This window comes from Streptomyces sp. NPDC104202 (genome assembly GCF_055584185.1).
This window is the reverse complement of the sequence record NZ_JBVJMN010000007.1, coordinates 1-182,320: the sequence shown is the minus strand read 5'-3', so window position 1 is coordinate 182,320 and position 182,320 is coordinate 1. Positions and strand designations below refer to the sequence as shown.

General features: G+C 73.1%; 169 protein-coding genes and 2 pseudogenes. 87 read left to right on the top strand and 84 right to left on the bottom strand.

The features are described 5' to 3' along the window. The first annotated feature begins 170 nt into the window (after nt 1-170). The 3 genes from xseA (at nt 171) to ACZ60W_RS07620 (ending at nt 2,532) form a co-directional block, all read left to right on the top strand. Nucleotides 171-1,391 carry an exodeoxyribonuclease VII large subunit gene (xseA, locus tag ACZ60W_RS07630; protein ID WP_469754443.1) on the top strand — a complete coding sequence of 407 codons (1,221 nt, stop codon included), beginning with the start codon at nt 171-173 and terminating at the stop codon, nt 1,389-1,391. 100 nt (nt 1,392-1,491) lie between these two features. Further along, nucleotides 1,492-1,746, top strand: coding sequence for an exodeoxyribonuclease VII small subunit (locus ACZ60W_RS07625; RefSeq protein ID WP_469754449.1), 255 nt, complete (start codon nt 1,492-1,494; stop codon nt 1,744-1,746). Between the two features lie 195 nt (nt 1,747-1,941). Further along, complete coding sequence (locus tag ACZ60W_RS07620) at nt 1,942-2,532, top strand: malonic semialdehyde reductase (protein ID WP_469754442.1); 591 nt, start codon at nt 1,942-1,944, stop codon at nt 2,530-2,532. A 106-nt stretch (nt 2,533-2,638) separates the two neighbouring features. Here ACZ60W_RS07620 and ACZ60W_RS07615 read toward each other — a convergent pair whose 3' ends face one another. After that, nucleotides 2,639-3,163: a DUF4245 domain-containing protein gene (locus ACZ60W_RS07615; RefSeq protein ID WP_469754441.1), complete on the bottom strand. Its 525-nt coding sequence runs from the start codon at nt 3,161-3,163 to the stop codon at nt 2,639-2,641. A 125-nt stretch (nt 3,164-3,288) separates the two neighbouring features. Between ACZ60W_RS07615 and glpX the strand changes: the two genes are divergently transcribed. Further along, complete coding sequence (gene glpX / locus ACZ60W_RS07610) at nt 3,289-4,323, top strand: class II fructose-bisphosphatase (protein ID WP_367822607.1); 1,035 nt, start codon at nt 3,289-3,291, stop codon at nt 4,321-4,323. A gap of 182 nt (nt 4,324-4,505) precedes the next feature. Here the strand turns inward: glpX and ACZ60W_RS07605 are convergent, their stop codons facing one another. Together ACZ60W_RS07605 and ACZ60W_RS07600 are read right to left on the bottom strand one after the other, a co-directional pair. Then, nucleotides 4,506-4,880: a WhiB family transcriptional regulator gene (locus ACZ60W_RS07605; RefSeq protein WP_469754440.1), complete on the bottom strand. Its 375-nt coding sequence runs from the start codon at nt 4,878-4,880 to the stop codon at nt 4,506-4,508. A 208-nt stretch (nt 4,881-5,088) separates the two neighbouring features. Next, the gene (locus ACZ60W_RS07600; protein ID WP_469754439.1) at nt 5,089-5,808 is read right to left on the bottom strand and encodes a DUF1707 SHOCT-like domain-containing protein; all 720 of its coding nucleotides are present in this window, start codon (nt 5,806-5,808) and stop codon (nt 5,089-5,091) included. Between the two features lie 186 nt (nt 5,809-5,994). Here ACZ60W_RS07600 and ACZ60W_RS07595 point away from each other — a divergent pair, with 186 nt between their 5' ends. Next, on the top strand, nt 5,995-7,665 hold the full coding sequence (locus ACZ60W_RS07595; RefSeq protein ID WP_469754438.1) for a fumarate hydratase: 1,671 nt from the start codon (nt 5,995-5,997) through the stop codon (nt 7,663-7,665). A 206-nt stretch (nt 7,666-7,871) separates the two neighbouring features. After that, on the top strand, nt 7,872-8,501 hold the full coding sequence (locus tag ACZ60W_RS07590; protein WP_469754437.1) for an HAD family acid phosphatase: 630 nt from the start codon (nt 7,872-7,874) through the stop codon (nt 8,499-8,501). A gap of 7 nt (nt 8,502-8,508) precedes the next feature. On the opposite strand, the gene ACZ60W_RS07585 is transcribed toward ACZ60W_RS07590, so the two are convergent. After that, nucleotides 8,509-8,745, bottom strand: a complete 237-nt coding sequence (locus ACZ60W_RS07585) for a hypothetical protein (RefSeq protein WP_469754436.1) — start codon at nt 8,743-8,745, stop codon at nt 8,509-8,511. Nucleotides 8,746-8,856: 111 nt separating this feature from the next. On the opposite strand from ACZ60W_RS07585, the gene ACZ60W_RS07580 reads away from it, so the two are divergent. Next, complete coding sequence (locus ACZ60W_RS07580; protein WP_469754435.1) at nt 8,857-9,525, top strand: lipoprotein; 669 nt, start codon at nt 8,857-8,859, stop codon at nt 9,523-9,525. 65 nt (nt 9,526-9,590) lie between these two features. Here the strand turns inward: ACZ60W_RS07580 and ACZ60W_RS07575 are convergent, their stop codons facing one another. Next, the gene (locus ACZ60W_RS07575; protein WP_469754434.1) at nt 9,591-11,120 is read right to left on the bottom strand and encodes a ricin-type beta-trefoil lectin domain protein; all 1,530 of its coding nucleotides are present in this window, start codon (nt 11,118-11,120) and stop codon (nt 9,591-9,593) included. Nucleotides 11,121-11,225: 105 nt separating this feature from the next. On the opposite strand from ACZ60W_RS07575, the gene ACZ60W_RS07570 reads away from it, so the two are divergent. The 3 genes from ACZ60W_RS07570 to ACZ60W_RS07560 all read left to right on the top strand — a co-directional run bounded on the left by ACZ60W_RS07570 (nt 11,226) and on the right by ACZ60W_RS07560 (nt 15,696). After that, on the top strand, nt 11,226-12,626 hold the full coding sequence (locus ACZ60W_RS07570) for a class II fumarate hydratase (protein ID WP_469754433.1): 1,401 nt from the start codon (nt 11,226-11,228) through the stop codon (nt 12,624-12,626). A 71-nt stretch (nt 12,627-12,697) separates the two neighbouring features. After that, on the top strand, nt 12,698-13,363 hold the full coding sequence (gene fomD, locus ACZ60W_RS07565; RefSeq protein WP_469754432.1) for a cytidylyl-2-hydroxypropylphosphonate hydrolase: 666 nt from the start codon (nt 12,698-12,700) through the stop codon (nt 13,361-13,363). A 311-nt stretch (nt 13,364-13,674) separates the two neighbouring features. After that, nucleotides 13,675-15,696 carry a SpoIIE family protein phosphatase gene (locus ACZ60W_RS07560; RefSeq protein WP_469754431.1) on the top strand — a complete coding sequence of 674 codons (2,022 nt, stop codon included), beginning with the start codon at nt 13,675-13,677 and terminating at the stop codon, nt 15,694-15,696. Nucleotides 15,697-15,787: 91 nt separating this feature from the next. Here ACZ60W_RS07560 and ACZ60W_RS07555 read toward each other — a convergent pair whose 3' ends face one another. Continuing rightward, nucleotides 15,788-17,992, bottom strand: a complete 2,205-nt coding sequence (locus ACZ60W_RS07555; protein ID WP_469754430.1) for a transglycosylase domain-containing protein — start codon at nt 17,990-17,992, stop codon at nt 15,788-15,790. A 277-nt stretch (nt 17,993-18,269) separates the two neighbouring features. On the opposite strand from ACZ60W_RS07555, the gene ACZ60W_RS07550 reads away from it, so the two are divergent. Genes ACZ60W_RS07550 through ACZ60W_RS07540 form a run of 3 tightly spaced genes read left to right on the top strand, consistent with a single transcriptional unit; the run spans nt 18,270 to nt 21,843 of the window. Further along, a complete protein-coding gene (locus ACZ60W_RS07550) occupies nt 18,270-18,794 on the top strand; it encodes a PadR family transcriptional regulator (protein ID WP_189834038.1) in 525 nt (174 codons plus the stop codon). Continuing rightward, the gene (locus ACZ60W_RS07545) at nt 18,791-19,474 is read left to right on the top strand and encodes an ABC transporter ATP-binding protein (protein ID WP_469754429.1); all 684 of its coding nucleotides are present in this window, start codon (nt 18,791-18,793) and stop codon (nt 19,472-19,474) included. The genes ACZ60W_RS07550 and ACZ60W_RS07545 overlap by 4 nt, the downstream gene beginning before the upstream one ends. After that, nucleotides 19,471-21,843, top strand: a complete 2,373-nt coding sequence (locus ACZ60W_RS07540) for an FtsX-like permease family protein (protein WP_469754428.1) — start codon at nt 19,471-19,473, stop codon at nt 21,841-21,843. Before ACZ60W_RS07545 ends, ACZ60W_RS07540 begins: the two co-directional genes overlap by 4 nt. Before the next feature lie 105 nt (nt 21,844-21,948). On the opposite strand, the gene ACZ60W_RS07535 is transcribed toward ACZ60W_RS07540, so the two are convergent. Further along, complete coding sequence (locus ACZ60W_RS07535; RefSeq protein ID WP_469754427.1) at nt 21,949-22,923, bottom strand: LysR substrate-binding domain-containing protein; 975 nt, start codon at nt 22,921-22,923, stop codon at nt 21,949-21,951. Between the two features lie 134 nt (nt 22,924-23,057). Here ACZ60W_RS07535 and ACZ60W_RS07530 point away from each other — a divergent pair, with 134 nt between their 5' ends. Then, complete coding sequence (locus tag ACZ60W_RS07530; RefSeq protein WP_469754426.1) at nt 23,058-23,612, top strand: peroxiredoxin; 555 nt, start codon at nt 23,058-23,060, stop codon at nt 23,610-23,612. Nucleotides 23,613-23,624: 12 nt separating this feature from the next. Then, complete coding sequence (locus ACZ60W_RS07525; protein ID WP_361396014.1) at nt 23,625-24,158, top strand: alkyl hydroperoxide reductase; 534 nt, start codon at nt 23,625-23,627, stop codon at nt 24,156-24,158. Between the two features lie 58 nt (nt 24,159-24,216). Here ACZ60W_RS07525 and ACZ60W_RS07520 read toward each other — a convergent pair whose 3' ends face one another. The 5 genes from ACZ60W_RS07520 to ACZ60W_RS07500 form a co-directional block, all read right to left on the bottom strand. Continuing rightward, a complete protein-coding gene (locus tag ACZ60W_RS07520) occupies nt 24,217-24,891 on the bottom strand; it encodes a hypothetical protein (RefSeq protein ID WP_469754425.1) in 675 nt (224 codons plus the stop codon). Then, a complete protein-coding gene (locus ACZ60W_RS07515) occupies nt 24,888-26,330 on the bottom strand; it encodes an AI-2E family transporter (RefSeq protein WP_469754424.1) in 1,443 nt (480 codons plus the stop codon). The genes ACZ60W_RS07520 and ACZ60W_RS07515 overlap by 4 nt, the downstream gene beginning before the upstream one ends. Nucleotides 26,331-26,488: 158 nt before the next feature. Further along, complete coding sequence (locus ACZ60W_RS07510; protein ID WP_469754423.1) at nt 26,489-27,190, bottom strand: aggregation-promoting factor C-terminal-like domain-containing protein; 702 nt, start codon at nt 27,188-27,190, stop codon at nt 26,489-26,491. A 378-nt stretch (nt 27,191-27,568) separates the two neighbouring features. Continuing rightward, on the bottom strand, nt 27,569-28,894 hold the full coding sequence (locus tag ACZ60W_RS07505) for a PhoH family protein (RefSeq protein WP_366308562.1): 1,326 nt from the start codon (nt 28,892-28,894) through the stop codon (nt 27,569-27,571). Between the two features lie 285 nt (nt 28,895-29,179). Next, on the bottom strand, nt 29,180-29,941 hold the full coding sequence (locus tag ACZ60W_RS07500; RefSeq protein WP_366308561.1) for an isoprenyl transferase: 762 nt from the start codon (nt 29,939-29,941) through the stop codon (nt 29,180-29,182). A 127-nt stretch (nt 29,942-30,068) separates the two neighbouring features. Between ACZ60W_RS07500 and mgrA the strand changes: the two genes are divergently transcribed. Continuing rightward, nucleotides 30,069-31,106 (top strand): L-glyceraldehyde 3-phosphate reductase, encoded by a 1,038-nt coding sequence (mgrA, locus tag ACZ60W_RS07495; protein WP_469754422.1) that lies wholly within the window; start codon nt 30,069-30,071, stop codon nt 31,104-31,106. A gap of 306 nt (nt 31,107-31,412) precedes the next feature. On the opposite strand, the gene ACZ60W_RS07490 is transcribed toward mgrA, so the two are convergent. Further along, complete coding sequence (locus tag ACZ60W_RS07490) at nt 31,413-32,150, bottom strand: prepilin peptidase (protein WP_469754421.1); 738 nt, start codon at nt 32,148-32,150, stop codon at nt 31,413-31,415. A 41-nt stretch (nt 32,151-32,191) separates the two neighbouring features. Here ACZ60W_RS07490 and ACZ60W_RS07485 point away from each other — a divergent pair. Next, nucleotides 32,192-32,545: pseudogene (locus ACZ60W_RS07485) on the top strand (DUF192 domain-containing protein); the annotation flags it as partial. Between the two features lie 85 nt (nt 32,546-32,630). On the opposite strand, the gene ACZ60W_RS07480 reads toward ACZ60W_RS07485, so the two are convergent. Next, nucleotides 32,631-33,737 carry a hypothetical protein gene (locus tag ACZ60W_RS07480; protein WP_469754420.1) on the bottom strand — a complete coding sequence of 369 codons (1,107 nt, stop codon included), beginning with the start codon at nt 33,735-33,737 and terminating at the stop codon, nt 32,631-32,633. A gap of 29 nt (nt 33,738-33,766) precedes the next feature. Then, nucleotides 33,767-34,111 carry a hypothetical protein gene (locus ACZ60W_RS07475; RefSeq protein WP_469754419.1) on the bottom strand — a complete coding sequence of 115 codons (345 nt, stop codon included), beginning with the start codon at nt 34,109-34,111 and terminating at the stop codon, nt 33,767-33,769. Between the two features lie 176 nt (nt 34,112-34,287). On the opposite strand from ACZ60W_RS07475, the gene ACZ60W_RS07470 reads away from it, so the two are divergent. Continuing rightward, the gene (locus ACZ60W_RS07470; RefSeq protein WP_469754418.1) at nt 34,288-35,232 is read left to right on the top strand and encodes a hypothetical protein; all 945 of its coding nucleotides are present in this window, start codon (nt 34,288-34,290) and stop codon (nt 35,230-35,232) included. 242 nt (nt 35,233-35,474) lie between these two features. Here ACZ60W_RS07470 and ACZ60W_RS07465 read toward each other — a convergent pair whose 3' ends face one another. The 12 genes from ACZ60W_RS07465 to ACZ60W_RS07410 all read right to left on the bottom strand — a co-directional run bounded on the left by ACZ60W_RS07465 (nt 35,475) and on the right by ACZ60W_RS07410 (nt 45,338). After that, nucleotides 35,475-36,104: an OmpA family protein gene (locus ACZ60W_RS07465; RefSeq protein WP_469754417.1), complete on the bottom strand. Its 630-nt coding sequence runs from the start codon at nt 36,102-36,104 to the stop codon at nt 35,475-35,477. A 9-nt stretch (nt 36,105-36,113) separates the two neighbouring features. After that, nucleotides 36,114-36,686, bottom strand: coding sequence for a hypothetical protein (locus ACZ60W_RS07460; RefSeq protein ID WP_469754416.1), 573 nt, complete (start codon nt 36,684-36,686; stop codon nt 36,114-36,116). A gap of 14 nt (nt 36,687-36,700) precedes the next feature. Next, nucleotides 36,701-37,366 carry a pilus assembly protein TadG-related protein gene (locus tag ACZ60W_RS07455; RefSeq protein ID WP_469754415.1) on the bottom strand — a complete coding sequence of 222 codons (666 nt, stop codon included), beginning with the start codon at nt 37,364-37,366 and terminating at the stop codon, nt 36,701-36,703. A gap of 17 nt (nt 37,367-37,383) precedes the next feature. Then, nucleotides 37,384-37,578: a Flp family type IVb pilin gene (locus ACZ60W_RS07450; protein ID WP_469754448.1), complete on the bottom strand. Its 195-nt coding sequence runs from the start codon at nt 37,576-37,578 to the stop codon at nt 37,384-37,386. A gap of 250 nt (nt 37,579-37,828) precedes the next feature. Further along, the gene (locus ACZ60W_RS07445; protein ID WP_469754414.1) at nt 37,829-38,716 is read right to left on the bottom strand and encodes a DUF5936 domain-containing protein; all 888 of its coding nucleotides are present in this window, start codon (nt 38,714-38,716) and stop codon (nt 37,829-37,831) included. Nucleotides 38,717-38,727: 11 nt separating this feature from the next. Further along, nucleotides 38,728-39,669, bottom strand: a complete 942-nt coding sequence (locus ACZ60W_RS07440; RefSeq protein WP_469754413.1) for a type II secretion system F family protein — start codon at nt 39,667-39,669, stop codon at nt 38,728-38,730. Then, nucleotides 39,669-41,012: a CpaF family protein gene (locus ACZ60W_RS07435; protein ID WP_469754412.1), complete on the bottom strand. Its 1,344-nt coding sequence runs from the start codon at nt 41,010-41,012 to the stop codon at nt 39,669-39,671. Before ACZ60W_RS07435 ends, ACZ60W_RS07440 begins: the two co-directional genes overlap by 1 nt. Next, nucleotides 41,009-41,716, bottom strand: a complete 708-nt coding sequence (locus ACZ60W_RS07430; protein ID WP_469754411.1) for a TadE/TadG family type IV pilus assembly protein — start codon at nt 41,714-41,716, stop codon at nt 41,009-41,011. The genes ACZ60W_RS07435 and ACZ60W_RS07430 overlap by 4 nt, the downstream gene beginning before the upstream one ends. Continuing rightward, entirely contained in the window at nt 41,713-42,081 is a 369-nt protein-coding gene (locus ACZ60W_RS07425; RefSeq protein ID WP_469754410.1) for a TadE/TadG family type IV pilus assembly protein, read from the bottom strand. The genes ACZ60W_RS07430 and ACZ60W_RS07425 overlap by 4 nt, the downstream gene beginning before the upstream one ends. Nucleotides 42,082-42,084: 3 nt before the next feature. After that, complete coding sequence (locus ACZ60W_RS07420; protein WP_469754409.1) at nt 42,085-43,341, bottom strand: AAA family ATPase; 1,257 nt, start codon at nt 43,339-43,341, stop codon at nt 42,085-42,087. Nucleotides 43,342-43,348: 7 nt separating this feature from the next. Further along, nucleotides 43,349-44,062 carry a Flp pilus assembly protein CpaB gene (cpaB, locus tag ACZ60W_RS07415; protein WP_469754408.1) on the bottom strand — a complete coding sequence of 238 codons (714 nt, stop codon included), beginning with the start codon at nt 44,060-44,062 and terminating at the stop codon, nt 43,349-43,351. A gap of 187 nt (nt 44,063-44,249) precedes the next feature. Next, the gene (locus ACZ60W_RS07410; protein WP_469754407.1) at nt 44,250-45,338 is read right to left on the bottom strand and encodes a hypothetical protein; all 1,089 of its coding nucleotides are present in this window, start codon (nt 45,336-45,338) and stop codon (nt 44,250-44,252) included. Between the two features lie 394 nt (nt 45,339-45,732). On the opposite strand from ACZ60W_RS07410, the gene ACZ60W_RS07405 reads away from it, so the two are divergent. Continuing rightward, entirely contained in the window at nt 45,733-47,448 is a 1,716-nt protein-coding gene (locus tag ACZ60W_RS07405) for a chitinase (RefSeq protein WP_469754406.1), read from the top strand. A 139-nt stretch (nt 47,449-47,587) separates the two neighbouring features. On the opposite strand, the gene ACZ60W_RS07400 is transcribed toward ACZ60W_RS07405, so the two are convergent. Then, on the bottom strand, nt 47,588-48,958 hold the full coding sequence (locus ACZ60W_RS07400) for a serine/threonine-protein kinase (RefSeq protein WP_469754447.1): 1,371 nt from the start codon (nt 48,956-48,958) through the stop codon (nt 47,588-47,590). A gap of 170 nt (nt 48,959-49,128) precedes the next feature. Between ACZ60W_RS07400 and ACZ60W_RS07395 the strand changes: the two genes are divergently transcribed. Then, complete coding sequence (locus tag ACZ60W_RS07395; RefSeq protein ID WP_469754405.1) at nt 49,129-50,484, top strand: M14 family metallopeptidase; 1,356 nt, start codon at nt 49,129-49,131, stop codon at nt 50,482-50,484. A gap of 86 nt (nt 50,485-50,570) precedes the next feature. Here the strand turns inward: ACZ60W_RS07395 and ACZ60W_RS07390 are convergent, their stop codons facing one another. After that, nucleotides 50,571-50,714 (bottom strand): hypothetical protein, encoded by a 144-nt coding sequence (locus tag ACZ60W_RS07390; protein WP_469754404.1) that lies wholly within the window; start codon nt 50,712-50,714, stop codon nt 50,571-50,573. Between the two features lie 46 nt (nt 50,715-50,760). Then, the gene (locus ACZ60W_RS07385; RefSeq protein WP_469754403.1) at nt 50,761-57,300 is read right to left on the bottom strand and encodes an RHS repeat domain-containing protein; all 6,540 of its coding nucleotides are present in this window, start codon (nt 57,298-57,300) and stop codon (nt 50,761-50,763) included. A gap of 385 nt (nt 57,301-57,685) precedes the next feature. On the opposite strand from ACZ60W_RS07385, the gene ACZ60W_RS07380 reads away from it, so the two are divergent. Further along, nucleotides 57,686-61,033, top strand: coding sequence for a hypothetical protein (locus tag ACZ60W_RS07380; protein ID WP_469754402.1), 3,348 nt, complete (start codon nt 57,686-57,688; stop codon nt 61,031-61,033). Nucleotides 61,034-61,113: 80 nt separating this feature from the next. Here the strand turns inward: ACZ60W_RS07380 and ACZ60W_RS07375 are convergent, their stop codons facing one another. The 3 genes from ACZ60W_RS07375 to ACZ60W_RS07365 are packed head-to-tail and all read right to left on the bottom strand — an operon-like array spanning nt 61,114 to nt 63,361. Continuing rightward, nucleotides 61,114-61,524, bottom strand: coding sequence for a RidA family protein (locus ACZ60W_RS07375; protein ID WP_469754401.1), 411 nt, complete (start codon nt 61,522-61,524; stop codon nt 61,114-61,116). Continuing rightward, entirely contained in the window at nt 61,521-62,294 is a 774-nt protein-coding gene (locus ACZ60W_RS07370) for an IclR family transcriptional regulator (RefSeq protein WP_469754400.1), read from the bottom strand. The genes ACZ60W_RS07375 and ACZ60W_RS07370 overlap by 4 nt, the downstream gene beginning before the upstream one ends. Next, nucleotides 62,291-63,361: a sugar kinase gene (locus tag ACZ60W_RS07365; protein ID WP_469754399.1), complete on the bottom strand. Its 1,071-nt coding sequence runs from the start codon at nt 63,359-63,361 to the stop codon at nt 62,291-62,293. Before ACZ60W_RS07365 ends, ACZ60W_RS07370 begins: the two co-directional genes overlap by 4 nt. 123 nt (nt 63,362-63,484) lie before the next feature. On the opposite strand from ACZ60W_RS07365, the gene ACZ60W_RS07360 reads away from it, so the two are divergent. Both ACZ60W_RS07360 and ACZ60W_RS07355 read left to right on the top strand, forming a co-directional pair. Continuing rightward, a complete protein-coding gene (locus ACZ60W_RS07360; RefSeq protein WP_469754398.1) occupies nt 63,485-64,750 on the top strand; it encodes an alanine racemase in 1,266 nt (421 codons plus the stop codon). 17 nt (nt 64,751-64,767) lie between these two features. Further along, nucleotides 64,768-66,366, top strand: coding sequence for an N-acyl-D-amino-acid deacylase family protein (locus tag ACZ60W_RS07355; protein ID WP_469754397.1), 1,599 nt, complete (start codon nt 64,768-64,770; stop codon nt 66,364-66,366). A 188-nt stretch (nt 66,367-66,554) separates the two neighbouring features. Here ACZ60W_RS07355 and ACZ60W_RS07350 read toward each other — a convergent pair whose 3' ends face one another. Genes ACZ60W_RS07350 through ACZ60W_RS07340 form a run of 3 tightly spaced genes read right to left on the bottom strand, consistent with a single transcriptional unit; the run spans nt 66,555 to nt 68,934 of the window. Further along, complete coding sequence (locus tag ACZ60W_RS07350; protein ID WP_469754396.1) at nt 66,555-66,980, bottom strand: glutaredoxin domain-containing protein; 426 nt, start codon at nt 66,978-66,980, stop codon at nt 66,555-66,557. A gap of 11 nt (nt 66,981-66,991) precedes the next feature. Continuing rightward, nucleotides 66,992-68,428: a polyprenol phosphomannose-dependent alpha 1,6 mannosyltransferase MptB gene (gene mptB, locus ACZ60W_RS07345; protein WP_469754395.1), complete on the bottom strand. Its 1,437-nt coding sequence runs from the start codon at nt 68,426-68,428 to the stop codon at nt 66,992-66,994. Nucleotides 68,429-68,475: 47 nt separating this feature from the next. Then, complete coding sequence (locus ACZ60W_RS07340; protein WP_469754394.1) at nt 68,476-68,934, bottom strand: hypothetical protein; 459 nt, start codon at nt 68,932-68,934, stop codon at nt 68,476-68,478. Between the two features lie 127 nt (nt 68,935-69,061). Between ACZ60W_RS07340 and ACZ60W_RS07335 the strand changes: the two genes are divergently transcribed. From ACZ60W_RS07335 to ACZ60W_RS07305, 7 genes are all read left to right on the top strand, one after another. Then, on the top strand, nt 69,062-70,273 hold the full coding sequence (locus ACZ60W_RS07335; RefSeq protein WP_469754393.1) for a pyridoxal phosphate-dependent aminotransferase: 1,212 nt from the start codon (nt 69,062-69,064) through the stop codon (nt 70,271-70,273). A 78-nt stretch (nt 70,274-70,351) separates the two neighbouring features. Continuing rightward, nucleotides 70,352-70,741 carry an SCO4983 family protein gene (locus ACZ60W_RS07330; protein WP_469754392.1) on the top strand — a complete coding sequence of 130 codons (390 nt, stop codon included), beginning with the start codon at nt 70,352-70,354 and terminating at the stop codon, nt 70,739-70,741. 151 nt (nt 70,742-70,892) lie between these two features. Then, the gene (locus tag ACZ60W_RS07325) at nt 70,893-72,017 is read left to right on the top strand and encodes a hypothetical protein (RefSeq protein ID WP_469754391.1); all 1,125 of its coding nucleotides are present in this window, start codon (nt 70,893-70,895) and stop codon (nt 72,015-72,017) included. Next, nucleotides 72,014-73,228 (top strand): toxic anion resistance protein, encoded by a 1,215-nt coding sequence (locus ACZ60W_RS07320; RefSeq protein WP_469754390.1) that lies wholly within the window; start codon nt 72,014-72,016, stop codon nt 73,226-73,228. Before ACZ60W_RS07325 ends, ACZ60W_RS07320 begins: the two co-directional genes overlap by 4 nt. Then, nucleotides 73,225-74,829 (top strand): substrate-binding and vWA domain-containing protein, encoded by a 1,605-nt coding sequence (locus tag ACZ60W_RS07315; protein WP_469754389.1) that lies wholly within the window; start codon nt 73,225-73,227, stop codon nt 74,827-74,829. The genes ACZ60W_RS07320 and ACZ60W_RS07315 overlap by 4 nt, the downstream gene beginning before the upstream one ends. Continuing rightward, on the top strand, nt 74,816-75,406 hold the full coding sequence (locus ACZ60W_RS07310; RefSeq protein WP_469754388.1) for a hypothetical protein: 591 nt from the start codon (nt 74,816-74,818) through the stop codon (nt 75,404-75,406). The genes ACZ60W_RS07315 and ACZ60W_RS07310 overlap by 14 nt, the downstream gene beginning before the upstream one ends. Before the next feature lie 34 nt (nt 75,407-75,440). Continuing rightward, nucleotides 75,441-76,373, top strand: a complete 933-nt coding sequence (locus ACZ60W_RS07305) for a poly-gamma-glutamate hydrolase family protein (protein ID WP_469754387.1) — start codon at nt 75,441-75,443, stop codon at nt 76,371-76,373. 123 nt (nt 76,374-76,496) lie between these two features. On the opposite strand, the gene ACZ60W_RS07300 is transcribed toward ACZ60W_RS07305, so the two are convergent. Continuing rightward, entirely contained in the window at nt 76,497-78,320 is a 1,824-nt protein-coding gene (locus ACZ60W_RS07300; RefSeq protein WP_469754386.1) for a phosphoenolpyruvate carboxykinase (GTP), read from the bottom strand. Between the two features lie 197 nt (nt 78,321-78,517). Here ACZ60W_RS07300 and trhA point away from each other — a divergent pair, with 197 nt between their 5' ends. Together trhA and ACZ60W_RS07290 are read left to right on the top strand one after the other, a co-directional pair. Beyond that, entirely contained in the window at nt 78,518-79,204 is a 687-nt protein-coding gene (gene trhA / locus ACZ60W_RS07295; RefSeq protein ID WP_469754385.1) for a PAQR family membrane homeostasis protein TrhA, read from the top strand. 18 nt (nt 79,205-79,222) lie between these two features. Next, nucleotides 79,223-79,840, top strand: coding sequence for an acyl-CoA-like ligand-binding transcription factor (locus ACZ60W_RS07290; RefSeq protein ID WP_469754384.1), 618 nt, complete (start codon nt 79,223-79,225; stop codon nt 79,838-79,840). On the opposite strand, the gene ACZ60W_RS07285 is transcribed toward ACZ60W_RS07290, so the two are convergent. The 3 genes from ACZ60W_RS07285 to ACZ60W_RS07275 are packed head-to-tail and all read right to left on the bottom strand — an operon-like array spanning nt 79,803 to nt 81,998. Then, nucleotides 79,803-80,822 (bottom strand): glycoside hydrolase family 26 protein, encoded by a 1,020-nt coding sequence (locus tag ACZ60W_RS07285; RefSeq protein WP_469754383.1) that lies wholly within the window; start codon nt 80,820-80,822, stop codon nt 79,803-79,805. The genes ACZ60W_RS07290 and ACZ60W_RS07285 overlap by 38 nt on opposite strands. Nucleotide 80,823: 1 nt before the next feature. Beyond that, on the bottom strand, nt 80,824-81,474 hold the full coding sequence (locus ACZ60W_RS07280) for a vitamin K epoxide reductase family protein (RefSeq protein ID WP_469754382.1): 651 nt from the start codon (nt 81,472-81,474) through the stop codon (nt 80,824-80,826). A gap of 20 nt (nt 81,475-81,494) precedes the next feature. Next, nucleotides 81,495-81,998 carry a DUF5949 family protein gene (locus tag ACZ60W_RS07275; protein WP_469754381.1) on the bottom strand — a complete coding sequence of 168 codons (504 nt, stop codon included), beginning with the start codon at nt 81,996-81,998 and terminating at the stop codon, nt 81,495-81,497. Nucleotides 81,999-82,148: 150 nt separating this feature from the next. On the opposite strand from ACZ60W_RS07275, the gene ACZ60W_RS07270 reads away from it, so the two are divergent. Together ACZ60W_RS07270 and ACZ60W_RS07265 are read left to right on the top strand one after the other, a co-directional pair. Continuing rightward, nucleotides 82,149-82,550, top strand: coding sequence for a tyrosinase family oxidase copper chaperone (locus tag ACZ60W_RS07270; protein WP_469754380.1), 402 nt, complete (start codon nt 82,149-82,151; stop codon nt 82,548-82,550). Then, nucleotides 82,534-83,400 (top strand): tyrosinase family protein, encoded by an 867-nt coding sequence (locus ACZ60W_RS07265; protein ID WP_469754379.1) that lies wholly within the window; start codon nt 82,534-82,536, stop codon nt 83,398-83,400. Before ACZ60W_RS07270 ends, ACZ60W_RS07265 begins: the two co-directional genes overlap by 17 nt. A 67-nt stretch (nt 83,401-83,467) precedes the next feature. Here the strand turns inward: ACZ60W_RS07265 and ACZ60W_RS07260 are convergent, their stop codons facing one another. The 6 genes from ACZ60W_RS07260 to ACZ60W_RS07235 all read right to left on the bottom strand — a co-directional run bounded on the left by ACZ60W_RS07260 (nt 83,468) and on the right by ACZ60W_RS07235 (nt 87,494). Continuing rightward, complete coding sequence (locus ACZ60W_RS07260; RefSeq protein ID WP_469754378.1) at nt 83,468-83,737, bottom strand: chaplin; 270 nt, start codon at nt 83,735-83,737, stop codon at nt 83,468-83,470. A 279-nt stretch (nt 83,738-84,016) separates the two neighbouring features. Then, on the bottom strand, nt 84,017-84,529 hold the full coding sequence (locus tag ACZ60W_RS07255; protein ID WP_469754377.1) for a hypothetical protein: 513 nt from the start codon (nt 84,527-84,529) through the stop codon (nt 84,017-84,019). A gap of 116 nt (nt 84,530-84,645) precedes the next feature. Beyond that, nucleotides 84,646-85,407, bottom strand: coding sequence for a hypothetical protein (locus ACZ60W_RS07250; protein WP_469754376.1), 762 nt, complete (start codon nt 85,405-85,407; stop codon nt 84,646-84,648). 233 nt (nt 85,408-85,640) lie between these two features. Further along, nucleotides 85,641-85,922: a hypothetical protein gene (locus ACZ60W_RS07245; RefSeq protein ID WP_366308516.1), complete on the bottom strand. Its 282-nt coding sequence runs from the start codon at nt 85,920-85,922 to the stop codon at nt 85,641-85,643. Between the two features lie 224 nt (nt 85,923-86,146). After that, the gene (locus ACZ60W_RS07240; RefSeq protein WP_469754375.1) at nt 86,147-86,977 is read right to left on the bottom strand and encodes a hypothetical protein; all 831 of its coding nucleotides are present in this window, start codon (nt 86,975-86,977) and stop codon (nt 86,147-86,149) included. 277 nt (nt 86,978-87,254) lie between these two features. After that, nucleotides 87,255-87,494 (bottom strand): chaplin, encoded by a 240-nt coding sequence (locus ACZ60W_RS07235; RefSeq protein WP_366308514.1) that lies wholly within the window; start codon nt 87,492-87,494, stop codon nt 87,255-87,257. 379 nt (nt 87,495-87,873) lie between these two features. On the opposite strand from ACZ60W_RS07235, the gene ACZ60W_RS07230 reads away from it, so the two are divergent. The 9 genes from ACZ60W_RS07230 to ACZ60W_RS07190 all read left to right on the top strand — a co-directional run bounded on the left by ACZ60W_RS07230 (nt 87,874) and on the right by ACZ60W_RS07190 (nt 98,598). Beyond that, complete coding sequence (locus ACZ60W_RS07230; protein ID WP_469754374.1) at nt 87,874-88,929, top strand: DUF3344 domain-containing protein; 1,056 nt, start codon at nt 87,874-87,876, stop codon at nt 88,927-88,929. A 1-nt stretch (nt 88,930) separates the two neighbouring features. Beyond that, nucleotides 88,931-90,067: a glycosyltransferase family 4 protein gene (locus ACZ60W_RS07225; RefSeq protein WP_469754373.1), complete on the top strand. Its 1,137-nt coding sequence runs from the start codon at nt 88,931-88,933 to the stop codon at nt 90,065-90,067. Then, the gene (locus ACZ60W_RS07220; RefSeq protein WP_469754372.1) at nt 90,064-91,518 is read left to right on the top strand and encodes a sugar transferase; all 1,455 of its coding nucleotides are present in this window, start codon (nt 90,064-90,066) and stop codon (nt 91,516-91,518) included. The genes ACZ60W_RS07225 and ACZ60W_RS07220 overlap by 4 nt, the downstream gene beginning before the upstream one ends. Before the next feature lie 2 nt (nt 91,519-91,520). Continuing rightward, nucleotides 91,521-92,861: an O-antigen ligase family protein gene (locus ACZ60W_RS07215; protein ID WP_469754371.1), complete on the top strand. Its 1,341-nt coding sequence runs from the start codon at nt 91,521-91,523 to the stop codon at nt 92,859-92,861. Nucleotides 92,862-93,174: 313 nt separating this feature from the next. Then, nucleotides 93,175-94,938: a lipid II flippase MurJ gene (locus ACZ60W_RS07210; protein ID WP_469754446.1), complete on the top strand. Its 1,764-nt coding sequence runs from the start codon at nt 93,175-93,177 to the stop codon at nt 94,936-94,938. Then, nucleotides 94,835-95,638 carry a polysaccharide deacetylase family protein gene (locus tag ACZ60W_RS07205; RefSeq protein ID WP_469754370.1) on the top strand — a complete coding sequence of 268 codons (804 nt, stop codon included), beginning with the start codon at nt 94,835-94,837 and terminating at the stop codon, nt 95,636-95,638. The genes ACZ60W_RS07210 and ACZ60W_RS07205 overlap by 104 nt, the downstream gene beginning before the upstream one ends. Beyond that, on the top strand, nt 95,635-96,753 hold the full coding sequence (locus ACZ60W_RS07200) for a glycosyltransferase (protein ID WP_469754369.1): 1,119 nt from the start codon (nt 95,635-95,637) through the stop codon (nt 96,751-96,753). The genes ACZ60W_RS07205 and ACZ60W_RS07200 overlap by 4 nt, the downstream gene beginning before the upstream one ends. Nucleotides 96,754-96,766: 13 nt before the next feature. Further along, complete coding sequence (locus ACZ60W_RS07195; protein ID WP_469754368.1) at nt 96,767-97,444, top strand: YveK family protein; 678 nt, start codon at nt 96,767-96,769, stop codon at nt 97,442-97,444. Continuing rightward, a complete protein-coding gene (locus ACZ60W_RS07190; RefSeq protein ID WP_469754367.1) occupies nt 97,441-98,598 on the top strand; it encodes a GNAT family N-acetyltransferase in 1,158 nt (385 codons plus the stop codon). Before ACZ60W_RS07195 ends, ACZ60W_RS07190 begins: the two co-directional genes overlap by 4 nt. A gap of 19 nt (nt 98,599-98,617) precedes the next feature. Here the strand turns inward: ACZ60W_RS07190 and ACZ60W_RS07185 are convergent, their stop codons facing one another. Next, complete coding sequence (locus ACZ60W_RS07185; RefSeq protein ID WP_469754366.1) at nt 98,618-100,189, bottom strand: glycoside hydrolase family 26 protein; 1,572 nt, start codon at nt 100,187-100,189, stop codon at nt 98,618-98,620. Nucleotides 100,190-100,341: 152 nt separating this feature from the next. On the opposite strand from ACZ60W_RS07185, the gene ACZ60W_RS07180 reads away from it, so the two are divergent. Continuing rightward, nucleotides 100,342-101,652, top strand: a complete 1,311-nt coding sequence (locus ACZ60W_RS07180; protein ID WP_469754365.1) for a carboxylate--amine ligase — start codon at nt 100,342-100,344, stop codon at nt 101,650-101,652. 2 nt (nt 101,653-101,654) lie between these two features. On the opposite strand, the pseudogene ACZ60W_RS07175 reads toward ACZ60W_RS07180, so the two are convergent. Beyond that, nucleotides 101,655-101,735 (bottom strand): annotated as a pseudogene (locus ACZ60W_RS07175) (hypothetical protein); the annotation flags it as partial. On the opposite strand from ACZ60W_RS07175, the gene ACZ60W_RS07170 reads away from it, so the two are divergent. After that, entirely contained in the window at nt 101,697-102,932 is a 1,236-nt protein-coding gene (locus tag ACZ60W_RS07170) for an NAD(P)-binding domain-containing protein (RefSeq protein WP_469754445.1), read from the top strand. The pseudogene ACZ60W_RS07175 and the gene ACZ60W_RS07170 overlap by 39 nt on opposite strands. 64 nt (nt 102,933-102,996) lie before the next feature. Here ACZ60W_RS07170 and ACZ60W_RS07165 read toward each other — a convergent pair whose 3' ends face one another. Further along, complete coding sequence (locus tag ACZ60W_RS07165; protein ID WP_469754364.1) at nt 102,997-103,230, bottom strand: chaplin; 234 nt, start codon at nt 103,228-103,230, stop codon at nt 102,997-102,999. 176 nt (nt 103,231-103,406) lie between these two features. Continuing rightward, nucleotides 103,407-103,820 (bottom strand): rodlin, encoded by a 414-nt coding sequence (locus tag ACZ60W_RS07160; protein WP_366308501.1) that lies wholly within the window; start codon nt 103,818-103,820, stop codon nt 103,407-103,409. A gap of 218 nt (nt 103,821-104,038) precedes the next feature. Here ACZ60W_RS07160 and ACZ60W_RS07155 point away from each other — a divergent pair, with 218 nt between their 5' ends. After that, nucleotides 104,039-104,449: a rodlin gene (locus tag ACZ60W_RS07155; RefSeq protein ID WP_366308500.1), complete on the top strand. Its 411-nt coding sequence runs from the start codon at nt 104,039-104,041 to the stop codon at nt 104,447-104,449. A gap of 68 nt (nt 104,450-104,517) precedes the next feature. Here ACZ60W_RS07155 and ACZ60W_RS07150 read toward each other — a convergent pair whose 3' ends face one another. Next, entirely contained in the window at nt 104,518-104,667 is a 150-nt protein-coding gene (locus ACZ60W_RS07150; RefSeq protein WP_469754363.1) for a hypothetical protein, read from the bottom strand. A 175-nt stretch (nt 104,668-104,842) separates the two neighbouring features. On the opposite strand from ACZ60W_RS07150, the gene ACZ60W_RS07145 reads away from it, so the two are divergent. Together ACZ60W_RS07145 and ACZ60W_RS07140 are read left to right on the top strand one after the other, a co-directional pair. Beyond that, entirely contained in the window at nt 104,843-105,883 is a 1,041-nt protein-coding gene (locus ACZ60W_RS07145) for an LCP family protein (protein ID WP_469754362.1), read from the top strand. 94 nt (nt 105,884-105,977) lie between these two features. Next, entirely contained in the window at nt 105,978-106,385 is a 408-nt protein-coding gene (locus ACZ60W_RS07140) for a rodlin (protein WP_469754361.1), read from the top strand. A gap of 86 nt (nt 106,386-106,471) precedes the next feature. Here ACZ60W_RS07140 and ACZ60W_RS07135 read toward each other — a convergent pair whose 3' ends face one another. Continuing rightward, complete coding sequence (locus ACZ60W_RS07135) at nt 106,472-108,493, bottom strand: thioredoxin domain-containing protein (RefSeq protein ID WP_469754360.1); 2,022 nt, start codon at nt 108,491-108,493, stop codon at nt 106,472-106,474. A gap of 125 nt (nt 108,494-108,618) precedes the next feature. Between ACZ60W_RS07135 and ACZ60W_RS07130 the strand changes: the two genes are divergently transcribed. Next, a complete protein-coding gene (locus ACZ60W_RS07130) occupies nt 108,619-111,834 on the top strand; it encodes a tetratricopeptide repeat protein (protein ID WP_469754359.1) in 3,216 nt (1,071 codons plus the stop codon). 64 nt (nt 111,835-111,898) lie between these two features. On the opposite strand, the gene ACZ60W_RS07125 is transcribed toward ACZ60W_RS07130, so the two are convergent. Next, complete coding sequence (locus tag ACZ60W_RS07125) at nt 111,899-112,144, bottom strand: hypothetical protein (RefSeq protein WP_469754358.1); 246 nt, start codon at nt 112,142-112,144, stop codon at nt 111,899-111,901. After that, nucleotides 112,137-113,018, bottom strand: coding sequence for a mycothiol conjugate amidase Mca (gene mca, locus ACZ60W_RS07120; RefSeq protein ID WP_469754357.1), 882 nt, complete (start codon nt 113,016-113,018; stop codon nt 112,137-112,139). Before mca ends, ACZ60W_RS07125 begins: the two co-directional genes overlap by 8 nt. Nucleotides 113,019-113,116: 98 nt before the next feature. On the opposite strand from mca, the gene ACZ60W_RS07115 reads away from it, so the two are divergent. The 4 genes from ACZ60W_RS07115 (at nt 113,117) to ACZ60W_RS07100 (ending at nt 119,068) form a co-directional block, all read left to right on the top strand. Next, the gene (locus tag ACZ60W_RS07115) at nt 113,117-113,518 is read left to right on the top strand and encodes a DUF4307 domain-containing protein (protein WP_469754356.1); all 402 of its coding nucleotides are present in this window, start codon (nt 113,117-113,119) and stop codon (nt 113,516-113,518) included. A 188-nt stretch (nt 113,519-113,706) separates the two neighbouring features. Next, nucleotides 113,707-114,204 (top strand): transcription elongation factor GreA, encoded by a 498-nt coding sequence (greA, locus tag ACZ60W_RS07110; RefSeq protein WP_366309765.1) that lies wholly within the window; start codon nt 113,707-113,709, stop codon nt 114,202-114,204. Nucleotides 114,205-114,339: 135 nt separating this feature from the next. Then, complete coding sequence (locus ACZ60W_RS07105; protein ID WP_469754355.1) at nt 114,340-116,781, top strand: protein kinase domain-containing protein; 2,442 nt, start codon at nt 114,340-114,342, stop codon at nt 116,779-116,781. Nucleotides 116,782-116,785: 4 nt separating this feature from the next. Then, nucleotides 116,786-119,068 (top strand): protein kinase domain-containing protein, encoded by a 2,283-nt coding sequence (locus tag ACZ60W_RS07100; RefSeq protein ID WP_469754354.1) that lies wholly within the window; start codon nt 116,786-116,788, stop codon nt 119,066-119,068. A gap of 25 nt (nt 119,069-119,093) precedes the next feature. Here the strand turns inward: ACZ60W_RS07100 and ACZ60W_RS07095 are convergent, their stop codons facing one another. From ACZ60W_RS07095 to ilvA, 3 genes are all read right to left on the bottom strand, one after another. After that, nucleotides 119,094-119,942 carry an ABC transporter permease gene (locus ACZ60W_RS07095; protein WP_469754353.1) on the bottom strand — a complete coding sequence of 283 codons (849 nt, stop codon included), beginning with the start codon at nt 119,940-119,942 and terminating at the stop codon, nt 119,094-119,096. Continuing rightward, entirely contained in the window at nt 119,939-120,979 is a 1,041-nt protein-coding gene (locus ACZ60W_RS07090) for an ATP-binding cassette domain-containing protein (protein ID WP_469754352.1), read from the bottom strand. Before ACZ60W_RS07090 ends, ACZ60W_RS07095 begins: the two co-directional genes overlap by 4 nt. 100 nt (nt 120,980-121,079) lie before the next feature. Beyond that, nucleotides 121,080-122,309 carry a threonine ammonia-lyase gene (gene ilvA, locus ACZ60W_RS07085; protein WP_469754351.1) on the bottom strand — a complete coding sequence of 410 codons (1,230 nt, stop codon included), beginning with the start codon at nt 122,307-122,309 and terminating at the stop codon, nt 121,080-121,082. A 149-nt stretch (nt 122,310-122,458) separates the two neighbouring features. Between ilvA and ACZ60W_RS07080 the strand changes: the two genes are divergently transcribed. The 3 genes from ACZ60W_RS07080 (at nt 122,459) to ACZ60W_RS07070 (ending at nt 123,832) form a co-directional block, all read left to right on the top strand. Next, nucleotides 122,459-123,010: a MarR family winged helix-turn-helix transcriptional regulator gene (locus ACZ60W_RS07080; protein WP_469754350.1), complete on the top strand. Its 552-nt coding sequence runs from the start codon at nt 122,459-122,461 to the stop codon at nt 123,008-123,010. Between the two features lie 103 nt (nt 123,011-123,113). Next, on the top strand, nt 123,114-123,584 hold the full coding sequence (locus tag ACZ60W_RS07075; protein WP_469754349.1) for a sigma factor-like helix-turn-helix DNA-binding protein: 471 nt from the start codon (nt 123,114-123,116) through the stop codon (nt 123,582-123,584). Next, nucleotides 123,581-123,832: a hypothetical protein gene (locus ACZ60W_RS07070; RefSeq protein WP_469754348.1), complete on the top strand. Its 252-nt coding sequence runs from the start codon at nt 123,581-123,583 to the stop codon at nt 123,830-123,832. Before ACZ60W_RS07075 ends, ACZ60W_RS07070 begins: the two co-directional genes overlap by 4 nt. Nucleotides 123,833-123,914: 82 nt before the next feature. Here the strand turns inward: ACZ60W_RS07070 and ACZ60W_RS07065 are convergent, their stop codons facing one another. Next, complete coding sequence (locus ACZ60W_RS07065) at nt 123,915-125,069, bottom strand: cystathionine gamma-synthase (RefSeq protein WP_469754347.1); 1,155 nt, start codon at nt 125,067-125,069, stop codon at nt 123,915-123,917. A gap of 72 nt (nt 125,070-125,141) precedes the next feature. Between ACZ60W_RS07065 and ACZ60W_RS07060 the strand changes: the two genes are divergently transcribed. The 4 genes from ACZ60W_RS07060 (at nt 125,142) to msrA (ending at nt 129,980) form a co-directional block, all read left to right on the top strand. Beyond that, nucleotides 125,142-126,248, top strand: coding sequence for a hypothetical protein (locus tag ACZ60W_RS07060; RefSeq protein ID WP_469754346.1), 1,107 nt, complete (start codon nt 125,142-125,144; stop codon nt 126,246-126,248). A 112-nt stretch (nt 126,249-126,360) separates the two neighbouring features. After that, a complete protein-coding gene (locus ACZ60W_RS07055; protein WP_469754345.1) occupies nt 126,361-127,965 on the top strand; it encodes a M48 family metallopeptidase in 1,605 nt (534 codons plus the stop codon). Nucleotides 127,966-128,055: 90 nt separating this feature from the next. Further along, the gene (locus ACZ60W_RS07050) at nt 128,056-129,192 is read left to right on the top strand and encodes a hypothetical protein (protein WP_469754344.1); all 1,137 of its coding nucleotides are present in this window, start codon (nt 128,056-128,058) and stop codon (nt 129,190-129,192) included. A 122-nt stretch (nt 129,193-129,314) separates the two neighbouring features. Continuing rightward, nucleotides 129,315-129,980, top strand: a complete 666-nt coding sequence (msrA, locus tag ACZ60W_RS07045) for a peptide-methionine (S)-S-oxide reductase MsrA (RefSeq protein WP_469754343.1) — start codon at nt 129,315-129,317, stop codon at nt 129,978-129,980. 58 nt (nt 129,981-130,038) lie between these two features. Here msrA and ACZ60W_RS07040 read toward each other — a convergent pair whose 3' ends face one another. Both ACZ60W_RS07040 and ACZ60W_RS07035 read right to left on the bottom strand, forming a co-directional pair. Then, a complete protein-coding gene (locus ACZ60W_RS07040) occupies nt 130,039-130,392 on the bottom strand; it encodes a DUF1330 domain-containing protein (RefSeq protein WP_469754342.1) in 354 nt (117 codons plus the stop codon). Nucleotides 130,393-130,466: 74 nt separating this feature from the next. Further along, a complete protein-coding gene (locus ACZ60W_RS07035) occupies nt 130,467-131,519 on the bottom strand; it encodes an NAD(P)-dependent alcohol dehydrogenase (RefSeq protein ID WP_469754341.1) in 1,053 nt (350 codons plus the stop codon). A 129-nt stretch (nt 131,520-131,648) separates the two neighbouring features. Between ACZ60W_RS07035 and ACZ60W_RS07030 the strand changes: the two genes are divergently transcribed. Continuing rightward, nucleotides 131,649-132,515, top strand: a complete 867-nt coding sequence (locus ACZ60W_RS07030; protein ID WP_469754340.1) for a helix-turn-helix transcriptional regulator — start codon at nt 131,649-131,651, stop codon at nt 132,513-132,515. A gap of 69 nt (nt 132,516-132,584) precedes the next feature. Here ACZ60W_RS07030 and ACZ60W_RS07025 read toward each other — a convergent pair whose 3' ends face one another. Together ACZ60W_RS07025 and ACZ60W_RS07020 are read right to left on the bottom strand one after the other, a co-directional pair. Further along, on the bottom strand, nt 132,585-133,853 hold the full coding sequence (locus ACZ60W_RS07025; protein WP_469754339.1) for a L,D-transpeptidase: 1,269 nt from the start codon (nt 133,851-133,853) through the stop codon (nt 132,585-132,587). 231 nt (nt 133,854-134,084) lie between these two features. Next, nucleotides 134,085-134,426: a hypothetical protein gene (locus ACZ60W_RS07020; protein WP_469754338.1), complete on the bottom strand. Its 342-nt coding sequence runs from the start codon at nt 134,424-134,426 to the stop codon at nt 134,085-134,087. A 111-nt stretch (nt 134,427-134,537) separates the two neighbouring features. Between ACZ60W_RS07020 and ACZ60W_RS07015 the strand changes: the two genes are divergently transcribed. Next, nucleotides 134,538-134,804 carry a hypothetical protein gene (locus ACZ60W_RS07015; protein WP_469754337.1) on the top strand — a complete coding sequence of 89 codons (267 nt, stop codon included), beginning with the start codon at nt 134,538-134,540 and terminating at the stop codon, nt 134,802-134,804. An 83-nt stretch (nt 134,805-134,887) separates the two neighbouring features. Here ACZ60W_RS07015 and hutH read toward each other — a convergent pair whose 3' ends face one another. From hutH to ACZ60W_RS06990, 5 genes are all read right to left on the bottom strand, one after another. Continuing rightward, the gene (gene hutH, locus ACZ60W_RS07010; RefSeq protein WP_469754444.1) at nt 134,888-136,432 is read right to left on the bottom strand and encodes a histidine ammonia-lyase; all 1,545 of its coding nucleotides are present in this window, start codon (nt 136,430-136,432) and stop codon (nt 134,888-134,890) included. 87 nt (nt 136,433-136,519) lie between these two features. Then, nucleotides 136,520-137,668 (bottom strand): GGDEF domain-containing protein, encoded by a 1,149-nt coding sequence (locus tag ACZ60W_RS07005; protein ID WP_469754336.1) that lies wholly within the window; start codon nt 137,666-137,668, stop codon nt 136,520-136,522. 336 nt (nt 137,669-138,004) lie between these two features. Continuing rightward, nucleotides 138,005-138,799 carry an enoyl-CoA hydratase/isomerase family protein gene (locus ACZ60W_RS07000; RefSeq protein ID WP_469754335.1) on the bottom strand — a complete coding sequence of 265 codons (795 nt, stop codon included), beginning with the start codon at nt 138,797-138,799 and terminating at the stop codon, nt 138,005-138,007. A gap of 65 nt (nt 138,800-138,864) precedes the next feature. Further along, complete coding sequence (locus ACZ60W_RS06995) at nt 138,865-140,004, bottom strand: adenylate/guanylate cyclase domain-containing protein (RefSeq protein WP_469754334.1); 1,140 nt, start codon at nt 140,002-140,004, stop codon at nt 138,865-138,867. A 169-nt stretch (nt 140,005-140,173) separates the two neighbouring features. Then, nucleotides 140,174-141,025: a biotin--[acetyl-CoA-carboxylase] ligase gene (locus tag ACZ60W_RS06990; protein ID WP_469754333.1), complete on the bottom strand. Its 852-nt coding sequence runs from the start codon at nt 141,023-141,025 to the stop codon at nt 140,174-140,176. A gap of 134 nt (nt 141,026-141,159) precedes the next feature. Here ACZ60W_RS06990 and ACZ60W_RS06985 point away from each other — a divergent pair, with 134 nt between their 5' ends. After that, complete coding sequence (locus ACZ60W_RS06985) at nt 141,160-142,752, top strand: acyl-CoA carboxylase subunit beta (RefSeq protein ID WP_469754332.1); 1,593 nt, start codon at nt 141,160-141,162, stop codon at nt 142,750-142,752. 29 nt (nt 142,753-142,781) lie between these two features. Further along, nucleotides 142,782-142,994: an acyl-CoA carboxylase subunit epsilon gene (locus tag ACZ60W_RS06980; RefSeq protein ID WP_469754331.1), complete on the top strand. Its 213-nt coding sequence runs from the start codon at nt 142,782-142,784 to the stop codon at nt 142,992-142,994. A 79-nt stretch (nt 142,995-143,073) separates the two neighbouring features. Here the strand turns inward: ACZ60W_RS06980 and ACZ60W_RS06975 are convergent, their stop codons facing one another. Next, nucleotides 143,074-144,483 carry an MFS transporter gene (locus tag ACZ60W_RS06975; protein WP_469754330.1) on the bottom strand — a complete coding sequence of 470 codons (1,410 nt, stop codon included), beginning with the start codon at nt 144,481-144,483 and terminating at the stop codon, nt 143,074-143,076. 37 nt (nt 144,484-144,520) lie between these two features. On the opposite strand from ACZ60W_RS06975, the gene ACZ60W_RS06970 reads away from it, so the two are divergent. The 3 genes from ACZ60W_RS06970 (at nt 144,521) to ACZ60W_RS06960 (ending at nt 146,079) form a co-directional block, all read left to right on the top strand. Beyond that, entirely contained in the window at nt 144,521-145,186 is a 666-nt protein-coding gene (locus tag ACZ60W_RS06970) for a TetR/AcrR family transcriptional regulator (protein WP_469754329.1), read from the top strand. A 92-nt stretch (nt 145,187-145,278) separates the two neighbouring features. Beyond that, nucleotides 145,279-145,407 carry a morphogenic membrane protein MmpB gene (gene mmpB / locus ACZ60W_RS06965; RefSeq protein WP_469754328.1) on the top strand — a complete coding sequence of 43 codons (129 nt, stop codon included), beginning with the start codon at nt 145,279-145,281 and terminating at the stop codon, nt 145,405-145,407. Between the two features lie 66 nt (nt 145,408-145,473). Continuing rightward, nucleotides 145,474-146,079, top strand: coding sequence for a nucleoside triphosphate pyrophosphatase (locus ACZ60W_RS06960; RefSeq protein ID WP_469754327.1), 606 nt, complete (start codon nt 145,474-145,476; stop codon nt 146,077-146,079). Nucleotides 146,080-146,287: 208 nt separating this feature from the next. Here the strand turns inward: ACZ60W_RS06960 and ACZ60W_RS06955 are convergent, their stop codons facing one another. After that, nucleotides 146,288-146,719, bottom strand: a complete 432-nt coding sequence (locus ACZ60W_RS06955) for a hypothetical protein (RefSeq protein ID WP_469754326.1) — start codon at nt 146,717-146,719, stop codon at nt 146,288-146,290. Between the two features lie 373 nt (nt 146,720-147,092). Between ACZ60W_RS06955 and ACZ60W_RS06950 the strand changes: the two genes are divergently transcribed. Next, nucleotides 147,093-148,847, top strand: coding sequence for an acetyl/propionyl/methylcrotonyl-CoA carboxylase subunit alpha (locus ACZ60W_RS06950; RefSeq protein WP_469754325.1), 1,755 nt, complete (start codon nt 147,093-147,095; stop codon nt 148,845-148,847). A 102-nt stretch (nt 148,848-148,949) separates the two neighbouring features. Next, nucleotides 148,950-149,495, top strand: a complete 546-nt coding sequence (locus tag ACZ60W_RS06945) for a TetR/AcrR family transcriptional regulator (RefSeq protein ID WP_469754324.1) — start codon at nt 148,950-148,952, stop codon at nt 149,493-149,495. Nucleotides 149,496-149,574: 79 nt separating this feature from the next. Here ACZ60W_RS06945 and ACZ60W_RS06940 read toward each other — a convergent pair whose 3' ends face one another. Continuing rightward, nucleotides 149,575-150,495: a DeoR/GlpR family DNA-binding transcription regulator gene (locus ACZ60W_RS06940; protein ID WP_469754323.1), complete on the bottom strand. Its 921-nt coding sequence runs from the start codon at nt 150,493-150,495 to the stop codon at nt 149,575-149,577. 225 nt (nt 150,496-150,720) lie between these two features. Next, complete coding sequence (locus ACZ60W_RS06935; protein WP_469754322.1) at nt 150,721-152,160, bottom strand: NAD(P)H-quinone dehydrogenase; 1,440 nt, start codon at nt 152,158-152,160, stop codon at nt 150,721-150,723. A gap of 228 nt (nt 152,161-152,388) precedes the next feature. Between ACZ60W_RS06935 and ACZ60W_RS06930 the strand changes: the two genes are divergently transcribed. The 3 genes from ACZ60W_RS06930 to ACZ60W_RS06920 all read left to right on the top strand — a co-directional run bounded on the left by ACZ60W_RS06930 (nt 152,389) and on the right by ACZ60W_RS06920 (nt 155,626). Further along, nucleotides 152,389-152,826 carry a gamma-glutamylcyclotransferase family protein gene (locus ACZ60W_RS06930; RefSeq protein WP_469754321.1) on the top strand — a complete coding sequence of 146 codons (438 nt, stop codon included), beginning with the start codon at nt 152,389-152,391 and terminating at the stop codon, nt 152,824-152,826. Between the two features lie 167 nt (nt 152,827-152,993). Beyond that, nucleotides 152,994-153,797, top strand: coding sequence for a purine-nucleoside phosphorylase (locus tag ACZ60W_RS06925; RefSeq protein WP_366309694.1), 804 nt, complete (start codon nt 152,994-152,996; stop codon nt 153,795-153,797). A gap of 176 nt (nt 153,798-153,973) precedes the next feature. Further along, nucleotides 153,974-155,626 carry a phospho-sugar mutase gene (locus ACZ60W_RS06920; protein WP_469754320.1) on the top strand — a complete coding sequence of 551 codons (1,653 nt, stop codon included), beginning with the start codon at nt 153,974-153,976 and terminating at the stop codon, nt 155,624-155,626. Between the two features lie 84 nt (nt 155,627-155,710). Here ACZ60W_RS06920 and ACZ60W_RS06915 read toward each other — a convergent pair whose 3' ends face one another. Beyond that, complete coding sequence (locus tag ACZ60W_RS06915; protein WP_469754319.1) at nt 155,711-156,412, bottom strand: PH domain-containing protein; 702 nt, start codon at nt 156,410-156,412, stop codon at nt 155,711-155,713. Between the two features lie 34 nt (nt 156,413-156,446). Further along, the gene (locus ACZ60W_RS06910) at nt 156,447-157,091 is read right to left on the bottom strand and encodes a class F sortase (protein ID WP_469754318.1); all 645 of its coding nucleotides are present in this window, start codon (nt 157,089-157,091) and stop codon (nt 156,447-156,449) included. A gap of 376 nt (nt 157,092-157,467) precedes the next feature. On the opposite strand from ACZ60W_RS06910, the gene deoC reads away from it, so the two are divergent. From deoC to ACZ60W_RS06890, 4 genes are all read left to right on the top strand, one after another. Then, a complete protein-coding gene (gene deoC / locus ACZ60W_RS06905; RefSeq protein WP_026058305.1) occupies nt 157,468-158,427 on the top strand; it encodes a deoxyribose-phosphate aldolase in 960 nt (319 codons plus the stop codon). A 5-nt stretch (nt 158,428-158,432) separates the two neighbouring features. Beyond that, nucleotides 158,433-159,869 (top strand): aldehyde dehydrogenase family protein, encoded by a 1,437-nt coding sequence (locus ACZ60W_RS06900; RefSeq protein ID WP_469754317.1) that lies wholly within the window; start codon nt 158,433-158,435, stop codon nt 159,867-159,869. Beyond that, nucleotides 159,862-160,758 (top strand): aldehyde dehydrogenase family protein, encoded by an 897-nt coding sequence (locus ACZ60W_RS06895; RefSeq protein WP_469754316.1) that lies wholly within the window; start codon nt 159,862-159,864, stop codon nt 160,756-160,758. Before ACZ60W_RS06900 ends, ACZ60W_RS06895 begins: the two co-directional genes overlap by 8 nt. Before the next feature lie 169 nt (nt 160,759-160,927). Continuing rightward, on the top strand, nt 160,928-162,322 hold the full coding sequence (locus tag ACZ60W_RS06890; RefSeq protein ID WP_469754315.1) for a TerD family protein: 1,395 nt from the start codon (nt 160,928-160,930) through the stop codon (nt 162,320-162,322). A 21-nt stretch (nt 162,323-162,343) separates the two neighbouring features. Here ACZ60W_RS06890 and ACZ60W_RS06885 read toward each other — a convergent pair whose 3' ends face one another. Then, nucleotides 162,344-162,742 carry a hypothetical protein gene (locus ACZ60W_RS06885; RefSeq protein WP_469754314.1) on the bottom strand — a complete coding sequence of 133 codons (399 nt, stop codon included), beginning with the start codon at nt 162,740-162,742 and terminating at the stop codon, nt 162,344-162,346. A 52-nt stretch (nt 162,743-162,794) separates the two neighbouring features. Here ACZ60W_RS06885 and ACZ60W_RS06880 point away from each other — a divergent pair, with 52 nt between their 5' ends. Next, nucleotides 162,795-163,490, top strand: a complete 696-nt coding sequence (locus ACZ60W_RS06880; RefSeq protein WP_469754313.1) for a uridine kinase family protein — start codon at nt 162,795-162,797, stop codon at nt 163,488-163,490. A gap of 175 nt (nt 163,491-163,665) precedes the next feature. On the opposite strand, the gene ACZ60W_RS06875 is transcribed toward ACZ60W_RS06880, so the two are convergent. Next, entirely contained in the window at nt 163,666-164,388 is a 723-nt protein-coding gene (locus ACZ60W_RS06875) for a SigE family RNA polymerase sigma factor (protein WP_366309555.1), read from the bottom strand. Nucleotides 164,389-164,557: 169 nt separating this feature from the next. Between ACZ60W_RS06875 and afsQ1 the strand changes: the two genes are divergently transcribed. The 5 genes from afsQ1 to ACZ60W_RS06850 all read left to right on the top strand — a co-directional run bounded on the left by afsQ1 (nt 164,558) and on the right by ACZ60W_RS06850 (nt 168,334). After that, complete coding sequence (afsQ1, locus tag ACZ60W_RS06870; protein WP_017239746.1) at nt 164,558-165,235, top strand: two-component system response regulator AfsQ1; 678 nt, start codon at nt 164,558-164,560, stop codon at nt 165,233-165,235. Further along, nucleotides 165,232-166,764, top strand: a complete 1,533-nt coding sequence (locus ACZ60W_RS06865; protein WP_469754312.1) for an ATP-binding protein — start codon at nt 165,232-165,234, stop codon at nt 166,762-166,764. The genes afsQ1 and ACZ60W_RS06865 overlap by 4 nt, the downstream gene beginning before the upstream one ends. Beyond that, on the top strand, nt 166,761-167,399 hold the full coding sequence (locus tag ACZ60W_RS06860) for a hypothetical protein (RefSeq protein WP_469754311.1): 639 nt from the start codon (nt 166,761-166,763) through the stop codon (nt 167,397-167,399). The genes ACZ60W_RS06865 and ACZ60W_RS06860 overlap by 4 nt, the downstream gene beginning before the upstream one ends. Nucleotides 167,400-167,506: 107 nt before the next feature. Next, complete coding sequence (locus ACZ60W_RS06855; protein WP_469754310.1) at nt 167,507-168,043, top strand: VanZ family protein; 537 nt, start codon at nt 167,507-167,509, stop codon at nt 168,041-168,043. Between the two features lie 90 nt (nt 168,044-168,133). Beyond that, nucleotides 168,134-168,334: a PspC domain-containing protein gene (locus ACZ60W_RS06850; protein WP_469754309.1), complete on the top strand. Its 201-nt coding sequence runs from the start codon at nt 168,134-168,136 to the stop codon at nt 168,332-168,334. A 77-nt stretch (nt 168,335-168,411) separates the two neighbouring features. Here the strand turns inward: ACZ60W_RS06850 and ACZ60W_RS06845 are convergent, their stop codons facing one another. Further along, nucleotides 168,412-168,777 (bottom strand): hypothetical protein, encoded by a 366-nt coding sequence (locus ACZ60W_RS06845; RefSeq protein WP_469754308.1) that lies wholly within the window; start codon nt 168,775-168,777, stop codon nt 168,412-168,414. A gap of 172 nt (nt 168,778-168,949) precedes the next feature. After that, a complete protein-coding gene (locus ACZ60W_RS06840) occupies nt 168,950-170,104 on the bottom strand; it encodes an adenosine deaminase (protein WP_469754307.1) in 1,155 nt (384 codons plus the stop codon). 210 nt (nt 170,105-170,314) lie between these two features. Here ACZ60W_RS06840 and ACZ60W_RS06835 point away from each other — a divergent pair, with 210 nt between their 5' ends. Beyond that, nucleotides 170,315-171,091, top strand: a complete 777-nt coding sequence (locus ACZ60W_RS06835; RefSeq protein WP_469754306.1) for a dienelactone hydrolase family protein — start codon at nt 170,315-170,317, stop codon at nt 171,089-171,091. Here ACZ60W_RS06835 and ACZ60W_RS06830 read toward each other — a convergent pair. Further along, nucleotides 171,077-172,048 carry a LysR family transcriptional regulator gene (locus tag ACZ60W_RS06830; protein ID WP_469754305.1) on the bottom strand — a complete coding sequence of 324 codons (972 nt, stop codon included), beginning with the start codon at nt 172,046-172,048 and terminating at the stop codon, nt 171,077-171,079. The two genes, ACZ60W_RS06835 and ACZ60W_RS06830, sit on opposite strands and share 15 nt — an antisense overlap. A 62-nt stretch (nt 172,049-172,110) precedes the next feature. Here ACZ60W_RS06830 and ACZ60W_RS06825 point away from each other — a divergent pair, with 62 nt between their 5' ends. From ACZ60W_RS06825 to ACZ60W_RS06815, 3 genes are all read left to right on the top strand, one after another. Continuing rightward, nucleotides 172,111-173,370, top strand: a complete 1,260-nt coding sequence (locus ACZ60W_RS06825; RefSeq protein ID WP_469754304.1) for an MFS transporter — start codon at nt 172,111-172,113, stop codon at nt 173,368-173,370. Nucleotides 173,371-173,449: 79 nt separating this feature from the next. Continuing rightward, complete coding sequence (locus ACZ60W_RS06820) at nt 173,450-174,157, top strand: L,D-transpeptidase family protein (protein WP_469754303.1); 708 nt, start codon at nt 173,450-173,452, stop codon at nt 174,155-174,157. An 83-nt stretch (nt 174,158-174,240) separates the two neighbouring features. Next, nucleotides 174,241-175,212, top strand: coding sequence for a sigma-70 family RNA polymerase sigma factor (locus ACZ60W_RS06815; protein ID WP_469754302.1), 972 nt, complete (start codon nt 174,241-174,243; stop codon nt 175,210-175,212). A 22-nt stretch (nt 175,213-175,234) separates the two neighbouring features. Here ACZ60W_RS06815 and ACZ60W_RS06810 read toward each other — a convergent pair whose 3' ends face one another. Further along, nucleotides 175,235-175,510: an STAS domain-containing protein gene (locus ACZ60W_RS06810; RefSeq protein ID WP_469754301.1), complete on the bottom strand. Its 276-nt coding sequence runs from the start codon at nt 175,508-175,510 to the stop codon at nt 175,235-175,237. Nucleotides 175,511-175,575: 65 nt separating this feature from the next. On the opposite strand from ACZ60W_RS06810, the gene ACZ60W_RS06805 reads away from it, so the two are divergent. Continuing rightward, the gene (locus ACZ60W_RS06805) at nt 175,576-176,235 is read left to right on the top strand and encodes an HAD family hydrolase (protein ID WP_469754300.1); all 660 of its coding nucleotides are present in this window, start codon (nt 175,576-175,578) and stop codon (nt 176,233-176,235) included. 98 nt (nt 176,236-176,333) lie between these two features. Here ACZ60W_RS06805 and ACZ60W_RS06800 read toward each other — a convergent pair whose 3' ends face one another. The 5 genes from ACZ60W_RS06800 to ACZ60W_RS06780 form a co-directional block, all read right to left on the bottom strand. Further along, nucleotides 176,334-177,611 (bottom strand): thymidine phosphorylase, encoded by a 1,278-nt coding sequence (locus ACZ60W_RS06800; protein ID WP_469754299.1) that lies wholly within the window; start codon nt 177,609-177,611, stop codon nt 176,334-176,336. Nucleotides 177,612-177,692: 81 nt separating this feature from the next. After that, nucleotides 177,693-178,097, bottom strand: coding sequence for a cytidine deaminase (locus ACZ60W_RS06795; RefSeq protein WP_469754298.1), 405 nt, complete (start codon nt 178,095-178,097; stop codon nt 177,693-177,695). Continuing rightward, on the bottom strand, nt 178,094-179,356 hold the full coding sequence (locus tag ACZ60W_RS06790) for an ABC transporter permease (protein ID WP_469754297.1): 1,263 nt from the start codon (nt 179,354-179,356) through the stop codon (nt 178,094-178,096). Before ACZ60W_RS06790 ends, ACZ60W_RS06795 begins: the two co-directional genes overlap by 4 nt. After that, nucleotides 179,353-180,471: an ABC transporter permease gene (locus tag ACZ60W_RS06785; protein WP_469754296.1), complete on the bottom strand. Its 1,119-nt coding sequence runs from the start codon at nt 180,469-180,471 to the stop codon at nt 179,353-179,355. Before ACZ60W_RS06785 ends, ACZ60W_RS06790 begins: the two co-directional genes overlap by 4 nt. Beyond that, entirely contained in the window at nt 180,468-182,180 is a 1,713-nt protein-coding gene (locus tag ACZ60W_RS06780; protein ID WP_469754295.1) for an ABC transporter ATP-binding protein, read from the bottom strand. Before ACZ60W_RS06780 ends, ACZ60W_RS06785 begins: the two co-directional genes overlap by 4 nt. Nucleotides 182,181-182,320 lie beyond the last annotated feature (140 nt).

Here is a 182,320-nt window from a genome sequence, read left to right as displayed (position 1 = left end):
GGCGCGGCTACGGGTATTGTGTTTGGGGGGTTCGGTTTGTTTTCCTTCCCCCCCTCCCCCCCCCCCCCCCCCCCCCCCCCCCGCGGCCGCGCGCGCGGGGGCCCCGCCCGTGTGCCCCCGTTCGTCGGCGCGGTCCTGACGTTGTCGTACCGCGCGGTTACGCTCGGTCCATGGGTCTGACTACGTCCGCCGAAGCACCGCTTCCCGTCGGTGAGGTCTCGCGGCTGATCGGGGGGTGGATCGACCGGCTCGGGGCGATCTGGGTCGAGGGGCAGATCACGCAGCTGTCGCGGCGGCCCGGCGCCGGGGTGGTCTTCCTGACGCTGCGCGATCCGTCGCACGACATCTCGATCGGCGTCACCTGCTACCGCAAGGTCTTCGACGCGGTGGCGGACGTCGTGTCGGAGGGCGCCCGGGTCGTCCTGCACGCCAAGCCGGAGTGGTACGCGCCACGGGGGCAGCTGTCGCTGCGGGCCGTGGAGATCAAGCCGGTCGGGATCGGCGAGCTGCTCGCGCGGCTGGAGCAGCTGAAGCGGAGCCTGGCGTCCGAGGGGCTGTTCGCACTCGACCGGAAGAAGCCGCTGCCGTTCCTGCCGCACCGGGTGGGTCTGGTCTGCGGGCGGGCCTCGGCGGCGGAGCGGGACGTCCTGGAGAACGCGCGCCGGCGCTGGCCCGCGGTCAGCTTCGAGGTGCGGAACGTGGCGGTGCAGGGCGTGAAGGCGGTCCCGCAGGTCATCCAGGCCGTGAAGGAGCTGGACGGGCACGCGGACGTGGACGTGATCATCGTGGCGCGGGGCGGCGGCAGCGTCGAGGACCTGCTGCCGTTCTCGGACGAGCGGCTGGTCCGCGCGGTGGCCGACTGCCGTACTCCGGTGGTCTCCGCGATCGGCCACGAGCCGGACTCGCCGCTGCTGGACCTGGTGGCCGACCTGCGCGCCTCGACGCCGACGGACGCGGCCAAGAAGGTCGTACCGGACGTCGGCGAGGAGCTGGACCGGGTGCGCGGGCTGCGGGACCGCGCCCTGCGGACGGTGCGGGGGCTCCTGGACCGGGAGGAGCGCGGTCTGGCGCAGGCGCTCGCGCGGCCCGTCATGGAGCATCCGCAGCGCATGGTCGAGGTCCGCGAGGACGAGGTCGCGGCGCTGCTGGCGCGCAGCCGGCGGGTGCTCGGGCACCTCCTGGACCGGGCGGACTCCGAGCTGTCGCACACCCGGGCCCGGGTGAGGGCGCTGTCGCCGGCGGCGACGATGGAGCGCGGGTACGCGGTGCTGCAGCGGGCCGACGGAGGGGTGGTCCGCTCCCCCGAGGAGGTCGCGGACGGCGAGGAGCTGCGGGCCCGGGTCGCGGAGGGCGAGTTCGCGGTGCGCCGCGTGGCCGGCGACCCGGCCTGAGCGGGGCGGCGCGGGGCACGCGCCGGGACGGGCCCACCGGGCCGAGGACCGTGCGGCGGCACGGACGGACAAGAGACGGGAACGACGGAGGGTGGAGCAGATGGCGGCCGGTACGGATGAGGCGGCGCTCGGGTACGAGCAGGCGCGGGACGAGCTGATCGAGGTCGTCCGTCGCCTGGAGGCGGGCGGAACGACCCTGGAGGAGTCCCTCGCGCTCTGGGAGCGCGGGGAGGAGCTGGCGAAGGTGTGCCGGCGCCGTCTGGAGGGGGCGCGGGCCCGGCTGGACGCGTCGCTGGCGGCGGAGCGCGCGGCCGAGGCGGCGGAGGACGGGGACGGGGACGAGGCGGACGCGTAGCCGGGGAGGCGGTCTTCACGGGCGAATTCCGCGGGTGCCCCCGCCGGGCGGCGGTCCTGGCGTAGACTCGGCGCAGTGAACCGGATCACTATCCGGATGGATTAGTTGAACTTTCACCAATCATGGGCGTACTGTCGAGACATCGCTTGAACGTTGAACGAGCGAACCCCCTTTGCAGTCCGGAAGGTACGCAGCATGTCTCTCGCCCTTGACCCCGCCGCCCAGGACCTCCTCTTCCGCGAGGCCCGCACCGCCAACACGTTCACCGACGAGCCGGTGACCGACGAGCAGGTCCAGGCGATCTACGACCTGGTGAAGTTCGGCCCGACCGCCTTCAACCAGTCCCCGCTGCGCATCACGCTGGTCCGCTCCCCCGAGGCCCGCGAGCGCCTGGTGAAGCACATGGCCGAGGGCAACCAGGCCAAGACCGCCACCGCCCCGCTGGTCGCGATCCTCTCCGCCGACAACGAGTTCCACGAGGAGCTCCCGGCGCTGCTCCCGCACTTCCCGCAGGCCAAGGACATGTTCTTCGCCGAGCGTCCGGTCCGCGAGGGCTCGGCCACCCTGAACGCCGCCCTCCAGGCCGCGTACTTCATCGTCGGCGTCCGCGCCGCCGGCCTGGCCGCCGGCCCGATGACCGGCCTGGACTTCGCCGGCGTCCAGAAGGAGTTCCTGGACGACGACCACACCCCGCTGATGGTCGTGAACATCGGCAAGCCGGGCGAGGACGCCTGGTTCCCGCGCTCCCCGCGCCTGTCCTACGACGAGGTCATCACCACCGTCTGAGCCCCGCTCCGACAGGCCGAAGGCCCCGCACTCGACGAGTGCGGGGCCTTCCGCGCGGATCGGACCGCGCCGGACCGGTCCCTTCCCGGTCGGGCGCCGTGCGGGATCAGACCTTGTTCGAGCGGAGCGCGCCCGCCATCTCGGCCAGCCGCTCGAAGGAGGCGGTGCCGGTGACCACCGTGGTCGCGCCGCCCTCGGTGCGGACGAGCGCGTCGTACTTGGGGCCCTCCCAGCGCTGCCAGACCTGGCCCGCCACCGTCTCGGTCCGCCCGGTGTCCTTCGCCCGCTGGGTGACGTCGGGCACGTACGTGTTCGCCGCCGCCGTCGACTGGTGGACCGCCACGTACTGGGTGTCCGGGGAGAGGAAACCGAGCTGCCAGGCGTTGGCGTTCTCGCGCTTGTACGAGACCACCGTCGCCTTCCACCCGTCGCCGAGGCCCTCGGGGGCCAGCACCGGATACGGTGCCGCCCGCTGGGCCGTGAGGAGTTCCACCCGGTAGTCCTTCGCCTGGACCGGTGCGACTTCCTCGTCGTGCGGAATGAAGAGATACATCACACCCGCGGCGACCAAGATCACCCCGAGGGACTGGAACATCCCGCGTACCGTCTGCCTGCCTCGCATACCTGCCACGCCCCCATGGTCGCATCACGGTCTCGTGCTCATACGTGGGCCCCTCTGCTCATTTTGTCGACGTACCGATAGAGTCGCAGCACCCTCTTATTTCCGGCCGTCGCCGTACAGAAAGGTGCGTCCCGATGACCGAGCAGCATCACCTGCCGCCCGAGCTTGTGGTCTCCCCCGAGGCCCCCGACCGCAACCTGGCCCTTGAGCTGGTCCGGGTCACCGAGGCCGCCGCCATGGCCGCCGGCCGCTGGGTCGGCCGCGGCGACAAGATCGGCGCGGACGGCGCCGCGGTCAACGCCATGCGGACCCTGATCTCCACCGTCTCGATGGACGGCGTCGTCGTCATCGGCGAGGGGGAGAAGGACGAGGCCCCCATGCTCTTCAACGGCGAGCGGGTCGGCGACGGCACCGGCGCCGAGGTCGACATCGCCGTCGACCCGATCGACGGCACCACGCTCAACGCCAAGGGCATGCCGAACGCGATCGCCGTCCTGGCCGCCGCCGACCGTGGCGCCATGTTCGACCCGTCCGCGGTCTTCTACATGGACAAGCTGGTCACCGGCCCCGAGGCCGCCGACTTCGTCGACATCAACGCCCCCGTCTCGGTCAACATCCGCCGGGTAGCCAAGGCGAAGAACTCCTCGCCCGAGGACATCACCGTCGTCATCCTGGACCGGCCCCGCCACGAGGGCATCGTCAAGGAGATCCGCGAGACCGGCGCCCGGATCAAGTTCATCTCGGACGGCGACGTCGCCGGTTCGATCATGGCGGTCCGCGAGGGCACCGGCGTCGACATGCTCATGGGCATCGGCGGCACCCCCGAGGGCATCATCTCCGCCTGCGCGATCAAGTGCCTCGGCGGTGTGATCCAGGGCAAGCTGTGGCCGAAGGACGACGCGGAGCGCCAGAAGGCGCTGGACGCGGGCCACGACCTGGACCGGGTGCTCTCCACCGACGACCTGGTCCGCGGCGACAACGTCTTCTTCGTCGCGACCGGCATCACCGACGGCGAGCTGCTGCGCGGGGTCCGCTACCGCGCCGAGACGGCGACCACGCAGTCGCTGGTCATGCGCTCGAAGTCCGGCACGATCCGCCAGATCGACTCCACGCACCGGCTGTCGAAGCTGCGCGCGTACAGCAAGATCGACTTCGACCGCGCGAAGTGACGCACGGCGTCCGCGCGAGGTGACGCCGGGCCCGACGCGCGGCGCGGTGCCCGCGGTGCCGTGAGGCGCGACGGGTGGCACGCCGGCCGCGCGGCGGCGACGGCGACGAAGAGGGGCGCCCCCATGTGCGGTGGGGGCGCCCCTTCCCGTACGGGCCCGCGGCGGCGCGTCCGCGGTTCCCGTCAGCCCGCCTGGGCGATCCGCTCGGTCGCGGCGGCCTTCCGCAGCTCCACCTCGCGCCGCCGGCGCCGGGCCAGCACGACGCGGCGCTCGGCGGCCGTGAGCCCGCCCCACACCCCGTACGGCTCGGGCTGGACCAGCGCGTGCTCGCGGCACTCGACCATCACCGGACAGCGCGCGCAGACCCGCTTGGCCGCCTCCTCGCGGGCCAGCCGCGCGGCGGTCGGCTCCTTGGACGGGGCGAAGAACAGTCCCGCTTCGTCCCGTCGGCACACCGCCTCCGCGTGCCAAGGGCCTGCCTCGTCCTCCCGCGTCGGCGTGGTGCGCTGAGGGGGGACGGCGGCGACCTGGAGGGGCTGATGCGGCAAGTGCAGCACGGTCTACTCCTGACGACGGCTTCGCGAGCGAGCGGCGATGCAGCAGCCCTACCCGCTGTGCGCGCGCCTATGCACTGCGTGCCGCGCCGTTCCGCACTGCGGAGACCCGTGGGCGGATTCCGGTCACCGCCCGCCGGGGAGCGCGCTCAGCGCCCGGCCGGGGACCCGCCGTCCGCCCGCGCGGGCGGCCCGCCCCGGCCGGCCGGGGTCAGTGACCCAGGTGTTTGCGCAGCTTGTCCTGGAGGTCGGTGATCCACTTGCCGCGCTTGGGGCGGGCCTCGACGTTGCCGAAGACCGAGTAGCCGTTGATGACGACGACCGGGGCCTGCGGGTCGACGCCCTCCAGGGTGACGACCTCGAAATTGCCGAAGATCCCGCTGCCGCTGCCGCGCAGGCTGATGTTCTCCGGGACCCGCACCTCGACGTTGCCGAAGATCGAGGTGGCGTTGATCGTGGTGAGGCGCTGGGCGAAGATCGCCTCGGTCAGGTCGACCTCGATGTTCCCGAAGAGCGCGAAGGCGTTGGTCCGCCGGCTGACCCGCCAGCGGCCCTTGCGGGTGGTGCTGGAGAAGATCGCGACGAGGTTGTCGGCCGGGCCGTCGGAGTCGTCGGCCGCCCAGGTGTACGCGGGCTCCGCCTCCTGGCGGGTGCGGGCCGACGGCAGGTCGCGCACGATCGGCTCCAGCTCGCCGACCGTCTTGGCCCGGTAGACCGCGTCGATCCGGTCCGAGTGCTCCTCGGGGTCGAGCCGCCCCTCGGCCAGGGCGTCCCTGAGGATGTCCGCGATCCGGTCCCGGTCCGCGTCCGAGGCCCGCAACGCCCCCTGCGGGTCGGCGAACGCGGTCTCCTGGGGAGCGGTCTCGGCGGGGGCGGCCGACCGCTGCGGCTGCGGCTGCTTCTCGGGTTCGGGCTGCTTTTCGAGGTCCACGGAGCCAGCCTAGCGAAACGCGATAGATCGCGACCAGGGGGCGGGGCCGGGGCGGTGGACGAAAGGGCGCGGACGGCAAGTGAGCCTTACCTCACAGGATCCGCGCCGTGCCCGCGCTCTACGCTGGAGTGCGCGCCGCCAACGGAGGGGGCGCTGCTGTCTGCCGAGTGAGGAATGGCCGCCGTCATGCCAGAGTTTGCGTACTCCGATCTGCTCCCGCTGGGAGAGGACACCACGCCCTATCGCCTGGTGACCTCCGAAGGTGTCTCCACCTTCGAGGCCGACGGCCGTACGTTCCTCAAGGTGGAGCCCGAGGCGCTGCGGCAGCTGGCCGCCGAGGCGATCCACGACATCCAGCACTTCCTGCGGCCGGCCCACCTGGCGCAGCTGCGGCGGATCATCGACGACCCCGAGGCGTCGTCGAACGACAAGTTCGTCGCGCTCGACCTGCTCAAGAACGCGAACATCGCCGCCGCGGGCGTCCTGCCGATGTGCCAGGACACGGGCACCGCGATCGTGATGGGCAAGCGCGGGCAGAACGTGCTGACGTCCGGCCGCGACGAGGAGGCCCTGTCGAAGGGCATCTACGACGCGTACACGAAGCTGAACCTGCGGTACTCGCAGATGGCTCCGGTCACCATGTGGGAGGAGAAGAACACCGGCTCGAACCTGCCCGCGCAGATCGAGCTGTACGCGACCGACGGCGGCGCGTACAAGTTCCTCTTCATGGCCAAGGGCGGCGGCTCGGCCAACAAGTCCTTCCTCTACCAGGAGACGAAGGCCGTCCTCAACGAGGCGAGCATGATGAAGTTCCTGGAGGAGAAGATCCGTTCGCTCGGCACGGCCGCCTGCCCGCCGTACCACCTGGCGATCGTCGTCGGCGGCACCTCCGCCGAGTTCGCGCTGAAGACCGCGAAGTACGCCTCCGCGCACTACCTGGACGAGCTGCCGTCCGAGGGCTCCGCCGAGACCGGCCACGGCTTCCGCGACAAGGAGCTGGAGGAGAAGGTCTTCGAGCTGACGCAGAGGATCGGCATCGGCGCGCAGTTCGGCGGCAAGTACTTCTGCCACGACGTCCGGGTCGTCCGGCTCCCCCGCCACGGCGCCTCGCTGCCCGTGGCGATCGCCGTGTCCTGCTCGGCCGACCGCCAGGCCGTCGCGAAGATCACCGCCGAGGGCGTCTTCCTGGAGCAGCTGGAGACCGACCCGGCGCGCTTCCTGCCGGAGACCACCGACGAGCACCTGTCGGAGGAGGCCGACGTCGTCACCATCGACCTGAACCAGCCGATGGACGACATCCTCGCCGAGCTGACCAGGTACCCGGTCAAGACCCGGCTCTCGCTCAACGGCCCGCTCGTCGTGGCGCGCGACATCGCGCACGCCAAGATCAAGGAGCGGCTGGACGCGGGCGAGGAGATGCCGCAGTACCTGAAGGACCACCCGGTCTACTACGCGGGCCCCGCGAAGACCCCCGAGGGCTACGCGTCCGGCTCCTTCGGCCCGACGACGGCCGGCCGCATGGACTCCTACGTGGAGCAGTTCCAGGCCGCGGGCGGCTCGAAGGTCATGCTGGCCAAGGGCAACCGCTCCGGTCAGGTCACGGCCGCGTGCGGCGCGCACGGCGGCTTCTACCTCGGCTCGATCGGCGGCCCGGCGGCGCGTCTGGCGCAGGACTGCATCAAGAAGGTCGAGGTCGTCGAGTACGAGGAGCTCGGCATGGAGGCGGTCTGGAAGATCGAGGTCGAGGACTTCCCGGCGTTCATCGTCGTGGACGACAAGGGCAACGACTTCTTCCAGAACCCGGCTCCGGAGCCGACGTTCACGCACATCCCGGTGCGCGGTCCGGGTCTGGGCTGACCCCTTCCGGCCCCGCGGCGCCCCTCGGTCCTTCCGGGCCGGGGGGCGCCGCCGTTCCCGGCCGTCCGGCTCCCCCGTCGCCGGGTCCCGGTGTCGGTCTCCGCTCAGAAAGTCGCTACCGAGCGGTAGCCCTCTCGTCGCCTACTGGTCAGTATGGGGCGCGAGCATGTCAACCACTGAGTCGGTCGACCCCTCGGGAGCCCCCCATGCCCTCCGCCAAGACCACCGCCGGCGCCACCGCCGCACTCGCCCTCGCCGGACTGCTCGTCGTCGGTCCCGCGCCGGCGGCCTCCGCGGCCGACCCGGACACCCACGTCACCTCGACCGCCGCCCTCAAGGACGTCGACTACGGGACCTGGCGCCGTGACGTGGCGGCCGTGGTCGCCGAGGCGCGCCCGTACATCGAGGCGCGCTCGGCGGACGCGGGACGGGAGAGGCAGGCGATCGTCCTCGACATCGACAACAGCTCGCTGGAGACGGACTTCCACCCGTTCTGGGAGCTGCCGACCCCGGCCATCGCGGACGTGCGCGACCTGGTGCGGGACGCCCACGCGCGCGGGGTGGCGGTCTTCTTCGTGACGGCGCGGCCCGGGATCATCCAGTCGCTCACGGACTGGAACCTGAAGAAGTCCGGGTACCCGGTGGACGGCCTGTACGTGCGGAACCTGCCCGACCTGTTCGCCGAGGTCGGCGCGTACAAGACCGCCAAGCGCGCGGAGATCGAGGCCAAGGGCTACACGATCATCGCGAACATCGGCAACAACACCACCGACCTCGTCGGCGGCCACGCCGAGCGCGCGTTCAAGCTCCCGGACTACGGCGGCAAGCTCTCGTGACGGGCGCTCAGCGCACGGTCACGTGGAAGTCCATCCGTTCGTAGTCCCCGTCGGGGGTGGTACGGACATAGCCGCGGGCCTGGGTGAAGTCGCCCGTGCCGCCGGTGAGGGCGACGTCGTACGCGGCGGGCGACTCGGCCGAGGTGTCGAAGGTGACGAGGGCCTGGGCGGTGAGCTGTCCGCCCGGTCCCCCGTTCAGGACGAAGGTGCCGAGGGTGCCGATCCTCCTGAGGGTGCGGTTCATGTCCTGCCTCCCGTGGGATGGGGTTCCCCCCGGCCTGCTTCACATGGTGCGGCAGGTGTCCCGCGTTCGCCCGTCCGGGCGAACGCGGGCGGGATCGGCGATCATGACGCCATGCGAGAGAGAGCACGTCCGATACGTACGGCCCTGCCCGTCACCCTGGCGGCGGGGCTGCTGCTGGCCGGCTGCGGCGGCGCCCAGGGAGGCGGGGCTCCGGCGTCCGCCCCGCCGACGGCCACCGGGACCCCCGTGGCCACGGGAGCGGACGCTGGGGCCGGGGCCCCCGGGGCGGCGAAGGCGGCGGGCACGCTCGGCCGGCCGGGATCGGCCTGCGCGCTGCCCGTCTCCTTCGCCCTGGCGGAGGAGTGGAAGCCGGAAGCGATCGACGATCCGGAGAACCCCGACTTCGCGGCGCTCATGCGCCAGGGGCCGGCGACGGTCCGCTGTGAGGTGGACGCCAAGCCGGCCGGGCACATCGGCTACCTGCGGGTGTGGACGGCCCCGAAGGGTCCGGCGCGGGCCGCGCTGGAGGGCTTCGTGAAGGCCGAGAAGGGCGCCTCGAAGGCCGTCTACCGCACGACCGCGGCGGGCGCGCTGCCGGCCGTCGAGGTGACGTACACGGTCCACGACCAGGTGATGGAGGAGTCGAAGGAGGAGCGGGCCTTCGCCGTCGCGACCCCGAAGGGGACGGTGATCCTCCACCTCGGCGGCCTCGACACGGACGAGCACCGGGCGATGGTCCCGGCGTACGAGCTGGCGCGCTCGACGCTGAAGCTCTCCTGAGCGGGCCGCGGCCCCCCGGTCCCGCACCGGACCGGGGGGCCACGACGTCCTCGCCGGGGTGCCGGCTACACGAACCGCTGGTTCGCTGAGCCGTCGCAGTTCCGGAGCCGGACGGGCTCCCGCGCCGCGCCCTGGGTGAGGCAGAGGCCGGTCGCGGCGGCGGGGCGGAGCGTGGCGCCGTCGCGGACGAACTTCTGGTTGGCGCCGCCGTGGCAGTTCCAGACCAGGAGCGCCTTGCCGTCCTGGTAGGCGGCGCCGGGCACGTCCAGGCAGCGGTCCTGGGTGAGCTGGGTGTGGACGGTCCGCCGGGCGGAGTCGTACCACCAGCCCTGGTTGCGGCCGCCGTGGCAGTCCCAGCCGAGGACGGCCGTGCCGTTGGCCGACTCGCCGCCGTTCACGTCCAGGCAGTTGCCGGTCGCCTGGTTGACCAGCGGCTTGTACGCGTCGTCCCAGGCGAGCGGGAAGAGCGTCGGGGTGCCGGAGGAGTCGACGTCGGCGCAGCTCGCCTCGCGGAGACCGGAGTCGTAGATCTGCTGGAGACAGGAGGCGAACGCCGCGTGGCCGCTCTTGTTGGGGTGGAAGGACTGGCGGACGGAGTTCTCGTCGATGCCGCCGGGCTTGGAGAGGTCGATGTAGAGACCGCGGGCCCAGGTGTCCTCCATGCAGACCTCGTGGCCGTGGAAGAGCCGCGAGTTGTCGAGGTAGACGGCCCCGGTGGCGGCGGCGGCCCCCCGCATGCCGCGCTCGAAGGCCGGGACGGCGGTGTTGCGGCCCCACTTGGTGTCGGAGTCGTAGCCCATGCCGCCGCAGATCAGCTTGCCGGGGAAGTTCGGGTTGTCGTCGAAGTCCGGGCCGATGGGGCTGGGGTAGCCCATGAGGACGAGCTTGTAGTCGCCGTCGGCGTAGCCGGCGTCGCGCATGACGGTCCTGAGGTCCCGCACGGTCTGCTCGACCTTGGGGACGAGGCCGTCGACGCGGGCCTGCCAGCCGGGGGCGTACTTCGGTTCGCAGGTGCCCTGGCTGAGCACGAAGCGCTGGACGCAGTCGGTCATGACGGGGCCGAACTGCAGGTCGTCGTTGGCTCCGGCGACGAGCAGGACCATCTTGATCCGGGTGTTGCGGGCCTTGATCGCGAGGTTGTCGCTCTGGACCAGCTCGTCGGCGTACTGCCGGGAGCCGCCGATCCGGATGTTGCCGGTGTAGGCGCCGGAGCAGGCCACGTTGAAGGTGAGGTCCGCGGGGATCCCGGTGCGGTGGATGGCGGCGTCGGGCGAGCGGTGGCACCAGTTGGTGGGGCCGTTGGTCGGCGACTCGTAGGTGCCGACGCCCTCCCCGGAGATCTCGCTGTCACCGAGCGAGATGAGGCCGGTCTTGCGCTGGGCGAGCGGGCGCTCGGCGGGGTCGCCGTAGATCCTGGTGGCCTCGGCGGCCCGGATCGTCTCCAGTGCGGGCGGGAGCGGGACGGCGGCCGCCACCGCCGCGGTGCCGGTCCCGGCCGCGCCGGCGGGGGCCGCCGCGGTCATCGTGCCGAGTGCGGCGGCGGCCGCGGCGACGGCGGCGATGGGCCAGCGGAGTCTGTGCCTGGTGCGCGTCATTGCGCCTCCTGGAAGTGGGGTTACCCACGGTTTTTACTGGCCGGTACGCGTGTTGGGAATACATCGAACAAGACAAGTGCTCATCTTTTGTAGGAGGTTGAGGACATGAACGACGCAGACGGCTACCGGATCGAACACGACTCGATGGGTGAGGTGAGGGTCCCCGCCCACGCCAAGTGGCGGGCCCAGACCCAGCGGGCGGTGGAGAACTTCCCCGTCTCCGGCCAGCGGCTGGAACGCGCCCACATCGAGGCACTGGCCCGGATCAAGGCCGCCGCCGCCACGGTCAACGCCGAGCTCGGCGTGATCGACGAGGACCGCGCCCGGGCCATCGCCGAGGCCGCCGCCGAGGTCGCCGAAGGGCGCTGGGACGACCACTTCCCCGTGGACGTCTTCCAGACGGGCTCCGGCACCTCGTCCAACATGAACACCAACGAGGTCATCGCCACCCTCGCCACCGAGCGGCTCCCCGAGGGGCGCGAAGTCCACCCCAACGACCACGTGAACGCCTCGCAGTCGTCCAACGACGTCTTCCCCTCCTCCATCCACATCGCGGCCACCGGCGCCGTCACCCACGACCTGATCCCCGCGCTCGACCACCTGGCCGCCGCGCTGGAGCGAAAATCGGCCGAATTCGCGACGGTGGTGAAATCCGGCCGCACCCACCTGATGGACGCCACGCCGGTCACCCTCGGCCAGGAGTTCGGCGGCTACGCGGCCCAGGTCAGGTACGGCGTCGAGCGGCTGCGCGGCGCGCTCCCCCGGCTCGCCGAACTCCCCCTCGGCGGCACGGCGGTGGGCACCGGCATCAACACCCCGGCCGGCTTCTCGGCCGCCGTCATCGCCGAGGTCGCCCGCGCGACCGGCCTGCCGCTGACCGAGGCCCGCGACCACTTCGAGGCCCAGGGCGCCCGGGACGGCCTGGTCGAGACGTCCGGGCAGCTCCGCACCCTCGCCGTCTCCCTCACCAAGATCGCCAACGACCTGCGGTGGATGGCCAGCGGCCCCCGCACCGGCCTCGCCGAGATCAACCTCCCCGACCTCCAGCCCGGCTCCTCGATCATGCCGGGCAAGGTCAACCCGGTGATCCCCGAGGCCGTCCTGATGGTGGCCGCCCAGGTGACCGGAAACGACACCACGGTCGCCGTGGCCGGCGCCGCCGGGAACTTCGAGCTCAACGTGATGCTGCCGGTGATGGCCAAGAACCTCCTGGAGTCCGTACGCCTCCTCGCCAACGCCTCCCGGCTGCTGGCGGACCGGACGGTCGACGGCATCACCGCCAACGTCGAACGCGCCCGGGAGTACGCGGAGTCCTCGCCCTCCGTGGTCACCCCGCTCAACAAGTACATCGGGTACGAGGAGGCCGCCAAGGTCGCGAAGACGTCCCTCGCCGAACGGAAGACCATCCGCGAGGTGGTCATCGAGTCCGGCTACGTCGAGCGGGGCGACCTCACCGTCGAGCAGCTCGACGAGGCCCTCGACGTGCTGCGCATGACCCACCCGTGACCGGTGTCACGGCTGACTCAACCGTGACCCGTACCGCAGCGGCCGTGGGAGCGCGCCCCTAAGATCTGCGCATGACAGGATCGGGCGGCTCCCAGCACTGGGCGCCGGGGGAGCACATCCTCTGGCGCTACCGCGGCAACGGCACCGGAGAGGTGCACATCTGCCGGCCGGTGACGGTCGTCCAGGACACGCCCGAGCTCCTCGCGGTCTGGATGGCGCCCGGCACCGAGTGCGTCCGCCCCGTCCTCGCCGACGGCACGCCGGTCCACGACGAACCGCTCGCCACCCGCTACACGGCCCCGCGCACCACGGAACGCGCCCGCTGGGCCGGCACCGGGGTGCTGAAGCTGGCGAGACCCGGCGAGCCGTGGTCGGTGTGGCTGTTCTGGGAGCGCGGATGGCGCTTCCGCAGTTGGTACGTGAACCTGGAGGAGCCGCGGGTCCGCTGGTCCGGCGGCGTCGACTCCGAGGACCACTTCCTCGACATCTCCGTCTACCCCGACCGCAGCTGGCTGTGGCGGGACGAGGACGAGTTCGCGCAGGCCCAGCGGTCCGGCCTGATGGGAACCGCGCAGGCCGCGCGGGTGCGGACCGCCGGGCGGCGGGCGGTGGAGCGGATCCGGGAGTGGGGCGCGCCGTTCGCGGACGGCTGGGAGGACTGGCGGCCCGATCCGGCGTGGAAGGTCCCGGAGCTGCCGGCCGACTGGGACCGCACCCCGGCGCACACGGCGTCGTGAGACCCTTGATGCGCCCCCGGGGTTCAAACGTAGGATCGTCCTCCGCACGGCAGAAGCGGATCGGACAGTCCGTCGGACCGACCTCACGGCACGTCAACGACTCAGTACGGCGCAGGACCTGACCGCAAGTCATCCACGAGGGGGAGAGCAGTGCCGGACGTCTGCCCGGGTGTTCCGACCCCTGCCGTTGCCGCAGCTCGCGGAACGTCCACATCCGCTGCATACGAGGGGTTTATCCCCGGCGAAGGCGCGGCATCGGCGAGAAGAGCGAGTGCATCGCACCACCGGCCCGGACGGACGGAACCCCACGCGTGACGGAGCATCCCACCTCCCACGAAGGCCGGCAGCCCCTGGCTGCCCGGCCGCAGGAACGCGCGCGCCCTCGCCAGGAGGCGGCCGGCCTGCCCTCCGACGTGCCCGCCCAGCCGGGCGGACCGGCGGGGCGGGCGGCCCCCGCCCCCGGTGCGGAGACGCCGGCCGTGTCCGGCCCCGCGGCGCCCGCCGGCGGCGGCGCCCCGGGCACCGGCACACCCCCCTCCCCCGGCACGCCCCGGCCCCCCGGCTCCCCTGGCGGCACGGGAGCGGTGGCCGTCGCGGTCGCCGCGCAGCCGCCCGGCGGCGTCCGGAGCGGGGACACCGCCGCCCGGCGCGAGGGCGACCGGCTGCGGTTCGTCGGCGCCGCGACCCGGCGGATCGCCCGCGGCATCGACCTGGACGAGATCGTGCTCGGCCTGTGCCGGGCCAGCGTGCCGACCTTCTCCGACGAGATCCTGGTCTACCTGCGCGACCCGCTGCCGGTGGGCGACGAGCGCCCGGTGGCGCCGTTCGTGCTGCGGCTGCGGCGCACGGACCGGCTGCGGTTAAGCGATCTGGAGGGCGAGGAGCTGGTCCTCGTGCCCGATCCGGATCCGACCCCCGCGGCCGAACTCTGCGAGGTGCGGTCCGGCGGTGCGCTGGCCGAGGTGCTGCGCGGGGTGCGGCCGGTCTTCGGCGACTCCGCCGCCGCCAAGACGGCGCTGGGCGAGCTGCTCGGCCCCGACCATCCGCTGCCCGGCGGGCTGCGCGCGGTCCTCGCGCCGCTGCGCGGGCGGCGCCGGGTGATCGGCGCGGCCGTCTTCCTGCGCCGCCCCGAGCGGGCCGGCTTCGAGCCGAACGACCTGCTGGTCGCGGCGCAGCTGGCGACGCACACGGCGCTCGGCATCGACAAGGCGGTGCTGTACGGCCGTGAGGCGTACATCGCGGACGAACTCCAGCGCACGATGCTGCCGGACTCGCTGCCGCAGCCGACCGGTGTGAAGCTGGCCTCGCGCTATCTCCCGGCGGCGGAGACGGCCCGGGTGGGCGGCGACTGGTACGACGCGATCCCGCTGCCCGGCAGCCGGGTCGCGCTGGTCGTCGGCGACGTCATGGGCCACTCCATGACCTCGGCGGCGATCATGGGCCAGCTGCGCACCACCGCGCAGACGCTGGCCGGGCTCGACCTGCCGCCGCAGGAGGTGCTGCACCACCTGGACGAGCAGGCGCAGCGCCTCGGCCAGGACCGGATGGCGACCTGCATGTACGCGGTGTACGACCCGGTCTCGCACCGGATCACGGTCGCCAACGCGGGCCATCCGCCGCCGATACTGCTCCACCTGGGCGGGCGCGCCGAGGTGCTGCGCGTGCCGCCCGGCGCCCCGATCGGGGTGGGCGGGGTCGACTTCGAGGCGGTGGAGCTGGACGCCCCCGCGGGTGCCACCCTGCTGCTCTACACGGACGGTCTGGTCGAGTCCCGGCTGCGGGACGTGTGGACCGGGATCGAGCAGCTGCGGGAGCGCCTGGCGGCGACCGCGCAGCTGACCGGCCCGGACCACTCGCCGCCCCTGGAGGCGCTCTGCGACGACGTGCTGGACATGCTGGGTCCGGGTGACCGGGACGACGACATCGCGCTCCTCGCGGCCCGCTTCGACGGGATCGCGCCGAGCGACGTGGCGTACTGGTTCCTGGAACCGGAGGACGCGGCCCCGGGGCGGGCCCGTCGGCTGGCCCGGCGGGCGCTGGCCCGGTGGGACCTGGAGGAGCTGACGGACTCGGTCGAGCTGCTGATCAGCGAGGTCGTGACGAATGCCGTGCGGTACGCGGAGCGGCCGGTGACCCTGCGGCTGCTGCGGACGGACGTGCTGCGCTGCGAGGTCGGCGACGACTCTCCGCAGCTGCCCCGGCAGCGGCGGGCGCGGGACACCGACGAGGGCGGGCGCGGCCTGTTCCTGGTGAACCGGCTGGCCCGGCGGTGGGGTGCGACCCGGCTCTCGGGCGGCAAGGTCGTCTGGTTCGAACTGTCCACCCGCACCTGAGCGTTCCGTCCCCGGCAGGGGGCAAAGGCCCCGTACGACGGCGAAGGCCGGACCCCCGGGCGGGGGTCCGGCCTTCGCCGTCGGTGGTGTCCTACCTGCTGCCGTCGACGCCCCGGACGGGGTCGGCGCCGGCGTCCGGCGGCTCGATGGACGGCGGCGGGGAGGGCTCGCCGGTCGTCGGGTCCTGCGTGGGCTCCGGCGGCGTGGTGACCGGGTCGCGCGTCGGCTCCGGCGGCGTGGTGGCCGTGGGGGTCGACGGGGTCGTCGGGCCGGGAGAGGCCGTGGTCGGCGTCTCGGTGGGCTCGTCGTCGGGGGCCTCGGTGGTGGGCGTGGGGTCCGGCAGGGTGCCGTCCGGGGCGGCGCCGTCGGTCTCCAGGTCGAAGGAGGCGTCCGAGCCGCCGTTCAGGGCCCGCTCGGTGTAGTCGCCCCAGATCTCGGCGGGCGTGCGGCCGCCGTTGGCCCGGCCCGGGTTGATGGTGTCGGTGAGGGTGACCTGGTTGCCCTTGGCGTCCTCGCCGAAGAGGCCGACGGCGGTGACGAGTTCGGGGGTGTAGCCCACGAACCAGGCGGAGCGGTTGTTCTCGGAGGTGCCGGTCTTGCCGGCGGCCTCGTAGTCGCCGGCGGCGCGGAAGCCGGAGCCGTTGCGGACGACGCCCGTCATGGCCTGGGTGGCGGTGTCGGCGGCCTCGCGGGAGATGACCTGGTCGCCGATGGCCTTCACCGGCTCGACGGTGCGGTCCCGGTGCGCGGCCTTCTTCACCAGGGTCGGGGTGACCTTCCGGCCGTGGTTGTCGAGGGTGGCGTAGACGCCGGCCATGTCCATGGTCGAGGCGCCCATGGTGCCGAGGGAGATGGCGGGGCTCTCGGGGAAGTCCCTGCCGTCCTTCATGCCGAGGGCGAGGGCGGTCTTCTTCGCCTTGGCCGGGGTGACGTCGACGATCATCTGGGCGTAGACCGAGTTGATCGAGCTGTTGGTGGCCTTCTGGACGGTGACGGGGCCGTAGTCGTCGTCGTCCTCATTCTCCGGGGCGAAGGGGATGTCGCTGCCGACGACGGGGCGGCGGCTGTTGCCGTCGTAGACCGTGCCGAGGCCGATCCGCCGGCCGTCCTGGGTGACCGCGCTGTTGTCGACGGCGGAGGCGAGGACGATCGGCTTGAAGGTGGAGGCGGGCTGGTAGTCGCGGCGGGTGGCGTTGGACATCCAGTGCTCGGTGGCGCCGACGCCGCCGTACATCGCGACGACCGCGCCGGTCTTCGGGTCGACGGAGGTCGCGCCGGCCTGGACGGTGGCCTGCTTCTTGTCGCCCTTGCGGTCGAGCTTGGCCTCCAGCTGCTTGCCGACTGCCTTGACGAGGTCCTTCTGCTTCTTCTCGTCGATGTTGAGGGTGATCGTCCAGCCGCCGGCCTTGATGTCCTCCTCGCTGACGCCCTGGCGCACCAGCTCCTGGTTGGCGGCCTCGACGATGTAGCCGGTCTGTCCCTCCATGCCGGGGGCGGGCTTGGGCTTCTGCGGCACGGGGAACTTCATCCCGGCGCGCTCGGAGGGGGAGAGCCAGCCCTCGCCGACCATGTTGTCGAGGACGTAGTTCCAGCGCTCCTCGACGAGCTTGCGGCCGGTGGTGCTCGCGGAGGTCCAGTCGTACTGGTTGGGCGCCTGGAGCAGCGAGGCGAGGTAGGCGCCCTGGGCGGTGGTGAGCTGGGTCGCGTCGACGCCGTAGTACGAGCGGGCGGCGGCCTGGATGCCGTAGGCGCTGCGGCCGTAGTAGCTGGTGTTCATGTAGCCGGCGAGGATGTCGCTCTTGGAGGTCTGGCGGTCGACCTTGAGGGCGATCACCATCTCCTTGAGCTTGCGGGTCGCCGTCTGGTCCTGGCTCAGGTAGAAGTTCTTGACGTACTGCTGGGTGATCGTCGAGCCGCCCTGCTTGCCCTTGCCCGTGAGGGTGGACCAGGCGGCGCGGGTGGTGCCCTTGATGTCGACGCCGTTGTCCCGGTAGAAGGACTTGTTCTCGGCGGCGACGAAGGCCTTCTGGACCTTCTCGGGGATCTTCTCCAGGCCGACGATCTCGCGGTTGATCTCGCCGGTGCGGGCGAGGATCTTGCCGTTGGAGTACTTGTAGATGTTGCTCTGCATCGTCGCCTCGGCGTTGGCCGAGGGCACCGGGACCATGAGGTAGACGACGTACAGGGCGCCCATGGCGAGCAGGCAGCACACGAAGAAGGTGCCCAGGAGCTTCTTCCAGGAGAAGAAGCGGCGTATGCCGCGCTTCTTCGCCTTGCTCTGGTCGGGTCGGCCCATGGGTCCTGTCGCTCCGCTCGTCGTGTTCGTGTGGCGCCTCGGCGCTCTGTCGTCCACGCCGGATCAGCTCAGCAAGCTAACACCGACGAGGCGGACAAAGGACAACCGATCACGTCTTTTCATGACGTGAGAATCAGCACCTGTCCCCAGGGGAACCGACGCTCCGGCGGACCGGATGGTTGCGCCGTCCGCACACACCAAAAAGCGGAGGAACCACCTCCGGGGTGGCCGTCGCGAGCTATACACGCGACGTATACACACTGTGTAGAGTGGAGGCATGTCCATCGGTCACACCCTGCTGGGGCTCCTGGAGTCCGGCCCGCGCCACGGCTACGACCTCAAGCGCGCCTTCGACGAGAAGTTCGGCCACGACCGGCCGCTCCACTACGGCCAGGTCTACTCGACCATGTCCCGGCTCCTGAAGAACGGGCTGGTCGTCGTCGACGGCATCGAGGCCGGAGGCGGCCCCGAGCGCAAGCGCTACGCCATCACCGACGCCGGCATCACCGACGTCGCCCAGTGGCTCGCCACCCCCGAGAAGCCCGAGCCGTACCTCCAGTCGACGCTCTACACCAAGGTCGTCCTGGCCCTGCTCACCGGCCGCGGAGCCGCCGACCTCCTCGACACCCAGCGCGCCGAGCACCTGCGCCTGATGCGCGAGCTCACCCGCCGCAAGAAGGACGGCGACCTCGCCGACCAGCTGATCTGCGACCACGCGCTCTTCCACCTGGAAGCCGACCTGCGCTGGCTGGAACTGACCGCCGCCCGCCTCGACCGGCTCGCCGAGGAGATCCGCCGATGACCGCCACCCCCCTGCTCCGGGCCACCGGCCTCGGCAAGACCTACGGACCCACCCCCGCGCTCGCGGGCGCCGACTTCTCCCTCCGGGCCGGCGAGGTCGTCGCCGTCATGGGCCCCTCCGGCTCCGGCAAGTCCACCCTCCTGCACTGCCTGGCCGGCATCGTCCGCCCCGACGCGGGGACCATCACCTACGACGGGCGCGAACTGACCGCCCTCTCCGACACCGCCCGCAGCGCCCTGCGCCGCACCGACTTCGGCTTCGTCTTCCAGTTCGGCCAGCTCGTCCCCGAGCTGACCTGCGCCGAGAACGTCGCCCTGCCGCTCCGCCTCAACGGCGAGAAGCGCAAGGCCGCCGAAGCCCGGGCCGTCGAGTGGCTGGCCCGCCTGGAGGTCGACGACACCGCCGGCAAGCGCCCCGGCGAGATATCCGGCGGCCAGGGCCAGCGCGTCGCCGTCGCCCGCGCGCTCGTCACCGCCCCGCGGGTGATCTTCGCCGACGAACCGACCGGCGCCCTCGACTCCCTCAACGGCGAGCGCGTCATGCGGATGCTCACCGACGCCTCCCGGGACACCGGCGCCGCCGTCGTCCTCGTCACCCACGAGGCCCGGGTCGCCGCCTACTCCGACCGCGAGGTCGTCGTACGGGACGGCTCGGTACGGGACGCGGAGTGGGCCGCATGACGCTCCGCACCTGGGCCCGCGACCTGGCCCTCGGAGCCCGGTTCGCGGTCACCGGCGGCCGCTCCGGCCTGCTCCGCACCCTGCTGACCGCCACCGGCGTCGGCTTCGGCGTGGCCCTGCTGCTCCTCGCCGCCTCCTTCCCGAACATGCTCTTCCAGCGCGAGGTGCGGGAGTCCGTCCGCGCCGTCGACGGCAGCGAGTCCGTCGAAGGACCCCGGCCGGACAGCTTCCTCCACCTCACCCAGACCACCGGCTACCGGGACGACGTCGTCAGCGGACTGCTGCTGCGCCCCGAGGGCGACGCCCCGCCCCTCCCGCCCGGCGCGGCCTTGTTCCCCGCGACCGGCGAGATGCTGGTCTCCCCCGCCCTGCGCGAGCTGCTCGACTCCCCCGAGGGGGCACTGCTCAGGGAACGGCTCCCCTACAAGGTGTCCGGGACCATCGGCCCGGCCGGCCTCATCGGCCCCGCCGAGCTGCGGTACGTCGCCCACGTCGACTTCCTGGACACGGAGAACTTCGACGGGCGCGGCGCCCGCTACGGCTGGTCCGTGCCCGAGGAGCCGCTGAACGCCTTCCTGCTCCTGCTCGTCGCCGTCGCCTGCGTCGTCCTGCTCCTCCCGGTGCTCGTCTTCATCGCCACCGCCGTACGGTTCGGCGGCGAGCAGCGCGACCGGCGGCTCGCCGCGCTCCGGCTGGTCGGCGCGGACACCGCCATGACCCGCCGCATCGCGGCCGGCGAGTCCCTCGCGGGCGCGCTCCTCGGCCTGCTGGCCGGCCTCGGGCTCTTCGCCGTGGCGAGGCAGTTCGCCGGGGCGTTCACCATCTGGGACGTCAACGCCTATCCGTCCGACGTCGTCCCGATGCCCGCGCTCGCGGCACTCGTCCTCCTCACCGTCCCCGTCGCCTCCGTCGTGGTCAGCCTCTTCGCGCTGCGCGGCGTGGCGATCGAGCCGCTCGGCGTCGTCAGGACCGCGCCGCCGCGCCGCCGCCGGCTCTGGTGGCGGCTGCTGCTCCTCGCGTCCGGCGCGGCCCTCCTCGTCCCCCTCATGGGGGACGTCCACGTCACCGACACCGACATCGACACCGTCGGGGTCGCCACCGGCACCACGCTCGCCCTGATCGGCCTCACCACGCTGCTGCCGTGGCTCGTCGAGGCCGGGGTGAAGCGGCTGCACGCCGGCCCGGTGGCCTGGCAGCTCGCCGTCCGCCGGCTCCAGTTGAGCAGCGGGACCGCGGCCCGCGCCGTCAGCGGCATCGTCGTCGCGGCGACCGGGGCGATCGCCCTCCAGATGCTCTTCCAGGCGATGGAGCAGGACTTCACCCAGCTCACCGGCGAGGACACCTCCCGCGCGCAGATCGCGGTCGGCGCCGCGGCCCGGGACGCCGACGACGCCCGCCGGATGATCGCCCGCTTCGAGCGGACCGAGGGCGTCACGGGCGTGATCGGCATCGTCGAGTCGCACGTGTGGCGGCCCGGCCCCCTGAAGGGCGGCGAGGAGTACGCCCCCATGGCCTCGCTGCGGGTCGGCGACTGCGCCTCCCTCGGGGAGTTCGCCTCCCTGCCCTCCTGCCGGGACGGCGACGTCTTCGTCCTCCTCGCGCACGGGGCGCAGGGCGCTCCCCCCGACACCTTCGTCACCCGCGCCGCCCGGCCTGGCTCCCTGGTCGCCCTGCGGGACCCGCATCCGCACCCGAGCGAGCCGCGGCGCGCCGGGGACACCCCGGTGCCGCAGTGGCGCATCCCCGCCGGCGCGCGGATCGTGGACTCCCGCCCCGACCCGACGGGCATGTACCAGTACGGCGTCCTCGCCACCCCGTCGGCGATCGACGCCATGCGGCTCGACGAGCCTGACGCGCAGGCCATGGTCCGCCTCGACCCGGCGGTGCCCGACGCCGCCGACCGCGTGCGGAACACGGCTGCGGCCATCGACCCGACGGCCTGGGTGCGCACCCTGGCCGACACCCAGCGGGACGCGGCGTTCGGCAGCGTCCGCACCGGCATCCTGGTCGGCTCCACCCTGACGATGCTCCTGGTGGCGGCCTCGCTCCTGGTGGCGACCCTGGAGCAGCTCCGCGACCGCAAGCGGCTGCTGTCCTCGCTGGTCGCCTTCGGCACCCGGCGCTCCACCCTGAGCTGGTCGGTGCTCTGGCAGACGGCGGTGCCGATCGCCCTCGGCCTGGTCCTGTCCGTGGCCGGCGGGCTCGGTCTCGGGGTCGTCCTGCTGCGGACGAGCGGCCAGGAGGTCCAGGACTGGTGGGCGTTCCTGCCCGTCGTCGGGATCGGCCTCGGCCTGATCGCGGCCGTGACCCTGCTCAGCCTGCCCGTCCTGTGGCGGCTGATGCGGGCGGACGGGCTGCGCACGGAGTAACCCTCCGGGCGGATGTACGAGGGTGGGCGGCGGTTCCTGACACCGGGGGGTCTCAGGAGCCGCCGCCCGCCCCCGTCTCCCGCCGGTCCGGGCCCCGGCCGCCGCTCAGGAGCCGGCGCCCAGCACCCGTACGGGGAGCCCGCGCATGTCCTCCCGCAGCGCCTCGGCCAGCTGCTCGAACTCGGCGTGCCGGGCCGCGCCCGTCCGCATGGCGAGCGCGATCCGCCGCGAGGGCGCCGGCTCGGCGAACAGTCCGGTCCACAGGGCGGTGTTGCGGGCGGTCTCCACGGTGACGGCGGTGCGCGGCAGCAGGGTCACGCCGAGTCCGCCGGCCACCAGCTGCACCAGGGTGGCGAGTCCGGCGGCGGTCGTGGTGACCTCGGCGCCGTCCGTGCGGCCGGCCTCGCGGCAGATGTCGAGAGCCTGGTCGCGCAGGCAGTGGCCCTCGTCGAGGAGGAGCAGCCGCAGTTCGCGGAGCGCCTCGCGCGGGATGTCGTCGCGGCCGGCCAGCGGATGACCCTGCGGGGTGACGAGCACGAAGTCCTCGTCGAAGAGCGGCAGTTCGGTGACGCCGGGCACACCGAGGGGGACGGCGAGCAGGAGCAGGTCGAGCCGCCCGGCCGCGAGCCCCTCCAGGAGCGAGGACGTCTGCTCCTCGTGGACCTGGAGGTCCAGCTCGGGGTAGCGCCGGTGGACGAGCCGCAGCACGGTCGGCAGCAGGTACGGCGCGACGGTGGGGATGACCCCGAGCCGCAGCACGCCGGTGAACGGCGCCTGGGCGGCCTCCGCCTCCTCCAGCAGCTCGGCCACCGCGTCGAGGACGACCTTCGTGCGCACCGCGAGCCGCTCCCCGGCGGGCGAGAGCAGCACCTTGCGCGTCGTACGCTCGAGGAGCTGGACACCGAGTGCCTCTTCGAGAGCCGAAACCGCGCCCGAGAGCGCGGGCTGGCTCATGCCGATGGCCGCCGCGGCATCGCGGAAGTGCAGATGCTCGGCCACCGCCGCGAAGGCCCTGAGCTGGGAAAGGCTCGGCTGCTTGCCGCGGTGCGGGGAGTGCGGGGGACTGTACGGGGACGCCACTGATAACCACCTTCGATCAACACGAACCACTCTAGCTATTTCACTGATCAATGCACTCCGTGCCATGCTGGCTCTCGTCCAACCCCCCATGGAAGCCCCCAAAAGGGACCCTTCCTGCTGTGCAAGGAGAGCGCGTGCTCACTGTCGGTGACAAGTTCCCCACCTACGACCTGACCGCCTGCGTGTCGCTGGAGAGCGGCAAGGAGTTCGAGCAGATCGACCACAAGGCCTACGAGGGCAAGTGGCGCGTGGTGTTCTTCTGGCCGAAGGACTTCACCTTCGTCTGCCCCACCGAGATCGCCGCCTTCGGCAAGCTGAACGACGAGTTCGCCGACCGCGACGCCCAGATCCTCGGTGTCTCCGGCGACTCCGAGTTCGTGCACCACGCCTGGCGCAAGGACCACGCCGACCTGCGTGACCTGCCCTTCCCGATGCTGGCCGACTCCAAGCACGAGCTCATGAGCGACTGCGGCGTCCAGGGCGCGGACGGCTTCGCCCAGCGCGCGGTCTTCATCGTGGACCCGAACAACGAGATCCAGTTCGTCATGGTGACCGCCGGTTCCGTCGGCCGTAACCCCAAGGAGGTCCTGCGGGTCCTCGACGCCCTGCAGACCGACGAGCTGTGCCCGTGCAACTGGAACAAGGGCGAGGGCACCCTCGACGCCGCCGCCCTCCTCGCGGGCGAGTAAGGGCGATCCGACATGGCTCTCGACGAACTGAAGTCCGCCATACCCGACTTCGCCAAGGACCTGAAGCTGAACCTCGGTTCGGTCATCGGCAACAGCGACCTCCCGCAGCAGCAGCTGTGGGGCACCGTCCTCGCCTGCGCGATCGCCTCGCGCTCGCCGAAGGTGCTCAGGGAGCTCGAGCCCGAGGCGCAGGCCAACCTGAAGCCCGAGGCGTACCAGGCCGCCAAGTCCGCCGCCGCGATCATGGCGATGAACAACGTCTTCTACAGGACCCGGCACCTGCTGTCGGACCCCGAGTACGGGACGCTGCGCGCCGGCCTGCGGATGAACGTCATCGGCAACCCGGGCGTCGAGAAGGTCGACTTCGAGCTGTGGTCGCTGGCCGTCTCCGCGATCAACGGCTGCGGCCAGTGCCTGGACTCGCACGAGCAGGTCCTGCGCCAGGCCGGTGTCGACCGCGCCACCATCCAGGAGGCCGTCAAGATCGCCGCGGTGATCCAGGCGGTCGGCGTCACGCTGGACGCGGAAGCGGTCCTCGCCGAGTAGTCGGGGCGGCGCCGTACGAGAAGGGCCCCCGGGGTGACACACCCCGGGGGCCCTTCCGTCACGTCCGGAGCGCCTTCATGAGCGCGAGCGCGTCCTGGGTCATCGGCACGTCGATCCCGGTGAGGTCGACGGGCGGTCCGGTGTCGACCGGCTTGCCGTTCACCTGGACGTCTCGCTGGGTGTAGATCTGGAGCTGGATCTCGGCCTGGCCGTCGAGGATCCGCAGCGTGCCGCCCTCTCCGCCCCCGTCGTCGAAGAACGCCTCCTCGCCGACGCCCTCGATCCTCTGCAGGACACCGAACTGCTCCGCCCTCATGGCGAACTCCGGCCCGGGGTCGGTCACCTTGTGGAGGGTGTACGTGACCGAGACGGACGGGCCGGTGTCCACCCGCCCGAAGGTGATGTGGCACGTGGACTCGCTGAGCGCCGGTCCGTCGACGAAGGGACTGACGCCGGTGTCGACCCGCTTGCCGAGTGCGGCGCCGAGCGCCTTCAGTCCGGCGACCTTGCAGAGGTCCTCCACGGGGCGGTATCCCCGCAGGTCGGGACCGGTGTCCCGCTGCTGCTGATACACGTAGAGCCCGCCGGCCCACACCGCCGAGGCCACCGCCGCCCCGCCGACGGCCCACAGCCAGGGCCGGCCGGGGCGCGGAGGACGGGGCGGCGGGGTCTCGGTGAGCACCTCCGGGGCGTCGAACCCCGTCCCGCCCACGAGCTCCGGCTCGGAGATCACCTGCCGTCCGCCTTGGCGGCGAGCGAGCCGGGAGCGGGCGTCGGGGCCACCTCGAAGGCGGTCGCCCCGCGCGGCTCCGGGGAGCTGCGCAGGGCCTGTTCGGTGCTGTACGCCCGCAGATAGCCGACCACCGTGTTGGCGACGGCGACCAGCGGGACCGCGACGACGGCGCCGCCGATGCCGGCGGTCAGACCGCCGGCCGCGACCGCGAGGACGACGGCGAGCGGGTGGACGCGGACGGCCCGGCCCAGGATGAAGGGCTGGAGGACGTGGCCCTCGATCTGCTGGACGGCGAGGACGACGACGAGCACCATCAGGGCGGTGAAGAGCCCGTTGGTGACGAGGGCGACGACGACCGCGAGGGCGCCGGAGACAACGGCACCGACCAGCGGGATGAAGGCGAAGAGGAAGATGAAGACGGCGAGCGGCACGGCCATCGGCACGTCGAGGAACCAGAGTCCGAGGCCGATGAAGACGGCGTCGATGAGGGCGACCAGGACCGTGCCCCGCACGTAGGCGGTGAGGGTGCGCCAGGCGCGCGGGCCGGCGCCGGCGACGCCCGGCCGGGCCTGGGCGGGGACGAGCTTGAGCGTCCACTCCCACACCTTCTTCCCGTCGTAGAGCAGGAAGAGCGTGGAGAACATCGCGAGCAGGATGCCGGTGATCGCCTCGACGACGACGGTGACGCCCTGGAGTCCGGCCGAGGTGATCTGCTCGGCGTTGGCCCCGATGGTGTCGCTGAGGTTCTTGGCGATGTCGTTGATCTGCTGTTCGGTCACGTGGAAGGGGCTGTTGAGGAGCCCTCGCTTGAGCTCCTCGATGCCGTCCCTGACGCGGTCGGACAGGTTGTCGATGTTGTCCATGACCTGCCAGACCACGAACCAGCCGACCAGGCCCATCACGACGAAGCCGGAGACGGCGGTGACGGCGGTGGCGAGCCCGCGGGGCAGGCCCTTGCGGCGCAGCATGGCGACGGTGGGCTGGAGCAGGGCGGTGACGAGGAGGGCGGCGACGAACGCGAGGACGACCAGCTGGACGGAGCTGATCACCTTCATCAGCACCCAGACCGTGCCGGCGAAGACGAGCAGGCGCCAGCTGGCCTCGGCCGCGACGCGCATCCCCCACGGGATGGCGGCGACCGGGTCGGGCCGGGCGGCGACGGCCGGCGCGTACGAGGGGGGTGCGGGCACGGACCGGCCCGGCTCCGCGGCGGTGTCCGCGGTCTCCGGCAGGGGCGGCGCGGTGTCGGGGTCGCTCTCGGGCGCCGGAGGGACGGGTGCGGCGCCCTTCGGGGCGTCGTCGGGCGTCTTCTCCGGGGCCTCGTAGGACGGGCCGAGCGGATCGTCGCGCTCCGCCTCGGCCCTGCGCTCGTCGAGGCGTTCACCCATGCGGCTCAGGCTCTCGCCCAGCCGGTTCAGCCACCCTGGCACTCTCGACATCTCTTCTTCCTCTTCCCCCGCCGGTTCTTCCTGTGGTGCTTCCCCGTGACGCCTGCCCGCTCGCGCCCCCGCGATGCCCATGGGACCTTCGAACCTACACGGAAGGAGCCCCTCACCGTAGGACGGCGAGGGGCTCCCCGAGGTTGAGCGCGCGGGTACTAGTACCAGCGGTTGGCCTGCCAGAACGACCAGGCGCCACAGGGGCTGCCGTAGCGGCCGTCCATGTAGCTGAGGCCCCACTTGATCTGGGTGGCCGGGTTGGTCTGCCAGTCGGCGCCGGCCGATGACATCTTCGAGCCCGGCAGGGCCTGCACGAGGCCGTAGGCGCCCGAAGAGGCGTTGGTGGCGCGGTAGTTCCAGCTGGACTCGTGGTCCACGATGTTGCTGAAGCACTGGAACTGCGAGGCCGGGATCATCTGGCGGGCGATCGCCTTGACCTCGGCCACGGTGTACGAGCCCTGGGCGGAGAAGGTGGAGGCGTCGCGGACGGAGTCGCGGCTGGCGCGCTCGGCGGCCTCCTTGCGCTCCTTCTCGGCCTTGGCGGCCTTGTCGGCCGCCTCCTTCTTGGCCTCGGCGTCCTTGGCGGCGCGCAGACGCGCCGCTTCCTCCGCGGACTTCTTCGCGACCGAGTCGGCGGCGGCGGCCTGGACGTCGGCCTGCTCCGAGAGGGACGCGACCTGTACCTGGGCCTGTTCGCCCGCGGGAATGTCCGCGAGCAGCGTGGTGTCGGCCGCGGTGGCCTCGAAGTTGTCGTCCGAGGGCTGAACGGCGTTACCCGACGCAACGCCCACGACGGCGCCGACGGTGGTGACCGCAGTGGCCGAAGCCACCGCGAATCCCCGGACCGAGATCCGGCTCACACGGTTTCCTTCCAGCACGCCCGCACAGGTGACCACGCGGGCGAAATCGTGCCCCTGGCGCTGGTCTCCGACGTACGGGGTCACTGAAGACACGGGCCCGTGGTGCTGTGGGCGGCATACGGCGGACGGCTGTTGAGTTGTGCGGTGCTGTGCGCACCCCTGAGGGTGCACGTGTGCCGTATGCGGGGCCTGACGGAAGCAAGACTTTGCCGGACGGCGACACCGCAAGGCAATTCCGTGTTGCGTGTGAAAGCTCACACCCCTGCAGGGGCACGTGTTTTCGGAGTTACCGGCGACAGCACGACGCCGCCCGGCTAAGCTCCTGCGCTTTGCCGGGCGGCGCCAACTGCCGTACCCGAGCGAACGGGTACGAATCGGTCAGATCTGGCCGTCCTCCAGCATCTCCGTCACGAGCGCGGCGATCTGGGAGCGCTCGGAACGGGTCAGGGTGACGTGGGCGAACAGCGGATGCCCCTTCAGTTTCTCGACCACGGCGACGACTCCGTCGTAGCGGCCGACCCGGAGGTTGTCCCGCTGGGCGACGTCATGGGTCAGGACGACCCGCGAATTCGCCCCGATACGGGACAGAACAGTCAACAGGACGTTCCGCTCCAGGGACTGGGCCTCGTCCACGATGACGAAGGCGTCGTGGAGGGAGCGGCCCCGGATGTGGGTGAGCGGCAGGACCTCCAGCATCCCGCGCCCGAGCACCTCCTCGATGACCTCGCGGCTCGCGACCGAGGACAGCGTGTCGAACACCGCCTGCGCCCACGGGCTCATCTTCTCGGACTCGCTGCCCGGCAGGTACCCGAGCTCCTGGCCGCCCACCGCGTACAGCGGCCGGAAGACCATCACCTTCTGGTGCTGACGGCGCTCCAGGACCGCCTCCAGGCCCGCGCAGAGGGCCAGGGCGGACTTGCCGGTGCCGGCCCGGCCGCCCATGGAGATGATGCCGACGTCGGGGTCGAGGAGCAGATCGAGCGCGATCCGCTGCTCGGCGCTGCGGCCGTGCAGCCCGAAGGCCTCGCGGTCGCCCCTGACCAGGCGTACGTTCCCGTCGGCGGTGACCCGTCCGAGGGCCTTGCCGCGCTCCGACTGGAGCACGAGGCCGGTGTGGACCGGGAGCTCCGCGGCCTCCGGCACGTACAGCGTGTTCTGCTCGAAGAGCAGGTCCACCTGCTCGCCGGAGAGCGCCAGCTCGGACATCCCGGTCCAGCCGTTGGCGTCCGTGATGGCGAGTTCGGCGCGGTACTCCTCGGCGAGCAGGCCCACCGAGGACGCCTTGATGCGGAGCGGGAGGTCCTTGGAGACGACCGTGACGTCGTACCCCTCGGCCTGGAGGTTGCGCGCGACGGCGAGGATCCGTGAGTCGTTGTCCCCCAACCTGTAGCCGGCGGGGAGGACGCCGGGGTCGGAATGGTTGAGTTCGACACGCAGGGTGCCGCCCAGCTCCCCGACGGGGAGGGGGGCGTCGAGGCGTCCGTACCGGACCCGGAAGTCGTCGAGCAGGCGCAGGGCCTGCCGGGCGAAGTAGCCGAGCTCGGGATGGTGCCGCTTGGCCTCCAGCTCCGTCACCACGACGATCGGGAGCACGACCTCGTGCTCCTCGAACCGCGAGACGGCGTTGGGGTCGGCCAGCAGGACGCTGGTGTCGAGAACATAGGTGCGCCGGTCGGAAAGGCGGCGCTTCGTGCTGGTCACCACGGAAGGACAGACCCCCTCGGAAGACCCCTGTGAGGTCGGGGTGCGACGGAACCGGTGTCGCTGCGGAATGGGACCGGGCTCAGGCCGCCATGCGCGGGCCGAACCACGGCCCTCCGCTTCTCCCGTACGTGTCCCGCACGGTCGTCCTGGTGCAAGGGGCCTCCCGGGTGGCGGTCTCCGTGCCGCTCACTTCACCAGGGATATGCCCTCGATCCGGTGCTGCCATGCCATGGCATATGACGACGTGTTCGTGAACACGAGATGATCGGTTCCGACCGGTTTCCGTCAGGTCCCGTAGCGTCGGTGCCGGGCGGCGTAGTCGCGCAGCGCCCGCAGGAAGTCGACCTTCCGGAAGGCCGGCCAGTGGACCTCGCAGAAGTAGTACTCGGAGTGCGCGCTCTGCCACAGCATGAATCCGGACAAGCGCTGCTCGCCGCTCGTCCGGATCACCAGGTCCGGGTCGGGCTGGCCGCGCGTGTAGAGGTGCTCCGAGATGTGCTCGACGTCGACGATCTCCGCGAGCTCCTCGAAGCTCGTCCCCCGGTCGGCGTGCTCCAGGAGCAGCGAGCGGACCGCGTCCGCGATCTCCTGCCGGCCGCCGTAGCCCACCGCCACGTTCACGAGTATCCCGGTGTTGGCGTGGGTGGCCTGCTCGGCCTCCTTCAGCACCGACTGGGTGCGCGCGGGCAGCAGGTCCATCGTCCCGACGTGGTGCACCCGCCAGCGGCCGTCGGCGGCCAGCGCGCGCACGGCGTTCTCGATGATCCCCAGCAGCGGGACGAGCTGCTCCTCGGGACGGTTCAGGTTGTCCGTGGAGAGCATCCAGAGCGTGACGACCTCGACGTCCGTCTCGGCGCACCAGCCGAGCAGCTCCTGGATCTTGTCCGCGCCGGCCTTGTGCCCCTGCTCGGGGGTCCCGCCGGACGCCTTGGCCCAGCGGCGGTTCCCGTCGAGGATGACCCCGATGTGCTTGGGCACCTGGGCGTGGTCGAGGCGGCCTTCCACCCGGCGTGCGTAGAGCCCGTACACCAGGTCGCGCAGGTTCACTGTTCTTTACCCCTCCATGCACCGGCGGTCCGCCAGGCAGCGGCGGTCCGCAAGCCGCCACACTACTGCGCACGGGCGACGGGCTCCCAGCCCGGGACGGTCACAAGTCCGTGATAAGCAGAGATACGTGACTGATTCCCCCCTGTACCGCGCCTCCGCGGACCGCTACGACGCCATGGAGTACCGCCGCTCGGGCCGCAGCGGCCTCAAGCTCCCCGCCGTCTCCCTCGGCCTCTGGCACAACTTCGGCGACGACCGCGCCCTCGACACCCAGCGCGCGATCCTCCGCCGCGCCTTCGACCTCGGCGTCACCCACTTCGACCTGGCGAACAACTACGGGCCGCCGCCCGGCTCCGCCGAGCTGAACTTCGGCAAGCTCTTCGCCCAGGACTTCGCGCCCTACCGCGACGAGCTGATCGTCTCGACCAAGGCCGGCTACGAGATGCACCCCGGCCCGTACGGCGAGTGGGGCTCCCGCAAGTACCTGATGTCCTCGCTCGACGCCTCCCTGAAGCGGATGGGCCTCGACCACGTCGACATCTTCTACTCGCACCGCTTCGACCCGCACACCCCGCTGGAGGAGACGATGGGGGCCCTGGCCTCCGCCGTCCAGCAGGGCAAGGCGCTCTACGTCGGCGTCTCCTCCTACAACAGCGAGCAGACCGCCGAGGCCGCGCGGATCCTGCGCGAGATGGGCGTCCGTCCGCTCATCCACCAGCCGTCGTACTCGATGATCAACCGCTGGACCGAGGCCGACGGCCTCCTCGACACGCTGGAGGCGGCCGGCATGGGCTGCATCTCCTTCGTGCCGCTCGCCCAGGGGCTGCTCACCAACAAGTACCTGAAGGGCATCCCGGAGGGCTCGCGGGCCACCCAGGGCAAGTCCCTCGACCCGAACCTGCTCTCCGACGAGGTGCTGCGGCGCCTGCGCGGCCTCGCGGACATCGCCGGACGGCGCGGGCAGTCCCTGGCGCAGCTGGCGCTGTCGTGGGTGCTCCGCGACGAGCGGATGACCTCGGCGCTGATCGGCGCGTCCAGCGTCGCCCAGCTGGAGGAGAACGTCGCCGCGCTCGCCGCCCCGCCGCTCACCGCCGACGAGCTCCGGGAGATCGACTCGTTCGCGGTCGACACCGAGGGCACGAACATCTGGGCCGGCCGGGGCTGACGCCGCACGGGGGGGGCGGGTCCTCCCCGAGGGGACCCGGACAAGAAAACGGGCCGGTCCGTGGGGGGGATACGGACCGGCCCGAGGGGGGGTTTCCACCATAACCCTTCGATAGTCGTCCTGCGCGCCACGCGCGGCGGACGAACACCGCCGGATCGGTCGGATCCCAAGCGGGACAAGGGCTGTGAGCCCTGGTGGCGGGTTTGCGCCCCGGCGTGGCGGCGGACTTCCGTCCCTCCCACGAGGGACCGTCCGGGAGAGGCCCGGCGTTGACGCCCCGCGGGCTTCCCGGGGCGGTCGCGGCGCTCAGGGCAGCGCGGTGAACGCCCCGAGGAGCAGGCCCAGCAGGGCGCCCGCCAGCATGAACGGCCCGAACGGGATCGTCGTGGACCGCCCGGCCCGCCGCACCGCCATCAGCCCGAGGCCGTAGACCGCGCCGAACAGGAACCCCGCGAAGGCCCCGCTGAACAGCACTCCCCAGCCGTACCAGCCGAGCGCGGCGCCCAGCGGGAGCGCCAGCTTCACGTCCCCGCGCCCCAGACCGCCCGGGCTGATCAGGTGCAGCACCAGATAGGCCCCGCCCAGCGCAGGGCCGCCCAGCAGCGCCAGCCGCCAGGACCCGGCGTCGTACGGCAGCAGCTCGGCCGCACCCAGCAGCAGCGGGACCGCCACGGCGAGCGACAGCGTCAGCTCGTCCGGCAGCCGGCGCACCCGCGCGTCCACCGACGCGAGCAGAACGGCGAAGGGCACGGCGAGGAGCCAGACCGCCAGCTCGGGCCGCGGCCCGCCGGTCGCGGCGGCGAGCGCCGCGCAGGCCAGGGCGGTCACCACGGACGCCGTGCGCGGGGCGGGGGTCGTCGCGCACTCCCGCCGGCCCGGTCCGCCGAGCCAGCCCCTGCCCGGCCCGGCCAGCACATGTCCGGCGGGACAGCGGTCCCGCCACGCCTCCTCCGGCTCCACCGAGAACCGGTACGCCGCCCGCGGCACGAGCAGCCCGACGGCGGCCCCCCACAGGGCGGCGAAGGCGATCAGGGCGAGGTACACGCACCTGACCTTAGGGTCCCCGGACCGCTACGGTCTGTCGCATGGGGAAATGGGTGGACGGAACGGGGACGCTGACCGTGGCCGACGGAGCGGCCCGGCCACTGGAGATCGCGGCCGGCCTCCGCGCCCGGCGCCGCGGACTCCTCGGACGCGACGGGCTCACCGGCGCCCTGCTCATCGTGCGGACGAACAGCGTGCACACCTTCGGGATGCGCTTCCCCATCGACGTCGCCTATCTCGACCGCTCCTTCACGGTCCTCTCCGTCGTCACCATGCGGCCCGGCCGGCTCGGCATGATCCGCCCCCGCGGCCGGCACGTCCTGGAAGCCGAGGCGGGCGCGATGGCCGCCTGGGGACTGCGCCCGGGAGCACGCGTACGCGTGGACACGGACGGGAGCGGGGACACAGACGGGCGCGGGGACACGGGCGGGGACGGGGACACAGACGGGCGCGGGGACACGGGCGGGGGCGGGGGCGGCGTCACGGCGGGCCCGAGCCGAGCAGGGTGAAGGCGCCGTACGCGGCGGAGGCCAGCGCCAGCCCCGCGACGACCGGCACGACCGCACGGGTCCGCACGCGCGCGAGGGCCACCGCCGGCGGCAGGAGCAGCCCGAAGGCGGGCATCATCAGGCGCGGCCGGGAACCGAAGTACGCGGCGCCGACCAGGGAGACGAACACGACCCCGATCGTGTACACGAGCAGCGGCAGCGGCTGCCCCTGCCGCACGCACAGGGCCACCAGCCAGCCGAGCAGTCCCAGCGCCGCGCACAGCCCCAGCGCCGCCGGCCACGGCAGCCCCACGATGAACCGGGCGAGCGCCACCCCTCCGTCGATCGAGTTCCCCCAGGCCGCCTGCACGTCGAAGTAGGCGGTCGCGCTCCCCTGCCGCACCCCGACGTAGACCACGTACCCCAGCCAGCCCAGCGGGGCGAGCAGCACCCCCACCGCCGTCCGCGCGGGCAGCCTCCGCTCCCGAACGACGGTCACCACCGCCGTGATCCCCACCGCGGCGATCAGCGCGGCGGCCGTCGGCCGGGTCAGTCCCGCGGCCGCGCACAACGCGCCCGCCAGGATCCACCGCCCGCGCAGCACCGCGTACAGCGACCACGCCGCGAGAGCGGTGAACAGCGTCTCCGTGTACGCCATCGACTGCACGAACGCCGTCGGGTACACGCCCCACAGCACCGCCAGCAGCACCCCGGCCCGCTCCCCCGCCACCACGGCGCCGCAGCGGTAGATCCCCCAGGCGGCGGCGACCCCCGCGCCCCAGGCGACCAGCAGCCCGGCCGTCGCCGCGTCCACCGGCAGCACCGCCGACAGCCCCCGCTCCAGCGCCGGGAAGAGCGGGAAGAACGCCAGGTCCGCGTGGACATCGCCGTTCGGCAGGGTGACCTCGTACCCGTAGCCGTGCTCCGCGATCCGGACGTACCAGACGGCGTCCCACCGCCCCTTGAGCCGGTGCAGCCCGTCCTCGCCGGCCGCCGCGGCGGCCACCGCCAGGACCACCAGGCCGATCAGCCGGGCCGCGACATAGCCGCCGAGGGCTGCGGACAGGGGGGTGCGGGGAAGGAAGACGGGCCGGGGCATGGAGCGATTATCCCGGCACCGCCGCGCGCTCAGCCCTGCGGCCTTATGCGGCCGAACCTCGCCGCCATCACCGGCCCCAGCTGCTGCACGATCCCGTGCCCCGGCTCGTGCGGCGACGGCAGGTCCCCCAGGAAGGACGTGACGATGACCTCGTCGATCCCGACCACACCACGGCAGATCTGCTCCTCCAGGAACGCCAGCGTGCGCCGCCAGTCCGCCGCCGCCGGCGCCTCGCCGAGGAACGAACGGACCGTGTCCTGCACGACGTCCCAGAAGAACACGTGCGGCTGGACACCGCCCTGATGGAAGACATGGACCTCGTACGCGTCCCGGAACTCGGGGATCGTGGTGACGAGATCACTGACCAGCTGCACGCTCGGAGTCTGTCTCGGCGTCTCGCTCGGCGTCTCGCTCGGAGTCGTCGTCATCCGTCCAGAATGCTCCTGCCCGGCGGATACGTCCCGCCACTTTTGCGCATTCCTGACGACGTCTTTCGCCGGGTTTTCCACAGGGGGTGCGAAGTGTCCCTCTTCCGTGGATCGTTGCGCGTATGTACGAGTTGGCGACCCTCGCCAGGGGCGGGGTCCTCCTGACGGCCCGCGCCCTCGCGGCCGGCTGGCCGCCCGGCCGGCTGACCTCCCGCCTCCACCGCGACGGCTGGCGGCGGATCTGCCGCGGCGCCTGGGCGGCCCCCGGCAAGGAGGTCGACTGGCGCGTCAGGGCCACCGCCCACCAGCTCCTCCGCCCCGACCTGGTCTGCAGCCACGGCACCGCCGCGCGCCTCCACCGCATCGAACAACTCGACGGCGGCCCACCGGACCTGCTGCACTTCACGGCCCCGCCGCCGGCCCGCCCCGCCCGCCACCACCGCACCCGCGTCCACACCACCGCCCTCCTCGCCCCCGGCGACCGCACCACCCGGCGCGGACTGCGGACCACCACCCCCGCCCGGACCGTCGCCGACCTCATACGGCACTCCCCCGACCGCGACCACGCCGTCGTCGTCGCCGACTCCGCGCTCGCCCCCCGCGCCGTCGCCGGCGTCCGCCGCGACGCCCTCGTCCGCTACGAGGACCTCGCCGCCCAACTCGCCGCACCCCTCCGCGGCGCCGCCCGCGCCCGCGCCTGGCTCCCCTGGGCCGAACCCGCCTCCGGCTCCCCCGCCGAGACCGTCGCCCGCCTGCGGATACGGGACGCCGCCCTGCTCCCCGAATCCCAGCCCACGCTCCACACCCCCGACGGCCGCCCCCTCCGCCCCGACTTCCTCTTCCGCGCCGTCGGCCTCGCCGTCGAGATCGAGGGCTACGCCTTCCACGGCACCCGCCGCGCCCACGAACGCGACATCGCCCGCTTCAACGCCCTCCAGTCCTGCCCCGCCGTCCGCCGCGTCCTGCGCTTCACCGCCACCGAGGTCTTCCACCACCCCGACCGCATGACCGCCACGATCCTCACCGCCCTCACGGAACTGTCCCGCCAGGGGCCCGCCCGCGCCTAGGGCCTGTCGTCAAAATCCCCTCGTTGCCCGAAGGGCGGCCCCGCGGCGTCTGGTGCGTGCTCTCGGCGTGCCGGGGGGAAGTGCTCGTACTGGACGTACTCGCGCTTTCGCCCGGCGCGGCGAGAGCGCGTGCCAGGCGTCGCGGGGCAGAGGGGATTTTGACGACAGGCCCTAGGGGTCCGTACCCGCACCGGTCCACTCCCCGCCCAGGCGACCGTCCCCGCCCAGGCGATCGTTTCCGCCTAGGGGTTCGTTCCCACGCCCGAGCCGGAGGTCCTCGGGAAGGAGATCTCCACCCGGCGGTTCTTCTTCCGCCCCTCCTCCGTCCCGTTGTCGGCGATCGGGTAGTCCTCGCTGTACCCGCGGATGTCGAACGTCGTCCCCGGATCCAGGCTCCGCGCCAGCACCTGCTGCACCGCGACCGCCCGCTCCTTCGACAGCTTCAGCCCGTGCTCGTACGTCCCCAGGTTGTCGGTGAACCCGAACACCCGGACCCGTCCCGAGCCCATCCTGTTGATCTCCGCCGCGATCGCCGCGATCCGCGCCGTCGACGCCGCGCCCAGCTTCGCGCTGTTCTTCGGGAACAGCACCTCAGCCTGCAGCGCGAACGTCACGTCCACGTTCGTGTCCTGGCGCCGCTGCTCCCCGCCCTCCTCCTCCACGATCTGCTTGATGTCCAGCACCTTCGCCGGCGCCAGCGTCGCCCCGTCCGGCAGCATCAGCCCCGCCGCGTCCGCGTCGATCACCGGCGCCGGCGACGCGCTCCCCGCCGCCCCCGGCCCGTCATCCGCCCACGCCACCGGCCCCCCCACCGGCCACGCCACCGCCGCCACCAGCACCCACACCACGAACCCGCGCTTCGTCTTCGTCATCACGCCACCTCAGGACAGTTTGAGCGTGGCCGGCTCGAACGTCGGCAACTGAAAGGACACCTCGGTGGTGGAGGCGGGGGGCGCGGGGAACTGCATGAACACGTCCACCGCATCACCCGCGGAGACGATCCCCAGCCCTGTCGTGGTCAGCGGCCGTCCATCCGTGTCCCTCAGAACGTAATACCGCTTCTTCCCCAAGCCGTCGACGAGGGTCGCACCGCCGAGGGAGGTGCCGTGCTTGAGGACCTCTGTCTCGTCACCCCGCACGGTGTCCGGGACGGCACGTCCCTTCTCGGAGGTGTTCTTCAGTGACCCCTTGAGCGTCAGGAATCCGCCGGCGTCGCGCTCCGCGGAATGAATCGTCAGCTCGAACCCGTCCTGCCCCTTGGCGACCGCCAGTGTCTCCGTCGGCTCTTCGGCCGGCTGCGTCTGCGACGGGCCACCGTTCGCGGGGGGCGCGGATGTCTTCGATGCCGGCTTGTCCTCCTTGGGACTTCCCTCGGTCGTGCAACCGACCGCCAGGAACGCCACCGCCGCGACCACGAGGGTGGCGAACCCCTTTCGTGCGTACCGAACATCCATGCAGGGTGATTCCTTTACTCGTCGTCGCCGGCAAGTCGAACGGTGAACAGATCTGAGGCACTCGGAAGTGTCGGGTTCTCGGGGTCGACGGTCCAGTCTTCGCCATCGCAGGTCAGACCGAGGATGGGCTGCTCCTCCGGATCCGGCTCCTCGTCGGGTTCCGTCGGTACGGGATCCGGGGATTCGGGATCAGGAGTCGGAGTCTGCTGAGCCGGAGGCGGCAGGAAGGAGCACTTCGGCACGATCACGGCCTTCGCGGATGCCGTGGCGTGCCGTGACTCCGTTCCGGGGACGATCGAGCGGCCCACGCTGCCCCTCGTCCGCACCGTGACGCTGAACCCCTCGTACGCCGAGGACAGGGCATCACATCGGCCGTCCAGGAGATCGGCGTCGTTCCGAGCGGCGAAGTCCGCCGCCGACTGGCACGCGGAGGGGACGTCGTACTCCTCACCCCGGAGGAACCCGTCCCATTGCAGGGGGTCGGTGATGACCTCGAGCCACCCGGTTCGCAACTGCTCTCTGGCGTCCTGGGCCGCAGCCAACGCGGCAGCATCCGCCGCGGTCTGCGCGCCGCCGCGGGTGGACGCCGCCTGCCCCACCGCGAAGTAGACGAATGCGAGGAACAACAGGCCCGCGATCACCGCGATGTAGACGGGGAACGCCTGGCCCGAGTCCCCCACTCGTCGACCAGGCACGGCTATCCGGTCAGTTCGGCAATCTTGTTCTTGATCGCCGTCATGATCGTCGTCCCGATGTCCGTGCCGGTGATCGCAATCACGATCGCCACCACCACCACGATGATGCCCAGGTATTCCACGGCGGTCTGGCCGCGGTCGCGGGTGGTGCGGGGGGCGGTGAGGTGGAGGTGGGCTTTGGTCAGGGCTTTGAGCATCGCGTCGTTCATCGTGGTCCCCTCCGCGTTGAGACGCCTGCGTGTGGGCACGGTACGCCGACGGGAGGGTCGGCGGACAGGGCCCGGGGGCCCGGGGGTGGGCCCGGGTGGTCGGGTCGGCGGGTGGGAGGGACGGGTCGGGGGCGGACGGGCCCATCGTGTGCACCTCCCTCACACTCAGTTGGCACTGTGGCACATCGTGTTGCACGGACGAAGGGGTTTCGGCGGAATATGTCAGTGGGCGGACGGATCACTCGCCCGTGACGGTGCCGAAGTCGGTTCCGGTGCCGAGGAAGAGGCCGGCGCCGAGGAGGATCATGGTGGCGGGGACCATGAGCGTGGTGATCACCATGGTGGCCTTGGGGACGGCTTTGGCGGCCTTGCGGCGGGCGTTCTGGGCGTCGGTGCGCCGCATGTCGTTGGCGATCTGGATGAGCGTGTCGACGATGGGCGCGCCGAGCTCCTCGCCCTGCTGGAGGGCGGTGACGAACTGGGCGACCTGTTCGGAGTCGTTGCGGCGGCGGAGTTCGTCGAAGGCCTGCCGGCGGCTGACGCCCATGTCCATCTGGCGCAGGGTGATGCGGAGTTCGTCGGCCCAGGGGCCCTCGTACTTCTCGGCGACGCGTTCGAGGGCCTGGCGGAAGCCGAGGCCGGCGGAGACGACGACGGCGAGGACGTCGAGGAAGTCGGGGAGGGTGCGTTCGATCTGGTCCTTGCGGATGCGGACGGCGGACCAGATGCCGACCTCGGTCCAGAAGGCGCCGAAGGCGAGGAGGAGGAGCGCGGTGAGGTACGAGCCCTTGCTGATCATGAGCAGGCCGCCGAGGGCGCCGAGGAAGCCGTAGACGGCGCGGCGCGCCCCGTAGCGGTCGATGGTGAGCCCGCCGGGGTTGCCGGCGAGGTCGATGCGGCGGCGGACGGCGTTGACGCGTTTAGGGCCCATGAGGCGGAGGACCGCCGGGGACCAGCGCATGCCGAGGCGGTCGACGGCGGAGTCGACGGCGCCGGTGCGGGTGGCGCCGACCTCCAGGGCGAGCCGGAGGTCGTCGGGGAGGCGGGCGTCGGCGCGGTAGAGGTGGACGCCGTAGCAGGCGCCGGCGACGGAGAGGCCGGCGAGGAGGGCGAGGAGGAGTTCCACGGCGGCCGTCCCTATACGTCGATCTTGGAGAAGCGGCGGATGACGGCGAAGCCGACCACGTACAGGGCGAACGCGGCGACGACGGCGGCCTGTCCGATGCCGGAGCCGGTCATGCGGTCGAGGGCGCCGGGCTGCATGTTGTCGATGAGGAGGAGGGAGCCGACGCCGATGACGGGTACGGCGTACGCGGTCATGCTGACCTGGGAGAGCTGGGTGCGGACCTCGCGCCGGGTCTCCTTGCGCTCCTCCAGGGTCTCGGTGAGGTTGCGCAGGGAGGAGACGACGGTGCCGCCGGCACGGTTGGCGAGGACGAGGGTGGTGACGAGGACGACGAGTTCGCGGGAGGGCAGCCGTTCGGCGAGTTCGCCGAGGGCGTCGTCGAGGGAGGTGCCGACGGACAACTGCTGCGCGACCTTCTCCAGTTCGTCGCCGGCCGGGGCCTCCATCTCGTCGGCGGCGAGGCTGAGGGCCATGCGCAGGGCGAGGCCGGCCTGGGTGGCGTTGGCCAGGATGCGGGAGAGTTCGGGGAGTTGGTTGATGAACTTCTCGATGCGCTTCTGGCGCTGCCAGTTGAGGTAGCCGAGGGCGACCCAGATGCCGAGGAGTCCGCAGAGGGGGCCGAAGAACGGGGAGAGCGCGGCCTGTCCGACGACCCAGAGGACGGCCACGGTGGCGGCGAGGGCGACGGTGAACTCGCCGGGTGTGACGTCGAGGCCGGTGGCCGCGATCCGCAGCTCCAGCCTGCGTCCGAGCGAGGTGCGGCGGACGCGCCGGTCGACGCCCTTGAAGCGGCGCCTGCGGCGGCCGGTGGCCTCGGGCGCGTCGGTCTCGTCGAGCCGGGCGACGAGGGCCGCGTGCCGCCGGGCCCCGCTCGCGTACAGCTGGACGCCGGCGATGCCGAGGACGCAGGCGATCAGGGTGACGGCCGTGGTCAGCCAGAAGGGGTCGGTCATCACTCCGCCTCTCGGGTGGCCAGGTGGGCGTCGGTGACGGCGACGCCGAAGGCCTGCGGGATGGGCTGGCCGGCCATGTAGAGGCGTTCGGCGACGCGGCGGGGCAGCGGGTGGTGGGTGAACCGTCCGTGGACCCGGCCGTCGGCGGCGAGCGGCTGGGCCTGGAAGCGGGCGACGGTGGCGAGGAGGAACCGTTCGCGTCCGTGCGAGGCGAGGACGGAGATCTCGGTGATCCGGCGGGTGCCGTCGGGGTGCCGGGTGAGCTGGACGAGGACGTCGACGGCGCTGTTGATCTGGTCGCGGAGCGCCTCGAACGGCACCTTGACCTCGGACATCGAGGCGAGGGTCTGGAGGCGCATGAGGGCGTCCTCGGCGGAGTTGGCGTGGACGGTGGCGAGGGAGCCGTCGTGGCCGGTGGACATCGCCTGGAGCATGTCGAGGGTCTCGCCGCCACGGACCTCTCCGACGATGATCCGGTCGGGGCGCATGCGCAGGGAGTTGCGGACGAGGTCGCGGATGGAGATGGCGCCGCGGCCCTCGATGTTGGGCGGGCGGGCCTCCAGCCGGATGACGTGCGACTGCTGGAGCTGGAGTTCGGCCGAGTCCTCGATGGTGATGATCCGCTCGCCGTCCGGGACGAGTCCGGAGAGGGCGTTGAGCAGGGTGGTCTTCCCGGTGCCGGTGGCGCCGGAGACGATCAGGTTGAACTTGGCCTGGACGAGTCCGGACAGGAGCAGCAGCATCTGCTCGTCGAGCGAGCCGAGTCCGAGCATCTCGTGGAGGGTGTACGCCCGGGGGAAGCGCCGGATGGTGAGGGTCGCGCCGGTCAGGGAGAGCGGCGGGATGATGACGTTGACGCGTTCGCCGGAGGGCAGCCGGGCGTCGACCATCGGGTTGGACTCGTCGACCCGCCGGTTCACGGTGGAGACGATCCGCTCGATGGTCTGCATGAGCTGCTCGTGGGAGGCGAAGCGGAGCGGGAGGAGTTCGACGCGTCCGCCGCGCTCGATGAAGATCTGGTCGGGCCCGTTGACCATGATCTCGGTGATGGAGGCGTCTTCGAGGAGGGGTTCGAGGACACCGAGGCCGAGGGCCTCGTCGACGACCCGCCGGATGAGCTGGGCGCGTTCCGCCGTGGAGAGCACGGGGCCCTCGCGGCTGATGATGTGGCCGAGGACGCGCTCCAGCCTGGCCCGCCGCTCGGCGGCCGCGAGCGCGGACATCTCGGTGAGGTCGATCTCCTCCAGGAGCTTGGCGCGGAAGGAGGCGACGAGGTGGCCGTCCTCCCGGGAGGCGTGACCGCTCTTCTCCTCGGGGGCGTTGATCCGGGCGCGCAGGCTCATGGCCGGTCCTCCTGAGGCGTCTCGGTCAGGGGCATGGTGGCGGACTTGGTCACGTCGCCGAAGTCCCAGAAGGGCACGACGGAGGGGATGCGGACGGTCACGGTGGCGACGGCCTCGCCGCCGCCCTCGCTGACCGCGACGGAGGTGGCCCAGCCGGCGGCGGCACGGCCGGCGGTCTCCGGGTCGGGCCCGTCCTCGACGTCGCTGCTCGCGGCCCTCGCCGCCGCGCGGGCGGCCGTGCCCGCCTGCTGGGCGGCGTACGCGGCGACGCCCAGCTGGAGCCCGGCGAGGCCGACGAGCAGCAGGATGGGCAGGAAGCCGAGGTACTCGACGGCCGCCTGGCCGCGGTCGCCCCGCTTACGGGGCCGGTCCGGGCGCGTCCGGGGCTGCTCCTGGCACGTCCGGGGCTGGTCCTGGCACGTCCGGCACCGGTCGTGGCGCTCACCGAGCCGGTGACGCCGGCTTCCGAGGCACGCGCCCAACCGCTCACGGAGCCGGTCACGCCGGCTTCCGCAGCACGTGCCCGACCGCTCGCCGAGCCGGTCACGCCGACTTCCGAAGCGCGCGCCCAACCGCTCACCGAGCCGGTCACGCCGCTTCCCGCGCCGGTCGTTCCACGTCTCCCGGCCGTCGTTCCTCGTGATCCGCCGGTCGTTCCTCGTCCCGCGCCGGTCGTTCCTCGTACCGCGCCTGTCGCCGCTCATGGCCGCATGCCCTCCTCGTCGACCGCCGCCGCCGTCGCCTTGACGGGGAAGAGTCCGCCCACCCCGGGGAAGAGCACGGGAACGTCGATCGTGACGACCGCGGTGACCATGCCCCCGCCGCTGGAGCAGGCGGGTCTGGCGCCGCTCCGCCAGGCCCCGTCGAGGTGGCGCAGGGCGGCCTCGGAGCAGTCGTCGCCGACGGCCGCGGCGCGGGCGGCCTCGTCCGCCGCGTTCCCGGCGAGGGTGTACGTGTAGCCGACCAGGACGACCTGCCAGAGCAGGGCCAGGGTGAGCAGGATGAGCGGCACCATGCCGACGAACTCGACCGCCACCTGCCCCCTGTCGTCGTCCCGGGTCGCGGCCATGGGTCAGCGGCCCCCGGTGCGGCGGCGCAGGCCGAGGGAGCCGCGGTCGCCGGCGCGGGCGAGCTGCTTGCCGGGGGTGTCGGCGGCGGGGGCGCCGACGAGGCCGAGCTCGCCGGCGAGGGCCCACAGGGCCTGCTTGACGGTCGACTTGGCGTCGAGTTCGTGGAGGCGGCCCGCGTCGACGACGGCCTGGAGCTCCTTGAAGTGGGCGGGGACGGCGACGCCGGCGACGCGGGTGCCGGTGATCTTCTGGACGAGGGGCGGCTGGATCTCGGTGGAGCGGTGGTGGCGGTTGACGACGGTGACGGTCTCCTCGGCCTTGCGGACCTGGAGCCGTTCCCACATGCGGACGGTCCGTTTGGCGGCGCGGACGGCGACGACGTCGGGGGTGGCGACGAGGAGGGCGGTGTCGGCCATCTCGATGGCGGCGGCGTTGGCGCTGTCGAGCCGGGAGCCGCAGTCGACGACGACGACCTCGTGGCGGCCGCGCAGGGCGCCGACGATCTGCCGCACGGCGCGGTCGGTGACCTCCTCGCCGCGTTCGCCCTCGGCGGGGGCGAGGAGGAGGGCGAGTCCGGTCTCGTGGACGTAGACGGCGTCCTGGAGGACGCGGGGCGAGATGTCGGTGATGGTGGCGAGGTCGGCGACGGAGCGCCGGAACTGGACGTCGAGGTAGGAGGCGACGTCGCCGCTCTGGAGGTCCATGTCGACGAGGGCGACGCTGCGTCCGGCGGCGCGGGCGGCGAGGGCGAGGTGGACGGCGGTGACGGTGGTGCCGACGCCGCCCTTGGCGCCGCTGACGGTGACGACGGTGCCGCCGGGGCCGGTGGGCCGGTCGGCTCCGGCGCCGAGGTGGCGGCGGACCCCGGCGGACCACTGGGCGGCGGCCTGGACGCGGCTGGCGAGTTCCTCGTACCCCAGCGGGAGGGTGACGAGGCCGCGGGCGCCGGAGTCCATGGCGGCGGAGAAGAGGACGGGGCTGGCGTCGGCGGTGATGAGGACGGTGCCGACGGCGGGGAAGCGGAGGGCGACCTCGCGGACGAGTTCGAGCGCGGGGACGGGGCCGATGCGTTCGTGGACGAGGACGACCTCGGGGAGTTCGTCGAGGGAGACGGCCGCGAGGCGGGCGAGGGCGTCGACGAGCTGGGTGGAGTCGGCGACCGGCGGGGCGGGTTCGGCGTCGGGCAGCTGGCTGAGCAGCGTCATGACGGACCGGGCCGCGTCGGGGTCTCCGACGGCCGGCAGGATCCTGGTGCTCATACCGGCCTCACTTGTCCTTGTCGAGCGTGTAGGTGCGGTCGCGCTGGTCGGCGGGGGCGCCGCCGGTGGAGGGGGCGACGAGGGCGAGGCGTACGTGTTCGGCGAAGGACTCGGCGTACGCGACGCGCTGCGTGTCGAGGGTGGAGAGGGCGAAGCTGATGGGGACGGCCTCGGCGCCGCCGGTGCGGGTGGTGTTGCCGGAGCGCTCGGCGATGGGGGTGAGCTTGCCGACGTCGAGGACGCGGGCACCGGCGACGATCATCCGGGACTGCGAGGGGTCGCCCTTCTTCTCGCCCGCGAAGGTGGCGTAGATGTTGACCGTGGCCCCGGCGGTGATCTTGCCGGCGACGCCGGTGGCGGCGTCGATCATGATCGCGATCTCCTGCTGGCCGGGCTGGAGCACGGGCCGGTCGACGATCATGTCCTCCTGGAGGAGGGACCCGGCGCGCAGTTCGGTGACGGCGATCTTGCCCTGGATCCGGCGCAGGTCGGTGATCGCGGTCGGGGAGAGCCACCGCTTCGGCATGGTGATCTTCTCGAACTGGCCGGCGTTCAGGGTCGTGTAGGGCTTCACGTTCGCGCTGATGCGGTACGCGGTGACCTCCGGGCCGACCTTCGAGTTCACGTCGCTGATGACGGCGAGCACGCCGGCGAAGGCGCCGAGCGCGCACAGGACGGACAGCAGCAGCAGGATGACGCCGCGGCGCTGGCGGGAGTTCATGGCCGTACTACCTCGATCGGAGACGTGGGTCCGGACGGACGGGGCTGGCGGGCGGACGGTCGTACGGGGCGGGGCGGCGTACGGGACGACGTGCGGGGCGGGTGGCCGGCCGGCCGTGCGGGGCGGGCGCCCGGGCCGTACGGGTCCGGCCTGCGGACCGCTGCGGGGGGTGTCGCGCCGGGACGGTTCACGGCAGGGCGCGGGTCGGGTGCGGGACGGGTCCGAGCCCCGGGGTGGCTGGGGCGCCGGGTCCCAGGGCTCCCTGCTGCGTCTGCTGGGGTCCGCCGGGTCCCAGGACCCCTTGCTGCGCCTGCTGGGGTCCGCCGGGTCCCAGGGCTCCCTGCTGCGTCTGCCGGGGTCCGGCCGTTCCCAGGGCCCGGGCCGCCTGTCTGCCGGTGAGGGCGCCGGGGCCGGCCGGGGCGGTGGTGCGGGGCGCCGGTTCGGGCGGGGCGGGTGGGGCGAGGGGGGCGGCGCAGAAGCCGCAGCGGTCGCCGATGAGGTCCATCCCGCACCAGTGGCAGGTCTCGCGCCGCACGGAGGAGACGAGCTGGTAGAGGACGGGGAGGTCGGGCAGGTAGGCGGCGAACTCGACGAGTTTGGAGGTGCCCCACCAGCGGGCCGAGGAGTCGGGCAGGGGGGCTTCCCGGACGGAGCCGCCGACCCGCCACCGGGGGGCGAGGGTGGTGGTGGGCCAGTCGGTCTGGAGCTGGCCGCGGGCGAGGAGGAGTTCGGTGGTGAACTCGGGTCCGGCGAGCGGGGTCTCCCCGCCGCCGAGCCGGACGATCTGCGGGGTGGGCCCGGCGAGGACGGCGAAGTGGGCGCCGGGCAGCCATCCCTTGAGGTGGGAGCCGAGGCTGACGGGCACGCGGTCGAGGCGGGCGACGGAGCCGAGGACGGCGCCGGCGTAGATGTAGTGGGCGAGGAGCCGGGCGGCCGAGGCGAGGACGCCGGGGCTGAAGTCGCACCCCGCGAGCTGGCGCAGCTGGCGGACGAGGACGGCCGCGCCGAGGGGCGGCAGGTCGGTCCTGACCAGGGCGATCCGGTCGCTTTCGAGGAGGCCGCGGACGGCGCGGAGGCGCTGTTCGACGGCGGCGGGCGCGGCGGTGGGGCAGACGACGACCACGTGGCCGTGGCGGGCGAGGAGCTGCTGCATGTCGGCGACGGAGGCGTCGAGCGGGCGGCCTTCGGGCGGGGGCAGGACGGCGGCGTCGGGGGTTCCGGGGTCGGTCGGGGGCAGCACCAGGTCGGCGCCGGTGACCGCGATGGCTGTCGGCACGTCAGGCTCCCCCGTCCCCTCCGGCCTCCGGAGTGCCGGGGGCCGCGGATCACTTACCGCGTTCGCGGCATCACCGCAGGGTGCGACCGCCTCTGCACCTTATCCACGACCCCCGGGGTGGTGAACACACAATCCGCCAAGCCGACTCCATTAATTCGGGCCGGTCCGGGGCCCGTCGGCACCCCCCGCACCGGCGTTTCCCGCTCGGGCGGCGGCCCTTTCCCGAACACCGGTCGCTGCCAGAGGTCTTGACAACACGATTGGTCTGGACCAGCTTGTTGCGACAGCGGTGGCCACCGTCGAACCCTCTCCAGCCCTCGTACCCCCGTACGAGCCCCTCCGTACGACGACGTACGGCACCTCCACATCCCCAACTCCCCCACGGAGGATGCACGTGGACCGCACCACCACCCGCCCGCACGGCCGCAGATGGCTCGGCGGAGCCCTCGCGCTCGCCGTCGGCTCCGGGCTCGTCCTCGTCGGCGGAGCCGGCACCGCGCAGGCGGCGGACGTCAACGTCGCCAAGAACGCCGGATTCGAGAACGGCCTGGCCAACTGGGCCTGTTCCGCCGGGAGCGGCGCCGCCGTCTCCTCCCCGGTCCGCACCGGCGCCGGCGCCCTCAAGGCCACCCCGGCCGGGCTCGACAACGCCAAATGCGTGCAGACCGTGACCGTGAAGCCCAACTCGACCTACACGCTCAGCGCCTGGGTCCAGGGCGGCTACGCCTACCTCGGCGCGAACAACACCGGGACCGGCACCGGCACCGTCTCCACCTGGACGCCCGACAGCCCGTCCTGGAAGCAGCTGACCACGACGTTCACCACGGGCCCGAGCACCACCTCGGTCGAGATCTACACCCACGGCTGGTACGGCACCTCGCCCTACCTCGTGGACGACGTGAGCGTCTACGGCCCCGACGGCGGCGGCGGCCAGGACCCCGACCCGGTCGTCCCGGCCACCCCGGCCGGCCTCGCCGCCGGCACGGTCACGTCCTCCAGCGTCGCCCTGAACTGGAGCGCGGTCTCCGGGGCCACCGGGTACAAGATCTACCGGGACGGCGCCAACCCCGTCGCGGTGACCGGCACCTCCACCACCGTCACCGGACTGTCCGCGGACACCGCGTACCAGTTCCAGGTCGCGGCCACGAACTCCGCCGGCGAGTCCGCCAAGTCCACCGCCGTGAGCGCCCGCACCTCCAAGGTCACGGACCCGGGCCCCGGCCCGGCCGTGCCCAAGCACGCCGTCACCGGCTACTGGCAGAACTTCGACAACGGCGCCGCCAAGCAGAAGCTGCGGGACGTCCAGTCGGCGTACGACATCATCGCCGTCTCCTTCGCGGACTCCACCACCACCGCCGGCCAGATCACCTTCAACCTCGACCCGGCCGTCGGCTACACCTCGGTCGCCGACTTCAAGGCCGACATCGCGGCCAAGAAGGCCGCCGGCAAGTCCGTGATCATCTCCGTCGGCGGCGAGAAGGGCAACGTCACGATCAACAGTGACGCCAGCGCCACCGCCTTCGCCGACAGCACGTACGCCCTCATGCAGGAGTACGGCTTCAACGGCGTCGACATCGACCTCGAGCACGGCATCAACGCGACGTACCTCTCGAAGGCGCTGCGCCAGCTCTCCGCCAAGGCGGGTTCGAGCCTGGTGATCACGATGGCCCCGCAGACCATCGACATGCAGTCCACCGGCTCGGAGTACTTCAAGACCGCGCTGGCCGTGAAGGACATCCTCACGGTCGTCAACACCCAGTACTACAACAGCGGTTCGATGCTCGGCTGCGACGGCAAGGTCTACAGCCAGGGCTCGGTGGACTTCCTCACCGCGCTCGCCTGCATCCAGATCCAGGGCGGTCTCGCCCCGTCGCAGGTCGGTCTCGGCGTCCCCGCCTCCACCCGGGGCGCGGGCAGCGGCTACGTCGACCCGCAGGTCGTCAAGAACGCGCTCGACTGCCTCACCAAGCTCACCGGCTGCGGCACCTTCAAGCCCGCCCAGGCCTGGCCGACGCTGCGCGGCGCGATGACCTGGTCGACCAACTGGGACGCGACGGCCGGCAACGCCTGGTCGAACGCGGTCGGTCCGCACGTCCACAACCTGCCGTAACCCCCGGGGGCCGTCTCCCCCGCACCACCGCACGCGCCGCGCCGCCGCTCCCCCGGCGGCGCGGGGCCGTCGTCCCGCCCGGGCCACGGGCCGGTGCGGGACACGCCGCCCCACGGCCCCGGCCGGACCCGGCGCGCGGTCAGCGCGGCGGCAGGTAGTGGGCCAGGACCGACCCGAGCCGGGCCGCCCATTCGTCGATCCGGGCGGCCCTGCGCCCGTCGAGGTCACAGGTGTACGTCCCGCCGCCGGCCCGCAGCGTCACCGCGACGCGCAGCCCCCGGCCCCGCCGGGTCGGCCAGTACTCCACCCCCACGATCTCCGCCCAGCCGAACTCCGCCTCCTCGCCGAAGAGCTGGAGGTGGACGCCGCCGCCGTCGACCACGATCCCCGACGCCCGGTCGGCGGCCACGAACTCCGGCGCGGGCTGCGGCGGCAGGGACGGCGGGGGCGGCGCCCAGCCCGCCGGCGCACCGGCGGACGGCCGGGTCGCCGCGACCGACGGCGGCACGGGGAACAGCCGCGGGTCGACGACGGGAGCGGGGTGCGGCGCCCCGAACCCCGCCTGCGGGGGCACGGGGACCGCGGGCGGGTCGGCGGCCGGGTACGCCGTCCCGGAGTGCGGGGTCGCGGAGACCGGGGGCGCCTCGGCGGCCGGGGACGGGTAGGGCGCTCCGGGCCCCGGGGTGGGCAGGGAGGCGGGCGGGTCGGCGCCGGTGGCCGGGTGCGGGGCGACGAAGCCGGTCCCGGGCGGGCCGAACCCCGTCCCGGGGGCCGCCGGGGCGCGGGTCCCCTCGTCCCCGAGGGCGTCCAGGATCTCGTCGGGGGTGGGCCGTTCGGCCGGGTTCTTGGCGAGGCAGCGGCCGACGAGGTCGCGGAGCGCCTCGGGGACGGTGGCAAGGTCGGGGGCCTCGTGCACGGAGCGGTACATGAGCCCCATCGGCGTCCCGTCGCCGAAGGGACGGCCGCCGGCCGCGGCGACGAGGACGGCGCCGAGGGCGAAGACGTCGGCCGCGCCCGTCACCTCCGTGCCGAGCGCCTGCTCGGGGGCGAGGTAGCCGGGGGTGCCGAAGGCGGAACCGGTGGCGGTGAGCCGGGTCGACTCCAGGGCGCGGGCGATGCCGAAGTCGAGGACGCGGGGTCCGTCGGGGGCCATCACGATGTTGCCGGGCTTGAGGTCGCGGTGGACGAGGCCGCAGGCGTGGATGGCCTCCAGGGCCTCGGCGAGCGCGGCGCCGAGCGAGCGCAGCCGGTCCTCCGGCATCGGCCCCTCGGCGGTGAGGAGCCCGGAGAGGGTGGGTCCCGGTATGTAGGCGGTGGCGAGCCAGGGCGCCTCGGCGTCGGGGTCGGCGTCGACGACCTGCGCGGTGTGGAAACCACCGACCCGCCGGGCGGCCGCGACCTCGGCGCGGAAGCGGGCGCGGAAGGAGGGGTCGGAGGCGAGTTCCGGCCGTGCGACCTTGACGGCGACGGCGCGCCCGCCGCGCGATCGCGCCAGATAGACGGTGCCCATGCCGCCTTCGCCTAGCTTGTGCTCGATGACGTATCTACCGATGAGGGTCCCCACGCGGGACAGTATGGCCGAACTCGGTACCTTGACCGGTCCATGACATAGCTCCACCATGTGCCGGACACCCGCACGCGTTTGTCGCACCCCCCCACACTCCCCACCCAGGAGACACCATGCGACGTCCCACCCGCGGCAGAAGGTCCGCCACCCTCGCGGCCCTCGTGGCGCTCGCCCTCGCGGCGCCCCTCTCCGCCCTCTCCACGCCCGCCGGGGCCGACCCGGCGCCGACCGCCGCCCGCATCGCCTCGGGGGCCGAAGAGGTGATCCGGCAGTACGAGGTCGCCGGACCCAGCACCCCGGCCGCCCGCACCGCGCTCGCCGCCACCGGCGTCTCGATCGACGAGGTCGACGCACGCTCGGTCGTCGTCAGCGCCAACACCCCCCAGCTGGCGCACCTCAAGGCGCTCGGGTACCAGCCGATCGCCCTGCCCGGCCCGCCGGACCGCGGCGGCGAGGGCGACAAGTCGGCCGGCGCGCTCGACTTCCCCTCGGCCGACGCGAAGTACCACAACTACGCGGAGGCCAACGCCGAGATCGACCAGCGGCTGGCCGCCTACCCCTCGATCATGCGCAAGCAGGTCATCGGGAAGTCTTACCAGGGCCGGGACATCATCGCCATCAAGATCAGCGACAACGTCGCCACCGACGAGAACGAGCCCGAGGTCCTCTTCACCCACCACCAGCACGCCCGCGAGCACCTCACCGTCGAGATGGCGCTCTACCTGCTGCGTGAACTCGGCGCGGGGTACGGCACGGACTCCCGGATCACCAACGCGGTGAACGGCCGCGAGATCTGGATCGTCCCGGACCTCAACCCCGACGGCGGCGAGTACGACATCGCCTCCGGCTCCTACCGCAGCTGGCGCAAGAACCGGCAGCCCAACTCCGGCTCGTCCTACATCGGCACCGACACCAACCGGAACTGGAACTACAAGTGGGGCTGCTGCGGCGGCTCCTCCGGCTCCAAGAGCTCCGAGACCTACCGCGGCGCCGCCCCCGAGTCCGCCCCCGAGGTCAAGGTCGTCGCCGACTTCGTCCGCTCGCGCGTCGTCGGCGGCAAGCAGCAGATCACCGCGGCCATCGACTTCCACACCTACAGCGAACTCGTCCTCTGGCCCTTCGGCTGGACCACCGCCAACACCACCACCGGCATGACCCAGGACGAGCGCGACGCCTTCGCCACCGTCGGCGGCCGGATGGCCGCCAGCAACCGCTACACCCCCGAACAGTCCAGCGACCTCTACATCACCGACGGCTCCATCGACGACTACCTCTGGGGCTCCCAGCGGATCTTCGCCTACACCTTCGAGATGTACCCGACCTCCTCCTCCGGCGGCGGCTTCTACCCGCCCGACGAGGTCATCGAGCGCGAGACCTCCCGCAACCGCGACGCCGTCCTCCAACTCCTCGAGAACGCCGACTGCATGTACCGCTCCATCGGCAAACAGGCCCAGTACTGCACGGCCTGACCGCTCGGAAACGCGGCCGGGGCCGGCAGGAGAGACATCTCCTGCCGGCCCCGGCCGCACGTTCAATGCGCGATTCGAGAACTGGACTATTCTCCCAGTTCGGCGCGACTCTCTTCCATTTTCCGACGGCTCCAGCGGTTGAGTGCCACGCCCACTGCAATAACGGCGATCACGGAACCGGCGACAGAGACATAGACGACGGCCGTCATCAATTGACCCAACGATTCCACTTGAGACTCCCTGTCAGCGAACGATTCGCACTCCGCAGATGACGACCTAGTAGGACGGACTGCTGGACCACTGGTCCAAGGATATCACCTTCGTCCAGTAATACTCCTGACGGACGCTTGCACCCGTCCCACGAGTCGTATTACTGCCTGCACCACCACACAAATGATCGTGACAGAAGGAGACCCAGTCCGTATTGTTCGACGCCTTGAAGTTGACCGTCATGGTGCGGGCCTTCGAGTTGACCTTGGCAACCTGATAGCTCTCGCTCCACGACCCGACCACCGTCTCGAAGTCTTCGTTTCCGAATCGCGAGACAAGCCCGACCGCGTCCTTCCAACTTCCCGGACGGTTCCCCTTCTTCCACTCCGATTTCGGCCCAATGTCTCCATGGTCGCCCTGTCGGACGGATTCGGCAATTTTCTTTTCCAGACTCTTGTTGTGATCCGTTCCGGCAATGAGGCGCGTCATCTTCGACTTCGGCCCGAACACGAGAACCGGGAAGTACTCACCGAGGCCGTTCATCCACATGTCGGCGATGTCATAGGGCCCGAGAGAATCGACCATGGAAAGGAAAGCGGAATCCGTCCGGTACCCCTTCGGATAGTTGATGTCGCCGTAGTAGAGAGGGAGCGACGAACACTTTCCAGAGATCATCGGATAGGTCGCACATGAGGTCTTCGAGTCGTCGACGTCGTCCAGCGCCCCACTACCTCCCTCATTTGTGCCGTTTCCGCCGCTTCCGCCGGACGTGGTCTTGGGCTTCTCCTCGTCGTTTGTGCTGCGGTCCCCGTCCGTGTTGTCAGTACCGTCGTTGTTGTAGTCGTCGGGGTAGCAGGAATTTCCGGAGGCGCCGCAGACCTCTCGCATTCCGGTGGGGTCGGAGAGGGTGACAGGGCTGTTGCTGGCGTAGCTGTAACCGTTGATCGACTGCGGCAGGTCGAGGCTGAAGAGCGGGTCCACGCTGATGAACTGGCCGAGGTCGGGATCGTATTCACGGGCACCCACGTGAGTGAGGCCCGTGGTGGTGTCGATGTCGCCTCCGACGAACCCCTTGGTGCCGGGCCAGAAGGCGGGGGCCGCCCCTCGCTGCCCTCCGTAAGGGAGAGACTTGCGGCGGTTGAAGGTAAGGGTGGTCGAGCTGAAGGAGAGGTTGTTGGTGTTGTTGTGGTCGGCCACCAGGAGCCGGACCCGACCGTCGTCGCTGGTGCGGATCGCGGATCCACCAGGAACCGAGTAGTAGCGGGTTCCCTTGGCGAGGACAGCCGCGGTGGTACCGACCTTCCGGGTCAGGGCGAGCTCTTGGCCACCGGGGAGATAGAGCGTGGTGGTCGTCGGATCCCGCTTGACGATCCGGTTGCCCTCGCTGTCGTACACGAAGGAGGTGATGGCTCCGGAGACGGTGGAGGAGACGAGCTTGCCCTCCGTGTTCCAGACGAGGTCCTGGACCGGGCCGGAGTTGGCGGGCGTCTTCTTGGTGAGGTTGCCGGTGTCGTCGTAGGTGTAGGTGTCGGTGCCGGTCACTCCGCCGGTGGCGGTGACCGATCCCACGGCGTGCGGCCGGGCCGCGCCGGCGGTGGTCGGGTAGGTGTAGGTGCGGGTGGTGTCCGCGGTGATCGCGCCGGCCTTGTGGAGCTTCTCCGTCTTGCGCTGTCCGGTGTCGGTGAAGGTCCAGGAGGTCCAGTACGGGTCGACCGTGCCCAGGTTCGGGGTGCCGGTCCCGTTGACGGGCTTGGTGGCGCAGGCGTCACCGGACGTCCATGCCTCCGCCAGGCGCCGGGCCCAGTCGTAGCCGAAGCACTGCTGGTCGACGACGGTGCCGTCGGTCTGCGCGTCCCGGATGGTGGTGATGTTGCCGGCCGGGTCGTAGCCGTAGGTGATGTTCGACGGCGTCGCCGGACCGGTCGCCTCGCGGTCGACCTTGGAGCCGATCAGACGCCGGGTCGATGCCTCGTAACTGAGAGTCTGGGTGACGAGCTTGCCGATGTTGCCGAGCTGGGCCTGAGCGAGTTCGCCGAACGGCGTGTAGCTCGCGCCCCGCAGATAGGCATGGCTGAGGTTGCCGTCGACGACCCCGAGCCTGTCCGCGGCACCGTAGTGGTTCGTGACGGTCTCGGCCGGCAGCGCGGTGGACGCATTGGTATTGGAGGTGGAGTAAGCAGTCGTGGCCGGAAGACCACTCACCGGCGTGGCTGTCGTCGCGACGGTATAAGTGCCGGCCAGCAGCTCCTCCCCGGTCACCGACGGAACCGTCACCTTCGTACCGGTCGCCCGCCCAGTGCTGTCGTAGCCGGTGACCTCGCTCTTGTACTCGGCGTTCGCGATCACCGAGGAGTCGTAACGTATGGACGTCGCGGGCAAGCCTTTGCCGCCACTGGCGGTGTCGTACGTCCAGGCCGCCAGCTTCGTGCCCGCGGTGGACCCCGTACGAACGCTGGTCTTACGCCCCAGTTCGTCGTAGGTGGTGGCCAGGGTGCCGCGGGGGTCGGTGACCGTCTCGACACGACCGTCGACGTCGTAGCGGGTGATGCTCTCGCCCTTGTCCGGGTCCTTCGCAGTCACCTGGCGACCGCGCAGGTCGTAGGTGTACTCCCACTTGTTGCGACCTGTCGGATCCGTGATGGACGCCAGCCTGCCGGCTCCGTCGTACGCGCGAACGGTCTTCTCGAACTGGGTCGCAGCGGCGCCGGGCAACGGGTTGCGGTCCTTGTACTGGCGTTCCTCCGTGATCCGCCCCCGGACGTCCTTCACCGTCAGGGTGGCCGTGCCTCCGGCAGGCGGGACGACAGCGGTCCAGTAGTCACCGTAGGTCGTGCTCGTACGCCACTTCTCCGCGTTCAGCGAAAGCTGGATGCGTGCCGTGGCCCGGCCCCTGCTGTCGTATTCGTTCTGCACGGCCTGCGGGACCTGATTGGGCGTCACCACGAGCATGCTCGTCGTCGACACGGCGGTGGCGTTGTAGAACGGCGCATTCGTCAGGTAGGCGCGTCCGTGACTGTCGTAGAACGTGTCGGTGACGACACGACCGGTGGTGCCGATGGCATCCGTTTGTGTCTGACGTGCGCGCAGCAACGAGTCGTAGAACGTCGTCGACGTTCCCCAGGTCCCGTCCTCGTACAGCTTCTTGCTGACGACGGTCGAGGGAACGGTGCCGGAGAGGTTGTACGTGAACGTCGCGTTCGGCTGCAGGGTCGTTGCCCGACCCGTGCTCCAGCCCTTTGTGAGGCGCCCCATTGCGTCGTACTCGCTGGTGGACGTGCGGTTGTTGGCATCCGTCGTGGTCAAGGGCAGACCACGCGTACCGTCGAACGAGGTGGAGGTGATGTGTCCCTTGACGTTCGTGACCTTGACCGTCGTCGGCTGAGCTCCGCCGGCGGGCTCGTACGTCGTCGTGGACGCCTGGCCATCCTGGCCCTTCAGCGTCACCACGCGACCGTACTGATCGTACGTGGTCTGCGCGACCGTATCCCAGGTCGTGCTGTTCGACGTGCTGGTGGATGCTTGGTCCGTCTTCGTGATGAACGCCTTGCCCGCTGAGGGCGCCAATCCGTTGGCCTTGCCGTCGTAGTACGTCCGGACCCTGCTGGTGACGTTGTCACCGAAAGTCGCGCAACCTCCCTGGCTCGTCGTGACGACTTCGCTGGGGTAGGAGATCATCCAGTTCGCCGTGTCCGGGGCGGCATACAGCGTGCAGACGTTCTTCTGCTCGGTCGTGCCGGCGCCGTCCTCGCTCTCGCTCAGCAGCAGGCCGTAAACGATGTCGTAGTCACGGGTCGTCGTCATCGTGCGCCAGGTCGCACCGTCGTCGAGGAGGGTGCTCACCTTGGTGTACTTCGTCCCGGACAAGTAGGACGTCTTTTCCGGAAGATCGGGCGCCGGGTCGTTCGGCTTGTCCGCGTCCGTGATGCCCTTCACGGCCTGGGTCGCGGTCGTCGCTGACTCCCAGGGGGTGTAGGTAGTCTTCGCAACGATCTTTCCGCTGGAACCGTCCTTGTCATACGTCGCACTCTGGGCGACACGACCTGCGAAGTCGTTGCGGTCGACGACGCCGTTGATCGTCAAGCCCGGACGCGGGTTGCCGTCCGAGAGCGTGTCTCCGGCCATGCCGAGGTAGTAAGTGGTCTCAGTCTTGACTCGGTTCGTCGACCCTGTGTACGCCCGGACGGTGCCATAGCCGCGGTAATCGTTCCAGGTGCGGTGCTTGTCCAGGGTGAACTCGCCGGTGTCGCGGCGATAGTGGGGACCGTTGGCGTACTCGTAGGTCGTGACCTTCGACGGCGATCCACTTCCCGCGGTGGTGTCATTCTCGTCGATACGGGTGACGACGTACTTGTGGAACCAGTCCTTGACCGGATCGACGTAGCCGTCAGGGGTCCACCAGGAGGGGTAGCAGCGTTTGTCGTTCGTGTCTGCCGCAGCGGGGAGCGACGTCGACGTGCACTCCTTGGCACTGTACGTGACCACCGTCTGGCCGCCGGTCTCGTTCGTCACGGCGGTGATCCGCTTGCGGTTCAACGCCGGACGGCCTTCGGCGGCGTCCACACGGTTCGCCATCAACTGGCCGGAGAACATCGTCTTCGGCTGCGTGATGTCCGCGAGGGAGCCAGCCTTCGCGGTGCGCTGCACCGAGTCAAGCCACATGGAGGGACTGGAGGTGTCACCCGTCGTCGGGAAGGACTGCGCCAGTGCCCAGGTGTCCACTGGCTGCATGGTGGAGCCCACCAGGGAGAAGGTGTTGATACTCGTCAAGCGCTGCTTGGACCAGAACGACGGAGCCACCTTCAGGCACTCGGTGCCGCTGGTGCAGTTCAGGTCGACGGGAGTATCGGGCCAGTTCACCGCGTTGGCCTCGGTGAATGCGCAGTCCGTCGCCGTGCATCGCGGGGCGGTGGTGAAGCTGACTCGGCCGGCGGGATTCGCCGTCGCGTACACCTCGCCGGCGCGCAGGCCGTAGTCGATGCGGTTCAGGTATCCGCCCCGCGTGTACGGCTTCGGTCCATCGGTCTTGCTGTTCTGCGCGTAGTAGCCCTGTTCCTTCGTGTAGTAGAGGGCCATCGCGTTGCCGTGCGGGTCGACGACGTAGTCGAGGTTCCAGCGCCAGCCCTGCTCCTCCACCGAGGAGGCGAAGTCCGAGCCGTTGCCCTGCTCGCCGCTGTGGTTGCCGTAGACCGGAACGGAGAAGACCGAGTTCGTCTCGGTCTTTCCGTCCGCCCAACCAGGCAGACGGTTCTTGCCGAACCAGTACTGGGTGCCGTCGAGCGTCGTCACCCGCCAGTACTCCGAATCCGCGTCACCGGAGTTGTTCGGGTCGGTGTCGTAGATCCGCTCGATCCGCGAGCCGTCGTCCCCCTGAAGCTTCCACGTCTGCTTCGTGGCGTCCCAGACGAGCGCGTTGGATGAGCCGTTCAGCGACAACGTCGCGTTCTCCGACTTCCAGCACAGGTCCCCGACCTTGGCCGTGTTGTTGCCACCCTGCTTGTCGCTCTCGCACGAGGCGTAGGAGCGTTCGATGAAGCCGGGGGTGTACTCCCAGCCCTCGCCGATCCACGACGACTGGTTGTTCGTGGAGGCAGTACGCCCGTCCACCGAAGAGGAGTTGTAGGAAAGAGCGACCTTCGGTACAAGGCCACCTGGCGCGGCAGGAAGGTCGATCGGCACGCTCCACCCGAACCCGCCCGAGTTCCCCCCCGCCGACCACGAGCCGGACGGCGACAGCGACGTCGCCTTGAAGGAGCCGTCGGCGCCGTCCGTGCCGGCGGTGGCGGCGAGGAGGGTGGCGCCGGAGGCGGCCGAGGCGGCGGCGGAGGAGGTGCGGGCCGAGGGGGCCTTGGCCGGGGAGACGGAGCCGGGAGTGGCGAGCGTGGCGGTCAGGGTGCCGTCGGCGGTGTTGTTCTCGGTCGCCAGAGGGGTCTGCTTGCGGCACTCGGCCTTGGCCGGCGTGGTGAGGGCGCAGGCCGGGAGGGTGACGAGGCGCAGGCGGGAGGCCCAGCCGGCTCCGTAGGCGCCGCGGATGGAGGCGTAGTCGACCTCGACGTCGTAGCGGCCAGCCGCGGCTGCGTCGGGGCGGAGCGACAGGAGGAGGCCGTCGACGCCGGCCTTGCGGGCGGCGGCGCGGTCCGCGAGGGAGACCTGCACGTGGCGGGATCCGCCGGTGGAGGCGGACTTCCCGGTGCGGGAGGCGGGGGCGGACAGCCTCAGGGGGAGGCCGGGGGCCGTGGCGGCCTGCCCGCTCTCGGCCGGGAGGGTGAGGTCGCGGGTGGCGGCGGTCGGCCACGCGACGGGAGGGGCCTGCCAAGAGGGCGAGGGCGCGGGTCTCCTGCGCAGCCCCGTGGGGACGTAGTCGGTGCCGTCGACCGACGCCGTCCTGGGTACGCCCGGGGGGCCTGGAGGTTCTATGCGCGCGGCCCAGGAGGGCGCCGACAGCAGTGAAACGCTCAGGCCGGCGGCGAGAATGCCGACGATTCCTGTGCGCGTGCGCCTGTTCACGGACGTTTCAGAACGTCCGGAAAAAGGCATGGCAAAGCCACGACCCGACCACACCGAAATCCCCACCCCGATATGTAAGTGAATCCACTTGAGCAGGCTCACTCAACACGCGGTCATATTCATTTGGCAAGGAAAGGGCGAAAAAACGTGGCTGGATCTGTCAGGTCCGAGCGTCAAGCCGTGACGAGTGACCACAAGGATGATCAAGGACTCAACCAGGAGCTTTGACATCGATGACGGGACAAATCGGCGCCGCTTCCGGCACCCTCCACCACCCCTCGACACCTCTCACCGACTGTCGACACAGGCGGAGTAAGCCCCTCCGATTCGACGTCGGAATGTTTCACGATTCGAGAAGGGCAGGTTTGCGCCACGAAAGGGCTGGACCGGCGACCCGGATGTCGGGATAGAGTCCGGCGCCAGGAGGGACCAGAATTCCGTTATCACTGAAAAGCCAGCTGCGTCCTCCGGAAAGGCATTCCAGAGCATGAGCACGAAGAGACCCGGACGCGGCGGCAGAGCAGTCGCTCTGGCGATGGCCGCGTCGATGGCCCTGCCCCTCTCGGCGGCACTGCCCGGCGGGGCGACGGCGGTCGCCGTCTCCGGGGCGACGGCACAGGCCCAGGAGCCGGACGCGTCGGCGGCGCCGGGCGCCCGGTTCGAGAAGGCGGCCTTCGCGGAGGCCAGGCGGACCGGGAAGAAGGTGGAGATCCTCGACCGCAGGGAGGAGACGGCCGAGTACTTCGCCAACCCGGACGGCTCGACGACGCGGCGGACGTACGGCGAGCCCAAGTGGACCCGTGCGGAGGGGCGCTGGCGGCTCGTCGACGCACGGCTCGTGCGGCGGGCCGACGGTTCGGTGGCGCCGGCCGCGCCGTCGTTCCCCATCGCGTTCTCGGGTGGTGGCGGCCAGCCGCTGGCGATGATGGTGAAGGAGGGCAAGAAGCTCGCCCTGACCTGGCCGACCGCGCTGCCCGCGCCGGTCGTCGAGGGGAACACGGCCACCTACGCCTCGGTGCTGCCGGGCGTGGACCTGAAGCTCATCGCCGAGGTCGACGGCTTCGCCCAGCACCTGGTCGTGAACAGCGCCGAGGCCGCGGCCAACCCGGCCCTGCGCAGCATCACGATGGGTGTCCAGGCCGACGGCGTCACGCTCACCGAGGGCGCCGGCGACCGGCTCGTGGCCAAGGACAAGAGCGGCAGAACCGTCTTCAGCGCCCCCGGGCCGAAGATGTGGGAGCAGCCGAAGTCCGGACCGGAGGAGAAGCGGAAGGCCGCGAAGGCCACCCCGTCGGCGTCCGGGAAGGCCGCCACGTCCGGCGCGGCGGCCCCGGCCGCGGGAGCCGCTCCGGTGGCCGGGGTACCGGCGGCGCAGCCCGACAGCGCCCGCGTCGCCGCGGACGTGTCCGGGAACACCCTCACACTCACGCCGGACGCGGGACTCCTCGCGACGGCCGACCAGTTCCCGCTGGTCATCGACCCGATCTTCGGTGACGGCACCCGCGAGAAGTGGGCGGTCATCTACGACGCGACGCCGAACGCCGCCTACCCCAACGGGTCGGGCTGGAACTCGTCCACGCCCGCCGACGAGCCGCGGGTGGGCTACAACGGCGACGGCAACACCCGCTCGTTCTTCGCGATGAACACGGACGGGCTCAGCGGCGCGACCATCACCGACGCCACCTTCGCCGTGGTCCAGACGCACACCTGGACCTGCACCGTGGCGGACGCGGGCGCGACCGAGCTGTGGTCGGCGGGCGGCATCGCCAACGCCCCGACCTGGGCCAACCAGAGCGCCTACTGGGGCAGCAAGCTCGACTCGGACGCGTTCGCCGGCGGCAACGACACGTTCTGCCCGGGCGACCTCGGCCACGACTTCAAGAGCGCGGCGCTGACCGACTTCGTCCAGCAGGCCGCCGACGGCGGCTGGGGCACCACGGTCTTCGGCCTGCGGACCCCGACCCTGGGCAACACAAACACCTTCAAGCGGTTCCGGAACAACCCGGTCCTCGAGGTCACCTACAACTACAAGCCGGTCGTCGACGCCCACGCGGCCTACGAGGGCTCCTGGGTCCCGTCGGGCGACGGCAACAAGCTGATCCCCTGCGGCGCGGCCATCGGCAACAGCGGCATCGCCCTGACCGCCAAGGTCAGGGACCCGGACGGCGGCAACGTCGACGCGATCTTCTCGGTGAAGAACTCCAGCGGCACGGCGATGTCCTTCTCGCCGAACAGCCACTGGAAGCGGGTCACGAGCGGCCAGTGGGCCTCGGTGACCATGCCGGCGAAGAACCTGCCCAACGGCACGTACACCTGGTCGGTCTACGCGGCGGACTACGAGGGTCCCGGCAGCGCCTCCACCCCGGCCTGCTCCTTCACCGTCGACCGCGTCGGCCCGAACCTCCCGGTCTCCGTCTTCGACGTGCCGGACGGCACCGCGGCGGGCCAGGCCACGGACAAGTACCAGGCCCGCAAGCCCGTCCAGCTCAAGTTCACCAACACCGTCTCGGACGTGGTGGGTTACTGCTGGGCCATGGACCACTTCGTGTCCGTCTCCAGCACGCGCTGCGCCAACGGCACCTGGGTCAACGCGGGTTCGGACGCCGCGAACAGCGCCACGGTCACGGTGACGCCGTCCGGCTACCCCTCCAGCACCCTGTACGTCGTCGCCTACGACGCCGCGGGGAACCACTCGCCGGTCGACGGCGGCGACGAGGCCGTCACGCTGTCCACGACGAAGTCGGAGTTCGTCTACGACCCGGGCGTCACCCCGGTCACGCCGGGCACGTACCCGCAGGACCGCAGGGGCGACCTGACCGGTGACGGCTTCGCCGACTTCGTCGCCACGAACCCCGACGGCGAGCTGCTGACGTACAAGGGCACCGGCACGCTGAACAACGTCGGGTCCGCCGTGCAGGTGGGCAACGGCGGATGGGCCGGCGCGCTGATCGGCCACCGCGGCGACCTCCAGGGCTTCGGCGGCCCGACCGCCACCCCGGACGGCTACGAGGACTTCCTCGTCCGCCTGTCGAACAACCGGCTCTACCTGTACCCCGGCAACGGCCTCGGCTCGCCGTGGGTCTACGCCCGCCAGGAGCTCGCCCACCCGTCCCAGGCGGACTGGAAGGGCCTGAGGCAGATCGTGATGCCGGGCAACATCGACGGCAAGGCCGGCAACGACCTGATCACCGTCGAGTGCATCTGGGACGCCTCGTCGAACTGCGTCAACGCCGAGCTGCTGCTCTACAGCGGCCGTGCGATCGCGGGCGGCGGCCAGGACCAGACGGACCCGTTCGACTTCGCGCACCCGGTCGTGATCGGCGCCGGCGGCTGGCGGGACTTCACCAACCTGGCGATGGACGACCTGAACGGCGACGGCGTCGGCGACCTCGTCGGCCGCTACCCCGGGGACGGGAAGCTGTACCTCTACCCGGGCTGCCTCGGCAAGCCCGAGTGCCCGTCCGGCTTCAAGCTGGGCACCCGGTCCGTGTACGGCTCCGGCGGCTGGAACGCCCGCCCGTACCTCACCTCTCCCGGCAACATCCAGGGCACCGTGAAGAACACCTCGGTCACGGTGAACGACGAGGGCACGGAGAAGACGTACGCCTTCCGGCAGTTCGTGCCGACCCCGGGTGAGGAGTACGGCGACTGGTGGGCCACCACCACCGCCGACGCCGACACCCCGGTGGACTACGTGGACGCCAACGGCACCTGGACGAGCAGGCTCTGCCCCACCGGCTGCCTCCTCACCTACCCCGGCGGCCCCGCCAGCGGACGCGCGCCGCAGATCACGGGCAGCTCCGGCTGGGCCAACGTCATCACCGGCATCTTCTGACGCCACCGGCGTACACGAGCGGGCCGTCCCCCCGGGGGCGGCCCGCTCCGTCGTGTCCCGGGTCCCTCCCCGGGCCCCCGTCAGTCCAGGACGGCCAGGGCGTCGATCTCGATGAGGAGGCCGGCGGGGAGGCCGACGTAGACGGTGGTGCGGGCGGAGGCGGGGGCCTTGAGGCCCTGCTCCTCGAAGTACTGGTTGTAGATCGCGTTCATCTCGGCGAAGTGGTCGACGTCGGTGAGGTAGACGCGCATCATCATGACGTCGTCCCAGCCGGCGCCGCCCTCCTCCAGGATCGCCTTGACGTTGGCGAAGGTCTGGAGGGTCTGCTCGCGCAGGGTGGGGCCGGCGACGGTGGGCGCCTGGCCCTCGACGGCGGGGAGGAAGCCGACCTGGCCGGCGACCTGGAGGATGTTGCCCTTGCGGACGCCGTGCGAGAACTTCGCGGGCGGGGCGGTGTGGGTGGCGGGGGTCAGGGCGGTCTTCTCGGTCATGCGGTCGGTTCCTCGGTTTCCTTGGTCGGGGCGGTGCCGGAGTACTCGCGGCTGATGGCGTCCGCGGTGCGGCGCACCTGCGGGAGGAGCGAGAGGAGTTCCTCCGCGGTGACGACGACGTTGGGCGCCGAGACCGACATGGCGGCGACGACCCGGCCGTCGGCGCCGCGGATCGGCGCGCCGACGCAGTTGATGGACTCCTCGTGGCCACCGAGGTCGGTGGCCCAGCCCTGTTCGCGTACGGTCGCCAGCTCCTTGAGGAAGGCGGCGGCGTTCGGGGTCGAACGGGGGGTGTACGGGGGGTAGTCGAGCTTGGCGGCGACGGTGCGGCGCTCGGCCTCGGGGAGGTCGGCGAGGAGCAGCTTGGCCACGGCGGCGACGGTGATGGCGACGGGCCTGCCGATGCGCGAGTACATGCGGACCGGGTAGCGGCTCTCGACCTTGTCGATGTAGAGGACCTCGCCCTCCTCGTAGACGGCGAGGTGGACGGTGTGCCCGATGCGTTCGTTGAGGGCGGCGAGGTAGGGGTGGGCGATCTCGCGGATGTCGAGGTTCTCGACGGCCTCCTGGGCGAGGGCGAAGAGCCGGGCGCCGAGGCGGTAGCGCTGGTCCTGCTGGCGGTGGACGAGGCCGTGCTCGTGGAGGGTGCGCAGGAGGCGCAGGGCGGTGGACTTGTGGACGCCGAGCCGTTCGGCGACCTGCCCGAGGTCGGCGGGGCCCTGGGCGAGCAGCGGCAGGATGCTGAGCGCCCGGTCGACGGTCTGGCTCATGGTGTGCGTACCTCCTGGTCGTCCTCTGTCCGGCCGGGGACCTCCTGGTCGTCCCCGGTCCAGCCGGGACCGAGGTGAAGTGTCTCCCATGCGGCGGGGTCGAGCGCGGCCAGCCGGTCGGCGTGGGCGCGGCGGGGCGGCACGGCGAGGTCGCCGGGGGCGGTGAGCGCGGCGGCGGCCATGAGGTGGCCGTGCCGGAGCCGGGTGGGCATGGGGAGGTCGCGGAGGGTGGCGGAGAGGAAGCCGGCGGCGAAGGCGTCGCCGGCGCCCACGGTGGAGACGACGTCGACGCGGGGCGGGCGTTCGCGGTGGCGGGTGCCGTCGGGGCGGGCGGCGGTGCCGGGGCGGCGGTCCTCGACGACGGCGCCGTCCTCGCCGCGTTTGACGACGACGGTCGCGGGTCCGGGGAGGAGTCCGAGGATCTCCCGGGAGCCCCGGACGCCCCACAGCGCGCTCGCCTCGTCGGCGCCGACGAAGACGAGGTCGGCGCGACGGGCGAGGCGGAGGAGCACCTCGGGGGCGCGGCCGTCGCGCCACAGGCCGGGCCGGTGGTTGACGTCGAAGGAGACGAGGGGGCGGCCGGGGCGCGGGGCGGTGAGTTCCGTGAGGAGGGCGAGGCAGTCGTCGGAGAGGGCGGCGGTGATGCCGGTGAGGTGGAGGATGCGGGTGCCGGCGACGGAGGCGTACGGGACGGTGTCGGGCGACATGGCGGAGGCGGCGGAGCCGGCGCGGTAGTAGGCGACCTCGTGGGCGTCGGTGGCGCGGTCCGCGTCGGTGCGGAAGTAGACGCCGGTGGGCCGGTGCGGGTCGCGGCCGACGGCGGTGACGTCGACGCCGTAGGCGCCGACGGCCTCGACGAGGTGGTCGCCGAAGCCGTCGCGGCCGACGCGGCTGACCCATCGGGTGCGGTGTCCGGCGGCGGCGAGGGCGCAGGCGACGTTGGACTCGGCGCCGCCGATCGCACGGGTGAAGGAGGGGACGTCGGCGAGGCGGCCCGGGCGGGAGGGCAGGAAGGTCACCATGGACTCGCCGAGGCAGACGAGCTCCGGGGGCGCGTGTCCGCTCACTCTCGGGCTCCTTGCGACTCCTACGGGTCCATTGACCCGGCCTTGGCCCGGATGTTAGACAGCCTTGAGCAGTGTGCGCAATGAGCGTTGCACATCACGCAACGCACCCGAGGAGGAGACCTCATGCCCGACCTGGTGAACGAGCGTGTCGACCACCGCTTCAAGGGGCTGCCCCCGGACGCGGAGGGCCTGACCGTGGGCGAGCTGGCCGCCCAGCGGCGCAACCTGTTCACCGGCGGCTTCACCACCCCCGTCCTCGCCCTGTCCGCCGAGCGCGTCGAGCACAACCTGCGCCTCCTGGAGGTCTACGCGGAGCGCCACGGCCTCGCCTTCGCCCCGCACGGCAAGACCTCCATGGCCCCGCAGCTCTTCGACCGGCAGATCGAGCACGGCGCCTGGGGCATCACCGCCGCCGTGCCCCACCAGGCCCGCGTCTACCGGGCGCACGGCGTCGCGCGGATCTTCCTCGCCAACGAACTGGTGGACGCCGTCGCGCTGCGCTGGCTCGCCGCCGAACTCGACGCCGACCCCGAGTTCCGCCTCCTCTGCTATGTGGACTCCGTGCGCGGCGTCGAGCTGATGGACGAGGCCCTGCGGGCGGCCGGCGCCCGCCGTCCGGTGGACGTCGTCGTCGAACTGGGCGCCGGCGAGGGGGCCCGTACCGGCGTGCGCACGGAGGCCGGGTGCGCCGAGGTCGCCGACGCGGTCGCCGCGGCCACCACGCTCCGGCTGGTCGGGGTCGCCGGCTACGAGGGCGAGGTGCCGCAGGCCACGCCCGAGCGGGTGGACGCGTGGCTGCGCCGGCTGACGGCGCTGGCGGTCGCGTTCGACAAGGCGGGCAGGTTCTCGCCCGAGGCCGGCGAGATCGTCGTCAGCGCCGGCGGCAGCGCCTGGTTCGACGCGGTCGCCGAGGTCTTCGCCGAGCTGCCCGCGCTCTCCCTGCCGACCCTCAAGCTGCTGCGCTCGGGGGCGTACGTCTCCCACGACGACGGGCAGTACCGCAACCTGACGCCGTTCAACCGGGTGCCCGAGGAGGGCGAGCTGCTGCCCGCGTTCCGGCTCTGGTCGCAGGTCGTCTCCCGCCCCACCGACGGGCAGGCCTTCACCAACGCGGGCAAGCGCGACGCCGCCCACGACCTGCACCTGCCCGAGGCGCAGGCGGTCCGCTCCGCCCGCACGGGCGAGATCCGCCCCGCCGACGGCGTCACCGTCACCGGCCTCTCCGACCAGCACGCCTGGCTCCGCACGTCCCCGGAGGCGGGCGTGGAGGTCGGCGACTGGGTGGGCATGGGCCTGTCCCACCCCTGCACCTCCTTCGACAAGTGGCAGCTCATCCCGCTGGTCGAGGCGGACGGCACGGTCGTCGACTACGTCCGCACCTTCTTCTAGGAGCCGGGAGCCCCGCCATGGAACTCGTCATCCGCGACGCGGAGGTCGTCGACGGCAGCGGCGCCCCGTCCTACCGGGCCGACGTGGCGATCGAGGGCGGCAGGATCGCCGCGATCGTCAAGGAGGGCGCCGCCGCCGGCTGCCAGCGGCCCACCGGCCGCCGCATCCTGGACGCCGAGGGGCTCGCCCTCTCCCCCGGCTTCGTCGACATGCACGCCCACAGCGACCTCGCGCTGCTCCGGGACCCGGACCACAGTGCGAAGGCCGCGCAGGGCGTGACCCTCGAAGTGCTCGGCCAGGACGGGCTGTCGTACGCGCCGGTGGACGACCGCACGCTCGCGGAGGTCCGCCGGGCGATCACGGGCTGGAACGGCGACGGCTCCGACGTCGACCTCGACTGGCGGACGGTCGGCGGGTACCTGGACCGGCTCGACGGCGCGCACGGCGGCCGGGGCATCGCCGTCAACGCGGCCTATCTGATCCCGCAGGGCACGGTCCGGATGTACGCGATGGGCTGGGAGGACCGGCCGGCGACCGCGGCCGAGCTGGACCGCATGCGCCGGCTCGTCGCCGAGGGCATGGCGGAGGGCGCCGTCGGCATGTCCTCCGGCCTGACCTACACCCCGGGCATGTACGCGCCGGACGCCGAGCTGACCGAGCTGTGCCGGGTCGTCGCATCGTACGGCGGCTACTACTGCCCGCACCACCGCTCCTACGGCGCGGGCGCGCTGCGGGCGTACGAGGAGATGATCGCCCTCACCCGGGAGGCGGGCTGCCCGCTGCACCTGGCCCACGCCACGATGAACTTCGGCGTCAACGAGGGCCGGGCCCCCGAGCTCCTCGCCCTCCTCGACGCCGCGCTGGACGGGGGCGCGGACATCAGCCTCGACACCTACCCGTACACGCCGGGCTGCACGACCCTGGTCGCCCTGCTGCCCGGCTGGGCGAGCGAGGGCGGTCCCGAGGCCGTCCTCGCGCGGCTCCGGGACGACGCGACGGCGGAGCGGATCCGGCACCACCTGGAGGAGCTCGGCTCGGACGGCTGCCACGGCGTGCCGGTCGAGTGGGACACGATCGAGGTCTCCGGCGTCGCCGACCCCGCCCTCGCGGGGTTCGTGGGCCGCCGCGTGGACGGCTGGACGACCGCCCGCCGGCTCCTGACCGAGGACCGTCTCGGGACCACGATCCTCCAGCACGTGGGCCACGAGGAGAACGTCCGGGCGATCATGCGCCACCGCGTCCACACCGGCGGCTCCGACGGCATCCTTCAGGGCAGCAAGCCCCACCCCCGGGCGTACGGCACCTTCCCGGAGTACCTGGGCCGGTACGTGCGCGAGCTGGGCGTCCTCTCCCTGGAGGAGTGCGTCGCCCACCTGACCTCGCGGCCCGCCGCCCGCCTCCGCCTCCCCGACCGCGGGCTCGTGCGCGAGGGGTACGTCGCCGACCTCGTCCTCTTCGACCCCGCCGGCGTCGCCGCCGGCTCGACCTACGCCTCCCCCCGCACCCTCCCGACGGGCATCCCCCACGTCCTGGTCGACGGCAGGTTCGTCATCGAGGACGGCCGGCGCACGGACGTCCTCGCGGGCCGCGCGATCCGGAGGACCCCGACGGGCTGACGCACGCACGTGAAGCGGTGGTGGTCCGTACCGGTGCGGACGGCCCAGGGGGCGTCTCGCCGGTCATGCCGGGCTCGCGGGGTCCGGCAACCGCTCCCTGATCCGGCCTGGCCGACAGGACGCCCCTAGGGCCTGTCGTCAAACTCCCGTCTGCCCCGCGGGCGACGACGGGAGTTTGACGACAGCCCCTAGAGCCGCTCCCGCACCCACCCGGGCGCCGGGTTCACGTACGCGCGTCCCGCCACCACCACCGTCGGTACGGTCTCGTCGCCGCCGGTGGCCTCGCGGACGGCGGCCGCCCCCTCGGGGTCGCGCCAGATGTCGACCCAGTGCGCCCGGCGGCCCCGCAGGCCGAGGCGGGTCCGCAGCCGCAGGCAGTACACGCAGCCCGGCCGCCAGTAGACGACCGGGCGCCCGTCGGCGGCGGACCGGCGGCGCGCCTCGGCCGCCCCGACGGAGCGGGGGAAGACGAGCGGCGAGGTGACGGCCGCGAGCGCCGCGAAGAGCAGCAGGAGGAGGACGGCCCCGCCGGGCTCGCCGCCGGTGGCGCGGCCGGCGGCGGCGAGCACGCCGGTGAGCAGGAGGAGCACCGGCAGGATCCACGCGCGCGTCATGGTGCCGGAGGCTACCGGGAGCGGGTGCCCTCCGGCCGCGGCAGGGGCCCGGCGGCGGAGGCGGCGGCGGGCCACGGGTCGCGCCGGACCCACCACAGGCCGAGCGCGAGGACGCCGCCCGCGAGCACGAAGCCGTACCAGGGGGTGTGGCCCGAGGGCGCCGTCTCGTACGCGAGGGCGGCCGAGAGGACGGCGAGGAGCTGTCCGGCCCGGCTGTGCCAGGCGGCCGCGGCGACGACGGCCGTCCCCCACAGCAGGTACCAGGGCTGCACCATCGGCGAGAGAGCGACGAGGGCGACCAGCGCGAGGCCGAGGGCGAGCACGGGGTCGGTCCGGCCCTGCCAGGCGCGTCGGGCGAGCGCCGCGATGAGGGCGAGGGCGGCGACGAGGCCCAGCTTCTGGACGACGGCCTTGACCGGGTCGGGGTCGTCGGCGACGAGGGTGCCGAGGGCGAGGCCGAGGTCGCTGGTGAGGGAGAGCGGGGTGTGGATGGCCCCGGCGACGCTCTGGGTGCCGAGCCAGCCGAAGCCGGTGCCCGCGGCGAGGGTCGCCCCGGCGGCGACGCCGCCCGCGACGAGCCCCGGCAGGAGGAGGCCCTTGACGACGCCCCGGACGCCTCCCTCGCGGCGGGCCACCAGGACGCCGACGAAGAGCAGTGCGACCGCCGCCGGCGACTTCACCATCATCGCGAGGCCGATCAGCACGCAGCCGAGCACCCACCGGCCGCGCACCGCGAGCAGCACGCCGCTCAGCATGAGCCCGATCATCAGGCCGTCGTTGTGGAGGCCGCCGACGACGTGGACGAGGAGGAGCGGGTTCAGCGCGGCGAGCCACAGCGCCCCGGCCGGGCCGCCGGGGCCGCCGCCGAGTCCGCGGACGGCCACGACGATCAGGGCGAGCGAGCCGAGGGCGATCAGCCGCGTCCCGAGGACGGCGGGCACGATCTCCCCGCCGGTCAGGGCGACGACGGCCTCGGCGAGGAGGAGGAAGACGGGGCCGTAGGGGGCGGGGGTGTCGGTCCAGTTCCCGCCGACGCTCGCCGCCGCCTCCGCGCCGAGGTCGCCGGGGGCGAGGACGGAGGGGCCCGCGCCGTAGACGTCGTGCCCTTCGAGGACCATCCCGCCCTGGGCCACGTAGCTGTAGACGTCGGCGCTGTGCAGCGGCGGGGCGAGCAGCAGCGGGGCGGCCCAGCACAGGAGGGTCGCGAGGACGCCGTCGCGGGCGCCGCGGGCGAGGAGGACGCCGTACCGCCACCAGGCGGCGATCAGCAGGGTCAGGCCCGCGTACGCGAGGACGGCGCCGGCCGTGGCGAGCGCGGCGTCGCGCGGCTGCCAGAGCGGCGCGCCGCCCAGGACCGGAAGGGCGCCCGCCGCGTAGCCGCCGGCGGCGACGGCGAGCGATCCGGCCGCACCCAGCCACCGGCATCCGGAGGCGCTGAAGACCCACATGAGGCGCCAACCTATCCCGCCGGGCGGGACGGCCGGCGGCCCGGCCCCTACCGGTTCCGCTTCGCGGGTCCGCGCCCGCGTCCCGGGTGCTGGGCGGGGGCGCCGTCAGCGGTCTGGCCGACGCCGGAGGGGGCGGTGGAGGCGGTGGTCCCGGGGGCGGCGGAGGCCGTGGTCGTCCCGGACGGAGCAGCGGTCGGGCTGGGACTCCGGCTGACGGTGGAGGGGGCGGCGGCCGGCACGGCGGGGCGGGCGGTCGTGTCGTCCCCGGGGCCGGCGTCCGGGGAGGCGGCGTCGCCCTGGATGAGCGCGGGCGGCCCGCCGGGACCGCCGTCGGCCGGGGAGCCGCCGCGGGGTGCGGAGCCGCCGGTGAACAGCGCGGCGCCGACTCCGAGCAGGCCGAGGCCGCCCGCGGCGATCAGCCAGCCGGGCCCGGGTCCCCGGCGTGCGGGGGCGTGACGGCGGCGGCCGCGTCGGGGTGCGGCGGCTGCGGGATCCTGCTGGCTCATGGGCCCGAAGTGTAGGGAGCCCGCCGGCGCGGGTGCGATCCGGGTCACACCCGGGGACGGGCCGCGGGGTGTCCGACGTGTCCCAAAACACGAGGCGTCCCGGCCGACCCCGCCGTAAGCTCTCGGCATGCAGGTGATCCAGTCCACGAAGCTCGCCAACGTCTGTTACGAAATCCGGGGTCCGGTGCTCGAAGAGGCGATGCGGCTTGAGGCCGCGGGTCATCGCATCCTCAAGCTCAACACGGGCAACCCGGCCGCCTTCGGCTTCGAGTGCCCGCCCGCCATCCTCGAGGACGTGCTCCGCAACCTCTCCGAGGCGCACGGCTACGGCGACGCCAAGGGACTGCTGTCGGCCCGCCGGGCGGTGATGAGCCACTACGAGACCAAGGGCATCCCGCTCTCCGTCGAGGACATCTACCTCGGCAACGGCGTCTCGGAGCTGATCCAGATGTCGATGCAGGCGCTGCTCGACGACGGCGACGAGGTCCTCGTCCCGGCCCCGGACTATCCGCTGTGGACGGCCTCGGTCTCGCTCGCGGGCGGCACGGCGGTGCACTACCGCTGTGACGAGCAGGCGGACTGGATGCCGGACCTCGCGGACATCGAACGGAAGATCACCGACCGCACCAAGGCGATCGTGATCATCAACCCGAACAACCCGACCGGCGCGGTCTACGACGACGAGATGCTCCGCGCGCTGACGGAGATCGCCCGGCGTCACGGCCTGGTCGTCTGCTCGGACGAGATCTACGACAAGATCCTCTACGACGGCGCGACGCACACGCCGACCGCCGCGATCGCCCCCGACCTCCTCTGCCTCACCTTCAACGGGATGAGCAAGAACTACCGGGTCGCGGGCTTCCGCTCGGGCTGGCTGGCGGTCTGCGGCCCGAAGCACCACGCCTCCTCGTACATCGAGGGCCTGACGATCCTCGCGAACATGCGCCTGTGCGCGAACATGCCGGCGCAGCACGCGGTGGCCGCCGCGCTCCAGGGCCGCCAGTCGATCGAGGACCTGGTGCTGCCGGGCGGTCGCCTCCTGGAGCAGCGGAACACGGCGTACGACCTGCTGACGCAGATCCCGGGCGTGACGTGCGTGAAGCCGAAGGGCGCGCTGTACCTGTTCCCGCGCCTGGACCCGAACGTCTACAAGATCAAGGACGACCGGCAGATGGTCCTCGACCTGCTGCGGGCCGAGAAGATCATGGTCGTGCACGGGACGGGCTTCAACTGGCACGAGCCGGACCACTTCCGCATCGTGACGCTGCCGGCGGCGGCGGACCTGGCGGACGCGGTGACCCGGATCGGCCGGTTCCTGGACGGCTACAGCCAGCCGTAGCGACCAGTCCTCGGACATCACTCAACTTTAGATCGAATCTAAGCTAGGATGGATCCCGAGCAATCAGGAGGCCATCCCATGTACGAACCGATCCGGACCAAGTCGGTCCACCGGATGGCCGACGACGACCACGCGTATCCGCACCGGTCGCGCGAGGAGGAGCTGGACATCCAGCTCGCCGGACACCTCGCCGCCCTGCTCGCCGTCACCGACGAGCTGGGCGACACGGAGGCCGGCGACCTCATCGCACTGCAGGTGGCACGGCTGCGCGGCGCCCCGCCCGCGCGGCACGCGGGCCTGAGCGGCGCGCCCGCACAGGACCTGCACCGCAAGGCGCACGCCCTCGCGGGCCGCGCACTGGTCGTCGCCGCCTCCCGGGCCGACACCGCGGCCGCGATCCTCGCGGCCGGGCGCATGGACGCGCACACCGCGGCCCTGACCGGGGACACCCTGGTCGCCGCCCCCTGACGGCCCCGGTCCGCGCGGCACGAACCGCGCGGACCGGGCGCCACCCACCGGGCGGCGGACCCCCGGGAACGCCCGGGATACGGCACCCCCCGCTCCGGTTCGGTACCGGGATCGGCACTTCACCCGCCGTACACCCGACTCCCCCTGGAATGTGGGTTTCCGCGAGCACGCTGCCCGCGTGAGACGCATCCTGGGAATCATCCTGGCCGTCCTGCTCCTGGGCGGTGTGGCCGCCGTCCTGCTGACGGGCGGCGACGAGGACACGGGCACGGCAACGAAGACCGTGCGAGGAGTCATCGGGTCGGAGAAGGCGGAGTTCTTCGCCGACCCCCACGTGGTGAAGGCCCTGGCCGACAAGGGCTTCACCGTGACCACCGAGACCTCCGGGTCGTGGGACATGGAGGAACTGCCGCTCGACGGCTACGACTTCGCGTTCCCGTCCTCCAAGGGACCGGCGGACGAGCTGCGCGCCAAGGCGAAGGACAAGGCGAGGGCGGCCCCGCTGCGGCCCTTCTACTCGCCGCTCGTCGTCCTCGCGCACAGCGCCGCCGCCCGGGTCCTCGCCGGCAACGGCCTGGCGACCCTGGGCCCGCGCGGGACGAGCGGCACCCTGCGGATGGACGCCTACCTCGCCGCGGCCCGCGCCGACCGGACCTGGCAGCAGCTCAGGGGGTCGGCCGGCCACGCCGAACTGAGCGGCACCCTCTTCATCACCTCCACCGACCCCGTCGCCTCCAGCTCCGGCGCCCTCTACCTGGCCGCCGCGAGCTACGTCGCCGACGGCGGCCGGGTCGCGGGCGACAAGGCGGCCGTCACCCGCACCGCCCCGCTGCTGCGCAAGCTGGTGCAGGTGCAGGGCGCCCAGCAGACCGGCTCCGACGCGCCCTTCCGGGACTTCGTCAGCGGCGTCGGCAACCCGCTCGTCCTCGTGTACGAGTCCCAGGTCGCCGCCCAGCTGCTCGCCGGCCGCCCCATGGGCGACCTCGTCGTCCTCTACCCGGACACCACCGTCAACAGCGACCACACCCTCGTACCGCTGACCGCGAACGGCCGCGCGCTCGGCGAACTCCTCGCGAACGACCCCGGGCTGCGCGGCCTCGCGGTCCGGCACGGCTTCCGGCCGCAGGGCGCGGCGAACGAGTTCACCACCGCCACCCAGGCACACACCGCCTACCTCAACCAGACACTCAGCGGAGTCCGCCAGGCGCCCGTGCCCACCAGCGCGGTGCTGCACGAGATGGCGCTGCGGGCCCGCGACCAGGGGGACACCGCATGACCACGCCCGACGACCCGAGAAGAACGATGTCCCTGACCCCGCCCGGGCAGGACACCCCGCTCGTCCTCACGCCGCCCGAACCGGTCCCCGTGGTCCGCGCCGAGCAGGCCTCCGGCCTCGTGCCGCTCGACGACTCCGTCCGCGGGGAGATGAACCGCCGGGCCGCCGAGTACGTCGGCTCGCTGTCGGGGCTCGACCCGCGCTCGCCCGAGTTCGCCGGCCGCATCGGCGAGATCGCGGCCCTCGGCGCGGGCGAGATGCGCACCGCCGCCCAGCAGTCCAACCGGATGCTCGACCGCACGGTCCGCTCGCTCGGCCGGGGCGGCGGTGACGCGCAGGCCCGGGTCGGCTCCTCGCTCGTCGAACTCCGGCGCACCGTCGAGGACCTGGACCCCCGCGACGCCCCCGGCAAGGGGGCCCGCCGCCTCCTCGCCCGGCTGCCGGGCGGCAACCGGTTCCGCGACCACGTCGCCGCGTACGCCTCCTCACAGGCCACCCTGAACCGGATCGTGGGCTCGCTCCGCGGCGGCCAGGACGAACTGCGCCGCGACAACGCCGCGTTGCAGACCGAGCGGGCCCGCCTCTGGGAGACCATGGGCAAGCTCCAGGAGTACGCGGTGCTCACCGAGGCCCTCGACGGGGCCGTCGAGGAGCGGATCGCGGGCACCCCGGACCCCGCCCAGGCCGACGCGCTGCGCGCCGACGTCCTCTTCCCGGTCCGGCAGAAGCACCAGGACCTGCTCACCCAGCTCGCCGTCTGCGCGCAGGGGTATCTGGCCATGGACGTGGTCCGCAGGAACAACGACGAGCTGATCAAAGGCGTGGACCGGGCGGCGACGACCACCCTGTCGGCCCTGCGGATCGCGGTGATGCTCGCCTCCGCGCTGGAGAACCAGCGGAAGGTCACCGAGCAGGTGGACGTGCTGCGTTCGACGACCGAGGACCTCATCCGCGGCAACGCCGAGATGCTGGCGACCCAGGCCGGCGAGATCCAGCGGATCGCCGCGGACCCGGCGGTGGGCGCCGAGACGCTCCGCACGGCGTTCCAGCAGATCTACCGGACGCTCGACGCCATCGACACGTACAAGGTGCGCGCGACCGAGTCCATGGCGGCGACCGTGCAGTCGCTGACGGCCGAACTCCAGGAGGCGAGCGCGCACCTGGACCGCAGCCGCCGCACCGGCGCGCTGGAAGGCGGCGGCCCCGCATGACGCACCCCACGGGCCCCCGCTCCCGCACCCGCGCCCTGACCCGGAGGTTCGCCGGGCTCGCCTTCGCCCTGCTGGTGACCGCGACCGGGACCGCCTGCTCCTCCGACGGCGGGCAGGGCGACGCCGACCGGCCCGGCCGGGGGTACGCGCCCGGCACGCTCCGCGTCCTCGCCTCCTCCGAGCTGGCCGACATGGAACCGGTCCTCGAAGACGCCCGCAAGGCCACCGGGATCACCGTCCGCCCGACCTACGCGGGCACGCTCGACGCCGTCGAGCGGATCGCGTCCGGCGAGGCGGGGACGTCGTTCGACGCGGTCTGGCTCTCCTCCAACGACTACCTGCGGCTGCGCCCCGACACCGCGGGGAGGATCACCGGCGAGACGCCGGTGATGACCTCGCCGGTGGCCGTCGGTGTGCGGCCCGCCGCCGTCGCGCGGCTCGGCTGGGACCCGGCGAAGGTCACCTGGTCGCAGCTGCACCGGGCGGTCGCCGACGGGAAGCTGACGTACGGCATGACCGACCCGGTGCGCTCCAACTCCGGCTTCTCCGCCCTCGTCTCGGTCGCCTCGGGCCTCTCCGGCGCCCAGTCGGCCCTCACCGAGCGGGACGTCGCCGCGGCCACGCCGCGGCTCAGGGAGTTCTTCGCGGGCCAGCGGCTGACCTCCGGTTCGTCGGGCTGGCTGGCCACCGCGTACGCCCGCCGCACCGACGTCGACGCGCTCGTGAACTACGAGTCCGTCCTGCTGTCGGCGCCCGGGAAGCTCACCGTGATCCGGCCCTCGGACGGGGTCGTGACCGCGGACTACCCGCTGACCCTGCTGACCTCCGCCCGCCCCGAGGCGAAGGAGGCCGCGGGCCGGCTCACCACCTATCTGCGCACCCCCGAGGCCCAGCGGCGGATCACCACGACGACCCTGCGCCGCCCGGTGGTCGCGGGCGTCGAACCGGCGGCCGCGCTCGGCCGGGACCAGCGGCGCGAGCTGCCGTTCCCCGGCAGCCGGGCCGTCGCCGACGGGCTCCTCGACGCGTACGACAACACCCTGCGCAGGCCCTCCCGTACGGTGTACGTCCTCGACACCTCCGGCTCCATGAGCGGGGAACGGCTCGACCGGCTGAAGTCGGCGCTGGCCGAGCTGACGAGCGACTTCCGCGACCGGGAGGAGGTCACGCTGATGCCGTTCGGCTCCACGGTGAAGCGGGGCGAGGTCCGCACCCACACCGTCGACCCCGCCTCCCCGAAGGCGGCGCTGGACGCGCTCAGGTCCGACGCGCTGGCCCTCACGGCCTCCGGCGGCACGGCGATCTACTCCAGCCTCCAGGAGGCGTACCGGTCCCTGGGCGGCGCCGACGGGTCGGCGTTCACCTCGGTCGTCCTCATGACGGACGGCGAGAACACCGACGGCGACCCGGCCGCCGCCTTCGACGCCTTCTACCGCTCGCTCCCGGCCGCGCAGCAGCGCACCCCGGTCTTCCCGATCCTCTTCGGCGACTCCGACCGCGGCGAGCTCGGCCACATCGCCGACCTGACGGGCGGGAAGCTCTTCGACGCCACGACCGGGTCGCTGGACGGCGCCTTCGAGGAGATCCGTGGCTACCAGTGAGCGCCTGCTGCGGTACGCCGAGTCCCGCAGGAACCTGACGGGCTGCGCCTGCGGCATCGCGGGCGTGGCGGTCTCCCTCACCGGCGCGGCCGGCGCGCTCTGGCCGCTGGTGGTCGCCGGGCTGTACGCGGCGGGCGCCCTCATCGCCCCGCCCGAGCGGCCGGACACCCCGCACTTCCCGGACGCCGGCGAGCAGCTCGACGCGCTGCGCGAGGACTTCGCGACCCTGCGCGGCTACCTCGCGGAGGTGGAGCTGCCGCCGGCCGCGCGGGAGCGGCTCACCGCGCTCGGCTCCCTCGTCGAGGCCCTGCTGGAACCGGGCTGGGTGAGCGACCCCGAGCATCTGCACGTGCTGGCCCGCGCGGTCCGCCAGGACGTGCCGGAGGCCGTCGACACCTTCGTCCGCACCCGGTGGTGGTCCCGGGTCGCCCCGGGCACGGAGCCGCCGGAGCGGCATCTGGAACGCCAGCTGTCCGCGCTGCACGACGAGGCGGCCGCGATCGCCGCCGCGCTGCAGGAGGCGGAGGAGCTGCGGCAGCGGACGCACACGCGCTACCTGGAGGACAGAAACCCCTGAGCGGCGGGGCGCCGTGGTCGATTATGTTCCGCGCATGACATTCGACCAGCGCCCCACGTCACGCCGCGCCGTCCTCGGCGCCTTCGCCGCGGCCGCCACCGCGGGCGCCCCCGTCCTCGGCCAGCTCGCGGCCGCCGCACCGGCCGCCGCCGTCACCACGGGGGCGGCCGCGGTGGACCCGGCGAAGCCGGAGTACCCCTCCAACACGGCGCTGTACCGGGACCCGGAGCTGGTCGAGGGCGTCGCGTACGGCCGCCGGTACCGCCGCCACCAGCAGTTCGACCTCGCGACGGGCGGGACGTACGCCTTCCCGCGCACCGCGGTGCTCGCGCTGCACGGCGGCGGGATCGAGATCGGCACCAGCGAGCTGTGCCTGGGCATCGCCGGCTACAGCCCGTCCGACGCCGCCGGGGACCCGGTCCTGCCGACCGTGCACGACTACTTCATGTTCGAGGGCCTGCTCTCCGGCGGGAACGGCGATCTGCACGTCACCTCGAAGAACTGCGACGACCACGTCGCGCTGGCGACCGCGCGGAGCCATCTCAACGTGCTGTCGCTGCACGGCTGCACGTTCGGTCAGATCAAGCTGCCCACGGCCGAGTTCCCCACGACCGGAGACCGCGCCGTCGCCGTCGTCGGCGGCCTCCACCCCGCCTTCCGCACGGCCCTGGTCACCGAGATCAAGGCCGCGGGCTTCCAGGCGGTCGACGCGTACGACACCCGGTACTCCGCCACGCTGGGCGAGTTCGACGGCAGTCACGCCGCCAACCCCTGCAACCTGACGATGCTCTCCATGGGCGCCCAGCTGGAGCTGACCACGGAGCTGCGCCAGAGCCTCTTCGGCGACTCCTCCTCGCGGTCCGCGCGCGCCGCGACGTGGAACAGGTCCGGCGGGCGGTTCGAGGCCTTCCGCGACGCCTGCCGCCGGGCGATCGCCACCGTCGAGGCGGGCCAGCCGATCCTGTAGCGGACGTGCGCCGGCCCCCGGAGCCTGAGGGGGCTCCGGGGGCCGGATGCGTCGTGGTGGGCCGTCGTGACCCCACTGGTCAGGGCGGTGTTTCGGGGCAACCCACCACGAGTCTCGGAGGGACTAGCCGAGGCGCTCCACGAGCGCCTCGTACTCGTCCCACAGCTCCTTCGGCGTGTGGTCGCCGAAGGTGTTCAGGTGGTCGGGGACCAGGGCGGCCTCCTCGCGCCACACGTCACGGTCGACCTTGAGGAGGAACTCCAGGTCCTCGGCCGGCAGGTCCAGGCCCTCGGTGTCCAGGGACTCCGGGGTCGGCAGGATGCCGATGGGGGTCTCGACGCCCTCGGCCCTGCCCTCCAGGCGCTCGACGATCCACTTCAGGACGCGGCTGTTCTCGCCGAAGCCGGGCCAGACGAACTTGCCCGCGTCGTTCTTGCGGAACCAGTTCACGTAGTAGATCTTCGGCAGCTTGGCGGCGTCGGCCGTCGCGCCCACCTTGACCCAGTGGGCCATGTAGTCGCCCATGTTGTAGCCGCAGAACGGCAGCATGGCGAACGGGTCGCGGCGCAGCTCGCCGACCTTGCCCTCGGCGGCGGCGGTCTTCTCGGAGGCGACGTTCGCGCCGAGGAAGACGCCGTGGTTCCAGTCGAAGGACTCGGTGACCAGCGGGACGGCGGAGGCGCGGCGGCCGCCGAAGAGGATCGCGGAGATCGGGACGCCCTTGGTGTCCTCCCACTCGGGCGCGATCGTCGGGCACTGCCCGGCCGGGACGGTGAAGCGGGCGTTCGGGTGGGCGGCCGGGGTCTCGGACTCCGGCGTCCAGTCGTTGCCCTTCCAGTCCGTGAGGTGCTTGGGCAGCTCTTCGGTCATGCCTTCCCACCACACGTCGCCGTCGTCGGTGAGCGCGACGTTGGTGAAGACGGAGTTGCCCCAGAGGGTCTTCATGGCGTTGGCGTTGGTGTGCTCGCCGGTGCCGGGGGCGACGCCGAAGAAACCGGCCTCGGGGTTGATCGCGTAGAGGCGGCCGTCCTCGCCGAAGCGCATCCAGGCGATGTCGTCGCCGATGGTCTCGACGGTCCAGCCGGAGATCGTGGGCTCCAGCATGGCGAGGTTGGTCTTGCCGCAGGCCGAGGGGAACGCGGCGGCGACGTACTTCGCCTCGCCCTGCGGCGGGGTGAGCTTGAGGATCAGCATGTGCTCGGCGAGCCAGCCCTCGTCACGCGCCATGACGGAGGCGATGCGGAGCGCGTAGCACTTCTTGCCGAGCAGGGCGTTGCCGCCGTAGCCCGAGCCGTACGACCAGATCTCGCGCGTCTCGGGGAAGTGCGAGATGTACTTGGTGGAGTTGCACGGCCACGCCACGTCCTCCTGGCCCTCCTCCAGGGGGGCGCCGAGGGTGTGGACGGCCTTGACGAAGAAGCCGTCGGTGCCGAGCTCGTCGAGGACGGCCTGTCCCATGCGGGTCATGGTGCGCATGGAGACGGCGACGTACGCGGAGTCGGTGATCTCGACGCCGATGGCGGAGAGCGGGGAGCCGACCGGGCCCATGCAGAAGGGCACGACGTACATGGTGCGGCCGCGCATGGAGCCGCGGAAGATGCCCTCGGAGCCCGCGAAGAGCTCCTTCATCTCGGCCGGGGCCTTCCAGTGGTTGGTCGGGCCCGCGTCCTCCTCCTTCTCGGAGCAGATGAAGGTCCGGTCCTCGACACGCGCGACGTCCGTCGGGTCGGAGGCGGCGTAGTACGAGTTCGGGCGCAGGGCCGGGTCGAGCTTCGTGAAGGTCCCCTTGGCGACGAGCTCCTCGCACAGGCGCTCGTACTCGGCCTCGGACCCGTCGCACCAGACGATGCTGTCCGGCTGGGTGATCTCGGCGATCTCGTTCACCCAGGAGACGAGCTCCCGGTGCTGGGTGGGGACGGTGGTGGGAGCCGCGTTGTCGCGCGCCACGATTGCTCCTTGTTGAGGGGTTTTTTAGATGTATGCCCCGTGGGGGCCGCGACCCGGATGCTTCGTAGCTGCTCATCCGGTGCCGACCGCACTCATTTGATCATCCGATGGATCCGCCCATATGTCCAGGGGGGTGCACACGTGAGCATCGCCACTCGTATCCGGCACCTACGGGGGCGTAGGTACGATTCGTTTCCATGACTGCAGCCACGCCGGAAGTGACCCCGCTCGAGCGCCCGCCGTCGCTCCCGACGAAGCCCCGGCTCCGGGGATGGCTGCACGCGGGCATGTTCCCCGCGGTGATCGTCGCGGGCCTCGTCCTCGTCGCCCTCTCCGACTCGCCCCGCGCCCGCATCGCCTGCGGGATCTACGTCCTCACCGCCTGCCTGCTCTTCGGCATCAGCGCGCTCTACCACCGCGGGAACTGGGGACCGCGCGGCGAGGCCGTGCTCCGGCGCCTCGACCACGCCAACATCTTCCTGATCATCGCGGGCACCTACACGCCGCTCACCCTGCTGCTGCTCCCGGACTCCACCGCGAAGCCGCTCATGTGGGCGGTCTGGGCGGCGGCGACGGCCGGCATCGCCTTCCGGGTCTTCTGGGTCGGCGCGCCCCGCTGGCTCTACACGCCCTGCTACATCGCGATGGGCTGGGCCGCCGTCTTCTTCCTGCCCGACTTCATGCGCGCGGGCGGCATCGCCGTCCTCGTCCTCGTCATCGTCGGCGGACTGCTCTACAGCGCGGGCGGCGTCATCTACGGCATGAAGCGCCCCAACCCGTCACCGCGCTGGTTCGGCTTCCACGAGGTCTTCCACTCCCTGACGCTCGCCGCCTTCATCGTCCACTACGTCGGCATCTCGCTGGTCGCCTACCAGCACGCCTGACCCGGGACAATGGCCTCCATGGCCGCCGAACCCACTTCCCGTCCGAGCCTGCGCGAACGCAAGAAGGCGAGGACCCGCGCGGCGATCCGGAAGGCCACCTGCCGGCTCGCCGCGGAGGAGGGCTGGGACGCCGCCACCACCGAACGGATCGCCGAGGCCGCCGAGGTCTCCCCCTCCACCGTGGTGCGCTACTTCCCGGTCCGCGAGGACATCCTCCTCACCGACGAGGACGACGCGTACCTGGAGGCCCGGCTGCGGGCCAGGCCCGCCGGCGAGGAGCCCCTCGAATCCCTCCGCGCCGTCGTCCTCGAAGCCGTCGGCACCGCCTTCGCCGCGGAGCCCGCGGAGACCCTGCTGCGCGCCCGGCTGATGGTGGAGATCCCCTCCGTGCGGGCCCGGCTCACCGAGACCACCGCGGCCACCGGCCGCCGGCTGGCCCGCGCGGTCGCCGAGCGGACCGGCCGGGGCGCCGACGACCTGGAGGTGCGCGTCTTCACGGCGGCCGCCCTCGGCGCCCTGCGCGAGGCGGCCCTCCACTGGGCGGAGCACGACCGCTCCGACGACCTGTCCGCGCTCCTCGACCGCACGGTCGACACCCTCAGGACGGGCCTGGCGGAGCCCCCAGCGCACCCCTGACGATCCGCGCCGACTCCGGGTTCTCCGCGCACCCCCACACCCCGTGCGGGCAGTAGTCGGTGACCGTCTGGTACACCGGCCGGTGCGTGGCGAACCAGTCGAGCATCCCCCGCACGTACGCCGGGTTGTCGCCGTTCCGGAAGAGCCCCCACTCCGGGTACGAGACCGGCTTGCCGTGCTCCGCCGCGAACCGCACGTGGTGAGCGAGCCCGTACTCCTCGGTCACCTGCTCCTCGAAGGAGAGCCCCTCCGGCTGGTCGTAGGCGTCCAGGCCGATGACGTCGACGACGTCGTCCCCGGGGTAGCACGCGGGCCACGCGATGGCGTCCAGCCCCCGGCTCGGCGTGAAGTCGAACCGGAAGCGCTGCCCCGGGACCCCCCGCAACACCTCGGTCACCCGCCGCCAGTACGCCTTCCAGGCCGCCGGGTCGGGGCCGCAGCGGTGGCTGTACGTGGTGCCGTTCATCTCCCAGCCCAGGACCAGGACCGCGTCCCCGAGGCCGTGCTCCACGAGCCGCTCCCCCAGCACCCGGAAGTGCCCGTCGAAGGCGCCCCCGGCGCCCCGCCGCAGCCCGGCCCGCACCTCGGCGTCCGGCAGCCCCGCCTCGTTGCGGTCGAGCAGCGGCACGTTCAGCACGAAGAGGCGCCCGGGCCGCTCCGCCTTCCAGCGGGCCCAGGGCTCGAAGAGCGCCGGATGCCCCTCGATGTTGGACCAGCGGTCGCCCGGCAGGTAGGTGTGCCCGACGCTGAGCCGGTCGCCGCCCAGCCAGCTCTGCACCCGGGCGATCCGCCGCACCCCGGCCTCGTCGGAACCGGTGAAGAAGCCCGAGGGCACCCCGGTCAGCGGCCGCGTCTCCGGCAGCTCCCGGCCGCCGGTGTGCCGCCCGCCCGGCGCGAGCCGGTCGTAGGACAACAGGAGGACGACGAGGGCCGCGAGCAGCACGATCAGTGCGGCCCGCGGCCGGGGAAGGCGGGGGTTCACGTCAGCTCGTCCAGAAGTCCCACCAGCGGGTCAGGATCAGCATCCCGATGATCCCGGCGTGCAGGAGGGGCGGGGCGAAGGCGAACTCGCCGAAGAAGGTCCGCAGCCCGGCCGGGGCCGGCAGGACGCCGGTCCGGACGTTCTGCGCGGTGACGTACCAGAACATGACGAGGGTGGCGGCCCACGCCAGGCAGCACCACAGACAGAGCGCGTTGATCTCGTACAGCGACTGGAACATCAGCCAGGTGCAGAAGCCGACGCCGAAGAGCATCCCGGCGTTCAACCCCAGCCACAGCCAGCCCCGGTAGCGGGCCCCGGCGAGCAGCCCCGCGCCGACGGCGACGACGACCGCGTACGTCACGAGCCCGAGCATCGGGTTGGGGAACCCGAAGACCCCGGCCTGCTCGCTCTTCATGACGCTGCCGCACGAGACGACCGGGTTCAGGCTGCACCCGGGCTGGAAGCCGGGGTCCTCCAGGAGCTTGAACTTGTCGATCGTGATCACCCAGCCGGCCAGCACGCCCGCCGCCCCGGTGACCATCAGCATCCAGGCGAAGGCCCGGCTCGCGCCGTGCACCGCCCCGCCGGTCTCCGGCGGGGCCTCCTCCTGCCGCTGCGCGGGCACCCCGCCCCGTACGTTCGCCGTCGCCATGACGCGCACCCCCTTCCCGCTCAGCCCTGGAGGCGGCGGACCGGCATCAGGACGTGGGCGCTGTCCGCGAGCATCTCCTCGTCGGAGACGAAGGCCCGCAGCTGCGCCTCCTCGACCGGCTGCCCGGGGACGGCCTCGGGCCAGGGGCGGACCGAGCAGATCAGATAGACCTGTCCGCGCTCGCGGGCGGCCTCCTGCCACTCGTCGGGCACGGGGCACTGCACCTTGAGGAAGGGCAGGTTGAGGACGGCCGAGCCGCCCTCGACGAGCAGCGTGGCGTTGATCCCGGCGTCCTTCTCCAGGTCGAAGAGCCGGTCGCCGACGGAGAGGCCGGCCGACTCCAGGGCCGTGCGCATCGCCTGCTGACCGGCCTCCGGCCCGTCCCGGCCGTCACCGAGCGAGTACGCCATGAGGAACGGCGTGCCGGCCGCGTCGGCGGAGGGCTCGCTGGACCACGGGATCACCGTGAGAGTTCCCAGCGGAGAGGCGCTGCGCGCCGAGGAAACGACGTTGGAAGTGGTCATGAAACCGGATGCTAATGCTCCAACCACCCTTTCCCCGCGCCGTTTTCACTCGAACGGCCGATATTCACGCCGCTGGCATTTCCGGCGCAACGAACCCGGGATTTCATCGTTGTGCCCTGAGGGCATTAGCCGACCACGAGGAGATCACTCATGATCGTCCCGCGCCGCGTCGCACTGCGGTCCCTCTTCGCGCTGGCCGTCACCGGTTTCACGGGCGCCGCCCTCGGCCGCGTCGCGGCCCGCCCGCCGTCGGGCGACCGGGGCGACGCGCACGCCTTCGACGAGATGTACCGGGGCCGCCGCCTGCTCGGCTTCACCGGTCCGGACGGCGGGCCGGTGGCCCTCGTCGACGGCCGGCCGCTGCATCTGATGCGCTGCGCCGACGGCGGGTACCTGACGCCGATCGACCACTACGAGTCCTGCCCGACGCCGCTGGCGGCGACCCGCGCGGCCGTGGACGAGCTGGGCACGGCCCCGCTCTCCCGGTTCGCCGGCGCCCACGGCGTCCACACCGACCCGACGGGAGGGAGCCCGCGTGGTGTACACGCGTAAGAACCAGCGCGATCTGACCGCGGCCGAGCGCCGCAAGTTCGTCGCCGCCGTCCTGGAGCTCAAGCGCAGGGGCACGTACGACGAGTTCGTGCGGACCCACATCGACTACTACTCCGCGGACGGCGAGGGGAAGCTCCGGGTGGCCCACATGGCGCCCAGCTTCCTGCCCTGGCACCGCCGGTTCCTGCTGGAGTTCGAGAAGGCGCTGCGCCGGATCGACCCGACGGTCTCCGTCCCGTACTGGGACTGGACCCGGGACAACAGCCCGGCGTCGTCGATCTGGGGCGAGGACTTCATGGGCGGCAACGGCCGCCGCGCCGACCTCCAGGTGATGACCGGCCCCTTCGCGCACTCCGGCGGCCGGTGGACCGTCACGAACGCGATGACCGAGGGCCGCTTCCTGACCAGGGACTTCGGCCGTCCGCGCGATCCGATCACGCTGCCGACGGCGGCCCAGCTGGACGAGGTGATGCGGGAGCGGGTGTACGACGCGGCGCCCTGGAACTCCACGAGCCGCTCCGGGTTCCGCAACCGGCTGGAGGGCTGGGCCCCGGGCACCGGCAACGAGCGCTTCCGCGTCCACAACCGGGTGCACCGCTGGGTCGGGGGCCTGATGCTCGGCGGCGGCTCGGTGAACGACCCGGTGTTCTGGCTGCACCACTCCTTCGTCGACCTGGTCTGGTCGCGGTGGCAGCAGCGCAACCCCGGCGCCGCCTACCTGCCGGCGGAGCCACCGCCGCTGGGCGACGCGCAGTACCGGAAGGTGACCGCCCGGCACCAGCCGATGGCGCCCTGGGGCGTGACCCCGGCGGAGATGTTCGACCACAGTCGCGTCTACCGCTACGCGTGAGCTCCGCACACGGGTGTCCCCCCGGTCCGACGGACCGGGGGGACACCCGTGTGGAGCGGGGGGGGGATCAGCCGCCGTAGCCGCCGTCACCGTTGCCGTCGGCGTTGATGCAGGTGTTGCCGAACGCCGGGTTCAGCAGGCCGATGACGTTGACGGTGTTGCCGCACAGGTTGACCGGGACGTGCACCGGGACCTGGACGACGTTGCCGGAGGCGACACCGGGCGAGTGGGCGGCGACGGCCTCGGCGCCCGAGTCGGCGACGGCCAGGCCGGCTCCGCTGAGGGCAACGGCACCCGTGCCGGCGAGAACAGCGGCAGCCTTCGCGATGCGAGACATCAAGAACTCCTTGGACGTGTAACGCGACCGCAGGAATCACGGCCGTCATACCCGTTCAACGCCGATATCCGGGCCGGGTCACGGCCATTGCGCCGAACGGGAGGAAGGAAAATCGAAATAATGGCCCGCGGTCCGAAATCCGTCCGCCGCCGGATACGACGGGACGGCTTCGGACCGCGGGCCGCGGCCATGCGACAAGCCTCTTGATCCAACGAGCGAGAACCCGTGGGGTGGCGGGGAAGAATCGTGTCTTCACCCGGCCGGGGGGCCGGTGCTCCGTCAGTGCGCTTCCGGCGCCAGGCCCAGCTGCGGGTCGAGGGCGCCGCTCAGCATCGGGGTGAGCAGACCGACCTGGGGCTTGGTGAGGTCGGGCAGGCCGGCGAGTCCGTCGCCGCGCGGGGCCTCCAGCGGGTTGCCGACGACCGCCCCGGGCGTGGCCGCCCGCATCTCCGAGTGCGGGCTGCTGAGCAGCGCGCGGCCGGGCTCGCTGTCCCGCAGCACCTCGGGCAGCGGCGCGTCGACGACGGTGCCGGGGACGGTGCCGGTGAGCGGGACGCTCGGCAGCGTCAGGTCGGGAAGTGCCCCGAGGCCCTTCTGGAAGCCGGTGGGTGCACCGGGCATCGGGACGGGAACGCCGGTCGCCACGGTCGGCGCGTCCATCGGCAGGACCGGGTCGAGGCCCTGGAGCGGGACGATCACCGGCGCCTCGACGGCGGCGGCGGGAGAGGCCAGGGTGGCGGAGGCGAGCGCGGTCATGAGGAGCCCCATGCCCGCGTGAGAACGCAGAGTCATGTGAGGTGAACGAGCCCCTCGGCCGAAACGTCGCGGGACTAACCCGTGTGCAGCAACGCGCGGGGCCCTCACCGGTGAAGGCGAGGGCCCCGGTTGACGCGTGGGGGGGGCGGCGGTCAGTGGCGGCGGCCGACCCGTCCGCCCCTCAGGTACACGACCGTGCCGCCGATGATCAGCGCGGCGCTGATCGCGGCCGCGCCCATGAGCGCGGGGTCGCCACCGGTCTCGGGGAGCTCAGGGGGCCCGGTGGGCGGGGTCGTCGGCTTCGTCGGCGGAGTGGTCGGCGGCGTCGTCGGCGGGTGCGTGGGGGGCTTCGTCGGCGGGTGGGTCGGCGGATGCGTGGGAGGCGTCGTCGGCGGGTGCGTCGGCGGCTTGGTCGGCGGCGTCGTCGGGGGATGCGTCGGCGGATGCGTGGGAGGCGTCGTCGGCGGCTTGGTCGGCGGCGTCGTCGGGGGATGCGTCGGCGGGTGCGTGGGAGGCGTCGTCGGCGGCTTGGTCGGCGGCGTCGTCGGAGGCGTCGTCGGCGGGTGCGTCGGCGGGTGGGTCGGCGGCGTCGTCGGAGGGTGCGTCGGGGGGTGGGTCGGCGGGTGCGTCGGCGGCTTGGTCGGCGGGTGGGTCGGTTCGTCGCCGTAGCCGCCGGGTTCCTCCGCCTGGGCGCAGAGGTCGCCGACGGCTTCCGCGACGAAGCCGCCGAGATCCATGCCGTGGCCGCAGACGTCGGGCGGCAGGGGGGCCTGGGCATGGCCGGCGGAGGCGGGGCCGTGCCCGTCGCCCGTACCGGCGTGGGAACCCGCGGCCAGGGCGAATCCGCCGCTCAGCGACAGGATCCCGGTCGCTGCCGCCGCGGTGAGTACTTTCCTGCTGATGATGGACCGCATACCGCTCTTCCTCTGGAGAAAGGGAGAGACCGGTGAGGATCCCCCCTCGCTCCGACCGGCCTGGTCCACTCCGACGTTCGGGTGGGACTGGCCAGAGGGTATGGGTGGGGCCACCGCGTGCCGCGGGGGCCACACGGCAGCTGATCAGAAAATCATTCGATCAGCCGACCGTGAGGAACGGCGGCGCGAAGGCGGCCGTAAGCGCCCTTCGGTGAAGGGGTACTGAGGTGGCGTCAGCCGCCGAGCGGAAGGCCGCCGGGGACCGGGAGGCCGCCGAGGAGCGGGGCGCCCTTGGTGGTCTCGTTCAGCTGGGTGGCCGCGTCCGTGACGCTCTTGACCGGGGAGCCGTCCGTGGTGCTGCTCAGCACGTCCGTCTTCAGCCCATTGGCGGCGATCGCTTCGAGTCCACCGTTCAGGCTGGTGGGGGTCAGCGCCTCCGTGGCCATGGCGGGCGCGGCGGCACCCAGCGCCATCAGCGAACCGGCGACGACCGCGGCGACCTTGGTGGGCTTCATGGAGTGAATCCTTCCTCTGTACTTTCAAGTCACGTGCTGTACAGGGTTCTTGGCCGAATCCTGTACATCGTTCTGCTTCTGTAACGAGGAGTGCGCTCCCCGGAAACTCCGGGAGGAAGGATTTCTCGACACTGCACCCGATCGATGCGGACCGGTGCTATTTGCCGACCGCACGCGTCCGCGCCGGCCCGGCGGAGGCCGGACCGGCACGGACGAGGGGACGGCTACCGGACGGGCAGCGGGGGCGTCACCGGCAGCTCGGGCACGCCCACCGGCGGCTTCGCCGGCGCCTCGACCGGCAGCTGCGGCGCCTCGACCGGCGGCTCGGGCGCCGGGACCGGGAGGGCCGGCAGCGCGGGCAGGCCGGCCAGGTCCGGCGCGGGCAGGCCGCTGCCGAGCACGGTCGCGACGACGAGGTCGACGAGCGAGGTCAGCGTCGCGGTGACCTGCGGGACGACTCCGGCGGCGTCACCGGAGGTGACGGCGGCCAGCAGCCCGGCGACCGCCTTCTCCACCGTGGCGAGCACGTCGCCCACCACGTCCGCGGGGGCCGCCTCCGCGGCCTTCGCGGCGGCCCCGACGGGCAGGCTCACGGGCGGCTTCACGGGCAGGCCCACCGGGGTCTCCACCGCGGGTGGGGTGACCGGGAGTTCGGGAGCCGGCGGAGTCGCGGGAAGCTCCGCGGCGGGCGGGGTCACGGGGAGGGGGGCCGCGGGGGTCTCCGGCAGCGGGGCCGGGGCCGTGCCCTTGGCCTGCTCGACGGCGGCCGCGATCTTGGCCTTGAACGCCTCGACGTCGGCCGCGGGCAGCCGGCCGGAGTCGGCCTTCAGGGCGGCGGTGACGAGTTCGGACACGGGGGTCGTCACGGACCCCAGCTCTCCGAGCGCCTCGGCCTGGGCCAGCAGGGCGGCCACGTCGGGGAGGGGTGCGCGGGCGGCCCGTTCGGCCGCGGTGGGCGGAGGGTGCTCGCCGGCGACGGCGGATCCCGCCGCGCCGAGGGTGAGGACCGCGGATATCGCCAGGGCGGTGAGACGGGGTGGGGCGAGGGGACGCATATGTGTTCCTTTTCCTTATGCGTCGGACAACTGCCCTCTCACGGTGCCTGCGGGTATAGCGCTCCGCAACCGCAGAGCTACGCAGCGCCACGCCTCCTTTCGAGTGAATCCCGGCCCCCACCCTGCCCCTCGAAGGGGCGTACGCCGTTGCACCGAACGGCGCACGAGGGTGCCGCCGAACGAGTAACGGACCAGTGACCGCACGGGAAAAGCCGGTGCGCCCACCCCCGGAGGGATGGGCGCACCGGCTTCGGAAGGACCGATCAGGCGTGCCGGATCAGGCGTTGACGCAGGTGTTGCCGAAGGCCGGGTTCAGCGCGCCGATGACGCTGACCGTGTTGCCGCAGAGGTTGACCGGGACATGCACCGGGACCTGGACGACGTTGCCGGAGCCGACGCCGGGGGACTTCACGGCCGCGCCCTCGGCGCCGGCGTCGGCGGCGGCGGCACCGGCGGCACCGGCGACGGCGGCGGCGGCACCCACGGTCAGAACAACGGCCTTGGCGATACGGGACATGGAGAAGCTCTCCTCGATCGAAATTCAACGCGGACTGCGCGGACTGTTCGGCCCGGCTCCCTCAACAACGCCCCCGGTTTTCATCGGTTGCTCTCCCGAACGGGTGACGTTCAACCGATCTTTGGGCCATAAGAGGGCCGTTGGGGCTACAGGCCGTGGAATGGCGCAACACGCTCAACGAGGAACCTGCCACCTGGATACGGGAGTTAGCGTTTCCAAGCATCTAATGCTTACTATCGCCCCGCGTCGGGGTTATAACGTTCCCGAACGTTGCTTCCGGGCCGGCCGCGCGTTCACCCATTTCGTGCGGACGACACCTTCCTCCCGCCCGGCCTACTCGGGTCTTCCCTCTCTTCTCTCATCAAAGCGGAGAACCTGTATGCGGAATTCTGCGATTCCCGCTGTGCGGCGCAGCGTGCTGTGCGTCCTGTCGTGTGCGGCGCTGACCGCCGCGCTGCCGGTCGCCTCCGCCACCACCCGGCCCGGCGAGGCGGACCGTGTCCCCTTCGCCGCGCGCTACGCGACGGTGCAGCACGGTGGGGTCGTACGCGCCGCCGACTCCTCGACGAGGGGCGCGGAGGGCACCGAGTCGGTGAACGACGGCGCCGCGATCGCGTACGTCGACGTGGACGACGACCCCCTGACCTACAACTCCAGCCGGGCCGCGCTCGCGGTCCCGGCGGGCGCGCGGGTCAGCTGGGCCCGTCTCTACTGGGGCGGGAACCTGCGGGTGGGCGAGCAGAAGCCGCCCGCGGACAACGGCCGCGTGCTGATCGCCGAGCCCGGCGGCGCGTACAAGGCGCTCCTCGCGGACTCCCTGATCGGCCACCGCGCGGCGGACGGCGCGGACGCGTTCCAGGCGTCCGCGGACGTCACCGACCTGGTCCGCCGCTCGCGGCCGGGACAGTGGACGGTCGCCCAGGTCAACGTCGCCAAGGGCCGTTCCGCGGTCGGCGGTTGGGGCGGCTGGACGCTCGTCGCGGCGTACGAGAAGGCGTCCGAACCACTGCGCCGGATCACCGTCTGGGACGGTTTCGAAACGATCGGCCCGCGCCGCGGTGAGCTGCGTGTCCCGGTCGACGGAAACCCATTTCCCCGCGGCACGCGCGGACAGCTCGGAGTGGTCGCCTATGACGGTGACCGCGGCACTTCCGGGGATTATCTCGCGGTGCACACGAGCCGCTCGAAGAGCACCAGGCTCTCGGATTCCGCCAATTCCGCGGACGACGTCATGAACTCCAGCATCACCGAATTCGGCGCCGGTCGTACGGTCCGCTTCCCCGATGGTACGAACACCCTCGGGTACGACTCCGACGTCTTCGACCTGCGGGGAGCGCTGCGCGAGGGAGGGGACCGTGTCGAAGTCCGGTTCGGCAGCCGGAAGGACACCGTCTGGCTCGGTGCGCTCTTCCTCCAGGCGGACGTCCGGCGCTGACGTGCTGCCTTCACGAGACACGGACCTCGCGTCCGTCACCGTCCTGCACGCGGTCCAGCCGGGCGACGGCGGGGTCGCCCGGGTCGTCGTCGACCTGGTCCGCGCCCAGCGCGCCGCCGGCCTGCGGGTCGCCGTCGCCTGCCCGCCCGGCACCGCCCTGTCCTCGGCCGTCCGCGCCGAGGGCGCCGAGACCCACGACTGGCGGGCGGGCCGGGACCCAGGTCCCCGGCTGGTCCGCGAGACGAGGGAGCTGGCCCGGGTGATCCGCGCCGTGCGGCCCGGGATCGTCCACGCGCACAGCGCCAAGGCCGGGTTGTGCGCCCGGCTGGCCCTGCGGGGACGGATCCCGACGGTGTACCAGCCCCACGCCTGGTCGTTCGAGGCCGTCGAGGGGACCACCGCCGCGCTCGCCCGCCGCTGGGAGCGGTTCGGCGCCCGCTGGGCGGACCGGATCGTCTGCGTGAGCGAGGCGGAGCGGCGTACCGGCGAGGCGGCCGGGGTGGCCGCCGGCTGGTCGGTCGTCCACAACGGTGTGGACGTGGCCCGGTTCGCGACCGACGGACCGCCCGGCAACCCGGCCCCCACCGTGGTGTGCGTGGGCCGGCTCTGCCGCCAGAAGGGGCAGGACGTGCTCCTCGCGGCCTGGCCCGGCATCCTCGCGGAGGTGCCGACCGCCCGGCTGGTCCTGGTCGGCGACGGCCCGGACGGCGAACGGCTGCGTGCCGCCGCCGGCCCCTCGGTGCGGTTCACCGGGGCCGTCGACGACACCGCCCCCTGGTACCGGGCCGCGGACGTGGTCGTCCTGCCGTCCCGCTGGGAGGGCATGGCGCTCGCGCCGCTGGAGGCCATGGCGAGCGGCCGGCCGGTCGTCGTCAGCGACGTGGACGGCGCCCGCGAGAGCCTGCCGCCCGCCCACGCACCCGAGTGCCTGGTCCCGCCCGAGGACCCGGCCGCGCTCGCCACCGCCCTGGGCCGCCTCCTCGGCCGGCCGGAGCTGCGGCAGCGCCTGGGCCGCGAGGCCCACGAACACGTACTCAGCAGATTCGATGTCCGGCGCACCGGCGCGGCGATCGCGGACGTCTACCGCGAGCTGGCCGGCGTGCGGGGGGCCGAGCACAGAGAGCCGATTGCGCAGTGACCACGGAAAGTACCAGCGTTCCCTCCTCGCCCGGCCCCTGGCCCACGGCGGGACATGCCTACGGGCTCGCCTCCCTCGCGCCGCGCCGCGAGCCGACCGGCCGGATCGCCCGGCCGCGCCACCGCCGGGTCCGGCCGCGGTCCGGCGGGCGGGCGGCGCTCGTCGCCGTCGACGGCCTCGCCGTCCTCGCCGCGGCCGCCCTTCTCCGTTCGACGCACCAGGACGTCCGGCTGCTGCTGCCGGTGGCGGTGCTCGTGCTGGTCCTCGACGGCCGCGCCGGTCTCTACCGGCCCGCGGCGCACGTCCGGGCCCTGGACGAGCTGCCCGCGCTCGCCTCCCGCGCCGGGGTCGTCTGGTGCCTGGCGGCGGCCGGCGCCGCCGCGTACTCCCCGGTGCTCGCGATCGGCCCGCTGCGGCTGACCGCCGCGTACGTCACGCACGTCGCCGTCGTCTGCGTGGTGCGCGCCCTGGTGCTGGCCCGGCGCCGGCGGGTGGCCCGCGCCCATCCCCGCTCGGCGCTCGTCGTCGGCGGGACGGGGGTGGCGCGCCGGTTCGCCGCGTCGGTCGCCCAGCACCCCGAGTACGGGGTGCGGGCGGTCGGCATCGTGGGCGTGCCGGAGCAGGGCGGGGCCGCCCGGCCGGCCGGGGAGCCCGCCCTCCCGGTGCTGACGACGACGGAGGAGATCCACCGGGCGGTCATCCAGAACGCCGTGCGGGACGCGCTGTTCCTGGACGACGACCCCGGTCTGATGTCGCTGTTCCAGCACTACGGCTGCACGACCTGGCGGGTCGGCGGGCGGCACCAGGACGGCCCGATGGGCGAGCACCTGTGGGGGCACGCCTGGCACCGGGTCGCCCCGCTGGGCGAGCGGCGCGGACCGACGGCCAAGCGGGTGCTCGACATCGCGCTCGCCGCGCCCGCGCTGGCGCTCGCCCTCCCGGTGCTGCTGCTGTGCGCGCTGGCCGTGCGCCTCTCGGACGGTCCGGGGGTCCTCTTCCGCCAGGAGCGGGTGGGCCAGCACGGCCGGCACTTCACGCTGCTGAAGTTCCGTACGCTGCGCCCGTCCGACGACACCGAGTCGGCGACCCGCTGGAACGTGGCGGGCGACCGGCGGATGAGCGCGGCCGGCGGTTTCCTGCGCAAGAGCTCGCTCGACGAGCTGCCGCAGCTGTGGAACGTGCTGCGGGGGGACATGAGCCTGGTCGGGCCGCGCCCCGAACGGCCGTACTTCGTCGCCCAGTTCAGCAAGATCCATGCCGGTTACGCGGCCCGGCACCGGATGCCGGTCGGTCTGACCGGTCTGGCGCAGGTGCACGGCCTGCGCGGCGACACCTCCATCGAGGACCGCTGCCGCTTCGACAACCACTACATCGACCACTGGTCGCTCTGGCAGGACGTCTGCATCCTGCTGCGCACGGCGGCCGGGCTCGTCCGACCGACGGGGAGCTGAGGATGGCCACGGCCGTGACGGTGACGGCGGTCGACCCGGCCGTACGGCAGCCGGACACGCGGAAGGCCGACGTCCGCGGGTGGCTGCGCCGGGTCGGCGCGCTGTCCCCGGTCCTCGCCGTGATCGCGCTGCTGCTCGTCCCGGGCGGCGGCGGGGCGCAGGGCGGCACCGGCGGCACGGGGACGGTCGCGGACGCGGCCTCCGGACTGCTGGTCCTGATCTGCCTGGTCCGGGTGGTGCGCGACGGCGCCCGGCCGCTGACCCGGACGGCGGCCGTCGTCCTCGGGCTGCCGGTCCTCGGCGTCTGCCTGGCCGCGATCACCTCGAACGACCCGGCGGCGAGCCTGCCGGGCGTCGCCCGGTACGTGCAGGTCTTCGTCCTGGTCCCGGCCGCCGTGCTCCTGATGATCCGCGACCGGCGGGACTTCGCCGTGGTCGCCTGGGGCCTGGTCGCCTTCGCCCTGCTCCAGGGCGCGGTCGGCGTCACGCAGTACCTGACGGGGACGGGCGCCTCGTACCAGGGCGAGGACGTCCGGGCCGTCGGCACCTTCGGGGCGACCGACGTGATGGGCATGGCGACGGTGGTGGCGTACGGGCTGGTGGTCGTCACGGGGATCGCGCTCGGCAGCGGGCCGGGCCGGACCCGGACGGCGGCCATGGTCTGCGCGGGGCTGCTCTTCGTGCCGCTGGTGCTGTCGTTCAGCCGGGGTGCGTGGATCGCGACCGTGCTCGCCTGCGCGGTCCAGCTGCTCCTCGCGGGCCCGCGGCGCGCCGCCGGGGTCGCCCTCGCGGCGGGCGCGCTGGGCGTCGTCCTCGTCGGCGGTCTGGGCATCGGCTCGGAGATGGTGAAGGAGCGGGTCACCAGCATCACGCAGGTGACGGCCGCGCCCGACCAGTCGGTGACGGACCGGTACACGATGTGGGCGGCGGCCGGGCGGATGTGGCGGTCGGAGCCGGTCACCGGCGTCGGCCTGAAGGGCTTCCCCGCCTACCGCGACTCCAACGCCTCCGTGGCGCTGTCCTCGGGCAGCGACACCGCCGGCGCCGGCGCCGGTTTCGCCCGCCAGCCGCTGCTGTCGCCGCACAACATGTACCTGCTGGTGCTGAGCGAGCAGGGACTCGTGGGGCTGCTCGCCCTGGCCGGCAGCTGGCTGGCGCTGCTCGTGGGCGCGCTGCGCCGACGGCGGCTGGGCGCGGACTGCGCCCTGGTGGCGACGGGCCTGCTCGCCTGGCAGCTCATCGACTTCTTCTACGCGGACATCGGCGGCCCGTCGACGGTCCTCATGTCGGTCGTGCTGGGTCTGGCGGCCTGGTGGGCGCTGGCGGAGGTGAGGCGTGCGTGATCCGTGGGCGGGTGAACCGGAGCCCACGGACACGCCGTGGCCCGACGGATCGCGCCCCGCGCCCCGGCCTCCCTGCGGCGCACCCCTGACCGACCCCTGGCCGACCGCGCCTCCGGGGCCCACGGACTCCCCGTGGGCCCCGGAGGCCGCGCTGCTGCCGGGGCCCGTACCGGACGCCGCGGGCGCTCCGCTCGCCACGGCGACGGCGGGCCGCTCCACCGGCACGTGCCGGCGGGACGGCGGGGCGTCCGCGCCGGCCGGTGCCGCGGTGGCCGGGGCCTCCGGCGCCGCGGGGCTCGCCGGGGCGCGGCGGGTGACGGTGCGCGGCACCGCCAGGGGCGTGGCGGCGCCGGCCCGGCCCGCGGGACGACGGGCGCACGCGCGGCCCCGGCGGCCGGCGGCCGGGACGGACCGGACGCAGGGGCGGGGTTTCCTGGCGAAGGCGGCGGCAGTGACCGCCGCGCTCACCGCGCTCGGGGCGCTCCTCGGACTCGTACGGGACCAGATCCTGGCCGGGTACTTCGGGGCGGGGGCGGAGACCGACGCGTTCCTGGTCGCGTGGACGGTCCCCGAGTTCGCGTCGACGCTGCTCATCGAGGACGCGATGGCGCTGATCATGGTGCCCGCCTTCTCGCGTGCGCTGGCCCGCCGTGCGGGCGGTGCGCCGCTCGACCCGGTGCGGGCGCTGGTGCGCGGCACGCTGCCCCGGCTCACCCTCGCGGTGGGGGCCGGGGCGGCCGTCCTCGTCGTCGCCGCGCCGCTCCTGGTGTCCCTCCTGGCGCCGGGGCTGCCCGACCCCGGGCTCGCGATCGACTGCACGCGGCTCACCGCGACGTGCGTGCTGTCCTTCGCGCTGGTCGGCTACTGCTCCGCCGCGCTGCGCGCGCACGGCTGCTTCGTGCCCCCGGCGACCATCTACACGGCGTACAACGTCGGCATCATCGGCACCATCCTGCTGCTGCGCGGGCCGTGGGGGGTGCGGTCGGCGGCCGCCGGGGTCGCGGTCGGCGGTGTCCTGATGGTCCTGGTGCAGGCGCCGTCGCTCCTGCGCGAGCTGCGGAGCCGGCCCGCGGCCGTCCGGGAACCGGCGTCGCCCGCGTCCGGCGGCACGGGCGAGGGCCGGATCGTGCTCCTCGGCCTGATCGCGCCCGTCGTCGCGTTCTCGCTGTGCCGCCAGTCGCAGACCCTGATCGAACGGTTCCTCGCCTCCCCGCTGCCCGCCGGCGCCATCTCGCATCTGAACTACGCGCAGAAGGTCGCCCAGATGCCGATGATCCTCTCCCTGATGCTGTGCACGGTCAGCTTCCCGGTGGTGGCCCGCGCCCTCGCGGCGGGCGACGCCGAGGCGGCCCGCCGGCGGGTCGAGCGGGATCTGCTGCTGGCCGCGGTCGTGGTGCTCGTCGGCGCCTCCACCGTGATCGCGGCCGCCCCGAGGATCGTCGAGCTGCTCTTCGAGCGGGGGGAGTTCGGCCCGGCCGACACCACCGCCACCGCCGCCGTCATGCGGGTGTACGCGCTGGGCCTGCTCGGCCAGACGATGGTCGGCGCCCTCGTCCGCTGCTACTTCTCCGCCGCCCGGCCGCTCTGGTACCCGGCCGCCGCCATGGCCGCGGGTCTCGCGACGACCGCGGCCGCCGGGGTGGCCGCCGCCCACTCCTGGGGGTCGGTCGGCATCGCCGCCGCCAACGCCCTCGGCATCACCGTCACCGCCGTGCTGCTGCTGCGCGGCGCGCACCGGCAGTCCGTCCCGGTCCGGGCCGACCGGCTCGGGGAGGGTCTCCTCCGGCTCGCCGCCGCGGGCGCGTGGGCCACCGGCGCCGGCTGGCTGTGCCAGCTCGCGATCGGCCCCGCCGTCCTCGCCGTCGCCGTGGCCTGCGCGGCCGTCTGCGGCGTCTTCCTGCTCTTCCTCACCTGCGCCCCCAGGGCGCCCGAGATTCCGCCCCTGCCCCGCTCCGTCTCCCGGAGGACGCCCCATGCCCGCCGCCACCGCGCTGCGCAGTCTGCTGCCGAAGCCGCCCCTGTGGGTGAAACCGCCCCTGTGGGTGGCGATGTACCACTCGATCACGGACCCCGCTGACGACCCGTACCGCGTGACCGTCTCGCCCGTACGCTTCGCCCGGCAGCTGCACTGGCTGGCCGACCGCGGGCTGCGCGGGGTCTCGGTGCGCGAGCTGCTCGCCGCCACCGCGGCCGGGTGCGCCAGGGGCCTGGTGGGCCTCACCTTCGACGACGGCTACGCGGACTTCCTCGACTCGGCGCTGCCGCTGCTGCGGCGGCACGGTTTCACGGCGACGGTGTTCGTCCTGCCGGGCCGGCTCGGCGGCGAGAACGCCTGGGACGCCGCGGGACCGCGCAAGTCGCTGCTGACCGAGGACCAGATCGTGCGGATCTCCGCGGCCGGCATGGAGATCGGCTCGCACGGCCTGACGCACGTCCCGCTCCCCGAGGCCGACGACGAGCTGCTCGCCGCCGAGACCCGGCAGAGCCGCGCGCTCCTGGAGGAGATGACCGGCGCACCCGTCGACGGCTTCTGCTACCCGTACGGGAAGGTCGACCCGCGCGCGATGCGCGCCGTGCGGAAGGCCGGCTACTCCTACGGCTGTGCGATCGACCCGGGCCCGCACACCAGCACGTACGCCCTGCCCCGCGTCCACATCGGCGAGGGCGACACCTCCCTGCGGCTCGCCGCCAAGCGCGTCCTGCACCCGCTGCGCCGCCGCCACCCCGCCGACCTCGTCACCGCCCCGCTCGGCCCGGCCTCGGTGGGTGCGCGGTGAGGGTCCTGCACGTCATCACGGGGCTCGGCATCGGCGGCGCCGAACAGCAGCTGCGTCTGCTGCTGCGCCATCTGCCCGTCCGCGGCGACGTGGTGACCCTCACCAATCCGGGCCCGGTCGCCGCGGGCATCGAGGCGGACGGCACCCGCGTCACCCACCTCGGCATGACCGGCAATCGCGACGTCGGCGCGCTGCCCCGGCTCGCCCGGATCGTCCGGCAGGGCCGGTACGACCTCGTCCACACGCACCTGTACAGAGCGTGCGTGTACGGCAGGGCGGCGGCCAGGATCGCCGGGGTGCGCCGGGTCATCGCGACCGAGCACTCCCTCGGCGAGACGCAGATCGAGGGCCGTCCCCTCTCCGCCGGCACCCGCGCCCTGTACCTGGCGTCCGAGCGGCTCGGCAGCTCCACCGTCGCCGTCTCGCCGAGCGTCGCCCGCCGGCTCGCCGACTGGGGCGTGCCGCCGGCCCGCATCCGCGTGGTGCCCAACGGCATCGAGACGGACCGCTTCGCCTTCGACGCCGACGCCCGGCTCCGCACCCGGGACGCCCTCGGCATCCCCCGGGACGCCCATGTCGTGGGCGGGGTGGGGCGGCTGACGGCGGGCAAGCGGTTCGACCGGCTGGTACGGGCGGTGGCCGCCGTGCCGGAGTCCCGGCTGCTGCTCGTCGGCGAGGGCGACCGGCGCGAGGAGCTGCTGGAGGTGGCCCGCGCGTGCGGCGCCGCGGACCGGGTGCTGCTGGCCGGCGCCTGCCAGGATCCGCCGGCCGCCACCGCGCACGGCCCCTCGCTGCCCGACCTGCTGGCCGCGATGGACGTCTTCGTGTCCACCTCCCCCGACGAGACCTTCGGCCTGGCCGTCGTCGAGGCGCTCGCCGCGGGACTGCCGGTGCTGTACGCGGCCTGCCCCGCGATCGAGGACCTGGGGCCGGACGCGGCACCGGGCGCGCGGCGGATCGGCGGGTCCGTGCCCGAGCTGATCTCCGCGCTGCACGACGTCCGGGACGCCCGGACCGTCCGGCTCCCGGCCCCGGCGGCCGCCCGGCACTACGACATCGCGCGCAGCGCACGGCAGCTGATGTCCCTCTACGAACAGTCCTCCCCCGCCAAGTGAGAGAGCCCGCACCATGAAGAACACCCCATCCCGCGCCCTGCTCCCCACCGGCCTGCGGTCCCCCGGCCGCTGGGCGGTCCTGCCCGCGGCGGTCCTCGCCGGGGCCGCGCTCGGCGGCGGCTACGGGGCCGTCAAGACCCCGCAGTACGCGGCCACCAGCTACGTCATCGTCGTGCCGGCCGAGAAGTCCGACCCGGCGGCGGCGCTCGGCTTCGCCCAGGCGTACGGGCGGGTCGCCACCGACATCGCGGTGACCGGCGACGCCCAGGTGTGGGCCGGGGTCACCGCCGACACCCTGCGCAGGAACGTGCAGGCCGAGACCTCCCCCGACGCCCCGATGATCTCGATCACCGCCCGCGCCGACCGGCCCGCGAAGGCGGTGTCCATGGCCGACGGTGTGGCCCGTGCGCTGATCCTGGACAGCTCGCACGTCGCCGGCAGCACCGGCGTCAAGGTCGTGCAGTTCTCCCGTGCCACCAGGCCCGTCGACCCGGTGTCGCCGTCCGCGCCGCTCTCGGCGCTCGTCGGCGCCTGCGCGGGCGGCCTCCTCGGCGGTCTGGCCCTCCTGGTCCGCCCGAAGCGCACCGGCGTCCGCGGCGAGGCCCGGCACTCCCGGCAGTCCGCCGCCCCGGCCGCCTCCGCCGCGGTGCCCGCCCCGGCGACCGCCGCGCACCAGCCGGAGGCGGTGTGACGCCGAGAGACCTGCGGACGGAGATCTGCCGTGACGAGGAGGCCTTCGGGCGCCTCGCGGCCGAGTGGACGGCGCTGTACGGCCGGTGCTCCTCCGCGACCCCCTTCCAGTCCCACTCCTGGCTGCACTCCTGGTGGCTCTCGTACGGCCGTCCCGGCACGCTGCGGGTGGTGCTCGTACGGCGCGCCGACGGCGGACTCGTGGCCGCCGCGCCCCTGATGCGGTCCCGCGGGCCGCTGCCGGTGCTGACCCAGCTCGGCGGCGCCATCACCGACTTCACGGACGTCCTCCTCGACGACGACTGCCCCGACGCGGTGCCGGCGCTGGCCCGCGGGGTGGCCCGGGCGGCCCGCGGCGCGGTCGTCGACCTGCGGGAGGTGCGGCCCGGGGCCGCCAGCGAACGCGTCTTCGCCCACTGGCGCGGGCCGCGCCGGCGCCTGCCGGACTCGCTCTGCCTGGAGCTGCCCGCCGTCCCCATGGAGGGGCTGCTGGAGCGGATCCCCTCCGGCAAGGCCCAACGGGTCCGCGCCAAGCTCCGCAAGATGGACGCCCTCGGCATCGACGCGCACATCGTCACCGGCGACGAGGTCCCGGCCGCCCTCGACCGGCTCCTGGCGCTCCACCGGCTGCAGTGGCAGGGGCGGGGCGTGACCGCCGAGCACACCAGCCGCCGGTTCGCGCAGCACCTCACCCGGGCCGTGCGGCCCATGGTCGAGCGCGGCGACGCGATGGTCACCGAGTTCCGGCTCGCCGGGGACGTGGTGGCCGCCGACCTCACCCTGATGTCCCCCCGGCTCGCGGGCGGCTACCTGTACGGCGCCGACCCGGCGCTGCGGGCCCGCAAGGTCGACGTCGCCACCATGATCCTGCGGCACGGGGCCCGTGAGACCAGCACCGGCGGCCGCGCCACCCTCAGCATGCTGCGGGGCAGCGAGTCGTACAAACAGCACTGGCGTCCCGAACCCGTCCGCAACCGCCGGCTGCTCCTCGCCTCGCGCGGTGCGGCCCCGCTGCTCTGGCTGCGCGCGGGAGCCGCCGACGTCCGGCGCTGGGCCGCCGCCCAGGCCCGCGAACGCGCCTGGGTCGGGCGGGCGATCGGCCGGCTCCCCGGCCGCCGCCCCCCGCAAGGCGGCGGATCGACTCCGCCGCCGTGACCGTCGTCCCCCCGGCCGGTCAGAAGGGCCAGACGCCCTGGAGCGCGTCCTTCCAGTCCAGGTCGACCTCGTCCTTCCACGGCTCTTCCGGGACACAGACCGGTCCACCGATCCATCCGCCCACCCAGGAACCGAGATCCACGGTCCAACAGGCGGGCTCGGGCTTCGGCTCGGGCTTCGGTTCCGGCTTGGGCTCGGGCTTCGGTTCCGGCTTGGGCTCGGGCTTCGGTTCCGGCTTGGGCTCGGGCTTCGGTTCCGGCTTCGGCTCGGGCTTGGGTTCCGGCTTCGGCTCGGGCTTCGGTTCCGGCTTGGGTTCCGGCTTCGGCTCGGGCTTCGGCTCAGGCTTCGGTTCCGGCTTCGGTTCCGGCTTCGGTTCCGGCTTCGGTTCCGGCTTCGGCTCGGGCTTCGGCTCGGGCTTGGGTTCCGGCTTGGGTTCCGGCTTGGGTTCCGGCTTGGGTTCCGGCTTGGGTTCCGGCTTCGGCTCGGGGACGGTCGGGTCCGTCGGCTCCGTCGGCTCCGTGGGATCTGTCGGGTCCGTGGGTTCCGTCGGGTCCGTGGGTTCCGTCGGCTCCGTCGGGAGCTCGGGCTCGACTCCGTAGAGCATCTGACGGAAGACCAGGGACGACTGGGGATTTCCGTCGCACTGCCAGACGCCGTGCGGGCAGTAATCCGTGATCGTGTGATAGAGCGGCTTGTGCTGCTGCATCCATTCGAGCATGCGCCGCATGTACGTGGGATTGTCGCCGTTGCGGAAGAGTCCCCATTCGGGATAGGAGATCTGCTTTCCGTGCTCGGCGGCGAAGTCGACCTGTTTCTGGAGTCCGTAGGGCTCGGTGACGTGCTGGTCGAAACCGACGCCCCGCGGCTGGTCGTAGGAATCCATGCCGATGATGTCGACGACGTCGTCGCCCGGGTAGCACTCGGTCCACGGAATGGCGTCGCGGCCGCGGCTGGGGTTGAAGTCGAAGCGGAACTTCTGGCCGGGCACGGACCGCATGGCGGTGACGATGCGGTTCCAGTACTTCTTCCACGAGGTGGGGTCGGGCGCGCACCGGTGGGTGTAGGTGGTGCCGTTCATCTCCCAGCCGAGGACGACCACCGTGTCGGACGCGTTCAGCCCGACGAGGCGTTCGGCGAGGGTCTTGAAGTGGTGGTCGTAGTAGCCGGCGGCGCCGAGCTGGAGCTGGCGGCGGACCTCGTGGTCGGGGACGCCGGCCTCGTTCCGCTCCAGCATGGGCACGTTGAGGACGAAGAGGCGGTCGGCCTTCTCGTTGCGCCAGGCGGCCCAGGCGTCGAGGAAGCCGGGCGGGCCCTCGATGCTGCGCCACTGCTCGCCGGGCAGGTAGGTGTGGCCGACGCGGAGCTCGCGGCCGCCGAGCCAGCTCTGCAGCCGGTCGATGCGGGCGACCCCGGCCGCGCCGGAGTCGAGGAAGGCACCCATGGCGCCGGCGAGGGTCGGCCCGGGGTCCTTCGCCGGGACGTCGTCGGCGGCCCGGGCGGGGGACGACAGGGCGACCGAGCCCGAGGTGAGCAGACCGGCGGTGAACACCCCCAGCCACACTCTCGCTGTTCTTCGGCGTGCAGCTGCCATGGCCGCTCCTTTGCGTCGATCCCTTTTTGATGATCCGTCAATCCGATGCTCCGAAAGTATTCCTAATGAGCCGACCGTGGACTCGGCTTCCCTCTGATCAGTAGTCCATTAGAGGATTTGATCGCCCAGTTGGGGCACCCGAGAGGAAGGGCATGCCCGTGCCGAGTTTTGACACCCGCGTTCCCGCCGTCCTGGTGCGGCTCGACCGGAACCCCTTCCACCACGGAACCCTGGGCGCCGCGCGCTCGCTGGGAAGGGCGGGAATTCCGGTGCACGCCGTCGTCGAATCCGGCCCCGGCCCGGTCGCCCGCTCCCGCTATCTGCGGTCGGCCCGGGCGCGCCCCGGGACGGACGCGGGCGCCGGACTGGCCGCCTTCCTGACCGGGGTCGCGGACGAGATCACCGACGACCCGTCGCACCGGGTGCTGCCGGTGCCGATGGACGACGTGAGCGCCCTGGCGCTGGCCCGGCACAGGGCGTCGCTCGCCCCGCGCTTCCTGCTGCCCGAGCAGACCGAGGAACAGCTCCTCAAGGTCGCGGACAAGGCGGAGCTCGCCGGGACCTGCGCGGCCCTCGGCCTGCCCCACCCCCGCACCGAACTCCCCACGGGGGCCGACGAGGCCGCCGCGATGGCGTGGGCGCTGGGACTGCCGGTGATCGCCAAGTGGAGCCGGCCGTGGCTGCTGCCGGCCGGCGCCGGTCTGCGGAGCACCTCGATCGTGCGGTCGCTCACCGAGGTCCGGGAGCTGTACGCGCGCGCCCCGGAGGCCGGCAGCCGGCTGCTGCTCCAGGAGCTGCTGCCGGCGGGCCGGGACCTGGACTGGTTCTTCCACGGGTACGTGGACTCCGCCGGCGGCTGCGCCACGGGGGCGACCGGGCGCAAGGAGCGCTCCTGGCCGGACGGGGCGGGGCTGACGGCCGTGGGCCGCTGGACCGTGAACCCGGACGTGGACCGGGCGGCCCGCGCGCTGTTCGAGGCGCTGGGCTACCGGGGCGTGTGCGACCTGGACTTCCGGCTGGACCGGACGACCGGCGCGTACCACCTGCTCGACGTCAACCCCCGGCCCGGCGCCCAGTTCCGGCTCTTCGCCGACGCGGCCGGCCTGGACGTGGTGCGGGCCCTGCACCTGGACCTCACCGGGCGTCAGGTGCCGCCGCACTCCCCCGCGTACGGCCGCCGGTTCCTGGTCGAGAACTACGCGGCACTGTCGCTGCTGACCTCGCCGCGCCGCCGGTACGCGGCAGGGCCGGGGGCGGGGCGGCGGCGGACGGAGTACGCCTGGTGCGCGGCCGACGACCCGCGGCCCGCGCTCGCGATGGGCCGCGCCTGGCTGACACACCTGCTGCGCCGGGCGCTGTCGGTGCTGCGCCGGCGGTTCGCCGCGCGGCGCGCGGGACCGCCGGCCGGTGCCACCACGCCGGCGGCCCGTACCCCCTCCTCCCACCAGCTCACCCCCCGATGAAGGCGGACCGCGCGATGCCGGAGGCGAGGGAGGACCTGGTGGTCGTGGGTGCGGGGCCGTACGGCCTGTCCGTGGCCGCGCACGCGGCGGCCCGCGGGCTGCGCCTCCGTGTCTTCGGCCGCTCGATGGAGTCCTGGCACGCCATGCCCGCGGGCATGTTCCTGAAGTCGGAGCCCTGGGCCTCCCATCTGTCCGACCCGGGGGGCGCCCACGGACTCGACGCGTACGCCGCGGTCCGGGGCGTCCGCGCCGAGCACGGCGTGCCGCTGCCCGTCGGCTTCTTCGCCGCGTACGGGGACTGGTTCGCGCGGCGGGCCGTGCCGGTGGTCGACGAGCGGCTGATCGCGTCGGTGGCACCCGGCGACGGGGGGTTCGAGCTGCGGACGGAGGACGGCGAGCGGGTCCGCGCGCGGACGGTGGCGCTCGCCGTCGGCGTCCTGCCGTTCCTGGAGGTCCCCGGGCCGCTGCGCGGGCTGCCCCGCCGGTACGTCACCCACTCCGGCCACCACGGCGACCTCGGCGGCCTCGCGGGCCGGGACGTCACCGTCGTCGGGGCCGGCCAGGCCGCCCTGGAGACCGCCGTGCTCCTCGCCGAGCGGGGCGCCGCCGTCCGGGTCGTCGCCCGCGCGGACCGGCTGTGCTGGAACGCGCCGCCCCCGGCCCTGGACCGGCCCGTCCTGCGGGCGCTGCGGGCTCCGCACTCAGGGCTCGGCTGCGGCTGGCGGAACACCCTGTACGCCGACGCCCCCGGCCTCTTCCGGCGGCTGCCGGCCGCCACCCGGGAGCGGATCCTCGCCTCGGCGCTCGGCCCGGCGGGCGCCTGGTGGCTGCGCGGGCGGTTCGCCGCGGTCCGGGACGTGCGCCTGGGGCAGCGGATCGTCTCGGCCGCCGTGACCGGGGACGCGCGGCTGCGGATCGGGGTGGCCGGGCGGGACGGGACGACGGTCCTGGAGACCGACCACGTCGTCGCGGCCACCGGGTTCACCCCGGACCTGGACCGCGCGGAGGTGCTGTCCCCCGCCCTGCGGGGCGCGCTGCGCAGGGTCGGCGCGGGCGGCGCGCCGGAGGCCGGCGGCCACTTCGAGTCCTCGTGGCCCGGCCTCTTCCTCACCGGGCTGCTCACCGCCCCGTCGTTCGGCCCGTCGATGCGGTTCGTCCTCGGTGCGCGGTACACGGCGGGGCGGCTGGTGACGGGGGTCGAGCGGCGGCTGCGGGCTGCCGGGCCCGGCCGGACGGCGGGGCGGCCGCAGGCGGGCGGACGGGCGCCGGTCGGGACATGAGACGGGCAGGCCCCGGGGAGCGGTCGCTCCCCGGGGCCTGCCCCTGCCTGCCCGTCGCCGGGACTCAGGCGTTGATGCAGGTGTTGCCGAAGGCCGGGTTCAGCGCGGCGATGACGTTCACGCTGTTGCCGCAGACGTTGATCGGCACGTGGATCGGAATCTGCACGACGTTGCCGGACAGGACGCCCGGCGAACCGATCGCGGCACCCGCGGCGTCCGCGTCCGCGAAGGCCGGCGACGCCGCACCCATGGCCATGACGATTCCGGCGATGACGGCCGCAGCCTTCTTACAGTTCATCTCGTCTGGATCCTTTCCTCGGCGGAATGCATTTCCGCACCACAGAACACAACGAACACGCCTCGAAAAGGAAACCGAAACAGCGGAGAACGTCCTGCTTTCACTCCATTGCCCCGCACGAAAGGGCCGGAGAGGACGTCCACGTCCTCTCCGGCCCCTGTCGCGCGCGGTACGGGTCAGCCGTTGTAGGCGCCGTTCCCGGAGAGGACCGGGATGTCCTCGACGATGTGCGAGAGCGGCTCGTCACCCTTGGCCTGGGTGGAGTTCTCGGCGCACTGCTGGTTCTGCGGGGAGGACAGGACGTTGATGTCCTGGACCGCGACCGGGACGAGGACGCCGACGACCGAGCCGACGTTGCCCTTGACCGGGGCGCCGAGGCAGAGCTTGTTCAGCGAGCCCTGCACGGCGGAGAACTGCGGGCTCATGTCACCGGTGGTCTTCGAGTTGCCGAAGGACTGGTGCGCGCCGTTGCCGCTGAGCGAGGTCGTGCCGCCGTCGTCGGCGATGGCGAGCGCCGGGGAGGCCGCCGCAGCAGAAGCGCCGACAACAGAGGCCGTAACAGCCGCAGCCGCCATAATCTTCTTGATCACGGTGATTCCGTTCCTGTTCCCACCAATCGACCTGATTGATGCGACGGGATCAACTGCGTGCGGTGGCTTTGGTTCCGGCTCTTCACCCGTTCGACTGGGACCCCGTTTCGCGCTGCCGCGTGCGCTCCGCCAAGGGGGTGACACAGCGGAACCCTTGCGTCCGAGGCCAGTTGATCAGGCCGCTCCCTGCACGGAGCCGGTTCTAGAAGGGAACTCCCGTGATCAAGAAGGTTATGGCCACTGCGGCCGCAGCCGTCTCCATCGTCGGCGCCACGGCCGCCGTCGCGTCCCCCGCGCTCGCCATCGCCAACGACGGCGGCACCACGTCGCTCTCGGGCAACGGCGCGCACCAGGAGTACGGAAACTCCGCCACGTACGGCAACATGAGCCCCCAGTTCGCGCTGGTCCAGGGCTCGCTGAACAAGCCGTGCATCGGCCTGCCGGCCAAGGTCAACGCCGGTTCGCTGATCGGTGCCATCCCGATCGCGGTCCAGGACGTCAACGTCCTGTCCTCCCCGCAGAACCAGCAGTGCACCGAGAACTCCACCCAGGCCAAGGGTGACGAGGCCCTCTCGCACATCCTGGACGACATCCCGGTCCTGTCGGGCAACGGCGTCGGCAACAACTGACGTCCCGCCTCCGCGCGACGACGTCCGCACGTCAGGGGCCGCCCTCCGGGGCGGCCCCTTTCGTGCTGCTACCAGGTCGGCCAGACCGGCGCGGCCATCAGCCGCTCCCACTCGCGGTCCGGCACGCCCGGCACCGCGCGCCCCGCCTGCGCCCACTGGGTCACCAGTGCCGCGTACACCGGAAAGGCGGTGCGGTCGGGAGGGGGAGGCTCGCTCACATATCGGCTCTTCGGAATGAAGGCCATCCGTTCCCATTTCCCGGGACCCGGCGCCATCTTCGCTCCTTCCGCTGCGATTCCCGCATCATTCCACAGGCGTCGCAGGAGAGTGATTCGACCTGTTCATGTCGCGTCGCGTACCTGTGTGCGAGGTGGCTCGAAATAGCGTGCGGGCATGAAATTCCCGCGTTCCCGGCGGCTCCGCCGCACGCTGCTCGCGGCGGCGGCCTGCACCGCCCTCGCCGCCCTCGCCCCCGGCGCGCTCGCCGTCGCCCCGTCCGGCCTTCCCTCCCCCAAGCAGGGGCTCAACCTCCTGGTGGTCGGCATCGACAGCCGCAAGGGCGTGACGGAGGAGGAGAAGGAACGTTTCAGGCTCGGCGGCAAGGAGTGCGACTGCACCGACGTGATGATGCTGGTCCACGTCTCCGCGGAGAACGACCGGATCAGTGTCGTCGGCCTGCCGCGCGACTCCCTCACCTCCTTCCCCGACGAGCACCTCGACCGCCGCACCGGGAAGGTGCACACGGCCCACCCGGCGAAGCTGAACAACGCCTGGGCGGAGGGCGGTCCCGCCTTCGTGCAGGAGACCGTCGAGTCGATGACCGGACTGGCGGTCCACCGGTACCTGGAGATCGACTTCCGGCGCTTCATGGACACCGTCGACGGGCTCGACGGGGGCGTCGCCGTGTGCACGGCGGAGCCTCTGAAGGACACGGTCACCGGCATCGACCTGCAGCCCGGGACCAAGCGGGTCGGGGGCGGCGAGGCACTCCAGTACGTGCGTTCGCGACGGGCCGACGGGCAGATGGACTTCGGCCGGATCCGGAAACAGCAGAAGTTCGTGGTGAACACCCTGGAGCGGCTCCGCGCCGGCGTCCTGGACGACCCGGCGGCGCTGCGCGCGTTCGCGGCGACCCTGCGCGGGACGGGCGCGGCCGAGCGGGGGATCTCGGCGGGCGAGCTGCTGGCGCTCGCCGCCCGGCTGAAGGACCTGCCCCTGGACCGCGCGGAGTTCTCGACCGTACCCATCCGGGGCTTCCACCCGGCCATCGCCGGGGTCGGCTCGACCGTCGCCTGGGACGAGAAGGGCGCGGCGGAGGTCTTCGGGCGGCTGCGTGAGGACCGGCCGCTGCCGGAGGCAGGGGCGGTGGCGCCGGGCGAGATCCCGGCGGCCGCCTACCGCCCCACGCCGGGCGCCTCGCTCATCTGCCCGTAGGCCGTCCGGTGGACTACCCGGAACCTCCGGACCTCCGCCCAGTTGATCAGCACGGCTCGGCACTCAGCGGGCCAGGACCCGAAAGGCCTGAACAATGAAGAAGCTCTTGGCGACGGCTGCTGTGGCCGCGTCCGTTCTCGGCGCGACGGCGGCGGGTGCCGGTCAGGCGCTCGCGATCGCGGACGACGGCGGCACCACCTCGCTGTCGGGCAACGGCGCCCACCAGGAGTTCGGCAACTCCGCCACCCACGGCGACATGAGCCCCCAGTTCGCGCTCGTCCAGGGCTCGCTGAACAAGCCCTGCGTCGGCCTGCCGGCCAAGGTCAACGCCGGTTCGCTGGTCGGCCTCGTCCCGATCGCGGTCCAGGACATCAACGTCCTGTCCTCCCCGCAGAACCAGCAGTGCACCGAGAACTCCACCCAGGCCAAGGGTGACGAGCCGCTCTCGCACATCCTCAGCGACATCCCCGTGCTGTCCGGCAACGGCGCCGGCAACAGCTGAGCGACGCCGCTCGGCGACGGTGCGGCCCCGCCGCCCCTCCTCGGAGGGGTGGCGGGGCCGTCCCCGTTCCGTGCCGCGCTCCGGACTCAGAGCGCGCGGCGCAGGGCGGCCGGGTCGGTGACGGGGGCGTCGCACGTGAAGTGACGGCAGACGTACGCGGCGGGTCCCCCGGCGACCAGCGGACGGTCCTTCAGGAGCGGGAACTCCTCGCCGTCGGGGGCTCCGGCGGCGAGGACGGCGCCGGGGGCGGTGGCGAGGAGCGCGGTACGGCGCAGCTCCTCGAACGCCTCCTCCCCCGGGGTGCCGACGACGGCGATCTCGCGGGGCCCGTCGAGGAGGGCCTCGGCGGTGGCGAGACCCCAGCCGATGAACCGGGGCGCGCGCGGGCCGAGGGCCTTGACGACGCCGAGCGCCCCCTCGGCGGCGGCGCGGTGGGCTTCGGAGCCGGTGTGGGCGGCGTACGCCAACAGGGCTCCGGCGGCCGCGGTCCAGCCCGAGGGGGCGGCGTTGTCGGTGGGGTCCTGGGGGCGGCGGATCAGCTGTTCGGCGTCGTGGGCGGTGTCGTACAGGGCGCCGCCCTCGCTGGTGAAGCGGTCCAGGACGAGGTCGAGGAGGAAGCCGGCGAACTCGAGCCAGGCGCCTTCGCCGGTGACGGCGGCGAGGGCGAGGAACCCCTCGGCGACGTCGGCGTAGTCCTCCAGGACCCCCGCGTTGGCGCCGGCCCGGCCGTCCTTGGAGGTGCGGGTGAGCCGCGCCTGCTCGTCCATGTGGACGCGGACCAGCAGGTCGGCGGCCTCGGTGGCGCGCTCGACGAGGTCGGGGCGGTCGAAGAGGGCGCCGGTCTCGGCGAGGGCGGCGATCGCGAGGCCGTTCCAGGCGGCGACGATCTTGTCGTCGCGGCCGGGGCGGGCGCGCTCCTCGCGGGCGGCGAGGAGGCGGGCGGCGATCGAGGCGACGCGGTCCGCGTCGGCGACGCCCGTGTCCTGGGGGAGCTGGAGGACGGAGCTGCCGTGCTCGAAGGTGCCGTCCTCGGTGACGCCGTAGTGGGCGGCGGCGAGGGCGGCGTCCTCCGCGCCGAGGACCTCGGCGAGCTGCCCGGGGGTCCACACGTAGTAGGCGCCCTCGACGTGGCGGCCGGTGCCGTCGTCGCTGTCGGCGTCGAGCGCGGAGGCGAAGCCGCCCTCGGGGGTGCGCAGTTCGCGGACGAGGAAGTCGGCGGTCTCCAGGGCGACGCGACGGGCCAGGTCGCTTCCGGTGGCCTTCCAGAGGTGGGCGTAGACGCGGCAGAGCAGGGCGTTGTCGTACAGCATCTTCTCGAAGTGGGGGACGACCCAGGCGCGGTCGACGGCGTAGCGGGCGAAGCCGCCGCCGAGCTGGTCGTAGATGCCGCCGCGGGCCATCGCCTCGCAGGTGTCGGCGGCCATCTGGAGGGCACCCTCGGAGCCCGTGCGGGCGTGGTGGCGGAGGAGGAACTCCAGGACCATGGACGGCGGGAACTTGGGGGCGCCGCCGAAGCCGCCGCGGGTGGCGTCGTACTCGCGGGTGAGACCGAGGAGGGCCCCGGCGAGCTCCTCCTCGCCGGGGACGCCGTCGCCGCCGTAGGCCAGGGAGCGGCCGGCGAGGTCCTTGACGATCCGCTCGGCGACCTCGCCGACCTCCTCGCGCCGGCCGGACCAGGCACCCCGGACGCCCTCCAGGACCTCGGGGAAGGAGGGCATGCCGTGGCGGGGCTCGGGCGGGAAGTACGTGCCGAAGTAGAAGGGGGCGGCGTCCGGGGTGAGGAAGACGGTCATCGGCCAGCCGCCCTGCCCCGTGGCGGCCTGGACGGCCTCCATGTACACGGCGTCGACGTCGGGGCGTTCCTCGCGGTCGACCTTGACGGCGACGAAGTGCTCGTTGACCAGGGCGGCGGTGGCGTCGTCCTCGAAGGACTCGTGCGCCATGACGTGACACCAGTGGCAGGAGCTGTACCCGACGCTGAGCAGGACGGGGACGTCGCGGCGCCGGGCCTCCTCGAAGGCCTCGGCCGACCACGGCCACCAGTCGACGGGGTTGTCGGCGTGCTGCAGGAGGTACGGGGAGGTCTCATGGGCCAGTCGGTTCGGCATGGGCCCATCCTGCCGCAGCCGTCTCGCCGTTTCTCCGCTCCCTCGCGCCGACGCGCGCCGCGCAGCACACTGGGCCCCGGACGGATCGGGGCCGGGTTCGCCGGCGGGCGCGGAGGGGGACGCAGATGCGGGAGAGTCATCGGGCCGTGGCGGAGCGGCTGTTGGAGCGGATCGTGGCGGAGGAGACGCGCGGCTCGGCGGGCCGTTCGCTGCCGGCGGCCGAGGTGCTGCTCGGCCGGGGCCGGGCCGCGCTGGAGTCGATGACGGCGGGCTCGCGGGAGGAGTACGCGGCCTTCCTCGGCGCCCTGGAGGGCTGGGAGGCGGGGGCGGCGCACGGGCGGACGCGGTGGGCGGACCGTCTCACCGGGCCCGGGGCGGCCGGTCCCGCGCTCGTCGCCGGGGTCGCCGCGGTGGCGGCCGTCGGCGCGGACCTGGCGCTGGGCACGGCGGCGGGGACGGCGTTCGGCGCGGGCGCGGTGGTGGCGGTGGCGGGCGCGGCGGCGACGGTGCTGCGGGTGACGGCGGGGCCCCCGCCGGCCGCCGGCCGCCCGCCCGCGGCCGTCGACGCCCTGCGGCAGTCCTGGCTGTCGGCGCTGGAGGAGCGGGGGGTGCGGCCCTTCCTGGAGGGGCAGCGGGCGCCCGAGCCCCCGGCGGGCGCGGCGGAGCCGCCGCGGCAGGTGTGGGGCGAGCGGCTGCGCGGCGCCGACCGGAGCGCGGCGGCCCGGCAGCGGACCGTCCTGGAGCGGTCGTTCCGTCATCTGCCGGACCCCGGGGGCCGGTTCGCGGGACGGCGGGAGGAGCTGGCGCGGATCACCCGGTGGGTCCAGGCGGGGCGGGCGTCGCCGGCGACCCGGCCGACGGTGGTGCTGCTGCACGGTGAGCCGGGGTCGGGGCGGACGGCGCTGGCGGTGCGCGCGGCGCACGCGCTGCGGGACCAGTTCCGCGGGGCGTGCGTGGTGGACCTGCGGGGCGCCGCGACCGGGGAGCGGCCGGTGTCGACGCGGGAGGCGCTGCTGCACCTGCTGAACCGGCTGGGTGCCCCGCGCGACCGGCTGCTCTTCCGGGAGGGCGCGACGGCCGAGCAACAGGCCCAGCGGCTGGCGGAGTTGTACCAGCGGCAGCTGACCGGGGTGCCGGTGACGGTGATCCTGGACGACGCCGTGGACGCGGCCCAGGTGCGGGCCCTGCTGCCGGAGCGCTCGGACAGTCTGGTCCTGGTGACCTGCCGGGAGCCGCTGGACCTGGGCGCCGACCTGCCGGCAGAGGTGCACGCGCTGCCGGTGGCGGCGCTGGACGCGGCCGGGGCGGAGGAGCTGCTGCGGGCGGCGGCCCAGGTGCCCGATCCCGGGCCGTACGACGCGGCGGCCTCCGAGCGGATCCGCGAGCTGTGCGGCGGGCTTCCGCTGGCACTGCGGGCGGCGGGTTCCCTGCTGGGCCGGCTGCCGTGGGACGAGCTGGCCGGGGCGCTCGGGGACGCGGGCCGGGACGGGGACCCCGTCGGGCGCGCGCTGTCGGTGCGGTACGGGGCCGGTCTCGGCGACGACGCCCGGCGGCTGCTGCGGCGGCTCGCGCTGGCCGGACGGGCCTCGCTGGGCGCGGCGGCGGCCGCCGCGCTGCTGGGCGGGAAGGGCGCTGAGGGGGCGCGGCTGCTGAGGGAGCTGGCGGACGCGGGGCTCCTCGACCACGTGCGCGGGGAGCGGTACCGGCTGCACGACGCGGTGCGGGCCTTCGCCGCGGTGCGGCTGCACGAGGAGGAGGACGCCGCGGAGATCGCGGCGGCGCAGGGCCGGCTGATCCGGAACTACGCGGAGCTCGCGGACGCGGTGATCCGGATGGTCGACGGGAAGATGTCGACCCGCGCGGACCGCTTCGACGGGCACGGCTTCGGCTCCCTGGAGGCGGCGCTGGGCTGGTTCGACGAGGAGACCAGCTTCATCACGGCGGCGCTGCGGCACGCGGACGGCGTGGACCAGCGGACGGTCCTGGACCTGCTGGGGGCGCTGTGCGACTACTGCCTGCTGCGCGGCGACCTCTACCGGCTCGGCGAGATCAACGAGCTGACGGAGGCCATCGGGCAGGGGCAGCTGTCCCGCTCCGTGCAGTGGCGGACCGGCATCGCGGCCCGGCAGCTCGGCGAGCTCGACAAGGCGCGCACGACGCTGACCTCGGTCGTCTCGTCCTATCAGGAGGCCCGCCAGGACCCGGGGGCGGCGCTGGCGCTGTGCTCGCTGGGCATCACCCTGCACCACCAGGGGCGGCTCGGGGAGGCGGCGGCCCGGCTGCGGGAGGCGCTCGCGCTCCAGGAGCCGGAGGCGCTCGCCGCCGACCGGGCGTGGACGCTGCACGCGCTGGCCGCGGTGGAGCGGGACCGCGGGGACCTGGCGGAGGCCGCGGGGCTGCTGGACCGGTCCCTGGCGCTGCACCGGGAGCACGAGTCGCTGCACGGCGAGGCGTGGGCCCATCTGCACCGGGGCCAGTTGCTGCTGCTGCGGGGCGCGGTGCCGGAGGCGGGGCACGAGCTGCGGGGCGCGCTGGAGGACTACGGGCGCATCCACGACGGGCGCGGCGAGGCGTGGGCGCTGACCCAGCTCGCCCGGACCCGGCTGGCCGCCGGGGACGCGGAGCCGGCGGTGGAGGCGCTGCGCGGGGCGCTGGCCCGCCACCGCGAACAGGAGGACGCGCGGGGCGAGGCGTGGACGCTGTACCACCTGGGGCACGCGCTGGAGGAGCGCGGTGACCGGGACGAGGCGGTGCGGGAGCTGGGCCGGGCCCGGACGATGTTCTCCCGGATGCGGGACCTGTACGGGCTGGCGAGCGCACGGCACCACTCGGGCCGGGTCACCCGCGACCAGCTCGCGGCCCGTACCGGGGGGCTGCGGAACTCCGGTTTCGCCCGGCAGCTGCTGGTGGACGCGCGGGCGGACTTCCACCGGATCGGGGTGGCCCACGGGGAGGGCTGGACCTGCCTGGAGCTCGCGATCATCGACGCGGGCAACGGGCGGGTGCCGCAGGCGCTGGGCCTGTGCGACGAGGCGCGGGAGCTGTTCGCGTCCTACGGGGACCGGCGGGGCGGCGACTGGGCGCGCTTCCTGCGCTGCACGCTGCTCCCCCACGCGGCGCCGGCCGCGCCGGAGCCGGGGACGGCGTCGGCGCGCGAGGAGCTCGCCGCGCTGGCGGCGGAGCGGCATCCGGCGCGCGACCCGCGGCTCGACGATTGCGTCGAGGCGTACGCGGTGGTGCTGGACCGCGGGGTTCCCGCGTCGGCGCCCTGGCAGGGCTGGGACCTGGGCATGGTGCCGCACCGGCACGCCCGGGAGGTCCTGGGGGTGCCGGAGGCGTAGGGCCGGTGGACGCAGGACGCCCCCCGTCCCGTACCGGTGGGGTACGGGACGGGGGGCGGTGCCGCTACTGGGCGGGGGCGCCGGTCTGCGCGGCCGGGGTGTCCGGGCCGGCGGCGGGGTCGGGGGCCTCCTCGAAGGAGACCCTGCCCATGTGCCGGTTCATCGACTTCATCAGCATCCAGACGGCGACGGCCAGGACGGCGAAGACGACGAAGCCGAGGACGCCGGGGGTCACCTTGTTCTTGTCCAGCTCTTCGGCGGCGAAGGGGACAAGCTGGGTCAGTGCCAGGTGTGCGCTCATGTCAGGCATTGTCGCGGATGCCCGCGAAGAGATCTTCCTCGGGGAGGGAGGTGGGGACCAGCGCCTTGCTGAGCTCGTACTCCTCCGTCGGCCAGACCTCCTTCTGGATCTCCATGGGGACCCGGAACCAGCCGCCGTCGGGGTCGATCTGGGTGCGGTGGGCGATCAGGGCCTTGTCGCGGGTCTCGAAGAACTCGGCGCACGGCACGAACGTGGTCAGCGTCCGCTCCTTGCGCTCGAACTCCTTCCAGCGCTCCAGCCACTCGCCGTAGGGGGACTCCAGACCGCGGGCGAGGAGCGCCTCGTGCAGGGCGACCGTGCGGGGACGGTTGAAGCCCTGGTTGTAGTAGAGCTTCAGCGGCTGCCAGACCGGTCCGAACTCGGCCTCGGGGAACTTCTCGGCGTCGTTCGCGCCGTCGAAGGCCACCATCGTGATCTTGTGGGTCATGATGTGGTCGGGGTGCGGGTAGCCGCCGTTCTCGTCGTAGGTCGTGACGACCTGCGGACGGAAGGAGCGGATCTTGCGGACCAGCTCGCCGGCCGCCGTGTCCACGTCCTCCAGGGCGAAGCAGCCCTCCGGGAGCGGGGGCAGCGGGTCGCCCTCGGGCAGGCCGGAGTCGACGAAGCCGAGCCATTCCTGGGAGACGCCGAGGATCTCGCGGGCCTCGTCCATCTCCTTGCGGCGCACCTCGTGGATGTTCGCCTCGATATAGGGGTCACCCTGGAGCTGGGGGTTCAGGACCGAGCCGCGCTCGCCGCCCGTGCACGTCACCACGATGACGTCCACCCCCTCGGACACGTACTTGGCCATCGTCGCCGCACCCTTGCTCGACTCGTCGTCGGGGTGGGCGTGAACGGCCATCAGTCGAAGCTGCTCAGTCAAGACTCGATCCTCAGTGATTCGACGCGGAGCCAGGTCTCTATAGTGACGGAATCGGGGGAGTGAAAATTCCGCCACCCCCGGCTTCGAGAGGATCGATCATGAGCGCGGTGCGAGAGCAGCTGCCCGAGGGGCGCTACGGGCGCTCCGCGGACGAGCGGGCCGACCGCAAGCTCAGGATCGCGGGCGCCGTGCTGGGCGTCCTCTTCCTCGGGCTGATGGGCTGGTTCGGCTGGTACTACGTCGTCGACAGCAAGATCAGCGCCGAGATGATCAAGTTCGACGTGGTGAGCGACACCGAGGTCCAGGTCCATCTGGAGGTCCGCAAGGACGAGGGCGTCGAGGGCGTCTGCACCCTGCGTTCGCGCGCCGAGGACGGCGCCGAGGTGGCCCGCAAGGACGTGCGGATCGACGACCCCGCGACCCGGGTGGACACCGTCGTCTCGCTCCGCACCACCGCCCGCGCGACCAGCGCGGAGCTGATCGGGTGTACGGCACCGTAGCGGTGGGTAGGGACCGGGTGACGAGTCCCGGCGGGTCACGACCGTGACCTGGGGTGACGCCATCCTGATGCTTTATGTCCTCCCGCTTTTCGCCACTCATTGTTAGGCTCGTGCTTTCGCCCACCCGGGACGCCATGCATTCCGTGTAGGGCGATGCTTTGTATTCCCAGTACCTACGAGGAGCACCCGTGACCCAGACCAGCGACAACGTCACCTGGCTCACCCAGGAGGCGTACAACAAGCTCAAGGACGAGCTTGAGTACCTGTCTGGTCCCGCGCGTACCGAGATCACCGTCAAGATCGCCGCGGCACGCGAAGAGGGCGACCTGCGCGAGAACGGCGGGTACCACGCGGCCAAGGAGGAGCAGGGCAAGCAGGAGCTCCGCATCCGCCAGCTCACCCAGCTGCTCCAGCACGCCAAGGTCGGCGAGGCCCCGGCGGACGACGGCGTCGTCGAGCCCGGCATGGTCGTCACGATCGCCTTCGACGGCGACGAGGACGACACGATGACGTTCCTCCTGGCCTCGCGCGAGTACGCGAGCGGGGACATCGAGACATACTCCCCGCAGTCGCCGCTCGGCGTCGGCGTCAACGGCAAGAAGGCCGGCGACGACGCGGAGTACGAGCTGCCGAACGGCAAGAAGGCCACGGTGAAGATCCTCAGCGCCAAGCCGTACTCCGGCTGATCCGCACTCCTTGAGCGAAGGGCCGGCCCCCCGAGGGGGCCGGCCCTTCGTCCTGCACGCACGTGCGAGGATGCGGGGCTGACGTCGCGTCACACGTCACACACGTCACACACGTCTGCACGGGGGGATGGCGAGGTGCTGGGAACGCTGCGCGAGGGCGCGCCACGACGGATCGGACCCTACGAGGTGCTCGCCCGGCTCGGCGCCGGCGGCATGGGCGAGGTGTACCTCGGGCGGGCGGCCGGGGACGGGGGGCGCGGCGGCGGGGAGACCAGCGACGCGCCGGTGCCCGGCACCTTCGTCGCCGTGAAGACCGTGCGGCGCGACGTCGCCGGCGATCCGGCCTTCCGGGACCGCTTCCGGCGCGAGATCAGGGTCGCCGGACTGGTCGACAGCCCGTACGCCGCGGCTCCCGTCGGCGGGGACGCCGACGCCGAGGTGCCGTGGCTGGCGACCGCGTACGTCCCCGGGCCGAGCCTCTCGGAGGCCGTGCGGCGGGACGGCGCGCTGCCCGCCGACGCCGTGCGGGCGCTCGGCGCGGACGTCGCCCGGGCCCTGGCCGACCTGCACCGGGCCGGGGTCCTGCACCGGGACCTCAAGCCGGGCAACGTCATGCTGTCGGTCGACGGCCCCCGGCTCATCGACTTCGGCATCGCCCGCAGCAGCACCGCCACCGCCATGACCGTGACCGGTCTCATGGTCGGCACGCCCTCCTTCATGTCCCCCGAGCACGTGGCCGGGTCCCGGCACGTCACCGCCGCCTCCGACGTCTTCTGTCTCGGCTCGCTCCTCTGCCACGCGGCCACCGGCGAGGCCCCGTTCGGCGACGGCCCGCTCGCCGCCGTCCTCCACCGCGTCTCGCGGGCCGAGGCCGACCTGACGCGGGTGCCGGAGGAGCTGCGCGGGACGATCGCCGCCTGTCTCTCCGTCGACCCGGCGGACCGGCCGTCCCCGGAGCAGCTCGCGGAGCTGCTCGCGCCCGGTCCGCGGGCCAAGGTCTTCCCGTGGCCGGAGGGGATACGGGACCACATCGGCCGCTACGGCGGGGACCTCGCCCGGCTCGTCGCCTCGGGCGGACCGCTCCTGGAGGCTGCGCCCGCCGCCGGTCCCGTCGTCACCCCGGCCGTCCCCGGCCTCCCTTCCGTGCCGACCCTGGCCCCGGTCGCCCCGGCCGCCGCTCCCCCGCGCCGGCGCCGGGGACGGACCGTCGCCGCTCTGCTCGCCCTCGCCGTGGCCGCGGGCGGGCTCGGCGCCTACCTGCTGTGGCCGGAGGGGTCGCAGGCCGGTCCGAAGGCTCCGGCGAAGGCCGCGCCGCCCGCCGGCCCCCGGGTCCCCGGGGTCGACGACCGGGGCCTGGCCGACGCGTCCGGCGTGGTCCCGCAGACCGCCTCCCAGCGCCCCGCCGGCTGGAAGCCCTGGCACACGGAACTGACCGCGCCGGCGTTCGGCTGCTCGGTCGGCGAGCAGGTCCTCGTCTGCCGGACGACGGACGGGCGGTACGAGGCCCTGGACCCGGCGACCGGGAAGCGGCTGTGGGACGTGGCGCGGGCCGGGGACACGCCGGGCGAGAGCTACGTCAGCCCGCACGGCTACCCCTTCGCGGGCGGGAGCGCGACCCGCCCCACCGTCCACGGGGAAAGCGTGGTCCTGGTCGCCGGGCGCACCGTCCAGGTGCGCGAGGCGCGCACGGGGAAGGTCCGCTGGCAGAAGCCGGCGCAGGGCCCGCAGGGCTTCTGGGCCACCCGGCCGGTGGTCGGGGACGGGATCGTCTTCGCGGCGACGGAGGTGCGGGAGGACACCGCGTGGGTGCGGGCCGCGCTGACCGCGTTCTCGCTGGCCGACGGCCGGCGGCTCTGGTCCGAGGAGCTCACCAACGGGACGACCTCGTACGCCGAGCGCAAGGCGTACGAGCCGGTGGCGTACGCGAAGGGGGTCGTCTACGCCCTCAGCCAGGGCGGGCTCGTGGCCTACGACGCGAGGACCGGCACGCAGCTCGGACAGGTCGACCCGGACGCCAAGGAGTGCGAGACCCTCAAGGTGCTGGGCGCCTCGGCGTACTGCGCGGGTGACGGGTTCGGCGCCGACCCGGACACCACCCTGCACCTGCTCGACGCCCGCACCCTGGCCACGAAGGCGTCGCCGCCCGGGCCCCTCGCGGGCTCCGCGCCCTCGGCGATCGGCCCGCGGACCGTCGTGACCTGGGACAAGGGCCTGCGGGTCCTGGACCCGCGCACCGGCGAGACGCTCGCCTCCTTCCCGGTCACCGCGGCCCCGGCGGGACTGTCCCAGAGCTGGTCCACGCCGCTGCTGGCGGGCGACCGGGTCGTGTACGCCGACTTTTCCTCGCTTCACACCGTGCGGATCGGCGCCGACGGCAGGCCGGGCCCGGTGGGGACGGTCCGGGTGCCGGGTGCACCGGGGCCGCGGGCCGAGGAGGAGGACTACGACCCGGCCTACGGCTCGTTCGTCTCCCGGCAGATCCGGCAGCCGGAGGTGCTGCCGCTCGGCGGCATCGCGTACGTCGTCTTCGACAAGGGCGCCGTGGCCGCCGTCGCGCTCCCCGCCGAGAAGGAGTAGTCCCGTGCTGGAAGCCCTGCCCGCCGGCGGGCCCCCGCGCCTCGTCGGCCCGTACCGGCTGCTCGCCCGGATCGGCGCGGGCGGCATGGGCGAGGTGCACCTCGCCTGCCGCGCCGACGCGCCGACGGCCGACCCCGAGCGGATGGTCGCGGTGAAGACCGTGCGGGAGGAGCTGGAGGTCGACGCCGACTTCCGGACGCGGTTCCGGCGGGAGATCGCGGCGGCCCGGACGGTGGACGGCCCCGGGGTGGCCCGGCTCGTGGACGCGGACGCCGGCGCGCCGTCGCCGTGGCTGGCGACCGAGTACGTGCCGGGGCCCTCGCTCGCGGAGGCCGTCGTCCGGTCGGGGGCGCTGCCCCCGGCCGCCGTGCGGAGCCTCGGGGCCGCGCTCGCCGGGGCGCTGGCCGGCGTGCACCGGGCGGAGGTGCTGCACCGGGACCTCAAGCCCGCGAACGTGTTGCTCGGCGCGGCCGGGCCGAAGCTGATCGACTTCGGCATCGCGCAGGCCTTCGAGGCGACGGCGCTGACCTCGTCCGGTCTGGTGGTGGGCTCGCCCGGCTTCATGTCGCCGGAGCACCTGGTGGGGAGCCGGGCGGTGGTGCCCGCCTCCGACGTGTTCTGTCTGGGCGCGGTGCTGGCGTTCGCGGCGAGCGGCCGGGGGCCGTTCCACGACGACGAGATGGCCGCCGTGATCTACCGGATCAGCCGTGCGGACGCCGAACTCAGCGGGGTCCCCGAGGAGGTGCGGCCGGTCCTGGAGCGCTGTCTGCGCCTCGACCCGCGGGAGCGTCCGTCGGCGGCGGAGCTGGCGGCGCTGCTGGGCGGCGGGGAGGGGCCCGCGGTCTTCCCCTGGCCGGGCGGGGTGCTGTCGCTGCTCGCCGGGTACGGGGAGGCGGCCCGGCGGGTCGGCGAGGCGGCGGCCTCCGGCGCGGGCGTGGCCGATCTGCCGACCCTCGGCCCGGTCGTGCCGTACTCCCCCACGGCCGTCACCGACCGGCCGGTGCTTCCGGCGGCCGCTCCCGCGCGGCGCCGCCGGTGGGGCGCGGCCGTGGCGGCCGCGGTGGCGGTGGCCGTGGCGGTGACGGCGGGCGTGGTGGTGCTGGACCGGACCGACGGGCGGGGCGGCGCGGCCGCGGGCGGCGCCGCCGGGCCGACGGCCCCCGGTGCCACCGGCACCGGCGCCCCGGCGCCCGTCGCGCTGAGCGGGGTGGTCCCGCCGTACGGCTCGGCGGGCCGCACCCACGACTTCGGCGGCGCCGGGACGGACCGGGCGTACCGCCCGGCCGGCTGGTCGCCCTGGACGGCGGAGGTGGAGGGGGGCGTCGGCGCCTGCGCGCTTACGCCGAAGGTGCTGGTCTGCCCCGGGAACGGCGGCGCGGTCACGGCGCTGGGCGCGGCGGACGGCAAGGAGCTGTGGAAGGTGCCGGGCCGGGGCGAGGGGCTGCGCACCGGGCCGCAGTACCCGGCGGTCGTCGGGGACACGGCGTACGTGACCGGCCCGGAGGGGATCGTCGCGTACGGGGTGCTCGACGGCCGCGAGCGCGGCCGCGTCGAGGCGCCCGGGGGCGACTGGGCCGTGAAGGGCACCGACCTCCTCGACGGCGTCCTCTACTCCGCCTACGTCAACCGGCGGGACGAGCGGACCGGTCTGGTCACCGCCGTACGGCTGCGCGACGGCGAGGAGCTGTGGCGCTCGCCGCTCGACGGGCTGCCGGAGCAGCCGGTCGCGGGCGGCGGGCGGGTCCTCGTGCCGGTCGGCGCCTCGGTGGTGTCCCTCGACGCCCGCACCGGGAAGGAGGCGGCACGCGCGGCGGAGTACTGCGGCGGGCTCGCGGTCCACGCGAGGAGCGGGAGCGTGCTGTGCTCGGGCCGCCAGGACGGGACCGTCGGCGTCCTCGACCCGGGGACGCTCCGGCCGCTGCGCTCCCTGGGGACGGACGTGTCGGCCGGGCCCGCGGTGGGCGCGGACGGCCTGGTCGCCGTCGTCGAGGGGGACGACGAGGTCGTCGCGTACGACCTGGGGAGCGGCCGGGAGCGGTGGCGGGAGTCGCTGTCGGCGTCGGCGGACCGGGTGTACCTGGTGGGCGACCGGGTGGTGACCACGGGCCGGGAGTTCGTGGTGTCCTATCCGGCCGCGGGCCCGTCCGGCGGCGACGGGGTGCGGACGTACCAGCCCAACGTCCCCGACGACGTCCGGGTGGAGACGTCCGGGGACGTGCTGGCCGCCGGAGGGGCGGTCTTCGCCGGCTTCCCCGACGGCCTCGTCGTCTCGGGCTACCTCCCCTGACCCGCCGGGTCGGGGGAGGGCCGGTTCACACGGTCGCCGAGCGGTACTTGCGGACCGCCAGGGAGCGGAAGACGCCGACGATCAGTACCGAGTAGACGAGGGACGCCCAGACCGGGTGCTGCATGGGCCAGGCGTCGGACTGGACGACGCCGGGGTTGCCGAAGAGTTCGCGGCACGCCTGGACGGTCGCGCTGAACGGGTTCCACTCGGCGATGGGGCGGATCCAGGACGCCATCATGCTCGGGTCGACGAAGGCGTTCGACACGAAGGTGACCGGGAAGAGCCAGATCAGGCCGCCGGAGGTGGCCGCCTCCGGGGTGCGGACCGACAGGCCGATGAGGGCGCCGATCCAGGAGAAGGCGTAGCCGAGGAGGAGCAGCAGGGCGAAGGCGCCGAGGGCCTTGGGGACGCCGTTGTGGATGCGCCAGCCGACGAGGAGGCCGACGATCGCGAGGACCACGACGGTCAGCGCGGTCTGGACGAGGTCGGCGAGGGTGCGGCCGGTGAGGACGGCGCCCCGGGCCATGGGCAGCGAGCGGAACCGGTCGACGAGGCCCTTGTGCATGTCGTCGGCGATGCCCGCGCCGGCGCCCGCCGTGGCGAAGGTGACGGTCTGGGCGAAGATGCCGGCCATCAGGAACTCGCGGTAGACCTGCGGGTCCGTGGTGCCGCCGACGCTCATCGAGCCGCCGAAGACGAAGCTGAAGAGGACCACGAACATCACGGGCTGGATGAGCCCGAAGATGACCATCTCCGGGATGCGGGTCATCCGGATCAGGTTGCGCTTGGTGACGACCAGCGAGTCGTTGACCGACTGGACGAGGGCGCCCCGGGGCTTCCGGGCGCCGGAGACGGTGTCCGTCAGGGTGGTCACGAGGCATTCTCCTTCCGGTCCTTCCGGTCCTTGCGGCTCCGGCCGGCGGCGTCCGCCGCGCCGTTCCCCTCCTCCTCCGCCCGCTCGGCCGCGTGGCCGGTGAGGTAGATGAAGACGTCGTCGAGGGTGGGGCGACGCAGGCCGATGTCGTCGATCCCGACGCCGACGGCGTCCAGGTCGCGGATGACCTCGGCGAGCAGCTTGGCGCCACCGGTGACGGGGACGGTGAGCTTGCGGACGTGGGGCTCGACGGAGACCTCGCCGTGGCCGGTGCCCGCGACGCCGTAGCGGGCGAGGACGTCCCGGGCGCCGGCGATCATCTCGGGCTGCTGGACGACGACCTCGACGCGCTCGCCGCCGGTCTGCGCCTTCAGCTGGTCGGCGGTGCCGCGCGCGATGACCTTGCCGTGGTCGACGACGCAGATGTCGTGCGCGAGGTGGTCGGCCTCCTCCAGGTACTGGGTGGTGAGGAGCAGGGTCGTGCCGCCGGCGACGAGCTCCTTGATGACGTCCCAGAGCTCCTGCCGGTTGCGGGGGTCGAGGCCGGTGGTCGGCTCGTCCATGAACATGACCGGCGGGGCGACGACCAGGGCGGCCGCGAGGTCGAGGCGGCGGCGCATGCCGCCGGAGTAGGTCTTGGCGGGGCGGTCGGCGGCGTCGGCGAGGTGGAAGCGCTCCAGGAGCTCTCCGGCCCGGACCTTCGCGGCCTTGGCCTTGATCTGGTAGAGCTCGCCGACCATCTGGAGGTTCTCGCGGCCGGTGAGGTACTCGTCGACGGCGGCGAACTGGCCGGAGAGGCCGATCGAGCGGCGCACCTCGTCGGGGTGCCTGAGGACGTCGATCCCGGCGACGACGGCCCGGCCGCTGTCGGGCCGCAGCAGGGTGGTCAGCACGCGCACGGTGGTGGTCTTCCCCGCGCCGTTCGGGCCGAGCAGGCCCAGGACGGTGCCTTCGGGGACGTCGAGGTCCACGCCGTCCAGTGCTCGTACGTCGCCGAAGGTCTTCACCAGACCCTCGGCGTAGATCGCGCCTGGCATAGGAACACTCCCGGGGATATTCGGGCGTTTCCGTCCGATCCTAGGCGCGCGGGGCGGCCCCCGCCCAGTGAATGCGTGAGCGGGGTCACACGGCCGGGGTTCAGCCGAGGACGGTGTACCCCGCGTCCCGGAGCGCCTCCTCGACCTCCCGGCAGTGCTCGGGGCCCTTGGTCTCCAGGTGCAGCTCGACCTCCGCCTCGGTCAGGCCGAGGCGCGGATCGGTGCGGACGTGGCCGACGTCCAGGACGTTCGCGTCGACGACCGTCAGCACGGCGAGGAGCGTCGCGAGCGCGCCGGGCCGGTCGGTGACGCGCAGCCGCAGGCTGAGGTAGCGGCCTCCGGCGGCCATGCCGTGGCGCAGGATGCGCTGGAGGAGCAGCGGGTCGACGTTGCCGCCGGACAGCACCGCGACGACGGGGCCCTGGAAGGACTCCGGGGCGGCGAGGAGGGCGGCGACGGGGCTGGCGCCCGCCGGTTCGACGACCAGCTTCGCCCGTTCCAGGCAGAGCAGGAGGGCGGAGGAGAGGGCGTCCTCGGAGACCGTCCGGACCTCGTCGACGTACTCCCGGACCAGCGAGAACGGCACGTCGCCCGGCCTCCCCACCTTGATCCCGTCGGCCATCGTCACCGGCGACTCGACGACCACCGGGTGCCCGGCGGCCAGCGACGGCGGATAGGCGGCCGCGCCCTCCGCCTGGACGCCGATCACCTTCACGTCCAGCCGCAGCGACTTCACGGCGAGCCCGATGCCGGCGGCCAGACCGCCGCCGCCGACGCCCACCAGGATCGTGCGGACCTCGGGGCACTGCTCCAGGATCTCCAGGCCGACCGTGCCCTGGCCGGCGATGACGTCGGCGTGGTCGAAGGGATGGATGAAGACGGCGCCGGTCTCCCGGGCGTACTGCTCCGCCGCCGCGAGCGTCTCGTCGACGACGTGGCCGTGCAGCCGGACGTCGGCGCCGTACTCCCGGGTCGCCGCGACCTTGGGCAGCGGGGCGCCGACCGGCATGAAGACGGTCGCGTGGACGCCGAGGAGCTGCGAGGCGAGCGCGACGCCCTGCGCGTGGTTGCCGGCCGAGGCGGCGACGACCCCGGCCGCCCGCTCCTCGGGGCGCAGGCCGGCGATCCGCACGTACGCCCCGCGCAGCTTGAACGAACCGGTCCGCTGGAGGTTCTCGCACTTGAGGTGGACGGGGGCCCCGACCAGCGACGACAGGTGCCGGCTGCCCTCCATCGCGGTGACCCGCGCGACCCCGGACAGCATCTTCTGCGCCCCCCGGACGTCGTCCAGCATCAGATGGTGCAAGGGGTATCGCGTACGGAAGCTCATGACACCAAGTCTCGCAGCTCACGGCCCTGGTGGCCGCCCGGCCGACAGGTGCCTCAGCGGGTTTGCGCAGCGCCGGTACGGACCCCGTCGGGTCCGCGTACTCTGTCCCCCACCGACCGACCACCCCCGCACGAGAGAGACCCACAGCCATGCCCACATCTCAGGACATGACGACTGAGCTCGACCCCGGTCTCCTCGACGCGCTCCAGCACCAGGTGGCCGTCTTCGCCCGCCGGGCCGAGCAGACCCGCCTCGGCGGCACGGGGCAGCTCCGCAACTCCATGGACCGGGCCGCCTACCTGCTCCTCAACAGGCTGGACCAGGAAGGGCCGATGGGCGTCAAGGCGCTCGCGGCCGGGATGGGGATCGACTCCTCGACCGTCACCCGGCAGGTCGCGCCGCTCGTCGACACCGGTCTCGTCAAGCGCACCTCACACCCGGAGGACGGCCGCGCGGTCGTGCTCCAGCTGTCTCCGCGCGGCCTGGCCCGCCTGGAGGAGGTGCGCTCCTCGCGCCGCCAGCTGATGGTCGAGGTCACCGACGGCTGGACGCAGGACGAGCGGGAGTCCTTCTGCACGCTGCTCACGCGCTTCAACACGGCCCTGTCCGCACGGCAGTCGGGGCACGCGGCGGCCGCGGCCCCCGGTGCGGGCGGCCCGGCGGCGGAGGCCGCGGACGAGACGGGCGACGGGGCCGCGTAGCGGCTCCGCCCGGGTCGCGCGGCGGCCGGGCGGCCCTCGGGGCCGCGAGCGGGCGCGTACCGACCCCTTGACCCGGCCCCGCGCCCTGTCCTCATATGAGGACGTGGCAGCGCGACGGAGCGGGAGCGAACGCGAACGCGCCTACCGCACCCGGGAGTTCGACGCGTTCGTGGCCGGGGCGGCGGGCCGGCTGCTGCACGCGGCGACCCTGCTCACGGCCGAGACCCGGGCCCGCAACCCCTCCGCCCAGGAGCTGTTGACCGCGGCCCTCGCCCACACCTACGCGGTGTGGGGCCGGCTCCGCGACGAGGACCCCTACGACCTCGCCCGCCGCGACCTGGCCGCCCGCTTCGCGCGCACCGCCTGGCGGCACCACCGCGGTCACGGCGGGGTCCTCTCCGCCCTCACGCCGCAGGAACGGCTCGTCGTCGTCCTGCGGCTGTACGAGGGCGTCGCCGAGGAGCAGACCGCGGCCCTGCTCGGCCTCTCCGAGGCCCGGGTCCGCGCGGTGTGCGCCCGCTGCGTCGCCACGCTGCGGGCCGCCGCGCACGGCGGCGCGGGAGCCGCCGCGTGAGCCGGCACGAGGACCGGGAGGCGGCCGTGCGGCGGCTGCTCGACACCCCGCACCCGCCGGTCCCCGGCGATCTGCCGCTGCGGGCCGCCGCGCGCGGGGCGGTGCTGCGCCGCCGCGCCCGGACCGCCCGGCGGGTGCTGTGGGCGGTGTGCGCGGTCGCCGCGTTCGCGTTCACGGTGTGGGCCTCGGTGACCCGCCCCTGGGAGGTGCCGCCGGCGGAGACGACACCGCCGTTCGAAGGGTGGTGAGGCCCCGGCCGGCGGGACGCGACGCCGGAGCGGGTACGCGGGAGGGCCCGGACCCCCGCGGGGTCCGGGCCCTCCGGGACCTCTAGCCCAGCGCCTGGCGCAGGTCGGCGAGCAGGTCGTCGACGTTCTCGATGCCCACCGAGAGGCGGATCAGGTCGGCCGGGACCTCCAGGGCGGAGCCCGCGACGCTCGCGTGGGTCATGCGGCCCGGGTGCTCGATGAGGGACTCGACGCCGCCGAGGGACTCGCCCAGGGTGAAGAGCTTCGCGCGGTTGCAGACCTCGACCGCCGCCTCCTCGCCGCCCTGCACGCGGAAGGAGATCATGCCGCCGAAGGAGCGCATCTGCTTGGCCGCGATCTCGTGGCCCGGGTGCTCGGGGAGGCCCGGGTAGAGGACCTGGGTGACCTTCGGGTGCTGGATCAACATCTCGACGACCTTGGCCGCGTTCTCGCTGTGGCGGTCCATGCGCACGGCGAGGGTCTTGATGCCGCGGAGCACGATCCACGAGTCGAAGGGGCCGGCGACCGCGCCCATCGCGTTCTGGTGGTAGGCCAGTTCCTCGCCGAGCGCCTCGTCGGCCGTCACCAGCGCGCCGCCGACGACGTCCGAGTGGCCGCCCATGTACTTGGTGAGCGAGTGCACGACCACGTCGGCGCCGAGGGCCAGCGGCTGCTGGAGGTACGGCGAGGCGAAGGTGTTGTCGACGACGAGCTTCACGCCGGCCTGGCGGGCGACGCCCGCGATCGCCTCGATGTCGGTGATGCCGAGGAGCGGGTTCGACGGGGTCTCGACCCAGATCAGCTTCGTCCGGTCGTTGACGGCGTCCCGCACCGCGTCGACGTCGGAGGTGTTCGCCACCGAGAAGTCCACGCCCCAGCGCTGGACGACCTTGGCGAAGAGGCGGAAGGTGCCGCCGTAGGCGTCGTTCGGGATGACGACGTGGTCGCCGGGCGCGAGGAGCGTCCGCAGCAGGCAGTCCTCGGCGGCCAGGCCCGAGGCGAAGGCCAGGCCGCGGCGGCCGCCCTCCAGCGCCGCGAGGTTCTCCTCCAGGGCCGTGCGCGTGGGGTTGGCGCTGCGGCTGTACTCGTAACCGCCGCGCAGCCCGCCCACGCCGTCCTGCTTGTAGGTGGACACCTGGTAGATGGGCGGGACGACCGCGCCGGTCAGCGGGTCGGCGGTGTTGCCCGCGTGGATCGCGCGGGTCTCGAAGCTCTGATGGGTGTGCTGGTCGCTCATGGGTCAGGAGCGTAGTCCTGTGCGCACCCCGGCGCCGCGATCGTCTCATCGGGTGTCCTGGACAATGGACACATGGAGATTCTCTGGTTCCTGATCGCACTGGGGCTGCTGTTCGGCGTCCTCGGCCCCTATGTGCTGCGCCGGCGGCGCGGCGGCATCCGGGTGGTGTCGCCCGACGCGCCGGACGCGGCCGACCCGGAGGCGTACGGGTTCGTGCGGCAGGAGGACCAGGACGTCCGGCTGCCGGGCGCGGACGACGACCTGCTCGACGTGCTCGACGTCGTCCAGGCCACCCAGGACTGGCGGGCCGCGTCCCAGCTGCTGGCCGGCACCGACAAGGCGGGCGAGGTCCGCTGGCAGCGGGTGCAGGCCTTCGCGGGCGCCGCCTCCCTCGAACTGCAGGAGCGGCCGGGTGTCGGCGGCGCGTGGCTGCGGGCGTGGCGGGCCGATGCGCCGAAGGACCCGGGCGGTGCGGCCGTGCACGCCGAGTTCCTGGTGCAGCAGGCATGGCGCTCCTCGTCGGCCGGCTCGGACGACTTCCGGATCATCCTGGAGGAGGCGCGGAAGGTCGCCGGCGAGGCGGCGCTGCTCGCCCCCGGCGACCCGGTGCCGTACATCGTGGAGCTGGCGGTGGCCCGCGGACTGGGCTACGGCCACGAGCAGTTCGACCAGGTGTGGGCGAAGGTCATCGACCGGGCGCCGGAGCACATGGGGGCGCACCTGGCGGCGCTGCACTACTGGTGCGAGAAGTGGCACGGCTCCCGCGAGGAGGCCGACCACTTCGCGACGACCGCCGCCGCCCGTGCCCCGCGCGGGTCGCTGCTCGCCGCGCTGCCGCTGTTCGCGGTGCACGAGCACGTGCCCGACGTCGTCCTGGTGCAGGACTTCTTCCGTACGGCCGTGGTGGCCAAGGCGATCGACGGCGCGCTGTACGCGGTGCACTCCGCCCGGCACGACGACCCCATGCTGGCGCACGTGCGCCATCTGCTGGTCTGGTTCCTCGTGCGGGCCGAGCGCTGGACGGACGCCATGCACCAGCTGGTGCACGTCGACGGGCACGTCGGCGCGGTGCCGTGGACGCTGAGCGGGGACCCCGCGGAGCTGTACACGGTCTTCCGGAACCTGGCGGTCGCCGGGTACGAGGCGAACGGCGGCAGTCCGGCGACGCTGCCGCGCTGACCGCCCCACCTGCGGGAACCGTGTGGACGGCGGTGTCCGCGGTGGGCCATACTCCGGGCACCCCCACGGCTCGTATGATCATCACTCCATTCCCGTGGGGGGAAACTACCCAATGGGCGCCACTCTGCGCGCGCTGCGCGCCCTCGTCCTGCTCGCCTGCTTCCACCTCCTCGGCCTCGCCCTCCTCACCGCGCTCGGCGCGCTGGACTGGGCGGCCCACCGCTGGGCGCCGGCCGGCTGGGCGCTCAAGCTCTACGCCGTCAGCTTCCTCCTCGCGGTCCCCGTCGTCCGCGGCATGCTCCTGCTGCGGACGCCCCGGGACGAGGGCGTCGCCGGCGTCGCCGTCACGGAGGCCGAGGAGCCGCGGCTCTGGGCGGCCGTACGCGAGCTGGCCGCGCGGGTCGGCACCCGCGCGCCCGACGAGATCCGCCTCACCGCCGACATGAACGCGGCCGTCACCGAGGACGCCCGCCTCCTCGGGCACCTCGGCGGCACCCGCCGCCTCTACCTCGGCCTCCCCCTCGTCGCCGGTCTCTCCGAGGCCCGGCTGCGCGCGGTCCTCGCCCACGAACTCGGCCACTACGGCCACTTCGACACCCGCCTCTCCGGGATCACCGAACGGTGCCGCGCCCACGTCGCCCGCACCGTCGACCGTTTCGAGGAGAAGTCCGGGCGCACCGTCGCCAAGGAGCGCGCCCGCCAGGAGAGGAGGTCCGCCAAGCGGGTCGCCCAGGGCAGGTCCCCCCGCGAGGTCGACACCACCGGCACCGGCTTCACCTACCGCGCGATGGCCCGCGTCTACACGGCCTACGGCCGCTTCTCCCTGCGCGTCACGCGGAGCGACGCCCGCCGCCAGGAGCTCGCCGCCGACCTCGCGGCGGCCCGGATCGCGGGCCGCGACGCCACGGCCGCGGCGCTGCGCGCGCTCCCCGTCCTCGACGACGCCCACGAGTCCTACCTCTCCTCGTACGCGACCCTGGGCGTCGGACACGGGATGCTGCCGCCGCGCGGCGAGGTCTTCGGCGGGGTCCGCCGGCTGCTCGACGCCCGCGCGGAGGACCCGGCGTCGGCGCGGGCCCCGCTGCCCGCCGGACCCGTCTCCCCCTACGACTCCCACCCGCCGACCGCCGAGCGGGTCGCCGTCCTCGAAGCCCTGCCCGACGACGGGCGCGGCGCCGAGCCGGCCCGCCCGGCCTTCGGGCTGTTCGTCTCGCCCGAGGCGGCGTCCGTCCGGGTCGAGGACGCCACCCTCGCCCCCGAGGCCCAGGGGATGCGCCGCCTCGACTGGCCTGACCTGGTCCACGAGGCGATGACCGCCCGGTACGTGGAGGACACCGAGGCCGTGCGCGCCGCCCTCGGGCCGGACGCGGCCGGCCCGGGTCCGGGCGCGCTGCTCGGCGCCTTCCTCGACGCCGTCGACACCGGCGCCGCCTGGGACGTCGTCGGCCGGCTGCCGAGGTCCGAGGAGGCCGCCGCCGCGACCGGCCGGGCCGCCCGCGAGTTCGCCCGCTCCTCGCTGCGGCGGGAGCTGGCCCGTCTCGTGACGGCGGCCCTCTCCTCCGACGGCCGGGCCCGCTGGCAGCTGTCCTGGTCGGGGCCCGCGACCCTCCGGCTGGCCGTCGGCCGCGCCGGCGCGCTGGACGAGGCCCTGGAGGCGGCGATCTCCGACCGCGCCGACACCGGTCCGCTGCGCGCGCTGCTGGCGACGGCCGCCTGACCCCGCCGCTCCTTCCTCTCTCCCCGCCCCTCCCCCGCCCCGCTCCCCTCCCCCGCCTCCTGTCCCGCCCCGCTCCCGAACGAGACCTCCGTGATCATCCTGCTCTGGGTCGTCCTGACCCCCCTCGCGCTCGGCCTGGCCGTCGTCGCCCTCGTCTTCCTGAAGGCCGTCGTCCAGGGCTTCGCCAAGGGCCTGCGCGCCGACCCGTACGCCGCCGAGGCCGCGGCGCGCGTCCGCGCGCTCGGCATGGCCGGGGCCGAGCGGCAGCACACCGACCTGGCCGCCCCGCTGCCGCCCGCGCTCGCCGTCGCCCTCGCGGCCGCCCGGGCCGGCGCGTGGGAGCCGGCCGCCGACCTGCTCGACGCGGCCGCCGCCGCCCGGGACTGGGAGCGGCGCACCTACCTCGCCGAACAGCTCGCGGACGTGGCGGCCGACGACGACACCTGGCTGCGGGCCTGGGAGGAGGCGCGGCCGGGCGACCCGGGCGCGGCCCTGCTGCGGGCGCGCGGCACGGTCTTCCTCGCGTGGAACGTCCGGGGCGGGAAGGGCGACGCGGAGACGACCGGGGAGCAGTCCGAGGGCTTCCGCCGCGTGCTGGCGCGGTCGCGCGAGGAGCACGTGCGGGCCGTGGCGCTGGCGCCGGTCGACGACCCCTCCCCGTACGTGGGCGAGATCTGGACGGCGCTCGGACTGGGGCTGCCGCACGAGGAGATGCGGCGGATCTGGCGCGAGATCACCGACCGGGCCCCGCACCACTACGAGGCCACGTTCTCCGCCCTCCAGTACTGGTGCGCCAAGTGGAGCGGCTCCGCGGAGCAGGCACGCGCCTTCGCCGTGCGGGCGGCGGCCGGGGCGCCGGCCGGGAGCCTGATGACGGCGTTCCCGCTGATCGCCCACTTCGAGCACGACGCGTCGGACTCGACGGACGTGGACCGCACCCCGGAGATGTTCGCCGCGGTGGACGCGGCCCTGGCGGACGTGGCCGCCGCCGACCCGGCCCACCCGCGCCTCGCGGAGGTGCGCCACCTGCTCGCGTACTACCTGTATCTGCAGGACCGGTGGGACGAGGCGCTGGAGCAGTTCCGGCTGGTGGACGGGTACGTGGGCGCGGTGCCCTGGCGGTACAAGGCGGACCCCGCGGCGGAGTTCTGCCGGATGCGCGACGAGTCCGCGCTCCACGCCCCGGCCGCCGCGGGCGGCGCCGCCGACGGACCCGGCACGGGGTGACCGGGGACGCGCGACCGGGCGGCGCGGGGCGGGCGGCGGCGCCGGGGGTGCGGCGCGGGGAGGGAATCCCTCCCCGTCCGCGGACGTTGTCCCCTTCGCCGACCGCTGAGGAGAGATGCAGCATGTTCCTGTCCCGCACCCCCGTCCTCCCCACCCCCGAGCAGGCCCTGCGCGGCCGCCCCGAGCCCGAGTTCTCGGTCCCGGAGCGCCACACCGTCCTCGGCAACCCGCTGCTCGGCCCCTACCCGGAGGGTCTGGAGGTCGCCGACTTCGCCCTGGGCTGTTTCTGGGGCGCCGAGCGCACGTTCTGGCAGACCGAGGGCGTCTGGACGACGCTCGTCGGCTACCAGGGCGGCCACACGCCGAACCCGGTGTACGAGGAGGTGTGCTCCGGTCTGACCGGCCACACCGAGGTCGTCCGCGTCGTCTTCGACCCGGCGAAGGTCTCGTACGAGGCACTCCTGAAGCTCTTCTGGGAGTCCCACGACCCCACCCAGGGCTTCCGCCAGGGCAACGACGTCGGGACGCAGTACCGCTCCGCCGTCTACACCCACACCCCGGAGCAGGCCGCCACGGCCGCCGCCTCCCGCGACGCCTACCAGCAGGTCCTGTCCCGTTCCGGCTACGGCGAGATCACCACCCACGTCCTGCCCGCCGACGACGGCCGCCCGTTCTACCCGGCCGAGGGCTACCACCAGCAGTACCTCGACAAGAACCCCGCCGGGTACTGCGGCATCGGCGGCACGGGCGTCTCCTGCCCGATCGGCGTGGCGAAGGCCGGCGACTGACACCGGCCGGACCCGCCCGGCGCCCGGGCCGTCCGGCCGGGGCGCCGGGCGGGGCGCCTCAGGCCGGGCCGGCCGACGCCCGCAGGTGCGCCGCCGTCGCGGCCGCCGCGTAATCCTCCGGGACGCCGTCCACGAGGAGGACGTCGCCGGCCATGTGGCGGGTGCGGAGCGGGATCAGCGCCTGGTAGGCGGCGGAGTCGTACCAGGCGCGGGCGTCCTCGTACGCCGGGAAGCCGATGACGACGACGGCGCCGGGCCAGCTGCCCTCGCGGACCTCGCGGGCGGGGGCGCCGTGGACGAGGAAGCGGCCGCCGAAGGGGTCGAGCGTGTCCTGGATGCGCTCCATGTAGGTGAAGACCTCCTCGTCGAGGACGGGCTTCGGGTGCAGGTTTCCGATGGCGTATGCGGTCATGGGACCAGCCTGCCGGGACAGGCCGTCCGGGGTCGATTACCCCGGAGGTCATGCCCCGGCGACGGCCCGGCGGATCAGATCGTGGCCGTGTCGATGACGAAGCGGTAGCGGACGTCGCTGGCGACGACCCGCTCGTACGCCTCGTTGATCCGGTCGGCGGAGATGACCTCGATCTCGGCGCCGAGTCCGTGGGCGGCGCAGAAGTCGAGCATCTCCTGGGTCTCGGCGATGCCGCCGATCATGGAGCCGGCGAGGGTCTTGCGGCCGCCGATGAGGGAGAAGAGGTTGAGCGCGACCGGCTCCTCGGGGGCGCCGACGTTGACCAGGGCGCCGTCCGTCTTCACCAGGGAGAGGTAGGCGCCGAAGTCGAGCGGCGCGGAGACGGTGGAGACGATCAGGTCGAAGGTGCCGGCGAGCTCGGTGAAGGTCTCCGGGTCGGAGGTCGCGTAGTAGTGGTCGGCGCCGAGCCGGAGGGCGTCCTCCCGCTTCTTGAGCGACTGGCTGAGGACGGTGACATCGGCGCCGAGCGCGTGGGCGATCTTGACGCCCATGTGGCCGAGGCCGCCGAGGCCGACGATCGCGACCTTCTTGCCGGGGCCGGCCTTCCAGTGGGCGAGCGGCGAGTACAGGGTGATGCCGGCGCAGAGCAGCGGCGCGGCCTCGTCGAGGTCGATGCCCTCGGGGATCCGCAGGGTGTAGTTCTCGTCGACGACGATGTGGCTGGAGTAGCCGCCGTAGGTCGGCTCGCCGTTCTTGTCGCGCGCGTTGTAGGTGCCGGTGCCGCCCGTGACGCAGTACTGCTCCAGGCCCTGCCGGCAGTACGCGCACTCCCGGCAGGAGTCGACGAAGCAGCCGACGCCGACCCGGTCGCCGACCCGGAACCGCGTCACGCCGGGGCCGACCTCGGCGACGACGCCCGCGATCTCGTGGCCGGGGACCATCGGGTAGATGCCCTTGCCCCAGCCGTCGTGCGCCTGGTGGATGTCGGAGTGGCAGATCCCGGCGTACTTGATGTCGATGAGGACGTCGTGCTCGCCGACCGGCCGACGCGGCACCGTGGTGCGCTCCAGGGGGGCGTGGGCGGCGGGGACGGCGTACGCGGGGACGGTGGTGAGGTTCGTGGTCATGGCGACAAGCCTGCCGGAGAGCGGGGGCGGCACCCAGCCTCCTGCTCTGCGTACGTCCGGTGTGCCTACCACCGGCAGGGTCAGGAACGTACGTCCGTCGGCCGTCCGGGTCACCGATAATGGGGTCGTATGGATCCCAGTGCCGAACTCGGCGAATTCCTGCGTTCCCGGCGGGCCCGGCTGAAGCCGCAGGACGTCGGCCTGCCCGACTTCGGACGGCACCGCAGGGTGCCCGGGCTGCGCCGCGAGGAGCTGGCGCAGCTGGCGGGGGTCTCGGTGGCCTACTACACCCGGCTGGAACAGGGCAACGGCCGCAACGTGTCGACCGAGGTCCTCGACGCGATCGCGCGGGCGCTGCGGCTGAGCGACACCGAGCGGGCGCATCTGACGCACCTGGCGAAGCCGACGGTGAAGAAGCGGCAGCGGGCGGCGATCGCCCGCCCCCAGCAGGTTCGCCCGGGGCTCGCACACCTGATCGACTCGATGGACACCGTGCCCGCCGTGGTGCTCGGCCGCCGTCTGGACCTGCTGGCCTGGAACCGGATGGCGAGGGCCCTGCTCGGCGACTTCGCCGCCTGGGAGCCGCACGAGCGGAACATGGTCCGGATGGTCTTCCTCGACCCCAACGCACGGGCTCTGTACGTCGACTGGGAGTGCAAGGCGACCGAGGTCGTGAGCGTGCTGCGGCTGTACGCGGGCTGCTATCCGGAGGATCCGCGGCTGCTCGCGCTGGTGGGCGAGCTGTCGGTGAAGAGCGAGGAGTTCCGCTCGCTGTGGGCGGCCCACACGGTGGCCGACAAGGGCCACGGGACCAAGCGGCTGCGGCATCCGCTGGTCGGCGAGATGACGCTGGCGTACGAGACGCTGAAGGTCTCGGGCAGCGATCCCGACCTGGTGCTCGTGACCTACCACGCCGAGCCGGGGTCGGCGTCGGCGGACGCGCTGCGGCTGCTCGCCCAGTGGGGCGTGGACGAGCCGGCGGACGTCCGGGAGTAGCGGAGCGTACGCCCGAGGCCCCCTCCCGGTGCGGGAGGGGGCCTCGGGCGTCGTGCCGGTCGGGCAGGGTCAGACGGCCGAGCCGGCCTTCCAGTCCGCCCAGCTCAGGTTCCAGCCGTTGAGGCCGTTGTCGGGGGCGATCGTCTTGTCCTTGGAGTTCTTGACGATCACGACGTCACCGACGATCGAGTGGTCGTAGAGCCAGGCGGCCGACTGGTTCGGGTCGCCGGCGCCCTTGACGTCGTTGAGGCCCACGCAGCCGTGGCTGGTGTTGGTCGAGCCGAAGATCGAGTCCGGGCCCCAGTAGTTGCCGTGGATGAAGGTGCCGGAGGTGGACAGGCGCATGGCGTGCGGCACGTCCTTGATGTCGTACTCGCCCTTGCCGTCGTCGTCCGTGAAGCCGACGGTGGCGCCGTTCATCCGGGTCTCCTTGAACTTCTCGGAGATCACCATCTGACCGTTGTAGGTCGGGTTGTCCGGGGAGCCGGCGGAGATCGGGATCGTCTTGACCGTCTTGCCGTCCTGCTTGACCGTCATGGTCTTGGTGGCGACGTCGACGGTCGAGACCTGGTTGCGGCCGATCGTGAAGGTGACGGTCTTCTGCTGGACGCCGAAGACGCCGTCGGCGCCCTCGACGCCGTCGAGGTCCAGCTTCAGCGTGACCTTGGAGCCCTCGGTCCAGTACTGGTCCGGGCGGAAGTCGAGGCGCTGGGTGTTGAACCAGTGCCCGACGACCTCCTGGCCGGAGCTGGAGGTGACCGTGATGCCGCCCTGGACGGCCTTCTTGTCGGTGATCGACTTGTTGAAGTTGATCGAGACGGGCATGCCGACGCCGACGGTCGAGCCGTCCTCGGGGGTGAAGTTCCCGATGAAGCTGTTGGCCTGCGAGACCGTGGTGAAGGAGGCGTTCTCGTGCGCCTCCAGGCCGGCGGCGTCCGTGGCGGTGGCGGCGATCTTGTAGACCGTCGCCCGCTTCAGGGCGCCGGAGGGCTTCCAGCTGAGGCCGTCGGCCGCTATCTCGCCCTCGACGGCGGTGCCCTCGGCGGAGGTCATGGTGACCTCGGTGAGCTTGCCGTCGGTGACGGTGACCTTGGCGTCGTTGTTGATCGAGGCGTTCTGCGCGCCGTTCTTCGGCGCGATGGTGATCTGCGCCTTGGAGGTCTTCTGCGCGGCCGCCTCGTCGACCTGGGCCTGCGACTGTTCCGTGGGAGAGCCGGAGGCGCCGCCGTCCTTGTCCCCGTCGTTGCACGCCGAGAGCACCAGGACGCCGCCGAGCACGGCGGCCGCGGCGGCCAGGCTCCTGCGGCGCTTGCCGTCCGTCATCACACGCTTCTCCATCGTCGCCGATTTGCGGTTCTTGCTTCGTCTACTTCAATACCCATGACACCCCGTCCGGTTCCGTCACCGGACCGTTTGTGGGGAACGCCACTGATCGACACGCTCCGGCGGAGCGTCCGGTTCCCGTCTTCCGCGGCGTGTCGGGGGCCCGTCACGGGAAGGGCCCCGGGACATCGTCCCAGGGCCCGCGAGCAGGTCGTCCACCGGCGTTCGCGCGGCCGGTGCCGGTGCCTACGGCCGGTCGTCGTCCTCTTCCCCGTCCCCGTCCTCCTCGCCGAGGTCCCACTCCAGCGCGTCGGGGTCGTACTCGATCTCCTCGGTGCTCCAGGATGCCTGGACCATGTCGATGCCGGGGACGTCGCGGATGAGGTCGAACGGCTCGACGAGGTGGGCGAGTGCCTCGGCGCTGTCCTCGGCGACGGCGGCGCGGGCCTGGGTCCGCTCCTCCTCGGGCATGAACTCGTCGTCGTCGATGCGGGCCTTGGCGGCGTCGCTCAACGCGGCGGGACCGTCGATCTCCAGGACGACATCGACGCGAAGACGTACATAGCGTGCGGTCTCAGAAGTGCTCATGGTCGGGAGCGTAGGCGTCCCGGGGGTCTCGGCTTTCCCACGACCCGCTGTGTTCATTAGCATCCATCCACCGACCAATTCGCGGTTTCCGCAAGGGGGATCGAAATTTCCGTGTCCGCCGCCCGACGTCCACTGCTGACCGCCACCGCCGCGGGAACCCTGCTGTGCGCCCTGTGGTTCGTGCCGTCCGCGAACGCCACCGACGAGCAGGGCGGGGTCCGGGTCGGGGTGAGTCGGGGCGGCCCCGTCTCCGACGGGCGGCTCGCGGAGACCGGCCGGCTGGACACCACCCCGTACGTGCTGGGCGGAACGGGTTTCCTGGGGGTCGGCGCCGGCTTCGTCGCCCTGGCGATGCGACGGCGCGGCCGGGCGTTCTGACGCCTTCCCCGAGGGGGTCCGTCACGCGAGGGGCCCGCCCGCCGGAGTTCCGGCGGGCGGGCCCCGGTCCGTCGGGGCGGGCGTCAGGCCAGCGGGCCGGTGACCGGCTCGACGGCGGCGACCAGCCGGCCCTCGCGGACGAAGGCGTCCGCGGCCGCCAGGTCGGGGGCGAGGAAGCGGTCCGGGCCGGGGCCCTCGACGCCGGCGGCGCGCAGCGCGTCGATGGCGGCGCGGGAGGCGGGCGCCGGGGTGAGGCCCTCGCGGAGCTCGATGCCGCGGGTGGCGGCGTACATCTCGACCGCGATGATCCGGTTGAGGTTGCCGATCGCGGTGCGCAGCTTGCGGGCGGCCGACCAGCCCATGGAGACGTGGTCCTCCTGCATCGCGGAGGACGGGATGGAGTCGGCGGAGGCCGGGACGGCGAGCCGCTTCATCTCGCTGACCAGGGCGGCCTGCGTGTACTGGGCGATCATCAGGCCCGAGTCGACGCCGGCGTCGTCGGCGAGGAACGGCGGCAGGCCGTGCGAGCGGTTCTTGTCGAGCAGCCGGTCGGTGCGGCGCTCGGCGATGGAGCCGAGGTCGGCGGCGGCGATCGCGAGGAAGTCGAGGACGTACGCGACGGGGGCGCCGTGGAAGTTGCCGTTGGAGGCGACCCGGCCGTCGGGCAGGACGACGGGGTTGTCGACGGCGGCGGCGAGCTCGCGCTCGGCGACGAGGCGGGCGTGGGCCATGGTGTCGCGGCCGGCGCCGGCGACCTGCGGGGCGCAGCGGACCGAGTAGGCGTCCTGGACGCGGGGGGCCTCGCCGGCCTGGGCGTGGCCGGTGAGGCCGGAGCCCTTGAGCACCGCGAGCATGTTGGCGGCGGAGGCGGCCTGGCCGGGGTGGGGGCGGATGGCGTGCAGCTCGGGTTCGAGGACCTTCTCGGTGCCGAGGAGGGCTTCGAGGGAGAGCGCGGCGGTGACGTCGGCCGACTTGTACAGGGTGTCGAGGTCGGCGAGGGCCATGATCAGCATGCCGAGCATGCCGTCGGTGCCGTTGAGGAGGGCGAGGCCCTCCTTCTCCCTGAGCTCGACGGGCGCGATGCCGGCGGCGGCGAGCAGCTCGCCGGCGGGGCGGACGACGCCGTCGGGACCCTCCGCGTCGCCCTCGCCCATGAGCGCGAGGGCGCAGTGGGAGAGCGGGGCGAGGTCGCCGGAGCAGCCGAGGGAGCCGTACTCGTGCACGACCGGGGTGATGCCGGCGTTGAGGACGTCGGCCATGGTCTGCGCGACCTCGGGGCGGACGCCGGTGTGGCCGGAGGCCACGGTCTTCAGGCGCAGGAACATCAGGGCGCGCACGACCTCGCGCTCGACGCGCGGGCCCATGCCGGCGGCGTGCGAGCGGACGATGTTGCGCTGGAGCCGGCCGCGGAGCTCGTGGCTGATGTGCCGGGTGGCGAGGGCGCCGAAGCCGGTCGAGACGCCGTAGACGGGCTCGGGCTTGGCGGCGAGGGCGTCCACGATCGCGCGGGCGGCGGCCAGCGCCTCCACCGCGTCGGCCGACAGCTCGACGCGGGCGCCGTGGCGGGCGACGTCGATGACGTCCTGCGGGGTCGTGCCGGACGTGCCGAGGACGACGACTGTCTGCATATCCATATTCAGCACCCTACGGATTGAAGACCGACATGTCACTAGGGGAATCTGTCACCGTCCCGACACGGGACGGACCCTTACCGGTCAGTCGGCCCGCGGCGGGGGTCCCGACGGCGGTTCCGCCGTGGGCGCGTCGCGGAAGCGGCGACGGTCACGGGCGCCGGGCGGGGCGTCGGCGAGGCGGATGACGGTCCCGTCGCGGCCGGCGACGACGGGCTTGGCGGAGCGGTCGGCCTTCGCCTGGTACTGGGCGGCGTCGGCGAGCCGGAAGAGGCGGCGGGCGGACTTGAGGGGGCCGATCGGGTCCCCGGTGGAGGCCACGCCGCAGGCGACGCCCTCGCCGAGTTCGAGCTCCGCCGCCCGCACGCAGAGCTCCTCGGCGACGGCGACCACCTCGTCGGAGGTCGGGCCGACCGCGAGCAGGCAGAACTCGTCGCCGCCCAGCCGGGCCGCGAGGGCGCCGGGGAGCCGGGCGCCGCAGCGGGAGAGGACCGAGCCGAAGCGTTCGAGGAGCCGGTCGCCGACGGCGTGGCCGTGGGTGTCGTTGACGCGCTTGAGGCCGTTGAGGTCGCAGACCACCAGGCTCACCACGGAGCCGTCCGCCCGGTAGCGCTCGATGGCCTCGTCGAGGCGGGTGTCGACGGCCCGCCGGTTGGCGAGTCCGGTGAGCGGGTCGGTGAAGGCCAGCTTGCGGACCTCCTCCAGGCGCTCGGCCTGGGCGATGCCCGCCGCCACGACCGCCGCCAGGACGGTGGCGAAGTCGGCGTCCGCACGGGTGAAAGGTTTCGCCTCCCTCGGGCGCGCCACGTAGAGCTCGCCCCACGCCCGGCCGTGCAGCACGATCGGGGCCACCACGCAGCAGCCCCTGCCCCGCCGGCGCAGACCGAGCACCCGGCCGGTCGGGACCCGGTCGGCGGCGGTCTCCACCCAGGAGTCCGGCTCGCCGCCGCCCGCCCACTGCTCGTGCAGGAACTCGGTGATCTCGGGGAACTGGTGCACGGGATAGGTCTCCGCGTCCGGGAACTCCTCCTCGCCCACGGCCCGCTCCCCGGCGTTCACCAGGACCTTCAGCCGGCCGTGGTCCCGCTGCCAGACGGACAGCGCCGCGAAGCTCCCGCCGAGCCCCTCGCAGGACCCGAGCGCCGCAGCCCGCCAGAACTCTCGCGGAGTGTGCGCCGCCGCCATCCCCTGCGCCAGCGCCACCACGGCCCGCAGCCGCACGTCCTCTCCCATTCCTCCAGCTTAGGGAGGTTCCACCCGTTTTCCCCTCCGAGACGTCACCGTCCGTGACATCCCGTGCGCATCAGGGGGAATCCCGGAGCGTCCCGCCGGTCGGACCGGACGCCGCGGGCCCGGCACGACCGCACCAGGGCCCCGCGGGCCCGGCACGATCGGCACGACGCCGCCCAGGTCGTCTCCTCCGGATCTTGCCGGTCAGGCCGTGTCGTCCGGTGCCGTGCATCGCGAGGCGGAGAGGCTGCCGCGTACGGGACGTACGCGGGTGCCTCGACGACGCGGCGAGGTGCGGTGCCGGGCGGCACGGGTCGGGCGAGTTCCGGAAGGGACGGCCTAGGCGCCGGGCCAGTTCGGGGTGCGCTTCTCGTTGAAGGCCGCCACGCCCTCCGCGCGGTCGCCCGAGAAGGCCACCGAACGCCAGGCCGCGTCCTCGACCTCCAGGCCCGCCCGCAGGTCCAGGCCCTGGCCGAGCCGCATCGCCTTCTTGGCGGCGCGCAGTCCGACCGGCGAGTTGGCCGCGATCCGGCCGGCCAGCTCCAGGGCGGCCGTCCGCGCGTCCTCCTCCAGGAGGTCCACCAGTCCCAGCTCGCGGGCCTCCGCGGCCTCCACCCGGCGGGCCGTGAAGACCAGCTCGGCGGCGCGGGCCGCCCCCACCCGGCGCGGCAGCAGCTGCGTGCCGCCGCCGCCCGGGATGACGCCGACGGAGACCTCGGGGAGGCCGACCACTGCGGTCGCGTCGGCCACGATCACGTCGCAGGCCAGCGCCAGCTCGAAGCCGCCGCCGAGCGCGAAGCCGTGGACGGCGGCGACGGTCGGCATCGGCAGCTCCAGGACGCCGGTGTAGGCGGCGCGGGCGGTCGGGCGCTGCCGGACGAGCTCGGCGTCGGTGAAGGAGTTGCGCTCCTTGAGGTCGGCGCCGACGCAGAAGGCCCGGTCGTTGGAGGAGGTCAGCACCGTGACCCGGACCGCCGGGTCGGCGGCGAGCGCCTCGCAGGCGGCACCGAGGGAGCGGGCCATCTCGGAGGAGACGGCGTTCATCGCCTTGGGCCGGTCGAGGACGAGTTCGGCCACATGGCCGCTCCCGTCCTTCCGGACCACCACGAACTCACCGAAGCGCTGCTCGGACATGACCGCACACCCTCCCGACCGTGATCCGCCCGCCAACGGTTGTTAACCGGCGTTCACCGGGGATCCTAAGTGGGACGGCGGGTCAGGAGCCAGGGCTCGATGACGCCGAGGCCGCGGACCGGCCGCTGCCACATCGGCTGGAGCGCGAAGCGGTACCGGGCGGCCTCGCGGCCCTCCTTCTCGGCCCGGGCCGCCTCCTCGGCGGCGGCCGTCTCGGAGACGGGCGCCTCCCCGGTCCGGGACAGCTCCTCGGCGAGCGCGCCGTCGACCAGGACGGCGTCCTTCGGGGCTATCGAGGTGAGGCGGCTCGCGAGGTTCACGGTGGTGCCGAAGACGTCGCCCATCCGGGTCGTCACGGTGCCGAAGGCGATGCCGACGCGCAGGGCGGGCATCGTGTCGTCGTGGCCGAGCGTCTCGATCAGCCGCAGCGCGATCTCGGCGGCCGTGCCGGCGTCGTCGGCGGCGTACAGCACCTCGTCGCCGAGGGTCTTGATCAGCCGGCCGCCGTGCGCGGCGACGAGGTCGGCGCAGGTGGTCTCGAAGGCCTCGACGAGCTCGCCGAGCTCCTCCTCCTCCAGGCGCCGGGTGAGCCGGGTGAAGCCGACGAGGTCCGCGAAGCCGACGGCGAGGCGCCGGTCGACCATCTCCTCGTCGTCGGCGGCCTGCACGACCCGGCCGGTGGCGGCGGCCAGCTGGCGGCGCCACACGTAGATCAGGAACTCCTCCAGCTCGGGCAGGAGCAGCTCGACCAGGGGGTAGGTGACCTCGGTCCGGGTCATGCCGGGCTCGGGCGGCTCGGTCAGGCCCTCCAGGAAGGAGTCGATCTGCCATTCGGCCAGACGGGCGGTGGTCTGGCCGGTGGAACGGGCGACCTGGACGGCCATCGGCTCGCTGAGCAGCCCCGCCTCGACGAGACCGGCGAGGCGGCGCAGGGCCAGGACGTCGGCCTCGGTGAGCGCCTTGGCCTGGCCGATGTCGGCGAAGCCCATGGCCCGCCAGAAGCGCGAGGCGAGCTCCATGGAGACGCCGGCCGTGCGGGCGGCCTGGAAGGGCGTGTAGCGCCGGTCGGCCCCGAGGATGAGCTGTTCGAGGCGGATGGCGAGCGGGTCGTCGGTCGGCTCGACCGTGTGGTCGACCTCGTGGTGGGGGGTGGGGTACGCGGGGGGCTCGGGCGCGCGGCCCTCGTTCTCGTCGTCGACGGTCACCGGCCGCCTCCTGCCCGTTCCCTGCCCACTTGCCCTGCCGATCTGTCGCCTGGATCGCGGTCCACGATACGACAGGTGTGGAATGGCTCACGCCCGAACGGCGAGCCATTCCGTCCCGTGGCCGGGGCCCGGGCCGTGCCCGGGCCCCGCCCCTCGTCCGTGCCGGGCGTCAGGCGGGTGTCCGCAGGTGGACGATGTCGCCGGCGCCGACCGCTTCGGTTCCGCCGCCCTCGGTGGCGACGACCAGCCGGCCGTCGCCGTCCAGGGCGACGGCCTCGCCCTCCAGCATGCGTTCACCCGGGAGGTCCGCGCGAACGCGGCGGCCGAGGGTGGCGCAGCCGGCGGCGTACGCGGCCTGGAGGCCGGATGCCTCCGGATCGCCCTCCGCGCGCACCCAGTCGCCGTACCACTGGGCGAGGGAGCGCAGGACGGCCCGCAGGAGGGTGTCGCGGTCGGTGGAGACGGCGTCGGCGAGGAGCAGGGACCCCGCGGTGGGGACGGGGAGTTCGTCCGCCTTCAGGGTGACGTTGATGCCGAGGCCGACCACGACGCCCTCCGCGCCGGCCCGCTCGGCGAGGATGCCGCCGGTCTTGCGCTCCTCGCCCGCGACGGAGACCAGGAGGTCGTTGGGCCACTTGAGGGACATGTCGACGCCGGCCGCCTTCGCGAGGCCGGTCGCCGCGGCCACCCCGGTGAGCAGCGGGAGCCAGCCCCAGCGCTGGACGGGGACCTGCGGCTTGAGGAGGACGGAGAGGAAGAGCCCGGAGCGGGCCGGTGCCGTCCAGCTGCGGTCGAGTCGGCCGCGGCCCGAGGTCTGCTCCTCGGCGACGAGGACCGCGCCCTCGGGCAGTTCGTCGGCGCGGGCGGCGAGGTCGCTGTTGGTGGAGCCGGTGGAGGCGACCACGTCGAGCGAGGTCCACGGGCCGTCGGTGGTGACGAGCGCGCGGCGCAGTGCGGGGGCGTTCAGCGGGGGCCGGTCGAGGTCGGACCAGGGGCCGCCTGAGCCTTGGGAGGACGTCATGCAAGCCAGAGTAGGTGTGGCAAAGACCGCAGTGCCGAACCGTATCGGCGTCGATACGCTACGGGTCAGTAGGCCAGCAGTAGCCCATTCGTAGTCAACGAACCCCCCGTGACCAGGCAGGGAGCCGCATCCCGATGTCCGAGCCGGCAGAGCAGTACGAGATCGACATTCACACGACCGCAGGCAAGATCGCGGACCTCAAGCGCCGTATCGACGAGGCCACTCACGCCGGCTCGGAGCGTGCGGTGGAGAAGCAGCACGCGAAGGGCAAGCTGACCGCGCGCGAGCGGATCGCCCTGCTGCTCGACGAAGGGTCGTTCGTCGAGCTCGACGAGCTGGCCCGGCACCGGTCGACCAACTTCGGCCTGGAGAAGAACCGCCCCTACGGGGACGGCGTCGTGACCGGCTACGGCACGGTCGACGGCCGTCCGGTGGCCGTGTTCTCCCAGGACTTCACCGTCTTCGGCGGCGCGCTGGGCGAGACGTACGGCCAGAAGATCATCAAGGTGATGGACTTCGCGCTGAAGACGGGCTGCCCGGTCGTCGGCATCAACGACTCCGGCGGCGCCCGCATCCAGGAGGGCGTGAGCGCCCTCGGCATGTACGGCGAGATCTTCCGCCGCAACACCCACGCGTCCGGCGTGATCCCGCAGATCTCCCTGGTCGTCGGCCCCTGCGCGGGCGGTGCGGTGTACTCCCCCGCGATCACCGACTTCACGGTGATGGTGGACCAGACCTCGCACATGTTCATCACCGGTCCGGACGTCATCAAGACGGTGACCGGCGAGGACGTCGGCTTCGAGGAGCTGGGCGGCGCCCGGACGCACAACGCGACCTCGGGCGTGGCGCACCACATGTCGGGGGACGAGAAGGACGCGATCGAGTACGTGAAGTCGCTCCTGTCCTACCTGCCGTCGAACAACCTCTCCGAGCCGCCGGCCTTCCCGGAGGTCGCGGAGACCGAGGTGACCGACGAGGACCGCGAACTCGACGCGCTGATCCCGGACTCGGCGAACCAGCCGTACGACATGCACAAGGTGATCGAGCACGTCCTGGACGACGGCGAGTTCCTGGAGACCCAGGCCCTCTTCGCGCCGAACATCCTGACGGGCTTCGGCCGGGTCGAGGGCTTCCCGGTCGGCGTCGTCGCCAACCAGCCGATGCAGTTCGCGGGGTGCCTCGACATCAACGCGTCCGAGAAGGCCGCGCGGTTCGTGCGCACCTGCGACGCGTTCAACATCCCCGTCCTGACCTTCGTGGACGTGCCGGGCTTCCTGCCGGGCGTGGACCAGGAGTACGGCGGCATCATCCGGCGCGGCGCGAAGCTGATCTACGCGTACGCCGAGGCGACCGTCCCGCTGATCACGGTCATCACCCGCAAGGCGTTCGGCGGCGCGTACGACGTCATGGGCTCCAAGCACCTGGGCGCCGACCTGAACCTGGCGTGGCCGACGGCGCAGATCGCCGTCATGGGCGCGCAGGGCGCGGTCAACATCCTGCACCGCCGCACCATCGCCGAGGCGGAGGACCAGGAGACGGAGCGGGCGCGGCTGATGCAGGAGTACGAGGACGCCCTGCTCAACCCGTACATCGCCGCCGAGCGCGGTTACGTCGACGGGGTGATCCTGCCGTCCGACACGCGCCCGCAGATCGTGAAGGGGCTGCGTCAGCTGCGGACGAAGCGGGAATCCCTTCCTCCGAAGAAGCACGGCAACATCCCGCTGTAGGACCCCGTACGAGCGCTGAAGGAGCCGTCGTGATCAAGGTCGTACGAGGAAACCCGACCCCCGAGGAGCTGGCCGCCGCACTGGCGGTCGTCCAGGCGCGGGCCGCGGCCACGGCGGCGGCGTCCGCCGAGGGCGGCGTCCCGGCCGTACCGGAGGGGTGGTCGGACCCCTCGCGCATCGCGCGGACGGTGCGGCAGCGGCCGGGCCCGCGGGCCTGGGCGCGGTCGTACTGGCCCGTGTAGCCGCGGACGCCGTCGGACGACGGAGGGCCGGACCCCGTGTGCGGGGGGTCCGGCCCTTCGCGTGCCCGTACGGGGCCCGTCACGTACGGCGGAGGAAGAGACCGGCGAGCACGGCGCCGACGGCGACGATCGCGGCGTTGACGAGGACCGCGAGGCCGATGCCGTCGAGGAGCACCGGCGCGGTGACGACCACGGCGCTCATGACCGGGGTGCCCATGGTGATGCCGATCTGCTGCGTCATCGTCGCGAGGCCGGTCGCCATGCCCTGCTCGCCGTCGGGGATGCCCGAGGTGGCGGTGACCATGAAGCCGACGATCGCGAGCATGTTGCCGACCCCGCCGGCGAAGGTGGCGGCGAGCAGCAGCCAGAGCCCGCTCCGGTCGTCGCCGAGGCCGTACAGGGCGAGGGTCGCGGCGGCCTGGAGGAGTCCGCCGGTCACCAGGGCGCCGCGGGCCCCGAAGCGGCCGATGAACCGGGAGGCGGTGACGCCGCCGAGGACCGTGCCGGCGCCGAGCACGCCGAAGGAGAGTCCGGCGGCGAGCGGCGAGAAGCCCAGGACGTCCTGGAGGTACAGCGTCATCAGGAAGACGAGCGAGGTCTCGGTGACGAAGGCGACGAGCCCGGCCAGGTTGCCCCAGACGACCGTGCGGCGCCTGAGGACGTGGAGGGCGACGAGGGGCGAGGCGGCACGCCGTTCGACCAGACCGAAGGCGGCGAGGAGGACGGCGCCGGCGGCCAGGGCGGCGAGTGCGAGGGGGTCGGTCCAGCCGTGTTCTCCGGCGGCCGTCAGCCCGTAGACGAGGGCGAGGAGGCCGCCGGTGACGGTGATCGCGCCGGGCACGTCGAGCCGGGGCCGGACGGCGGGGCGGCTCTCCGCGACGACGGCGGGGGCGACGAGGAGGACGGCGAGGGCGACCGGGACGTTGACGAGGAAGGCCCAGCGCCAGGAGAGCAGGTCGGTGAGGACGCCGCCGAGGATCGCGCCGGTGGTGAAGCCCGCGGACATGAGGGCGCCGTTCAGGCCGAGCGCCCGGGCGCGTAGCGGGCCCTCGGGGAACGAGGCGGTGAGCAGGGAGAGCCCGGCGGGGGTCACGGCGGCCGTCGCCAGGCCCTGGGCGACCCGGGCGGCCATGAGCATCTCGGGGCCGGTGGCGAGGCCGCCGACGAGCGAGGAGAGGCCGAGGAGCGCCATGCCGCCGAGGAAGAGCCGGCGGCGGCCGACGAGGTCCGCGACACGCCCGAAGAGGAGGGTGAATCCGGCGGCGGCGAGGGCGAAGGCGGTGGCGACCCACTGGAGGCCGCCGAGGCCGAAGCCGAGTCCCCGCCCGATGACGGGCAGGGCGACGTTCAGGATCGAGAAGTCGACGGCCAGCATGAACTGGGCGAGGAGGAGGACGACGAGGACGAGTCGCATCCGGCCGGTCATGCGGTCGGGCGCGGCGCCCGGCGCGGTGGCCGGAGCGGGGGCGGGGAGATCCAGGGCAACCATGCGTACGACCCCTTAATGGGAAGATGGTTCCGTTAAGATGTCCCGTACCGTAGCAGAGTCGACGGCCTTAATGGAACAGGAGACCCATTTGACTGAGAGCCGCCCGGCCTCGCCCGGCACCCTCCGCCCCGGCGGCCGCACCGCGAAGGTCCGCGGCGCCGTCCTCGACGCCACCCGGGACGCCCTCGCCGACACGGGCTTCCACGCCCTCAACATGGACCGGGTCGCCGCGAGCGCCGGAGTCGGCAAGACCACCGTCTACCGGCGCTGGGGCTCCCCCGCCGGCCTGGTCGCCGACCTCCTGCACGACATGGCCGAGCAGTCGCTGCCGGCCGCCGACACGGGCAGCCTCCCGGGCGACCTGCGGGCCAACGCCGAACTCGTCCGGGCCACCCTCACCGACGCCCGGATGGGCGCCGTCTTCCGCGCGGTCATCGCCGCGGCCGCCTGCGACGACGAGTGCGCCGGCGCCCTGGCCGGCTTCTACCGGACCCGCCTCGCCGAATGGACCCCGGTCGTCACCCGGGGCGCGGCGCGCGGCGAGGTCCCGGCGGACACCGACCCCGTCGAACTGCTCCGGGCCGTCTCCGCGCCGCTCTACTACCGCTTCGCGGTCACCCACGAGGAGCTCACGGCGGACGTGGCCGAACGGGCCGCCGCCGCGGCGCTCGCGGCGGCGCGCGAGGGCGTGTTCGCGCGCTGAGCCGCACGCGCGCGCCGGACGGGTCGTTCCGCGCAGGACGCTTGAGTATCCGTACTCAGGCGCCCGGGGCCCGCGGCCCGCAGGATCGGAGCATGCTGTGGTCCGACCCGAAGAACCAGCCGCCCAAGTTCCTGCGCGACATGCAGGCGATGATCCGCCGTACGGGCGTGCTCCTCGCCCTGGCCATGGTGGTGGCGATGTTCGTGGCGAGCGCGCGCTGAGCCCTCGGCCGGGGCTCCCCCACGCTCCGGCGGCGACGGGTGGGCGGCACTGGCTACGCTGCCCCCATGACTGCTGATCCGCGCCGTGTCGTCCTCGCCTCCGCCTCCCCCGCCCGCCTCGGCCTGCTGCGCCAGGCAGGGCTCTCGCCCGAGGTGATCGTGAGCGGTGTCGACGAGGACAAGGTCCACGCCCCGACCCCGGCCGAGCTCGCGCTCGCGCTCGCCGAGGCGAAGGCCGCCCATGTGGCGGCGAGGCCCGGGGTGTTCGGCGCGCTGGTCATCGGCTGCGACTCGGTCCTCGAACTCGACGGGCGCGCCCTCGGCAAGCCGGCCGACGCCGAGGAGGCCACCGCCCGCTGGAAGGAGATGCGCGGCCGCGTCGGCATCCTCCAGACGGGCCACTGCGTGTACGACACGGCCGCCAAGCGGTACGAGTCGGCGACGGCCTCGACCGTGGTGCGCTTCGGCGAGCCGACGGACGAGGAGGTCGCGGCGTACGTGGCGAGCGGCGAACCGCTGCACGTGGCGGGCGCGTTCACCCTCGACGGCCGGTCGGCGCCGTTCATCGACGGCATCGACGGCGACCCGGGCAACGTGATCGGGCTGTCCCTGCCGCTGCTGCGCAGGCTCCTCGGCAAGCTGGACGTGCGGATCACCGACCTCTGGGCCTGAGCCGCCGCGGGGCCGGGCGGGACACGCCGGGGGCGTGGGGGCACCGGCCGGGACACGCCCGGGCGGCGACCGTTTCCGGGTGCCGCTTTCGGGTGACGCACGGGATCCCCGTGCCGCCCCGCCACCGGAGCGCCGGAGCCGCCCCGGAGGCCCCCTGGACGCCCGTTCGAGCCGCCCCCGGGGCCGCCTGGACGGGCACCGGAGGCACCTAGGCGGGGGCCGGGGTTCCGGTCGAGGTCTCCTCGGGGGCCTCCTTGCCGTACGCCACCAGGGTGAGGACGAGAAGAGCGAGAACCGACATCAGGAAGGCGAAGGCCGTCCAGCCGAGCAGGCCGACGGCGACCGCGCCGAGGACGCCGTGCACGACCGCGCAGCCGATGAGCAGACCGCGGCCGAAGCGGCCCGGACGGCGGTCGCGGAGGCCCGCGAGGAGGGCGACGAGCCCGCAGACCGCGAGGGCGGCGCCGGAGACGACGCCGAGCACCCAGGTGCCGGTGACCATCGCGTCGGGGTCCATGCCGTCCAGCGACATCGTCTGGACCTCCAGGAACCGTGCCATCACGGCGTTGATCGCGACGATGCCGGGTGCTTCGAGGAGGAGCACCGCCGCCGTCACGAGGGCTATCGGTCTGCGGGCCACCTCGGCCACCCCCTGGATTCGCCTGTTACCGACAGTACGATCGACAGCGCGAAGGCTACTGGCCGGTAAACCCCTGGACAAGAGTGCGGACACGGAGGGCGGCCGCGCAGTGCTCGGCAAAGAATCGTTGCGCCATTCGTAGGGACTCCACAAAGAAACCCGAATGGCGACTGGCCGCTTGAACAGAGACCTGCGCCACACCTCGGAGCTACTGTGCCGTAAAGGAACCCTGCGTACCGTGGTGCGACAAGGGAATTCACGACCCGAGCAGGCCCGGGGTCACGCTCCGTGTGGGCAAGCTCACCACTGGGGACGGGTCGAAAGGCCGTGTCGGCAGTCCCTAAACTCAGCTTGTTTCAAGGAGGGAGCCATCGTGCGCAAGGTGCTCATCGCCAACCGTGGCGAAATCGCTGTCCGTGTGGCCCGGGCGTGCCGGGACGCGGGTATCGGCAGCGTGGCCGTGTACGCCGAACCGGACCGGGACGCTCTGCATGTCCGGGCGGCCGACGAGGCGTTCGCTCTGGGCGGTGACACTCCGGCGACCAGTTACCTGGACATGGCGAAGGTGTTGCAGGCCGCCGCGGACTCCGGGGCGGACGCCGTCCACCCGGGCTACGGCTTCCTCTCCGAGAACGCCGAGTTCGCCCAGGCGGTCCTGGACGCCGGTCTGATCTGGATCGGCCCGCCGCCGCAGGCGATCCGCGACCTGGGCGACAAGGTGGCGGCGCGTCACATCGCGCAGCGCGCCGGCGCCCCCCTCGTGGCCGGCACCCCCGACCCGGTGTCGGGCGCCGACGAGGTCGTCGCCTTCGCCCGGGAGCACGGCCTGCCGATCGCCATCAAGGCCGCCTTCGGCGGTGGCGGTCGCGGCCTGAAGGTCGCCCGGACCCTGGAAGAGGTCCCGGAGCTCTACGACTCCGCCGTCCGCGAGGCCGTCGCCGCCTTCGGCCGCGGCGAGTGCTTCGTCGAGCGCTACCTCGACAAGCCGCGGCACGTCGAGACGCAGTGCCTCGCCGACACCCACGGCAACGTGGTCGTGGTCTCCACCCGTGACTGCTCGCTCCAGCGCCGCCACCAGAAGCTCGTCGAGGAGGCGCCCGCGCCGTTCCTGACGGCCGAGCAGAACGCGGAGCTGTACGCGGCCTCGAAGGCGATCCTGAAGGAGGCCGGCTACGTCGGCGCCGGCACGGTCGAGTTCCTGGTCGGCATGGACGGCACGATCTCCTTCCTGGAGGTCAACACCCGCCTCCAGGTCGAGCACCCGGTGACCGAGGAGGTCTCCGGCATCGACCTGGTCCGCGAGATGTTCCGGATCGCCGACGGCGAGGCCCTCGGCTACGACGACCCCGAGGCGCGCGGTCACTCCTTCGAGTTCCGCATCAACGGCGAGGACCCGGGCCGCGGCTTCCTGCCCGCCCCTGGCACCGTCACCCTCTTCGACGCCCCCTCGGGCCCGGGTGTCCGCATGGACGCCGGTGTCGAGTCGGGCTCGGTCATCGGCCCGGCGTGGGACTCGCTCCTCGCCAAGCTGATCGTCACCGGCGCGACCCGCGAGCAGGCGCTCCAGCGTGCGGCCCGCGCCCTGGCGGAGTTCAAGGTCGAGGGCATGGCGACCGCGATCCCGTTCCACCAGGCCGTCGTGGTCGACCCGGCGTTCACCGCCGACCCGTTCCGCGTCCACACCCGGTGGATCGAGACGGAGTTCGTCAACGAGATCAAGCCGTTCGCCCCCGCCGTCGGCGAGGCGGACGAGGACGAGGGCAACCGCGAGACGATCGTCGTCGAGGTCGGCGGCAAGCGCCTCGAGGTCTCCCTGCCGTCCTCGCTCGGCATGACGCTGGCCCGCACGGGCCTCGCGGCCGGCGCGAAGCCGAAGCGGCGCGCGGCCAAGAAGTCCGGCCCGACCGCCTCCGGCGACACCCTCGCCTCCCCGATGCAGGGCACGATCGTCAAGGTCGCGGTCGAGGAGGGCCAGGAGGTCAAGGAGGGCGACCTCATCGTCGTCCTGGAGGCCATGAAGATGGAGCAGCCGCTCAACGCGCACCGCTCCGGCACCGTCAAGGGCCTGACCGCCGAGGTCGGCGCGTCCGTCACCTCCGGCGCCTCCATCTGCGACATCAAGGACTGACCCGCTCCACCCAGTACCGTACGAAGGGCCCGCAGGCAGCCGCCTGCGGGCCCTTCGTACAGGGGCTGTGGAACAGGCCGGACCAGGGGAGGGCCATCACCCATGCGAGCCGACGCGCGCCGCAACCACGAACGGCTGCTGACCGAAGCCCGTACCGCCTTCGCCGAGCAGGGCACGGACGCGCCCCTGGAGGAGATCGCACGCCGCGCGGAGGTGGGCATCGGCACCCTCTACCGGCACTTCCCCACCCGGGCCGACCTGCTCAACTCCGTCTTCCAGGAGGCCCTGGCGGAGCTGCTGGACCGCTCGCGGGAGCTGGCCGGGGCGGACGCGCCCTGCCGGGCGCTGGTGGAGTGGCTGCGGGCACTGATCACCCACGCGGTGGAGTACCGGGGGCTCGCCCACGCCCTGATGTCCGCCTCGTACGACCGGAGTTCGGCGCTCTCCCGGTGCAGCGACCCGCTGCGGGCGGCGGGTGAGACGCTCCTCGGCCGCGCCCAGGAGGCGGGGCAGGTGCGCGCCGACGTGTCCATCGGCGACCTGATGCAGCTGACCAACGCGATCGCGCTGGCGGCGGAGCAGTGCCCGGAGGACGCGCGGCTGGCGGACCGCCTGCTCGCGCTGACCCTGCGGGGCATCAAGGACTGACGCCGGGTCCACGGCCGGCCCGGTCCCGTTCGGGGGGACGGGCGGCGCGGGACCCCTGGGGGAGGGTCCCTCGGGGCCTTCAGCGGCGTCGCATGTCCGCGACCCGTGCGGTGCGCTCCATCGTCTCCGCGGCCATCGCTCCCCCGGGGCCCCGGTACGGGCCGGCGGCCATCCGGCCGCGCTGGACCGGGAGCGGCATGTCACGGCGGGGCCGGGCGCCCGGGGGGTGCGGGTCACCGCCGCCCGCCGCCTGGCCGGTGCCGGCGACGGCGATCTGCACGCCCTGGTCGGCGAGGGCCTGGAGCTCGGTGGCGGCCCGGTCGTCGTGGGCCGGCGGCTCGTCGGTCACCAGGCGGGTGATGACGTCCGTGGGCACGGTCTGGAACATGGTGTCGGCGCCGAGCTTGGTGTGGTCGGCGAGGACCACGACCTCCGCCGCCGCCTGCACCAGCGCCCGGTCCACGCTCGCGGAGAGCATGTTGGACGTGGAGAGGCCGCGCTCGGCGGTCAGGCCGCTCCCGGAGAGGAAGGCCCGGGAGACCCTGAGCCCCTGGAGCGACTGCTCCGCCCCGCTGCCCACCAGCGCGTAGTTGGAGCCGCGCAGGGTGCCGCCGGTCATGACGACCTCGACCCGGTTGGCGTGGGCGAGGGCCTGGGCGACGAGCAGGGAGTTGGTGACCACGGTCAGACCGGGCACGCGGGCGAGCCGGCGGGCCAGCTCCTGCGTGGTGGTCCCGGCGCCGACGACGATGGCCTCGCCTTCTTCGACGAGGCCCGCGGCGACGTCGGCGATGGCCGTCTTCTCCGCGGTCGCGAGATGGGATTTCTGCGGGAAGCCGGATTCTCGCGTGAATCCGCCCGGCAACACCGCACCGCCATGGCGGCGGTCGAGGAGTCCTTCTGCCTCCAGCGCCCGTACGTCTCTTCGTACGGTCACTTCGGAGGTCTGGACGACGCGGGCGAGCTCGCGGAGCGACACGGCCCCATTGGCTCGCACCATTTCGAGGATCAACTGGCGACGTTCTGCAGCGAACACGAAACTGACAGTAACGTGACCGGCCGATAGTTTTCAGCACTATGCGCCGATTTGCAGAAGATGCGCACGGGCGGGGCCCCCAAGTGGTATGGGTGGCCCCGCCGTTGGTCGATCTATGCCCCGCCTTGCCGGGGGTTGTCCGGGTCGGCGAACCGTTCCCGCAGGCGGGAGCGGGGCCGGACCCCGGTGCTACGCCTCGCCCGCCGACTTTCGGGTGTGCAACTGCCGTGCCACTTCCGCGATCGAGCCCGACAGGGAGGGGTACACGGTGAAAGCATTTGCGATCTGTTCGACCGTCAGATTGTTGTCGACCGCGATCGAGATCGGATGGATCAGCTCGCTCGCCTTCGGCGCGACGACGCAGCCGCCGACCACGATGCCGGTGCCGGGGCGGCAGAAGATCTTCACGAAGCCGTCCCGGATGCCCTGCATCTTGGCGCGCGGGTTGCGCAGCAGCGGCAGCTTGACGACCTTGGCGTCGATCTTGCCCGCGTCGACGTCCGCCTGGGTGTAGCCGACGGTGGCGATCTCGGGGTCGGTGAAGACGTTGGAGGAGACCGTCTTCAGGTTGAGCGGGGCCACGGCGTCACCGAGGAAGTGGTACATCGCGATCCGGCCCTGCATGGCGGCGACCGAGGCGAGCGCGAAGACACCGGTGACGTCGCCCGCCGCGTACACGCCCGGGGCGCTCGTCCGGGAGACCCGGTCGGTCCAGATGTGACCGGAGTCCTTCAGCTTGATCCCGGCCTCCTCCAGGCCCATTCCGGCCGAGTTCGGGATGGCGCCGACCGCCATGAGGCAGTGGGTGCCGGAGATGACCCGGCCGTCGGAGAGGGTGACCTCCACCCGGTCGCCGACCCGCTTGGCGGACTCGGCGCGGGAGCGGGCCATGACGTTCATGCCGCGGCGGCGGAAGACGTCCTCCAGGACGGCGGCCGCGTCGGGGTCCTCGCCCGGCAGCACCCGGTCGCGGGAGGAGACGAGGGTGACCCGGGAGCCGAGCGCCTGGTAGGCGCCGGCGAACTCGGCGCCGGTGACGCCGGAGCCGACCACGATGAGCTCCTCCGGGAGCTCCTTGAGGTCGTAGACCTGGGTCCAGTTCAGGATGCGCTCGCCGTCCGGCTTGGCGTCGGGCACCTCGCGCGGGTGGGCGCCGGTCGCGATCAGCACGGCGTCCGCGGTCAGCGTCTCCTCGCTGCCGTCGGCCGCGGTGACGACCACCTGGCGGGAGCCGTCCATCGCCTGCCGGCCGGAGAGCCGGCCGCGGCCGCGGAGCACGCGGGCGCCCGCCCGGGTGACGGAGGCGGTGATGTCGTGCGACTGGGCCAGCGCGAGGCGCTTCACCCGTCGGTTGACCTTGCCGAGGTCGACGCCGACGACCCGGGCGGCCTGCTCCACGTGGGGGGTGTCGTCCGCGACGATGATGCCGAGTTCCTCGTAGGAGGAGTCGAAGGTGGTCATCACCTCCGCCGTGGCGATCAGCGTCTTCGAGGGGACGCAGTCGGTCAGGACGGACGCGCCGCCGAGTCCGTCGCAGTCGACGACGGTCACCTCCGCGCCGAGTTGGGCGCCCACCAGGGCCGCCTCGTATCCGCCGGGTCCGCCACCGATGATCACGATCCGGGTCACTGGGATCTACGCCTCGCGTCTCGTTCTGCCGGGGGGTCCCCCCGCTGGGGTGCAGTGCGTACGCCATTGTCCCGCACGCTTCAAGTGCGTACCCCATTCTCCCGCACGCCCGGGGCTGCCTCACGTCGGGGCTCCGTAGGCGCGCCGCCGCGGCGGCCGCGGGGCCCGTGCGCGTCCGCCACCTCGGAGTTCGCCGGACACCCCGCCCCCTCCCGTACCCTCGGTCCCATGTCGCTCTACGCCGCTTTCGCCGGCAACCTCGACGCGCGGCTGATGAGCCGCCGCGCACCCCACTCCCCGCTGCGCGGCACCGGCTGGCTGAACGGCTGGCGGCTGACTTTCGGCGGCGAGCAGATGGGCTGGGAGGGAGCGCTGGCCACCCTCGTGGAGGCCCCCCGGTCCCAGGTCTTCGTGGCGCTGTACGACATCGCCCCGATGGACGAGGACTCCATGGACCGCTGGGAGGGCGTGGGGCTCGACATCTACCGGCGGATGCGGGTCCGGGTGCACACCCTGGACGGCGAGGAGGCGGCCTGGGTGTACGTGCTCAACGCCTACGAGGGCGGTCTGCCCTCCGCCCGGTACCTGGGCGAGGTGGCGGACGCCGCCGAGTCGGCGGGCGCGCCGCACGACTACGTGATGGAGTTGCGGAAGCGCCCCTGTTGATCCGCACGCGGCTGCCGGACCGCCCGTTCGTCGGAAACGACAAGACAACGATCGCATGTCCGTCAGCTCGTCATCTACGCGCGTAGGCAATCTCCGGATACGCTTCTTCGCGTAACAAATCCGTCCGGGGCCCCCCTCGGACTCCCCTCCCCGAGGCGAGAGAGTCAGTGAACGCAACTGCCACCCCGTACGAGGCCGCCGAGGCCGCTGCCGCACGTCTTCGCGAGCTGACCGGAGTCGAGAGCCACGACGTCGCCCTGGTCATGGGCTCGGGCTGGGCGCCCGCCGTCGACGCGCTCGGCGCCCCCGAGGCCGAGTTCCCGGTCACCGAGCTCCCCGGCTTCCCGCCGCCGGCCGTCGAGGGCCACGGCGGCAAGGTCCGCTCGTACAAGATCGGCGCCAAGCGCGCGCTGGTCTTCCTCGGCCGCACGCACTTCTACGAGGGCCGTGGCGTCGCCTCCGTCGCCCACGGCGTGCGCACCGCCGTCGCCGCCGGCTGCAAGACGGTCGTCCTCACCAACGGCTGCGGCGGCCTGCGCGAGGGCATGCGCCCCGGCCAGCCGGTCCTCATCAGCGACCACCTCAACCTCACGGCCGCCTCCCCCATCGTGGGCGCCAACTTCGTCGACCTCACCGACCTGTACTCGCCGCGGCTGCGCGCGCTGTGCAAGGAGATCGACGAGACGCTGGAGGAGGGCGTCTACGTCCAGTTCCCCGGCCCGCACTACGAGACCCCGGCCGAGATCAACATGGTCCGCGTCATGGGCGGCGACCTGGTCGGCATGTCCACCGTCCTGGAGGCCATCGCGGCCCGTGAGGCCGGCGCCGAGGTCCTGGGCATCTCCCTCGTCACCAACCTCGCCGCGGGGCTCTCGGGCGAGCCGCTGAACCACGAGGAGGTGCTCCAGGCGGGACGCGACTCGGCGGCCCGGATGGGCGAACTCCTGACCCGGGTGCTCGACCGCATCTGAGCCTCCCGGCTCACGGGGGCCGCCGAACGGATCCCCCGGTTACGGGAAGGGGCCGGGCGGATCCCCCGGTTACGGGAAGGGGCCGGGCGGGGAAAGGCTCCGCGCGACGGCCGCGCGCACGCGCCGCCGGCCCGCACCCGCCGCCCCTCCCGCCCGCACTCCCCGAAAGGCACACCGTGACGCAGGACGACCTCCTCACCCGGGCCCAGGCATGGCTCGCCGAGGACCCCGACAGCGAGACCCGCGAGGAGCTCGCGCGCCTCATCGAAGCCGGCGCCACCGCCGAGCTCGCCGCCCGCTTCTCCGGGACGCTCCAGTTCGGCACCGCCGGGCTCCGCGGCGAGCTGGGCGCCGGGCCGATGCGGATGAACCGCTCGGTGGTCATCCGCGCCGCCGCCGGCCTCGCCGCGTACCTCAAGGCGAAGGGCGAGGAGGGCGGCCTCGTGGTGATCGGCTACGACGCCCGGTACAAGTCGGCCGACTTCGCCCGTGACACCGCCGCCGTGATGACCGGCGCGGGGCTGCGCGCCGCGGTCCTCCCCCGGCCGCTGCCGACGCCCGTCCTGGCGTACGCCATAAGGCATCTGGGCGCCGTCGCGGGCGTCGAGGTGACGGCGAGTCACAACCCGCCCCGCGACAACGGCTACAAGGTCTACCTGGGCGACGGCTCGCAGATCGTGCCGCCCGCCGACGCGGAGATCGCCGCCGAGATCGACGCCGTCCGCTCGCTGCACGACGTGCCGCGCCCGGAGTCCGGCTGGGAGACCCTCGGCGACGAGGTCCTGTCCGCCTACCTGGAGCGCACGGACGCGGTCCTGACGCCCGGCTCCCCCCGGACCGCGCGGACCGTCTACACGGCCATGCACGGCGTCGGCAAGGACGTCCTGACCGCCGCCTTCGCCCGGGCCGGCTTCCCGCCGCCGGCGCTCGTCGCCGAGCAGGCCGACCCGGACCCCGCCTTCCCCACGGTCGCCTTCCCCAACCCGGAGGAGCCGGGCGCCATGGACCTCGCCTTCGAGGCGGCCCGGGCCGTGGCTCCCGACCTCGTCATCGCCAACGACCCCGACGCGGACCGCTGCGCGGTGGCCGTGCCCGACGCCTCCGTCGACGGCGGCTGGCGGATGCTCCGCGGCGACGAGGTCGGCGCGCTGCTCGCCGCGCACCTGGTGGACAAGGGCGCCACCGGCGTCTTCGCCGAGTCGATCGTGTCGTCCTCGCTGCTCGGCCGCATCGCCGAGGCTGCGGGCGTCGGCTACGAGGAGACGCTGACCGGCTTCAAGTGGATCGCCCGCGTCGACGGCCTGCGGTACGGCTACGAGGAGGCGCTCGGCTACTGCGTCGACCCCGAGGGCGTCCGCGACAAGGACGGCATCACGGCCGCGCTGCTCGTCACCGAGCTGGCCTCGGTCCTCAAGGAGCGGGGCCGGACGCTGACCGACCTGCTCGACGACCTCGCCGTCGCGCACGGTCTGCACGCGACGGACCAGCTGTCGGTGCGGGTCGAGGACCTCTCCGTCATCGCGAACGCGATGGCCGCGCTCCGCGAGCGCCCGCCCGTCTCCCTCGCCGGCCTCACGGTCGTCTCGGCCGAGGACCTGACGAAGGGCACGGAGTCCCTCCCGCCGACGGACGGCCTGCGCTACCACCTGGAGGGGGCCTACAAGGCCCGGGTGATCGTCCGCCCGAGCGGCACCGAGCCCAAGCTCAAGTGCTACCTGGAGGTCGTCGTCCCGGTCGCCGACGCGAGCGGCCTCGCCGCGGCCCGCGCCACGGGCGCCGAGATCCTCGCCGCGGTCAAGCGCGACCTGTCCGCCGCCGCGGGCCTGTGACCGCCACGCCGGAGGGCCGGTACGGACCTCGTGTCCGTACCGGCCCTCCGGCGCAGGGCCCGCACGCACGGCGTGCGGCGGGGGTCAGCCGGTCGCGAGCAGGATCACGAGCACCAGGAGTCCGGCGACCGCGGGGCCGATGATCTCGTACGCCCAGCGGACCTGCGGCTCGCCCTGCGAGCCGGGGCGGGCGGCGCGGGCCTCGGCGAGGTCGCGGAGGTCGGCGACGGTCTTGTCGCCGGAGGCGATCCGGGAGGCGGAGTCGCGCACGTCGGCGGTGACGGAGGTGCGGCCGTGCGGGTCGTCCTGAGAGGCCCGCGCGGCGCGGCGGGCCGCCCGCTTCCGCTGGCGCAGCGAGACGGGGATCGCCCAGAGCTGGTAGGTGGTGCCGCCCTGGGTGAGGACCTCGCTGGAGTAGCCGGCGCGGACGTCGGCGACGCAGGCCCAGGGCAGCGTGATCGACCGGAACGGGTTGCGGACGCGCAGCCGGTCCTCGTTGGCGTACACCGCCGGGCGGATGGTGAAGGCGACGATGAGCGGGACCGCGAGGAGCAGGCTCGCGAGCGCGACCCACGGGGTCCGGCCCTCGCCGCGGACCGCGGCGTCGATGCAGAACAGGCCCGCGAGGGCCACCAGGAACACTCCGCTGGCGATCCCGAGGGGCGAACGGAAGACACGGTCGGCGGCCGGCTTGTCGGCGGCCGGCTTGTCGGCGGCCGGCCGTGCGGGGGTCGACTCGCGGCCGGGCTCGTGACTCGGCTCGGGGGTCGGGTCGGGGGTCGTCATGCCGCCGATTGTGCCTCAGCGCGCCGGTGGAGGCTCAGGCGGCCCGCGTGGCCACGAGGTCGGCGTACAGGATGATGTTGTCGGGGCGGTGGCCGTCGACCAGCTCGCCCCCGCAGGTGACGATCCGCAGCTCGGGGCGGCGGGTGTTCCCGTAGACCTCGGCGCTCGGGAAGGCGCCCTCGTCGACCCGCTCCAGCTCCCTGATCCGGAACACCGCGGCGGAGCCGTCCGCGCGGGTCACCGTGACCTCGTCCCCGACCCGCACCCGGGAGACGTTCCTGAACACGGCCGGGCCGCGCACGGTGTCGAAGTGGCCGATGAGCACCGCCGGGCCGGTCTCCCCGGGCGTGACGCCCCGGTCGTACCACCCGATCCGGTCCGCCTCCTCGACGGAGGGCACCTCGACCGTCCCGTCGGAGGCCAGGTCGAGCAGCAGGACCGGCCCGGTGGGCCCGGTGTCGACGCCCGCGGCGGGCAGCTGCACCCGGACGGGCAGGGAGTGGGCGAGCGGGCGGACGGGGGCCGCGCCCGCCGCCGTGGGGCCGGGGGCGGCCGCCGACCCGATCCGGGCGGGCGGGGCGACGGGCACCGGGTCGCCGTCGGAACAGGCCCCGAGCAGGGCCGCCGCGGCGGCCGCCAGCAGCACGCCGGCGGTACGGGAACGGGTACGGCGCTTCATGGACTGCTCCGGGCGGACGGGGGGCGGCCGGCCGCCGCGTGGAGTGCGGCGACCGGCCTGGGGTGGGGTGGGGTGGGGTGGGGTGGTGCTCCCGCTCGGGTCAAGAGGCGGGGAGGCGGGGAACCGCGGGTCGGACGCGGGCGGCGGTCCGGCGGCGCAGGACGGTGAGGTCCGGCCGGCTGCGGGAAGAAATCTAAGGATCTTGTGTGAGGGAGCGGTCCACTCCGTGTCACGGCCGTGTGACAGGGTTCACGGCGGCGGTGAACGGCCCCGGGCCGACCGCCACCACGCCGGTCGGCGGCCCGTGACCTCGGGCTCCGCGAAGGGTGGCCCCTGTACAGGTCGCTACGCGCGTAGATATGCTCGACTGGTGACCATGCCCACCACTGCATCCGCAGCATCCGCATTCGCCGACGTGACCGCGTCCGACGGTGCGCTGCGCCGCTTCCTCCACGGGCTGCCCGGCGTCGACGCCGTCGGCCTGGAGGCGCGCGCCGCGTCCCTCGGCACCCGCTCGATCAAGACCACGGCCAAGGCGTACGCCATCGACCTGGCCATTTCCATGATCGACCTGACGACGCTCGAAGGCGCGGACACCCCGGGCAAGGTCCGGGCGCTCGCCGCCAAGGCCGTCAACCCCGATCCGACCGACCGCACGACGCCGACGACCGCCGCCGTCTGCGTCTACCCCGACATGGTGGCCACCGCCAAGGCCGCCGTCGCGGGCACCGGCGTCAAGGTCGCCTCGGTCGCGACCGCCTTCCCGGCCGGGCGCGCCGCGCTCCCCGTGAAGCTCGCCGACACGGCCGACGCGATCGCCGCCGGCGCCGACGAGATCGACATGGTCATCGACCGTGGCGCCTTCCTCGCCGGGCACTACCTGAAGGTCTACGAGCAGATCGCCGCGATCAAGGCGGAGTGCGGCGACCGCGCCCGCCTCAAGGTGATCTTCGAGACCGGCGAGCTGTCCACGTACGACAACATCCGCCGCGCCTCCTGGCTCGGCATGATGGCCGGCGCGGACTTCATCAAGACCTCGACCGGCAAGGTCGCGGTCAACGCCACCCCCGCCAACACCCTGCTCATGCTGGAGGCCGTGCGCGACTTCCGCGCGCAGACCGGCGTGCAGATCGGCGTGAAGCCGGCCGGCGGCATCCGCAACACCAAGGAAGCGATCAAGTTCCTGGTGCTCGTCAACGAGACCGTGGGCGAGGACTGGCTGGACAACCACTGGTTCCGCTTCGGCGCTTCCAGCCTGCTCAACGACCTGCTGATGCAGCGCCAGAAGCTGGCGACCGGCCGTTACTCCGGCCCCGATTACGTGACGGTGGACTGATCAACATGGCATCTGCATTCGAGTACGCACCGGCGCCCGAGTCCCGCTCCGTCGTCGACATCGCCCCCAGCTACGGCCTGTTCATCGACGGCGAGTTCGTCGAGGCGGCCGACGGCAAGGTCTTCAAGACCGTCTCCCCCTCCACCGAGGAGGTCCTCTCCGAGGTCGCCCAGGCGGGCGCCGAGGACGTCGACCGCGCGGTGAAGGCGGCACGGAAGGCGTTCGAGAAGTGGTCGGCGCTGCCCGGCTCCGAGCGCGCCAAGTACCTCTTCCGGATCGCCCGGATCATCCAGGAGCGCAGCCGCGAGCTGGCCGTCCTGGAGACCCTGGACAACGGCAAGCCGATCAAGGAGACCCGCGACGCGGACCTCCCGCTGGTCGCCGCGCACTTCTTCTACTACGCGGGCTGGGCCGACAAGCTCGACCACGCCGGCTACGGAGCGAACCCGCGTCCGCTGGGCGTGGCCGGCCAGGTCATCCCGTGGAACTTCCCGCTGCTGATGCTGGCGTGGAAGATCGCCCCGGCGCTCGCGACGGGCAACACCGTCGTCCTGAAGCCGGCCGAGACGACCCCGCTCTCCGCCCTGTTCTTCGCGGACATCTGCCGTCAGGCCGGTCTGCCGAAGGGCGTCGTCAACATCCTCCCCGGCTACGGGGAGACGGGCGCCGCGCTGGTCGGGCACCCGGACGTGAACAAGGTCGCCTTCACCGGCTCGACCGCCGTCGGCAAGGCCATCGCGCGCTCGGTCGCCGGCACCGACAAGAAGGTGACGCTGGAGCTGGGCGGCAAGGGCGCCAACATCGTCTTCGACGACGCCCCGATCGACCAGGCCGTCGAGGGCATCGTCAACGGCATCTTCTTCAACCAGGGCCAGGTCTGCTGCGCGGGCTCGCGCCTCCTGGTGCAGGAGTCGATCCAGGACGAGCTGCTCGACTCGCTCAAGCGCCGCCTGAACACGCTGCGGCTGGGCGACCCGCTCGACAAGAACACCGACATCGGCGCCATCAACTCCTCGGAGCAGCTGGCCCGGATCACCTCGCTGGTGGAGCAGGGCGAGGCGGAGGGCGCCGAGCGCTGGAGCGCCTCCTGCGAGATCCCGTCGGCCGGCTACTGGTTCGCCCCGACGCTCTTCACCGGCGTCACCCAGGCGCACCGCATCGCCCGCGACGAGATCTTCGGCCCGGTCCTGTCGGTGCTGTCCTTCCGTACGCCGGACGAGGCCGTCGCGAAGGCCAACAACAGCCAGTACGGCCTGTCCGCCGGCATCTGGACGGAGAAGGGCTCCCGCATCCTGGCGGTCGCCTCCAAGCTCCGCGCGGGTGTCGTCTGGGCCAACACGTTCAACAAGTTCGACCCGACCTCGCCCTTCGGCGGCTACAAGGAGTCGGGCTTCGGCCGCGAGGGCGGCCGTCACGGTCTGGAGGCCTACCTCGATGTCTGAGTCGGCGACGCGGCTGAGCGTCTTCAAGACCTACAAGCTGTACGTCGGGGGCAAGTTCCCCCGCTCCGAGAGCGGCCGGGTGTACGAGGTGACGGACTCGAAGGGCAAGTGGCTGGCGAACGTGCCGCTCTCCTCCCGCAAGGACGCGCGTGACGCGGTCGTCGCCGCCCGCAAGGCCTTCGGCGGCTGGGCGGGCGCGACCGCGTACAACCGCGGCCAGGTCCTCTACCGCGTCGCCGAGATGCTGGAGGGGCGCCGGGAGCAGTTCGTCCGCGAGGTCGCGGACGCGGAGGGCCTGTCGAAGTCGAAGGCGGCGGCGGTCGTCGACGCGGCGATCGACCGCTGGGTCTGGTACGCCGGCTGGACCGACAAGATCGCCCAGGTCGTCGGCGGCGCCAACCCGGTCGCCGGCCCGTACTTCAACCTCTCCTCCCCCGAGCCGACCGGTGTCGTCACGGTCGTGGCCCCGCAGGACTCGTCCTTCCTGGGCCTGGTCTCGGTAATCGCCCCGGTGATCGCGACGGGTAACACGGCCGTCGTCATCGCGAGCGAGAAGTCCCCGCTGCCGGCGCTCTCGCTGGGCGAGGTGCTCGCCACCTCCGACCTGCCGGGCGGTGTCGTCAACATCCTCTCCGGCAAGGTGGCCGAGATGGGCCCGCACCTCGCGGCCCACCAGGACGTCAACGCCATCGACCTCACGGGCGCGACCGAGGGCGACCTCGCCCGCGACCTGGAGATCGCGGCGGCGGACAACCTCAAGCGCGTCCTGCGGCCGCGCGCCGAGGACTTCGCCGACTCCCCCGGCACGGACCGCATGACCGCCTTCCTGGAGACCAAGACGGTCTGGCACCCGACGGGCTCGCTGGGCGCGTCGGGCTCCTCGTACTGACGGCTCGGCGAACGGCCCCCGGGTGTGCGCACCCGGGGGCCGTTCGTCGTTCCCGCCCCACCCGCCCCGCCCGCCCTGCCCGCCGGGTCTTGCCCCGGCGGCCCCGTCCACCGCAAGATCCGGAGGGGACCGACGGTGTCGGTGACACGAGCGGAGGGGCGGGTACGTCATGGGGGACATGGTCAAGGGAGCCAACGCCTTCGTCCCGACGGTGGCGCTGCGCGTCGCCGTCCGCGGGGGCGTCGACGTCGCGGCGCTGCTGCTGACGGAGCGGGGCCGGGTCAGGGGCGACGCGGACATCGTGTTCCACGGCGCCCCGGTCCATCCCTCGGGGGCCGTGCGGCTGGTCGGGGGCGAGGACGGCACGGCGTGGCTGGAGGCCGGTCTGACGGCGACCGAGGCGGAGGTCTCCCGCGTCCTCGTCGTCGCGTCGACGGAGGGCGGCGCCCTGCGGGACGCGGCCGGGCTGGCCGTGGAGGCGTTCGCGCCGGACGGCACCTCGGTCGCGCGCTACGCCGTGACCGACGCCGGCGGGGAGACGGCGATGGTCCTCGCGGAGCTGTACCGCCGCGCGGGCGGCTGGAAGTTCCGCGCGGTGGGGCAGGGCCACCCGGACGGCCTGGAGGGCCTCGCGGCCGCCCACGGCGTCGACGTGGCCGCCGAGGGGCCCCCGGCGGCTCCCGCGCCGGTGACGGCGCGCCCGTCGATGACGAAGGCCCCGGAGGCCGTGACACCGGCCGTCAGGCCCGCCCCGGCACCGGCTCCCGCCCCGGCGCCGCCGGTGACCCCGGCTCCCGCCCCGTACCCCTTCCCGATCGAGGCGCCGGGGAAGACGGCCGCGGGACCCGCGCCCGTCCCCTCCGGCGCGCCCGCCGCGCCCGGCGCCCCGGACTGGACGTTCGGCGGCCTGTTCGCGCCGCGGACGCGCAGCGGCCGGGGCAACGACGTGATCACCGTGGAGGACCTCCCGCCCGGCCCGGTGGTGGTCGAGCTGGCCGTCGACGGCGACGGGTACACGGGGCTGTGGCCGCTCACCCGCTTCAACAAGGAGGAGAGCAGCCTGATCAACAGCACGCAGGAGGACTTCCGGGGCCGGGTCCTCCCCGTGGTGCCGTCGAACGGCAGGCTGCGGCTGAAACTGCGGGCGGACGGCCCCTGGGAGATGCGGGTCCTGCCGCTGGCGGCCGCCCGGCGGCTGACCGAGGAGCCGCTGGAGTGCGAGGGGCCGGACGTCCTGCTGCACACCGGGGGCGCGGCGGACGCCGCCTTCCACTACCGGGGCAAGGACAACTTCATCGTCCACCTCTACGAGCTGGCGGACCACGACGACCCCACCACCCTGCCGGAGCACCGCCGATCGGCCGTCAACGAGATCGGCCGGCGCCGGGAGACCTTCCCGCTGCCCGAGGGCCCGCTGATCGTCCATCTGCGGATGGCGGACGGACCGTGGCGCGGGCGCCTGAAGGACGTCCAGCCGCACAGCGGGCGGTCCCCGCACGACGCCGGGCCGAGGCCGCCCCAGCCTCGCGGGGCCCAGGGCTGGCTCCGCCGGGGCCGCCGCTGAGCGTCCCCCGCCCCGCCGGCCCTAGGGCAGCAGCCCCTGGGTGAGCGGCCCGGCCACCGGGAGGTCGGCGACGGCCCCGCCCTTCGTGACGTGGTCGGTGACGAGGTTCGTGCCGATCGGCTTGAAGTCGGCGACCTGGGTGCCGAGGCCGTTGGCGAGCGGGTCGACGCCGGTGTTGGCCAGCGGGTCGAGCTGGAGCCGGGTCAGCGGGCCCAGGCCGTGGGTGACGCCGGAGAGCGCGCCGGTCCCGGCCGCGGCGGCGTCGGTGCGGGTCAGCGAGTCGACGGGCAGCGGCACCGGGGCCGCGGCCTGGGCCGCGGCGCCCCCGCCGACCAGCGCGGCGCCCGCCGCCGTGACCGTGAGACCGGCCTTGAGCAGGGCGCTGCGGCGGGGGGTGCGGGGTTCTGCGTGACGCGCCATGACGTTCCTTCCGAGGGGTGACCGAGCGGCCACCGACAGTAGTCGAGGTGTGATGCTCGATACCAACGGCCTCCTGCGGGGGTCCCCTGCACGGGGGAATGCTTCACACTGGTGTCCCGTGAGTTCCCAACCGATCCCGACCCGTGTCGTCCTGCTCACGGGCCCCTCCGGCTCCGGCAAGTCGTCCCTCGCCGCCGTCACCGGCCTCCCGGTCCTGCGCCTCGACGACTTCTACAAGGAGTGCGACGACCCGTCGCTCCCGCTCGTCGACGGCAGCACGGACATCGACTGGGACTCCCCGCGGTCCTGGGACGCCGACGCGGCCGTCGCCGCCATCGTCGAGCTGTGCCGCACGGGACGCACCGACGTCCCCGTGTACGACATCTCCACCAGCTCCCGCGTCGGCCGGGAGCGGTTCGACATCGAGCGGACCCCGCTGTTCGTGGCGGAGGGCATCTTCGCGGCCGAGATCGTGGGCCGCTGCCGCGAGCTCGACGTCCTCGCGGACGCGCTCTGCCTGCGCGGCCGTCCCTCGACGACCTTCCGCCGCCGTCTCGCCCGCGACCTGCGCGAGGGCCGGAAGTCCGTGCCCTTCCTGCTGCGCCGCGGCTGGCGGCTGATGCGCGCGGAGCGGGCCATCGTGGCCCGTCAGGCCGAGCTGGGCGCCCACCCCTGCGCGAAGCCGGAGGCCCTGGGGCGTCTCGCCGCCGCCGCGGCCGGCCGCCACCGCACCCCGGCGGCGAGCTGACGCCGGCGCCACCCGGCACACGGCACGAAGCGGGCCGTACGAGACCCCCCGGCCCGTACAGCCCGCTTCGTCATCCCCGTACCCCCGTACGGTTCCCCCGTGTTCCCCCCGTGACGACCCCGCGAGCCCCGTTTCCCCCGTGGCCCGCGCGGTCTTTCCCCGTTCCCCCCGACCTTCAGGCCACCAGCTCGCCGAAGGACTCCTCCTCGTCACGGCCGAAGCTCAGCACCTCGTCCTCGCGCAGTCGCCGCAGCGAGCGCCAGATGCTCGACTTCACCGTGCCGACACTGATGTCCAGGATCTCCGCGATCTCCGGGTCGGTCCGGCCCTCGTAGTAGCGCAGCACCAGCATCGTCCGCTGGAGCTCGGGCAGCCGGGCGAGGGCCTGCCACAGGACCGCGCGCAGCTCGGTTCCCCGCATCGCGTCCGTCTCGCCCACCGTCTCGGGGAGCTCCTCGGTCGGGTACTCGTTGAGCTTGCGCCGGCGCCAGGCGCTGATGTGCAGGTTGGTCATGGTGCGGCGGAGGTATCCGCCGACCGCGGCCTTGTCGCTGATCCGGTCCCAGGCGCGGTAGGTGGAGAACAGCGCGCTCTGGAGCAGGTCCTCGGCCTCGAAACGGTCACCGGTCAGGTGGTAGGCGGTGGCGTACAGGGAGGCACGACGCTCCTGGACGTAGGCCGTGAACTCGGCCTCCGAGCAGGTGACGCGTTCCCCCGTGCCCTCCCCGTACGCCGCTCCCCCGTCAGCAACGGCCACCATGTACGGCGCCTTGCGCTGACGCCCGACGCTGCGAACGCACCCCCGCCCGTTCACCGCGCCGGACTTCTCCGTGCTCCGCACGACGTCGTGGAGACGCGTGACAACTGCGCTTGAGGTGGTGCTGTGCAGTGCGTTCATCTCGCGCCCCCCGTCGGTTGGAGTGTGTTTCGGTCCGTGTGCCAAGAAGCTTCCCCCGGGGACTTCATGGCGTTGTCCGCCGACTGTCACAGCCGTGTCACAGGGGGTGGAACAGAAGCGCGCCTCCCGGCGGTCGAACTCGGACGGCCGAATGCGACAGAATGCTGCCGTGCCTTTTCTGTTGCTGATCGAGGACGACGACGCCATCCGCACGGCCCTCGAACTCTCCCTGTCCCGGCAGGGCCACCGGGTGGCCACCGCCGCGACGGGCGAGGACGGGCTCCAGCTGCTGCGCGAGCAGCGGCCGGACCTGGTCGTGCTCGACGTCATGCTGCCCGGCATCGACGGCTTCGAGGTCTGTCGGCGGATCCGTCGCACCGACCAGTTGCCGATCATCCTGCTCACCGCGCGCAGTGACGACATCGACGTGGTCGTCGGACTGGAGTCCGGTGCCGACGACTACGTGGTCAAGCCCGTGCAGGGCCGGGTGCTCGACGCCCGCATCCGGGCCGTACTGCGGCGCGGCGAGCGGGAGTCGACGGATTCCGCGACGTACGGGTCCCTCGTCATCGACCGGTCCGCGATGACCGTCACCAAGAACGGCGAGGACCTCCAGCTCACGCCGACCGAGCTGCGGCTGCTGCTGGAGCTGAGCCGGCGGCCCGGACAGGCCCTCTCCCGGCAGCAGTTGCTGCGGCTGGTGTGGGAGCACGACTACCTGGGCGACTCGCGGCTCGTCGACGCCTGCGTGCAGCGGCTGCGCGCCAAGGTGGAGGACGTGCCGTCCTCGCCCACGCTCATCCGCACCGTGCGGGGCGTCGGCTACCGGCTGGACGTCCCTGCGTGAGTACGGGGATCCTCGCGCGGCCCCGGCTCTCCAGCCTGCGGCTGCGGCTCGTCGTCGTCTTCGCCCTGGTCGCGCTCACCGCGGCCGTCGCCGCCTCCGGCATCGCGTACTGGCTCAACCGCGAGGCGGTGCTGACCCGTACCCAGGACGGGGCGCTCAACGACTTCCGGCAGGAGATGCAGAACCGGGCCGCCACGCTGCCGCTCCGGCCGACCCAGGACGACCTGAGGCGGACCGCCGAGCAGATGGCGGGCGGCAGCGCCGCGAACTACCAGGTGCTGCTGCTCGGCGAGCGGGACGCGGGCAAGCCGATCGTCGGCGCCTCCGACCCCGACGACTTCACCCTCGCCGACGTGCCGCTGTCGCTGCGCGAGGCCGTGGACACCGAGCGGCCGGTGACGGAGGCCAACCCCTACCGCCACCACCTGTTCTGGCAGCGCACCGAACGGGGCGGCACGCCGTACCTGGTCGGCGGGACGCGGATCGACGGCGGCGGACCGGCCGGCTACATGTTCAAGTCGCTGGCCGCGGAGAAGGCCGACCTGAACTCGCTCGCCTGGTCCCTGGGGATCGCGACGGCGCTCGCCGTCGTCGGCTCCGTGCTGCTCGCGCAGGTCGCGGCGACGACCGTGCTGCGCCCGGTGCACCGGCTCGGCGAGGCGGCCCGGCAGCTCGGCGAGGGCAAGCTCGACACGCGGCTGCGGGTCTCCGGCGCGGACGAACTGGCCGATCTGTCCCGGACGTTCAACAGCGCGGCCGAGTCCCTGCAGAAGAAGGTCGCGGACATGAGCGCGCGGGAGGAGTCCAGCCGCCGGTTCGTCGCCGACATGTCGCACGAGCTGCGCACCCCGCTGACCGCGCTGACGGCCGTCACCGAGGTCCTGGAGGACGAGCAGGACACCCTGGACCCGATGATCGCCCCGGCGGTGGCGCTGGTGGTGAGCGAGACGCGGCGGCTGAACGACCTGGTGGAGAACCTGATGGAGGTGACCCGCTTCGACGCGGGCACCGCGCGCCTCGTCCTCGACGAGGTGGACATCGCCGACCAGATCACCGCCTGCATCGACGCGCGGGCCTGGCTGGACGCGGTCGACCTCGACGCGGCGCGCGGGATCGTGGCGCCGCTGGACCCGCGCCGCCTGGACGTGATCCTGGCGAACCTCATCGGCAACGCGCTCAAGCACGGCGGTTCGCCGGTGCGGGTCTCGGTGCGCACGGAGGCCGAGGAGCTGGTCATCGCGGTCCGTGACCACGGCCCCGGCATCCCCGAGGAGGTGCTGCCGCACGTCTTCGACCGCTTCTACAAGGCGAGCGCGTCCCGGCCGCGCTCCGAGGGCAGCGGTCTCGGCCTGTCGATCGCCATGGAGAACGCGCTGATCCACGGCGGGTCGATCACGGCGTCCAACTCGGTCGGCGAGGACGGGGCGGTGGACGGCGCGGTGTTCGTGCTGCGGCTGCCGCTCGACGCGTCGGGGATCACGCGCGAGGTGCAGACCCGCAGCAGCCAGGGCGAGGTGGAGGAAGAGTGAGGCGCCGCACCTTCGGGCGTACGGCGGGAGCCGGCGCCCTGAGCGCGGCCGCGCTGGCCGCGCTGGTCACCGGCTGCGGGATCAGGACGACGTCGGTCCCCGTGGACGCGGGCGCCGCCCCGTCGCGCGTGCCGTGCAGCGTCACCGAGGAGTCTCCGTCGCCGTCGGCCGCGCAGGGCGTGCCGGTCCGGGTGTTCCTGGTCTGCGGATCGCAGCTGGAGCCGGTGGACCGCCGCTCGCCGCTGCCGGAGGAGAAGGCGGGCGGCGACCCGGTGCGCACGGCCACGGGGCTGCTGGCGCAGCTGACCGCCGAGCCGTCGGACGGCGAGCGGCAGGCCGGTTTCACCAGCGCGGTGCGGGGTCCGCTGGCCGTGCGGGGCGGGTACAAGGGCGACCCGGCCGGCACCCTGCGGCTGAGCCGCCAGCCGGAGGACCTGGCGCCGACCGCGCTGTCGCAGATCGTCTGCACCTTCGCGGAGAGCTCGGCGGGCGCGGGCGGCCACACGGTCCTGCTGGGCGGCCCCGGCGCCTACCCGCCCAAGCGGTACCGGTGCACGACCGAGCTGCGCGAGCGCCCGGAGTCCACCCCGCCGACGGCTCCGGCGGCCGCCCCGACGGCGACGTCCACGGGCTGACACGGCGAGGCGTCCGGTGTCGCGGCGGAACCGATTCCGCCGCGACGGGCGTCTTGGGGGGCGTGCAGCGTCAAGGTTCGGGCGGTGGTGCCGCCGTGGTCGTCCGCGTGGTGGGGTTCTCTCTCCTCCTCGCGCATCTGCTGCTCGTGGCCTGGGTCAGCCTGCGGCCACGGGACGTGGCCTGGGTGACCGCGCCGAACACGATCCCGCTGCACGGTCTGCGGGCCGACCTGGCCCTCGGCGCCGGCGCGGCGGCCCGGCTGATCGGCGAGGGGCTGCTGCTCCTGGCGCCGCTCGGGGTGCTGCTGCCGATGGCCGACGGACGGCTCGACGTCTCCCGGTGGGCCTCCCTGGCCCGGACGACCGCCGCCGGCGCGCTGCTGTCGCTGGCCGTGGAGCTGCTGCAGACCGCCGTGCCGGGACAGGTCGTCGACGTGGACTCGGTCCTGCTGAACACGGCGGGTGTGGCGCTCGCCCATCTCCTCCTCGTGCCGGCCGGCCGCGGCTGGCTGCGCCGCAGGTCGGAGCCGGGACGAGGGGCCTCGTCCGCGGGCAGCGGGTCCGGCGGGGGCTCCGCCCTCCCCCGGAACGAGACGGCTCAGGGTTCGACCCCGACGATTCCCAGGGTCCCGATCGCCCGGTAGACCGACGCCCCGGAGACCCGTCCGGCGGCACCATGGAGTCATCGGGAGCCCGACGGAGCGGCTCCCGGACCGACTCCGAAGGAGCCCACCATGGCCGCAGTCATCCGCCCCCGTGACGGACGCGTGATCGGCGGAGTGTGCGCGGCGCTGGCACGGCGCTTCGGCACCTCCGCGTGGACGATGCGACTGATCTTCCTGGTGTCGTGCCTGCTGCCCGGACCCCAGTTCCTGCTGTACCTGGCGCTCTGGATCTTCCTGCCGTCCGAGAAGCGGGCGACCGCGGCCTGGTAGCCGCGCGCACCGCGCACGCCGAAGGGGCGCGTACCCGGGAGGTCCGGGTGCGCGCCCCTTCGGCGGTGCGGCGGGTGTCAGCCGATCGGGAGGCCACCGAGCGGCAGGCCGCCCAGGAGGCCGCCGAGCGGGGTGGCGCCGAGGCCGCCGGCGGCGGCGTCGAGCGGGAGGCTCTGGGTGGCCTGGCCGGCGGCGGCCGGGAGCGTCTTCACGCCCTGGTCGACGCCCTGGCCGAGGGCGCCCTGCCCGGCGCCGAGGGACTCGGCGGCGCCGTCGGGGAGCTCGGTGAGGCCGTCACCCAGCGGGACGGCCTTGGTCACCGTGCCCAGCGCGTCGGCGTCGAGCGGCAGGGACGGCGCGGCGGAGGCCGTGCCGGCGGCGGCGGCGGCGAAAGCGGCACCGAGAGCGGCGACACCGAGCTTCTTGGCGGCAGACTGCTTCATCTGAAAATCTTCCTTGGGGAATCCGGGGGCTTCCGGGAAAGCCGGGAGGGGAAATCCTGGGAATGCAGAGCGGCTCTGCAACCTAACCAGCGATCGACTCCTCCGCAAACACCGGAAAGCGGCCGGGTGTCGCGCCGACCCGGCCGCCTCCCTACTTCGGACGGGGCGCCGCTCAGCCCGCCGTACGGGAAGAGTCGCTGGTCGCGGCCGTCTGCTGGAACAGCCATTCGGACCGCAGCTCGGCATATCCGGGCTTGATGACCTCATTGATCATCGCCAGGCGTTCATCGAAAGGAATGAACGCTGATTTCATCGCATTGACCGTGAACCACTGCATGTCGTCGAGCGTGTAATCGAATGCCTCGTTCAGCAGCTCGAATTCCCGGCTCATGGTCGTACCGCTCATGAGCCGGTTGTCGGTGTTGACCGTGGCCCGGAAGTGAAGGGTGCGGAGCAGGCCGATCGGATGCTCGGCGAACGAGGCGGCCGCGCCGGTCTGGAGGTTGGAGGAGGGGCACATCTCCAGGGGGACGCGCTTGTCGCGGACGTAGGCGGCGAGGCGGCCGAGCCGGACCGTGCCGTCGTCGGCGACCTCGATGTCGTCGATGATCCGGACGCCGTGCCCGAGCCGGTCGGCGCCGCACCACTGGAGCGCCTGCCAGATCGACGGCAGGCCGAACGCCTCGCCCGCGTGGATGGTGAAGTGGTTGTTCTCCCGCTTGAGGTACTCGAAGGCGTCGAGGTGGCGGGTGGGCGGGTAGCCGGCCTCGGCGCCCGCGATGTCGAAGCCGACCACGCCGGAGTCCCGGTAGCGGTTGGCGAGTTCGGCGATCTCCAGCGCCCGGGCCGCGTGCCGCATGGCGGTCAGCAGGGCACCGATCCGGATGCGGTACCCGTCGGCCCTGGCCTGCCGCTCGCCCTCCCGGAAGCCCTCGTTGACGGCCTCGACGACCTCTTCGAGGGTGAGTCCGCCCTCCAGGTGCTGCTCGGGCGCGTAGCGCACCTCCGCGTAGACCACGCCGTCCTCGGCGAGGTCGACCGCGCACTCGGTGGCGACGCGGACCAGGGCCTCGCGGGTCTGCATGACGGCGCAGGTGTGCGCGAAGGTCTCCAGGTAGCGTTCCAGCGAGCCGGAGTCGGCCGCTTCGCGGAACCAGACGCCGAGCTTGTCGGGCTCCGTCTCGGGGAGCTGGTCGTAACCCTGCTCCCGGGCCAGTTCGATGATCGTGCCGGGGCGCAGTCCGCCGTCGAGGTGGTCGTGGAGCAGCACCTTCGGGGCACGGCGGACCTGGTCCGCGGTGGGGACGCTGGGAGTCTGGCTCGTCATTTCCGCACTGTAGCCCCTACGCGCGTAGAGCGCGCCCCGTCGCGCCGCGCGGGCGCCGGATTTCCCCGCCGCGGACGGGAAGGCCGCGCGCCGGCCCGGCACGGCGGCCCGAACGGGCCGCGGGGGCGCGGGCGTTCGCTCTCCGGACGATACGTAACAGAGATCGCGCGTACCACTGGTGTACACCTCCGCTTCTGAGACTGTTCTGTCATGGCGCACTACGCACTCGTGGGGCCGTCCGAGGCCCGGAGACCCCGGCTCGGACGTCCTGTTGGCGGTTCCCGCACGTCGGCGGCGGTGGGCGGCGTGGTGCTGCTCCTGCCGGACGGCGATCCGGTGTCGGGGCGGCGGGCCTCGGCCCGGGCCCACGCGGCGATGCTGCCGCTCGGCCGCGGCCTCGTCCGGGCGGGCCGGTCCGACGGACTCGTCGCGCACGTGGTGCGCTACCGGGGGCGCGGCTGGAACGGCACCGACGCCCAGCTCGCGGCGGACGCCTCCTGGGCCGTCGCCGAGGCCGTCCGGCGGTACGGCGACGTCCCGGTCTGTCTCGTCGGGCACGGTCTCGGCGGCCGGGCGGCGCTGCGGGCGGCCGGACACGAGGGGGTGGGCGCGGTCCTGGCCCTGGCCCCCTGGCTGCCGGAGGACGACGTGGCGGCCGAGCCGGAGCCGGTGCGGCAGCTGGTGGGGCGCCGGGTGCTGCTCGTGCACGGCACGAACGACGCGCGGACGGACCCCGAGCTGTCGTTCCGCTTCGCCGAGCGGGCGAAGAAGGCCAACCGTGACACCTGCCGCTTCGAGGTGCACGCGGACGGCCACGCCCTGCGCCAGTACGCCGACGAGGTCCGGGCGCTCGCCGCCGACTTCGTCCTCGGCGCGCTCTTCGCCCGGCCCGTCGCCCGCCCGGTGACGGACGCGATGGCGGCGCCGCCGCCGCTGGGCCTGCGGATGCCGCTGGCGGCGGGCTTCGGCGGCTCACGCCGGAGGTGACGGCTCCTTCGGGAGCAGATGGCCGCGCCGGCCGAGCAGGAACTTCTTGAAGGCGGCCACCGGCGCGGTGTCGGGGTGGCCGTCGAGCCAGGCGACGCCGATCTCGCGGACCGCCCGGGGCGCGGTGACGGTGAGTTCGACGACGCCCGGCCGGGGGACGGCGGGTGGCGGCAGCAGGGCGACGCCGAGGCCGGCCGCGACCAGGCCGCGCAGGGTCTCGGCCTCCTCGCCCTCGAAGGCGATCCGGGGCCGGAAGCCCGCCTCCGCGCACAGGTCGTCGGTGATGCGGCGGAGCCCGTACCCCGGTTCCAGGGTCACGAAGGTCTCGTCGGCGGCCTCGGCGAGGCGGACGCGGCGGCGGCCGGCGAGCCGGTGGTCGTCCGGGACGACGAGCCGCAGCCGCTGTTCGTCGAGGCGGCGGGCCACCAGGTCGGGGGCGTCGGGCACCGGGGAGGTCAGGCAGAGGTCGAGGTCCCCGGCCCGGAGCCGTTCGATCATCGCCTCGCCGTAGTTCTGGACGAGGGTGAAGCGGATTCCCGGGTGGTCGACGCGGAAGGCGCGCAGCAGTCCGGGGACGGTCTCGGAGCCCATGGTGTGGAGGAAGCCGAAGGCGACCCGACCGGCGGCGGGGTCCGCGTCGGCCCGTACGGTGTCGGCGGCCCGTTCCACCTCGGCGAGCGCCCGCTCGGCGGCGGTGAGGAAGCGGCGGCCGGCCGGGGTGAGGGAGACCGTGCGGCCGCGGCGGGCGAAGAGGGCGACGCCGAGGTCCTGTTCGAGCCGGACCATGGCGCGCGAGAGCGTCGACTGCGGCACGCCCATCTCGGCCGCGGCGCGGGTCACGTGCTCGTGGCGGGCGACGGCGGCGAAGAGGGCGAGCCGCGGCGCGAGCAGGTGTCCCATGTCATCTTCGTTACTGTTCGGTGACAGGCGAGGCTGTGACCTGTACTCATGCACCATGGGAACGATTACAGCAGTTCCGTGCATTGGACGCATGAAGCGGGGCGTCCTACGTTCGTGACATGCCTCCCGCCAGTACCAAGGCGGCCGCCACCAGCGCGTCCGCCGACACCCGCCTCGCCCCCGGCGCCCCCGGCTACCGCCGCCTGAGCCTCGCTCTGTTCGCCGCGGGACTGGCCGCCTTCGCCCTCCTCTACTCCACGCAGGCCCTCCTCCCGGCCGTCTCGGCCGAGTTCGGCGCCACCGCCTCCGCCGCCTCCTGGACGGTCTCCGCCGCGACCGGCGCCCTGGCCCTCTGCGTGCTCCCGCTGAGCGCCCTCTCGGAGCGCTTCGGCCGGCGGACGACGATGACCGCCTCCCTGACGGTCGCGGTCGTCCTCGCCCTCCTGGTGCCGCTCGCCCCGAACCTGGAGTCCCTGGTCGTGCTCCGCGCCCTCCAGGGCGCCGCGCTCGCCGGGCTGCCCGCCTCCGCGATGGCGTACCTCGCCGAGGAGGTCCGGCCCAAGGCGCTCGTCGCCGCGATCGGCCTCTTCGTCGCGGGCAACTCCATCGGCGGCATGAGCGGCCGGCTGGTGACCGGCTGGGTCGCCCAGATGTGGGGCTGGCGCGCGGGTCTGGCCGCCGTCGGGCTGACCTCGCTGCTCTGCGCGATCGCCTTCCGGGCGCTGCTCCCGAAGGCGCGGCACTTCACGCCGGGCACGCTGAACCCGACGGCGCTCGCGCGCACCGTCCGCGGGCACCTGGCCGATCCGCTGCTGGTGCGGCTGTACGTGATCGGCGCGCTGTTCATGACGGTCTTCGGCGCGGTGTACACCGTGATCGGCTACCGGCTCGTCGAGGCGCCGTTCTCCCTCCCGCAGGGCGTGATCGGCTCGATCTTCCTGATCTACCTGGTCGGCACGGTCGCCTCGGCGGCCGCCGGACGGCTGGTCGGACGGCTCGGCCGGCGCGGCGCGCTCTACCTGGCGGTCTCCACCACCGCCACGGGGCTGCTGCTCTCCCTCGCCGACTCCCTCGCCGCGGTCCTCGCGGGCCTGGTCCTCATCACCGCGGGCTTCTTCGCGGGCCACGCGGTGGCCTCCTCCTCGGTGAGCCGCACGGCGACGACCGGCCGCGCGCAGGCGTCCGCGCTCTACCAGTCCGCGTACTACCTGGGCAGCAGCGCGGGCGGCACGCTCGGCGCGATCGCCTTCCACGCGGGCGGCTGGGCGGGCACGGTCCTCATCGGCCTGGTCGCCGTCCTCGGCGTCGTCTCGGTGACGCTCTACGGCAGCCTCAGCGCCCGGACGCAGGCGCGCCGGCTGCGGCTCGCCGCCTCCTGACCCCTCCCCCCGCGGTCCTGCAACTGGAAGACTCCCCCGCGCGTCCTACGGGACAGGACTCAAGGGGGAGTTGACGATCATGAACCGGATCATGGATCGGATAGGCAAGAGAGCGGGCATCGCGGTCGGCGTCACGTCACTCGTGGTGCCGATGACGATCGCGCTCGGCGCGGCACCGGCGCAGGCGGCGTCCTGCAACGTGACGACGGGGCCGTACCAGAAGCAGGTGGAGAAGTTCCTCGGGCGCACGGCCGACGGCCGCCAGTCGCTCGGCGACTGTCAGGCCATCCAGTCCTTCCAGCGCAAGCACGGCATCACCCCGACCATGGGGTACGCCGGGACGATCACCTGGCGCACGATGAACACGATGCTCCAGCAGAAGGCTGCGGGCACCAACCCCAACCGCTCGGGCGCCTGCCCGACCAACCGGGGCCGCATCGCCTGCGTCGACCTGACGCGCCAGCTCAGCTGGATCCAGGACGGCGCCCGCCTCAAGTACGGCCCGGTGCCGGTGCGTACGGGCAAGGACGGCACGGAGACCCGTCCCGGCTCCAAGAAGATCTACTGGCGCAACATCAACCACTGGTCGACGCTGTACCACGTCTCCATGCCGTACTCGCAGTTCTTCGACGGCGGCCAGGCCTTCCACTCGACGACCAAGTCGATGTGGAACCCGCCGGGTTCGGGCGGCTGCGTGAACATGCGGTCGGCCGACGCCAAGGCGTACTGGAACCTGCTCAGGAACGGCGACGACGTCTACATCTACGGGCGCAAGCCGGGAACCTGACCCCGGTTGTCGGTCCACTGCGATAGCTTCCCCTCACCGGTGCCGAACGGGCGCCGGTGAGGGGTGAGTGGGGTGTGGACCCGATGAGTGACGCCGCGACCGCGACGACCGAGGAACTCGACAAGTACCGCAGGGAGCTGACCGGTTACTGCTACCGGATGCTCGGATCCTCCTTCGAGGCGGAGGACGCGGTGCAGGACACCATGGTCCGCGCCTGGAAGGCCATCGACTCCTTCGAGGGCCGCTCCTCGCTGCGGTCGTGGCTCTACCGGATCGCGACCAACGTCTGCCTGGACGCGCTCAACGCCGGCAACAGGCGGGCGCGGCCGATGGACCTCACCTCGCCCACGCCGGTGGCGCAGGCGCAGCTCGTCAAGCAGCCGGAGATCACCTGGCTGGAGCCCGTGCCCGACGGGCGGGTGCTGCCCTCCGTCGCCGACCCTGCGGAGACCGCGGTGCACCGCGAGACCGTCCGGCTCGCGTTCGTCGCCGCGCTCCAGCACCTGCCGCCCAAGCAGCGCGCCGTGCTCATCCTCCGCGAGGTGCTCGCCTGGAAGGCCGGCGAGGTCGCCGAGCTCCTCGACACCTCCGTCGCCTCGGTCAACAGCGCCCTCCAGCGGGCCCGCGCGACCCTCGCCGAGCAGGCGCCGGCCGCCTCCGACGCGGCGAACCCGCTCGACGAGGAGCAGAAGGCGCTCCTGGAGCGGTACGTCGCCGCCTTCGAGGGCTACGACATGAAGGCGCTCACCGCGCTCCTCCACGAGGACGCGACCATGTCCATGCCGCCGTACGACCTGTGGCTCCGCGGCCACGACGACATCGTCGGCTGGATGCTGGGCGTCGGCGAGGTCTGCGCCGGCTCGAAGCTGGTGCCGACCGTGGCCAACGGCTCCCCGGCCTTCGCCCAGTACCACCCGGACCCGGCCGGCGGGTACGGCCCCTGGGCGCTCATCGTCCTGGAGCTGCGTGACGGCAAGGTCGCCGGGATGGACTTCTTCCTGGACACCGAGCGCTGGTTCCCGCTGTTCGACCTGCCGGCCCGGCTGGAGGGCTGAGGTCCCGGCCGGAGGACGGGACCTATCCGTTCAGGGTCCCGTCGAGGCCGGTCAGCAGGAGCAGGGCCCGCAGGTCGGGCCCCGCCCCGTGGAAGCGGATCCGGTGCCCCCGCCGCCCGGCGGCGAGCTTCAGCCGGGCGAGGGCGTCGACGGCGGCGAGGTCGGCCGGTGCGAGCGCGCCGACCTCGCAGACCACCTCCCCGGGCGGGGCGGCCCCGAGCTCGGCGCACAGGCGCGCCACCTCGTCCCCGGTCGGCCGGGCGGGCAGGGTCACGACGAGCGGTCGGCTGGTGTCCACACGGCTTGAGACCGACCCTCGGACCGGAACTCATCGGTGATCACCCCGACCGTAGGGTCGGGGCCATGACCCATCACCCCACCGAACTGGTGATCTTCGACTGCGACGGCGTCCTGGTGGACAGCGAGCGGATCTACTGCCGCGTGGACCGGGAGGTGTTCGCCTCGCTGGGAGCCGAGTTCACCGAGACGGAGATGGCCGACCTCTTCGTCGGCTCGCCGCACGACCTGCTCACCTCCCTCGTGGAGGAGCGGCGCGGCCGCCCGCTGGAGCCGGACTGGCAGGCGCCCTTCAGGCAGCGCTACGAGGACGCCCTGGACGCGGAGCTGACGGCCGTGGAGGGCGTCGCCGACGTGCTGGACGGGCTGGCCGTCCCGTACTGCCTCGCCTCCAACGGCAGCCACGCCTCGATCCGCCGGAACCTGGGTCGCGCGGGTCTGCTGGACCGCTTCGAGGGCCGGATGTTCAGCGCCCGCGACGTCGCCCGCGGCAAGCCCGCGCCCGACCTCTTCCTGCACGCGGCGGCCGCGATGGGCGTCCCGCCGCGGCACTGCGCGGTGGTCGAGGACAGCCCGTACGGCGTCCGGGCCGCCCGCGCCGCCGGCATGCGGGCCTTCGGTTACACCGGCGGTCTGACCCGAGCGGACCGGCTGGCCGGTCCGGGGACGGTGGTCTTCGCGGACATGCGGGAGCTGACGGGGCTGCTGGGCGCCGCACTCGGCTGACGGGGACCACGCGGCCGGCGGTCCCGGCACGCGGAACGGGACCGGTGGGGGTCCACCGGTCCCGTTCCGTCGCGCGCGCCGCGGCCGGGCTCCCCGGATCAGGCGATGCGGTCCAGGACGATCGGGTTCGCCGTGAACGCGGTGCCGGGGGCCGCGATGTCCCAGGCGCCCTCCAGGGAGCCGAGGGCGTAGTCGAACTTCTCCGGGGTGTCCGTGTGGAGGGTCAGCAGCGGCTGGCCGGCCGTGACGGTGTCACCGGGCTTGGCGTGCAGCTCGACGCCGGCGCCCGCCTGCACCGGGTCCTCCTTGCGGGCGCGGCCCGCGCCGAGGCGCCAGGCCGCGATGCCGATGTCGTAGGCGTCGAGGCGGGTGAGGACGCCGGTGGAGGGGGCGGTGACGACGTGCTGCTCGCGGGCGACCGGGAGGGTGGCGTCCGGGTCGCCGCCCTGGGCCGCGATCATCCGGCGCCAGACGTCCATCGCGGAGCCGTCCGCGAGGGCCTTCGCCGGGTCGGCGTCCTTGAGGCCGGCCGCGTCGAGCATCTCGCGGGCGAGCGCGATGGTCAGCTCGACGACGTCGGCGGGGCCGCCGCCGGCGAGGACCTCGACGGACTCGCGGACCTCCAGGGCGTTGCCGGCGGTCAGGCCGAGCGGGGTCGCCATGTCGGTGAGGAGGGCGACCGTCTTCACGCCGCTGTCGGTGCCGAGCGCGACCATGGTGGAGGCGAGCTCGCGGGCGTCCTCGATGTTCTTCATGAAGGCGCCGGTGCCGACCTTGACGTCCAGGACCAGCGAGCCGGTGCCCTCGGCGATCTTCTTGGACATGATCGACGAGGCGATCAGCGGGATGGCTTCGACGGTGCCGGTGACGTCGCGGAGCGCGTACAGCTTCTTGTCCGCGGGGGCCAGGCCGTCGCCGGCCGCGCAGATGACCGCGCCGGTGGTGTCGAGGACGTGCAGCATCTCCTCGTTGGAGAGGAGGGCGCGCCAGCCGGGGATGGACTCCAGCTTGTCGAGCGTGCCGCCGGTGTGGCCGAGGCCGCGGCCGGAGAGCTGCGGCACGGCCGCGCCGCAGGCCGCGACGAGCGGGGCGAGCGGCAGGGTGATCTTGTCGCCGACGCCGCCGGTGGAGTGCTTGTCGGCGGTCGGGCGGGAGAGGGCGTCGAAGTTCATGCGCTCGCCGCTGGCGATCATCGCGGCGGTCCAGCGGGCGATCTCCGTGCGGTTCATGCCGTTGAGCAGGATGGCCATGGCCAGGGCCGACATCTGCTCGTCGGCGACGACTCCGCGGGTGTAGGCGTCGATCACCCAGTCGATCTGCTCCGGGCTCAGCTCGCCCTTGTCCCGCTTCGTGCGGATGACGGAGATGACGTCCATGGTGGTGCCTCTTTCTACGCGCATAGAGGGGGAAAGGAGGAGCGGCCCTTCCCATCGTGCCGGAAGGGCCGCTCCGAAGTGCTACTTGGCGAGGTGGTCCGGTCCGAATGCCTGCGGGAGCATCTCCGCCAGCGTCAGGAACCCGGCGGGCGTCTCCAGGACGAGCTCGGGTCCCCCGAACTCGTAGAGCAGCTGCCGGCACCGGCCGCACGGCACCAGGGACTCGCCCCGGCCGTCCACGCAGACGAAGTGGGTCAGCCGGCCGCCGCCGGTGGCCTGCAGCTGGGAGACGAGCCCGCACTCGGCGCACAGGCCGAGCCCGAACGAGGCGTTCTCCACGTTGCAGCCGGAGACCGTCCGCCCGTCGTCCACGCGGGCCGCCGCTCCGACCGGGAAGCCGGAGTACGGGGCGTACGCCTGCGACATCGCCGCGCGGGCGGCCTCCCGCAGGAGGTCCCAGTCCGCCTCGGCCGGGGCCGCGGTCACTTGCCCTGGCCCTTCCGGTAGGGCAGACCGTCGGCCTTGGGCATCCTCAGGCGCTGCGCCGAGAGGGCGAGCACCAGCAGGGTGGTGACGTACGGGGCCGCGTCGACGAACTGGCTCGGGACCTCGTCGGTGAGGATGTACCAGAGGAAGAAGCCGACGGCGAAGATCGCGCCGATCGCCGCCACGACCCACTTCTTGCGGTACATCTGCCACAGCGCGGCGATCACCAGGAGCAGCGCGACGAGCAGCAGCAGGGCGTGGACGTTCTCGGCGCCGCCGCGCAGCTTGAGGCTGTCGGTGAAGCCGAAGAGGCCGGCGCCGAGCGCCATGCCGCCGGGCATCCAGTTGCCGAAGATCATCGCGGCGAGACCGATGTAGCCGCGGCCGCCGGTCTGGCCCTCCTGGTAGATGCCGGTGGCGACGATCGCGAGGAAGGCGCCGCCGAGGCCCGCGAGGGCACCGGAGGTGGTGACCGCGATGTACTTGTACTTGTAGACGTTCACGCCGAGGGACTCGGCAGCGACCGGGTTCTCGCCGCAGGAGCGCAGGCGCAGGCCGAACGCCGTCCGCCACAGCACCCACCAGGTGCCCGGGACCAGCAGGATGGCGACGACGGTCAGCAGCGACAGGTTGGTGACCAGGCCGCCGAGGATGCCGGCGATGTCCGAGATCAGGAACCAGTGCTTGCCCTGGAGGTCGCCCAGCCAGTCCGACAGCCCTGGGATCGTGATGTCGGTGATCGGGTCGATGCGCGGGGACTGCTTGGAGGAGCCGCCCTCGGCCTCGGCGAACGTGAAGTTCGACAGGTACTGGGTGAAGCCCACCGCCAGGATGTTGATCGCCACACCGGAGACGATGTGGTTCACGTTGAACGTGACGGTGATGATCGCGTGCAGCAGACCGCCGAGCGCGCCGCCCAGCAGACCGAAGAGGACGCCCACCCAGGGGCCCCACTGGTAGCCGGCCCAGGCGCCGAACCAGGTGCCGAGCACCATCATGCCTTCGAGGCCGATGTTGACGACGCCCGCGCGCTCCGCCCACAGACCGCCGAGACCGGCGAGGCCGATCGGGACGGCCAGCTGCAGCGCGCCGGAGACCTGGCCCACGGAGGTCAGGTCGTTGGCCCCGGAGACGACCCGGACCAGCGAGAAGAGGACCAGACCGGCCGCGACGATCAGCAGGATCCACGGCCAGGTGAGCTTGCGGCGTCCGCCGCCCTTGGGCGCGGCGCTCGGCTTGGAGACGGTGGTGGTGCTCATGCCGCGACCTCCTTGTCGGTCTTGATGGCACCGCCGGCGGCGAGTTCCTCGCCGACCTTCTGCTGCTGGCGGCGGATGCCGTATCGGCGGACGAGCTCGTACGAGACCACGACGGCGATCACGATGATGCCCTGCATGATCTGGGTGATCTCCTTCGGGTAACCCTCGGTGTCGAGCGTCGAGGACGCCTTGTCGAGGAACGCGAAGAGGAGCGCGGCGAAGAGGATGCCGACCGGGTGGTTGCGGCCGAGCAGCGCGATGGTGATGGCGGTGAAGCCGACACCGGTCGGGAAGTCGAGGCTGTACGTGTGGGACTCGCCCAGCAGCGTCGGCATGCCGGAGAGGCCGGCGAGCGCGCCCGAGAGCAGCATCGAGGTGAGGATCATCTTCTTGGCGTCGACGCCGCTGGCCTGCGCGGCGGACTCGCTGGCGCCGGTGGCGCGCAGGTCGAAGCCGAAGCGGGTGCGGTTGAGGACGAACCAGTAGACGACGCCGAGGGCGAGCGCGACGAAGGTGAAGCCGTAGATGACCCCGTTGCCCTCGCCCATGTCGATGCCGGGGAACCAGCCCGACTCGGGGATCTTGCCGGTGGTGAGGTTGTTCGAGCCCTGCGGCTGGACGCCGAAGTTCTTGGGCAGGATCAGCCAGGCCACCAGGGAGGTCGCGATCGCGTTCAGCATGATCGTCGAGACGACCTCGGAGACGCCGCGGCTGGTCTTCAGGATGCCGGCGATGCCAGCCCAGAAAGCACCGGTCAGCATCGCGACGATCACGATGACCAGGATGTGCAGCGGGCCGGGCAGCTCGATGGAGGCGCCGACGAGGGCGGAGACCATCGCGGCGAGCCGGTACTGGCCGTCGACGCCGATGTTGAAGAGGTTCATCCGGAAACCGATGGCCACGGCCAGGGCTGCCAGGTAGTAGATGCCGGTCTGGTTGACGATCAGGACCTGGATGTCCGAGTAACCGGCGTTCTCGATCATCAGCCGGATCGGCTCGATGGGGTCGAGGCCCGTCGCGAGCAGCACCAGGACGGTGAGCACGAACGAGGTGACCAGCGCGAGCACCGGGCCGGCGGCACCGATGATCAGCTTGTCCTTGTCGAATTTCATCATCGGGCGTCACCGTCTTCGGACTGCGCTTCGGTGCCCTCCAGGCGGCCGGTGGCCGCGCCGGTCATGGCGGAGCCCAGCTCCTCGGGCGTGATGGTGGCGGGGTCGGCGTCGGCGACGAGCCTGCCGCGGTACATGACCCGGAGGGTGTCGGACAGACCGATCAGCTCGTCGAGGTCGGCGGAGATCAGCAGCACCGCGAGACCCTCGCGGCGGGCGTCTCGGATCGCGTCCCAGATCTGCGCCTGGGCGCCGACGTCCACACCGCGGGTGGGGTGGGCGGCGATCAGGAACTTGGGGCTGTGGCTCATCTCGCGGCCGACGATCAGCTTCTGCTGGTTGCCGCCGGAGAGGGAGGACGCGGTGACGTCGATGCCGGGGGTGCGCACGTCGTACTCGCGCACGATCCGCTCGGTGTCCTGGCGTGCCGCCTTCGGGTCGAGGACGCCGCGCTTGGAGTTGGGCGCCTCGGTGACGTGGCCGAGGATGCGGTTCTCCCAGAGGGGGGCCTCCAGGAGCAGGCCGTGCCGGTGGCGGTCCTCGGGGATGTAGCCGATGCCGCCCTCGCGGCGCTTGCGCACCGAGACCTTGGAGATGTCCTGGCCGTCGAGGGTGATGACGCCCGCGTCGGGGCTGTTCATGCCCATGAGGGCCTCGATGAGCTCGGTCTGGCCGTTGCCCTCGACGCCGGCGATGCCCAGGATCTCGCCCTTGTGGATGGTCAGGGAGACCGCGTCGAGGAGCTTGCGGCCCTCGCCGACCTCCTGGAGCCCGACCGCACCGGACGGGTCCGGCGGGGCGGCGCTGGTGAGCGGGGCCGCGGACGCGGCGCCGGCCTCGGTGAGCGTCAGCCCGTCGACCTTGAGCATCGGCACGTCGGTGACGGTCGACTCGCGGGTCTCCGGCGACGGCAGCTCGGTGCCGACCATCAGCTCGGCGAGCTGCTTGGTGGTGGCGGTCTTCGGGTCGGCGGTGCCGACCGTGGTGCCCCGTCGGATGACGGTGATGTCGTCGGCGACCTTCAGGACCTCGCCCAGCTTGTGCGAGATGAAGATGACGGTCAGGCCCTCGGACTTGAGCTCGCGCAGGTTGTCGAAGAGCGCGTCGACCTCCTGCGGGACGAGCACGGCGGTCGGCTCGTCGAGGATGAGGATCCTGGCACCGCGGTAGAGGACCTTGAGGATCTCCACGCGCTGGCGGTCGGCCACGCCGAGGTCCTCGACGAGGACGTCGGGGCGGACCCCGAGGCCGTACGCGTCGGAGATCTCCTGGATCTTCTTGCGCGCCTTGGCGCCGATGCCGTGGAGCTTCTCGCCGCCGAGGACGACGTTCTCCAGGACGGTGAGGTTGTCGGCGAGCATGAAGTGCTGGTGCACCATGCCGATGCCGCGCGCGATGGCGTCGCCGGGGCTGGCGAACGTCACCTGCTCGCCGTCGACGGCGATGGTGCCCTCGTCCGGCTTCTGCATGCCGTAGAGGATCTTCATGAGGGTCGACTTGCCGGCACCGTTCTCGCCGATGAGGGCGTGCACGGTGCCCTTGCGGACCGTGATGGCGATGTCCTTGTTGGCGACGACGCCGGGGAACCGCTTGGTGATGCCGTGAAGTTCTACGGCAGGGGGGCTGGACGCGTTGATGACGCACTCTCCTTGGCCGGAAGGAGTGGGAGCGGGAGGGCAGGGCGGGGCGAAGTTATCGTGCCAGGGAGACATCTACACGCGTAGCGCTGCCGAAAAATGAAAACCCGTACGGGAATGGGGCCGGGGGGGGGGGGGGGGGGGGGGGGGGGGGGGGGGGGGGGGGGGGGGGGGGGGGGGGGGGGGGGGGGGGGGGGGGGGGGGGGGGGGGGGGG

Coding starts and splice junctions, on each gene's coding strand:
- xseA (WP_469754443.1), top strand. CDS start 171: ATGGGTCTGACTACGTCCGCCGAAGCACCGCTTCCCGTCGGTGAGGTC.
- ACZ60W_RS07625 (WP_469754449.1), top strand. CDS start 1,492: ATGGCGGCCGGTACGGATGAGGCGGCGCTCGGGTACGAGCAGGCGCGG.
- ACZ60W_RS07620 (WP_469754442.1), top strand. CDS start 1,942: ATGTCTCTCGCCCTTGACCCCGCCGCCCAGGACCTCCTCTTCCGCGAG.
- glpX (WP_367822607.1), top strand. CDS start 3,289: ATGACCGAGCAGCATCACCTGCCGCCCGAGCTTGTGGTCTCCCCCGAG.
- ACZ60W_RS07595 (WP_469754438.1), top strand. CDS start 5,995: ATGCCAGAGTTTGCGTACTCCGATCTGCTCCCGCTGGGAGAGGACACC.
- ACZ60W_RS07590 (WP_469754437.1), top strand. CDS start 7,872: ATGCCCTCCGCCAAGACCACCGCCGGCGCCACCGCCGCACTCGCCCTC.
- ACZ60W_RS07585 (WP_469754436.1), bottom strand. CDS start 8,745: ATGAACCGCACCCTCAGGAGGATCGGCACCCTCGGCACCTTCGTCCTG.
- ACZ60W_RS07580 (WP_469754435.1), top strand. CDS start 8,857: ATGCGAGAGAGAGCACGTCCGATACGTACGGCCCTGCCCGTCACCCTG.
- ACZ60W_RS07575 (WP_469754434.1), bottom strand. CDS start 11,120: ATGACGCGCACCAGGCACAGACTCCGCTGGCCCATCGCCGCCGTCGCC.
- ACZ60W_RS07570 (WP_469754433.1), top strand. CDS start 11,226: ATGAACGACGCAGACGGCTACCGGATCGAACACGACTCGATGGGTGAG.
- fomD (WP_469754432.1), top strand. CDS start 12,698: ATGACAGGATCGGGCGGCTCCCAGCACTGGGCGCCGGGGGAGCACATC.
- ACZ60W_RS07555 (WP_469754430.1), bottom strand. CDS start 17,992: ATGGGCCGACCCGACCAGAGCAAGGCGAAGAAGCGCGGCATACGCCGC.
- ACZ60W_RS07550 (WP_189834038.1), top strand. CDS start 18,270: ATGTCCATCGGTCACACCCTGCTGGGGCTCCTGGAGTCCGGCCCGCGC.
- ACZ60W_RS07545 (WP_469754429.1), top strand. CDS start 18,791: ATGACCGCCACCCCCCTGCTCCGGGCCACCGGCCTCGGCAAGACCTAC.
- ACZ60W_RS07540 (WP_469754428.1), top strand. CDS start 19,471: ATGACGCTCCGCACCTGGGCCCGCGACCTGGCCCTCGGAGCCCGGTTC.
- ACZ60W_RS07525 (WP_361396014.1), top strand. CDS start 23,625: ATGGCTCTCGACGAACTGAAGTCCGCCATACCCGACTTCGCCAAGGAC.
- ACZ60W_RS07515 (WP_469754424.1), bottom strand. CDS start 26,330: ATGTCGAGAGTGCCAGGGTGGCTGAACCGGCTGGGCGAGAGCCTGAGC.
- ACZ60W_RS07480 (WP_469754420.1), bottom strand. CDS start 33,737: ATGCCCCGGCCCGTCTTCCTTCCCCGCACCCCCCTGTCCGCAGCCCTC.
- ACZ60W_RS07470 (WP_469754418.1), top strand. CDS start 34,288: ATGTACGAGTTGGCGACCCTCGCCAGGGGCGGGGTCCTCCTGACGGCC.
- ACZ60W_RS07465 (WP_469754417.1), bottom strand. CDS start 36,104: ATGACGAAGACGAAGCGCGGGTTCGTGGTGTGGGTGCTGGTGGCGGCG.
- ACZ60W_RS07460 (WP_469754416.1), bottom strand. CDS start 36,686: ATGGATGTTCGGTACGCACGAAAGGGGTTCGCCACCCTCGTGGTCGCG.
- ACZ60W_RS07450 (WP_469754448.1), bottom strand. CDS start 37,578: ATGCTCAAAGCCCTGACCAAAGCCCACCTCCACCTCACCGCCCCCCGC.
- ACZ60W_RS07440 (WP_469754413.1), bottom strand. CDS start 39,669: ATGACCGACCCCTTCTGGCTGACCACGGCCGTCACCCTGATCGCCTGC.
- ACZ60W_RS07435 (WP_469754412.1), bottom strand. CDS start 41,012: ATGAGCCTGCGCGCCCGGATCAACGCCCCCGAGGAGAAGAGCGGTCAC.
- ACZ60W_RS07430 (WP_469754411.1), bottom strand. CDS start 41,716: ATGAGCGGCGACAGGCGCGGTACGAGGAACGACCGGCGCGGGACGAGG.
- ACZ60W_RS07425 (WP_469754410.1), bottom strand. CDS start 42,081: ATGGCCGCGACCCGGGACGACGACAGGGGGCAGGTGGCGGTCGAGTTC.
- ACZ60W_RS07420 (WP_469754409.1), bottom strand. CDS start 43,341: ATGAGCACCAGGATCCTGCCGGCCGTCGGAGACCCCGACGCGGCCCGG.
- cpaB (WP_469754408.1), bottom strand. CDS start 44,062: ATGAACTCCCGCCAGCGCCGCGGCGTCATCCTGCTGCTGCTGTCCGTC.
- ACZ60W_RS07400 (WP_469754447.1), bottom strand. CDS start 48,958: ATGGGCACCGTCTATCTGGCGCGATCGCGCGGCGGGCGCGCCGTCGCC.
- ACZ60W_RS07395 (WP_469754405.1), top strand. CDS start 49,129: ATGCGACGTCCCACCCGCGGCAGAAGGTCCGCCACCCTCGCGGCCCTC.
- ACZ60W_RS07380 (WP_469754402.1), top strand. CDS start 57,686: ATGAGCACGAAGAGACCCGGACGCGGCGGCAGAGCAGTCGCTCTGGCG.
- ACZ60W_RS07375 (WP_469754401.1), bottom strand. CDS start 61,524: ATGACCGAGAAGACCGCCCTGACCCCCGCCACCCACACCGCCCCGCCC.
- ACZ60W_RS07370 (WP_469754400.1), bottom strand. CDS start 62,294: ATGAGCCAGACCGTCGACCGGGCGCTCAGCATCCTGCCGCTGCTCGCC.
- ACZ60W_RS07360 (WP_469754398.1), top strand. CDS start 63,485: ATGCCCGACCTGGTGAACGAGCGTGTCGACCACCGCTTCAAGGGGCTG.
- ACZ60W_RS07355 (WP_469754397.1), top strand. CDS start 64,768: ATGGAACTCGTCATCCGCGACGCGGAGGTCGTCGACGGCAGCGGCGCC.
- ACZ60W_RS07350 (WP_469754396.1), bottom strand. CDS start 66,980: ATGACGCGCGCGTGGATCCTGCCGGTGCTCCTCCTGCTCACCGGCGTG.
- mptB (WP_469754395.1), bottom strand. CDS start 68,428: ATGTGGGTCTTCAGCGCCTCCGGATGCCGGTGGCTGGGTGCGGCCGGA.
- ACZ60W_RS07340 (WP_469754394.1), bottom strand. CDS start 68,934: ATGAGCCAGCAGGATCCCGCAGCCGCCGCACCCCGACGCGGCCGCCGC.
- ACZ60W_RS07335 (WP_469754393.1), top strand. CDS start 69,062: ATGCAGGTGATCCAGTCCACGAAGCTCGCCAACGTCTGTTACGAAATC.
- ACZ60W_RS07330 (WP_469754392.1), top strand. CDS start 70,352: ATGTACGAACCGATCCGGACCAAGTCGGTCCACCGGATGGCCGACGAC.
- ACZ60W_RS07320 (WP_469754390.1), top strand. CDS start 72,014: ATGACCACGCCCGACGACCCGAGAAGAACGATGTCCCTGACCCCGCCC.
- ACZ60W_RS07315 (WP_469754389.1), top strand. CDS start 73,225: ATGACGCACCCCACGGGCCCCCGCTCCCGCACCCGCGCCCTGACCCGG.
- ACZ60W_RS07305 (WP_469754387.1), top strand. CDS start 75,441: ATGACATTCGACCAGCGCCCCACGTCACGCCGCGCCGTCCTCGGCGCC.
- trhA (WP_469754385.1), top strand. CDS start 78,518: ATGACTGCAGCCACGCCGGAAGTGACCCCGCTCGAGCGCCCGCCGTCG.
- ACZ60W_RS07290 (WP_469754384.1), top strand. CDS start 79,223: ATGGCCGCCGAACCCACTTCCCGTCCGAGCCTGCGCGAACGCAAGAAG.
- ACZ60W_RS07280 (WP_469754382.1), bottom strand. CDS start 81,474: ATGGCGACGGCGAACGTACGGGGCGGGGTGCCCGCGCAGCGGCAGGAG.
- ACZ60W_RS07275 (WP_469754381.1), bottom strand. CDS start 81,998: ATGACCACTTCCAACGTCGTTTCCTCGGCGCGCAGCGCCTCTCCGCTG.
- ACZ60W_RS07270 (WP_469754380.1), top strand. CDS start 82,149: ATGATCGTCCCGCGCCGCGTCGCACTGCGGTCCCTCTTCGCGCTGGCC.
- ACZ60W_RS07260 (WP_469754378.1), bottom strand. CDS start 83,737: ATGTCTCGCATCGCGAAGGCTGCCGCTGTTCTCGCCGGCACGGGTGCC.
- ACZ60W_RS07255 (WP_469754377.1), bottom strand. CDS start 84,529: ATGACTCTGCGTTCTCACGCGGGCATGGGGCTCCTCATGACCGCGCTC.
- ACZ60W_RS07250 (WP_469754376.1), bottom strand. CDS start 85,407: ATGCGGTCCATCATCAGCAGGAAAGTACTCACCGCGGCGGCAGCGACC.
- ACZ60W_RS07245 (WP_366308516.1), bottom strand. CDS start 85,922: ATGAAGCCCACCAAGGTCGCCGCGGTCGTCGCCGGTTCGCTGATGGCG.
- ACZ60W_RS07240 (WP_469754375.1), bottom strand. CDS start 86,977: ATGCGTCCCCTCGCCCCACCCCGTCTCACCGCCCTGGCGATATCCGCG.
- ACZ60W_RS07235 (WP_366308514.1), bottom strand. CDS start 87,494: ATGTCCCGTATCGCCAAGGCCGTTGTTCTGACCGTGGGTGCCGCCGCC.
- ACZ60W_RS07230 (WP_469754374.1), top strand. CDS start 87,874: ATGCGGAATTCTGCGATTCCCGCTGTGCGGCGCAGCGTGCTGTGCGTC.
- ACZ60W_RS07215 (WP_469754371.1), top strand. CDS start 91,521: ATGGCCACGGCCGTGACGGTGACGGCGGTCGACCCGGCCGTACGGCAG.
- ACZ60W_RS07205 (WP_469754370.1), top strand. CDS start 94,835: ATGCCCGCCGCCACCGCGCTGCGCAGTCTGCTGCCGAAGCCGCCCCTG.
- ACZ60W_RS07195 (WP_469754368.1), top strand. CDS start 96,767: ATGAAGAACACCCCATCCCGCGCCCTGCTCCCCACCGGCCTGCGGTCC.
- ACZ60W_RS07185 (WP_469754366.1), bottom strand. CDS start 100,189: ATGGCAGCTGCACGCCGAAGAACAGCGAGAGTGTGGCTGGGGGTGTTC.
- ACZ60W_RS07180 (WP_469754365.1), top strand. CDS start 100,342: ATGCCCGTGCCGAGTTTTGACACCCGCGTTCCCGCCGTCCTGGTGCGG.
- ACZ60W_RS07165 (WP_469754364.1), bottom strand. CDS start 103,230: ATGAACTGTAAGAAGGCTGCGGCCGTCATCGCCGGAATCGTCATGGCC.
- ACZ60W_RS07145 (WP_469754362.1), top strand. CDS start 104,843: ATGAAATTCCCGCGTTCCCGGCGGCTCCGCCGCACGCTGCTCGCGGCG.
- ACZ60W_RS07140 (WP_469754361.1), top strand. CDS start 105,978: ATGAAGAAGCTCTTGGCGACGGCTGCTGTGGCCGCGTCCGTTCTCGGC.
- ACZ60W_RS07135 (WP_469754360.1), bottom strand. CDS start 108,493: ATGCCGAACCGACTGGCCCATGAGACCTCCCCGTACCTCCTGCAGCAC.
- ACZ60W_RS07130 (WP_469754359.1), top strand. CDS start 108,619: ATGCGGGAGAGTCATCGGGCCGTGGCGGAGCGGCTGTTGGAGCGGATC.
- ACZ60W_RS07125 (WP_469754358.1), bottom strand. CDS start 112,144: ATGCCTGACATGAGCGCACACCTGGCACTGACCCAGCTTGTCCCCTTC.
- ACZ60W_RS07115 (WP_469754356.1), top strand. CDS start 113,117: ATGAGCGCGGTGCGAGAGCAGCTGCCCGAGGGGCGCTACGGGCGCTCC.
- ACZ60W_RS07090 (WP_469754352.1), bottom strand. CDS start 120,979: ATGCCAGGCGCGATCTACGCCGAGGGTCTGGTGAAGACCTTCGGCGAC.
- ilvA (WP_469754351.1), bottom strand. CDS start 122,309: ATGAGCTTCCGTACGCGATACCCCTTGCACCATCTGATGCTGGACGAC.
- ACZ60W_RS07080 (WP_469754350.1), top strand. CDS start 122,459: ATGCCCACATCTCAGGACATGACGACTGAGCTCGACCCCGGTCTCCTC.
- ACZ60W_RS07065 (WP_469754347.1), bottom strand. CDS start 125,069: ATGAGCGACCAGCACACCCATCAGAGCTTCGAGACCCGCGCGATCCAC.
- ACZ60W_RS07060 (WP_469754346.1), top strand. CDS start 125,142: ATGGAGATTCTCTGGTTCCTGATCGCACTGGGGCTGCTGTTCGGCGTC.
- ACZ60W_RS07055 (WP_469754345.1), top strand. CDS start 126,361: ATGGGCGCCACTCTGCGCGCGCTGCGCGCCCTCGTCCTGCTCGCCTGC.
- msrA (WP_469754343.1), top strand. CDS start 129,315: ATGTTCCTGTCCCGCACCCCCGTCCTCCCCACCCCCGAGCAGGCCCTG.
- ACZ60W_RS07040 (WP_469754342.1), bottom strand. CDS start 130,392: ATGACCGCATACGCCATCGGAAACCTGCACCCGAAGCCCGTCCTCGAC.
- ACZ60W_RS07035 (WP_469754341.1), bottom strand. CDS start 131,519: ATGACCACGAACCTCACCACCGTCCCCGCGTACGCCGTCCCCGCCGCC.
- ACZ60W_RS07030 (WP_469754340.1), top strand. CDS start 131,649: ATGGATCCCAGTGCCGAACTCGGCGAATTCCTGCGTTCCCGGCGGGCC.
- ACZ60W_RS07025 (WP_469754339.1), bottom strand. CDS start 133,853: ATGGAGAAGCGTGTGATGACGGACGGCAAGCGCCGCAGGAGCCTGGCC.
- ACZ60W_RS07020 (WP_469754338.1), bottom strand. CDS start 134,426: ATGAGCACTTCTGAGACCGCACGCTATGTACGTCTTCGCGTCGATGTC.
- hutH (WP_469754444.1), bottom strand. CDS start 136,432: ATGCAGACAGTCGTCGTCCTCGGCACGTCCGGCACGACCCCGCAGGAC.
- ACZ60W_RS07005 (WP_469754336.1), bottom strand. CDS start 137,668: ATGGGAGAGGACGTGCGGCTGCGGGCCGTGGTGGCGCTGGCGCAGGGG.
- ACZ60W_RS07000 (WP_469754335.1), bottom strand. CDS start 138,799: ATGTCCGAGCAGCGCTTCGGTGAGTTCGTGGTGGTCCGGAAGGACGGG.
- ACZ60W_RS06990 (WP_469754333.1), bottom strand. CDS start 141,025: ATGACGTCCTCCCAAGGCTCAGGCGGCCCCTGGTCCGACCTCGACCGG.
- ACZ60W_RS06985 (WP_469754332.1), top strand. CDS start 141,160: ATGTCCGAGCCGGCAGAGCAGTACGAGATCGACATTCACACGACCGCA.
- ACZ60W_RS06975 (WP_469754330.1), bottom strand. CDS start 144,483: ATGGTTGCCCTGGATCTCCCCGCCCCCGCTCCGGCCACCGCGCCGGGC.
- ACZ60W_RS06970 (WP_469754329.1), top strand. CDS start 144,521: ATGTCCCGTACCGTAGCAGAGTCGACGGCCTTAATGGAACAGGAGACC.
- mmpB (WP_469754328.1), top strand. CDS start 145,279: ATGCTGTGGTCCGACCCGAAGAACCAGCCGCCCAAGTTCCTGCGCGAC.
- ACZ60W_RS06960 (WP_469754327.1), top strand. CDS start 145,474: ATGACTGCTGATCCGCGCCGTGTCGTCCTCGCCTCCGCCTCCCCCGCC.
- ACZ60W_RS06945 (WP_469754324.1), top strand. CDS start 148,950: ATGCGAGCCGACGCGCGCCGCAACCACGAACGGCTGCTGACCGAAGCC.
- ACZ60W_RS06940 (WP_469754323.1), bottom strand. CDS start 150,495: ATGGTGCGAGCCAATGGGGCCGTGTCGCTCCGCGAGCTCGCCCGCGTC.
- ACZ60W_RS06930 (WP_469754321.1), top strand. CDS start 152,389: ATGTCGCTCTACGCCGCTTTCGCCGGCAACCTCGACGCGCGGCTGATG.
- ACZ60W_RS06915 (WP_469754319.1), bottom strand. CDS start 156,412: ATGACGACCCCCGACCCGACCCCCGAGCCGAGTCACGAGCCCGGCCGC.
- ACZ60W_RS06910 (WP_469754318.1), bottom strand. CDS start 157,091: ATGAAGCGCCGTACCCGTTCCCGTACCGCCGGCGTGCTGCTGGCGGCC.
- deoC (WP_026058305.1), top strand. CDS start 157,468: ATGCCCACCACTGCATCCGCAGCATCCGCATTCGCCGACGTGACCGCG.
- ACZ60W_RS06900 (WP_469754317.1), top strand. CDS start 158,433: ATGGCATCTGCATTCGAGTACGCACCGGCGCCCGAGTCCCGCTCCGTC.
- ACZ60W_RS06895 (WP_469754316.1), top strand. CDS start 159,862: ATGTCTGAGTCGGCGACGCGGCTGAGCGTCTTCAAGACCTACAAGCTG.
- ACZ60W_RS06890 (WP_469754315.1), top strand. CDS start 160,928: ATGGGGGACATGGTCAAGGGAGCCAACGCCTTCGTCCCGACGGTGGCG.
- ACZ60W_RS06885 (WP_469754314.1), bottom strand. CDS start 162,742: ATGGCGCGTCACGCAGAACCCCGCACCCCCCGCCGCAGCGCCCTGCTC.
- ACZ60W_RS06880 (WP_469754313.1), top strand. CDS start 162,795: ATGCTCGATACCAACGGCCTCCTGCGGGGGTCCCCTGCACGGGGGAAT.
- ACZ60W_RS06875 (WP_366309555.1), bottom strand. CDS start 164,388: ATGAACGCACTGCACAGCACCACCTCAAGCGCAGTTGTCACGCGTCTC.
- ACZ60W_RS06850 (WP_469754309.1), top strand. CDS start 168,134: ATGGCCGCAGTCATCCGCCCCCGTGACGGACGCGTGATCGGCGGAGTG.
- ACZ60W_RS06845 (WP_469754308.1), bottom strand. CDS start 168,777: ATGAAGCAGTCTGCCGCCAAGAAGCTCGGTGTCGCCGCTCTCGGTGCC.
- ACZ60W_RS06840 (WP_469754307.1), bottom strand. CDS start 170,104: ATGACGAGCCAGACTCCCAGCGTCCCCACCGCGGACCAGGTCCGCCGT.
- ACZ60W_RS06835 (WP_469754306.1), top strand. CDS start 170,315: ATGGCGCACTACGCACTCGTGGGGCCGTCCGAGGCCCGGAGACCCCGG.
- ACZ60W_RS06830 (WP_469754305.1), bottom strand. CDS start 172,048: ATGGTGCATGAGTACAGGTCACAGCCTCGCCTGTCACCGAACAGTAAC.
- ACZ60W_RS06825 (WP_469754304.1), top strand. CDS start 172,111: ATGCCTCCCGCCAGTACCAAGGCGGCCGCCACCAGCGCGTCCGCCGAC.
- ACZ60W_RS06820 (WP_469754303.1), top strand. CDS start 173,450: ATGAACCGGATCATGGATCGGATAGGCAAGAGAGCGGGCATCGCGGTC.
- ACZ60W_RS06815 (WP_469754302.1), top strand. CDS start 174,241: ATGAGTGACGCCGCGACCGCGACGACCGAGGAACTCGACAAGTACCGC.
- ACZ60W_RS06805 (WP_469754300.1), top strand. CDS start 175,576: ATGACCCATCACCCCACCGAACTGGTGATCTTCGACTGCGACGGCGTC.
- ACZ60W_RS06800 (WP_469754299.1), bottom strand. CDS start 177,611: ATGGACGTCATCTCCGTCATCCGCACGAAGCGGGACAAGGGCGAGCTG.
- ACZ60W_RS06790 (WP_469754297.1), bottom strand. CDS start 179,356: ATGAGCACCACCACCGTCTCCAAGCCGAGCGCCGCGCCCAAGGGCGGC.
- ACZ60W_RS06785 (WP_469754296.1), bottom strand. CDS start 180,471: ATGATGAAATTCGACAAGGACAAGCTGATCATCGGTGCCGCCGGCCCG.
- ACZ60W_RS06780 (WP_469754295.1), bottom strand. CDS start 182,180: ATGTCTCCCTGGCACGATAACTTCGCCCCGCCCTGCCCTCCCGCTCCC.